This window comes from Actinoplanes philippinensis (assembly GCF_900113015.1).
Lineage (GTDB): Bacteria > Actinomycetota > Actinomycetes > Mycobacteriales > Micromonosporaceae > Actinoplanes > Actinoplanes philippinensis.
The window spans coordinates 339,375-570,060 of the sequence record NZ_FONV01000002.1 but is presented as its reverse complement, the minus strand read 5'-3'; the positions used below and the strand labels follow the sequence as shown (position 1 = coordinate 570,060).

At 71.3% G+C, this 230,686-nt stretch carries 200 protein-coding genes, 1 tRNA gene, 3 pseudogenes and 1 riboswitch (2 of these 205 only partly in view); of the genes and pseudogenes, 133 read left to right on the top strand and 71 right to left on the bottom strand.

Features of this window, described 5'->3' with window-relative positions; genetic code table 11:
• The 3 genes in view from BM290_RS06085 to BM290_RS06075 are tightly spaced (each overlapping or abutting the next) and all read left to right on the top strand, a layout consistent with a single transcriptional unit that may run on beyond the window.
• Positions 1–481, top strand: partial view of an ABC transporter permease gene (locus tag BM290_RS06085; protein WP_093610829.1) — the 3' portion only. It extends 380 nt beyond the left edge of the window; the window shows 481 of its 861 coding nt (coding positions 381–861); its start codon lies beyond the left edge, outside the window; its stop codon occupies positions 479–481.
• Positions 474–1,274, top strand: a complete 801-nt coding sequence (locus tag BM290_RS06080; RefSeq protein ID WP_093610827.1) for an ABC transporter permease — start codon at positions 474–476, stop codon at positions 1,272–1,274. Before BM290_RS06085 ends, BM290_RS06080 begins: the two co-directional genes overlap by 8 nt.
• Positions 1,271–2,221, top strand: coding sequence for an ABC transporter ATP-binding protein (locus BM290_RS06075; RefSeq protein WP_093610825.1), 951 nt, complete (start codon positions 1,271–1,273; stop codon positions 2,219–2,221). Before BM290_RS06080 ends, BM290_RS06075 begins: the two co-directional genes overlap by 4 nt.
• Before the next feature lie 32 nt (positions 2,222–2,253).
• Here the strand turns inward: BM290_RS06075 and BM290_RS06070 are convergent, their stop codons facing one another.
• Complete coding sequence (locus BM290_RS06070; RefSeq protein ID WP_093610823.1) at positions 2,254–2,811, bottom strand: helix-turn-helix domain-containing protein; 558 nt, start codon at positions 2,809–2,811, stop codon at positions 2,254–2,256.
• A gap of 67 nt (positions 2,812–2,878) precedes the next feature.
• Between BM290_RS06070 and BM290_RS06065 the strand changes: the two genes are divergently transcribed.
• A complete protein-coding gene (locus BM290_RS06065) occupies positions 2,879–3,646 on the top strand; it encodes an AzlC family ABC transporter permease (RefSeq protein WP_093610821.1) in 768 nt (255 codons plus the stop codon).
• Positions 3,640–3,948 carry an AzlD domain-containing protein gene (locus BM290_RS06060; RefSeq protein ID WP_093610819.1) on the top strand — a complete coding sequence of 103 codons (309 nt, stop codon included), beginning with the start codon at positions 3,640–3,642 and terminating at the stop codon, positions 3,946–3,948. Before BM290_RS06065 ends, BM290_RS06060 begins: the two co-directional genes overlap by 7 nt.
• A gap of 50 nt (positions 3,949–3,998) precedes the next feature.
• Here the strand turns inward: BM290_RS06060 and BM290_RS06055 are convergent, their stop codons facing one another.
• The 3 genes from BM290_RS06055 to nadA form a co-directional block, all read right to left on the bottom strand.
• A complete protein-coding gene (locus BM290_RS06055) occupies positions 3,999–4,622 on the bottom strand; it encodes a DUF3043 domain-containing protein (protein WP_093610817.1) in 624 nt (207 codons plus the stop codon).
• Positions 4,623–4,689: 67 nt separating this feature from the next.
• Positions 4,690–6,045 carry a UDP-N-acetylglucosamine 1-carboxyvinyltransferase gene (murA, locus tag BM290_RS06050; protein WP_093610815.1) on the bottom strand — a complete coding sequence of 452 codons (1,356 nt, stop codon included), beginning with the start codon at positions 6,043–6,045 and terminating at the stop codon, positions 4,690–4,692.
• 206 nt (positions 6,046–6,251) lie between these two features.
• On the bottom strand, positions 6,252–7,430 hold the full coding sequence (gene nadA / locus BM290_RS06045; RefSeq protein WP_093610813.1) for a quinolinate synthase NadA: 1,179 nt from the start codon (positions 7,428–7,430) through the stop codon (positions 6,252–6,254).
• A 60-nt stretch (positions 7,431–7,490) separates the two neighbouring features.
• Here nadA and BM290_RS06040 point away from each other — a divergent pair, with 60 nt between their 5' ends.
• The 4 genes from BM290_RS06040 to BM290_RS06025 all read left to right on the top strand — a co-directional run bounded on the left by BM290_RS06040 (position 7,491) and on the right by BM290_RS06025 (position 10,662).
• A complete protein-coding gene (locus BM290_RS06040; protein WP_093610811.1) occupies positions 7,491–8,597 on the top strand; it encodes a glycerate kinase family protein in 1,107 nt (368 codons plus the stop codon).
• A gap of 88 nt (positions 8,598–8,685) precedes the next feature.
• Positions 8,686–9,054, top strand: a complete 369-nt coding sequence (erpA, locus tag BM290_RS06035) for an iron-sulfur cluster insertion protein ErpA (RefSeq protein WP_093610809.1) — start codon at positions 8,686–8,688, stop codon at positions 9,052–9,054.
• 111 nt (positions 9,055–9,165) lie between these two features.
• The gene (locus tag BM290_RS06030; RefSeq protein WP_093610807.1) at positions 9,166–10,143 is read left to right on the top strand and encodes a carbohydrate kinase family protein; all 978 of its coding nucleotides are present in this window, start codon (positions 9,166–9,168) and stop codon (positions 10,141–10,143) included.
• Positions 10,144–10,161: 18 nt separating this feature from the next.
• A complete protein-coding gene (locus BM290_RS06025) occupies positions 10,162–10,662 on the top strand; it encodes a P-loop nucleotide/nucleoside kinase family protein (protein WP_093610805.1) in 501 nt (166 codons plus the stop codon).
• Here BM290_RS06025 and BM290_RS06020 read toward each other — a convergent pair.
• Together BM290_RS06020 and BM290_RS06015 are read right to left on the bottom strand one after the other, a co-directional pair.
• Complete coding sequence (locus BM290_RS06020; protein WP_093611246.1) at positions 10,659–10,868, bottom strand: sulfurtransferase TusA family protein; 210 nt, start codon at positions 10,866–10,868, stop codon at positions 10,659–10,661. The two genes, BM290_RS06025 and BM290_RS06020, sit on opposite strands and share 4 nt — an antisense overlap.
• Positions 10,865–12,010: a cysteine desulfurase family protein gene (locus BM290_RS06015; RefSeq protein ID WP_093610803.1), complete on the bottom strand. Its 1,146-nt coding sequence runs from the start codon at positions 12,008–12,010 to the stop codon at positions 10,865–10,867. Before BM290_RS06015 ends, BM290_RS06020 begins: the two co-directional genes overlap by 4 nt.
• Positions 12,011–12,167: 157 nt before the next feature.
• Between BM290_RS06015 and ctaC the strand changes: the two genes are divergently transcribed.
• Together ctaC and BM290_RS06005 are read left to right on the top strand one after the other, a co-directional pair.
• Positions 12,168–13,094: an aa3-type cytochrome oxidase subunit II gene (gene ctaC / locus BM290_RS06010; RefSeq protein WP_093610801.1), complete on the top strand. Its 927-nt coding sequence runs from the start codon at positions 12,168–12,170 to the stop codon at positions 13,092–13,094.
• Between the two features lie 7 nt (positions 13,095–13,101).
• Positions 13,102–13,569 carry a cytochrome c oxidase subunit 4 gene (locus BM290_RS06005; protein WP_093610799.1) on the top strand — a complete coding sequence of 156 codons (468 nt, stop codon included), beginning with the start codon at positions 13,102–13,104 and terminating at the stop codon, positions 13,567–13,569.
• A gap of 552 nt (positions 13,570–14,121) precedes the next feature.
• Here the strand turns inward: BM290_RS06005 and BM290_RS05995 are convergent.
• From BM290_RS05995 to BM290_RS05980, 4 genes are all read right to left on the bottom strand, one after another.
• Complete coding sequence (locus BM290_RS05995; protein ID WP_093610795.1) at positions 14,122–14,328, bottom strand: hypothetical protein; 207 nt, start codon at positions 14,326–14,328, stop codon at positions 14,122–14,124.
• Positions 14,329–14,437: 109 nt separating this feature from the next.
• On the bottom strand, positions 14,438–15,496 hold the full coding sequence (trpD, locus tag BM290_RS05990) for an anthranilate phosphoribosyltransferase (RefSeq protein WP_093610793.1): 1,059 nt from the start codon (positions 15,494–15,496) through the stop codon (positions 14,438–14,440).
• A gap of 36 nt (positions 15,497–15,532) precedes the next feature.
• Positions 15,533–15,958: a response regulator gene (locus BM290_RS05985; protein ID WP_093611244.1), complete on the bottom strand. Its 426-nt coding sequence runs from the start codon at positions 15,956–15,958 to the stop codon at positions 15,533–15,535.
• 48 nt (positions 15,959–16,006) lie between these two features.
• Entirely contained in the window at positions 16,007–16,945 is a 939-nt protein-coding gene (locus tag BM290_RS05980) for a cytochrome c oxidase assembly protein (RefSeq protein WP_239143404.1), read from the bottom strand.
• 109 nt (positions 16,946–17,054) lie between these two features.
• On the opposite strand from BM290_RS05980, the gene ctaE reads away from it, so the two are divergent.
• From ctaE to qcrB, 4 genes are read left to right on the top strand one after another with little or no spacing between them, the layout of a single operon-like run.
• The gene (ctaE, locus tag BM290_RS05975; protein ID WP_093610789.1) at positions 17,055–17,651 is read left to right on the top strand and encodes an aa3-type cytochrome oxidase subunit III; all 597 of its coding nucleotides are present in this window, start codon (positions 17,055–17,057) and stop codon (positions 17,649–17,651) included.
• A 50-nt stretch (positions 17,652–17,701) separates the two neighbouring features.
• The gene (qcrC, locus tag BM290_RS05970; protein ID WP_093610787.1) at positions 17,702–18,550 is read left to right on the top strand and encodes a cytochrome bc1 complex diheme cytochrome c subunit; all 849 of its coding nucleotides are present in this window, start codon (positions 17,702–17,704) and stop codon (positions 18,548–18,550) included.
• Complete coding sequence (qcrA, locus tag BM290_RS05965) at positions 18,547–19,647, top strand: cytochrome bc1 complex Rieske iron-sulfur subunit (RefSeq protein ID WP_093610785.1); 1,101 nt, start codon at positions 18,547–18,549, stop codon at positions 19,645–19,647. The genes qcrC and qcrA overlap by 4 nt, the downstream gene beginning before the upstream one ends.
• Positions 19,644–21,254 (top strand): cytochrome bc1 complex cytochrome b subunit, encoded by a 1,611-nt coding sequence (gene qcrB / locus BM290_RS05960; RefSeq protein WP_093610783.1) that lies wholly within the window; start codon positions 19,644–19,646, stop codon positions 21,252–21,254. The genes qcrA and qcrB overlap by 4 nt, the downstream gene beginning before the upstream one ends.
• A gap of 451 nt (positions 21,255–21,705) precedes the next feature.
• Here qcrB and BM290_RS05955 read toward each other — a convergent pair whose 3' ends face one another.
• The 5 genes and pseudogenes from BM290_RS05955 to BM290_RS05935 all read right to left on the bottom strand — a co-directional run bounded on the left by BM290_RS05955 (position 21,706) and on the right by BM290_RS05935 (position 27,526).
• Entirely contained in the window at positions 21,706–21,993 is a 288-nt protein-coding gene (locus BM290_RS05955) for an Lrp/AsnC family transcriptional regulator (RefSeq protein ID WP_093610781.1), read from the bottom strand.
• 98 nt (positions 21,994–22,091) lie between these two features.
• Complete coding sequence (locus BM290_RS05950; RefSeq protein ID WP_093610779.1) at positions 22,092–22,925, bottom strand: sugar phosphate nucleotidyltransferase; 834 nt, start codon at positions 22,923–22,925, stop codon at positions 22,092–22,094.
• A 314-nt stretch (positions 22,926–23,239) separates the two neighbouring features.
• A pseudogene (locus BM290_RS05945) lies at positions 23,240–23,764 on the bottom strand (NUDIX domain-containing protein); the annotation flags it as partial.
• 31 nt (positions 23,765–23,795) lie between these two features.
• Entirely contained in the window at positions 23,796–25,580 is a 1,785-nt protein-coding gene (locus tag BM290_RS05940; RefSeq protein WP_093610777.1) for a RelA/SpoT family protein, read from the bottom strand.
• Positions 25,581–25,726: 146 nt separating this feature from the next.
• The gene (locus tag BM290_RS05935) at positions 25,727–27,526 is read right to left on the bottom strand and encodes a DEDD exonuclease domain-containing protein (protein WP_093610775.1); all 1,800 of its coding nucleotides are present in this window, start codon (positions 27,524–27,526) and stop codon (positions 25,727–25,729) included.
• Between the two features lie 106 nt (positions 27,527–27,632).
• Here BM290_RS05935 and BM290_RS05930 point away from each other — a divergent pair, with 106 nt between their 5' ends.
• From BM290_RS05930 to BM290_RS05900, 7 genes are all read left to right on the top strand, one after another.
• On the top strand, positions 27,633–29,051 hold the full coding sequence (locus BM290_RS05930) for an NYN domain-containing protein (RefSeq protein ID WP_093610773.1): 1,419 nt from the start codon (positions 27,633–27,635) through the stop codon (positions 29,049–29,051).
• Between the two features lie 95 nt (positions 29,052–29,146).
• Positions 29,147–29,368, top strand: coding sequence for a hypothetical protein (locus BM290_RS05925; protein ID WP_093610771.1), 222 nt, complete (start codon positions 29,147–29,149; stop codon positions 29,366–29,368).
• 139 nt (positions 29,369–29,507) lie between these two features.
• On the top strand, positions 29,508–30,764 hold the full coding sequence (locus tag BM290_RS05920; RefSeq protein WP_177319591.1) for a M48 family metallopeptidase: 1,257 nt from the start codon (positions 29,508–29,510) through the stop codon (positions 30,762–30,764).
• Between the two features lie 34 nt (positions 30,765–30,798).
• Complete coding sequence (locus BM290_RS05915) at positions 30,799–31,926, top strand: glycosyltransferase family 4 protein (RefSeq protein WP_093610767.1); 1,128 nt, start codon at positions 30,799–30,801, stop codon at positions 31,924–31,926.
• Between the two features lie 354 nt (positions 31,927–32,280).
• The gene (locus BM290_RS05910; RefSeq protein WP_177319590.1) at positions 32,281–38,115 is read left to right on the top strand and encodes an IPT/TIG domain-containing protein; all 5,835 of its coding nucleotides are present in this window, start codon (positions 32,281–32,283) and stop codon (positions 38,113–38,115) included.
• A gap of 194 nt (positions 38,116–38,309) precedes the next feature.
• Complete coding sequence (locus BM290_RS05905; RefSeq protein ID WP_093610763.1) at positions 38,310–40,253, top strand: ABC transporter ATP-binding protein; 1,944 nt, start codon at positions 38,310–38,312, stop codon at positions 40,251–40,253.
• Positions 40,254–40,296: 43 nt separating this feature from the next.
• Complete coding sequence (locus BM290_RS05900) at positions 40,297–40,629, top strand: thioredoxin family protein (protein ID WP_093610761.1); 333 nt, start codon at positions 40,297–40,299, stop codon at positions 40,627–40,629.
• A 200-nt stretch (positions 40,630–40,829) separates the two neighbouring features.
• Here the strand turns inward: BM290_RS05900 and BM290_RS05895 are convergent, their stop codons facing one another.
• Complete coding sequence (locus tag BM290_RS05895; RefSeq protein WP_093610759.1) at positions 40,830–42,173, bottom strand: MFS transporter; 1,344 nt, start codon at positions 42,171–42,173, stop codon at positions 40,830–40,832.
• A 53-nt stretch (positions 42,174–42,226) separates the two neighbouring features.
• On the opposite strand from BM290_RS05895, the gene BM290_RS05890 reads away from it, so the two are divergent.
• A complete protein-coding gene (locus BM290_RS05890) occupies positions 42,227–42,739 on the top strand; it encodes a MarR family winged helix-turn-helix transcriptional regulator (RefSeq protein ID WP_239143396.1) in 513 nt (170 codons plus the stop codon).
• A 220-nt stretch (positions 42,740–42,959) separates the two neighbouring features.
• Here the strand turns inward: BM290_RS05890 and BM290_RS05885 are convergent, their stop codons facing one another.
• Positions 42,960–43,628, bottom strand: a complete 669-nt coding sequence (locus tag BM290_RS05885) for a response regulator transcription factor (protein ID WP_014688640.1) — start codon at positions 43,626–43,628, stop codon at positions 42,960–42,962.
• A 7-nt stretch (positions 43,629–43,635) separates the two neighbouring features.
• A complete protein-coding gene (locus tag BM290_RS05880) occupies positions 43,636–45,312 on the bottom strand; it encodes a sensor histidine kinase (protein ID WP_373871033.1) in 1,677 nt (558 codons plus the stop codon).
• Positions 45,313–45,449: 137 nt separating this feature from the next.
• Between BM290_RS05880 and BM290_RS05875 the strand changes: the two genes are divergently transcribed.
• Complete coding sequence (locus BM290_RS05875; protein ID WP_093610755.1) at positions 45,450–45,902, top strand: SRPBCC family protein; 453 nt, start codon at positions 45,450–45,452, stop codon at positions 45,900–45,902.
• Positions 45,903–45,996: 94 nt separating this feature from the next.
• Here BM290_RS05875 and BM290_RS48125 read toward each other — a convergent pair whose 3' ends face one another.
• Complete coding sequence (locus BM290_RS48125) at positions 45,997–46,458, bottom strand: hypothetical protein (protein ID WP_093610753.1); 462 nt, start codon at positions 46,456–46,458, stop codon at positions 45,997–45,999.
• Between the two features lie 99 nt (positions 46,459–46,557).
• Here BM290_RS48125 and BM290_RS05865 point away from each other — a divergent pair, with 99 nt between their 5' ends.
• From BM290_RS05865 to BM290_RS05845, 5 genes are all read left to right on the top strand, one after another.
• Positions 46,558–46,959: a hypothetical protein gene (locus tag BM290_RS05865; protein ID WP_093610751.1), complete on the top strand. Its 402-nt coding sequence runs from the start codon at positions 46,558–46,560 to the stop codon at positions 46,957–46,959.
• A gap of 109 nt (positions 46,960–47,068) precedes the next feature.
• Positions 47,069–48,016, top strand: a complete 948-nt coding sequence (locus BM290_RS05860; RefSeq protein WP_093610749.1) for an ROK family glucokinase — start codon at positions 47,069–47,071, stop codon at positions 48,014–48,016.
• A gap of 11 nt (positions 48,017–48,027) precedes the next feature.
• Complete coding sequence (locus tag BM290_RS05855; RefSeq protein ID WP_093610747.1) at positions 48,028–48,705, top strand: endonuclease/exonuclease/phosphatase family protein; 678 nt, start codon at positions 48,028–48,030, stop codon at positions 48,703–48,705.
• 25 nt (positions 48,706–48,730) lie between these two features.
• On the top strand, positions 48,731–50,050 hold the full coding sequence (locus tag BM290_RS05850; protein WP_093610745.1) for a flavin-containing monooxygenase: 1,320 nt from the start codon (positions 48,731–48,733) through the stop codon (positions 50,048–50,050).
• Positions 50,047–50,823 (top strand): alpha/beta hydrolase, encoded by a 777-nt coding sequence (locus tag BM290_RS05845; RefSeq protein ID WP_093610743.1) that lies wholly within the window; start codon positions 50,047–50,049, stop codon positions 50,821–50,823. The genes BM290_RS05850 and BM290_RS05845 overlap by 4 nt, the downstream gene beginning before the upstream one ends.
• On the opposite strand, the gene BM290_RS05840 is transcribed toward BM290_RS05845, so the two are convergent.
• Together BM290_RS05840 and BM290_RS05835 are read right to left on the bottom strand one after the other, a co-directional pair.
• Positions 50,806–52,233 carry an alpha,alpha-trehalose-phosphate synthase (UDP-forming) gene (locus tag BM290_RS05840; protein ID WP_093610741.1) on the bottom strand — a complete coding sequence of 476 codons (1,428 nt, stop codon included), beginning with the start codon at positions 52,231–52,233 and terminating at the stop codon, positions 50,806–50,808. The two genes, BM290_RS05845 and BM290_RS05840, sit on opposite strands and share 18 nt — an antisense overlap.
• 34 nt (positions 52,234–52,267) lie before the next feature.
• On the bottom strand, positions 52,268–53,065 hold the full coding sequence (locus tag BM290_RS05835; protein ID WP_093610739.1) for a hypothetical protein: 798 nt from the start codon (positions 53,063–53,065) through the stop codon (positions 52,268–52,270).
• Between the two features lie 142 nt (positions 53,066–53,207).
• Between BM290_RS05835 and BM290_RS05830 the strand changes: the two genes are divergently transcribed.
• Positions 53,208–53,882 (top strand): lysophospholipid acyltransferase family protein, encoded by a 675-nt coding sequence (locus BM290_RS05830; protein ID WP_093610737.1) that lies wholly within the window; start codon positions 53,208–53,210, stop codon positions 53,880–53,882.
• Here BM290_RS05830 and BM290_RS05825 read toward each other — a convergent pair.
• On the bottom strand, positions 53,879–54,556 hold the full coding sequence (locus BM290_RS05825) for a Crp/Fnr family transcriptional regulator (RefSeq protein ID WP_373871036.1): 678 nt from the start codon (positions 54,554–54,556) through the stop codon (positions 53,879–53,881). The two genes, BM290_RS05830 and BM290_RS05825, sit on opposite strands and share 4 nt — an antisense overlap.
• A gap of 248 nt (positions 54,557–54,804) precedes the next feature.
• On the opposite strand from BM290_RS05825, the gene BM290_RS05820 reads away from it, so the two are divergent.
• Positions 54,805–55,659: a phosphotransferase enzyme family protein gene (locus BM290_RS05820; protein WP_093610733.1), complete on the top strand. Its 855-nt coding sequence runs from the start codon at positions 54,805–54,807 to the stop codon at positions 55,657–55,659.
• A gap of 34 nt (positions 55,660–55,693) precedes the next feature.
• Positions 55,694–56,191, top strand: coding sequence for a polyadenylate-specific 3'-exoribonuclease AS (locus tag BM290_RS05815; protein WP_093611240.1), 498 nt, complete (start codon positions 55,694–55,696; stop codon positions 56,189–56,191).
• Here BM290_RS05815 and BM290_RS05810 read toward each other — a convergent pair.
• Positions 56,169–56,810, bottom strand: coding sequence for a TetR/AcrR family transcriptional regulator (locus BM290_RS05810; RefSeq protein WP_093610731.1), 642 nt, complete (start codon positions 56,808–56,810; stop codon positions 56,169–56,171). The genes BM290_RS05815 and BM290_RS05810 overlap by 23 nt on opposite strands.
• Positions 56,811–56,911: 101 nt before the next feature.
• Here BM290_RS05810 and BM290_RS05805 point away from each other — a divergent pair, with 101 nt between their 5' ends.
• Positions 56,912–58,384, top strand: coding sequence for a DHA2 family efflux MFS transporter permease subunit (locus BM290_RS05805; protein ID WP_093610729.1), 1,473 nt, complete (start codon positions 56,912–56,914; stop codon positions 58,382–58,384).
• Between the two features lie 251 nt (positions 58,385–58,635).
• On the opposite strand, the gene BM290_RS05800 is transcribed toward BM290_RS05805, so the two are convergent.
• Together BM290_RS05800 and BM290_RS05795 are read right to left on the bottom strand one after the other, a co-directional pair.
• The gene (locus BM290_RS05800) at positions 58,636–60,405 is read right to left on the bottom strand and encodes a glycoside hydrolase family 3 protein (protein ID WP_093610727.1); all 1,770 of its coding nucleotides are present in this window, start codon (positions 60,403–60,405) and stop codon (positions 58,636–58,638) included.
• A gap of 19 nt (positions 60,406–60,424) precedes the next feature.
• Positions 60,425–61,690 (bottom strand): MFS transporter, encoded by a 1,266-nt coding sequence (locus BM290_RS05795; RefSeq protein ID WP_093610725.1) that lies wholly within the window; start codon positions 61,688–61,690, stop codon positions 60,425–60,427.
• 236 nt (positions 61,691–61,926) lie between these two features.
• On the opposite strand from BM290_RS05795, the gene BM290_RS05790 reads away from it, so the two are divergent.
• From BM290_RS05790 to proC, 3 genes are all read left to right on the top strand, one after another.
• Positions 61,927–64,188, top strand: coding sequence for an ROK family protein (locus BM290_RS05790; protein WP_093610723.1), 2,262 nt, complete (start codon positions 61,927–61,929; stop codon positions 64,186–64,188).
• 193 nt (positions 64,189–64,381) lie between these two features.
• Complete coding sequence (locus tag BM290_RS05785; RefSeq protein WP_093610721.1) at positions 64,382–65,410, top strand: 6-phosphofructokinase; 1,029 nt, start codon at positions 64,382–64,384, stop codon at positions 65,408–65,410.
• Between the two features lie 82 nt (positions 65,411–65,492).
• A complete protein-coding gene (proC, locus tag BM290_RS05780) occupies positions 65,493–66,305 on the top strand; it encodes a pyrroline-5-carboxylate reductase (RefSeq protein WP_093610719.1) in 813 nt (270 codons plus the stop codon).
• 250 nt (positions 66,306–66,555) lie between these two features.
• Here the strand turns inward: proC and BM290_RS05775 are convergent, their stop codons facing one another.
• A complete protein-coding gene (locus BM290_RS05775; RefSeq protein ID WP_093610717.1) occupies positions 66,556–67,233 on the bottom strand; it encodes a DUF429 domain-containing protein in 678 nt (225 codons plus the stop codon).
• Positions 67,233–67,703: a glutathione peroxidase gene (locus BM290_RS05770; protein ID WP_093610715.1), complete on the bottom strand. Its 471-nt coding sequence runs from the start codon at positions 67,701–67,703 to the stop codon at positions 67,233–67,235. Before BM290_RS05770 ends, BM290_RS05775 begins: the two co-directional genes overlap by 1 nt.
• Positions 67,704–67,873: 170 nt before the next feature.
• On the opposite strand from BM290_RS05770, the gene BM290_RS05765 reads away from it, so the two are divergent.
• From BM290_RS05765 to BM290_RS05755, 3 genes are all read left to right on the top strand, one after another.
• Entirely contained in the window at positions 67,874–69,355 is a 1,482-nt protein-coding gene (locus BM290_RS05765) for a glycosyl hydrolase family 18 protein (RefSeq protein WP_093610713.1), read from the top strand.
• Between the two features lie 64 nt (positions 69,356–69,419).
• Positions 69,420–70,826: a class II 3-deoxy-7-phosphoheptulonate synthase gene (locus BM290_RS05760; RefSeq protein WP_093610711.1), complete on the top strand. Its 1,407-nt coding sequence runs from the start codon at positions 69,420–69,422 to the stop codon at positions 70,824–70,826.
• A complete protein-coding gene (locus BM290_RS05755) occupies positions 70,819–71,838 on the top strand; it encodes a threonine aldolase family protein (RefSeq protein WP_093610709.1) in 1,020 nt (339 codons plus the stop codon). The genes BM290_RS05760 and BM290_RS05755 overlap by 8 nt, the downstream gene beginning before the upstream one ends.
• Here BM290_RS05755 and BM290_RS05750 read toward each other — a convergent pair.
• Entirely contained in the window at positions 71,802–72,527 is a 726-nt protein-coding gene (locus tag BM290_RS05750) for a CTP synthase C-terminal region-related (seleno)protein (RefSeq protein ID WP_093610707.1), read from the bottom strand. The genes BM290_RS05755 and BM290_RS05750 overlap by 37 nt on opposite strands.
• 71 nt (positions 72,528–72,598) lie before the next feature.
• Between BM290_RS05750 and BM290_RS05745 the strand changes: the two genes are divergently transcribed.
• Complete coding sequence (locus BM290_RS05745; protein ID WP_093610705.1) at positions 72,599–73,432, top strand: LysR family transcriptional regulator; 834 nt, start codon at positions 72,599–72,601, stop codon at positions 73,430–73,432.
• Here BM290_RS05745 and BM290_RS05740 read toward each other — a convergent pair.
• From BM290_RS05740 to BM290_RS05730, 3 genes are all read right to left on the bottom strand, one after another.
• The gene (locus tag BM290_RS05740) at positions 73,407–74,279 is read right to left on the bottom strand and encodes a deoxyribonuclease IV (protein WP_244903877.1); all 873 of its coding nucleotides are present in this window, start codon (positions 74,277–74,279) and stop codon (positions 73,407–73,409) included. The two genes, BM290_RS05745 and BM290_RS05740, sit on opposite strands and share 26 nt — an antisense overlap.
• Entirely contained in the window at positions 74,267–76,261 is a 1,995-nt protein-coding gene (gene pknB, locus BM290_RS05735) for a Stk1 family PASTA domain-containing Ser/Thr kinase (protein WP_093610703.1), read from the bottom strand. The genes BM290_RS05740 and pknB overlap by 13 nt, the downstream gene beginning before the upstream one ends.
• 163 nt (positions 76,262–76,424) lie before the next feature.
• Entirely contained in the window at positions 76,425–77,102 is a 678-nt protein-coding gene (locus BM290_RS05730; protein WP_093610701.1) for a hypothetical protein, read from the bottom strand.
• Positions 77,103–77,137: 35 nt separating this feature from the next.
• Between BM290_RS05730 and BM290_RS05725 the strand changes: the two genes are divergently transcribed.
• Positions 77,138–77,488 (top strand): Rv2175c family DNA-binding protein, encoded by a 351-nt coding sequence (locus BM290_RS05725; RefSeq protein ID WP_093610699.1) that lies wholly within the window; start codon positions 77,138–77,140, stop codon positions 77,486–77,488.
• A gap of 65 nt (positions 77,489–77,553) precedes the next feature.
• Here the strand turns inward: BM290_RS05725 and BM290_RS05720 are convergent, their stop codons facing one another.
• Positions 77,554–78,624 (bottom strand): polyprenyl synthetase family protein, encoded by a 1,071-nt coding sequence (locus BM290_RS05720; protein WP_093610697.1) that lies wholly within the window; start codon positions 78,622–78,624, stop codon positions 77,554–77,556.
• Positions 78,625–78,776: 152 nt separating this feature from the next.
• On the opposite strand from BM290_RS05720, the gene metF reads away from it, so the two are divergent.
• The 4 genes from metF to BM290_RS05700 all read left to right on the top strand — a co-directional run bounded on the left by metF (position 78,777) and on the right by BM290_RS05700 (position 81,561).
• On the top strand, positions 78,777–79,703 hold the full coding sequence (metF, locus tag BM290_RS05715) for a methylenetetrahydrofolate reductase [NAD(P)H] (protein ID WP_093610695.1): 927 nt from the start codon (positions 78,777–78,779) through the stop codon (positions 79,701–79,703).
• 29 nt (positions 79,704–79,732) lie between these two features.
• Positions 79,733–80,401 carry a CDP-alcohol phosphatidyltransferase family protein gene (locus BM290_RS05710; RefSeq protein WP_093610693.1) on the top strand — a complete coding sequence of 223 codons (669 nt, stop codon included), beginning with the start codon at positions 79,733–79,735 and terminating at the stop codon, positions 80,399–80,401.
• Positions 80,402–80,523: 122 nt separating this feature from the next.
• Complete coding sequence (locus BM290_RS05705) at positions 80,524–80,961, top strand: HNH endonuclease (RefSeq protein ID WP_093610691.1); 438 nt, start codon at positions 80,524–80,526, stop codon at positions 80,959–80,961.
• Positions 80,962–81,072: 111 nt separating this feature from the next.
• The gene (locus BM290_RS05700) at positions 81,073–81,561 is read left to right on the top strand and encodes a hypothetical protein (RefSeq protein WP_239143394.1); all 489 of its coding nucleotides are present in this window, start codon (positions 81,073–81,075) and stop codon (positions 81,559–81,561) included.
• A gap of 33 nt (positions 81,562–81,594) precedes the next feature.
• Here the strand turns inward: BM290_RS05700 and BM290_RS05695 are convergent, their stop codons facing one another.
• On the bottom strand, positions 81,595–82,974 hold the full coding sequence (locus BM290_RS05695; RefSeq protein WP_093610689.1) for an FAD-dependent monooxygenase: 1,380 nt from the start codon (positions 82,972–82,974) through the stop codon (positions 81,595–81,597).
• A gap of 41 nt (positions 82,975–83,015) precedes the next feature.
• Between BM290_RS05695 and BM290_RS05690 the strand changes: the two genes are divergently transcribed.
• Positions 83,016–83,594: a TetR/AcrR family transcriptional regulator gene (locus BM290_RS05690; RefSeq protein ID WP_239143402.1), complete on the top strand. Its 579-nt coding sequence runs from the start codon at positions 83,016–83,018 to the stop codon at positions 83,592–83,594.
• A gap of 387 nt (positions 83,595–83,981) precedes the next feature.
• Here BM290_RS05690 and BM290_RS05685 read toward each other — a convergent pair whose 3' ends face one another.
• The 3 genes from BM290_RS05685 to BM290_RS05675 are packed head-to-tail and all read right to left on the bottom strand — an operon-like array spanning position 83,982 to position 87,417.
• Positions 83,982–84,725 carry a succinate dehydrogenase/fumarate reductase iron-sulfur subunit gene (locus tag BM290_RS05685; RefSeq protein WP_093610685.1) on the bottom strand — a complete coding sequence of 248 codons (744 nt, stop codon included), beginning with the start codon at positions 84,723–84,725 and terminating at the stop codon, positions 83,982–83,984.
• The gene (locus tag BM290_RS05680) at positions 84,725–86,674 is read right to left on the bottom strand and encodes a fumarate reductase/succinate dehydrogenase flavoprotein subunit (protein ID WP_093610683.1); all 1,950 of its coding nucleotides are present in this window, start codon (positions 86,672–86,674) and stop codon (positions 84,725–84,727) included. Before BM290_RS05680 ends, BM290_RS05685 begins: the two co-directional genes overlap by 1 nt.
• Before the next feature lie 2 nt (positions 86,675–86,676).
• Entirely contained in the window at positions 86,677–87,417 is a 741-nt protein-coding gene (locus BM290_RS05675; protein WP_093610681.1) for a succinate dehydrogenase cytochrome b subunit, read from the bottom strand.
• A 71-nt stretch (positions 87,418–87,488) separates the two neighbouring features.
• Between BM290_RS05675 and BM290_RS05670 the strand changes: the two genes are divergently transcribed.
• The 3 genes from BM290_RS05670 to BM290_RS05660 all read left to right on the top strand — a co-directional run bounded on the left by BM290_RS05670 (position 87,489) and on the right by BM290_RS05660 (position 90,996).
• Positions 87,489–88,397 (top strand): LysR family transcriptional regulator, encoded by a 909-nt coding sequence (locus BM290_RS05670; protein WP_093610679.1) that lies wholly within the window; start codon positions 87,489–87,491, stop codon positions 88,395–88,397.
• A gap of 32 nt (positions 88,398–88,429) precedes the next feature.
• A complete protein-coding gene (locus BM290_RS05665; RefSeq protein ID WP_093610677.1) occupies positions 88,430–89,188 on the top strand; it encodes a class I SAM-dependent methyltransferase in 759 nt (252 codons plus the stop codon).
• A 95-nt stretch (positions 89,189–89,283) separates the two neighbouring features.
• The gene (locus tag BM290_RS05660) at positions 89,284–90,996 is read left to right on the top strand and encodes a substrate-binding domain-containing protein (protein WP_093610675.1); all 1,713 of its coding nucleotides are present in this window, start codon (positions 89,284–89,286) and stop codon (positions 90,994–90,996) included.
• Positions 90,997–91,095: 99 nt separating this feature from the next.
• On the opposite strand, the gene BM290_RS05655 is transcribed toward BM290_RS05660, so the two are convergent.
• The 7 genes from BM290_RS05655 to BM290_RS05625 all read right to left on the bottom strand — a co-directional run bounded on the left by BM290_RS05655 (position 91,096) and on the right by BM290_RS05625 (position 96,997).
• Positions 91,096–92,529, bottom strand: coding sequence for a phytoene desaturase family protein (locus BM290_RS05655; protein ID WP_093610673.1), 1,434 nt, complete (start codon positions 92,527–92,529; stop codon positions 91,096–91,098).
• A gap of 159 nt (positions 92,530–92,688) precedes the next feature.
• Entirely contained in the window at positions 92,689–93,762 is a 1,074-nt protein-coding gene (locus BM290_RS05650; protein WP_093610671.1) for a glycosyltransferase family 2 protein, read from the bottom strand.
• A complete protein-coding gene (locus BM290_RS05645; RefSeq protein WP_093610669.1) occupies positions 93,759–94,496 on the bottom strand; it encodes a carotenoid biosynthesis protein in 738 nt (245 codons plus the stop codon). Before BM290_RS05645 ends, BM290_RS05650 begins: the two co-directional genes overlap by 4 nt.
• A 5-nt stretch (positions 94,497–94,501) precedes the next feature.
• Entirely contained in the window at positions 94,502–95,059 is a 558-nt protein-coding gene (locus tag BM290_RS05640; protein WP_093610667.1) for a GNAT family N-acetyltransferase, read from the bottom strand.
• Complete coding sequence (locus BM290_RS05635) at positions 95,056–95,667, bottom strand: monooxygenase (protein WP_239143401.1); 612 nt, start codon at positions 95,665–95,667, stop codon at positions 95,056–95,058. The genes BM290_RS05640 and BM290_RS05635 overlap by 4 nt, the downstream gene beginning before the upstream one ends.
• 62 nt (positions 95,668–95,729) lie before the next feature.
• Positions 95,730–96,203: a YbaK/EbsC family protein gene (locus BM290_RS05630; protein ID WP_093610665.1), complete on the bottom strand. Its 474-nt coding sequence runs from the start codon at positions 96,201–96,203 to the stop codon at positions 95,730–95,732.
• Between the two features lie 2 nt (positions 96,204–96,205).
• Complete coding sequence (locus tag BM290_RS05625; RefSeq protein WP_177319589.1) at positions 96,206–96,997, bottom strand: SDR family NAD(P)-dependent oxidoreductase; 792 nt, start codon at positions 96,995–96,997, stop codon at positions 96,206–96,208.
• Positions 96,998–97,055: 58 nt separating this feature from the next.
• Here BM290_RS05625 and BM290_RS47095 point away from each other — a divergent pair, with 58 nt between their 5' ends.
• Both BM290_RS47095 and BM290_RS05615 read left to right on the top strand, forming a co-directional pair.
• On the top strand, positions 97,056–97,466 hold the full coding sequence (locus BM290_RS47095; protein ID WP_143133628.1) for a hypothetical protein: 411 nt from the start codon (positions 97,056–97,058) through the stop codon (positions 97,464–97,466).
• A 46-nt stretch (positions 97,467–97,512) separates the two neighbouring features.
• Positions 97,513–98,127: a DUF305 domain-containing protein gene (locus tag BM290_RS05615; RefSeq protein ID WP_093610661.1), complete on the top strand. Its 615-nt coding sequence runs from the start codon at positions 97,513–97,515 to the stop codon at positions 98,125–98,127.
• A 335-nt stretch (positions 98,128–98,462) separates the two neighbouring features.
• Here BM290_RS05615 and BM290_RS05610 read toward each other — a convergent pair whose 3' ends face one another.
• Entirely contained in the window at positions 98,463–98,939 is a 477-nt protein-coding gene (locus tag BM290_RS05610) for a DUF4396 domain-containing protein (protein ID WP_093610659.1), read from the bottom strand.
• A gap of 1,161 nt (positions 98,940–100,100) precedes the next feature.
• Here BM290_RS05610 and BM290_RS05605 point away from each other — a divergent pair.
• From BM290_RS05605 to BM290_RS05565, 9 genes are all read left to right on the top strand, one after another.
• Entirely contained in the window at positions 100,101–100,502 is a 402-nt protein-coding gene (locus BM290_RS05605) for an SAV_6107 family HEPN domain-containing protein (protein WP_093610657.1), read from the top strand.
• A gap of 1,431 nt (positions 100,503–101,933) precedes the next feature.
• Positions 101,934–102,062: a hypothetical protein gene (locus BM290_RS50560; RefSeq protein ID WP_275413160.1), complete on the top strand. Its 129-nt coding sequence runs from the start codon at positions 101,934–101,936 to the stop codon at positions 102,060–102,062.
• A gap of 47 nt (positions 102,063–102,109) precedes the next feature.
• Positions 102,110–102,931 (top strand): hypothetical protein, encoded by an 822-nt coding sequence (locus BM290_RS05595; RefSeq protein WP_373871035.1) that lies wholly within the window; start codon positions 102,110–102,112, stop codon positions 102,929–102,931.
• 85 nt (positions 102,932–103,016) lie between these two features.
• The gene (locus BM290_RS05590) at positions 103,017–104,720 is read left to right on the top strand and encodes a DNA polymerase Y family protein (RefSeq protein WP_239143392.1); all 1,704 of its coding nucleotides are present in this window, start codon (positions 103,017–103,019) and stop codon (positions 104,718–104,720) included.
• A gap of 11 nt (positions 104,721–104,731) precedes the next feature.
• Positions 104,732–108,049, top strand: coding sequence for an error-prone DNA polymerase (locus BM290_RS05585; RefSeq protein ID WP_093610653.1), 3,318 nt, complete (start codon positions 104,732–104,734; stop codon positions 108,047–108,049).
• 53 nt (positions 108,050–108,102) lie between these two features.
• Complete coding sequence (locus BM290_RS05580; RefSeq protein ID WP_239143391.1) at positions 108,103–108,462, top strand: SSI family serine proteinase inhibitor; 360 nt, start codon at positions 108,103–108,105, stop codon at positions 108,460–108,462.
• Positions 108,463–108,488: 26 nt separating this feature from the next.
• Entirely contained in the window at positions 108,489–109,259 is a 771-nt protein-coding gene (locus BM290_RS05575; RefSeq protein WP_093610649.1) for a methyltransferase domain-containing protein, read from the top strand.
• Positions 109,260–109,363: 104 nt separating this feature from the next.
• Positions 109,364–110,623, top strand: a complete 1,260-nt coding sequence (locus tag BM290_RS05570; RefSeq protein ID WP_373871032.1) for an alkaline phosphatase family protein — start codon at positions 109,364–109,366, stop codon at positions 110,621–110,623.
• 317 nt (positions 110,624–110,940) lie between these two features.
• A complete protein-coding gene (locus tag BM290_RS05565) occupies positions 110,941–111,330 on the top strand; it encodes a DUF3040 domain-containing protein (RefSeq protein WP_093610647.1) in 390 nt (129 codons plus the stop codon).
• A 1,248-nt stretch (positions 111,331–112,578) separates the two neighbouring features.
• Here the strand turns inward: BM290_RS05565 and BM290_RS05560 are convergent.
• Genes BM290_RS05560 through BM290_RS05550 form a run of 3 tightly spaced genes read right to left on the bottom strand, consistent with a single transcriptional unit; the run spans position 112,579 to position 117,349 of the window.
• Positions 112,579–115,023: a transglutaminase TgpA family protein gene (locus BM290_RS05560; protein WP_093610645.1), complete on the bottom strand. Its 2,445-nt coding sequence runs from the start codon at positions 115,021–115,023 to the stop codon at positions 112,579–112,581.
• A complete protein-coding gene (locus BM290_RS05555) occupies positions 115,020–116,312 on the bottom strand; it encodes a DUF58 domain-containing protein (protein ID WP_093610643.1) in 1,293 nt (430 codons plus the stop codon). The genes BM290_RS05560 and BM290_RS05555 overlap by 4 nt, the downstream gene beginning before the upstream one ends.
• Before the next feature lie 2 nt (positions 116,313–116,314).
• On the bottom strand, positions 116,315–117,349 hold the full coding sequence (locus BM290_RS05550; protein ID WP_093610641.1) for an AAA family ATPase: 1,035 nt from the start codon (positions 117,347–117,349) through the stop codon (positions 116,315–116,317).
• 420 nt (positions 117,350–117,769) lie between these two features.
• Between BM290_RS05550 and leuS the strand changes: the two genes are divergently transcribed.
• Positions 117,770–120,577 (top strand): leucine--tRNA ligase, encoded by a 2,808-nt coding sequence (gene leuS, locus BM290_RS05545; protein ID WP_373871031.1) that lies wholly within the window; start codon positions 117,770–117,772, stop codon positions 120,575–120,577.
• Between the two features lie 65 nt (positions 120,578–120,642).
• Entirely contained in the window at positions 120,643–121,896 is a 1,254-nt protein-coding gene (aroA, locus tag BM290_RS05540; protein ID WP_093610639.1) for a 3-phosphoshikimate 1-carboxyvinyltransferase, read from the top strand.
• A gap of 263 nt (positions 121,897–122,159) precedes the next feature.
• Here the strand turns inward: aroA and BM290_RS05535 are convergent, their stop codons facing one another.
• From BM290_RS05535 to BM290_RS05525, 3 genes are read right to left on the bottom strand one after another with little or no spacing between them, the layout of a single operon-like run.
• Positions 122,160–122,885 carry a TVP38/TMEM64 family protein gene (locus BM290_RS05535; RefSeq protein ID WP_093610637.1) on the bottom strand — a complete coding sequence of 242 codons (726 nt, stop codon included), beginning with the start codon at positions 122,883–122,885 and terminating at the stop codon, positions 122,160–122,162.
• A gap of 54 nt (positions 122,886–122,939) precedes the next feature.
• Positions 122,940–123,653, bottom strand: coding sequence for a type 1 glutamine amidotransferase (locus BM290_RS05530; RefSeq protein ID WP_093610635.1), 714 nt, complete (start codon positions 123,651–123,653; stop codon positions 122,940–122,942).
• Entirely contained in the window at positions 123,643–124,863 is a 1,221-nt protein-coding gene (locus BM290_RS05525; RefSeq protein ID WP_093611227.1) for a Mur ligase family protein, read from the bottom strand. The genes BM290_RS05530 and BM290_RS05525 overlap by 11 nt, the downstream gene beginning before the upstream one ends.
• Before the next feature lie 381 nt (positions 124,864–125,244).
• Positions 125,245–125,434: riboswitch (cyclic di-AMP (ydaO/yuaA leader) on the top strand.
• Positions 125,435–125,440: 6 nt separating this feature from the next.
• Here BM290_RS05525 and BM290_RS05520 point away from each other — a divergent pair.
• The 26 genes and pseudogenes from BM290_RS05520 to BM290_RS48110 all read left to right on the top strand — a co-directional run bounded on the left by BM290_RS05520 (position 125,441) and on the right by BM290_RS48110 (position 155,144).
• Complete coding sequence (locus BM290_RS05520) at positions 125,441–126,256, top strand: C40 family peptidase (RefSeq protein WP_239143389.1); 816 nt, start codon at positions 125,441–125,443, stop codon at positions 126,254–126,256.
• A gap of 447 nt (positions 126,257–126,703) precedes the next feature.
• A complete protein-coding gene (mraZ, locus tag BM290_RS05515; RefSeq protein WP_093610633.1) occupies positions 126,704–127,135 on the top strand; it encodes a division/cell wall cluster transcriptional repressor MraZ in 432 nt (143 codons plus the stop codon).
• Positions 127,136–127,362: 227 nt separating this feature from the next.
• Positions 127,363–128,454 (top strand): 16S rRNA (cytosine(1402)-N(4))-methyltransferase RsmH, encoded by a 1,092-nt coding sequence (rsmH, locus tag BM290_RS05510; RefSeq protein WP_093610631.1) that lies wholly within the window; start codon positions 127,363–127,365, stop codon positions 128,452–128,454.
• Positions 128,455–128,681: 227 nt separating this feature from the next.
• Positions 128,682–129,095: a cell division protein FtsL gene (gene ftsL, locus BM290_RS48115; RefSeq protein ID WP_218163277.1), complete on the top strand. Its 414-nt coding sequence runs from the start codon at positions 128,682–128,684 to the stop codon at positions 129,093–129,095.
• 7 nt (positions 129,096–129,102) lie between these two features.
• Positions 129,103–131,361 carry a peptidoglycan D,D-transpeptidase FtsI family protein gene (locus tag BM290_RS05500; RefSeq protein WP_093610629.1) on the top strand — a complete coding sequence of 753 codons (2,259 nt, stop codon included), beginning with the start codon at positions 129,103–129,105 and terminating at the stop codon, positions 131,359–131,361.
• A gap of 56 nt (positions 131,362–131,417) precedes the next feature.
• Positions 131,418–132,923, top strand: coding sequence for a UDP-N-acetylmuramoyl-L-alanyl-D-glutamate--2,6-diaminopimelate ligase (locus BM290_RS05495; RefSeq protein WP_093610627.1), 1,506 nt, complete (start codon positions 131,418–131,420; stop codon positions 132,921–132,923).
• On the top strand, positions 132,920–134,302 hold the full coding sequence (locus BM290_RS05490; RefSeq protein ID WP_093610625.1) for a UDP-N-acetylmuramoyl-tripeptide--D-alanyl-D-alanine ligase: 1,383 nt from the start codon (positions 132,920–132,922) through the stop codon (positions 134,300–134,302). The genes BM290_RS05495 and BM290_RS05490 overlap by 4 nt, the downstream gene beginning before the upstream one ends.
• The gene (gene mraY, locus BM290_RS05485) at positions 134,299–135,417 is read left to right on the top strand and encodes a phospho-N-acetylmuramoyl-pentapeptide-transferase (protein WP_093610623.1); all 1,119 of its coding nucleotides are present in this window, start codon (positions 134,299–134,301) and stop codon (positions 135,415–135,417) included. Before BM290_RS05490 ends, mraY begins: the two co-directional genes overlap by 4 nt.
• 69 nt (positions 135,418–135,486) lie before the next feature.
• Positions 135,487–136,957, top strand: a pseudogene (locus tag BM290_RS05480) (FtsW/RodA/SpoVE family cell cycle protein); the annotation flags it as partial.
• Positions 136,920–138,023, top strand: coding sequence for an undecaprenyldiphospho-muramoylpentapeptide beta-N-acetylglucosaminyltransferase (murG, locus tag BM290_RS05475; RefSeq protein ID WP_093611223.1), 1,104 nt, complete (start codon positions 136,920–136,922; stop codon positions 138,021–138,023). The pseudogene BM290_RS05480 and the gene murG, both read left to right, overlap by 38 nt.
• Positions 138,024–138,054: 31 nt before the next feature.
• Positions 138,055–139,491, top strand: a complete 1,437-nt coding sequence (gene murC / locus BM290_RS05470; RefSeq protein WP_093610619.1) for a UDP-N-acetylmuramate--L-alanine ligase — start codon at positions 138,055–138,057, stop codon at positions 139,489–139,491.
• Positions 139,492–139,496: 5 nt separating this feature from the next.
• A complete protein-coding gene (locus BM290_RS05465) occupies positions 139,497–140,267 on the top strand; it encodes a cell division protein FtsQ/DivIB (RefSeq protein ID WP_093610617.1) in 771 nt (256 codons plus the stop codon).
• Positions 140,268–140,561: 294 nt separating this feature from the next.
• Positions 140,562–141,683: a cell division protein FtsZ gene (gene ftsZ / locus BM290_RS05460; protein ID WP_093610615.1), complete on the top strand. Its 1,122-nt coding sequence runs from the start codon at positions 140,562–140,564 to the stop codon at positions 141,681–141,683.
• A 58-nt stretch (positions 141,684–141,741) separates the two neighbouring features.
• A complete protein-coding gene (locus BM290_RS05455) occupies positions 141,742–142,449 on the top strand; it encodes a YggS family pyridoxal phosphate-dependent enzyme (protein ID WP_093610613.1) in 708 nt (235 codons plus the stop codon).
• A 208-nt stretch (positions 142,450–142,657) separates the two neighbouring features.
• Positions 142,658–143,398 carry a cell division protein SepF gene (locus tag BM290_RS05450; protein WP_093610611.1) on the top strand — a complete coding sequence of 247 codons (741 nt, stop codon included), beginning with the start codon at positions 142,658–142,660 and terminating at the stop codon, positions 143,396–143,398.
• Between the two features lie 88 nt (positions 143,399–143,486).
• Positions 143,487–143,792: a YggT family protein gene (locus BM290_RS05445; RefSeq protein ID WP_093610609.1), complete on the top strand. Its 306-nt coding sequence runs from the start codon at positions 143,487–143,489 to the stop codon at positions 143,790–143,792.
• Between the two features lie 43 nt (positions 143,793–143,835).
• Complete coding sequence (locus BM290_RS05440) at positions 143,836–144,651, top strand: DivIVA domain-containing protein (RefSeq protein WP_093610607.1); 816 nt, start codon at positions 143,836–143,838, stop codon at positions 144,649–144,651.
• 33 nt (positions 144,652–144,684) lie between these two features.
• Positions 144,685–145,416 carry a hypothetical protein gene (locus tag BM290_RS05435; protein WP_093610605.1) on the top strand — a complete coding sequence of 244 codons (732 nt, stop codon included), beginning with the start codon at positions 144,685–144,687 and terminating at the stop codon, positions 145,414–145,416.
• On the top strand, positions 145,413–145,715 hold the full coding sequence (locus tag BM290_RS05430) for a DUF167 domain-containing protein (RefSeq protein WP_093610603.1): 303 nt from the start codon (positions 145,413–145,415) through the stop codon (positions 145,713–145,715). Before BM290_RS05435 ends, BM290_RS05430 begins: the two co-directional genes overlap by 4 nt.
• A gap of 257 nt (positions 145,716–145,972) precedes the next feature.
• Positions 145,973–146,392 carry a TraR/DksA family transcriptional regulator gene (locus BM290_RS05425; protein WP_093610601.1) on the top strand — a complete coding sequence of 140 codons (420 nt, stop codon included), beginning with the start codon at positions 145,973–145,975 and terminating at the stop codon, positions 146,390–146,392.
• Complete coding sequence (gene lspA / locus BM290_RS05420) at positions 146,389–146,967, top strand: signal peptidase II (protein ID WP_093610599.1); 579 nt, start codon at positions 146,389–146,391, stop codon at positions 146,965–146,967. The genes BM290_RS05425 and lspA overlap by 4 nt, the downstream gene beginning before the upstream one ends.
• Before the next feature lie 41 nt (positions 146,968–147,008).
• Positions 147,009–147,893 (top strand): RluA family pseudouridine synthase, encoded by an 885-nt coding sequence (locus BM290_RS05415; protein WP_239143399.1) that lies wholly within the window; start codon positions 147,009–147,011, stop codon positions 147,891–147,893.
• Between the two features lie 15 nt (positions 147,894–147,908).
• The gene (locus tag BM290_RS05410; protein ID WP_093611221.1) at positions 147,909–148,907 is read left to right on the top strand and encodes a RodZ family helix-turn-helix domain-containing protein; all 999 of its coding nucleotides are present in this window, start codon (positions 147,909–147,911) and stop codon (positions 148,905–148,907) included.
• 184 nt (positions 148,908–149,091) lie between these two features.
• The gene (locus BM290_RS05405; protein ID WP_093610595.1) at positions 149,092–150,540 is read left to right on the top strand and encodes a MinD/ParA family ATP-binding protein; all 1,449 of its coding nucleotides are present in this window, start codon (positions 149,092–149,094) and stop codon (positions 150,538–150,540) included.
• 59 nt (positions 150,541–150,599) lie between these two features.
• Positions 150,600–154,130, top strand: coding sequence for a DNA polymerase III subunit alpha (dnaE, locus tag BM290_RS05400; protein ID WP_093610593.1), 3,531 nt, complete (start codon positions 150,600–150,602; stop codon positions 154,128–154,130).
• A gap of 30 nt (positions 154,131–154,160) precedes the next feature.
• Positions 154,161–155,144 carry a DUF2567 domain-containing protein gene (locus BM290_RS48110; protein ID WP_177319586.1) on the top strand — a complete coding sequence of 328 codons (984 nt, stop codon included), beginning with the start codon at positions 154,161–154,163 and terminating at the stop codon, positions 155,142–155,144.
• Positions 155,145–155,330: 186 nt separating this feature from the next.
• Here BM290_RS48110 and BM290_RS05390 read toward each other — a convergent pair whose 3' ends face one another.
• Positions 155,331–156,038 carry an LON peptidase substrate-binding domain-containing protein gene (locus BM290_RS05390; RefSeq protein WP_093610591.1) on the bottom strand — a complete coding sequence of 236 codons (708 nt, stop codon included), beginning with the start codon at positions 156,036–156,038 and terminating at the stop codon, positions 155,331–155,333.
• Positions 156,039–156,139: 101 nt separating this feature from the next.
• On the opposite strand from BM290_RS05390, the gene BM290_RS05385 reads away from it, so the two are divergent.
• From BM290_RS05385 to priA, 8 genes are all read left to right on the top strand, one after another.
• Complete coding sequence (locus tag BM290_RS05385; protein WP_093610589.1) at positions 156,140–156,958, top strand: hypothetical protein; 819 nt, start codon at positions 156,140–156,142, stop codon at positions 156,956–156,958.
• A 100-nt stretch (positions 156,959–157,058) separates the two neighbouring features.
• Positions 157,059–158,366: a histidinol dehydrogenase gene (gene hisD, locus BM290_RS05380; protein WP_093610587.1), complete on the top strand. Its 1,308-nt coding sequence runs from the start codon at positions 157,059–157,061 to the stop codon at positions 158,364–158,366.
• Positions 158,363–159,436 carry a histidinol-phosphate transaminase gene (locus tag BM290_RS05375; RefSeq protein ID WP_093610585.1) on the top strand — a complete coding sequence of 358 codons (1,074 nt, stop codon included), beginning with the start codon at positions 158,363–158,365 and terminating at the stop codon, positions 159,434–159,436. The genes hisD and BM290_RS05375 overlap by 4 nt, the downstream gene beginning before the upstream one ends.
• Positions 159,433–160,044, top strand: a complete 612-nt coding sequence (hisB, locus tag BM290_RS05370; RefSeq protein ID WP_093610583.1) for an imidazoleglycerol-phosphate dehydratase HisB — start codon at positions 159,433–159,435, stop codon at positions 160,042–160,044. The genes BM290_RS05375 and hisB overlap by 4 nt, the downstream gene beginning before the upstream one ends.
• Complete coding sequence (locus BM290_RS48105; protein ID WP_177319585.1) at positions 160,041–160,199, top strand: hypothetical protein; 159 nt, start codon at positions 160,041–160,043, stop codon at positions 160,197–160,199. The genes hisB and BM290_RS48105 overlap by 4 nt, the downstream gene beginning before the upstream one ends.
• Positions 160,199–160,816 carry an imidazole glycerol phosphate synthase subunit HisH gene (gene hisH / locus BM290_RS05365; RefSeq protein ID WP_093610581.1) on the top strand — a complete coding sequence of 206 codons (618 nt, stop codon included), beginning with the start codon at positions 160,199–160,201 and terminating at the stop codon, positions 160,814–160,816. The genes BM290_RS48105 and hisH overlap by 1 nt, the downstream gene beginning before the upstream one ends.
• Positions 160,813–161,130, top strand: coding sequence for a hypothetical protein (locus tag BM290_RS05360; RefSeq protein ID WP_093610579.1), 318 nt, complete (start codon positions 160,813–160,815; stop codon positions 161,128–161,130). The genes hisH and BM290_RS05360 overlap by 4 nt, the downstream gene beginning before the upstream one ends.
• 21 nt (positions 161,131–161,151) lie before the next feature.
• Positions 161,152–161,871 carry a bifunctional 1-(5-phosphoribosyl)-5-((5-phosphoribosylamino)methylideneamino)imidazole-4-carboxamide isomerase/phosphoribosylanthranilate isomerase PriA gene (priA, locus tag BM290_RS05355; RefSeq protein WP_093610577.1) on the top strand — a complete coding sequence of 240 codons (720 nt, stop codon included), beginning with the start codon at positions 161,152–161,154 and terminating at the stop codon, positions 161,869–161,871.
• Here the strand turns inward: priA and BM290_RS05350 are convergent.
• Entirely contained in the window at positions 161,837–162,745 is a 909-nt protein-coding gene (locus tag BM290_RS05350) for a LysR family transcriptional regulator (RefSeq protein WP_143133627.1), read from the bottom strand. The two genes, priA and BM290_RS05350, sit on opposite strands and share 35 nt — an antisense overlap.
• Before the next feature lie 73 nt (positions 162,746–162,818).
• On the opposite strand from BM290_RS05350, the gene BM290_RS05345 reads away from it, so the two are divergent.
• Both BM290_RS05345 and hisF read left to right on the top strand, forming a co-directional pair.
• Complete coding sequence (locus BM290_RS05345) at positions 162,819–163,703, top strand: EamA family transporter (protein ID WP_093610575.1); 885 nt, start codon at positions 162,819–162,821, stop codon at positions 163,701–163,703.
• The gene (hisF, locus tag BM290_RS05340) at positions 163,700–164,461 is read left to right on the top strand and encodes an imidazole glycerol phosphate synthase subunit HisF (protein WP_093610573.1); all 762 of its coding nucleotides are present in this window, start codon (positions 163,700–163,702) and stop codon (positions 164,459–164,461) included. Before BM290_RS05345 ends, hisF begins: the two co-directional genes overlap by 4 nt.
• Here hisF and BM290_RS05335 read toward each other — a convergent pair.
• Positions 164,458–164,886 (bottom strand): hypothetical protein, encoded by a 429-nt coding sequence (locus tag BM290_RS05335; RefSeq protein ID WP_093610571.1) that lies wholly within the window; start codon positions 164,884–164,886, stop codon positions 164,458–164,460. The two genes, hisF and BM290_RS05335, sit on opposite strands and share 4 nt — an antisense overlap.
• A 25-nt stretch (positions 164,887–164,911) precedes the next feature.
• The gene (gene yczE / locus BM290_RS05330; RefSeq protein WP_093610569.1) at positions 164,912–165,535 is read right to left on the bottom strand and encodes a membrane protein YczE; all 624 of its coding nucleotides are present in this window, start codon (positions 165,533–165,535) and stop codon (positions 164,912–164,914) included.
• Positions 165,536–165,594: 59 nt separating this feature from the next.
• Here yczE and yczR point away from each other — a divergent pair, with 59 nt between their 5' ends.
• Positions 165,595–167,049 carry a MocR-like transcription factor YczR gene (gene yczR, locus BM290_RS05325; RefSeq protein WP_093610567.1) on the top strand — a complete coding sequence of 485 codons (1,455 nt, stop codon included), beginning with the start codon at positions 165,595–165,597 and terminating at the stop codon, positions 167,047–167,049.
• Here the strand turns inward: yczR and BM290_RS47090 are convergent.
• Together BM290_RS47090 and BM290_RS05320 are read right to left on the bottom strand one after the other, a co-directional pair.
• A complete protein-coding gene (locus tag BM290_RS47090; protein WP_143133626.1) occupies positions 167,046–167,534 on the bottom strand; it encodes a hypothetical protein in 489 nt (162 codons plus the stop codon). The two genes, yczR and BM290_RS47090, sit on opposite strands and share 4 nt — an antisense overlap.
• Before the next feature lie 532 nt (positions 167,535–168,066).
• On the bottom strand, positions 168,067–169,890 hold the full coding sequence (locus BM290_RS05320) for an AMP-dependent synthetase/ligase (RefSeq protein WP_093610565.1): 1,824 nt from the start codon (positions 169,888–169,890) through the stop codon (positions 168,067–168,069).
• 130 nt (positions 169,891–170,020) lie between these two features.
• On the opposite strand from BM290_RS05320, the gene BM290_RS05315 reads away from it, so the two are divergent.
• Positions 170,021–170,896, top strand: a complete 876-nt coding sequence (locus BM290_RS05315; RefSeq protein ID WP_093610563.1) for a carbohydrate kinase family protein — start codon at positions 170,021–170,023, stop codon at positions 170,894–170,896.
• Positions 170,887–172,302, top strand: coding sequence for a MocR-like pyridoxine biosynthesis transcription factor PdxR (pdxR, locus tag BM290_RS05310; protein WP_143133625.1), 1,416 nt, complete (start codon positions 170,887–170,889; stop codon positions 172,300–172,302). The genes BM290_RS05315 and pdxR overlap by 10 nt, the downstream gene beginning before the upstream one ends.
• On the opposite strand, the gene BM290_RS05305 is transcribed toward pdxR, so the two are convergent.
• Together BM290_RS05305 and BM290_RS05300 are read right to left on the bottom strand one after the other, a co-directional pair.
• Positions 172,188–173,489: an APC family permease gene (locus tag BM290_RS05305; RefSeq protein WP_093610561.1), complete on the bottom strand. Its 1,302-nt coding sequence runs from the start codon at positions 173,487–173,489 to the stop codon at positions 172,188–172,190. The genes pdxR and BM290_RS05305 overlap by 115 nt on opposite strands.
• A 65-nt stretch (positions 173,490–173,554) precedes the next feature.
• On the bottom strand, positions 173,555–174,181 hold the full coding sequence (locus BM290_RS05300; protein ID WP_093610559.1) for a TIGR03085 family metal-binding protein: 627 nt from the start codon (positions 174,179–174,181) through the stop codon (positions 173,555–173,557).
• A gap of 116 nt (positions 174,182–174,297) precedes the next feature.
• Here BM290_RS05300 and BM290_RS05295 point away from each other — a divergent pair, with 116 nt between their 5' ends.
• Positions 174,298–176,061: an ABC transporter ATP-binding protein gene (locus BM290_RS05295; RefSeq protein WP_373871030.1), complete on the top strand. Its 1,764-nt coding sequence runs from the start codon at positions 174,298–174,300 to the stop codon at positions 176,059–176,061.
• On the top strand, positions 176,058–177,824 hold the full coding sequence (locus BM290_RS05290; RefSeq protein ID WP_093610557.1) for an ABC transporter ATP-binding protein: 1,767 nt from the start codon (positions 176,058–176,060) through the stop codon (positions 177,822–177,824). The genes BM290_RS05295 and BM290_RS05290 overlap by 4 nt, the downstream gene beginning before the upstream one ends.
• A 114-nt stretch (positions 177,825–177,938) precedes the next feature.
• Here the strand turns inward: BM290_RS05290 and rpsD are convergent, their stop codons facing one another.
• Positions 177,939–178,547, bottom strand: a complete 609-nt coding sequence (gene rpsD / locus BM290_RS05285; RefSeq protein WP_093610555.1) for a 30S ribosomal protein S4 — start codon at positions 178,545–178,547, stop codon at positions 177,939–177,941.
• 70 nt (positions 178,548–178,617) lie between these two features.
• On the opposite strand from rpsD, the gene BM290_RS05280 reads away from it, so the two are divergent.
• Complete coding sequence (locus BM290_RS05280; protein ID WP_093611217.1) at positions 178,618–179,355, top strand: DUF2470 domain-containing protein; 738 nt, start codon at positions 178,618–178,620, stop codon at positions 179,353–179,355.
• A gap of 124 nt (positions 179,356–179,479) precedes the next feature.
• Here BM290_RS05280 and BM290_RS05275 read toward each other — a convergent pair whose 3' ends face one another.
• A complete protein-coding gene (locus tag BM290_RS05275) occupies positions 179,480–181,093 on the bottom strand; it encodes a hypothetical protein (protein WP_093610553.1) in 1,614 nt (537 codons plus the stop codon).
• A 216-nt stretch (positions 181,094–181,309) separates the two neighbouring features.
• On the opposite strand from BM290_RS05275, the gene hisI reads away from it, so the two are divergent.
• Genes hisI through BM290_RS05260 form a run of 3 tightly spaced genes read left to right on the top strand, consistent with a single transcriptional unit; the run spans position 181,310 to position 183,716 of the window.
• Positions 181,310–181,684 carry a phosphoribosyl-AMP cyclohydrolase gene (gene hisI, locus BM290_RS05270; RefSeq protein WP_373871034.1) on the top strand — a complete coding sequence of 125 codons (375 nt, stop codon included), beginning with the start codon at positions 181,310–181,312 and terminating at the stop codon, positions 181,682–181,684.
• Positions 181,681–183,183: an anthranilate synthase component I gene (locus BM290_RS05265; protein ID WP_093610549.1), complete on the top strand. Its 1,503-nt coding sequence runs from the start codon at positions 181,681–181,683 to the stop codon at positions 183,181–183,183. Before hisI ends, BM290_RS05265 begins: the two co-directional genes overlap by 4 nt.
• A complete protein-coding gene (locus BM290_RS05260) occupies positions 183,180–183,716 on the top strand; it encodes a Trp biosynthesis-associated membrane protein (protein WP_093610547.1) in 537 nt (178 codons plus the stop codon). Before BM290_RS05265 ends, BM290_RS05260 begins: the two co-directional genes overlap by 4 nt.
• Positions 183,717–183,803: 87 nt before the next feature.
• Here BM290_RS05260 and BM290_RS05255 read toward each other — a convergent pair whose 3' ends face one another.
• Positions 183,804–184,073: a hypothetical protein gene (locus BM290_RS05255; protein ID WP_093610545.1), complete on the bottom strand. Its 270-nt coding sequence runs from the start codon at positions 184,071–184,073 to the stop codon at positions 183,804–183,806.
• 399 nt (positions 184,074–184,472) lie between these two features.
• Here BM290_RS05255 and trpC point away from each other — a divergent pair, with 399 nt between their 5' ends.
• The 5 genes from trpC (at position 184,473) to BM290_RS05230 (ending at position 189,682) form a co-directional block, all read left to right on the top strand.
• Positions 184,473–185,264: an indole-3-glycerol phosphate synthase TrpC gene (trpC, locus tag BM290_RS05250; RefSeq protein WP_239143398.1), complete on the top strand. Its 792-nt coding sequence runs from the start codon at positions 184,473–184,475 to the stop codon at positions 185,262–185,264.
• Positions 185,261–186,502, top strand: a complete 1,242-nt coding sequence (gene trpB, locus BM290_RS05245) for a tryptophan synthase subunit beta (protein ID WP_093610541.1) — start codon at positions 185,261–185,263, stop codon at positions 186,500–186,502. The genes trpC and trpB overlap by 4 nt, the downstream gene beginning before the upstream one ends.
• Entirely contained in the window at positions 186,499–187,296 is a 798-nt protein-coding gene (trpA, locus tag BM290_RS05240) for a tryptophan synthase subunit alpha (protein ID WP_093610539.1), read from the top strand. The genes trpB and trpA overlap by 4 nt, the downstream gene beginning before the upstream one ends.
• A 75-nt stretch (positions 187,297–187,371) precedes the next feature.
• Positions 187,372–188,490 carry a prolipoprotein diacylglyceryl transferase gene (gene lgt / locus BM290_RS05235; RefSeq protein ID WP_093610537.1) on the top strand — a complete coding sequence of 373 codons (1,119 nt, stop codon included), beginning with the start codon at positions 187,372–187,374 and terminating at the stop codon, positions 188,488–188,490.
• 4 nt (positions 188,491–188,494) lie between these two features.
• Positions 188,495–189,682: an FAD-dependent oxidoreductase gene (locus tag BM290_RS05230; protein ID WP_093610535.1), complete on the top strand. Its 1,188-nt coding sequence runs from the start codon at positions 188,495–188,497 to the stop codon at positions 189,680–189,682.
• Between the two features lie 590 nt (positions 189,683–190,272).
• On the opposite strand, the gene BM290_RS05225 is transcribed toward BM290_RS05230, so the two are convergent.
• A complete protein-coding gene (locus BM290_RS05225; RefSeq protein WP_093610533.1) occupies positions 190,273–191,145 on the bottom strand; it encodes a GNAT family N-acetyltransferase in 873 nt (290 codons plus the stop codon).
• A 172-nt stretch (positions 191,146–191,317) separates the two neighbouring features.
• Here BM290_RS05225 and gltB point away from each other — a divergent pair, with 172 nt between their 5' ends.
• The 4 genes from gltB (at position 191,318) to BM290_RS05205 (ending at position 200,219) form a co-directional block, all read left to right on the top strand.
• Positions 191,318–195,889, top strand: a complete 4,572-nt coding sequence (gene gltB / locus BM290_RS05220; protein ID WP_093610531.1) for a glutamate synthase large subunit — start codon at positions 191,318–191,320, stop codon at positions 195,887–195,889.
• Complete coding sequence (locus tag BM290_RS05215; protein WP_093610529.1) at positions 195,882–197,351, top strand: glutamate synthase subunit beta; 1,470 nt, start codon at positions 195,882–195,884, stop codon at positions 197,349–197,351. Before gltB ends, BM290_RS05215 begins: the two co-directional genes overlap by 8 nt.
• 503 nt (positions 197,352–197,854) lie before the next feature.
• Entirely contained in the window at positions 197,855–199,291 is a 1,437-nt protein-coding gene (gene pyk / locus BM290_RS05210) for a pyruvate kinase (RefSeq protein WP_093610527.1), read from the top strand.
• 58 nt (positions 199,292–199,349) lie between these two features.
• Positions 199,350–200,219 (top strand): acyl-CoA thioesterase, encoded by an 870-nt coding sequence (locus tag BM290_RS05205; protein WP_093611215.1) that lies wholly within the window; start codon positions 199,350–199,352, stop codon positions 200,217–200,219.
• A gap of 104 nt (positions 200,220–200,323) precedes the next feature.
• On the opposite strand, the gene BM290_RS05200 is transcribed toward BM290_RS05205, so the two are convergent.
• Positions 200,324–201,211: a hypothetical protein gene (locus tag BM290_RS05200; protein ID WP_244903875.1), complete on the bottom strand. Its 888-nt coding sequence runs from the start codon at positions 201,209–201,211 to the stop codon at positions 200,324–200,326.
• A gap of 226 nt (positions 201,212–201,437) precedes the next feature.
• Positions 201,438–201,511 (bottom strand) — tRNA-Leu (locus tag BM290_RS05195).
• A 166-nt stretch (positions 201,512–201,677) separates the two neighbouring features.
• On the opposite strand from BM290_RS05195, the gene BM290_RS05190 reads away from it, so the two are divergent.
• The 5 genes from BM290_RS05190 to BM290_RS05170 all read left to right on the top strand — a co-directional run bounded on the left by BM290_RS05190 (position 201,678) and on the right by BM290_RS05170 (position 206,466).
• A complete protein-coding gene (locus BM290_RS05190; protein WP_093610523.1) occupies positions 201,678–202,289 on the top strand; it encodes an ANTAR domain-containing response regulator in 612 nt (203 codons plus the stop codon).
• 196 nt (positions 202,290–202,485) lie between these two features.
• Positions 202,486–203,778, top strand: coding sequence for a branched-chain amino acid ABC transporter permease (locus BM290_RS05185; protein ID WP_239143388.1), 1,293 nt, complete (start codon positions 202,486–202,488; stop codon positions 203,776–203,778).
• A gap of 10 nt (positions 203,779–203,788) precedes the next feature.
• Positions 203,789–204,781: a branched-chain amino acid ABC transporter permease gene (locus tag BM290_RS05180; protein ID WP_093610519.1), complete on the top strand. Its 993-nt coding sequence runs from the start codon at positions 203,789–203,791 to the stop codon at positions 204,779–204,781.
• Positions 204,771–205,694 carry an ABC transporter ATP-binding protein gene (locus tag BM290_RS05175; protein ID WP_093610517.1) on the top strand — a complete coding sequence of 308 codons (924 nt, stop codon included), beginning with the start codon at positions 204,771–204,773 and terminating at the stop codon, positions 205,692–205,694. The genes BM290_RS05180 and BM290_RS05175 overlap by 11 nt, the downstream gene beginning before the upstream one ends.
• Complete coding sequence (locus BM290_RS05170; RefSeq protein WP_093610515.1) at positions 205,687–206,466, top strand: ABC transporter ATP-binding protein; 780 nt, start codon at positions 205,687–205,689, stop codon at positions 206,464–206,466. Before BM290_RS05175 ends, BM290_RS05170 begins: the two co-directional genes overlap by 8 nt.
• 134 nt (positions 206,467–206,600) lie before the next feature.
• On the opposite strand, the gene BM290_RS05165 is transcribed toward BM290_RS05170, so the two are convergent.
• Positions 206,601–207,863 (bottom strand): ABC transporter substrate-binding protein, encoded by a 1,263-nt coding sequence (locus tag BM290_RS05165; protein ID WP_093610513.1) that lies wholly within the window; start codon positions 207,861–207,863, stop codon positions 206,601–206,603.
• A gap of 231 nt (positions 207,864–208,094) precedes the next feature.
• On the opposite strand from BM290_RS05165, the gene polA reads away from it, so the two are divergent.
• Together polA and BM290_RS49525 are read left to right on the top strand one after the other, a co-directional pair.
• On the top strand, positions 208,095–210,794 hold the full coding sequence (gene polA, locus BM290_RS05160; RefSeq protein ID WP_093610511.1) for a DNA polymerase I: 2,700 nt from the start codon (positions 208,095–208,097) through the stop codon (positions 210,792–210,794).
• A gap of 850 nt (positions 210,795–211,644) precedes the next feature.
• Positions 211,645–212,034, top strand: coding sequence for an ArsR/SmtB family transcription factor (locus tag BM290_RS49525; RefSeq protein ID WP_239143387.1), 390 nt, complete (start codon positions 211,645–211,647; stop codon positions 212,032–212,034).
• Between the two features lie 143 nt (positions 212,035–212,177).
• On the opposite strand, the gene BM290_RS05150 is transcribed toward BM290_RS49525, so the two are convergent.
• The 3 genes from BM290_RS05150 to BM290_RS05140 form a co-directional block, all read right to left on the bottom strand.
• A complete protein-coding gene (locus tag BM290_RS05150) occupies positions 212,178–212,498 on the bottom strand; it encodes a DUF3140 domain-containing protein (RefSeq protein ID WP_093610507.1) in 321 nt (106 codons plus the stop codon).
• Positions 212,491–212,709, bottom strand: coding sequence for a hypervirulence associated TUDOR domain-containing protein (locus BM290_RS05145; protein ID WP_093610505.1), 219 nt, complete (start codon positions 212,707–212,709; stop codon positions 212,491–212,493). Before BM290_RS05145 ends, BM290_RS05150 begins: the two co-directional genes overlap by 8 nt.
• Before the next feature lie 84 nt (positions 212,710–212,793).
• Positions 212,794–213,594, bottom strand: coding sequence for a class I SAM-dependent methyltransferase (locus BM290_RS05140; RefSeq protein WP_177319584.1), 801 nt, complete (start codon positions 213,592–213,594; stop codon positions 212,794–212,796).
• Positions 213,595–213,916: 322 nt separating this feature from the next.
• Here BM290_RS05140 and rpsA point away from each other — a divergent pair, with 322 nt between their 5' ends.
• The 5 genes and pseudogenes from rpsA to BM290_RS49520 all read left to right on the top strand — a co-directional run bounded on the left by rpsA (position 213,917) and on the right by BM290_RS49520 (position 220,305).
• The gene (gene rpsA / locus BM290_RS05135) at positions 213,917–215,422 is read left to right on the top strand and encodes a 30S ribosomal protein S1 (protein WP_093610501.1); all 1,506 of its coding nucleotides are present in this window, start codon (positions 213,917–213,919) and stop codon (positions 215,420–215,422) included.
• Positions 215,423–215,543: 121 nt separating this feature from the next.
• Entirely contained in the window at positions 215,544–216,644 is a 1,101-nt protein-coding gene (gene coaE / locus BM290_RS05130; protein WP_093610499.1) for a dephospho-CoA kinase, read from the top strand.
• A 309-nt stretch (positions 216,645–216,953) separates the two neighbouring features.
• Entirely contained in the window at positions 216,954–219,056 is a 2,103-nt protein-coding gene (gene uvrB / locus BM290_RS05125; RefSeq protein ID WP_093610497.1) for an excinuclease ABC subunit UvrB, read from the top strand.
• Positions 219,057–219,096: 40 nt separating this feature from the next.
• Positions 219,097–219,390, top strand: a pseudogene (locus BM290_RS51015) (GNAT family N-acetyltransferase); the annotation flags it as partial.
• Between the two features lie 450 nt (positions 219,391–219,840).
• Positions 219,841–220,305 carry a GNAT family N-acetyltransferase gene (locus BM290_RS49520; protein WP_093611213.1) on the top strand — a complete coding sequence of 155 codons (465 nt, stop codon included), beginning with the start codon at positions 219,841–219,843 and terminating at the stop codon, positions 220,303–220,305.
• 140 nt (positions 220,306–220,445) lie between these two features.
• Here BM290_RS49520 and BM290_RS05110 read toward each other — a convergent pair whose 3' ends face one another.
• A complete protein-coding gene (locus BM290_RS05110; protein WP_093610495.1) occupies positions 220,446–220,775 on the bottom strand; it encodes an antibiotic biosynthesis monooxygenase family protein in 330 nt (109 codons plus the stop codon).
• A gap of 436 nt (positions 220,776–221,211) precedes the next feature.
• Between BM290_RS05110 and BM290_RS05105 the strand changes: the two genes are divergently transcribed.
• Positions 221,212–222,201: a TerC family protein gene (locus BM290_RS05105; RefSeq protein ID WP_203779172.1), complete on the top strand. Its 990-nt coding sequence runs from the start codon at positions 221,212–221,214 to the stop codon at positions 222,199–222,201.
• A 545-nt stretch (positions 222,202–222,746) separates the two neighbouring features.
• Here the strand turns inward: BM290_RS05105 and typA are convergent.
• Positions 222,747–224,609, bottom strand: a complete 1,863-nt coding sequence (gene typA / locus BM290_RS05100; protein ID WP_093611211.1) for a translational GTPase TypA — start codon at positions 224,607–224,609, stop codon at positions 222,747–222,749.
• Positions 224,610–224,759: 150 nt separating this feature from the next.
• Here typA and BM290_RS05095 point away from each other — a divergent pair, with 150 nt between their 5' ends.
• Both BM290_RS05095 and BM290_RS05090 read left to right on the top strand, forming a co-directional pair.
• Positions 224,760–225,542: a transglycosylase SLT domain-containing protein gene (locus BM290_RS05095; protein WP_093610491.1), complete on the top strand. Its 783-nt coding sequence runs from the start codon at positions 224,760–224,762 to the stop codon at positions 225,540–225,542.
• Between the two features lie 185 nt (positions 225,543–225,727).
• Positions 225,728–226,153, top strand: coding sequence for an uL11 family ribosomal protein (locus tag BM290_RS05090; protein ID WP_093610489.1), 426 nt, complete (start codon positions 225,728–225,730; stop codon positions 226,151–226,153).
• A gap of 33 nt (positions 226,154–226,186) precedes the next feature.
• On the opposite strand, the gene BM290_RS05085 is transcribed toward BM290_RS05090, so the two are convergent.
• Positions 226,187–226,810 (bottom strand): ATP-dependent Clp protease proteolytic subunit, encoded by a 624-nt coding sequence (locus BM290_RS05085; protein WP_093611209.1) that lies wholly within the window; start codon positions 226,808–226,810, stop codon positions 226,187–226,189.
• An 87-nt stretch (positions 226,811–226,897) separates the two neighbouring features.
• On the opposite strand from BM290_RS05085, the gene BM290_RS05080 reads away from it, so the two are divergent.
• Both BM290_RS05080 and BM290_RS05075 read left to right on the top strand, forming a co-directional pair.
• Positions 226,898–227,632 carry a GntR family transcriptional regulator gene (locus BM290_RS05080; protein ID WP_093610487.1) on the top strand — a complete coding sequence of 245 codons (735 nt, stop codon included), beginning with the start codon at positions 226,898–226,900 and terminating at the stop codon, positions 227,630–227,632.
• 13 nt (positions 227,633–227,645) lie between these two features.
• A protein-coding gene (locus BM290_RS05075; RefSeq protein WP_093610485.1) for a sensor histidine kinase crosses the window boundary here: on the top strand, positions 227,646–230,686 show its 5' portion. 1,774 nt of this gene lie beyond the right edge of the window; only the first 3,041 of its 4,815 coding nucleotides appear in the window; it begins with the start codon at positions 227,646–227,648; its stop codon lies beyond the right edge, outside the window.

Here is a 230,686-nt window from a genome sequence, read left to right as displayed (position 1 = left end):
CGCCGACCTGGGCCGGGCGTTGCACGCCATGATGACCCGGTTCGGTCCGCCGTTGCTGGCCGGCGCCGTGTTCTTCCCGCTGCACACTCCGGCCCGGTGGCAGACGGTCCCGCTGTTCGCGGTCTCGGTGATTCTGGCCGTGATCATCTGCTTCGGCTGCCGTTATGTCGTGAACGCGACCGCCTACTGGCTGCAGGACGCGCGCGGCCCGATCACACTGTGGACGCTCGGGTCGGGGGTGCTCGGCGGCCTGTATTTCCCGTTGCGTCTGTTCCCGCAGGAGGTGGCGGTGGCGCTGTGGGTGGCGACGCCGCTGCCGAGCCTGCTGCAGACGCCCCTGGACGTGATCGCCGAGCGTGACGGCCCGGCGCTGCAGGCGGGGCTGGTGGCGTTGCAGGCGGTGTGGGCGGTCGTGGTCCTGGCGCTGGCCGGGCTGGTGCAGCGGCGGGCCGAGCGGCGCCTGGTGGTGCAGGGTGGGTGACCTGCGGGCGTATGCGGCACTCGGCACGGCGCAGCTGCGGTCGGCGACCTCGTACCGGACGTCGTTCCTGGTGGAGCTGTTCGGCAACATGGGCGCGACGGTCTTCGACGTGGTCACGGTGCTGGTGCTGTTCCGGGCGACGCCGGCGGTCGGCGGTTTCAGCCTGCGCGAGGCGGTGCTGATCGTCGGACTCAGCTCGGCCGGGTTCGCGCTCGCCGACCTCACGATCGGCAACGTGGACCGGCTCAAGTCCTACGTGCGGGCCGGAACCCTGGACGCGGTGCTGGTCCGGCCGCTGCCCGCCCTGCCGCAACTGCTGCTCATGGACCTGCCGGTGCGCAAGGCGCTGCGGGTGGTCTTCGGGTTCGTGGTGCTGGGCCTGGCGGTCGCGGCCAACGACATCGACTGGACACCGGGCCGGGTGCTGCTGATGGCCCTCACCCCGATCGCGGCGGCGGCCTTCTTCGGCTCGATTTTCGTGATCAGCGCCAGTCTTGCGTTCTGGTGGGTCGATTCCGGCGAACTCGGGTCCGCTTTCACCTATGGCGGGCGCGACTTCACGTCGTACCCCATCTCGGTCTATGGCGGTTGGTTCCGCGGCCTGTTCGCGTACGCCCTCGGGTTCGGTTTCGTCGCCTATCAGCCGGCGCTCGCGCTGCTCGGCCGACCCGATCCACTCGGTCTCCCGGCCTGGTCCGGCTACCTTTCGCCGCTGGTCGCGCTCGGCGCGGCGGCTCTCGCCGCCGTGGTCTGGCGCACCGGCATCCGTCACTACCGGAGCACCGGCTCATGATCAAAATGCAGGACCTTCAAAAACATTTCACGGTACGGGTCAAAGCCGGCCGTCTTCGACGCAAGAAGCGGACTGTCGCAGCCGTGGACGGCGTCAACCTCACGATCGAACGCGGCGAGATGGTCGGTTACATCGGCCCGAACGGTGCCGGCAAGTCGACCACCCTGAAGATGCTCACCGGTGTGCTGACCCCTTCCGCGGGCGAGGTCTCGGTGTGCGGACTGGCCCCGGTGCCGCAGCGGACGAAACTCGCGTTGCGGATCGGCGTGGTCTTCGGCCAGCGCTCCCAGCTGTGGTGGGACCTGCCGCTGCACGAGTCGTTCGAGCTGCTCCGGCACATCTACCGGGTGCCGGCCGCCGAGCACGCCGCCCGGCTGCGCCGATGCCGGTCGCTGCTGGACCTCGACGAGTTCCTCGACACCCCGGTCCGGCAGCTGTCACTCGGCCAGCGGATGCGCGGCGAACTCACCGCCGCCCTGCTGCACGGCCCCGAGGTGCTGTTCCTGGACGAGCCGACGATCGGCCTGGACGTGGTCAGCAAGCAGGCGGTCCGCGCGTTCCTGGCCGAACTCGGCGCCACCGGCGACGTGACCCTGGTGCTGACCACCCACGATCTCGCCGACATCGAGCGGCTGTGCGAGCGTCTCGTGGTGATCGACCACGGCCGGGTGGTGCACGACGGCAGCATCGAGGCCCTGCACGCCCGGTACGGGTCCCGCCGCAGCCTGGTCGCGGACCTGGAGCAGCCGTTGCCGGCGGACTTCGCGCTCCCGGGCACGGTGCTGACCGCGGTGACCGCTAATGGTCACCGGGTGACGTTCTCGCTGGAGTCCACGACGGCGGCCGCCGCGGTGGCCGGGCTGGTGGCCGCGGTCCCGGTCCGTGACCTGTCCCTGCTCGAGCCGGACATCGAGGACGTGGTGGCCCGCCTTTACACCAGCCCCTGAGGCTCACCCGCGAGCCGGCCGGGGTGTCGCGATCAGCGGTGCTCCATGACGAGGACACCCCAGGAGCCCGGTTGCAGCGCCTCGTAGCTGTGCGGAACGTCACCCGGGAACGTCACGTAGTCACCCGGGCCCACCTCGACCAGCTCGTCGACCGGTCCGGTACGGATCAGCCCCGCCGACACCACCAGGTGCTCGACGCTGCCCGGAATGTGCGCCTCCGCGTCGCGTCGCGCCCCCGGCTCCAGCTCCAGCACGTAGACGTCCCGGCGGGTGCCCGGCACGCCGGCCGCCAGCAGGGTGCCGTAGAAGTCCGCCCCCTCCGCCCGGACCCGCGGGCTGCTCCCGGCCCGGACCACGCGCACCGGAGACGGCGGCGGCTCGACCAGCCTGCTGAACGGGACACCGAGCGCCACGCCGAGCGCCCACAGCGTCTCGATGCTCGGGTTCCCGGCGCCGGACTCCAGCTGGGACAGCGTCGACTTGGCCAGTCCCGCCCGGCGGGCCAGCTCGGCGAGGGAGATCCCGGCCCGGTCCCGTTCCCTGCGCAGGGCGGCGGCGATGACGGCCAGCGGCGGTGCCGGTTGTTGCATTGTTCGCTCCATCGGTCCAAGTGTTCGGTTTGACGAACGCCTCGCGAATCGTTCAGCATGTCGAACTATGGGGACGTTATATCGAACGCGCGCCCAGGTCCGCGACATCGGCGCGCTGGCTGCCGCGTCCATGGCGGTCGGCGCATCGTTCGGCGCCATCACGATCGCGTACGGCCTGCCCGCCTGGGTCCCGATCGTCATGTCGGTGACGATCTTCGCCGGGGGAGCCCAGTTCCTGGCCGTCGGCCTGCTCGCGGCCGGCAACCCGGTCGCCGCCGTGGTGGCCGGCCTGCTGCTCAACGCCCGTCATCTGCCGTTCGGCCTGGCCGTCGCCGACACCCTCGGCGCCCGCTGGCGTGACCGTCTCATCGGCAGCCACCTGATGACCGACGAGACGGTCGCCTTCACCCTCGCCGAGTCCGAGCCGGCCGCCCGCCGCCGCGTCTACTGGCTGGTCGGCGGCAGCCTCTTCGTGTGCTGGAACACCGGAGTCCTCCTCGGCGTCCTCCTCGGCGGCGCCACCGGCGACCCGGACGCCCTCGGCCTCGACGCCGCCTTCCCGGCCGGCCTGATAGCCCTGATCCTGCCGTCCCTGCGAGACCGCTCCACCCGCCTGGTCGCCCTGACCGGCGCCGCCGCGGCCGTCCTGCTGACCCCGTTCCTCCCGGCCGGCCTCCCGGTCATGTGCGCCCTCCTGGGCCTCCTGACCCTGATCCGCCCCGGCTCCCTGCCCCGCCACCCCACCCCGGCCGACCCCGAGCCCGCCGATACCCCGGCCGGCGCGGTCCGCACGGCCTCCGCTTCCAGCGACGTCCCTGAGGGGGAGAAGTGCTGATCGCCGCGATTCTGGTACTGGCCGTCGGCACCTACGCGTTCCGCCTCAGCGGAGTCCTGCTCCGTGACCGCCTCGAACTCTCCGCCTCCTTGCAGCGGATGCTCCCGATGTCGGCGGCAGCACTTCTCGCTGCACTGGCCGCCACGGCGACCCTGATGGCCGGAAGCGAGTTCGCCGGCTTCGCCCGTCCGGCGGGTGTTCTGGCTGGCACCCTGCTGGCCTGGCGAAAAGCCCCGTTCGTGCTGGTGGTGATCGCCGCAGCCGCGGTTACGGCCCTGCTCCGCCTGGCCGGCCTGCATTGACCACGCAGAAAAGCGGAGGCCTGAGGGCCTCCGCTTTCGGTGTGGACAGGTCAGACCGTGGCGCCCAGCTCCACCTTCGGCTTCGGGACGCGCATCCGGCGGAACGTCAGACCGCGCATGATGCCGTAGAAGTACAGCGACCCGAGCCGCTGCGTGGTCTCCGGGAAGCGAGCGCGGACGAGCTTCTTGATACGCCGGCTGATGAAGATGCTGTCGACGAGGACGGCGAGCGCCAGACCCGCCCACAACAGGGTGCTGGCGGTCTGCACGGCCGGGATCCGGATCGACGAGCCGATCAGCACGAGCACGGCACCGGCGATGAAGTACGACCCCGCGGTGCGCCGGGAGTCGACGATGTCGCGGACCAGGGAGCGCTCCGGCCCCCGGTCACGGGCGAGCAGGTAGCGCTCGTCGCCGTTGCGCATGCCCTCGGACGCCTCGAGCCGCTCGGCCCGCTGCCGCTCGCGGAGCTGCTTGTAGGCCTCTTTGCGGTTGGCGGGCGCCGGGTCCTGCACGCGGCGGCCCTGGACGGTCCGTTTGGGGGTGACCACGCCCAGCTCTTTCTTGCTGGGGGTGTAGCCCTTGCGGTGGACCGTGGCGGACTCGTCCTCGGTCACCGAGGCGGTGGCGTCGGCGACGAGGTCGGTGGACTTGCGGCGAAACAGCGGGGACACTCCAGAAGCGTAGCCAAACGGCGCGGTGTGTCACACACCGCGCCGTCGATCGTGACTAAATAGCAGATCAGGGCCGCTCGACGTGGGCGCCGAGCGCGGACAGCTTGGCTTCGAAGTCCTCGTAACCACGCTTGATCAGGTCGACGCCGTAGACCCGCGACGTGCCCTCGGCGGCGAGCGCCGCGATCAGGTGCGCGAACCCGGCCCGCAGGTCGGGGATGCGCAGGTCGGCGGCGTGCAGCTTGGACGGGCCGGCGATGACCGCGGAGTGCATGAAGTTGCGGCGGCCGAAGCGGCACGGGGTGCCGCCGAGGCAGTCCCGGTAGACCTGGATGGTCGCGCCCATCTGGTTCAGCGCCTCGGTGTAGCCCAGCCGCTGCTCGTACACCGTCTCGTGCATGATCGAAATGCCCCGGGCCTGGGTCAGCGCGACCACGAGCGGCTGCTGCCAGTCGGTCATGAAGCCGGGGTGGACGTCGGTCTCCAGCGCGACGGCCTTGAGCTCGCCGCCGGGGTGCCAGAACTTGATGCCGCCCTCGGCGCCGGAGACACCCTCGCGGGCCACCCGGTCGTCGGTGATCTTCAGCTCGCCGCCGATGGACCGGAAGACGTTCAGGAACGTCATCATGTCGGCCTGGCGGGCGCCGACGACCTCGATCTCGCCGCGGGTGGCGAGCGCGGCCGCGGCCCAGCTGGCGGCCTCGATCCGGTCCGGGATCGGCTTGTGCTCGTAGCCGTACAGCCGGGGCACGCCCTGGATCTCGATGACCCGATCGGTGTGCACGGTGATGATGGCGCCCATCTTCTGCAGGATGCAGATGAGGTCCATGATCTCCGGCTCGATGGCGGCGTTGCGCAGCTCGGTGACGCCCTCCGCGCGGACCGCGGTGAGCAGCACCTGCTCGGTCGCGCCGACGCTCGGGTACGGCAGCTCCAGCTTGGCGCCGTGCAGACCGTTCGGGGCGCTCAGGTGCATGCCCTCGGGGGTCTTGTCGACGACGGCGCCGAACTCACGCAGCGCCTTGATGTGGAAGTCGATCGGCCGGGGGCCGATGTGGCAGCCACCCAGGTCCGGGATGAACGCGTGGCCGAGCCGGTGCAGCAGCGGCCCGCAGAACAGGATCGGGATGCGGCTCGAACCCGCGTGCACGTTGATCTCGTCGGTGCTGGCGGACTCCACGTTGGTGGGGTCCATCACCAGCTCGCCGTCCTCGACGCCCGCGGTGACCTTCACACCGTGCAGCTCGAGAAGGCCGCTGACCACCTCCACGTCGCGGATCCGCGGGACGTCGAAGAGGCGGCTCGGCGACTCGCCGAGCAGGGCGGCGACCATGGCCTTGGATACGAGATTCTTGGCGCCACGGACCCGGATCTGTCCCTGCAGCGGCGTACCGCCGTGCACGATGAGGACATCGTCGGTCAACGTAACCTCCAGCCGGTGGGCGCGCGAACGCCCGCAGTCGAAAAGCAGAGCGCGGGCGGGGGTACCCGATTCTGCAACCGGGGAAGCATAGCGCTGAGTGACAACCACGGCAGCCGTGGCGAGCGTTGAAACGCCGTTTAAATGCTGTTGACTAAGGCGCGCTTAAAGAATCAGCCATGTGGGTGGATTCGTTTGACTACCCACCGTTACGGCAAGGCGAGCATCTGGTCGAGCGCGACCCGAGCCTCGTGCGCGGTCTTCTCATCCACCGTGATGACGTTCGGCACCCGTCCGGCCACCAGCTCCTCCAGAGCCCAGACCAGATGGGGGAGGTCGATCCGGTTCATGGTGGAGCAGTAACAGACCGTCCGGTCGAGGAACATGATCTGCTTGTCCGGGTGGGCGAGCGCGAGCCGGCGTACCAGATTCAGCTCGGTGCCCACCGCCCACGCCGAACCGGACGGCGCCGCGTCGAGGGCCTTGATGATGTACTCGGTCGAGCCGACGTAGTCGGCGGCCTTCACCACGTCGTGCCGGCACTCGGGGTGGACCAGCACGTTGACGCCGGGGACCCGCTCGCGGACCTCGCGCACGCTGTCGAGGGTGAACCGGCCGTGCACCGAGCAGTGGCCGCGCCAGAGGATCATGCGGGCGTCGGTCAGCTGCTCGCCGGTGAGGCCGCCGTGCGGCTTGTGCGGGTCGTAGAGGACGCAGTCGTCGAGGTCGAAGCCCATCTCGAGGACGGCGGTGTTGCGGCCGAGGTGCTGGTCGGGCAGGAAGAACACCTTCGATCCCTGCTCGAACGACCAGTCCAGGGCGCGCTTGGCGTTGGACGAGGTGCAGACCACGCCCTTGTTGCGGCCGACGAAACCCTTGATGTCGGCGGACGAGTTCATGTACGTCACGGGGACGATCTGGTCGGTGATGCCGAGGTCCTGGAAGTGCTCCCAGGCGGTCTCGACCTGGCCGAGCACCGCCATGTCGGCCATCGAGCAGCCGGCCGCGAGGTCGGGCAGGATCACCTTCTGATCGGGCTTGGTGAGGATGTCCGCGCTCTCGGCCATGAAGTGCACGCCGCAGAAGACGATGAACTCCGCGTCCGGCCGGGCGGCTGCCTGCTGGGCGAGCTTGAACGAGTCGCCGGTGACGTCGGCGAACTGGATGACCTCGTCACGCTGGTAGTGGTGGCCGAGCACGAACACCCGGTCGCCGAGCGCCGCCTTCGCCGCGGTGGCGCGCGCCACCAGATCGGGGTCGGAGGGGGCGGGCAGATCGCCGGGGCAGTCGACCCCGCGCTCGCTCGCCGGGTCGGTGCCCTTGCCGAGCAGGAGCAGGGACAGCGGGGTGTTCGAGGGTTCGGTCCAGGTCGACGTCACGTCCGCCATCGTTGCACAGCGGATGAGACGGTAGCTGCGCCCCGGAGAGTGGGCTGCCACACTCGCGGTGTGCGCGTACTGATCTGTCCGGACAAGTTCGCCGGCACCCTTTCCGCCCCCGAAGTCGCCCGGGCTGTCGCCGACGGCTGGTCCGCTCCCGGTGACGTCCTCGTCCAGCGTCCGCTCGCCGACGGCGGCCCCGGCTTCGTCGAGGTGCTCGCCACCGCCCTCGACGGCCGGCGCGTCCCGGTCGACACGGTGGATCCGCTGGGCCGGCCGGCCCGTGGCGAGATCCTGCTGGCCGGCGGCGTCGCCTACGTGGAGAGCGCCCAGGCGTGCGGCCTGCACCTGCTGACCGCCGAGGAGCGCGACCCGAAACGGGCCACCTCGTACGGCCTGGGCCTGCTGCTCGCCGCCGCGGTGGAGTCCGGCGCCGGCGAGATCGTGGTCGGTCTGGGCGGCTCCGCGGTCAACGACGCCGGCGCCGGCATGCTGGCCGCTCTCGGCGCCGCCCCGCTCGACGAGAGCGGCTACGCCCTGCCGTACGGCGGCGCCGCCCTGATCAACGCGGCCGCCCTGGGCGGCGTCCCCCAGCTGCGGCAGGTCCGCCTGGTCGCGGCGACCGACGTCGACAACCCGCTGACCGGCCTGCACGGCGCCAGCAACGTCTTCGGCCCGCAGAAGGGCGCCTCCCGCGAGGACGTGCTGCTGCTGGACGTGGCGCTGGAGCACTTCGCCGGGGTGCTGGAGCGCGCCTTCGACCTCAAGGACCTGGCTCTGCAGCCGGGCGGCGGCGCGGCCGGCGGGATCGGCGCGGCCCTGATCGCGCTCGGTGGCCGGGTGACGTCGGGTATCAACCTGGTCACGAATCTGATCGGCCTGGACGCCGAGCTGGACGCCGCCGATCTGGTGATCACCGGGGAGGGCTCGTTCGACCACCAGTCGCTGCGGGGCAAGGTGGTGGCCGGGATCGCGGCCGGCGCCCGGGACCGTGGCCTGCCGTGCGTCGTCCTGGCCGGGCGCAACGAGACCGGCCAGCGGGAGGCTGCGGCCGCCGGCGTGACCGAGACGCACACCCTCGTGGAGCATTTCGGCAACGTCGAGACCGCTCTCGCCGAACCCGCCCGTGGGCTGCGGGAACTCGCCACGCGCCTGGCCGGGCAGTGGAGCAGGTGATCTGTGCTGCCCCGGATTGGGAATCGGAGGGAATGGGGTTAGCGTTGCCTGGTACGGCACATGACCGCACCTGGCAGGGAGATACCTAGTGACCACTGAAGCGCACACCGAGTCGACCGAGGCGACCGCCCCGACCGGCGTCATCCTCACCGACGTCGCCGCGGTTAAGGTCAAGGCCCTGATCGAGCAGGAAGGGCGCGACGACCTGCGCCTGCGTATCGCCGTACAGCCCGGTGGCTGCTCCGGCCTGCGCTACCAGCTCTTCTTCGACGAGCGCTCGCTCGACGGGGACATCGTCAGCGACTTCGACGGCGTCGAGGTCGTGGTGGACCGGATGAGCGCTCCCTACCTGGCCGGCGCGACCATCGACTTCGCCGACCGGATCGACGCGCAGGGCTTCACGATCGACAACCCCAACGCGCAGAACTCCTGCGCCTGTGGTGACTCGTTCCACTGAGTCAGGCTTCTCACGAACAGGCCGTCCCGTTCACGGGGCGGCCTGTTCGCTGTAACCGACCGGTAGTCTCAACCCGTAACGCCCCATGTTTCCCGACCCCCGAGGGCCGAAATGAAGATCGCCGTCACCGGCTCGATCGCCACCGACCACCTGATGCACTTCCCCGGCAGGTTCGCCGAGCAGCTCATCGCCGACCAGTTGCACAAGGTCTCGCTGTCCTTCCTCGTCGACGACCTGGTGGTCCGGCGCGGTGGTGTGGCGCCCAACATCGCCTTCGGGATGGCCAAGCTGGGTCTGCGGCCGATCCTGGTCGGCGCGGTCGGCGCCGACTTCGCCGACTACCGTTCGTGGCTCGAGCGGCACGGGGTCGACTGCGACTCGGTGCACGTCAGCGAGGTCGCGCACACCGCCCGTTTCGTCTGCACCACCGACGACGACCTCAACCAGATCGCCTCGTTCTACGCGGGCGCGATGGCCGAGGCCCGCAACATCGAGCTGGCCCCGGTCGATGAGCGGGCCGGCGGCCTCGACCTGGTGCTGGTCGGCGCGAACGACCCGGCCGCGATGATCCGCCACTCCGAGGAGTGCCGGTCGCGGGGCTACCGGTTCATCGCCGACCCGTCGCAGCAGCTCGCCCGGATGAGCGGGTCCGACGTGCTGAGCCTGATCAGCGGCGCGGAGTATCTGATGACCAACGAGTACGAGCGGTCCCTGCTGGAGACGAAGGCCGAGCTCACCGCCGACCAGGTCCTCGAGCACGTGAAGATCCGGGTCACCACGCTCGGCAAGGACGGTGTGGAGATCACCGGCCGCGACATCGAGCGCATCCACGTGCCGGTCGTGCCGGACGTGATCGGCGAGGACCCGACCGGTGTCGGCGACGGCTTCCGGGCCGGCTTCTTCTCGGCCGTGTCGTGGGGGCTCGGGCTGGAGCGGGCCGCCCAGGTCGGCTCGCTGGTCGCGGCTCTGGTGCTGGAGACGGTCGGCCCCCAGGAGTACGACATCAAGGCCGCCGACTTCGGCAAGCGGTTCGCCGGCGCGTACGGCGACGAGGCGGCTGCCGAGATCACGCCCTTCCTGCCGGTCTGAGGGCGTAGACCTCAAGACATGGTTCTAGCGGTTTTCGCCGGCCTCCCCGGAGTCGGCAAGAGCACCCTGGCCGCCGCGGTCGCAGCCGAGCTGCCCGCGGCGGTCCTGGCGGTCGACATCGTCGACTTCACCCTGCAGCGGTACGGGGTGCACGAGCCCCGGCCCGGATATGCCGCCTACGGCGTGGTGGCCGCGCTCGCCGAGGAACAGATCAGAATCGGCCACCACGTGATCATCGACGCGGTCAACCCGGTCAAGTCGGCGCGGGAGCTGTGGACCGATCTGGCCGAGCGGATGGCGGTGCCGCTGCGCGTGGTCGAGGTGGTCTGCGGTGACGACGCCGAGCACCGCCGCCGGGTCGAGGAGCGTTACCAGGCCCGTGACCACGAGGGCATCCCGGACTGGGTGCGGGTCCTGGAGCGCCAGGCCGAGTACGAGCCATACCTCGGCCCTCGCCTGGTCGTCGACACCTTCCTGGCCAAGGACCCGGTCCCGCAGGTGATCGACTACCTCGGCTAAAGCACCCGGCGCACGTCGAAGGCATGGCCGTCGGCCGCGACGAACTCCTGACCCTTCATCCGGCACCAGGCGGGGATGTCGTTGGCCGCGGCCGGGTCGTCGGCGAGCACCCGCACGATCTCGCCGACGGCCACGCCCGGCATCGCCTTGGCCAGCCGGATGACCGGGATCGGGCAGCGCAGACCACGGCAGTCCAGGGTGATCAGAGCCCCGCCTCCGCCCTGATGTCCGCCACCAGGCCCGGCAACACCGTGAGGAATCTCTCCACGTCCGCCTCGGTGGTCTCCCGGTGCAGCGACACCCGCACGTTGCCGTGGCTGAGCACGCCCATCGCCTCCAGCACGTGGCTGGGCCGCAGCGTCGACGACGTGCACGACGACCCCGACGAGACCGCGAACCCGTGCCGGTCCAGCGCGTGCAGCAGCGCCTCGCCGTCCACGTACAGGCAGCTGAACGTCACCAGATGCGGCAGCCGGCCGACCGGGTCGCCGACGATCTCCACGTCCGGCACGGTCGCCGCGACGCGCTCCCGGATCCGATCGACCAGCGCGCTCAGCCGCACTGCCTCGGCCGCCGCCTCACCTGCCGCGGCACGCAGGCTCGCGGCCGCCGCGACCACTTGCGGCAGGCCCAGCGAGCCCGGCGGGCCGGGGCGATAAAGATCATCCTGGGGGTACGGGGAGAGCCAGCGCACACCTTTGCGGACGACCAGGACACCGACTCCGGGCGGCCCGCCCCACTTGTGCGCGCTGGCGCTCAGCAGCGACCAGCCGGCCGGCAGCTCCGCCCGCCCGACGACCTGCGCCGCGTCCACGAAGAGCGGCACGCCCGCCTCCGCGCACAGCTCCGCCGCGGCGGCCACCGGCTGGATCGTGCCGACTTCGTGACTGGCGCCGATCAGGCTCGCGAGGGCCACCCCGTCCCCGCGGACCGCGGCCGCCCAGGCGTCCAGGTCGAGCCGGCCGAGCCGGTCCACACCGACCTCGACGGCCTCGGCGGCGCGGGCCGCGTGCAGGACGGCCGAGTGCTCGATCGCTGAATGGACCAGGACCCGGCCGGCCCGCTTCCGGCCACCGAGACCGCCCAGCACCGCCGCCTGCGCCGCCGCGGTCCCCGAGGGCCAGAAAGTGAGCTCGTCCGCGCGTACCCCCAAGATCTCGGCGACCACCGCGGTGGACGCGTCGCGCAGCTGCTGGGCCCGCCGCCCTGCCGCGTAGAGCCGTGCGGGATCGGCCCAGCCGTCGGCGAGAGAGGCCAGCAGGGCCTCGCGGGCCACCGGATGCAGAGGCGCCGCGCTGGCGGCGTCCAGGTAAGCGTGTGCCCCGGCCGGATCGCCTGTGTAATCCACAGAGGGAACGGTATCGTCCGGTTGTCCGGGTGTTTTCCGCGACGGTCCCCCCGGTGAGGAGCGGGCCGTTCCTGGTCGAGTAGTGTGCGACCGTCGGTGAGCCTTGCCGCCAGGTGTCCGGTTTCGGCAGGCGGCGCTGCTAAGGAGGCAGAAGCAGGTGGGCGCAAGGAGTTCGGCCACGAGGCCGCGGGCAGTAGGCCGGGCGGCCGGGCTGGGTCTCGGCGGCGCGACGCTGCTGACAGTGCTCTCGGGCTGTTCGATCGAGGACTGGGGAAGTGCATTCGGCCACTTCGGCTGGCCGGGCCGGGGCATCAGCCTCCAGGCCCACGAGATGTATGACCTGTGGATCGCGTCGACCATCGCGGCCCTCACGGTCGGCATCGGCGTGTGGGGCCTGATCTTCTGGTGCGTGATCCGGTATCGGAAGCGCGGCGAAGAGCTGCCCGTGCAGACCCGGTTCAACATGCCGATGGAGATCCTCTACACGGTCACCCCGATCCTGATCGTGGCGGTGCTGTTCTTCTACACCGCGGTCGTGCAGACCAATGTCGACAAGCTCTCGAAGAACCCGGATCAGGTCGTCGAGGTCGTCGCGTTCAAGTGGAACTGGCAGTTCAACTACCGCGACGGCATGGGCAAGGACGCCAACACGGTCGCCTCGACCGTCGGCTCGTCCGATGTGATCCCGATCCTGGTGCTGCCGGTCGGCCAGACCATCCGGTTCGAGGAGACCAGCAAGGACGTCATCCACTCGTTCTGGGTGCCGGAGATGCTGTTCAAGCGGGACGTGTTCCCCGGCAACGTGCGCAACGTCTTCGAGGTCACCCTCGACAAGACGGGCCGCTACGTCGGCCGGTGCGCCGAGCTGTGTGGCACCTACCACGCCTTCATGAACTTCGAACTGGTCACGGTCACCCCGGACAAGTTCGACCAGTATCTTGCGGCGCGCAAGGCCGGTAAGTCGACGCAGGACGCGCTGTCCGCGATCGGTGAGAACCCGTATGCCACGCGGACCTCGCCGTTCAACACGCGGCGCCAGTCGCACACCTGGAACGCTCCCGAGACCGTGGCTGCAGGGAAGTAGGACTGTCGTGAGGACCGAATACAAGATCTTCGCCGCGGTCGCCGCCTTCCTCTTCGGCGCGGCTGCCGTCTACGGCCTGTACACGCACGGCACCGGCAACATCTCCGGGACCGACGCCGACCCGGCCGGGTTCCGGGGTGGCGTCGAGTGGGTCGGCGTCGTCGCGCTGATCCTCTCCGGGCTGCTCTGCTCGATGTGCGCCGGCTTCTTCTGGTTCGTGGCCCGCCGGATCGACCTGCGGCCGGAGGACCGGGAGGACGGCGAGATCGCCGAGGGCGCCGGCGAGGTCGGGTTCTTCAGCCCCGGCAGCTACTGGCCGTTCGGCATCGCCCTGGCGGCGGCGGTGGCCGGTATCGGCCTGGTGTTCTGGATGTGGTGGCTGCTCGCCGTCGGCCTGATCGCGGTGATCTTCACCGCGTGTGGCCTGCTCTTCGAGTACTACTCCGGCACCCGCCACCCGGAAGCACACCTGTAAGTCTGATCACGCCGAGAGCCCGCACCCGCCGACCCGGGGGTGTGGGTTCTCGCGTTGCGGGGTGCGGGCTCTCGCGTTGCGGAAGCGACGGCCGAGCCGTGAACACCGATCGCGACAACGCCGTGGCGATGAGGCCCTGGAGTTCGCGGCGCTGCTGCTGACGTCCCGCGAACGCGCGGCGGACGTTCGACCATCCGTCGGGGCAGATCGCCGGCACACCTGCGCGCGACCTGGCCGGCCCGCTGTGTGTGACCGGCTTCCCGGCCGCGATCGCGGCCTCCCTGCCGATCAGGACGTCACCGGGACCGCCGGACGGGTCGGTGACGACGGCTCGCCGGTCGCCCCTCGCGAACGGGGCGATCAGGCCGTACAGCTGCGGCCCGCCATGTCGCGGATCCCGTTGAGCGGGAAGCCGGCCGCCGCCATCGGCTGGACCGTGCGCTCCATGGTCGTCCGGATGAACGCGGGCGACGCCTCGTCGAGGGTCGGCGCGTTCGTCGAACCGCCCGGACGCCGGTGATGACCGGGTGGCGCCGCGATCTGTGACAGCTGTCAGGCGGCCGATCTCTGGTGGGGCGCGACCCGCCGGGCCCGGTCACCGGGCTTCCACAGGTGGACGACGATCGGAGCGACCACCTCGGCGGCCCCGCAGCGGGTGCAGACCAGCTCGGGGCAGTCGTCGTGGCCGTCCTCACAGGGCGGCACCTCGAAGAGCATGTCGCCGTCGCAGATGACGCACCGGAGTTCGCGTTCCTGCACGGGTTTCTCCTTCGCGGGAAGGTCCCATTACCCGAATGTCATTCAGACGTTGTCACGTAAATCGGGTGATCTCGGGTATTGCAACCGGCGTGTTGACGGATTTTCCCGCTTACTCGGCGGCTTTCGCGGCCTGCGCGGCGGCCACCCAGCGCTCCAGCCGAGCGGTCGTGGCGCCGGAGTCGATCGCCTCCGCGGCCCGTCGCATACCGGCCTTCAGCGTCTCGCGGAAGTCGCCCGGGAAGCCGCTCTGGGCCGCGAACGCCGCCGACGCGTTGAGCAGCACAGCGTCCCGCACGGGGCCCTCCTCGCCGGCGAACAGGCGGCGGGCCACATCGGCGTTGAACGCCACCTCACCGCCCCGCAGATCGGCCGGCCGGCTCCGGGGCAGGCCCAGCTCCACCGCGTCGACCACGAGCTCCTCCACCTTGCCGTCCCGGGCCATCCAGATCCGGGTGGGCGCCGCGGTGGTGAACTCGTCCAGACCGTCCTCGCCCCGGACCACCAGCGCCGAGTCGCCGCGCCGGGCGAACACCTCGGCCATCACCGGGGCCATCCGCGGGTCGAAACAGCCGACCATCGCCGAGGTCGGGCGGGCCGGGTTGGTGAGCGGGCCCAGCATGTTGAAGAACGTGGGCACGCCCAGCTCGCGCCGCGTCACCGAGGCGTGCCGCATGCCGGGGTGGTAGCGGGCCGCGAAGCAGAACCCGATGCCCGCGTCGGCGACCGACCGGGCGACTCCGGCCGGGCCCAGGTCGAGGGGGAGGCCGAAGTGCTCCAGCAGGTCGGCCGAGCCGGTCGTCGACGAGGCCGACCGGTTGCCGTGCTTGACCACCGGGACCCCGGCGGAGGCGGTCACGATCGCGGCCAGGGTGGAGATGTTCACCGTGTTGGCCCGGTCGCCACCGGTGCCGACCACGTCGACCGCGCTGGTCCGGGTCTCCTCCGGCAGCTCGACCAGCGTGGCGGCGGCGAACATCGCCTCCACCAGGCCGGCGATCTCGGACGGCGTCTCACCCTTGGCGCGCAGCGCCACCGCGAACCCGGCTATCTGCACCGGGGTCGCGTTGCCGGCCATGATCTCGCCCATGGCCCACGCGGTGTCCGTCGTGGCGAGCTCCTCGCCACGCAGCAGTGCGCTCGTCAGATTGGGCCAGGTGCGTGCGCCCATGGCGCTGCCTCCATCGGGTCTGTCTGCGGAAGGTGCTCAGCGGGGGATGGTGCCCAGGGTGCCCAGCGGGACGGCGCCGTCACGGCGCGCCCGGAGCAGCCCGGCCACCGTCTGCCCGGTGGTGACCGGGTCCAGCGGGGCCACGATCGTGGCGTCGACCTGCGCGTAGGCGGCGAGCCAGCGGTCCGCGGCGCGAGCGATCACGACGCAGGTGGGCGGGGGATTCAGATACTCGTCCTTGGTCTGGCGAGCGATCCCGATGCCACCGGCGGGGGTCGCCTCGCCGTCGAGCACCATCAGATCGATCTCGTACTCGTCGAGCAGGCGGCGGCACTCCTCCCAGGTGGAGGCCTCGGCGAACTCGACCTTGAGATCAGCCGCGGGACGCGGGCCGATGGCGAGCCGGATCCGGTCCCGCACGGCGGCGTCGTCGCTGTAGAGCAGAACGGTGTACTCGCTCATCTTGTGCCCCACCTCACGTCTTAGGTCCCAGGGATCGTACCGAACTTGTTATCCGGCGTCGGGCGCCGGGCGTACCGCATTGTCCGCCGCCTCGGCCCGGTCCAGGGCTCGGTCGATCCGCCGGGCCTCCCGCTCCGACTGGCGGACCCACTGGACCACCAGGATGCCCAGCATCGTGACGCTGACGATCTCGCCGCCGGCCCACAGGATGCCGCCCGCCGTGACCTGGTCCGCCTTCGGATCCAGCCAGCTCAGGCCCAGGTTCGGGTACCAGTCGCCGCCGAGCAGCTCGTTGCTCTGCATGATGGTCAGCCCGAGGACCGTGTGGAACGGGACGCTCAGGACCATGAGAAGAGCCCGGCCGGGGTACGGCCACCGGTTCGGCAGCGGGTCGAGCCCCAGCAGCGGCCAGAAGAACAGGCAGCCGGTGATGATGAAGTGCAGGTGGACGAACTCGTGCACCCAGACGTGCTCCAGGGTCTGCCGGTAGGCGCCGGTGAAGTAGAGGACGAACGGGTTGGCGATGAACAGGCCGAACGCCACCAGCGGGAAGGTCAGCACGCGCACGTAACGGCTGTGCAGGACGGCCAGGAGGGTCTTGCGCGGCGGCCCGTGCAGGACACGCAGGGCCAGGGTGGTCGGCGCGCCCAGGGCCAGGAAGATCGGGCCCACCATGGACAACACCATGTGCTGCACCATGTGGACGGAGATCAGCGTGGTGTCGTACGCCTCGATGCCGGTCACCGTGACCAGGGCGATCGACCCCAGCCCACCGGCGATGAAGGCCACCGTGCGCCCGGCCGGCCAGGCGTCGCCGCGCTGCCGCAGGCGCCACACGCCGTACAGATAAAGCGCCGCCGAGGCCAGCAGGCCGACCGCGATCGGGCTGATCAGGTTGACCTCGGTGAAGAACGCCGCCGGTGTGAACGGCGGAAGTCCAGTATCCCCGGCATCGGCCGCGAGTGAGGGCAAAACGTGAAGCTCCACCCCTTGAGGTTAGGTCTACCCGCTGGTCACGGATTATTCCGGGCGGCCCACAAGGCCGGATTGGGGACCCCGGAGGACCTTGGGCCTATCTCGGATGAATAATGAGGCCGTGACAGCGGCAGCCATCGACAAGAGCCGGATCCACTCGCTGACCCGACCCAACATGGTCAGCGTCGGGACCATCGTGTGGCTCTCCAGCGAGCTCATGTTCTTCGCGGCGTTGTTCGCGATGTACTTCTCCATCCGTGCTGCGGACTACAGCATGTGGGAGCACCACACCGAGGCCCTCAACATCCCGTATGCGACGACGTTCACGGTGATCCTGGTCCTCTCGTCGGTGACCTGCCAGCTCGGCGTCTTCGCGGCGGAGAAGGGTGATGTGTTCGCGCTGCGGCGCTGGTTCACGATCACCTTCGTGATGGGCCTGATCTTCGTGCTCGGGCAGGTGAACGAGTACCGAACCCTCGTCGGCGAGGGCGTCAAGATCAACGGTGACGGGTACGGCTCGATGTTCTACCTGACGACCGGGTTCCACGGTCTGCACGTGACCGGCGGCCTGATCGCCTTCATCGTCTACATGATCCGGACGACGATGGGCAGGTTCACGCCGGCCCAGGCCACGTCCGCGATCGTCGTGTCGTACTACTGGCACTTCGTGGACGTAGTCTGGATCGCCCTGTTCGCCATGATCTATTGGCTTCAGTGACGCGCCGCCATCCGCTGAGCTTCAGGTTCGAACCCCAAGGGACATAGCCCATGACTTCTGACACCCCCGCCCGCAGGCGCGCCCGGGTGTTCTCCCGGCGGCGCGGCGCGCCCAGCCGGGCGCGCCGGCGACTCGGCGCGGCGGTGCGCATGCTCGCCGCCCTGGTGCTGGCCGGCGGCGTCTACACCGCCTTCACACCGGGCGCGTTCGCCGAGGACAACGTTCAGCTCTCCGCTGTCGCACGAGAGGGCAAGGCGCTCTACGACACCAGCTGCATCAGCTGCCACGGCCGTGACGGCCAGGGTGTCGAGGACCGTGGGCCGAGCCTGATCGGCGTCGGCTCGGCCTCCGTGGAGTTCCAGGTCGGCACCGGCCGTATGCCGATGACCCGCCAGGAGGCCCAGGCCGAGCAGAAGCCGCCGCAGTTCAACGACGCGCAGACCGAGCAGCTCGGGCAGTACATCCAGGAGCTGGGAGGCGGCCCCGAGCTGCCCGACGGCCCGCTGGTGGCGAACCTCGAGTCCGACCCGGACGCGCTGGCCCGCGGTGGCGAGCTGTTCCGCGTCAACTGCACCTCCTGCCACGGCTTCGGTGGTGGCGGCGGCGCGCTCTCCTCGGGCAAGTTCGCCCCGAGCCTGAGCGACGCCACGGCCGAGGAGCTCTACGCGGCCATGCTCACCGGCCCGCAGAACATGCCGGTCTTCGGTGACAACCAGCTCACGCCGGAGCAGAAGAAGCAGATCATCACCTACATCTCGGTCCAGCTGCAGGACGACAAGGACCCGGGCGGCCTGTTCAACCTGGGCCGGTACGGCCCGTCGACCGAGGGCATGGCCATCTTCCTGGTCGGCATCACGCTCCTGGTCTTCACGTCGCTCTGGATTGCGGGGAAGTCATGACGGCGGTTCATCACGGCGAGGCCGGCACCCCGGTCGACGTCAACGACCCGCACCTGACGCGGTTCGACATCGTCAAGGAAGGCCTCCGGCGCGACGACATCGAGATCGTCACGTACGAGTCGCACTTCCACGGACAGAACTCGAAGGCGGAGCGGCGGATCGTCCGCAACATCGCCTTCCTGCTCCTGCTGTCCGGGCTGTTCACCGCGGCGTTCCTGGTCTTCTACATCGTGTGGCCGTGGGAGTTCGAGCTCGGCCACACGAGGAGCGACTACTACACCCCGATCCTGGGCATCACCCTGGGCCTGGGCCTGCTGTCGCTCGGCTTCGCGATCCTCGCCTGGGCCAAGAAGCTGCTGCCGCACGAGCTGTCCATCCAGCAGCGGCACGGCGACCCGTCCTCCGACGACGAGCGGCTGATCACCGGCCAGACCATGATGTATGTGGCGGACGAGCTGGGTGTCGCGCGCCGGCCGCTGCTGAAGGGTGCGATCGCCATCGGCGCCGCCCCGCTCGGCCTGGCCGTCGCCGCCCCGCTGGTCGGCGGCCTCATCAAGGACCCGCACAAGGGCCCGAACCCGATGATGACCACCACCGGGTTCAGCTCCGACGCCAACGGGGGCAAGCTGGTCCGCCTCACCCGTGAGGACGGCAGCCCGATCCGCCCCGAGGATGTGAGCGCGGGCGGCCAGATGACCGTCTACCCGGGCATCCCGCACGGCGCCACCAACAAGTACGCCGACTCGCCGACGCTGCTCATCCACCTCCGGGCGGACGACGCGGCCGAGACCCGCAAGAACGCCGAGGCCGACAAGAACGGCCGTAACGTCGGCTCGATGTGGGGCAACTACGTCGCGTACTCCAAGATCTGCACGCACGCCGGCTGCCCGGCCAGCCTCTACGAGCAGCAGACCAACCGTCTTCTCTGCCCTTGCCACCAGTCGCAGTTCAACATCAAGGACAACGCGCAGCCCATCTTCGGGCCCGCGACGCGCCGTCTGCCGATGCTGCCGCTTACAGTGGACGAGGAAGGTTTCTTCGTGGCGGCGGAAGATTACAAGGACGTCGTCGGACCTGACTTCTGGGAGCGGCCGTGAAGCGCCGAAAGATCGACCTCGCAGAGGCTCCGAAAAACTTCGCCAAGGGAGTGGACGACCGGTTCCAGGCGGCCACTCCGCTGCGCGGCCTGCTGAACAAGGTCTTCCCTGATCACTGGTCGTTCCTGCTCGGCGAGATCGCCCTCTTCTCGTTCATCGTGCTGCTGCTCAGCGGCGTGTTCCTCACCCTCTTCTTCGATCCGTCGATGAAGGAGGTGCCGTACGACGGCTCGTACCTGGCGCTCAAGGGCACCATGATGTCCGCGGCGTACGAGTCCTCCCTGCACCTGTCGTTCGAGGTCCGCGGTGGCCTCTTCATGCGGCAGCTGCACCACTGGGCGGCGCTGCTGTTCATGGCGTCGATCATCGTGCACATGGCGCGTGTCTTCTTCACCGGCGCGTTCCGCAAGCCGCGCGAGATCAACTGGGTGATCGGCGTCCTGCTGTTCCTGCTCGGGTTCTTCGCCGGCTTCACCGGCTACTCGCTGCCCGACGACGGCCTCTCCGGCACCGGTCTCCGCATCGCCTCGGCGATCATGCTGACCCTCCCGGTCATCGGCACCTGGCTCTCCGCCGCGATCTTCGGCGGCGAGTTCCCCGGCGAGCTGATCATCGGCCGCTTCTACATCGCGCACGTGCTGCTCATCCCGGGCATCCTGCTCGGCCTGATCGCCGCCCACCTGGGCATCGTGTTCAAGCAGAAGCACACGCAGTGGCCCGGCCCGCTGCGGACCAACGAGAACGTCGTCGGCGAGCGGATGTTCCCGCGCTACGCGATGAAGCAGGGCGGCTTCTTCATGGCCGTCTTCGGTGTCATCGCGCTGCTGGCCGGCCTCTTCCAGATCAACCCGATCTGGCTCTTCGGGCCGTACCGTGCGGCCGAGGTCTCCTCCGCCTCGCAGCCCGACTTCTACGTCATGTTCATGGACGGCCTGGTCCGTCTCATGCCGAACTGGCAGATCTACATCCCGTTCGGCGACGGCTACAGCATCCCGCCGATGTTCTGGCCCGCCGTCGTCGGCCTCGGGGCCCTGTTCACGCTGCCCATGGCGTACCCGTGGCTGGAAGCGCGCAAGCTCAAGGACAAGCGCAGCCACCACCTGCTCGAGCGGCCGCGTGACAACCCGGAGCGCGTCGGCATCGGCATGATGGCGCTGACGTTCTTCCTCGTCGCCACCATCTCCGGCGGCAACGACGTCATCGCCGACAAGTTCCACATCAGCCTCAACGCGATGACCTGGGCCGGCCGTATCGGTCTGCTCCTGCTGCCGCCGCTGGCCTACTACATCTCCGTCCGCATCTGCCTCGGCCTGCAGCAGCACGACCGCCAGGTGCTGGCCCACGGTGTGGAGACCGGCATCATCAAGCGCCTGCCGAACGGCCAGTTCGTCGAGGTCCACCAGCCTCTCGGCCCCGTCGACGACCACGGCCACCCGATCCCGCTGGAGTACGCCGGCTGGGTCGTCCCGAAGAAGATGAACCGGCTCGGCGCCCTGGCGCCGGCCATCAAGGGATTCTTCTACCCGGTGGAGAAGCCCGCTGACATCCCGGTCTCGCCGGCTGTCGGTGGCCCCGCCAAGCGCGAGGAGATCAAGTCCGGGCGTTGAGTTCGGGTCTTGGGCCCGTCGGATCATGTGATCCGGCGGGCCTTTCTTCGTTCGCGGTGGCTTGCGATTCGGGACGGCGATGGCCCGGGGCAGGGCCGTCAGGCTGGATCCCTTCGTGGGTCGCCGCAGCCTCACTTTCCTCCCGACCTCCTCATGGCTTCCGCCTTCAGGAGGCACGGCAGGACACGACACGGCACGACACGGCAGGACACGGCACGGCACGGCACGGCACGGCAGGACACGGCAGGACACGGCACGGCACGGCACGGCAGGACACGGCACGACGCTTCGAGGGCGCGGCGGTGGCGCGCTGCATGGCGGCGGGAATACGTTGGGGCGTCGGGTGGGCACAGCCTGGTTGCGCACGGAGTGACAGCACGGCGAAGCGCCTCGGTGGCGCACGCCGTGACGCTCCGGTGGGGCTGGAGCGAGTGGTGAGAGGGCCGGGCTGTCAGTCGGCGTCGGGGAGGCCTATGGCGAAGGCATCCTCCAGGTCGTGCTTCGAGTAGGCGCGGAAGGCGACGAAGGTCTCGCTGTTGATCACGCCTGGGGTCTTGGAGATCCGGCCGGCGATGACCTCGGCGATGTCGTCGAAGTGGGGGACTCGGACGATGGCGATCAGGTCCACGCCGCCGGCTACCGAGTAGACCTCGCTTACGCCGTCGAGCGCGGCCAGAGCCTCCGCGACCTCGGGGATCGAGTCGGTGGCGCAGTCGATGTGGACGATGGCGGTGTTCACCGGCGGGCTCCTCGCCTATGAGGATGGATGTGGGTCGCGGCCCATGCTATGCGGTCCCGTGGGGGTCCGCATGTGCCCGGGCCGATCTTGCGGGTGGATCAGATCTGGACGGTCAGGCCGGTGGCGGTGCGGATGGCGTCGGTCAGGGACTCTCCTGCCGGGACGTGCGCGCCGGGCCAGAGGACGCAGCGGGTCACGGTGCCCTCCACGACGCTGCCCGCGCCCAGCACGGACTCGGTCGCGTCTCCGGTGACCCGGACGGACGGGCCGGTCAGCACGGTGCCCGCGGCGGCGTGCAGGTTGGCGGTCAGATAGTCGGCGGGGGTGCCGGTGTCCATGTACAGACCCTCGTAGGGGATCAGTTCCAGGTCGCCGGCGGCCTCGGCGGGGCGCCAGACCGTGCGGACCAGGTTGCTGTCGACCTCGTCCAGGTTGCGGACGTAGCGCCAGGGCATCAGGGAGAAACCGGCGAACCGGCGGCCGCTGAAACCGCCCGTGTCGCCGGGGAAGCAGGGTTTCGTCAGCATCCGGACCGTGTCGCCCGACCAGCCGTCGAGGAGGGCCGCGATGTCCTTGCCCGGATCGCGGAACGGGTCGTGCAGGTAGGCGTCGGCGTTGCCGGCCAGCACGCCCCTGCCGTCGATCCAGGAGCGCAGTCTGGCTATGCCGCCGGAGGTGCCGATCGGGCCGTCCGGTTCGACCGAGAGGTGGGCGCGGTCGCCCACGTGGGCCACGACCTGGCCGGCCAGGTAGGCGGCGTTCACGGCGACGGTGGACGGGCCGGACAGGCCCAGGCCGGCGAGGCGGCGCAGGGCGTGGTCGAGCAGGGGGAGGTTGCCGACCGGGCACAGCGCCTTCGGCACGGTCTCGGTGAGGGGGCGCAGCCGCTGACCCTCACCGGCGGCCAGCACCACACCGGCGACCGCGGTCACCGGCCGTCACCCGAGGCCGGCGAGCCGGAGACCGGCCGTTCCGCGCCGACAAAACCGGCCGAACCGCCGGACGAAGGGTGGTCCGCTGCGGAGGAGCCGGCTGCGGCGTCAGGTGAGGAGCGGTCCGCTGCGGAGGAGCCGGGCGCGGCGCCCGACGAAGGGAGTTCCGCTGCGGAAGAACCGGCGGGACCGCCGGATGCAGGACCGTCCGGGGTGGGGGAGCTGGTGGGTGAGCTGGTGGAGACACTGGTGGAAGTGCTGGTGGAGGTACTGGTGGGGGAGCCGGAAGGGAACGGCGTCCGGTACGGGCCGGCCGGGATCGACGGTGGCAGCTCGCCGGCGCGGGGCCCCAGGCCGTAGATGCCGAGCAGCCGGGCCGTCGGCCACGTCAGGTCCGGGAGGGCGTCGATCGGGAACCAGCGGGCCTCCAGGACCTCACCGCCGTCCACCGCCAGGCGGGTGGTCGACGCCGGGACAGCGCCGAACCAGACGGTGTCGACCACGCCGCCGTTCGGGTGGACGATCGCGTTCGGGTTGCCGGGAGTCAGGTCGGCGGGCTTCACCCGTACCCCGGATTCTTCGAAAAGCTCTCGGGCGGCGCCCACCGCGGGCAGCTCGCCGCGCTTGAGGATGCCGGCCGGAAGGCCCCAGCCGCGGCCGGGTGGCTGGCGCAGCATAAGGATGCGCCCGGGGGCCTCGGCCTCCGCATCCCGGATGATCGCCACCGCTCCGACCAGGTATTTCGGGGACACCAGGCGGGCGATGTGGCGGCGCATCGGGAGGGGCAGCCCGTAGAAGGCCTGATAGGCGAGCCCGCGGATCTGCCGGTGAATGTTCACGCGGTAAGGCTAACGGGGTACGGCCTACGGCTCAGTCGGGGTGGTCGACCAGGGCGATGAGCTGCTCGACCACGGCGTCCGGCTCGAGACTGCGCTCGCAGACGGCGACCAGCAGCGTCTCCAGGTCGGGGTAGCCGAGCTCCTCGGCGAGCCGGCGCAGCGGCACCTCGCTGGCCAGGCCACGGTCGTGCTTGCGCAGGGTCAGCCCGATCGTGGCGCGGCCCAGGCGGACCTTGTCGGCGATGCTGATGCCGGGCTCGTTCTTCTCGTCGAAATACCGGTTGATCTGCATCTGGGCCTGGCTCGACTTGACGAAGCCCAGCCACTCCTTGCGGGGGCCTCGGGGAGCGTTCGGCTCGACGTCGGCCTGGCCGTCGGTCTCTGAAAAAATCTCCACGACGTCACCGTCGCGGAGAGGGGAGGAGAGCGGCGCGAGACGCCCGTTGATCGTCGCGGCCAGGCACTGGTCGCCGTGGCGTGGACCCAGCTCGTACGCCAGATCCACCGGCGTGGACTGACTGGGCAGCTCGTAGGCGTTGCCGTGAGCGAAGACCGTGATCTGCCCCTCGGCGAGGTCGCACCGCAGCGAGTCGAGGAACTGTGCCGCGTCGGTCGTCTCGCCCTGCCAGTCGAGCACCCGTTTCAGCCAGGTCAGCTGGTCGGCGCCGGGTGGCTCGTCGGACACCTTCGGATATCGGTAGCTGGTGGCGACGCCGTACTCCGAGTAGCGGTGCATCGTCTCGGTCCGGATCAGCACCTCTACCAGCTTGCCCTCCGGACCCACCACGGTGGTGTGCAGGGAGCGGTAGAGGTTGTTCTTCGGGGAGGCGATGAAGTCCTTGAAGCGGCCGGCCACGGGGCGCCATCGGCCGTGGATCGCGCCGAGAGCCGCGTAGCAGTCGGTGTCCGGCCCGTCGACGACGACAGCGATCCGGGGCAGGTCGAGCGGCACCGGATGGTTGCCGGCGACCGTGTCCTTCCAGATCGAGTAGTAGTGCCGGGGCCGCGGCTGCACCTCGGCCGTCACCTTCTGCCGGCGCAGCGCCGTCCGTGCCTTGTGCGAGACGTCGGCGAGATACTCGTCCCAGCCGGGCCGGTTCTTCACGTGCTCGTCGATCCGTGCGTACGAGTCGGGCTCCAGGTGGTAGAGCACCACGTCGTCGAGGTTGCGCTTGAGGGCCTGGATGCCGAGCCGGTCACAGAGCGGGACCAGCACGTCGAGCGTGGCTGTCGCGATGCGGGCGCGGCTGGCGTTGGAGCGGGCGCCCAAGGTGCGCATGTTGTGCAGCCGGTCGGCCAGCTTGATGATCAGGACCCGGACGTCCTTGCCGGCGGCGACGATCATCTTGCGGATCGTCTCGCCCTCGGCGGCCTTGCCGTAATACGCCTTGTCGAACTTGGTCACCCCGTCGACCAGGTGGGCCACCTCGTTGCCGAAGTCGCCCTGCAACGCCTCGAGGGTGTAGCTGGTGTCCTCGACCGTGTCGTGCAGCAGCGCGGCGACCAGCGTGGTGGTGTCCATCCCGAGCTCGGCGCAGATCTGCGCGACAGCGAGGGGATGCGTGATGTACGGGTCGCCGCTCTTGCGCATCTGACCGCGGTGCATGCTCTCGGCGATCTGGTAGCTGCGGCGCAGGATCGCGACGTCGGCCGAGGCGTGGATGCTGCGGTGGGTGCGGGCCAGCTCGGCGACGGGGTCGTCGTCGTTGTTCTGAAAACTCAGCAGCGAGCGCAGGCGCCGGGTGAAGGACGTTTCGGTAGTGCTGGTCGGCAGGGCGCGACCGAATGCGGCGCCGTGGCCGGCGTCGACGTCCACCCGGACACCCCCTCACCGATCGTCCACGCCCGATCGGTGCGTGGAGTCGCCTCGCGTTTCTCTTCGCAAGCGAATCATCGGAGAGGGCCGGTCGCCAAGCTTCAGGCCCGCAAATGTGATGAATCATTGCGACAGTTGCGCGTGCCTTACAGCCTAAGCGAGCGAGCGTCATCCAAACGGTCAGTTACCGATAGGCGAACGGACGAGTCTTGACCGGATGCGGCCGCTTCCGCCCTGGTGAGTAGGGCCGAGAATCGCGCCGCGCCACGAACCGGTGACACCCAGTCGCCCGAGGTTTCCACCAAGCGGGTGTCCGGCCTCTCCAGCCATGCGAGGATCCGCTCCGTCTCCTCCGCCGTCGCGGCCGGAACCGGGCCCGCCCCGGGCAGCACGGTCTCGGCCGTCAGCTTCGCCGCGTCCAGCGTCGGGCGGGGATGCTCCCGCGGTGGGGACGTCGCCGCGGCCGCCAGCCGGCCGTGCCGGACCACCACGATCTCCCAGCCGCCCTTGTCGTCACGGCGGGCCGCCACCACCTCCGGCAGCCGGGTCAGCGCGTCCAGCCGCTGCATCCGGATCAGGGCGCGCAGCAGGGCGATCAGGCGGGACCGGACGACCGCGGCCTCCTCGTAGCGCTGCTTGTCGGCCAGCGCGTCGAGACGGGCCAGGATCGCGGCGATCACCGGGCCCGGGTCGCCGGACGTCGCCGTCCGGAAAGGCAGGGCGGCGCGCACGTCGTACTCCTCGGGGGTGATCTCGTGCTCGCACGGCGCCGGGCACCGGCCCAGCTCGGCCAGCGCGCACGCCGGCGTCTTCGAGCGCAGCGAGAGCTTGTGGTTGCACTGCCGCAACGGCACGGCGTCGTAGACGCCGGCGGCGGCCAGCTCAGCGGTCCGCCGCGACGAGAACGGCCCGAGATAGGTCGCGCCGTCCTCGGCGAGACGCCGGACGACGGACAGGCGCGGGAAGGCCTCCGCGGTCAGCTTCAGCCAGACGACCCTCTCGGGAAACTTCGACCGGCGATTGTACGGCGGAGCGTGCGCCGCGATCAGCCGCAGCTCGCGCACCTCCGCCTCCAGCGAGTGCGCGCACTCCACGGCCTCCACCCGCACCGCCGCGGTGAGCATCTCGGAGATCCGGGCCCGTTTCTCCCCGGCCGTGAAATAGCTGCGCACCCGGGTCGCCACGTCCTTCGACGTGCCCACGTAGAGCGGCCGCTCGTCGGCCGCCCGGAAGATGTAGACCCCCGGCACGTGCGGCAGCCCGTCGGCCAGATGCCGCTGCCGCCGCTGCGCCGGGGTGACCGCCTTGGCGAACTCGATCGCGTCGCCCAGCGTGTGCACCTTGAAGCTGCCCAGCCGCTCGATCAGGCCGTGCAGCACGTCGACGGTCGCCTTGGCGTCGTCGAGCGCCCGGTGGTTGGGCTGCACCGGCGAGCGGAAGAAGTGGGCGAGCGTGCCCAGCTTGCGGTTGGGCACCTCGTCACGGGTCAGCGCCCGCCGGGCCAGCGCCGCCGTGTCGAGCACCCGTGGGCCGGGCCACGGATAGCCGTGCCGGGCGCACGCCGCTTTCAGGAAACCGACGTCGTAGGGCGCGTTGTGCGCCACCAGCACCGCACCGCGCAGGAACTCCAGCAGGGCCGGCAGCACCGTCTCGATCGGCGGGGCCGGCCGCAGCATCGCCTCGGTGATGCCGGTCAGGACGGTGATGAACGGTGGCAGCGGCTCACCCGGGTTGACCAGCGTCGCGAACTCGCCGAGCCGCTCGCCGGCCCGCACCTTGACCGCCCCGATCTCGGTGATCCCGCCGCCGTCCGGAGCGCCGCCGGTGGTCTCCAGGTCGAGCACCACGAACGTGGTGTCCGCCAGGGACAGCGCCGCCGGGTCCACCGAGCCGTCGGCGGACAGCAGCGAGTCCAGAGTGCCCTGCACGTAGGCCGGATGCGTCACGGGCGGCAACGATAGAGCGGGGGTACGACATGAACCGGGGCCGGGGCGGGAAAAGATCACTTGCTCCACTGGGCTAATCGGTCGTCGCCGGTGTGAGAATGGGGAGATGTCCGCGCTGTTGAACCCTGATGACCGCCCCGAGGAGGAGGCGGTGCCGGAGGGTGCGGACTTCTCGCCTTCACTGGATCTCGACGGCCTGTCGTCACCCGGTCTCGATCTCTCGCCCGAGCCGGTGCTGCCCGAGGCGGTCCGTCAGCGGATCACCGTGCTCGCCGCCGCGGCCCTGCCCGGGCTCCCGGCCGACGAGATGCCGGTGCCGCTGCGCCGGGTCGCCCGTTTCGCGCCCAACCGCCGGGCCCGCCTCGGCGGCCGTGACATCGCCGCCCAGCTCGTCGCCGATCCGCTGTTCCGGCAGCGCATCGGCACCCGGATCATGGCCGAGGCCGGTGACCTCGGCGCCGCCGTGACCAGCGGGGTGGCCCCGGCCGCCGCCGATCCGGTCGAGGTGGCCGCGCTGGCCTACCTGGCCCGGCCGGACGGCTGGCGCGAGCTGATCGACGCGGCCGGCGACGCGGTCCGCGCCGAGGCCGACAGCGCTGCCGTGACCGCCCAGGTCCGGGCCGCCGAGCAGCGCGCCGCCCGGGCCGAGCACGACCGGGCCGTCGCCCGGGTCGAGGCCGACAAGCTCCGTGACGAGCTGGCCCGGGTCCGTGAGGAGCTGGGCCAGCTGCGCGAGGAGGCGCGGACCACGGCGAAGGCCCTGCGCGAGGCGCAGGCCGCGCAGAAACGCGCCACCGATCTCCTGGCCACCGAGAAGGGCCGCGCCGCGCGGGCCACCCTCGACCACGAGGCGGAGGTACGCCGTCTGCGCTCGCGCCTGTCCGATGCGGAAGCGGCCGCCGCCACCGGCAAACAGGCCGCCAAGGACGCCCGCGCCGTCGACGACGCCCGGCTCTGGCTGCTCCTCGAGACGATCGGCCAGGCCGCGTCCGGGCTGCGCCGCGAGCTGGCCATCGGCCCGGCCGACAAACTGCCCGCCGATTTCGTCGCCGACGCCGCCGCCGACCGTCCCGGCGCGCCCGAGCGGTCCCGGGCCCGCGCCCAGGACACCGACGATCCCGGCCGGCTCGACCAGCTGCTCGCCCTGCCCCGGGCGCACCTGGTCGTCGACGGTTACAACGTCACCAAGCGCGGCTTCGCCGACATGTCCCTGGAGCAGCAGCGCAAGCGCCTGATCACCGGCCTCGGCGGGATCGCCGCGCAGACCGGCGACGAGGTCACCGTGGTCTTCGACGGGGCCGAGCGGGTGCACGGGCTGCCGCCGGCGCCGCGCGGGGTGCGGGTGCTCTTCTCCAAGAAGGGCACCACCGCCGACGAGCTGATCCGGCAGCTGGTCCGGGCCGAGCCGCCGGGCCGCCCGGTGGTCGTGGTCTCCTCCGACCGGGAGGTCGCCGACGGGGTCCGCCGGCACGGCGCCTACCCGATGGGCGCGGATTCTCTGCTGCGCCGGCTGTCGCGCTCGTAAAACTGTCATACCCCTCGCTTAGCGTGACTGTCACCGATGGTGGCCGGTCCGTCGCCTGTTGCGGGACGGGGCCGACCTCCCGATGAGGAGGGGTAATGATCATCGATTGTGGGCGCTGCGCCGAGCGGAGCGTCGATTGCAACGGGTGCCTGGTCAGCGTTCTGATGGACACTCCCGACGGGATCGCCGACCTGACCCCGGGCGAGCTGCGGGCGATCGAGGTGTTCGAGCTGGCCGGCTTCGAGGTGGAGCTGCTGGAGACCCCACGACCGCCGGCCGTCGCGCCGATCTTCCGCCCGGGCCGTGACGTGGCGTGATCATCTTCCGGGCCGGTGGCCGTCTCCGGCGAGCGGCGCCCGCGATCTCTAGGATGGGCGGTCACGGCCCGCACGTCCGGGTGAGGGCATGTCTGTTCGGAGCGCTCGGAGGGGTTGTGATGTCGGTGGGGGCCCCGCGGTGAGCCCGCGGCTGTGGGCGGCCGGCGCGTTCGTCGTGCTCCTGGTGGCCCTGGCCGGGTTCGCGGCCGTCACCGTGCCGTGGCATCGTGCGACCGCTCCCCGCGCCGACCAGCTGGCCGCGCTCGGGCAGCTGCCCGCCGACCAGGTCGCCCGGTCCCGCGCCTTCCACGCCGAGCTGCGGCCCGCCTCCTACGGCGGCATGGTTCTCGGCCTGCTGGTGGCCCTGGCGCTCGGGCTGACCCCGCTCGGCGCGCGCCTGATCGAGCTGGCCGGCCGCCCGTTCGGCGACCACTGGCTGGCCCGGGCGGTCCTCGGCGGCCTGGCCGTCGCCCTGGTCGCCGAGGTGCTCAGCCTGCCGCTGGCCGCCTGGCGGCACACCGTCGTCGCGCGCTACGGCCTCTCCACCCAGACCTGGGCGGCCTGGTCCGTCGACCTGATCAAGTCGTTCGGCGTCGGCGTGGTGCTCGGCGCGATCGTGCTGGCCGGCTTCTTCACCGTCACCCACTTCGCGCCACGCTGGTGGTGGGCGATCGGCGCGGCCGGCGCCGCGGGGCTGGTCGTGCTGCTGTCGTTCGTGCTGCCGGTCGTCGTCGAGCCGATCTTCAACCGGTTCACCCCGATGCCCGGCGGCCCGCTCCGCGCCGAGCTGCTCGCCCTCGCCGAGCGTGACGGCGTCCCCGTCAAGGACGTGCTGGTCGCCGACGCGTCCCGGCGCACCCGGGCGGTCAACGCGTATGTCTCCGGGCTCGGCCCGACCCGCCGCATCGTCGTCTACGACACCATGCTGACCGAGGCCACTCCCGGCGAGGTCGTCTCGGTGGCCGCCCACGAGCTGGGCCATGCCAAGGATCAGGACGTGCTGACCGGCACGGTCCTGGGCGCGCTCGGCGCCGCGATCGCCGTGGTCGCCCTCTACCTGCTCGGCTCCTGGCAGTGGCTGCTGCGCCTGGCCGGCGTCGACTCGATCGCCGAGCCCCGCGCCATCGGCCTGCTGCTGGCCGTCACCACGGTGGCCGGCCTGGTCGCCGGCCCGGCCCAGTCGTTCGTGTCCCGCCGGGTCGAGGCCCGCGCCGACACGCACGCCCTCACCCTGACCGGCGACGCCGTGACGTTCGAGGCGATGCAGCGCCGCCTCGGCACCGTCAACCTGTCCGACCCCGACCCACCGTCCTGGGAGCACGCCTTGTTCGCCTCGCACCCGTCCACCGTGCAGCGGATGGCCGCCGCCCGAGCCTGGGCCAGGGGCGACCGTTGATGCCCGGTTCCCGCCGCACCGAAGGAGAGCGCTGATGGGGCGCACGCTGCTCGTCACGAACGACTTCCCGCCGCGGCCCGGCGGGATTCAGCAGTTCGTGCACAATCTGGCGGTTCGCCAGCCGGCCGGGTCGATCGTGGTCTACTCGTCGACCTGGCGGGGGGCCGCCGAGTTCGACGCCGAGCAGTCCTTCGAGGTGGTGCGGGAGAGCACCGGCCTCCTGCTGCCCACACCCGCGGTCGCCCGGCGCGCCGCCGAGTTGGCCCGCGCCCACGACTGCGACAGCGTCCTCTTCGGCGCGGCCGCCCCGCTCGGTCTCCTGGCCCACGGCCTGCGCCGCAACGCCGGCATCGAGCGCGCCGTCGGCATCACCCACGGCCACGAGATCGGCTGGGCCGCCCTGCCCGGCGCCCGTGGCCTGCTCCGGCGGATCGCCCGCGGCAACGACGTCATCACCTACCTCGGCGAGTATCAGCGCACCCGCCTCGACAAGGCCCTGCACGGCCTCACCGACCTGCGCCGGCTGGCCCCCGGCGTCGACGTCGACACGTTCCATCCCGGTGTGGACGGTTCGGCGGTCCGCGAGCGGCACGGCCTGACCGGCCGCCCGGTGGTCGTCTGTGTCTCCCGCCTGGTCCCGCGCAAGGGCCAGGACATGCTGATCCGCGCCCTGCCGGAGATCCGCCGCCGGGTCCCCGGCGCCGCGCTGCTGCTGGTCAGCGGAGGCCCCTACCGCAAGACGCTGGAGCGGCTCGCCCGGGAGAACAACGTCGAGTCCGATGTGGTCTTCACCGGCTCCGTCCCGTGGGCCGAGTTGCCCGAGCACTACGCGGCCGGCGACGTCTACGCCATGCCGTGCCGTACCCGGGCCGCCGGTCTCGATGTCGAAGGCCTCGGCATCGTCTACCTCGAAGCCTCCGCGACCGGCCTGCCGGTGGTCGGCGGCGACTCGGGCGGCGCCCCCGACGCGGTCCGTGAGGGCGAGACCGGCTACGTGGTCGGCGGTTCCGACGTTCCCGCCATCGCCGCCCGGGTGGCCGAACTCCTCGCCGACCCGGCCAAGGCGAAGGCGATGGGCGCGGCCGGCCGCGCCTGGGTGGAGGAGGAGTGGCGCTGGGAGGCCCAGGCGGCCCGGCTCACCGACCTGCTGACCGCCCGCTGACGCCAGGGGGAGGACCCGCGCGGGCCGGGGTGACCCCACGCGCGGACGCCTGGGCGACCTGACGTGCGGCGCCCGGGCCGGCGCCACGGCGACTTTCCGGGCATGAGGCACGCCTGCCGTGGGCTCAACAGCCGCCCTGTCATCACTCGCTGTATCTGTCCCCGCCGGTCACAGACCGCTCGGTTCGGGGCGCGCGCCGCGGACCGGCAATCCGAGAGGGTTTCTCGAACAGCCCACGGCACCCTGGCCCGGAAGGGCAGGATCGGCCTGTTGACCATGCCTTTTCGGTTGGGGGCGGTTGTGGGCAGAGCCAGATTCGGTCGCGCCGCGGTGGCGGTTCTGACGCTTGTAGGGATGTTGTTCGTCACCCCGGAACCGGTGTGGTCCTCACCCTCGGTCAACGGCATGACGCCGATCGCGTCATCCGACGCCACGTTGAGCAACCTGGTGCCGAGTGGCGGCGGGGTGTCGGGGCTGGGGCCGTCGTTCGACCCGGGCAACCACTACTACCAGGCCATGACCAACACCGCTGAGGTGCTGCTGACGCCGACGCCGGCCGAGGGCGGTTCGACGGTCGCGGTGAAGCTGAACGGCGCCGCGCAGGCCCTGACGAACGGCGCTGCCGACCTGGACCTCGAGCGTGGCCGTAACGAGGTCCTGATCACCGTCACCGCACCGAACGGGGTCGCGACCGAGGAGTACCACGTCGCGGTCTGGCTGGGGCTGGTGCCGGTGCCCACGATCGTGTCGGTGTCGAATCCGTCGGCGACGGTCCACGGTGGGAGCCGCTCGGTCGTGACGGTCCGGGACGGCACGCCGCCTCCCTGGCCCACCTGTTTCAACCCACGGGTGGAGGTCGCCAACGAGCTGGGCGACGACTCGGGCGACGTCGAGAGCACGATCATCGACCCGGACAGCGGCCTGACCCGGATCGTGGTGGAGATGCCGGACGTCGACCAGGCGGGCGTCTACGACCTGCGGGTGCTCAACCAGTGCCAGTCCGGCAACTCGGTGGCGATCTCGGAGAAGGCGATCACCTACGTCGACGACTTCCCGGTGACCGGTGTCGAGGCCCCGGAGCCGCTGACGGCGGGCAAGGTGATCAAGTTCCACGGCAAGAACGTGACCAACATGGCCGACGACGTCGAGTACTGGGTCGCGAACGCGGACGGCAGCAAGATCATCGAGATGGAGCCGTACGAGTACTGGGCCGGCGACGACACCGCCGCGGTGATGCTCGAGTACCGCAGCTGGGGTGACGTCTACCTCGGTGACGGCAAGCGGTATCTACGGGTCGGCCACTGCGAGAACAGCGTCGGCGACGCGGACTGCCGGATCTTCTTCTCCAAGGAGGTCGACTGGGTCGCCCCGGCGCCGGTCGACGTGTCGTTCTCGCCCTCGTCCGGCCCGGTCGCGGGCGGCACCAAGATCCGGATGCGGGGCCGGTTCCTCGTCTCCAGCCGGGGCAACCTGGAGATCAAGGTCGGCGGCAACACTGTCGACTCGTTCCAGACGATCAACAACGCGGACTGGGAGGACGAGGAGTACCCGGACCTCTGGAGCAACGGCTACGACGTCGTCGAGTTCCTGACCCCGCCCGCGACGCTGCCGGGAGCGGTGCCGATCACGGCGACCACCCGGTTCGGGGCGACGGCGGCGCGGGGCACCTTCACCTACGGCGCGCGACCCGAGATCACCACGATCAGCCCGGCCACCGTCGCCGACAGCGGCGGCTCGGTGATCACCCTGACCGGCACCGGTTTCGGCACGAGCGGCCGGCCGTCGGTCATCATCAACGGCGTCAAGTCGCCGTACGTCACCCGCGTCGGCAGCACGAGGGCCTACGCCGTGGTGCCCCCGTCGAACGACACCGGCCCGGTCGACGTGCAGGTCGTGTCACCGCAGGGCGGCGGCACCTCGGGCGCAAGGCCGCTGACGCTCGCCGCGCCGTCGACGCTGCCGTCGATCACCACGATCCGTCCCACGACGGCGAAGCCGGGTGACTCGGTCACGATCACCGGCACGAACTTCGGGACGGCCGGCACGGTCGGGGTCGCCGTCGGTGACGTCTGGGCCCGGGTGACCGCGTCCACCGCCACCTCCGTGACCTTCGACGTCCCGGTCGTGGACACCCCCGGTCCGCAGGCCGTGCTGGTCGGGGCGACCACCGGCGCGGTCGCCGAGCCGAGTGGGCTGACCGTTCTCCCGCAGCCCGCGATCAGCAGCGTGTCGCCGGGCGCCATCCCGTCGTACGCCACGGGCAGCGCCGCCAAGGTCACGCTCACCGGCGTCGGTTTCGGCGCCACCGGCAAGGTGAAGGTGGGCGCCGCCGCCGCGGTGTCCTACACCGCGGCCGGAGGCGGCACCAGCATCGCCGACGTCGTCGTGCCGACCGCGGTGGCCGGTTCCCTGCCGGTCGTCGTGACCCCGGCCGGGTCGACCGAGGGGATCCGCTCCACGGTCCGGGTGACCGCGCCGACCTTGACCTACGTCGGTGGTGACCCCCACGAGGAGATCTTCGAGGAGGTCAATCTCGACGACGACGACCGCGGCGCGATCCTGGAGTCGCCGGTCACCGGCGGCGCCCGGATGCGGCTGGAGGGCACCGGCTTCGGCTCGTCGGGCACGGTCAAGGTGGGCCGGGCCACGGTGACCCCGATCTCGTACTCGGACACCGCGATCGTCCTCCGGGTGCCGGCGCACGCTGTCGGCACCGAGTCGGTGACGGTGGCGCCCGGCGGCGGCGCGGTGACGGTGTCCCGCCCGCTGGCGGTGCGCTACGTCGCCGCGATCGTACGGCCGTCGATCGTGCGGATCGTCTCGGCCACGGACCTCGGGCACCCGACCCGCAGCGACTTCGACCCCGGCCCCGACCTCGACGACACGTTCACCCTGGTCGGCACCGATCTGATCGGCACGTCCGCGGCCAAGACCCGGATCGTCGTCTCGGACTTCTGGGGCGACAATCCGATCCCGGTGACGCCGAGGACCGTGACGGCCACGTCGGTCACGTTCTCCGCCCCGCGGACCGTCCAGTCGGGCGGGTGGAAACGGGTCACCGTGATCACCGATGTCGGCAGCGCGTACGCCCAGCACGGCATCAACTACCTGCAGCAGGGCCTGACCCTGAGCGCCAGCGCGACCTCCGGCTCGTGCCTGCGCCAGCCGCAGCCCGCCGGCGGTGGGGTGACGCACGCCCCGGCAGCCGTGACCATCACCAACTCCGGAACGGCCTTCGGCTCCACCGGCACCGTGACCATCGACGGGGTGGCCGTCACGCCGGACACCTACACGAACGCGAGCATCACCTTCGACATGGGTGACCTGACGTCGAACCTGAGCAGCCCGTGGGGCGGCAAGACGATCCTGATCACACCCACCGACAACACGCTGCCCGCGCAGAAGGTCGGGTTCACCTGCATCGTGCCGGTCTCGGCCGCGACCACTGTCAACGGGGGCACCGTCCCGGTGACCGTCGACGCCGGCGCCTCGTTCACGATGGGCTACACCACCGGCGGCTTCATCAGCCCCGACACGCTGACCGTCGCGAACCCGGGCGGATACGAGTACGTCACCGCCGTCCAGTACGCCGACACCGGTTTCACCAGCGGAGTGAAGGCAGGGGTGCCGGCCGCGGCGGGCGACTACTTCATCCGGGTGGCGCGTTCCCGGGCCACCTACGCCGGCGACCGTTACCGGTTCACCGCCGATCCCGAGCCGGTCCGCGTGACCATCACCGGCAAGGCGATCACCCTCACCCCGCAGTCGGCGAACGGCCCGAGCTTCGTCTACAAGGGCAGGCTCACCGGCGGCGCGGCCGGCAGCGCCGCCGACGTGACGTACACCGTCCAGTCGTCGGTCACCCCGGACCGGATCACCGGCCTGGTGTGGGAGTACCGCAACTCCTCGTGCGACGGGCTCGGCATCGACCAGGGCTGGACCGAGGGGATCCCGCAGAACGTGGCGCGCGAGTCGGACTCGTGCGGTGGCGACCCCACCCAGCTCGCGGCCTGGGACGTACGCGTCAAGTCCTTCGAGATGAAGGCGAGCGGCGTCGACCGCTCCGGCCTGTACCTCGCGACCAGGCCGACGGTCCGGTTCGCGATCACACCCAAACCGGTGACGGTCGCGGCGGTCCGCGCCGATCGCGTCTACGACGGCACCACCACGGCACGCCTGACCGGGTTCAGCCTGACCGGAACCGTCCCGGGTGACGATCTCGGCCTGACCGGGGACTCCGGTGGGGGCACGTTCGCGACGCCGGCGGCCGGTGTGAACAAGACCGTCACCCTCGGCGCCGACATCACCCTGTCCGGCGGCGCGGCGGGCAACTACGCGTTGTCGGATCCGCGTCCCGCGGTGGTCGGCACGATCAGCAAGGCCGACGCGACCCTGGGCCTGGCGGTGGACCGGGCAGCGGTGCTGCTGTCGCAGGGCACTCCGGTCACCGTGACCGCGGACGTTCGCGACACCCGTACCGGGCAGGCCCCGGACGGCATGGCGGGCGTGGCCCCGGTGATGCCGGCCTCGGAGACCCCCGACGTCTGCACGGTGGGGATGCCGACCGTCACCGTGCTCACGGCCGGGTGGATCGCCACCCCGATCGGGCCCGGCACGTGTGTGATCAGCGGCCAGCAGGCGGCCTCCACCAACTACAACGCGTCCCGGGCGGTGAGCGACAACACCTCGACCGTCGAGTACGCCGAGTTCCAGGTGTTCGCCGCCGCGCAGACGATCTCCGTCATCGCCGACGACCTGATCGTGGCCGAGGGCGACCAGGTCATCCCGACGGCGCAGTTCACCGGCCTGTTCGACGGCGACGAGATCAGCAACGTGCCGTTCGAGTACTTCCGGGGCGCCACTCCGCTCGGGTCGACGGCGCCCACCGAGCCGGGCACCTACCGGATCGTCCCGGCCGGCGGCACCCTCGCCGCCGCGAACAACAGCGCCTACACCAACCCGTCGAGCTTCCGCGCGGTGGCCGGCTCACTGGTCATCACGCCGAGGCCACCGGCCGTCACCAAGCTGGTCCCGTCGTCCGGTTACGTCTCCGGCGGCACGCTGGTCACGGTCACCGGTGAACGGCTCGACACGGTGCGGTCGCTGCGCATCGGCGACACCACGCTCCGGGCCGGCGAGTTCCAGGCCAACGAGGCCGGTACGGAGCTGACGTTCCGTACCCCGCGGGTCCCGGAGCCCGTCATCGTGACGATCACCTTCGTCGCGGGCACCGCCGAGACCGAGGAGACCTACAACTACCTGGCCGATCCCGAGCCGTCACCGTCGCCCTCGCCGACACCGCAGGTCCCGTTCGAGCCCGAGCCCAGCCCGTCGCCGTCGGAGTCGCCGAGTCCGTCGCCCTCCGGGTCCGAGAGCCCGTCGCCGTCACCGTCGGTCTCGCTCACCCCGTCCCCGTCCCCGTCGGCGTCGAGTTCGCCCACCCCGGCCCCGTCCCCGACACCGTCGCAGACGCCGGCCCCGAGCCCGACCCCGCAGCCGACGGAGAACCCGCAGCCGACAGGTCCGGTGCAGCTGAACCTGAGTCTCGAACTCGAGGCCGACTCGAAGCTGGTCGGAGCCAACGCGACGATGACCGGTGGCGGTCTCAAGCCCGCGTCCGACTACGTGCTCACGATGAACTCCGAGCCGGTGGTGATCGCCAGCGGCAAGACCGACGCGGCGGGCGACTTCCGGGCGCTGATCACCATGCCGGGCAAGGCGTGTGTGGCCGGCGGCCTGCACGAGCTGGTCCTGACCGGCACGGCGCCGGACGGCACGACAGTACGCGACAGCAACTGGGTCGTCCTCGACGACACGTGCACGGCCAGCACCGGCTCCGGCACGAAGCCGCCTAAGGACTTCACCGTGCCGCTGGGGTGGTTCATCTTCCCGTACCAGTCGGCGCATCTGAGCCCGAAAGCGAAGAAGACGATCCGGCAGTCGGTCAGCGCGATGCGCGGCGCCAAGCTGATCACCATCACCGGCTACACGCAGACCAAGAAGAAGTCGAAGGCCGCGAAGAAGGCCAACCGGATCCTGGCGCTGAAGCGGGCGAAGGCGGTTCGCGACTACCTGCGGAAGCTGAAGGTGCGCACGACGATCAAGACGGTCGGCGCCGGCGGCGTCAACCCGGTCGATGAACACAACCAGAAACTGAACCGGCGGGTCACCATCCGGGTCCGCTACTGATCGACCCGGACCACCACGCGGGAGGCTCCGGCCGGGACACGGCCGGAGCCTCCCGGCGTTCCGCGAGGGATGCGTGAATACGTGAATGAGCGGGCGAGCGGGTGGACGGCCCGCCGGGCACGGCGTAGGAACGGAGACGGGGCCTTCCGGTACGCGATCCGCCGTGCCGAAGGCAGACCGAGAGGTGGCCGTCGATGCCCGATCCCGCCCCCGAGACCCCCGAAGAAGCCCCCGAGGACGGTGTAGCGGTCGCGGCGGAGGGCATGCTCGCCGCACAGGACGACGGGGAGCTGGAGCTGCCCTACTGGCTGACCAGCACCGAGGAGGCGGCCAACACCACGTTCCGGCAGATGGTGCGGCGGCTGCCGGCGCTGCTGCGGGAGGCCTGGCTGCTCGGCTGGCGGGCCAGCCGGCGGACCACCGTGGCGGTGCTGCTCCTGCAGGTGGCCGCGGGCGGGGCGGCCGCGGTGGGCCTGATCAGCGTGGTCGGCGTGCTGGACGGGTTGCTGCTGGCGGGGCCGACTCCGGAACGGGTGCGGGCGGCCGTACCCTCGCTGCTGCTCTTGATCGTCGCTCTTGCCGTGCGGGGTCTGCTGGCGTCGGCGGCCACGGCGGCACACGGCCGGCTGTCACCGATGGTCTACGAGGCCGCCGAGATGCGGCTGATGGATCTGACGACACGGGTGGATCTGGCCACCTTCGACGATCCGTCCTGGCGCGACGCCATGGAGCGGGCCCGGGACCGGGGGATCTCCGCCGCGCAGCAGGTGGTCGACCACGGCATCGAGGTGCTGACCCACCTGGTGGGGCTGGCCGCGGCGGCGGGTGTGCTGGCGGTGCTGCATCCGGCGCTGCTGCCGATGCTGGTGCTCGCGGTGGCGCCGACGGCGTGGGCCGCGGTGCGCTCGGCGAAGCTGGGGTACCGCAGCAAGCTGCGGCTGATCGCCGTCTGGCGACGGCAGCGGATGCTCGCCTACCTGCTGGCGGCACGGGAGCCGGCCGCCGAGTTACGAGCCTTCACGGTACGGCGATTCCTGCTCACCGAGGTCGGGAGGCTGCTGCGGATCTCCACCCTGGAGGAGATCCGGGTGATCGGGCGGGTCGTCCGGACCAACCTGGCCGGGCAGGCGCTGAGCGGGCTGGCGACCGGTCTGGCGTACCTCATGCTGTTCTGGCTGTTGTGGACCGGCCGCATGGAGCTGGCCGCCGCGGGCGCCGCCGCCTATGCGATCAACCTGGGCATCGGCAAGCTCTCCGAGCTGGCGTTCACCGCGAACCGGGTCTACGAGCAGGGTCTCTACTTCGCGGACTTCCAGGGCTTCTGCGAGATGTCCTGGGCGCGGGCCGAACCCGAGCCGGCGGCCGACGCGCCCACCGCGTTCCGGGAGATCCGGCTCGACGGGGTGACCTTCAGCTATCCGGACGCCGAGCGGCCCGCCGTGAACGGGGTGGCCATGACGCTGCGGCGCGGGCAGATCGTCGCGCTGGTCGGCGAGAACGGATCGGGCAAATCGACGCTGGCGGCCGTGCTGGCCGGCCTCTACCGGCCGCAGAAGGGCACCGTCACCTGGGACGGGGTGGACGTGTCCCGATTCGGCCCGGAGCGGATGCGGGAACGCGTGGCGGTCGTCATGCAGGAGCCGACCCGATGGCCGCTGTCGGCCCGGCTCAACATCGCGATCGGGCGCCACGACCGGCCCGCGACCCTCGCCGCGGTGCAGGAGTCGGCGCGGGCCGGCGACGCGCACGAGTTCGTCGTCGAGCTGCCCCGCCAGTACGAGACGCTGCTCTCCCGCCACTTCACCGACGGCGCCGACCTGTCCGGCGGGCAGTGGCAGCGGCTCGCCGTGAGCCGCGCGTTCCACCGCGACGCGCCCCTGCTGATCTGCGACGAACCAACCGCCAACCTCGACGCGCGGGCCGAGCACGAGGTCTACCGCCGGCTCCGCGACCTGGCCGCCGGCCGGACCGTCGTGCTGATCACCCACCGGATGGCGAGCGTCCGCGAGGCCGACCGGATCTACGTCCTCGATCACGGCGCGATCGTCGAGGAGGGCGACCACGAGGAGCTGATGGCCGCCGCCGGACTGTATGCGCAGTTGTTCACGCTCCAGGCCGACGCCTACCGCACGGCCTGACCGCGGGGTGGCCGATGCGTCGCCCACGAGCAAAGATCAAGACATGCCCGATGCGGTACGGCTGGAGCCGGCCCTCCTGGCGCGGCTCGGCGTCGCGCCCGCCACGGTGACCCTGCTGCAGTTCTCCAGCGCGTTCTGCGCCCCGTGCCGAGCGGTGCGCCGGATCAGCACCGAGGTCGCCACCCTGCTGCCGGCCGTCCAGCACGTCGAGGTGGACGCCGAGAGCCACCTGGCCGAGGTCCGCGAACTCGGCATCCGGCGTACCCCCACCCTCCTGATCATCGACACCGAGGGCCGAGAGGTCCGCCGGGCCACCGGGGTCCCGGCGAAGCCTCACCTGATCGCCGCCCTGGCAGCCCTCCTCCCCACCCCCTGAACCCGCCGTTCCCCACGCGCGGTGGGAAACGGCAGGGAAGTCATGCCGGTGGGCCTCGACCCGCCCAGCGGTCATGAGTGGGCACGGACCCTGGGGTCCGTTTCGGAATGCGACCGGGGCTACGGCGTGGCCCAGCCGACGCCTGACGTCAGCCATCGCCTGGACCTCGCCTCGCACTCGGCCGCATTCCGAAACGGACCCTAGCCGCGGTGCGGGTCCGAGGTCAGTGCCACGGCCGGTGTCGGGTCGGCGGCCGGGAAATCCGGGTGGAGTGCGGCGGAGCCCGATTCGGCTGCGGGGTAGCCCGCGGCCAGGGAGGCGTCCGGGTCGTCGGGGGCGTCCGGGTCGTCGGCGGGTCGCCCGGTCCGGGTCAGGCGGCGGGAACCCGGCGCCGCCAGCATCGCGATCGCGGCGATGAGCAACACGCAGGCGCACGCCGTCAGGACGGGGTCGACGCCGAACCGGTCGGCGAGCGGGGCGGCCATCATGTTGCCGGCCGGCATGGCCAGGAACGAGGCCATGTAGTCCCAGGAGGCGACCCGGCCGAGGAAGCGGTGCGGCACGTTCTCCTGCAGGGACGTGTCCCAGGCGACGTCGTAGAAGAGCAGGCCGGCGTAGCCGATCACGGCGCCGATCATGATGGTGGCGAGGGTGCCGGGCCAGACGTAGGAGAGCGCCCACACCGACATCAGCGGCAGGGCCAGCAGGCCGGCCAGGAGCAGCCGCCGGGGACGGTATCGCATGCCGATCGCCGAGCCGATCACGCCGCCCAGGCCTTCGGCGGCGGCGATCCAGCCGATCGCGTGGGGGCCGCCGAGCCGCTCCATCGCGACGATCGGCACGAGGATCAGGATGACGCCGTTGGCGATGTGGTAAGTCGTGGCGCCGAGCAGGTTCGCGAGGAGCCAGTCGCGGCTGCGGATCTCGCGGAGTCCGGCGGAGAGTTCACCGAGCATGGGGGTACGAGGGCCGCGCGGGGCCCGTACCCCGATCATCGCGGCGGCGACCAGGGAGGCGAGGAAGCTGACCGCGTTGATGGTGAAGCCGGTCGGCGCGCCGAAGGCGGCGACGGTGATGCCGGCGGTGGCGGGACCGGCGATGCCGCACGCGGACTGCAGCAGACTGAGGGTGGCGTTGGCCCTCTGCCGGTCCTCGGCCGGGACGAGCAGGGGTTTGAGCGAGCTCATGGCGGGGCTGAAGAAGCTGCCGGCGCCGGCCGAGACGACGGTGAGCGCGCAGAGCAGCGTCAGGTGGTAGCCACCGGTGGCGAACATGGCGGCGATGCCGGCGGTGGCGGCGAAGCGGATCAGGTCGGAGGCGACCATGACCCGCTGGGGTTGGAGCCGGTCGGCCCAGATGCCGCCGAAGAGGGTACCGGCGAGCAGCGTGAGGATGTTCGTCGCCATGACGAGGCCGAGGTCGCGTGCGCCGTGGGCGCCGCCTCCGGTGGTGATGACGGCGACGGCGAGGGCGACGGTCTGGAAGGCGTTGCCGAGCCAGGAGAGGCCCTGGCCGATGGCGAGCAGCCGGAAGTCACGGGTCATGGTCGCCGAGACTAGTTCACCGTCTAACTATCGGCAATCTAATAGTTAGAGGCGTGGCACACTTGGTGCTCATGGAGGACAGCGTGGACGAGCACGTGGCCCGGTGGTCGAGTTTCTGGAAGAACGAGCCGGCCTTCGCGCCCGAGGTCGAGGGCGCACTGGTGCGGATGAAGCACATCCAGCGGTGGATCGACCGGGCCGACCTGGCGATCTTCAACGAGGGGTTCACCGTCCAGGACTACAAGACGCTGCACGTGCTGATGGTCCAGCCGTGGCCGACCGAGGCGACCCCGGCGCAGCTGGCCGAAGCGGCGAACGTGACGCGGGCGGCGATGACCAGCCGGCTCGACCGGCTGGACGAAGCGGGGCTGATCACGCGCCAGATGGACGGCGTCGACCGGCGCCGGGTGATCGTCAAGCCCACGCAGAAGGGCCGGGAGATGTGGAGCAAATACATCTTCAAGGGCATGGCGGTCGATCAGCGGGCCCTCGGCGCGCTCGGCCATGACGAGTTGAAGCAGCTCAACGACCTGCTGCGGAAGGTCCTGCTCGCCCTGGAGGAGTGACGGCCGCCCCCGTGCGGCTCACCCGGCTCGCGGGCTCACCTTCCTGGCCGTCTCCGCCGTGGGTCACCTCATCGGTGGGACCGCAGCCACCATCGCGGCGGCAGCTTCTCGGGCTGCTCGCCGCGTTTCTCGACGCAGCCTCCGGGCTCTGCCGGCGCTACGCGGCTTATATCCTGATTCGGCGTCCGAAATACAGAAACGCCGAATCTGTCGAGGATGTCTAGAACTTGGGAGCGTCCGGCGCTTCCAGCAGACCCAGCCGGAGCGCGGTCATGAGCGCTTGCGCCCGGTTGGCCGCACCCAGCTTCTCGTAGAGCTTCGAGATGTGGGTCTTCGCCGTCGACTCCGACACGAACAACTGCTTGGCGATGCCGGCGACACTCATGCCGTCGGCGAGCAGCCGCAGCACCTGACCCTCGCGGGGCGAGAGCTGCGGGCCGGACGGGGCGAGACGGCGCTTCATGGCCTCGGCCAGATCGGCCGCGGTGAACGCGCTGGGCGCCGACGCGGCGTGCCGGGCGGCCGCCACGACCTCGTCCGCCGGGGCCGTCTTGGGCACGAACGCGCTGGCCCCGGCCTCGAGAGCGCCGAAGAGCTGATCGTCGCCCGCATACATGGTCAGGACCACGATGCCCATGTTCGCGTTGTTCTTCCGCAGGGCGCGGGTGGCCTCCAGGCCACTGCCGTCGGGCAGGCGCAGGTCCATGATCACGACATCCGGCTGCAGGGCGCCGGCCTGGCGCACCGCCTCCGCCGCCGTGGCGGCCTCGCCGACGACCTCGAACTGACGGTCGCGCTCGAATGCGTGTCGCAGCCCCTTACGGATCAGGTCGTGATCGTCGACAAGGAGGACCTTGGTGCGCGTCGTCGGCGCAGGACTGGTCGACATGCTCGGGTTACTCCCCTTCTGGAGCTGAAACGCTATCCCGCACGCTATCGCGCCGAGGCGGTGTTCCGAGCACTACAGCGACGGTTGTCCCGCTGGGGTGTCGCGGCGTGATCCGGAGACGGCCTCGGATGCGTTCGGCACGTTCCGCCATGATGGTAAGGCCGTAACGGCCGTCAGGTCGCGTGTCCGCGAACCCCTTGCCGTCGTCGGACACCTCGATCTCCGCATACGGCGGGTCGACGGTGCAGGTCACCCACAGGTTCGACGCGCCGGCGTGCTTGCGCGCGTTGGTGATCGCCTCCTGGGCGATCCGCAGCAGCTCGGCCTCGGTCGCGGCCGGCAGCCGGGCCGTCGACTCGTCGAAGGTGAAGTGCACCCGTAGCCCGGCGCTGGTGCCCAGGGTCCGCGCATACTCCGCGATGGCCGCGGCCAGGCCGCCGTTGCGGTCGACCTCGGAGCGCAGCTCGAACAGGCTCAGCCGCAGCTCGGTGATCACCCGGGTCACCTCGGCCCGCAGCGTGCGCAACTCCTCGGCGGTCTCCTCGGCGCCCTCCGGCAGCGTCGCCTGCGCGTTGTCGATGCCGTAGCCGACCATCACCAGCTCCTGCGCCACGCCGTCGTGGATCTCCCGCGCCAGGCGCTGGCGCTCCTCGTTGGTGGCCAGCGAGCGCACGTCGTCGAAGAGCAGGGCGGCCTCCAGCCGCAGCGAGGCCGGGCCGGTCACCTCGGTCACCGCCTGGACCACCGAGGACGGGTACGCCCCTGAGGCGTCCGTCTCCAGGATGACCAGCCCGATCGTCCGCACCCCGGCGACCAGTGGCACCACCAGCGAGGACACGTCGCCCCCCTGGTGGCTGCGCGCCTGGGAGCGGCTCGCCGTCTGTGGCTGCTGGGTGGCCCACGCGTCGGCGATGCCCGAGTCGGCGTCGAGCGTGGTCTCCCAGTCGACCCGCTCGGCCCCGGTCTGCGCGAGCACCACCAGCCGCCCGCCGCCGCTGGCCGACAGCACCGCCGCCCGGTGGCCCGGAGCGACCACTCGCAGCTCCTCGAGCAGGTGCTCGGAGATGCCGCCCGGGTCGAGGGTGGCGCCCGGCAGCGAGCGGGCCACGCTGCGCAACTGGGTCAGCAGCCGGGTGGCCTCCGCGTAGGGCTGCGGGGTCGGGTCGGGTGGCTGCAGCAACTGCCGCATCGTCTCGGTGGCGAACGTGATGATCGCGCCCTGCACCAGCCACTGGGCGCAGACCGCGTAGTAGCCCTGGTCCATGGTGCGGAACGCGAACCCGCTGACCGCCATGGTGACGGCCGCCGCGCCGAGCAGCGCGATGCCCTCGGTCTGGCGGCGCCGCAGGGCCGCGGTGAGCAGCGGCACGGCGAGATAGGGCAGCACCGCCTCGGAGCCGAAGCCCCCGTTCACCCGCCCGATGGCGTCGGCCGCGTGCGCGACCGAGCCGGCCGCCAGGCAGGCCACCACGACCTCGCCGAAGCGCCCGAGCGGAGCCAGCACGGCGTGGCCGCGGGCCAGGAAGGAGGGCGCCGCCGCGACCGCCAGGAGGGCGATCCAGGCGAGCTGGGCGACACTGCCGGTGACGGCGTAGGTCAGGGCGGCGACCAGCACGAGCATGACGGCACGGGCCGCGGCTTCGGCCGGGCGAATGCGCGCGGGACCACTGGCGAGGGCTGGCACGTGACGGATGGTAGCGGGAGGGACCGACATCGGCTCGTCGGTGCGCTGCCCGGCCGGGTGTCACGTGTGCGACGGACCCCGTGCGGGCGCCGCCCCGGCCGCGCGATCCGTCGTGCCCGGCGGGTAGCCTCGCGGTCATGGCGGACACCTCGACACAGTCGATTCAGGTCCATGCGCCCCTGGCCCGGGTCGCGGCGGTGATCTGCGACTTCGCGCGCTATCCGGAGTGGGCGGAGTCGATAAAGCGGGTGGAGGTCCTCGAGGAGTACGAGGACGGTTACGCCGCGCAGGTGCGGTTCCAGATCGACGCGACGGTGCTGATCGACGAGTACACGTTGGAGTACGCGTACGCCGACGATCTGTCCCGGATCGAGTGGAGCCTGGTCGAGCCGTCTAAGACGCAGCGCTCCCAGGAGGGCTCCTATGACCTGGTGGAGACCGCCGGCGGGGAGACCACCGTGACGTACACCCTTGCGGTGGATCTCGCGATCGGAATGCTGGGGATGTTCCGCCGCAAGGCCGAGAAAATGATCATGGATACGGCGCTGAAGGAGCTCAAGCGCCGCGTCGAGAGCCTGCCCGCGGCCTGAGCCGCCGGCCGAGGGGAGCGGAGATGCCCGGTTCAGCTCGGGAGGAGGCCGAGCGGCTCGTCGCGGCGATCCTCGCCCGGACCTCGGCGGGTGGTCACACGTCCGGGGACGGATTCGGCCTCCTGGGTGAGTCGGTCGCCGGCCTGATCGGTGTGCTCGGCCGCGACGACCTGTCCACCGGCAGCGCCGAGTGCTGCGTCTGCCCGGTCTGCAAGGCGATCGCGGCGGTGCGCGACCCCAGCCCAGAGACCGCCGAGCGGCTCGCCGCCAGCGCCGGCGAGATCGCCAGCGGGGTGGCCGGGCTGATGCGCGCCTTCTCCTCGATGACCGCCGAGCGTCCCCGTCCGCCGGCGCCGCGCAGCCGTCCCGCGCCCGCCGCACCGGACCGGGCCTGGGCCGCCGCGACCCACGTCGACGACGAGCCACCCGCGCCCGACGCCGGCGGCGATCCCTGGGCGGCGGCCAGCGCCGCCGACGCCCGTGCGGCCGCCGAGGCGGCCCGGGCCCGCGCGGCCGCGGCCGAGGAGGCGGTGGCCCGGGCGGTCGAGCAGGCCAAGGCCCGTGCGGCCGGGACTTCCGGCCATGGGGGTCAGCGGCCGCCCGCGGGAGCATCTCGGGGGAGCGGCGACGGCGGCTCCCGGGCAGGTGGCGACGTGTGGGCCATGGCCACGGCTACGACGACGGCTCCGGCTTCGGCGTCCGCCACGCCTTCGGCATCGGCTCCGGCTTCGGCGTCCGCCACGCCTTCGGCATCGGCTCCGGCATCGGTATCGGCTCCGCCTTCGGTATCGGCTCCGGCTTCGGTATCGGCTCCGGCTTCGGTATCGGCTTCGGTATCGGCTTCGGCTTCGGTATCGGCTTCGGCTTCGGTATCGGCTCCGGCATCGGAATCGGCTCCGGCATCGGAATCGGCCGAGACTTCGGCTTCGGCGTCCGCCGCGCCTCCGGCTCCTGCCGCGGCTCCGGCATCGGCCGCGGCTCCGGGCTCGGTGCCGGGTCCGGATTCCCGGCGGGGCGGGTCGGAGGTGGCCGCAGACGACGCCGCCGAACCCCGTAGCGTGGATCATGAGCTGGGCGCTTCGGCGTCCGAGGACCGTGAGCCGGGCCAGGGCGACGACGCCCGCCCCGGCGCCGCGGTGTAACTGTTTGCAGAGGGGACGGGCAGCGTGACGCTGACCATCGGAATCGACGTCGGCGGCACCAAGGTCGCCGGTGGTGTCGTCGACGAGCTGGGCAACGTGCTCGCGTCGAACCGGCGGCCGACGCCGGCGGACGATCCGGCCGGCACCCGGGACACGATCGTCGAGGTGGCCGCCGAGCTGGTGGAGCAGTACCCGCAGGCGACCGCGATCGGGATCGGCGCCGCCGCGTGGATCGACGCCACCGGCTCGACCGTGCTGTTCGCGCCGAACCTGGCGTGGCGTGACGAGCCGCTGCGCGACTACGTGAGCAAGGCGACCGGCCTGCCCGTCGTGCTGGACAACGACGCCAACGTGGCGGCCTGGGCGGAGTTCCGGTTCGGGGTCGGCAAGCAGGCCGAGTCGATGGTGATGATCACCGTGGGCACCGGCATCGGCGGCGCGATCGTGGTCAACGGCAACCTGTGGCGCGGCGCCAACGGCATCGCCGCGGAGCTGGGCCACATCCAGTCGGTGCCGGACGGGCATCCGTGCGGCTGCGGCCGGCTGGGCTGCCTGGAGCAGTATGCGAGCGGCAACGCCCTGGTCCGGTTCGGCCGGGCCGGCGCGCGGCAGGAGCCGGAGCGGGCCGGGAAACTGCTGGAGCTGGCCGGCGGCGACGCCCTGGCGATCACCGGCCGGCAGATCACCGAGGCGGCCCGGTCCGGGGACGGGGTCGCGATGGACGCCTTCGCCCAGGTCGGCTACTGGCTCGGGGTGGCGCTGGCCGACCTGGCGCAGAGCCTGGACCCGCAGATCATGGTGATCGGCGGCGGTGTGATCGACGCGGGGCCGCTGCTGATGGGGCCGCTCGAACGGACGTACCGCGATCAGCTCGCCAACCGGGACCGTTTCCCGGTGGCCGAGATCCACGCCGCCCGGATGGGCAACGCCGCCGGTGTGGTGGGCGCGGCCGACCTCGCCCGGCGCGGCTGAGGCGGCCGGGGATGTCCGGGGTTCCGCTGCGGGTGGTCAGCTACAACGTCCACGGGTTGCGGGACGATCGTGCGGCGCTCGGCGCCCTGGTCCGTGACCTGGCCCCGGACGTCCTCGTCGTGCAGGAGGCGCCACGCCGCTTCCGATGGCGGCAGAAATGCGCCGCGCTGGCCTCGGAGACCGGCCTGGTGGTGGCCGCCGGCGGGCTGCCGTCGCTGGGCAACCTACTGCTGGTCAGCCTGCGGGTGGCGGTCCGCCGTACCTGGTGCATGCGCTACCCGCTCACCCCGGGCCGGCACCTGCGGGGCGCCGTCTTCGCCGAGGGCGCGGTGCGGGGCGCCACGTTCACCGTCTCCGGCTCGCATCTGGCCACCGACGCCGCCGAGCGGCCGTCCCAGGCCCAGCACTGGAAGACGGAGCTGGACACGCTCAGCGGGCCGCTGATCGTGGCCGCCGACCTCAACGAGGGGCCGGGCGGCGGCGCCTGGCGGACGGTCGAGGACGGGCTGTCCGGCTCCGGCGACGACGTGGCCACCTTTCCGGCGGGCGCGCCCAGCCGGCGTATCGACGCGCTCTTCGTCAGCCCCGACGTGACCATCGAACGTTACGAGATCATCTCGACCGATCGGGCCCGCGTCGCGAGTGATCATCTACCGATCGTCGCGGACCTTTTGCTCCCTTCCTCCTAGGCTCGCCGTCTGCGAGGATCGCCGGGTGCAAGACTCCCCGGACCTCGGAGACCGTGGCGACGCCGTCTGCGTTGTCGGCGCCGGCGCCAGCGGCCTGACCGCCCTCAAGAACCTGCGTGAGCTGGGCTTCGCGGTCGACTGCTACGAGCGTGAGACCTCGGTCGGCGGCGCGTGGAACTGGCGGCACGACCGCAGCCCGGTCTATGCCGGCGCCCATCTGATCTCGTCCCGGCCGCTCACCGAGTTCCCCGACTTCCCGATGCCCGACACGTGGCCCGACTATCCGCACCACAGTCAGATGCTCGAGTATCTGGAGCGCTACGCGAAGCACTTCGGGCTGGGCGAGCACATCTGGTACGGCATGGAGGTCACGTCGATCGTCCCGGCCGGCGAGGGCCGCTGGGACGTGACGATCAAGTCGACCGGCGGCGGCACGTCCCGGGTGCAGCGCTACGCCGCCGTGGTGATCGCCAACGGGCACAACTGGGCGCCGGTCACGCCGGAGATCCCGGGCGACTTCGCCGGCCAGGTGATCCACGCGAGCGCGTACAAGGAGCCGTCCCGGCTGCGCAACCGCCGGGTGCTGGTGATCGGCGGCGGCAACACCGGCTGCGACATCGCGGTCGAGGCGGCCCAGCACGCGACCCGGGTGTGGCACTCGACGCGGCGCGGTTACTGGCACTTCCCGAAATACCTCGGCAACCGCCCGGCCGACCAGGTCTACCACCGCAGGGCCCCGGCGTGGCTGCGGGATCGCCGGCTGCGCCGTACCGCCGCGGATCTGACCCGGTGGGGTGTCGCCGCGCCGGACCACGCCCCGCTGGAGAGCCACCCGATCGTCAACGGCCTGCTGCCGCACTACCTAGGACACGGCCGGATCGAGGCGGTGCCGGACGTGACCCGCTACGACGGCGCGTCGGTGGAGCTGGCCGACGGCCGGCGGATCGAGCCGGAGCTGGTGATCACCGCGACCGGTTACCGCCCGCGGTTCGACTTCGTCGCCCCCGAGGTGCTCGACATCGACGCCGACGGCCGTCCCGACCTGCACCTGCACGCGTTCGCCCGCAAGCACCCGACGCTCGCCGTGGTCGGGCTGGTCCAGCCGAACGCCGGGCTGCTCCCGCTGGCGCACTGGCAGAGCGTCGCGGTGGCCCGCTGGCTGCGGCTGCGCGCCACCGCCCCGGAGAAGGCCGCCGAGGTGCAGAAGGAGGAGTCACAGCGCCCGCTGGCGTCCTGGTCGCGCCGGAAGGTCGTGCCGACGCAGCGGCACTGGTTCGAGGTCGACCACGTCGAGTACCTGAAGGCCGTGGAGAGCCTGCTGCACCGCATGGAGTCGAGCAAGTGAGCGAGTTGCTGCGTTTCGAGGACTGGTCGGACCCGGTGCCGGCGGCCGAGCGGGAGGTCGTCTCCCAGCTGCCCGACGACGACCGGGGCCGTCCGCCGCTGCTGTTCGTGCCCGGCCTGGGTCACGGCGCCTGGGCGTTCGCCGAGCACTGGATCGGGCACGCCGCGGGCCGTGGTTTCCCGGCCCACGCGGTCAACCCGCGTCCCGGTGGCGACCTGCGGGCCCAGGCGCACGACGTGGTGCAGACGGCGGCGTCGCTGCCGCGCCAGGCCGTGCTGATCGGCCACGGCACCGGGAGCCGCGTGGTGGCCCGCGCGCTGGGCCGTTACCCGGCCCGGGCGGCGGTCCTGATCGCCCCGGTGCTGGACGGCTGGGCGGCCCTGGGCGCCGCGCTGCGCAGCAACCCGGCCGGGACCGTGCCGGCCCTGTTCGGCGGGCGGCTCACCTTCTCCGGGCGGCAGCTGTTCGGGCCGGACCTCCCGGCCGAGGAGGCGGCCGCGCACCTGGAGCGGATCGGCGCCCGGCCGCGGGCCGAGCTGTTCTCCCGGGACACGCTGCCGGAGCCGGTCGGCGGGCCGCCCACGCTGGTGGTGGGCAGCCCCGACGACCGGGTGGTGCCGCGGCAGGCCCTGGACCGGGCGGCCGCCCGGTACGGCGGCGCGCCGCTGCTCTTCCCCGGCATGGGGCACTACCTGATGCTGGAGACGAGCTGGGCCGAGCCGATCGACGCGATCCTGGACTGGCTGGACAAGGAGTTACCGCCGGCGGGCTGACGGGGGCAGCCGCTCGGCGAGCCGGCCGGTGTGGTCCAGCGCGGTCAGGTAGGCGCGCGCCCACGCCATGATGTCGTGCCGGGCCAGGTGCCGCCGCATGGCCGTCATCCGGGCGGTCAGGTCGGCGCTGTCCGCCTCCATGGCCTGCAGCAGGGTCGCCTTGAGCCCGTCCACGTCGTGCGGGTTCACCAGGAACGCCTGCTCCAGCTCGGCGGCCGCCCCGGCGAACTCGCTGAGCACCAGCGCGCCCGCGCCGTCCTCCCGGGCCGCCACGAACTCCTTGGCCACCAGGTTCATCCCGTCCCGCAGCGGGGTCACCACCATGACGTCGGCGGTCTGGTAGAGGGCGGCCAGCTCGGCCCGCGCGAACGGCTGGTTGAGGTAGTGGATGGCGGGCTCGCCGACCCGGCCGTACTCGCCGTTGATCCGGCCGACCTCGCCCTCGATCCGGTCACGCAGGCCGCGGTAGCTCTCCACCCGCTCCCGGCTGGGCACCGCCACCTGCACCATCACCGTGTCGCGCACCTTCACGAACCCGTCCCGCAGCAACTCGCTGTACGCCGTGAGCCGGTGCTCGATGCCCTTGGTCCAGTCGAGCCGGTCGACGCTGAGCAGCACCCGTTTCGGCTGGCCGAGGTCGTGCCGCAGCTGCCGGGACTGGGTGACCACGTCCGGGCGGGTGGCCAGCGCCCGCATCTCGGCGACGTCGATGGAGACCGGGAACGCCCCGGCGCGTACGGTCCGCCCGTCCACCGTGATGGCGTGGTCGGTGGCGGCCACCCGGAGCAGCTTCTTGGCCAGCTGGGCCACGTTGTGCGCGGCCTGCTCCCGCTGGAAGCCGACCAGGTCGGCGCCGAGCATCCCGCGCAGCAGCTCGACCCGCCGGGGCAGCTGCATGTACAGCTCCGGCGGTGGGAACGGCACGTGCAGGAAGAAGCCGATCAGCAGGTCGGGCCGCAGCTCCCGGAGCATCTGCGGGACGAGTTGGAGGTGGTAGTCCTGCACCCAGACGGCGGCGCCCGGCTCGGCCACCTCGGCGGCGGCCTCGGCGAACCGCTGGTTGACCGACCGGTACGTCTCCCACCAGCCGCGGTCGAAGACGGGCTGCTGCACGGCGTCGTGATAGAGCGGCCACAGGGTCGAGTTGGCGAACCCCTCGTAGTAGCCGCGCAGCTCCTCCTCGGTCAGTGACACGGGCCGTAACCGCAGGCTGCCGAGGTCGGGCAGGGGTGGTGTCGGGCCCACCCCACCGGCCCAGCCGACCCAGGTGGCCGGGGTCTGCTCGAGGATCGCGTGCAGGGCGCTGGCCAGGCCGCCTGGGCTGCGGCGCCACTCGCAGGCGCCGTCCGGGGCGGCGCTGTCATCGAGGGGCAGGCGGTTGGCGACGACGACGAGCGAACTCTGACGCATCACCGTAGGTTACTGCCCAGACACCAACATCTGTCTATACGACGGCGCCGTCGTCGAATTCGTCGTCGTCGTCGCCGGACCGCAGCCGCCAGACCAGCGTGGCCGCCCCGGCGATGATCGCGGCGAAACCGAAGAAGGTGACCAGATCCCGGTCGACCGGAATCAGCTCGGGGAAGAGGAACAGCACGAAACCGGCCGCCACGCCCAGCAGAGCCGCCACCGTGTATTTCGAGATGCGCGGCAGGGGCGGGGGAGGGGGCGGCACATACCGCTCCTCCTCGTCGTCCTCAGCGGGCAGATCGGCGCCGAACGTGTCGAGGCCGTAGAGGATCGACGGCTCGTCCTTCGGGTCGGTGCGCCGCCGGTTGTGCGGCGTGCCCTCCTCGGTGGTCGAGCGGATCGGCGGGGGCGGCGGGCCGGGGTCGTCCTCGGCGGCCGGCCACGGTGTCGTCTCCGCGTCGACGGTCGTGTGGAACCCTGCGATGATCTTGGCCCACTCCTCGTCCACCTCGGCCTGCGGCTTCGGGGTGGGCGCCGGCGGCGCCGGCGGGGTGGGCGGAGCTCCGCCGGTCACCTTCTGCAGGTGCTCCTTGGCGGTCTCCAGATGGGTACGGTCCACGAACAGCCGATCCACCGGACGCGCCGGCAGCGTCGTCGCCCGCAGGACCGGGTTGAGGTCGGCCGTCGGCTGAAGGTACGCCGCTATGCCGCCGGCCGCGAGCACGTCGAGCAGATGCTCGCCGATACGTGGATCGACATCTCCCGCCGCCGCGAAGTCGGCGGCGTCGAGCCCGTTGTCGCGCCGCCCGCGACGGGCGCCACCCGCTGTCACCGATGCACACCCCCTTGCCGACCGTGCCTTGAATGGTGACACGGCAGGCGCCCGTTGCGGGAGTGCGTTGTGGCGCGCCGCTCCCGCTTCGTACGCTTCCTGTCGCCCCAAACGCACGGTGGCATCCGTCGAAAGGACGTCAGTGTTCTACTGGCTGCTGAAGTTGGTGGTTCTCGGACCGGTGCTGAAGCTCGTCTTCCGCCCCAAGGTGGAGGGCCTTCATCACGTGCCCCGGTCGGGTCCGGTCATTCTCGCCTGCAACCACCTCTCGTTCTCGGACTCGATCTTCACCCCGCTGATCATGCGGCGGAAAGTGACCTTCGTCGCCAAGGCCGAATACTTCACCGGCAAGGGGATCAAGGGCTGGTTCTCGCGGATGTTCTTCACCGGCGCGGGGACGATCCCGGTGGACCGTTCGGGTGGCGAGGCGGCCCAGGCGGCTCTGGACACGCTGCTGCGGGTGCTGCGGGAGGGAAATGTCGCCGGCATCTATCCGGAGGGCACCCGCTCGCCGGACGGGCGGCTCTACCGCGGCAAGACCGGTGTGGCCCGGCTGGCCCTGGAGAGCGGCGCCCCGGTCGTCCCGGTGGCCCTGCTGAACACCGACGAGATCCAGCCGACCGGCACCCTGATCCCCACGGTCAAGCGGGTTCGGATCAGAATCGGTCAGCCGCTCGACTTCTCCCGCTACGCCGACCAGCGCGGCGACCGCTTCGTCGAGCGCGCGATCACCGACGAGATCATGTACGAGTTGATGGCCCTCTCCGGCCGGGAGTACGTCGACGTCTACGCGTCGACCCTCAAGGCGGCGGCCTAGCCGGTCATCCCGGCGCGGCGGCGCAGGGCCTGCACATCGGTGACGACGATGCGCCGGCCCTCGGTGCGCAGCCAGCCGCGGCTCGCGAAGGAGCCGATCGCCTGGTTGACGCTCTGCCGGGAGCCGCCGGCCATCTCGGCGAGCTGGCTCTGGTTGAGCTCGATGGTGATCATCGGCGCCTGGCTCTCGCCGGAGAGCCGGACCAGCGTCTTGGCCACCCGGCCGGGCAGGTCGAGGAAGACGTGATCCGCGTTCTGCTCGGTGAGCCGGCGGATCAGGCCGCCGACCGAGCGCATCACCGCGTCGAGGATGCGCGGGTTGGAGTGCACCAGCTCCATGAAGGCGACCCGCGACAGCGACAGTGCCTGCGAGTCCTCGATGGCCTCGGCGGAGGCGCTGCGGGTGGAGGCGTCCAGCAGGGACACCTCGCCGAGCACGTCGGGTGGGCGGACCACGGTGAGAACGGCCCGCTCGCCGGTCGGGGCGGTCCGGAACACGGCGACGGCGCCCCGCTTCATGATGATCAGCGAGTCGCCGGGGTCGTGCTCGACGAAGAGGATCTGGCCCTTGCGGTAGTGGCGTGGGACGGCAGCGGCGATGACACGCTGGCGCACCTCTGGCTCCAGACCGGCGAACATGTCCACACCGGTGAGCGCGTCGCCGGGATCCGGCATGCGATGGTCCACGGCGCTATCCCCTCCCCCGGTGAGGACACGCCGACGGCCGACGGCGCCGGCCCCACGACGCGAACGATCACTCTTAGCACGAAGCGTGCTCCGAACGCCATTTTCAAAACGGACATTGAAGCTCGCCTCGTACGATCATGTCCCTTCGGTAGCGTTCTGTAAACCGTCAATCTCTCTGAGTCACTGTCGCCCTGTCTGTCCGTCGCATTGGTGCCAAGTGTCGAGATAATCCCGCGGTGCCGGATGATGACTTTCTTCGATCGACTCTGCGCGACCAGTGGCACCTCCTCCCATCGGAGCTGATCGAACTCCCGCTGACTCTGATGTCGCGCGGCTGGGAGTTCGTCGCGGGCGCCGTGACCTACGTGGCACGCCTGGTCGAGATCGGCTGGCGGCATCGGATGGAGGGCGGGCTCGCGGCCGCGATGCACCTGCGCCGGCGCCGGATCGACGCGGGCGAGCCGGTCCGCACCCTCGGCGGGGCCCTCACCGTGGCCACCCCGTACGGCGCGCTCGCCGTCCTGCGCCGCATACCGGGCCGGCGTCTCGACGGGCGGGACCCGGTCGACCAGCAGTGGTGGGGGGAGCGCCTGGGTGCCGTACACCGTGCTCTCCACGGTTTCCGGCACCCCGGCCTGCGGCCCTGGCAGCCTCTCGACCCGGACGCCTCGCACCTCGATGCGGAGCCCTGGCTCCGCGAGGCGGTGGCCGCCGCGCTCACCGCCGCCACCCGGCTCACCGTGACCGACCACCTCACCTCCGGGGTGCTGCACGGCGACCCCGCGCCGGAGATGTTCCTGCTCGATCCGGCGACCGGCCGGTCCGGCCTGCTCTTCTGCGGGGCCGGCGGGACCGGGCCGCTGGTCCACGACGTGGCCGCCGCGGTCGCCTACGCGGGTGGGGCCGAGCATGCCGGCGAGTTCCTGGACGGCTATCTGGCGGCCGGGCCGGTCGGCGCCGACGAGATGGAGGCCGCCCTGCCGGTGCTGTTGCGGCTGCGCTGGGCCGTACAGGCCGATCTGGCCGTCCGGTATGACTGCCCGGACGGGCTCGGGATGGCCCGGGAGGCGCTGGAGTCCATGCCCGGATGACATGCCCGCCGGGCGATGGGCGAGGATGAGCGGGATGCCATATCGCTATTTCTATGACTGTGAATTCATCGAGGACGGCCGGATCGTCGACCTGGTCTCGATCGGTGTCGTCGACGAGTTCGGCCGCGAGTTCTACGCGGTCAGCACCGAGTTCGACGACTCCCGCGCCGTGCCCTGGGTGCGCCGCAACGTCCTCGACAAGCTCCCCTCGCCGTCGGACCGGGCGTGGCGCAGCCGCGAGCGGATCCGCGAGGACCTCTACGAGTTCCTGATCGAGCCGATCCGTGGCCGGGGCGAGCAGATGGAACTCTGGGCGTGGTATGCGGCGTATGACCACGTGGCGCTCGCCCAGTTGTGGGGCGCGATGCCGGCCCTGCCCCGGGAGATCCCCCGGTTCACCAAGGACCTGCGTCAGCGCTGGGACGATCTGGGCCGTCCGCATCTGCCGGAGATGGCCGGCCGGCACGACGCGCTGGTCGACGCCAAGCACAACCTGGCCCGGTGGAACGCTATGACCGCGACGAGCGCATAGGCGGCACGCAGCCCCGCATGACCCCGCGGACGTCGGTCTCGGTCGGCGCGGCGCCGAGCGTCCCGTTGTCCGGCCGGGCCCGCAGGCCGTCGATCACCAGCTCCAGATAACGCTCGTAGAGGCCCGGACGGCACCCTTCGCTGTGCTGGGCCATTTCGGTCACCATGGCCATGATGATCGGGAAGTCGTGAAACCCGGCGTCCGGCCGTAACGTGCCCTCGGCGTGGGCGCGCTCCATCAGTTGCTCCAGCAGCGGCACGATCTGCTCGCCGGCCTGCTTGAAGTGCTGCTCGCCCATGCTCAGGGCGGCGTCGCGCAGTCCGCGGTCGGCGGCGTGCCAGCGGGCCGAGGTGCGCAGGAAACCGGTCAGCCCCTCCCAGGCCGAGGGTGCGGTGAGCGCCTCCTCGGCGAGCGTGACCAGGTCTTCCAGGCGGTCGGTGAAGACCGCGTCGATCAGCTCCTCCTTCGTCGGGAAGCGCCGGTAGACGGTGCCCACGCCGACGCCCGCGTGATGGGCCACGTCGTCCAGGGTGGCGGCGAATCCCCTGGTCGCGAAGACCTCGCCGGCGGCCTCGATGATCCGCTCCCGGTTGCGCTGTGCGTCGCGGCGAAGTGGCATGTGGCCAAGCCTACAACTAAGTGGAGGCAACTCCTCAACTTCTCCTGCTAGCCTGCCGAAGTGGAGGACAGACCTCAACTTAGCTTCGGAAGGCTCCGCGTATGAGCAGCACCGTTATTGATCGGCCACAGCCCGTGCAACGTGAGACCGGGCGCTGGTGGGCGCTCGTGGTGCTGGCCCTGGCCCAGCTGATGGTGGTGCTGGACGCCACGATCGTGAACATCGCGCTGCCCACCGCCCAGGCCGACCTCGCCTTCTCGGACGCCGACCGGCAGTGGGTCGTCACCGGATACGCGCTGGCCTTCGGCAGCCTCCTGTTGCTCGGCGGCCGACTCTCCGACTTCTTCGGCCGCAAGCGGATGTTCCTCATCGGCCTGATCGGCTTCGCCCTCGCCTCGGCGCTCGGCGGCGCCGCCAACGGCCTGGAGATGCTGATCGTGGCCCGCGCGCTGCAGGGCGCCTTCGGCGCGGCGCTCGCCCCGGCCGCCCTCTCGCTGCTCTCCACCACGTTCACCGAGCCCGCCGAGCGCGGCAAGGCGTTCGGCATCTTCGGCGCCATCTCCGGCGCCGGCGGCGGCATCGGCCTGCTGCTCGGCGGCGTCCTCACCGAGTACGCGTCGTGGCGCTGGTGCCTCTACGTCAACCTGGTGATCGCCGCCATCGCCGTGGCCGGCGCCATGATCAAGCTCAAGGACGAGCCCGTCGCCGCCCACGGCAAGATCGACGTTCCCGGCACGATCGCCGCCGTCATCGGCCTGGTCGGCCTGGTCTACGGCCTCGGCAAGGCGGAGACCGACGGCTGGACCGCGGGCTGGACCCTCGGCCCGATCGCCGTCGGCGTGGTCGCGCTGATCGCCTTCGTGCTGATCGAGCGCCGGGTGGAGAGCCCGCTGCTCCCGCTGCGCGTCGTCCTCGACCGCAACCGCGGCGGCTCCTACGCGTCGATCGCCATCGCCGGCGCCGGCATGTTCGGCATCTTCCTGTTCCTGACCTACTTCCTGACCACGGTGCTCCACTTCACCCCGGTCAAGACCGGCCTCGCGTTCCTGCCGATGCTCGGCTCGGTCATGCTCACCGCCACCACGGCCGGCTCGTTCCTGGCCCCGAAGGTCGGCCCGCGCCCGCTCGTCCCGGCCGGCGCCCTCGTCGCGGCCGGCGGCATGCTGTTCCTGACCCGCCTCGACCTCGACTCCACGTACGCCTCCGGCGTCCTCCCCGGCCTGATCATCATCGGCCTCGGCCTCGGCCTGGTCTTCGCGCCCACCCAGAACGCCGCCACCGCCGGCGTCGAACACCGCGACGCGGGCGTGGCCTCCGCGATGATCAACACGGTCCAGCAGATCGGCGGCTCCATCGGAACCGCACTGCTCAGCTCCTTCTACGCCACCGCGATCACCGACTACATGGCCGGCAAGCCCCCCACCGCCCAGCCGATGGCCCTGATCGACGGATACCACACGGTCTTCTGGTGGTCGGCCGGCTTCTTCGTCCTCGCCGCAGTGGTCGCCGCGTTCCTCTTCCGCACCGGCCCCCTCGACGTCGACCCCGACGCCCCGCCCGCCATGGCCCACTGAAAACCCGCTCGGCCCGGCACCGTTTCCCACGGTGCCGGGCCCTTCGGCGGTACGGGCCGAACCCCACCGCAACCGCAACCACGCCTGCCACACCTACCGCGCGGGGCAGGCGGTGCTCCGGACCGCGAGGCGCCCGCCGGGCCGAATGCGGCAGGCACCGTCACCCCGTTGTCCGGCTGGTCCCGGGAGCTGGCCCGAGGTGGTCGGCGCAGCTCCCGGGCGGCCGGGCCGGGCACGGAGGCGTCGGCGGATCAGCCGAGCTGGAGGCCGTGGTTGTCGGGGAACAGCGGGTTGGCGGTGTCGTTCGGGACGTCCTCGCGGGAGGCCTCCACCTCGGCCATCGAGGACGGCAGTTCGAACGGCAGTGTCCCCGTGGCGGGGGAGCGGCCGAACAGCACGTCCAGCAGCGCTTCGTCCGATGATCCGAAGCTGCCGGTCAGCGCCGCCGCGGTCGAGGCCAGCGGGGTGAGGACAGCGGGACGGTCCAGCCAGACGTCGACGACGGTCGGAAGGGTGGCGGTCAGTTCCAGGATCGGGCCCAGTTCCTCCGGGGTCCATTCCAGGCGGCCGGCGTGGAAGAACGCCTCGAACCCGCCGCCACGCGGGTCGAAAGGCGCGGCCCGCCGGACGATCGCCACATCCGCGGCCGCCGGATCGTCGACGACCTTGGCGTATCCGGCGGCCACCACCGGATCGACACCGTCCAGACGGACGGCGATCCCCTCGGTCAACGGAAGCATCGGGACACCCGAGTCGGGGTCGGGGTGGTTGGTCAGGAGGACGACGGAGCGGCGCTGGGCCGACAGGCCGGCCGCGCGGAAGGCGGGCTGTCCGGCGATCCGGGCGGCGGTGGACGGGTCCACGTAGCGGCGTTCGTCGAAGAGGCCGAGGCGGAACTTGTCGCGGAGGATGCGGCGGGCCGAGACGTCGACCCGGGACTCGGGGAGGCGGCCGCCGGTGACCAGGTCGATGATCAGTTCCGGGCAGTGTTCGCCGCCCAACTGGTCGGCTCCGGCCTCCAGGATGCGCAGCACCCGGCTGTGCCGGTCGAGGTGCTCGACACCCCAGGCGCGGGCCGGCATGTCGGTGCCCATGATCATCGCATCGGTGACCAGGCCCCAGTCGGTGCAGACGACGCCGTCGAAGCCGTACCGCCGCCGGAGCAGCCCCTCGATGACGCCCCGGCTGAAACTGAACCCGACCTCCTCGTACGGGGTGCCGACCGGCATCCCGTAGTAGGGCATCACCTGCGCGACCCCCGCTTCGAAGGCGGCCTCGAACGGCTTCAGGTGGTGGTCCCACATGTCACCCGGGTAGACCTGCTCCCGCCCGTAGTGGAAGTGCGCGTCCTCGCCGTCCTTCTGCGGCCCGGCGCCCGGGAAGTGCTTGACCATGGCGGCCACCGACGACGGGCCGAGCGTGTCGCCCTGCAGGCCGAGCACGTACTCCCGGATCATCGCGGACACCATGTCGGCGTCCGAGCCGAGGGTGCCGTTGGTGCGGGCCCAGCGGGGTTCGGTGGCGAGGTCGGCCATCGGGTGCAACGCGACACGGATGCCGGTGGCCAGGTATTCCTGCCGGACGATGTCGGCGAACTGCCGTACCAGCGAGGGGTCTTTGGTCGCACCGAGCCCGATGGGCTCCGGCCACGCGGAGAAACCGCCGGCCGACGCGGACGTCGCGGGGTTGTCGACGACACCGTGGCGCGGGTCGGTGGAGACGGTGACGGGGATGCCGTGGCCGACGCCCGCCGCGATCTCCTGGATCCGGTTGTGCCAGGTGGCGAGTTGTTCCGGCGGGACCGGCGCGAAGGTCAGGATGTTGACGTGGTTGATCAGCTTGTCCTGGAGCAGGGTGGCCGCCGACGGGATCATGTCGTTGCCGCCGGCGATCGTGCCGTCCGGGTTGACGCCGATCATGGTGTGGAACATCAGGCCCGCCTTCTCCGCCAGGGTGAGGCGGCCGAGCAGGTCGGTGACCCGGTCCTCGAGGGGCAGAGCGGCGTTCTGGTAGGGGTGCACGGGATTCTCCAGGAGGGGTTCAGCGGGCGCCGCGGACCATGCGGACCAGCAGGGATCCGGCGACTGCGACGACCGCGCCGCACAGGAAGAGCAGGCTGTAGTTGGCGTTGCCGCCGCCGACGGCGAGGATCGGCGCGGCCAGGATCGGCACGAGTGACTGCGGCAGCGCGTTGGCGATGTTGAGCACGCCCATGTCCTTGGCGGCGTCGTCGGGGTCGGGCAGCACGTCGGTGGCGAGCGCCAGGTCGACGGCGAGGTAGACGCCCTGGCCGAGCCCGAAGATCAGGGACGCGACGAGGAAGACGGCGAAGCTGCCGGCGAACGCGATGACCACGAGCGCGACAGCGACGACGAGACCGGCGCCGAGCACGAACGGCTTGCGGCGTCCGAGCCTGTCGGAGAGGGTGCCGCCGGCCGCGGAGCCGACGACCAGTCCGCCGGTGCTGACCAGGGTGGCGAGCAGGATGCCGGTGGCCACGTTGCCGGTGGTGTACCCGAACCGGTCGATCAGCAGGTACGCCTGGTAGGTGGTGACCGACGCCAGGCCCATCCAGATCAGGAAGCGGCTGACGATGTTCCACACGAAGTCGGGGTGCCGGCGCGGGCTGACGTAGAAGGTGTGCAGGAACTCCTTGAACCGGTAGGGCGCGAAGTGTCCCTTCTCGGCCGGGCGGTCCTTGAGCACGACGACCAGCAGCGCCACCGTGGCGACGCCGATCGCGGACGGGACGGCGAACATCAGCAGGGCGCTGCCGGCCAGGGCGGCGGCGAGCGCGCTGCCGGCCAGGATCGCGACCGACGTCATCAGGCCGAGGATGCCGCTGACCCGGCCGCGCTGCTGGGCCGGGATCTGGTCGGGCAGCAGCGCGGTCAGGGTGGCGAGGGTGGCGTTGACGCCGAGCTGGGCGAGCGCCCACCCGGCGGTCAGGACCGGGATGCTGCCGCCGAGCGCGACGACGAGCAGACCGGCGAAGCCGGCCACCATACCGCCGAGCAGCCACGGGCGTCGCCGGCCGAAGCGGGAGGTGGTGCGGTCGGAGAGGGCGCCGAAGAACGGGTTGCCGATCAGCGCGAGGACGGCGCCGACGGACAGCACGGCGCCGAGCGCGGCCGCCTTGTCGCCGGGCGCGATCTGCGCGACCCGGATGGACATCGTCACGATGACCGGGGTGAGGATCGTCAGATACGCGCCGAGCTGCGCGAGCGCCATCGCGACGATGAGCCGGGTCGGCGCGTCGGGAACGGTCGGGGTGGTGGCCGGCGGGCGGGGCTGGACAGTCGTCATCGCACACCTCGGGACGGAAAAAGGGGAGGAAGGCCACCGGGCCGGCTCCGGTGGTGTTAACGCCTTGTTCGCTGAACGTATCGACTCGAGCAGCGCCGAACCAGAGCCGAAAAGGCCTGCTCAACGCTGTGATTTGCCGGTGTCTCGCGTTACTGGCGCCCGGTTTGCCCGCTCCTGGGTGTGACCGGCGTCGCAATCAGCCGGTAATTAGGTCCAGTTCCGGCAAAACTGGGGCCATGTCCGGCCGGCGGGTCCATCAGGTGCGCCGTGACCTGCTGCTGGCCGCCGTCCGCGAGGCCGGCCGCAGCACCCGCGCTGATCTGGCCCGGCGCACCGGCATGGCCCGGATGACCGTCGACAACCTGGTCACCGAGCTTCTCACGGCGGGCCTGCTGGCGGAGGCGGCCGCCGTCGCCGACGGCGCCCGCGCCGGGCGTCCCGCCCGGTCGATCACTCTCGGTCCGGCCGCGGGTGGGGTGGTCGGCGCGATCGTCACCACCCAGGGGGTACGCGCCGCGAGCGCCGACCTCACCGGACGCATCCTCGCCGAGCATCACCTGTCCGGCGCCGACCTGGACAGCCTGGCTCTCCTGGTCGCCGAGTGCGCGACCGCTGTCGAGGGCCCGGCCTGGTCGATCGTGCTCGGCCTCGGCGCCGGCCGGGATCCCGCCCTCGCCGCCGGCCTGCAGCAGCGCCTCGGCCGCCGGGTGATCGTCCGGACCGCCGCCGAGCTGAGCCTTCTCGGCGAGGTCGGTTACGGGATCGCGGCCGGCCACACCGACGTCTGCTACCTGCGGGTCGGCTCCGGCATCACCTGTGGCCTGCTCCTCGGCGGGGTGCTGCACCACGGGGCGCACGGCGCCGCCGGCCGGATCGGGCACGTCCAGATGGACGAGATCGGCCCGCTCTGCCGCTGCGGCAACCGCGGCTGCCTGGACACGATCGCCTCCGCCCCGGCCATCCTCGCCGCCCTCGCCGCACCGCTCGGCGAGCCGGTCACCGCCGCCCGCGCGGTCGAGTTGTCCCGCACCGACGAGGCCACCGAGCGGATCCTCGCCGACGCCGGCCGGATGATCGGGCGGGTGGTCGCCGACGTGGCCAACACCGTCAACCCGGCCCTGGTCGTCATGGACGGGCCGCTGATCGAGGCGGGCGGCCCGATCGTCGCCGCGGTCGGTGAGTCCCTGCGGCGGTATGCGCAGCCCGAGGTGGCGGCCGGCACCACGATCCGGGCCGGGACGCTCGGCGACCGGGCCGGGCTGCTCGGCGCGCTGTTCGCGGGGCTGCGGGCCACCCCGGCGGCGCGCGGTGGCCGTACCCTCGCCCGGGTCTCACCTGCCGTGACCACCGCGGACGCCGCGCCGTCGGGCGGAGGCCGCTCCCCGGGGGATCGTGAGCGGGCGGTGCGGCAGGACATCCTCGTCGAGACGCTCCGGGCCGCCGGCCGGACAACTCGCAGTGACCTGGTGAAACGCACCCGGCTGCCGCGGGCGGCGGTGGCCGCGCTGCTGGACGGGCTGGTGCGCGACGGCGTCGTCGAGCGGTGTACGGCGGACGGGCCGCGTGCCGGGCGGCCGTCGCCGTGCTTCCGTCTGGTCACGCCGGGTGAGCTGCTGGTCGGGGTGGCGATCGAGGGCGAGGGGATCCGGGTGATCGCCGCCGGCGGCACGGGTGAGGTCCGCTGGTCCGGGTTCCGGAGCCTGCCGCTGTCGATGGACGGCCGGGCGGTGATGCGTGCCGCCGCCGGGTTCGCGCGGGAGCTGCTGGACGGGCACGGCGAGCGGCCCGGGCCGGGGACCCGGTTCGCGGTGAGCATGCCGGCGCCGGTGCACCCGGTCACCGGGCATCTCAGTTCCCGCAGCGTGCTGACCATGTTCGCCGGGTTCTCGCCGGCCGAGGAGATCGCCGCGGTCCTCGGCCGTCCGGTCGTGGCCGCCAACAACGCCCAGCTCGCGGCGCTGGCGGAGAGCCGCCGAGGCGCCGCCCGGGGCGCCCGGGACGTGCTCTACCTGAGCTGCGACCAGTTCACCGGCGCCGGTCTGGTGGCCGGTGGGCGGCCGCACGCGGGCGCGATCGGATATGCGGGGGAGGTCGGGCATCTCAACGTCCGCGAGGTGGGGCCGCTCTGCCTGTGCGGCAAGCGCGGCTGTCTCAGCGCGTTCCTGTCGCCCGGCTACTTCGCGGCGGTCTCCGACGGGCCGCCGGACGAGGGCCGGCTGCTGGCCCGGGCCGCGTCGGGAGACCGGCCGGCCCAGCGTGCGCTGCTCGACGCGGGCCGGCTGATCGGGCGTACCGTCTCGCCGTTGGTGTCCGTTTTCGATCCGGCGGTGGTGATCGTCGGGGGCCGGTTCACCGAGCCGGGGGGTTTCGTCGTCGACGGCGTCCGTGAATCGCTGCAGCGGCACTGCGCCCCGGCCGCGGCCGCCGCGCTCACAGTGGTTCCCGCAGCTCTCGGACGGGACGCGGAGGCGCTGGGGGCGATCGAGTCGCTGTTGTGAGGTTGCCGTTCCGTCGCGGCGCCGTGACCGCATCGAAACTGTCCGGCTTTAGTGGGCCGCCGTCGGGTGGCTCAGGTACGGCGACTACAGTTCGGGGGCGGCCCGCCCCGGGCCGGCAACGCTGCCGACGAAATCGTCCCTGGGGCCTCGACGGGCTATCCGCATCTCGCTACCCGATCCAGGGGGAAGAAAAATGCGTATCGGCGTGCTCACCGGTGGCGGCGACTGCCCCGGTCTCAACGCGGTCATCCGGGCCGTCGTCCGTAAGGGCGTCACCGCCTACGGTCACGAGTTCGTCGGGTTCCGCGACGGCTGGAAGGGCCCGCTCGAGGGTCTGACGAAGCCGCTGGGCATCGCGGAGGTCCGTGGCATCCTGCCGCGCGGCGGCACGATCCTGGGCTCGTCCCGCACCAACCCGTTCAAGATCGAGAACGGCGTCGAGCGGATCAAGGCGAACCTGGCCGAGCAGGGCGTCGACGCGCTCGTGGCGATCGGCGGCGAGGACACCCTCGGCGTCGCCACCAAGCTGTCCGAGCTGGGCGTCAACGTGGTCGGCGTGCCGAAGACCATCGACAACGACCTGAACGGCACCGACTACACCTTCGGCTTCGACACCGCGGTCAACATCGCGATGGAGGCCATCGACCGGCTGCACACCACCGCCGAGTCGCACCACCGCACCCTGGTCGTCGAGGTCATGGGCCGCCACGCCGGCTGGATCGCGCTGCACGCCGGCCTCGCCGGTGGCGCCAACGTCATCCTGCTGCCGGAGCGTCAGTTCGACGTCGAGCAGGTCGCCACCTACGTGACCAAGCGCTTCCAGGTGGAGTATGCGCCGATCGTCGTCGTCGCCGAGGGCGCCCAGCCGCTCGACGGCCAGATGGTCCTGCACAACCAGGAGCTGGACAGCTTCGGCCACGTCCGCCTCGGCGGCATCGGCCAGTGGCTCGCCGAGCAGCTGGAGGAGAAGACCGGCAAGGAGGCCCGTACGGTCGTCCTCGGCCACATCCAGCGCGGTGGCACCCCGACCGCGTTCGACCGGGTGCTCTCCACCCGTTTCGGCCTGCAGGCGATCGACGCCGTCCACGAGGGCGACTTCGGCAAGATGGTCGCGCTCAAGGGCACCGACGTCGTGCGGATCCCGCTGATCGAGGGCACCGGCGAGCTGAAGACCGTTCCGATCGAGCGTTACGAAGAGGCCGAGGTCTTCTTCGGCAGCTGATCCACCGTCATGATGCCGGGGGCGCTCGCCGCCCCCGGCATCATGCTTTCCACCGCCGTCGCGTCGTCCACGGGAGCCCGCTTTGTCCAAGCCCACCGTCGCGGTCCTCGGGACCGGCAAGATCGGTGAACTCGTCGTCGCCGGTCTGCTCCGCTCCGGCTGGCCTCAGGAGAACGTGCTGGCCACCGCCCGCCGCCCGGTCCGAGCCGCCGAGCTGACCGATCGGTACGGGGTGGACGTCGTCGACAACGCCACCGCCGCCGGCCGGGCCGACGTCCTGGCGATCGCTGTCAAACCGCAGGACGCCGGGGCGCTCCTCGACGGACTGGCCGGCCGGATCGGCGCGGGCACCCTGGTCGTGTCGCTCTGCGCCGGGCTGCCGACCGGGTTCTTCGCGTCCCGGCTCCCCGAGGGCACCCCGGTGATCCGGGTCATGACGAACACGCCGGCCATCGTCGACCAGGCGATGACCGCGATCTCGGCCGGCCCGCACGCGACCGGCGAGCACCTGGACATCGCCGAGCAGATGTTCAAACCGCTCGGTGTGACGGTCCGGGTGCCGGAGTATCAGCAGGACGCGGTGACCGCGATCTCCGGGTCCGGGCCGGCCTACTTCTACCTCTTCGTCGAGGCGATGATCGAGGCCGGGGTCCTGCTCGGGCTGCCGCGCGCCGTCGCCCACGAACTGGCCGTGCAGACCGCGGCCGGGTCGGCGGCCATGCTGCGCGAGTCCGGGGAGCACCCGGTCAAGCTGCGCGAGGCGGTCACCTCGCCGGCCGGGACGACCGCCGCAGCCCTGCGTGAGCTGGAGCGGCACGGCATCCGGTCGGCGGTGCTCGGCGCCCTCGAAGCGGCCCGCGACCGGGCCGGGGAGATCGCCGCCCAGGCCCGCTGACCCTCTTGACCGGGCGTCGGAGCTGCCGAAAGGGCAGCCCGCACGACTGGCCGGGGGTGATCCTGTTCGGCGGGCGGGACCGCGGCTGGTCGCGAGAGCCGTCCACGGGGCTCGGGAGCAGCTCTGACGACCAGCCGGTGACCATCGCATCAGCCCGGCGGCCGCGTTCCGGCCGGAAGGACCGCCGGCGTCGCGGGGGAGGGGACCGAGCCGCCATCGCTGCGGTTGCGGAGCGGTGGACCGTACGACATCAGTAATAGATCGCGATCTTGCTGCCGTTCTCCTCCTCGGGCGGGCTGGGGTGGCTCAGGGCCGCGCCGGTGGCGACCCGGTGCGCCGTCCAGGCGACGGCGGCCGCGTCGAGGATGTCGTCGGGCGGCGCCTGGCCGGCCGGGCCCAGCCGGTCCGGCAGCACGATCCCGTTGCGGGCCAGCAGCTCCCGGCGGCGGGCCTGGCCGCTCCACGTCTTCTTGGCGTGCGCCAGCGGCTCGCCGGCCATGGTCCGGAAGGAGACCTCCGGGTGGGCCTCGAAGAGCAGCCCCGGGTGCCGCTCCCAGATCGCGTTGGCCTCCAGTAGCTTGGGCCGCAGCGCCCAGGACTGCCGGCTGAGCCCGGCGCCGGTCAGCTCCCGGCAGAGCCGGTTGGCGGAGGCGAAGTCGGGCTCCTGCCAGACCGCCCGCGGCGGCACCCGGAAGACGCTGCCGCGGCGCGGGCCGAGCTGGTCGGCGGCCAGGGTGTCGGCGGCCCGCCACCGGTCCGGGAGCATGCCGAGCGGGATGTCCACGCCGATCACCGCGGCGCCGGAGCTGCCGGCGACGATCTCGTAGAGGGTGGCGGCCAGGACGGCGCGCCCGAAGGCCCCGTCGCGCAGTTCGACGCCGACCCAGCCGAGCGGGTACGCGTCGACGCCGATCACGTGGATGCTCATCAGTGCGGCAGCAGCTTCTCGATCGTCGCGACGAGCTCCGGGTCGTCCGGCTGGGTGCCCGGCTCGAAGCGGGCCGCCACCGCGCCGTCCGGGGCGACCACGAACTTCTCGAAGTTCCACGAGATGTCAGCGCCGCCGCCGACGAGCTCGGTGTAGAGGGGGTGCCGGCCGGGTCCGTTGACCTCGACCTTCTCGGTCACCGGGAAGGTCACGCCGTAGTTGACCCGGCAGAACTCGTCGATCTCCGCGGCGGTGCCGGGCTCCTGCCCGCCGAACTGGTCGCACGGCACGCCGACCAGCACGAGGCCGCGGTCACGGTAGGTCTCCCAGAGGTTCTGGAGCTTCGCGTACTGCGGGGTCAGGCCGCATCGCGAGGCGACGTTGACCACCAGCACGACCTTGCCGCGGTAACGGTCCAATTCGGTCGCGCCACCGGTGAGGGCGCCAATGTTGACGTCGAAGATGGTCATGACGGAAGACTACCGGCCGTGTCCGCCCGATTGCACGCCGTCGTGACGTGACCGTCTGCGTTAAAGAACCTTAAATGCTGTTCACCTGGCTTGACTGTTGTTAATCGATGTGACTACCGTCTCTTCATCCCTCTCTTTGGAAAGTTTCCTAACTGTTTGAGGAGACATCCTTGCGTACAACCCCCCGTCGGGCGCTCATCACCGGCGCGATCGTGCTGGCGTCCAGCGTCGCCGTGCCGATGAGCCAGGCGTCCGCCGCCGTCGCCTGTGCCACCCCCTGGTCCGCCACCGCCGTCTACGTGAAGGACAACGTCGCCTCGCAGAACGGCCACAACTACACCGCCAAGTGGTGGACCCAGAACGAGTCGCCCGCCACCAACAGCACCCAGTGGGCGGTCTGGATCGACAACGGCGCCTGCGGTGGCACGCCCACCACGCCGCCGACCACGACTCCGCCCACCACGCCGCCCACCACGCCGCCGACGACCCCGCCGACGACGCCGCCCACCACCCCGCCGACCACGACGCCGCCGGCCACCGGAAGCAAGTGGGTCGTCGGCTACTTCGCCGAGTGGGGCGTCTACGGCCGCGGCTACCACGTCAAGAACATCGACACGTCCGGCTCGGCGTCCAAGCTGACCCACATCCTGTACGCGTTCGCCAACACCACCGGCGGCCGCTGCACCATCGGTGACTCCTACGCCGACTACGAGAAGGCGTACACCGCCGCGGAGAGCGTCGACGGCGTCGCGGACACCTGGGACCAGCCGCTGCGTGGCTCGTTCAACCAGCTCCGCAAGCTGAAGAAGAAGTACCCGGGCCTCAAGGTGATCTACTCGGTCGGCGGCTGGACCTGGTCCGGCGGCTTCACCCAGGCCGCCGCCAACCCGGCCGCCTTCGCCGAGAGCTGCTACAACCTGGTCGAGGACCCGCGCTGGGCGGACGTCTTCGACGGCATCGACGTCGACTGGGAGTACCCGAACGCCTGCGGCCTCTCCTGCGACGCCAGCGGCCCGGCCTCCTACGCCAACGTGATCAGCGCGCTGCGCGCCAAGTTCGGCAGCAACAACCTGATCACCTCGGCGATCTCCGCCGACGGCAGCAACGGCGGCAAGCTCGACGTGGCCGACTACGCGGCCGGCATCGCGAAGCTCGACAAGGTCTTCCCGATGACGTACGACTACTTCGGCGCCTTCGCGGCACAGGGCCCGACCGCCCCGCACTCGCCGCTGACCTCGTACACCGGCATCCCGACGGCCGGCTTCAACTCGGACGCCGCGATCCAGAAGCTCAAGAGCAAGGGCGTCCCGGCGGCCAAGATCCTGCTCGGCATCGGCTTCTACGGCCGCGGCTGGACCGGCGTCACCCAGGCCGCCCCGGGCGGCAGCGCGACCGGCGCGGCGCCCGGCACCTACGAGGCGGGCATCGAGGACTACAAGGTCCTCAAGACCAAGTGCCCGGCGACCGGCACGATCGGTGGCACGGCGTACGCCTTCTGCGGCGGCAACTGGTGGGGCTACGACACCCCGTCGACCATCGCCGGCAAGCTGACCTACGCCAAGAACCAGGGCCTCGGCGGCGCGTTCTTCTGGGAACTCTCCGGCGACACCACCAACGGTGAGCTGATCACCGCGATCAAGAGCAACCTGTAGTACTCCTGGCGAAAAGAGGGGCACCGGCGGCGACGCCGGTGCCCCTCTTCCGTACGCTTTCGGCATGCGTCGTGAGTGGCATCAGCTCAGTCACCCGGGAGTGGGCAATCCGGCCCTCCAGACGTCCCGGCCGTCCACCGATTCGGCCGAGGACGAGGCTCTGGGGCTCGACCGATGGCGCAGCCTGCCGCGCGTGCAGATGCCGCCCTGGCCGGACATGGCCGAGGTCGCCGAGGTCTGCAAGGTGCTCGACAGCGTGCCGTCGATCGTCGCGCCCTACGAGGTCGACCAGCTCCGGCACCGGCTCGCCGAGGTCTGTGAGGGCCGCGCCTTCCTGCTGCAGGGCGGCGACTGCGCCGAGACCTTCGCCGACAACACCGAGAGCCACCTGCTGGCCAACGCGCGCACCCTGCTGCAGATGGCGGTCGTGCTCACCTACGGCGCGTCGATGCCGGTGGTCAAGGTGGCCCGCGTCGCCGGGCAGTACACGAAGCCCCGCTCCGCGCCGACCGACTCGCTGGGCCTGCCCGCCTACCGCGGCGACATGATCAACTCGCTGGAGGCGGACGAGACGGCGCGCATCGCCGACCCGCAGCGCATGATCCGGGCGTATGCCAACTCGGCCGCCGCCATGAACATGCTCCGGGCGTATCTTTCGGGTGGTCTCGCCGACCTGCACGGCCTCCACGACTGGAACAAGGACTTCGTCCGCGCCTCCCCGGCCGGCGAGCGTTACGAGGCGATCGCCCGCGAGATCGACCGCGCCCTCGACTTCATCCGCGCCTGCGGCATGACCGACAGCGAGGCGCTGCGTACGGTCAGCCTGTACTGCTCGCACGAGGCCCTCGCCCTGGAGTACGACCGGGCCCTCACCCGCGTGTCGGACGGCCGTGCCTACGGGCTGTCCGGCCACTTCCTGTGGATCGGCGAGCGCACCCGCCAGCTCGACCACGCGCACATCGACTTCATCAGCCGGATCGCCAACCCGATCGGCGTCAAGATCGGTCCCGGCACGTCGCCGGAGACCGCGATCGAGCTGTGCGAGCGGCTCAACCCGCTGAACGAGCCGGGCCGCCTCACGCTGATCAGCCGGATGGGCAACGGCAAGGTCCGCGACGCCCTGCCCCCCATCGTGGAGAAGGTGCACGCCTCCGGCGCCAAGGTCGTCTGGCAGTGCGACCCGATGCACGGCAACACCCACGAGTCGTCGAACGGCTACAAGACCCGCCACTTCGACCGGGTCGTCGACGAGGTGCTCGGCTACTTCGAGGTGCACCGCGGCCTCGGCACCCACCCGGGCGGCATCCACGTCGAGCTGACCGGGGAGGACGTCACCGAGTGCCTCGGCGGCGCCCAGGGCATCGAGGACCTCGACCTGCCGGACCGTTACGAGACGGCCTGCGACCCCCGGCTGAACACGCAGCAGAGCCTGGAGCTGGCGTTCCTCGTGGCCGAGATGCTCCGTGGCTGACCTGCGCTCGGACACTGTCACCCGCCCCACCAAGGGGATGCGGACGGCGATGGCCCGCGCGGCCGTCGGCGACGACGTCTTCGGTGACGACCCGACCGTCAACGCGCTCGAGGCCCACGTGGCGGAGCTGTTCGGTCACGAGGCGGCGCTCTTCGCCCCGTCCGGCACGATGGCCAACCAGATCGCCCTGCAGCTCGTCGTCCCGCCCGGTGGCGAGCTGCTGGCCGGCGCCGACGCGCACGTCGTCACCTACGAGCTCGGGGCGGCCGCGATGCTGGGCGGCATCTCCACGCGGACCTGGCCGTCCGACGGCGCGATGCTGAACGTCGAGCGGATCGCCGACATGATCCGCCCGGCCGGCTTCCCGTCGGTGCCGACCGCCGCGATCGCCGTCGAGCAGACCCACAACCTCGGCGGCGGCGGTGTCATCCCGCTCGGCACGCTGCAGGACCTGCGGGTCGCCGCCGACAAGCACAACGTCGCCCTGCACTGTGACGGGGCCCGGATCTGGCACGCGCACATCGCCGACGGGGTGACCCTCGCGGAGTACGGCGCTCTCTTCGACACCCTCTCCGTCTGTCTCTCCAAGGGCCTCGGCGCGCCGGTCGGCTCGCTGGTCATCGGCAGCCGGGAGCGGATCGCGAAGGCCCGGGTGATCCGTAAGCGGATGGGTGGTGGGATGCGCCAGGCCGGCATCCTCGCCGCCGCCGGGCGGTACGCGCTCGACCACCACGTCCGGCGGCTCACCGAGGACCACGAGCGGGCCCGCCAGATCGCCGAGGCGCTCGCCCCCTACGGCGTCGTCGACCCGGAGAAGGTGCGGACCAACCTCGTGCCTCTGGACCTGTCGAAACACGAGCTGAGCGCACCCGCGCTGGCGTCGGCCGCCGCCGAGCGCGGTGTGCTGATCGCGGCGATGCTGCCGCAGGTCGCACGACTGGTCACCCACCTCGACCTGGACGAGGCGGGCGTGGATCAGGCCATCGACGTCCTCACCGACCTGCTGGCCTGAGCGGCGCCCGCGGCCGTGACGAAGCCACGGATGATCGGGTGCGGGTCCGTCCCGTCGCCGGCCAGCTCCGGCTGGAAGAGCGTGAGCAGGTAGAAGGGATGGTCCGCCAGCTCGGCGGCACGGACCGCCCCGCTCTCGTCGCGGCCGGTGAACCGCATCCCGTTCGTGGTCAGCAGGTCGAGGTGGGCCTCGGCCAGCCCGTAGGAGCAGTGGTATCGCTCCACCGTGCGGGGCGCGCCGACCAGCCGCTCGAGCAGCGAGCCGGGAGTCACCTCGACAGCCGCCGCGTGGCCGGCCAGGGAGCAGGCGAGCTCGACGATCAGCGAATCAGGGTCCTCCTCCTCGCCCTCCGCATACTCCGAGTGGCTCGCGGCGGCGAAGCCGCACTCGTGGCGCGCGAACTCCAGCAGGGCGTGCTGGAAGCCGCCGCACGTGCCGAGGAACGGGACACCGCCGAGCCGGGCCACCCGGGCCGCGGTGATGCCGCCCTCGGGGCTGCGATAGGGGCTGCCCGGCACCAGCCAGATCCCGTCGAAGCCGTGCAGCGCCGCCGGATCCCGGGCATCCGGCGTGGGGATCCAGTAGATGTCGATGTCCACCTCGTCACGCATCACGTCGAGGAGATCGGGGATCCGGTGGTGGGCGCGAACGGCCGGTGACCGATCGCCGACCAGGGCGATTTTCATCATGGGTCCACTCTCGTCGCTCCACGAGATCAGGTCCAACGATGATTGCTAATGAGGCCATTAGCATCGCTTATGTGGACACGCATCTGCTCCGTACCTTCGTGGCCGTCGCCACGACCGGGTCGTTCTCCGCCGCCGCCGAGCAGCTCGGCTTCACCCAATCGGCGGTCTCCCAGCAGATCGCCGCGCTCGAGACCGACCTGGACACCCCGCTGCTGACCCGCCGGCCGGTCGCCCTCACCCCGGCGGGTGAACGCCTGCGCCGGCACGCCGCGCTGCTGCTGACCCGGCTCGACATGGCCCGCGCCGACGTGACCCGCGCGGTGGCCCCGCCCGGCCGCCTGATCGTCGGCCTGACCCCGCTCGCGTGGTCGCGCCGGGTGTCCCGGGCCCTCGCCACGATCCGCGCCGGATCGGCCCGCCTGAGCAGCCGGGTGCTCGTCGCCGACCGGGAGCGGATCGTCGCCGCGGCCACCACCGGCGAGATCGACGTCGCCCTGGTCGACGGGTTCACCGCGCCGAGCGACCCGCTGCCGCTCCCGGTGGCCGGTGCGGTCGGGGTGGCCGAGGACGCGGCGGTGGTGGCGGTGCCGGGCGATCATCCGCTGACCGCGCGACGGACCGTGGAACTCGCCGATCTCGCGGAGGCCTACTGGATCGACGCTCCTGTGGTGTCGCCCTTGACGAGCCTGCCGGTGGACGGTCTGCGCGCCGGGTTACGTTACGAGGGCGCCGACGTGGCGGTGCTGCTCGGGCTGGTCCGGGCCGGCCACGGGCTGTCGGTCCTGCCCGCGAGCACCGCGGAGGGAGTCGCCCTGCCCCGCCTGGTGCATCGGGTGGAGCTGCTGCTCACCCCGGGCGCCGGCGAGCCGGCGACCCGGCTCAGCGAGCTTCTCGCAGCCCCTTGAGCAGCGTGATGTCGGCCGCGTGACCCTCGTGCTCGACCGTCGGAGTCTCCACGATGACCGGGATGCCCGCGGTCGCCGGGTGGGCCAGCAGCTCGGCGAACGGCGCCGTGCCGATCCGGCCCTTGCCGATCGTCTCGTGCCGGTCGCGCGTCGACCCGCACTCGTCCTTCGAGTCGTTGGCGTGGATCAGCTGGAGCCGGCCCGGCCCGGCCGCCTCGACCAGCGCGTCGAGCGTCGTCGTCATGCCGCCCGGGGTGGCCAGGTCGTGCCCGGCCGCCCAGGCGTGGCAGGTGTCGAAGCAGACGCCCAGCCACGGGTGCTGCTCCACGGCCGCCAGATAGGCCGACAGGTCCTGCACCTTCGACGCCAGGCTCCGCCCGCCGCCCGCGCTCGGCTCGACCAGCAGCCGGGGCAGCCCCTCGGCGGCCGCCCGGTCGAGCAGCGGCAGCAGCTGCTCGTGGAGCTGGTGCATCGCCTTCTCGGCGTGTGCCTCGTCGACCGAGCTGCCGGCGTGGTAGACGACAGCGGTCGCGCCGATCGCCTTGCCGCGCAGCAGGGCGTGCTCCAGCGTGGCGATCGAGCGCTCCACCGTCAGCTCGGTCGGTGAGCCCAGGTTGACCAGCAGCGACGCGTGGATGTAGGCGGGCAGCCCGCGCTCGCCGATCCCGTCGCGGAACAGCACGTCCTGCTTCGGGTCGCCGGGTGGCAGGGCCCAGCCGCGGGAGTTGGAGACGTACACCTGAAGGGTCTCCGAGCCCGCGGCGTCGGCGTAGGGGAGGGCCGCCTTGGCCAGCCCTCCCGACGTCTTGGTGTGTGATCCGATCCGGCGCAGTGTCACAGGAAGCACACCAGCTGGACGACGCTCTGCGGCGGGACCGGCGTGCCGGGCCCCGGGTTCATCTGGCGCGCCGTCGCGTTCGGGTCGCCGGTCATCTGCACCTGGAGTCCCTGCTGCTGGAGCGCCGCGGCCGCCTGCTGGCACGGCTGGTTCGTCACGTCCTGCAGGACGATCTGTGCCGGGCCCTTGCTGAACTGGAGGGTGACCTCCGCGTTCTTCTCCACGCCGGTGCCCGCCTTGGGCGACTGGCTGATCACCTCGTCGGCCGGCTTGTCGCTCTCCACGGCCTGCTCCACCACCTGGAGGCCCCGCTCGCTCAGCTGCCGGCGGGCCTCGTTGATGTTCTGGCCGACCAGGTTCGGGATGGTGATCGGCGCCTTGCCCTTGCTCAGCACCACCTCGACGGTGTCGCCCGGCTTGAGCTCGGTGCCCGCTTTCGGGTTGGTGGACAGCACCACGCCCTCCGGGGCGGTGTCGCTGTACTGCCCCTTGCCCTGCTTCACCTTCAGCTTGATCGCTTCCAGCTGGGCCTTGGCGAACGCCAGCTCCTGGCCCTCCAACTCGGGAACCGGGTGCACCTCGGGACCGAGCGACAGGATCACGGTGATGTTGTCACCCTTGACGATCTTGTCCTGCGGACCCGGGTTCTGCTCGAGCACCGAGCCCTTGGCCACGGCGTCGCTGTACTTGCCCTCGCCGACGACCAGCGTGAAACCCTCCTGCTGGGCGTAGGCGGTGGCCTGGTCCTGGCTCATGGTCAGCAGCCGGGGCGTCTCGGTGTAGCGCCCGAGCGTCACCCACCACGTGCTGCCGACAACGACCAGGGCCATCACCGCGATCAGCGCGGTCAGCACGACCCGGCGCCGGTCCTCGAAGAAGCCGGACAGCCCGCCCGCCGGCGCCGCGGCCCGGCGGTGCGGCGCGGTGCGGCCGCCCTGCTCCGGCAGCCGCGCCCAGGACGGGCGGTGGGACGCCTGATAGGCGGTGCCGGCCGGGACCGGTGGCACCAGAGCGGTGGCGTCGGCGGACGGGACGGCCGGGACGATCCGGGTCGCGTCGGACGTGCCGGGCGCGCCCGGCACCTGACGCATCAACGCGGTCTCGACGTGCGTCACGCCGAGACCGTCGCGGGCGGTCTGCACCTCGGTCAGGAACGCGCCGGCGTCGGTCGGGCGCGAGCCCGCGTCCCGCCGGGTGGCCCGGGCCACCAGGCGGTCCAGCACCGTGGGCAGGCCGCGGATGATCGACGAGGGCGCCGGGACGTCGTTGTCGACGTGCTGCCAGGCCACCTCGATCGGCTCGGTGCCGTCGTAGGGCACCCGGCCGGTCAGCATCTCGAAGAGCACGATGCCGGCCGAATACACGTCGGTCCGCGCGTCGGCGTGCCCGTTCTGCACGAGCTCGGGCGCCACATACGCCACCGTGGCCATCAGCTGGCCGGAGTCGTCGACGGTGCTCGCCTCGATGGCCCGGGCCAGACCGAAGTCGGCCACCTTGACCACGGCGTCCACCAGGTCGGCCGCGCCGCCGCTGGGAGCCTCGGCGACCAGCACGTTCTCCGGCTTGACGTCACGGTGCACCAGGCCGGCGCGGTGGGCGGCGGCGATCGCGGCGAGCATCTGCTCCAGGATCGCGAGCGCCTCGACCGGGCTCAGCCGGGTGCGCTGGCTCAGCAGGTCACGCAGGGTGCGGCCCTGCACGAACTCCATCACCAGATAGGGCAGACCCTGATGACGCCCCTGGTCGTAGACCGCCACGACATTGGGGTGGGTCAGGCGGGCGATCGTCTTGGCCTCGTCGGTGAAACGGTCGACGAAGTGGACGTTGGTGGCCTGCGACGGGTGGATGATCTTCAGCGCGACGGTGCGCTCAAGCCGCTCGTCGGTGGCCCGGTAGACGGTCGCCATGCCACCACGGGCGACGCGACCGGTGATCCGGTAGCGCCCGTCAATCGTTGTGCCGATCAACGTATCGGCGACTGTGGTGTCCATCGGCGTGAAGTGTATGTGTCTTTCCAGTGGGGGTGGCCCAGGATGTCACAGCTGAGTCCAAACGGGTACCCAAATGGCTGTGAGCTGGGCTGATTGACGCGGAAGCCATTCACATAAGGCGGAATAAGGCATTTATCACCATGCGTGATGCTGGTGATGGCGGTCACTGCAGGGGGATCCAGACCCCGTCGCCGAAGCTGGGAGCGCTCGCGCCCGGATCCGCCGGCATGCTCGGCGGCACGGACGCCGGGACCGTGGCCGGCGGCACCGTCGGGGTCGGCACCGGCGGGGTGTCGCAGTCGCACTCCGGCGGTGTCGTGACCGGTCCGGCGGGCCGGGTGTTCTCCCTGGTCGGAGGGTTCGGCGCGGGTGTCGTGACGACGTGGGTGGTGGTCGTGACGACCGGCGCGGCCGGGGCCGGCGAGGTGGCGCGCGGCCGGTGCCGTGGCCCGCCCATCCGGGCGTCGCCGCCGTCGTGGGCGGGCGCCGGCCCGGCCTCGAAGGCGGGCGGCCGGGGCGCCACGGCGACCTCGGGCACGGCCGCCGGGGGGTCGGTCATCCGCCCGGCGAACGCGGTCGTCGCCATCAGGTACGACCCGGCCGCCCCGAACGCGGCCAGCGCGCAGAAGGCGGCCACCGCGACAGATCGTCGCGGTGGCCGCGCGTGGTCGGCCACCGGCTCGGCGGGCAGGCTGATCAGCGAGCCGGGGAACGTGCTCATCCCGGTCGACGTGACGTCCGGAACACCCCCGCGGCGGGCCTCCGGGCGACGCCCCAGGTCGTAGCAGAGGGACCGCCAGGCCCCGGCCGTCTCGGCACGGACGTTGCGCCACAGGCTCACAACAGTTCTCCGATCTGGTCTGGCACCCTGTACAGGTGACCGAACCCGTAACCCCCGGCCCCTCCGGCTGGGTCTCCCTGCCGGATGTGTCCGAAAAGCTCGGTGTGACGATCAGCAAGGTGCACCAGCTGATCCGCGAGGGATCGCTGCTCGCGGTCCGCCGGGACGGCATCCGGGTGGTGCCCGCCGAGCTGGTGGCGAACGCCACCGTGCTCAAGCACCTGCCCGGTGTGCTGACCCTGCTCCATGACGCCGGGTTCAACGACGAAGAGGCCCTGGGGTGGCTCTACACCCCGGACGAGACTCTCGGCGGCAACGCCGCGACAGCCCTCGGCGGCGATCTGGCCCGCGAGGCGAAACGGCGGGCGCAGGCGGTCGGTTTCTGATCCTTTGCGGTACGGCTACCCGCCCCCATCCCGCAAGGTGTGCGGGCGGGCCGTGCCGGGGTGTCTCAGACCGAGCGCCGGGTCGCCGCGTCGGCGAGCGCCAGCAGCACCTCGCGCGCCTCCTCCTCGATCGGGGCCGCGCGGAGGGCCGCGAGCGCCTCCCCGCTCAGCGCGTCGATCCGTGCCTCGGTCGCGTCCAGCGCCCCGGACGCCCGGATGACCGCCCGTAGCCGCTGCACGCCCGCGTCGTCCAGCGCCGGGTCGCCCAGCGCCGCCTCCAGCTCGGCACGGCCGTCCTCGTCGAGGGCCGTCAGCGCCGAGGCCACCAGATACGTGCGCTTGCCCTCGCGCAGGTCGTCGCCGGCGGGCTTGCCGGTCTGCGCCGGATCCCCGAAGACGCCGAGCACGTCGTCCCGCATCTGGAACGCCTCACCCAGCGGCAGGCCGAACGCCGCGTACGACGCGAAGACCTCCGGCCCGGCCCCGGCGAGGGCCGCCCCGAGCAGCAGCGGGCGCTCCACCGTGTATTTCGCCGACTTGAACCGGGCCACCTTGCCGGCCCGCTCCAGCGACGTGTCCGCGGTCGCCTGGGTGAGCACGTCCAGGTACTGCCCGACGGTCACCTCGGTCCGCATCCGGTCGAAGACCGGCCGCGCCCGGGCCAGCTCGGCCAGCCCCATCCCGGACATGTGCAGCAGATCGTCCGACCAGACCAGGGCCAGGTCGCCGAGGAGCACCGCCGCCGAGTCGCCGAACCCGGCCGCGTCGCTGCGCCACCCCTCCCGCTGGTGCAGCCGCTCGAACCGCCGGTGCACCGACGGCTCCCCGCGCCGGGTGTCCGACCGGTCCATCAGGTCGTCGTGGATCAGCGCGCTCGCCTGCACCAGCTCCAGCGCCGAGACCGCCGCCACCACCTCGTCCGAGTCGACGCCGCCGGCGCCCCGGAACCCCCAGTAGGCGAACGCCGGCCGCAGCCGCTTGCCGCCGCCCAGCACGAACGCCGACACCGCGTCGGCCACCTCGGCCAGCGCCGGGTCGATCTCCAGCAGGTGCGCCCGCTGGGTCGCGAGGAAGCCGGCGAGGGCCTTGTCGACACGGGGCCGCAGACCGGCCCGCTCTAGCGGAGAGTTCGTCACCCTTCCAGACGCTATCTGGTGCCCTCCGGCCCTGTTCGGTAACCCCGGCCTGCTCCCGGGCCCGCCACCCGGCCCGCGGATCGGTCTCCCGTGGCCTGGGACGGCCCTCGCAGCCGGCCGGGGTTCGCCCGGGCGGCCGGTAGAGTTCCGGTATGGCTCTCGGTCTTCCCTCCCGGCTGCCCGGCGCGCCGTCCATCGGTGACCTGGTCCGTGGCCCCGCGCCGACGTTCTCGTTCGAGTTCTTCCCGCCGAAGACACCGGTCGGCGAGCAGCGGCTCTGGCAGGCGATCCGGGAGCTGGAGTCGCTGCGGCCCGACTTCGTGTCGATCACCTACGGGTCCGGCGGCAGCACCCGCGACACCACGGTCGCCGTCACCGAGCGCGTCGCGACCGAGACCACCCTGCTGCCGATGGCGCACCTCACCGCGGTCGACCACTCGATCGCCGAGCTGCGCAACGTGATCGGCCGGCTGGCCGGCGCCGGGATCAGCAACATCCTGGCCGTCCGCGGCGACCCGCCCGGCGACCCGACCGGCGAGTGGGTCAAGCACCCCGACGGCGTCCTCTACGCCGAGGAGCTGGTCCGCCTGATCCGCGACTCGGGTGACTTCAGCGTCGGCGTGGCCGCTTTCCCGTACAAGCATCCCCGCTCCGCCGACGTGGAGAGCGACACCCGCGACTTCGTCCGCAAGTGCCGGGCCGGCGCCGACTTCGCGATCACCCAGATGTTCTTCGACGTCGACGACTACCTGCGCCTCCGCGACCGGGTCACGGCGGCCGGCGGCGACACCCCGATCCTGCCCGGCCTCATGCCGGTCACCCAGATGGCCACGATCGAGCGCGCCACCGTCCTCTCCGGCGCCCCGTTCCCGGCGGCGCTGCTGCCCCGCTTCGAGCGCCTCGCCCACGACCCCGAGGCGGTCCGCGCCCTCGGCATCGAGCTGTGCGCCGACATGTGCGCCCGCCTGCTGGCCGAGGGCGTTCCCGGCATCCACTTCATCACCCTGAACCGTTCCACCGCGACCCGCGAGGTCTGGCAGCTGCTGGCTCCCGCCGAGGCCGCCACCGCCGCCGCCTGACCGTGCCCCCGCCCACCCCCACGCCGGTGATGAGCTGGGACGACTACGTGGCGGCGTGGTCGGGGCTGCATGGTGGATTCGATCCGCGGCGGGCCTCGCCTCCGGTCCGTGGGTGGGTGCTTCTCGCGTACCGTCTCGGCTCTCTTCTCGGCCGTAACCGGATCCAGCCGCTCACGGTGACCCTCGCCGGTCTGCTGCTCTGTCTCGCCGTGCCGGTGGTGATCGGCCTGGCCGGGCCGGCGGGCCTGGCGGTCGGCGCGCTGCTCGTGCTGCTGGCCGCCGTCGCCGACGGGCTCGACGGGGCGGTCGCGGTGGTGACCGGGCGGGTGACCAGGGCCGGGCACGTCTACGACTCGGTCGCCGACCGTCTCGGCGAGGCCGCCTGGCTGACCGCGTTCTGGCTGGCCGGAGCCCCCGCCTGGCTCGCCGTCGCGGCGGGCGCGGGCAGCTGGCTGCACGAGTACCTGCGGGCCCGCGCGACCACCGCCGGGATGACCGAGATCGGCACGGTCACCGTGGGTGAGCGCCCCACCCGTGTCGCCGTCGGCGTGACCGGCCTGCTCCTGGCCCCGATCGCCACCCTGGTCGGACCGGAGTGGACCGCCCCCGCACTGACCGTGACGGTGGCGATCTGGCTGCTCCTGCAGACCGTCGGGCTGTGCCAGCTCGTCGTGGCAGTTCACCGCGCTTTGCGCTGATCGTTAATCAGTTGTCGCCGGTCGATGCCGGGCCTATTTTTTCCTCAGCGGATCCGGGCCGGGGGGAACGCCTCTGAGCTGTGGATTCGCTGTCAGGCAAACGATTTTCCGGGGGTGACGAAATGAGTGCGGTTCTGGTTCTGAACGCCGACTGCGGACCGCTGCACCGGGTCAGCCTCCGGCACGCGATCCGGATGCTGTTCCGTCAGGTCGCCGTGGTCCACGAGGCCCAGCCCGACACACGGATGGGTGTCTACCCGGTGCCGACCGTGGTCCGGCTGGTGTCCTATGTGGTGACGCGGTGGCGCCGCGGCCGGGGTCCGGGCTGGTCGCGGGCCGGTGTGCTGGTGCGCGACGGGCGCCGGTGCGCCTACTGCGGTGACGCCGCTTCGACCATCGACCACGTGCTGCCGCGGTCGCGGGGTGGCCGTAACGAATGGCTGAACACCGTCGCCGCGTGCGGGCGCTGCAACAACCGCAAGGGTGACCGCACGCCGGCCGAGGCCCGGATGCCGCTGCGCATCACGCCGTTCGCCCCGGTCTGGTCCGCTCACCTCTGATCTTTCGACTTTCCTCATCCGGGCGGCCGGCGAGTGAACACGGGGACTCGCCGGCCGCCCCCTCTGCGGCCGACAATGCGGCGGGGGCGACATGCGGAAGGCGGGAACCGGGTGACGGAGCTGGACGAGATGCGGGAGATCCGGGCGCGACGGGCTCGGCTCGACGCCGAGGAACTGGAGCTGATCGACCGGGCCAGGCGGTCCGGCGTCACCTGGCCGGCGATCGCCGCCGCGCTCGGTCTGGGCAGCCGGCAGGCCGCGGAGCAGCGCCGGCGCAACCTGGCGAGGGCGGCGGAGCGCGACTCCCTGCCGCGCCGATCCGAGCTCGATCAGGGGTACGGCGACGACGTCACCCGTCTCCGCAGACACGCCGTCGACCTGTGCCGGCGGATCGGCGCGGACCGTCGCTGGGACGCCCGTTTCACCCGGGCCGCCCTGGTCCGGGAGACCCTGTCGGCCGCACCGGACGCCCCGGCCGGCGCCCTCTACGACCTGGTGACCGCGGCTCTCGGTGATCTGGAGGGCCGCCTGCTGCCGGCGCCCCTGCGAGCCTCGGTCGATCGTCTCCGCGCCTCGCAGAGCCCGGCCCGTTCGACGTAGCCTCCCGGAGCCCGGCCCGCACCTGGTGGCTTCTCAGAGCCCGGCCCGTTCGAGATAGCCGAGCACGTCACGCACGTCATGGGTGGCGCAGCCGACGTAGTTGTCCGGCCGGATCAGGAGCAGGGTGGGCCCGTCCGTCCCGTAGATCCCGGCGGCCTCGGAGACGTGATGAACCGGGACGGACAGCTCGGGCAGCGGCGACTCCCAGTCGAAGGCGAGCAGCGTGGCGTGCGGCCCGCGCAGCCGATCGAAGATCCGCCCGGCGGCCAGCGGCGCGTCGGGCGCCCGGTCCCCGGCCTGCACCGTGCCCGGCCGGGGGCGGCGTTCGTCGGCCAGCGTGGCGCCCCGGTAGTTCAGTGACAACTGCCGCAGCACCGGGTCGTCGCGGCGCATGGCGTCGTCGGCGCCCTCGGCGTGCCGCCGGTGCAGGCGGGTGCTGATCCCGAGGACGCCCGCGGCCACCGGGAGCCGCTCCTCCTCGTACGTGTCCAGGACCGCCGCGCTGCCCGTCGCGATCTTCCAGCCCAGGTTGTACGCGTCCTGGATCCCGGTGTTGAGCCCCTGCCCGCCGGCGGGGGAGTGCACGTGTGCCGCGTCGCCGGCGAGGAACACGTTCCCGGCCCGGAATCGCGACGCCATCCGCATGTTGGCCCGGTACTCCGAGGTCCAGCCCACCGCGGTGACCGTGATCGACGGGTCGACGGCGGCCACCAGCTCGGCCGGCGACAGCGCGGACGGCGGCGCGGTCAGCTGGAACCAGTCCCCGCCGGGCAGGGGGCACAGCCCGAGCCGGAACGCCCGTCCCTCGCCCGGCCACACGTGCCAGTGGTCGCGGTCGAGCCCGGTCAGGCGTACGTCGGCGATGGTCAGCCGCTCCTCCTCGTGGGTCTCGCCCTCGAACCCGATCCCGGCCAGCTTGCGAACCGTGCTGCGCCCGCCGTCCGCGCCGACCACGTAGGCCGCGTCGACGGCCTCGCCGGTGTCGAGCGTGACCCGTGCCCCGCCGTCGATCGGATCGATCCCGGTGAGCCCCACGCCGACTTCCACCGGGATGCCGTCGGCGAGCAGCTCACCGGTGCGCCACTGGGGGAGCATCAGCATGTTCGGCCAGGGCACGGCGGGGGTCGGCGCGTGCACCTCGTCGAGGCGGAACCGGTGCTCCCCGCCGCCGGGCAGGTGGGCCAGCAGCTCCGGATAGGGCCCGCCGGCGGCCAGGAACCCGTCGAGCAGACCGAGGTCGTCGAGGACCTCCAGGGTGCGCGGCTGCAGCCCTTTGCCGCGGGAGCCGTCGAACGGCTGCGCCGACTTCTCCACGATCCGGTACGGCACGCCGTGCCGGGCGAGCTGGCGCGCCAGGGTGAGCCCGGTCGGACCCGCTCCGGCGATTACGGTGAATCTTGATTCAGTGAACATAAATTCACCGTACGGCCGCTGGTAATCTCCGTCAAGTGGCGATGGGCACGCGCGCACAGCAGGCGGCGCAGACCGAGGCGGAGCTGAAGGCGGCCGCGATCCGGGTGTTCGAGCGGGTGGGCTACCTCAACACCAAGATCACGGACATCACGGTCGAGGCCGGGCGGGCCACCGGCTCCTTCTACAAACACTTCGCGAGCAAGGAGAAACTGCTCGAAGCGCTGCTCGCCGACCTGCTGACCGAGGGGGACGCCAGCGCCGAGCTCCCCGGCCACCTCGACGACTTCCGCGACCGCGAGGCGGTCCGCTGGCACGTCGCCGTCTACTGGTCCTTCTACCGGCAGCACCGCGCGATCATGTCGGCGCTGCAGCAGGCCGCGATCGTCGACGAGGCGTTTGCCCGTCGCAGCCGCGAGATGCTCGAGCCGGACCTCCACCACATCGCCGGTCACCTGGCCGGTCTCGAGCCGCCCGGCGGTCCCCTGGTCGCGGCGTCCCTCTTCGCCGCGACGCTGTCGGGGGCCGTCGCCGATTGGTTCGCCGACCCGGCCCCCGCCGTCGGCGAGGCCGAGATGATCGACATCCTGGCGACGTTCCTGCACACCGGCCTCGGCGGCTGAAAACCCCTATACGGTACGGATCACGCCGAGTCCCGTGGCTCCCCCGCGAGGCAGGCGACACTCCCGGCCATGACGCGCCCGCCGGGCCGAATGCGACGGTGACCGTCACCCCCCGGCCGGCTCGCGAAGCTGTTCGGCGGGAGTGGCGACAGCTCTGAGAGCCGGGCGGGGTGGCCGTGCCGCACGGATACGCCCGGCGGGCGCGCTGCGGTCCCGGGCGCCGTGGACGTCGCGGGGGAGCCGCGGGCGGGGTGGCTTGCGGCCGGGGGCGGCCGGCGGCGTACCGCTGATGGAAAGACCGGATGCCCGGCACGCCGTTGTGCCGGGCATCCGAAGAGGCCGGGTATCGGTCACGCCGTTGTGCCCGATACCTGGAGTCGCGTGGCGTCAGCGCTTGCTGACCGCCTTGCGGTAGTCGCTGTTGAGGCGGCCGATGAGGCTCAGCGGGATGCCCTTGGGGCAGACCGTGGTGCACTCGCCGGCGTTGGTACAGCCGCCGAAGCCGGCGTCGTCCTGGGCCTGGAGCATGTCGATGACGCGGCTGTCGCGTTCGGGCTGGCCCTGGGGCATCAGGCCGAGATGCGCGATCTTCGCGGCGGTGAACAGCATCGACGAGCCGTTGGGGCAGGCCGCCACGCAGGCGCCGCAGCCGATGCAGGTGGCCGCTTCGAAGGCCGCGTCGGCGTCCTTCTTGGGCACCGGGGTGGCGTGGGCGTCGGGCGCGGTGCCGGTCGGCGCGGTGATGTAACCACCGGCCTGAATGATCTTGTCGAAGGCGGTACGGTCGACGACCAGGTCCTTGATCACCGGGAAGGCCGCCGCGCGCCATGGCTCGACGTCGATCACGTCGCCGTCGGAGAACTTGCGCATGTGCAGCTGGCAGGTGGTGGTGGCCTTCTCCGGGCCGTGCGCCACACCGTTGATGACCATGCTGCACATGCCGCAGATGCCCTCGCGGCAGTCGTGGTCGAACGCGATCGGGTCGTCGCCGGACAGGATCAGCGTCTCGTTGAGGACGTCGATCATCTCGAGGAACGACGCGTCGGGGGAGATCCCCTTCACGTCGTAGGTGACCATCTTGCCGGCCGCCGACGGACTGGCCTGACGCCACACCCTGACCTTGATGTCCATTACTTGTAGCTCCGCGTGCTCGGGTGGACGTACTCGAAGTTGAGGTCTTCCTTGTGCAGGACGGGCTTGCCGTCGGCGCCGAAGTACTCCCACGCCGCGGCGTAGCTGAACTCGTCGTCGTGGCGCAGCGCCTCACCGTCCGGGGTCTGCGACTCGGCCCGGAAGTGGCCGCCGCAGGACTCCCGCCGGTGCAGCGCGTCGATGCACATCAGCTCGCCCAGCTCGATGAAGTCGGCGACCCGGCCGGCCTTCTCCAGGTTCTGGTTGAGTTCCTCGCCCTTGCCGGGCACCTTCACCCGGGTCCAGAACTCCTCCTTGAGCGCCCGGATCAGGCCGATGGCCTTGGTCAGGCCCTCCTCGGTCCGCTCCATGCCGCAGTACTCCCACATGATCTGGCCCAGCTCGCGGTGGAACGAGTCCACCGTGCGGTCGCCGTCGATCGAGAGGAACTTGGCGATCCGGTCCTCGACCTCCTTGCGGGCCTCGACGACCGGAGCGTCGGTGGCCTGCACGGCGGGGAACGGCCCGGCCGCGAGGTAGTTGCTGATCGTGTTCGGGAGCACGAAGTAGCCGTCGGCCAGGCCCTGCATCAGCGCGGACGCGCCGAGCCGGTTGGCGCCGTGGTCGGAGAAGTTGGCCTCGCCCACCACGAACAGGCCGGGGATCGTCGACTGCAGGTCGTAGTCGACCCACAGGCCACCCATCGTGTAGTGCACGGCCGGGTAGATGCGCATCGGCGTCTCGTACGGGTCCTCGCCCGTGATCCGCTCGTACATCTCGAACAGGTTGCCGTACTTCGCCTCGACCGCCTTGCGGCCCAGCCGCTTGATCGCGTCGGCGAAGTCCAGGTAGACGCCGAGGCCACCGGGACCGACGCCGCGGCCCTCGTCGCAGACGTTCTTGGCGGCCCGGGACGCGATGTCGCGGGGGACCAGGTTGCCGAACGACGGGTAGATCCGCTCCAGGTAGTAGTCGCGGTCCTCCTCGGCGATCTCACCGGCCGGCTTCTGGCAGTCGGCGGCGTTCTTCGGCACCCAGACCCGGCCGTCGTTGCGCAGCGACTCCGACATCAGGGTCAGCTTCGACTGGTGCGAGCCGGACTCCGGGATGCAGGTCGGGTGGATCTGCGTGTAGCAGGGGTTCGCGAACAGCGCGCCCTTGCGGTGCGCCCGCCACGACGCGGTGACGTTGCAGCCCTTCGCGTTCGTGGACAGGAAGAACACGTTGCCGTAGCCGCCGGAGGCCAGCACGACCGCGTCGGCGAACTCGGTGGTGATCTCGCCGGTCACCATGTCGCGGACCACGATGCCGCGGGCCTTGCCGTCCACGATGATCAGCTCGAGCATCTCGTGCCGGGCGTTCATCTCGACGTTGCCGAGGCCGATCTGCCGCTCCAGGGCCTGGTACGCGCCGAGCAGCAACTGCTGGCCCGTCTGGCCCCGGGCGTAGAACGTACGGGACACCTGGGTGCCGCCGAACGAGCGGTTGTCGAGCAGGCCGCCGTACTCACGGGCGAACGGGACGCCCTGGGCCACGCACTGGTCGATGATGTTCACCGACACCTGGGCGAGCCGGTACACGTTGGACTCGCGGGCGCGGAAGTCGCCGCCCTTGACCGTGTCGTAGAAGAGCCGGTAGACGGAGTCGCCGTCGTTGCGGTAGTTCTTCGCGGCGTTGATGCCACCCTGCGCGGCGATCGAGTGCGCGCGGCGAGGGCTGTCCTGGTAGCAGTACGACTTGACCCGGTACCCGGCCTCGGCCAGGGTCGCCGCGGCCGAGCCGCCGGCCAGGCCGGTGCCGACCACGATGACCGTCAGCTTGCGGCGGTTCGCCGGGTTGACCAGCTTGGCGGAGAACTTGCGGCGCTCCCAGCGGGTCTCGACCGGCCCGTCCGGCGCGGCCTTGTCGAAGACGGGCTCACCCTCGGCCCAGAAGTCGTTGGCACTCATGATCAACCCACCAATCCGGTCGTGACCGCGATCGGCACCGAGAGGTACATCGCGACCAGGATCACCGAGAGCACCAGGGCGATCGTCTTGGCCCGGCGCTCACCCGCCGTCGTCTGCTGGCCCAGCGTGCGGACCGCGCTCCAGATGCCGTGCCGCAGGTGGAAGCCGACCGCCACGACCGCGAGGACGTAGAAGATCGTCACGTACCAGCGATCGGGGGCGAACCCCTCGATCACGCGCGCGGACGGGTCGGCGTCGCCGCCGGCCGGGTTCACCTTGCCGAGGGTCAGGTCGAGGATGTGCCAGATCACGAACAGCACGATGATCACGCCGCCCCAGCGCATGGTGCGCGCGGCGTAGCTGCCCTGGATCTTCGGCCGGTGGGCGTACTTGACCGGCCGGGCCTTCTTGGCGCGGATGGTCAGCGCGGCGGCCGCCCAGATGTGCAGGCCGATCGCGACGAGCAGGCCGACGCGCTGGATCCAGAGGAACCAGGCGTGCGGCAGCAGGGGTGTGCCGAGCTCCCGCAGCCACTCCGCGTAGTGGTTGAAGTCGGACTCGCCGACGAAGATCTTGAGGTTGCCGGCCGCGTGCGCGAAGAGGAAGAAGACCAGCAGCGCACCGCTGACCGCCATGATCAATTTGAGGACGACCGACGAGGGCCGGACCGACTTCCGCGGCGTGGGGCGTGCCGTCGCACCCGCCGCATGGGTCGTCTTGGGAATAGGAGTGTCTACCGCCACAACTTGGACGGTAGAAAGTCCCGATCGATTCGTCTAATGCATGCAGGTGGTGCTCTCCATAGCTATAAGCTATTAAGGTGCAGCTGCAACAACTCAGGTACTTCGTAGCGGTGGCGGAGACGCGACATTTCACCCAAGCAGCGGATGAATTGGGCGTGTCCCAGCCCACCCTGAGTAAGCAGATTCACACCCTTGAGACGTCTCTCGGCGCGCCGCTCTTCGAGCGGATCCGTGGCGGCGTGACCCTCACGGTAGCGGGCGAGACCCTGCTCCCGCTGGCACAGCGCATGATCGCCGACGCTGATGCGGCACGGGACGCGGTGGCCGACATCGTGGGGCTGCGGCGTGGGGAGATTCGCCTCGGCGCCACCCCGAGCCTCTGCTCCTCGCTGGTTCCGGCGGTGCTCCGGGCGTACCGGGCCGACCACCCCGGCATCCGGCTGCACGTGACCGAGGGCAGCTCCCAGGACATGATCGCCGACCTGCTCGCACACACCCTGGACCTGGCTCTGATCGTGCAGCCCGAGCACGGCGTCGACCCGGCGCTGGAGACCGCCGAGCTGCTCCGGGAGAGCCTCGTGGTGGCGTCGGTCGCGACCGGCCCGCCGCCGACCGTGGCCCGCCAGCTCGACCTGATCGAGCTGCGGCACACCCCGATGGTGATGTTCCGCGACGGCTACGACATCCGCGACGTCACCCTGCAGGCCTGTGAGCGGGCCGGCTTCACCCCGAAGTTCGCCGTCGAGGGCGGCGAGATGGACGCGGTGCTCGCCTTCGTCGAGGCCGGCCTGGGTGTCGCGCTGGTGCCGAGCATGGTGCTGGCCAACCGCCCGCTGCTGCGCGCCACCCCGCTCGCGCCGCCCGGCATGCGCCGTACCATCGCGCTCGCCCAGCGCCGCGGCGCGATCATGTCGCACGCCGCGGCCGCCCTGCGCGAGGTGGTCATCGAGCACTGTGCGGCGACCGTCCACATCGGGTAGTCATCCGGCTGCGCCGCGTCTAGGCTCCGGGTGTGTGGCATGGCGAGTACCGGGATCCCCGGCTGGTCGAGGTCTACGACGCTGAGCACCCCTGGGGCTGGGAGGACGACTTCTTCATGCGGGTCCTCGCCGACCGCATGGCGCCCCGCGTCCTCGACCTCGGCTGCGGCACCGGCCGGCTGGCGATCGCCATGGCCGAGGCCGGTCACGAGGTGACCGCGGTCGACCCGGCCCGCGCCAGCCTCGACGCCGCCCGCCGCAAGTCCGGCGCCGCCCGGGTCCGCTGGGTCGAGGGCTCCTTCGAGACGCTGCCGCCGCGCTCGTTCGACGCCGCCTTCCTGACCGGGCACGTCACCGAGCTGCTGGTGTCCGATGAGGAGTGGTCCGGCGCCCTGCACGCGCTGCGCGACGCGCTGGTCGTCGACGGGCGGCTCGTCCTGGACGGCCGTGACCCGGCGGCGCGGCCGTGGGAGCGGTGGGACCGGGCCGGCACCGAGCGGTCCATCGTGCTCGCCGACGGCTCGGCGGTGGTCGCGTGGACCGAGGGGGCCCCGGCCGCCGACGAGCGCACCGTGTCCGTCGTCCATCACTTTCTGTTCCCGGACGGTCTCGAGCTGACCAGCACGGCCGTGCACCGGTTCCGTGACGAGGCCACGCTACGTGACTCCCTGCGTGCGGCCGGCTTCCGGGTCGACCAGCTCTACGGTGGATGGAGCCGGGAGCCCGCGGGCCTCAGCGACGACGGCGAACTGATAGTGATCGCGATCGCTGAGCCTCGGATGTTGCCCTGATGTGCCGCGTTACTTACTGAACCATTGCAGGACATGAATACCGGACTACTATCCGGCAGGCATCGGTACCGACCTCAACGACGGGGCTAGGTGGCATGTCCGACAACGAGTGGCCAAGGCAGTTGCCCGCACCGGACCACGGCGACTGGACCGAGGCGCCGCAGAGCCGCGGCCGTGTCCTGCTCGCCGCGGTCCTGGTGATCACGGTCCTGCTGGTGGCCGGTGGCGTCGCCTGGCGGTTGATGAGCAACGGGACGTCCACCCCCGCCGCGCAGGCCAGCGCCGCGCCCGTGCCGTCGTCCACCCCCACCGTCACCCCCTGCCCCGACCCCGAGCTCACCGTGGCCGCCGCCCCCGAGATCGCCCCGCTGATCAGCAAATTCGCGGCCGACCTCAAACCGGCCGGGCAGCGCTGCTCGCCGATCGTGGTCCGCGCCGAGGAGCCCGGCGTCACGGTGGCCGCCGACGACCAGCCCGACGTCTGGGTGCCGTCGTCGAGTGTCTGGCTGCCGATCGCCGCCGACCGCAAGCACGTCTTCCAGACCTCCGGCGCCACCCTCGCCTGGTCGCCGATCGTGCTGGCCGCGCCGCCCGCGGTCGCCGCCCAGTACATCAAGGACGGCAAGACCGCCTGGACCACGCTGATCAAGGCGGTCACCACCGAGCAGGTGCCGGTCGTCACCATGCCCGACCCGCTGCTCACCACGACCGGCCTGCTCAGCGTCCACGGTGTGCACGCCGCCGCCGCACTGACCACGAAGGACCCGGGCATCGCCCAGCTGCGCGCGCTGACCCTGCGCAGCCGGCTCACCCGGGCCGACGCCGACCCGGCCGCGCTGATCACCCAGATGTCCCGGCTGACCGACCCGGGCGCGGCCGCTTTCGACGTCGGTGTCTTCCCGGTCGTCGAGCAGCAGGTCACCGCCTACCAGAAGGCCGTTCCCAAGGTGCCGCTGGCCGCCGCGGTGCCGGTCGACGGCCTGGTCCAGGCCGACTACCCGTACGCGGTCCGCAAGGGCGTCAAGACCCGCCTCGCCGAGCAGCTGCGTGCCGCGATCAGCAAGCCGGACCTGGCCGCCGCCGGGTTCCGCACCGAGCCCACCGCCGGCGGCGCCCGGCTGCCCGAGTCGGCCAAGGCGATGCTGACGCCGGCCCAGCAGTGGGCCGGCTTCCAGACAGTGGCGTTCCAGGTGCTGCTGCTGATCGACGAGTCCGGCTCGATGAACGAGAGGATCGGGGCCGGGACGGAGACCAAGGCGTCGTTGCTGCGCGAGTCCGGCGCGAGCGCGGCCGAGCTGTTCAACGAGGAGACCACGATCGGTATGTGGTATTTCGGGGCGGCCGGAGCAGCCGACCCGGCACACACCGAGGTGGTCCCGTTCGGCCCGATCACCGCGGGGACCGGCGGCAAACCCCGGCGGCAGGCGCTGGCCGAGCAGATCACCGCGTACCGTCCGCGGGCGAACGCCGGCACCCCGCTCTACCAGAGCGTCCTCGACGGTGTCGACGCCATGCGCAAGCAGGCCCAGGCCGGCCGCCCGTCGGTGGTCGTGGTGCTCACCGACGGCGCCGACGGCGGGACCAGGTTCGCGATGAGCAACCAGGAGTTCCTGAAGCGGCTCAACGCCGGGCGCGACCCGGCCCGGCCGGTCCCGGTCATCGCTGTCGGCTACGGCCCGGACGCCAACCTGAAGGCGCTGCAGGACATGGCGAAGGCCACCGGCGGCCAGGCGATCGCCGCCCGCGACCCGGCCGACCTGGCCTCCGCGATGGCCAAGGCCTTCCTGGCCGCCCGGACCACGTCATAGCCCGCCCCTGGTCAGGCACGCCCTCACCGCCCGGCTCGGGTCAGACGGCTCCTCGCAGCCCGGCCCGGGGTCAGGCGGCTCCTCACCGCCCGGCCCCGGTCAGGCGGGCCCGATCGCGTCGGCCACGATCCGGGCGGAGAGGGTCACCATCGGTAGCCCACCGCCCGGGTGCACCGAGCCGCCGACCAGGAACAACCCGTCCACCGGGCCAAGGTTACCGGGCCGCAGCAGACCACCCGCGGTGCCGTAGATCGCCCCGCCCGGCGCGCCCGCCGACTCGGCCAGGTCCGCGGGCGTCCGCGTCTCCCGGAACTCCAGCCGGTCCCGGACGTCCACCCCGCGACCGGCCAGCACGTCCAGCACATGCCGGGCGTACGCGTCGGCCAGCCCCGGCCGCCGCCAGTCCACGGCCGACTGCGCGGTGCCGTGGCGGGGGGCGTTCACCAGCACGAACCACGCCTCCCGGCCCTCCGGGCGCACCGCCGGGTCCTCGGCCCGGGTGACGAACACCGCCGGATCGTCCACCGGCCGGGCCCGCCGCCCCGGCCCCGGGAAGATCGCGTCGAACTCGCCGTCGTAGCGGCGCGGGAAGAACACCGTGTGATGGGCCAGCTCCGGGGTCTCCCCGCGCACCCCGAGCAGCAGCACGAACCCGCCCAGGCTGCGGTCGGCGAGCCCGGCCAGACGGTCCGGGCTCGGCAGCAGATCCCGGTACAGGGTGACCGCGTCCACATCGGAGACCACCACGTCGGCGTGGACGAAACGGCCCGACGCCAGGGTCACCCCGCGGACCGCGGCATCGGCCTCGATCGCGGTGACCTCGGAACCCAGCTCCAGGCGTACCCCCAGATCGTCGCACCGCGCGCGCAGCGCCGCGGCCAGTGTGCCGAGGCCACCCGGCAGATACCAGCCACCGTAAGTCAGCTCGGCGTAGGGGATCGCGGCCAGCGCGGCCGGCGCGCGCCGCGGATCGGTCCCGGTGTACGTCGCGTAGCGGTCCAGCAGCATCCGCAGCCGTCGATCCCGCAGGTAACGCCGGCCCAGGCCGCGCAACGACCGGCCCGGCGCGATCGCCGCGAGATCACCCACCCGCCAGGACAGCCGCGCCAGCGACGCCGCCGACACCGGCCGCTGCAGCACCGACTCCCACGAGGCCGCCCAGATCCGCGCGGCCCGCCGCCAGAACCGGTCCCAGTCGCTCGCCGCGTCGTCACCGAGCGCGGTCGCGATCCGCTCCAGGAACACCGCGTGATCCGGCGACGAGTCGAGCACCACCCCGTCCGGGAAGACGTGCCGCACCACCGGATCCAGCGGCTGCGGCCGCAGACCCAGCCCCAGATCGTCGAAGACCTGCGGCAACGTGAGCAGGCTCGGCCCGGTGTCGAAGCGGTAGCCGTCCCGCTCATACACCGCCAGCTTCCCGCCGGCCTCCACGGCCCGCTCGTGCACGGTCACCCGGTGCCCGGCCGCCGCCAGCCGCACAGCGGCGGCAAGACCACCGACCCCGGCGCCCACCACGACGACGTCACTCACGGTTTACCCCTTTTCTTATGGTACGGGGGGACGCACTCCCGCCGAATGATGCCCGTCCCGTGGCTCCCACGCGAGCAATGCGGTGCTTGCGGACCCAGACGCGCCCGCCGGGCCGGCTGCCTGCTCACCGGCTGGACGGCCCCCACGGCCGGCCCCGGGTCATACGGGGCGGCCGCGCCAGGACAGACGGCCGGTGCGTCGCCTGTGGAACGAGCGTGCGGTCAGGCCCGCGAACACGACCACGGAGAGCGGATGCGCCACGGCGTCGAGCGGGCGGCCGCCGGTGGCCACGGCGCTGACCACCCGGCCCGCGACGCCGAGAAGGTAGGCGACCGCCGCGACGGCCGGCCACGGACCTGGTAGCAACAGGGGAGGTACGGCGTACAACAGAAGAAGAAGGACCACGACGGCGGCCGCGCCGGACGCCGACCCGAACGACGCCCACAGCGATTTGCCGTAGCCGTTCGCCAGTTCCTGCCAGGTGCTGTACATGCGGCAGGTGGCCAGGCGCGAGCCGTCGGCGAGCGCGATCCGGCCGCCGGAGCGTTTCACCGCGCGGGCCAGGCCGATGTCCTCGAGGATGTCGTCGCGGACCGCCGCATGGCCGCCGGCCCGCCGATATCCGGCCCGGTCGGCGACCAGCCACTGGCCGCCGGCGGCGGCGAGCGACGGGCGCGGCGAACGTTCCATCAGGCGCAACGGCAGGAAGGTGAGCCAGGACCATTGCAGCAACGGCTGGACCAGCCGTCCGGCGCCGACGATCCGGGGGTACGGCGAGAGCAGCGTCACCCCGGTCGAGCGGAGCAACTCGACCGCCCCGGCGACCGCGTCCGGCGCCAGGACCACGTCGGCGTCGACGAAGACCAGCACGTCCGCATCGCCGGCGTCGTCGGCCAGCCGGCGGCAGGCGTTCGGTTTGCCCAGCCAGCCGTCCGGCAGCGGCCCGCCGGTGAGCAGCCGCACCCGGGAGCCCGCCACCGCGCGGACCACGTCGGCGGTCCCGTCGGTGGATCCGTCGTCGAGGACGTGCACGGTCAGGTTCGGCACACCGCGCTGGGCGAGCAGCGACTCCAGGCAGGGCGTGACCCGGCCGGCCTCGTCGCGCAGCGGCAGCAGGACGGCCACCCGCTCGGTCGTCGTGGCGTCGCGGCGCGGGCGGCGCAGCAGCAGCGCGTTGACCACGGTGTGCGCGGTGAGCAGCAGCAACGGCGTGAGCGCGAGCCAGGCGATCATGTCGTACGGGGTTTCAGCAACGGCAGCACGGCCAGACCCATCAGGACACCGCCCCACGCGGCCGAGGCGGGCAGGTCCAGGAAGACGGCGTGGGCGAGGACCGAGGAGAAGTACGTCCACAGCCACAGCGCCAGCATCGGCGTGTCGCCCGGCGCCGGGGACGACACGATCCGCGCCGCCGACAGCACCGTCATCAGCAGGATCGCGAACCCGAGCCAGCCCAGATAGTTGCCGACCGGGATCCCCGGCACCCCGGGCAGCGCCGGAACCGGATCGTGCCAGCGCCAATACCCCTCGGCGACCATCTGCGGGTCGAGGAACAGATCCCACGCGGCCAGCCCGCCGGCGGCCACCGCGATCCGGGCCACCCGCCCGCGCGCCACCCGCAGCGCCGCCAGCCACGCCGGCCAGGCCATCCACGTCCAGGCCAGCGGGATGATCAGCGGCACGCCCAGCAGTTTCGGCCCCAGCTGGCCGGAGTAGTCGTAGGTCCCGAACGGGAAACCGGTGGCCACCCCGATCGCCTCGACCGCGAACCCGCCGAGCATCGCGGTGCCCACCAGCGCGCCCGCCGCCCGGGCGCCCCGGGACAGCCACGCGTGCGACACCGACAGCATCACGCCGATCAGGACCGTCGCCACGGTCAGACCGGCCCGGGTCCCGCCCTCGGTCAGCGGATAGCAGATCTGGGCCAGGATCAGGCCGCCCAGCAGCGCCCAGGAAACCGCACGCAACGTGGTCAGCCGCCGACCGTTCCCTCGGCGAGCGGAAGCTCCCGGCCGAGGATCGCGAACGCCCGCTCGTCACCCGGGAACAGGAAGTCCCGCAGCACGTCGGAGAAACCGAACCGCCGGTACAGCCGCCAGGCGCGGGACGCCTGCTCGTCGGCCTCCGGAGTGGACAGCAGCACCCGCTTGCCCTCGGCCATCGCCAGCAGCGCCCGCAACTGCCGGGCGCCGACCCCGTGACCCTGCGCCACCGGGCGCACATGCAGCTCGACGACCTCGAAGCAGTCCGACAGCCAGTACCGGCGGGACGGCTCGTCCAGCGACGCTCGCACCTGGTCGTGCCACCACTGGCCGGGGGCGGACGTGTAGCCGTACCCGAAACCGGCCAGCCGGCCCTCCGCGGTCAGCGTCGCCACCGCCCGGAACCCCGGCCGGCGCACGTGCGAGCCGATGTAGCCGCGGCGTGTCTGCAGCAGCTCCTTGCGGTACCCCATCGCCTCGCCGTAGACGGCCACCACGTCGTCGAGCCGGCGCAGCAGGTCGTCCGGCTGCCAAGCTACGAGCCTCATCGCTCCGTCAGCTCCTCGTCGATCCAGCCCAGCACCCTGCGGTCGCCGGTGAGGTCACGCACCGCGAAACGGGCGAAAAGCTCCTCCGCATACCAGCCGTCGGCAGGCGTACGGGCGATCACCGCGCGATGCTCCGGCTGACGGTACGCGAACGCGGTCAGATCCGCCGTGCTGCGCCACACGCTGACCGTGCCCTGCCAGCCGATCGGCGCCTCACCCACCCCGAACCGCGCGAGCAGCCCCGGCGCGTCCGCCACCTCCCGCGCGACCGCCGGGATCGCCCGCCAGAACCGCAGCGCCTTCGCCGGCCGCAGCCGCGCACGGGTCAGCGCCACCACCATTCCGTCCGTTCTGCGACCGGTCGAGCGGAACGGGCTCCGGCCCGACCACTCGCCCCGGCTCACCAGCGGCTCGAGATCGATCCGGGCATTCCCGTCGGCTATCGCGTCCCAGCGCGGGAAACTCACCGGGGCGTCACTCACGGTTATCGCGGCCCAGCGGGTCAGATCCGTGTCGCCCGGACCGAAGGTGGTGCCGGTGCCCGTACCCAGGAATTTGCCGAATGTGACGTTTTTAAGGTCTTTTCCGGCGAAGGCCATGCGCATCATGGCCGCGCCGATCGCGCGGCGCGGGACCCGCCAGACATGCAGGCTGACGTGGTCGTCGTCGATCACGCGACCTCGGCCGGGGTCCCGGCGGTGACGCGGACCAGCTCCGCATAGGTCGTCGCAAACAACGATTGGGGTACGCCGCCCGCCGCCCACACCACCGGGAACCGCTCCAGCTCGACGTCCACCAGGGTCCGCACCGGCTTCGGATGACCCACCGGGGCGACCCCGCCGATCGCCTGGCCGGTGTGCTGCCGGACGAACTCCGGCGTAGCCCGCCGCAGCTTCCCGATCCGCAGCTCGGCGGCCACCTTCGCGGTGTCCACCCGGTGCGCGCCCGACGTCAGGACCAGCAGCGGCTCCCCGTCGGCGTCGAAGATCAGCGAGTTGGCGATCTGGCCGACCTCGATGTTCAGAGCGGCGGCCGCCAGCGCGGCGGTGTGCACCGCCTCGTCCAGGATGACGATCTCGGCGGCGGCCGCGCCGGCCGCCGTCAGAGCGTCGCGGACCGCGATCACATTCGGATGGTTGTGCATCCTTACTTGTTTACCGCCTCGGCGCTGGCCTCCCACAACCGACCGGCAAGCTCGGGGTCACGGGCGTGCGCCGCCGGGGTGGTCAGCGAGTGCCCCACGTAGTAGCCGCCGTTCACCAGCTCCGCCTCCGGCGCCGTGGCCAGCCACACCAGCAGCTCACCGGCCTTCTCCGGAGTGACCAGGAACGGCGCGAACCGGTAGAACAGCCGGACGGTGCGGCCCGCGCCGAAATTCGTCCGCACCACACCCGGATGGAACGAGACACTGAACACATCCGGCCAGCGGCGGGCCGCCTCCGCGGCGAAGAGGATGTTCGCCGACTTGCCCGCCCCGTACGCCCGCCAGCGGTTGTAGCTCGCCGGATCGCCCTCCGGACGGTCCGGGTCCGGCCGGCCGTACAGGTGCGCCCGGGACGCCGTGTTCACCACCCGGGCGCCCCGCAGCCGCTCCCGCAACAGGGTCGTCAACAGGAACGGGGCCAGATGATTGGCCTGGAACGTCGCCTCGAACCCGTCGGCGGTCCGCCGGAACCCGTCGATCATGCCGCCGGCATTGTTCGCCAGCACGTCGATCCTCGGGAACCCGGCCAGCAGGTCGCCCGCCAGCGCCCGGACCTCGGCCAGACTCTCGAAATCGGCCCGGAAATGCGCTGCCGGCCGCACCCGGGCCACCGCGCCGGCGAGACGACGCGGGTCACGGCCCACCAGGACCACCTCGTCGCCACGCGCGGCGAACTGCTCGGCGGCGGCCAGCCCCACCCCGGAGCTCCCGCCGGTGACCACGATCGTCGCCATCCCGTCATCGTATTCACGAACGTGCGGATCTGCTCCTGGTCGCGGGTACCGTGACGGGGTGCGGATCACGGCGGAGAGCGGCGCGACGATGCGCCGGGCCGCCTGGTGGTTGCTGTTCGCCTGCACGGCGATCGGGCTGGCGTCGATGCACATCCTCGGGCACGGGGCCGCCGCTCACCGTCCGGCCGCGGTCTCGCCGCACTCGCCGCTTCTCTCCTCCGCTCCCGGCGCCGTGCCGGCCGGGCTTCCCGCCGGTCCCCACACCGATGATCACGGGTCGGGCGGGCACGGGACGGTCTGGAGTGTCTGCGTCGCGGTGCTGACGGTGACGTTGCTGCTGTCGCTGTCGGCCTGGTCCTTGCCGCGGCGATGGGACGACGGGTTTCCCTCCGGCCGGGTGACTCCCCGGGCGCCGCCCTCCGGCGGTGCCGGTCTACGCCTGATCTCGACATCGGCCATACGTATATAGCGGGGACTTTCGCCCACTATTCGTCTCCGATGTGAAAGGTAACCCCTTGACGTCCCTCACGTTCCTCCGTCGTGCCTTCGGGCCGGGCGTTCTGCTGCTGACCCTCGCCGTGGCCGCCTGTAGCGGTGGCGGCCACTCACCCGCTCATTCCGGCGCCGGGCCCGCCACGCCGGCCTCCACCTCCGCCTCGCCGGGAGCCGTGTTCAACGACGCCGATGCCGCGTTCGCCGAACACATGAGCGTCCACCACCAGCAGGCGATCGTGATGTCGGCCCTGGCCGCCGAACGAGCCGCCGACCCCCGGGTGAAAGAACTCGCCGCCAAGATCGAGTCCGCTCAGTCCCCGGAGATCGCCACCATGACCGCCTGGCTCTCCGCGTGGGGCCTCCCGCCGGCGGAAACCGGTGACGGCCACGGTGACGGCCACGAGTCGATGCCGGGCATGATGTCCGCCGCCGACATGACAAAGCTGGCCGAATCCACCGGCCAGGCCTTCGACGACCAGTTCCTCACCATGATGATCGCCCACCACGAGGGCGCCGTGACGATGGCCCAGGCCCAGATCGCCGACGGCGCCAACCCGGAAGCCAGAGCCCTGGCCGCAAAGATCATCACCGACCAGCAGGCGGAGATCGCCGCCATGAAGGCGATGAGCCGCTGAACCCGGTGGAGACGGCGCGGCAGGCCTACTTCCGGCCGCGTCGTCTCCACCCCTCCCGACCGCGCCGTGTTAACCCCTCCCGGCCGCGCCGTGTTCACCGCTTTCCGGCCGCGTCGTGTTAACCCCTTCGGGCCGCGCTGTGTTCACCGCTTTCCGGCCGCGTCGTGTTAACCCCTCCCGACCGCGTCGTCTTTACCGCTTTCGGCCGCGTCGTGTCATCCCTCTGGGTCGCGCTGTCTCCACCCCTTCGGGCCTGGCTGCTCGACTCGCTGCCTAGGTGTGCTCTTTGCGCCGGCGTACCCCTCGAAGCTTTTATGTCTGTCTGTGGGGTTGCGTCAGTGGTTGTGCTGATGCGGGCTGTGGTGCTGGTGAACCACCGCGTGACCCTTGCCTCGGGCGATCAGCCACCTGTTGACCGGCACGGTCAGCACGAACGCCACCGCCAGCGCGAAGGCGAGCGAACCCCAGAACAGCCGGTTGCCCAGCCCGGCCTCCATCGCGCCGGGCACCACGAGCATGACCATGTTGTCGATGATCTCCATGACCACGATGGACACCGTGTCGGCGGCGAGTGCCACCTTCAGCGCGTCGCGGACGCCGATGCCGGAGCGGAGCAGTGGCCGCATGGTGAGCGCATACCCGAAGACGAACGCCAGCCCGATCGCGAGAACCACGGTCGCGCCGGCGGTCCAGCCCAGGGCGGTGCCGATCACCATGCCGAGCACCTCGCCGATGGCGCAGCCGGTGAGGCAGTGCAGTGTCGCCTGTGCCGCCATCCGCCACGACGCGGATCCGTGCCTGTTGTGATCCATGAACCTCTCCCTCCACTCAGTGGCAATATACCCCCCTGGGGTATCGGAGGAAAGGTTCGATCCGCTTGCCCGCCTGTGACGTGCGCCCCGCGTCCTGTCGATCATCCGTTCGAAAAAGCTGGTGGCGTGGCGCGCTGAAGGTTGCGTTTTTGTCGTAGGGGGGTGTTAGTCTCTGCGGTAGTTAGAACGGATGTTCGAAAGGGTGTTCGTTCGGCTCCGGGAGCGTGTTTCGCGGCTCGCCTCCCGGGTGTGGCGCCCGCGAAGCGCTGCACACGTGGTCCGGGCATTCGCGGGTCCGGGCCTCGTTCAAGGCAGGCCGTCGCTCGCTGCCCCCGACCCCCGGTGGCGGGCGACGGACCCGCCGGCGGTGCCGGCCGGGTGTGGTGTGGGGAAGCTTCACGCCTGGCCGGCTTGCCGTCGGGCGGTCCGAGTGACCGTCCACCGGGGCTCCGGCCGCCCGTTGGAGCCCCGGTCTCCGGCCTCGGCCGGTCACGGCATGCTGCGTCTTCCTCCGCAGCGATCGGTTCGACCCACCAACGTCGGATGCGAAACGAGCGAGGAGAAACGACGATGGCGAGCACCAAGGCCCTGGACCTCATGGCGGCTCCCGGTCCGGCCCACCAGAGCCCGGCTCACGCGGCCCCGGCCCCCACCGTCCCAGCCCAGCCCGGTCCCGCAGAGACCAGCGGAGCGCACGACAGTGCAACTCGGCCGGGCCCGGTGGCAAGCTCAGCCCCGGCTGCACCCGCTCCCGGTTCGCCTGTCTCCGGTTCTCCTGCTTCCGGTTCTCCTGGTTCCGGTTCTCCTGGTTCCGGTTCGCCTGCTTCCGGGTCTCCTGCTTCCGGTTCGCCTGCTTCCGGGTCTCCTGCTTTCGGTTCGCCTGCTTCCGGGTCTCCCGCCTTCGGTTCACCTGCTTCCGGGTCTCCTGCTTCCGGGTCTCCTGCCTCTGGTTCGCCTGCCTCCGGGTTGCCCGCCTCTAGCTCGCCTGTTTCCAGTTCGTCTGGTGCTGGTTCATCCGTTTTTGGCTCGGCCGCTTCGGGGGCGGCCGGGCCTGGGCCGGTCGCTGGCGGCTTGGGGCGTGGTCCGCTGCGAGCCGGGCTGGATCGGGGTGCGGTGACCGGTGCGGCCTCTCGGTCGGAGGCTCCTACGGTGCCGGCTCACATGCTGCCCCACCGCACTCCCGCCCAGCTGCTGGCGATCGCCCACGAGGGTTTGGCCGAGGCGGCGAAGACCGGACCGGACGGGTTGCGCTACGCGACAGCCCACCTGGCCGCTCTGCGCACGGCCGCGGCTCTGATCGCCGCACGTGCCCGGCCAGGTGCGTCCAGCCGCCGGGCTCGTGCCACCAGTGCCTGGTCGCTGCTGGTGCTGGTGGCGCCGGAGTTCAGCGAGTGGGCCGGCTATTTCGCTCTCGGCGCGAGCAAGCGAGCGGCCGCCGAAGCAGGCATCCCCCACGTGGTCAGCGCCCGCGAGGCTGATGACCTGCTGAGGGCAGCCGAGCAGTTCGTCACGGTGGCCGAGTCCTCCCTGGGACTCTCCTACCAGCCCCCACTGGCCGCATGATCACCCGCGGCATCCTGGCCGCACACGCTTCGCCTTCCCCCGTGGCTGTGCTCCCCACATCCGATCCCGCGGCCATACGTCCTTCATGTGTCCCTGACACGCTGCGCCCTTCATCCCTTCGCGGCGCAGCGCGTTTCTCGTCTCTTCGCGGTGCGGGGCGTTTCTCGTCTCTTCGCGGTGCGGGGCGTTTCTCGTTCCTTCGCGGTATGGGGCGCTCCTTGCCCCTTTACGGCGCATTTGGCCTTCTGCCTCTTCCGGCGACGGTGCGCTTCTCGGCTCTTCCGGCCGCGGTGCGCCTCTCGGCACTTCCCTCTGCTTCGTGCCATTCGTCTCTTCCTGCGGCGGTGTTCCTCCCACCTCTTCCTGCTGCGGTGCGCTCGTCGTCTCTTCACGGGGTGACGTGGGTTTCGGCTCCTCCTGGCGCGGTGCGTCTTTCGGCTTTTGCCGGCCCGGTGCGTCGCTCATCTTTGGGCGCGATGGTGCGGCTCTCATCTCTTCCTGGGGCTACGCGTCCTCCGCCACCGGTGCGGGTGCATCGCTGGGGTCCTTCCCGATCAGCACGGGTGGCCCACCTGCTCGTGTGATCGAGGGCGATGTTCGGGCTGGCTCTTCGCCCCTGCCCGTGGGTGGCCCGGCGGGTGCCTGTGGCGGCGTTGCTCGCGTCTGCGGCCGTGCGTCTCGGTGAGGTGTGTGGCTGTGGCCTTCTAGTGGCCGGGTTCCGGTTCGGACCGGTGGGAGTGCCGCGGGTGTCGGTTCTTCTTCGGACCGGTGGGGGTGGCGCGGGGTGTCGGTTCTTCTTCGGGTCGGCCGGTGTCGCGGATCTCGGTTCCTCGGCTGGTGGCGTCGCCTTTTGAGGGGAGACGCGCTTTCGCGGAGACGAGCGGCGGTGGTGGTGAGCCGGTCGTGCGGGGGTGCTGGTGGGGAGTTTGTCCACGTGACGGGGGTTGCCGATCCGGGGGCGCTTGACGGGGAGCAATAGAGCGAGGCATGACGTGGCTGGGCGCATGATCAGTGGTGCGAACGCCCTTGCGGGAATGGTCCGGACGGCTACCGGAACCGGCGAGCCAGGCGTGGACCGGACGCTGCCGGTGGCGCCTGAGCTGGGTAGATTGCTGCCCGGCCGTGCGCTGCGCCGGGGCAGTACCGTCGCTGTCGCCAACGGGCAGATCTTGCCGGCGGGCATGGGCAGGATGCCGCGTGCCAACCCGCTTGGAGCCTCCGACGCAGGCATCCCGATGTCCAGGACTGGTATGCCGGCCGGCCGCGGTTCTTCCTCAGCCGACGTGGACGCCTCGACAGGCTTGGGTGTGTCGACTGGCGCGGGCATCTTCGGCCGTGGGGATTCGTCCACATCAACGAGTCCGGGTATTTCTGCCCGTGGCGGTCCATCTCGCGGCTCGGGTGTGGCGGCGGGGCGTGGCGGTTCGTCTGGTGGCTCGGGTGTGGCCGCTGGGGGAGATCTTCCTGGGCGGGCGGGGTCTCCTGTTCGCGCGGGTGTGCCGAGAGGGCGGGGCGTCGTTCCTGGTCGTGGGGACCTGTCTGGTCGCCCGGGTGCGGTGACAGGAGCGGAGGGCTTCGGCCGCGGGGGGTCGACGGCGTTCGACGGCATGTCGGGCGGCTTTGTTGCGGCTGAGGCGCCGGGGAAGACGGCGGCGGCGCCGGAGAGGACGGCGGCGGCGGGGAAGACGGCGGCGGCGCCGGAGAGGACGGCGGCGGCGGAGAGGACGGCGGCGGGAAAGGCCGGGTCGGCGGTCGGGCGGGCGGCCGGGCGGGGGCTGTCTGTGGTGGCCGGTGGGGTGACGGACGGGGCGGCGGCTGGGGCCGGGGTTTCGGCTGGTGGCGGGACCTCTCTGATGCTGGCTCTGCTCTCCGCCGCTTCGCGGAGCGGGGCCTGGTGTGCGGTTGTCGGGATGCCTGCGCTGGGGGCCGTCGCGGCTGCGGAGAGTGGCGTGGTGCTGGAGCGGCTTGCGCTTGTTCCGGATCCGGGGCCGGACTGGGCGACCGTGGTGGCCGCGCTGATCGACGGGGTGGATGTGGTGGTCGCGGCTGTTTCGGGGCCGGTGTCGCCGACCATCGTCAGCCGGTTGGCGGCTCGGGCGCGGCAGCGGGGGAGTCTGCTGGTGCCGTTCGGGGAGTGGGCCGGTGCGGATGTTCACCTGCGGGTCGGTGAAGGGCGCTGGGAAGGGCTCGGGTTCGGGCGGGGACGGTTGCGGCGTCGTGAGGTCACCGTGGTGGCTCAGGGACGAGGGGCGGCGGCCCGTCCACAACAGATCACCATGTGGATGCCGGGTGTCTCGGTTCGTTCGGGAGTCGTCCCGCCGGCGCCGTCGCGGTCCGCCGACGGGGGATCCACGCTGGTGGGACCCGTGTCCGCGATGGTCGCCCCGCCGGGCGGCGGTCTGTCCATCTGCCCGCCGGACCCGAGGTGACGCCGATGCGGCGGGCATGCGGGCCGACGGCGATCACCCAGCGGCGGGACGGCGGGAGCGGAAAGCGGGAGGGGGAGGAAGGGCAGTGGAGGCGGGAGTTCGTACGTTGCTGGTCTGGTGTCCGGACTGGCCGGTGGTTGCCGCGGAGATCGTCGCCGGGGTGGTGGCCTCGGAGCCGGTGGCGGTGTTCGCCGGGAATCGGGTTCTGGCCTGTTCCGAGACGGCGCGGCGGGAAGGGGTCCGGCGGGGGCTGCGGCGGCGGGAGGCGCAGGGGCGCTGCCCGCAACTGGTGGTGGTGGAGCACGATCCGGGGCGGGATGCCCGGGCGTTCGAGCCGGTCGTCGCGGCCGTCGAAGAGGTGGTGGCGGGGGTCGAGGTGCTGCGGCCGGGGGTGTGTGCGGCGGCGGTTCGGGGGCCGGCGCGGTATTTCGGCGGGGAGGAGGCCGCGGCCGAGCGGGTCGTCGAGCAGGTGGCGCTGGCCTGTGCGGTGGAGAGCCAGATCGGGATCGCGGACGGGGTGTTCGCCGCCGGGATCGCCGCGCGTACCGGGCGAGTCGTGGAAGCCGGGGAGAGCCGGGCGTTTCTGTCGTCCGTACCCATTGATGCTCTTGAGGAACCTCAGCTCACCGACCTGCTGAAGCGTCTCGGGGTGGTGACCCTCGGGGATTTTGCGGCGCTGCCGCCGGGGGATGTGCTGACCCGGTTCGGGTTCGAGGGGGCGCTGGCGCACCGGCTCGCGTCGGGGGGTGATGTCCGGCCGCTCGCTGTGCGCCGGCCGCCGCCGGACCTGGCGGTCGAGGAGACCTACGACGAGACGCTGGACCGGGTGGATGTGGCCGCGTTCGCGGGGCGGGTGCTGGCCGAGCGGCTGCACGAGCGGCTTGCCGCGCACGGTCTGGCGTGCACCCGGCTGGGCATCGAGGCGGTCACCGCGGACGGGCAGGAGCTGGTCCGGGTGTGGCGGCACGACGGGATGCTGACGTCCGCGGCGATCGCCGAGCGGGTGCGCTGGCAACTGGACGGGTGGCTGACCGGGGCCCGGCGCGGGCGGGTGGCGCAGCCGACGGCGGGGCTGGTACGGCTGCGGCTGGTGCCGGACGGGGTGCTCGCGCATGTCGGGCTGCAGCCGGGGCTCTGGGGTGAGGCCGGTGACGGGCGGGAGCGGGCGCATCGGGCGTTCAGCCGGGTGCAGGGGCTGCTCGGGCCGGGGGCGGTGCTGACGCCGGTGCTCGGTGGCGGGCGCTCGCCGGATGATCAGGTGCGGCTGGTGCCGTGGGGTGACGAGCGGGAGCCGGAGCGGCCGGCCGCCGGGCAGACCGAGCCGATTCCGGGGATCGACACGGTGCCACTGCTGGCGGACGGGAGTGAGCGGGAGAGCGAGAAACGGACGGACACCGGTTTCACCATGGTCGAGGTGGGCCGGAAACGGCGGCGCGGCAAGGCGGCCCGGCCGGCGCCGCTGCCACCGTGGCCGGGCCGGCTGCCTCGGCCCTCGCCGGCGGTGGTCCTGGCGCATCCGCTGCCCGCGGCGGTTCACGACGAGACCGGCGCCCCGGTCGGGGTGAGCGCCCGCCTGGAGGTGACCGGCGGGCCCGCGACGTTGCGGATCGACCGTCGTCAGCCGATGGCGATCGTCGGCTGGGCCGGTCCGTGGCCGGTGGACGAGCGCTGGTGGGCGCCTGACGAGGCGCGCCGGCGGGCCCGGTTCCAGGTGCTGCTGGAGGACGGGCGGGCGCTGCTGCTGTCGCTGGCCGGCGGCCACTGGATGGTGGAGGCGATCTATGACTGAGGGGCGCGGCGATGGGCTTCAATAATCCGGACATTCCCTGGTCACGGTTGGAGGGGGCGCTTTCCGGGCGGACCGTGGTGGATCCGCTGGCGGTCGACGGCGACGGCGGGGACTCGCCGGCCTGGACGCGGAAGCGGGAGCCGTACCGGGCCGCGCCCGGCCTGATCCGGTCGGAGAGCCGGACGCCGTACGCCGAACTGCACTGCCACACCAACTTCAGTTTCCTGGACGGGGCGAGCCATCCGGAGGAGCTGGCCGAGGAGGCGGCCCGGCTGGGGCTGACCGGGCTGGCGGTGACCGACCACGACGGCCTGTACGGGGTGGTCCGCTTCTCGCAGGCGGCCCGTGAGCTGGAGTTGCCGACGATCTTCGGCGCCGAGTTGTCGGTGGGCCTGACCCGTCCGCGCAGTGGCGAGCCGGATCCGGAAGGTCCGCACCTGCTGGCGCTGGCGCACGGCCACGAGGGGTACGCCCGGCTGGCCCGGGTGATCTCCGAGGCCCAGTTGCGGGGCGGGGAGAAGGGCCGCCCCGACTACGGGAGCCTGGAGCAGGTGGCCGAGCTGCTGCGTGATCACGTCCTGGTGCTGACCGGCTGCCGCAAGGGCTCGGTTCCGCTGGCGCTGTCCACCGGAGGCCCGTCACAGGCGGTGTACGAGCTGGACCGTCTGGTGGCGAACTTCGGCGCCCCGAACGTGGCCGTCGAGCTGACCGATCACGCCGACCCGTACGACGCCGATCGCAACGACGTCCTGTTCGACCTGGCCCGCAGCCGTGGCCTGGAGGTGGTGGCCACCAACAACGTGCACTACGCGACCCCGTCGCGCCGCCGGCTGGCGACCGCCCTGGCCGCGGTCCGGGCGCGCCGCAGCCTGGACGAGATGGACGGCTGGCTGCCCGCCGCCGGCGCCGCCCACCTGCGCAGCGGTGACGAGATGGCCCGCCGGTTCGCCGACTATCCGGGCGCTGTGGAAAATGCCGCGATGTTCGGTGACGGGCTGGCCTTCAGCCTTGACCTGGTGGCGCCCCGGCTGCCGGACTATCCGGTGCCGCCCGGCCACACCGAGATGAGCTGGCTGCGGGAGCTGACCATGCGGGGCGCCGCGGTGCGTTACCGGGACAACCCCAAGGCCCACGAGCAATTGGAGTACGAGCTCCGCATGATCGAGGAGCTGGGCTTCCCCGGTTACTTCCTGGTCGTGTACGACATCGTGCAGTTCTGCCGGGACAACGACATCTACTGCCAGGGGCGGGGCTCGGCCGCCAACTCGGCGGTCTGTTTCGCGCTGTTCATCACGAATGTCGACGCGGTGAAGCACCGGCTGCTGTTCGAGCGGTTCCTCACCGCCGAGCGGGACGGCCCGCCGGACATCGACGTGGACATCGAGTCCGACCGGCGCGAGGAGGTCATCCAGCACGTCTACGAGAAGTACGGCCGGGAGCACACCGCCCAGGTGGCGAACGTGATCTCGTACCGGCCGCGGTCGGCGGTACGGGACATGGCGCGTGCGTTCGGGTTCTCCCCGGGCCAGCAGGACGCCTGGAGCAAACAGATCGACCGGTGGGGTGACGTGGCGACCGGCGAGGACATCCCGGACATCGTCGTCGAGGCGGCCAACGAGGTGCAGGACTTCCCTCGCCACCTGGGCATCCACTCCGGCGGCATGGTCATCTGCGACCGCCCGATCATCGAGGTCTGCCCGGTCGAGTGGGGGCGGATGCCGGGCCGCACCGTGCTCCAGTGGGACAAGGACGACTGTGCCGCCGTCGACCTGGTCAAGTTCGACCTGCTCGGGCTGGGCATGCTGTCGGCGCTGCACTACGCGTACGACATGATCTCCGACGAACTGGACATCGGGACGATGCCGCTCGACGACCCTGAGGTCTACACCATGCTGTGCCGGGCCGACTCGGTCGGGGTGTTCCAGGTGGAGAGCCGCGCGCAGATGGCCACGCTGCCCCGCCTCAAGCCCCGTGAGTTCTACGACCTGGTCATCGAGGTGGCGCTGATCCGGCCGGGGCCGATCCAGGGCGGGTCGGTTCACCCGTACATCCGTCGCAAGAATGGTCTGGAGAAACCGGATGTGCCGCATCCGCTGATGGCGAACGCCCTGGCCAAGACGCTGGGGGTGCCGCTCTTCCAGGAGCAGCTGATGCAGCTGGCGATCGACGTCGCCGGCTTCGACCCGGCCGAGGCCGACCAACTGCGGCGCGCGATGGGTTCGAAACGCTCCATGGAGCGGATGGAGAGGATCAAAAACAGACTGTACGAAGGGATGGCCGCCAACGGGATCACCGGAGCGCTGGCCGACGACCTGTTCGTCAAGCTCTCCGCGTTCGCCAGTTACGGCTTCCCGGAGAGCCACGCCATGAGCTTCGCCTACCTGGTCTACGCGAGCGCCTGGCTCAAGCGGTACCACCCGGCGGCGTTCTGCGCGGCCCTGCTCAACGCGCAGCCGATGGGGTTCTACTCCCCGCAGACGCTGGTCGACGACGCGCGGCGGCACGGTGTCGAGGTGCGGCGGCCGGACATCAACCGCAGCGACGCGGCGGCCACACTGGAGACCGCACCGGAGAGCCGGCACCGCAGCGAGCCGGGGGAGCCGCCGCACGCGTGGGGGCTGGGCGGCCCGGCGGTCCGGCAGGGGCTCGCGCGCATCCGCACGATCGGCGACGAGCTGGCGGCCAGGATCGAGCGGGAACGGCGTACCCATGGTCCTTATCGGTCAATGACGGATCTGGCACGGCGTACCGGATGCTCCGCCGGACATCTGGAGGCCCTCGCCACCGCCGACGCCTTCGCGAGTTTCGGGCTGTCGCGCCGTGAGGCGCTCTGGGCCGCGGGAGCGGCCGCCCAGGACAAACCGGACCGGCTGCCGGGCACGGTGACCGGCGTCGAGGCGCCCACGCTGCCCGGCATGAGCGACGTGGACGTGCTGGTCGCGGACGTGTGGGCGACCGGGCTGTCGCCGGACACGCATCCGGCGCGGTTCCTGCGGCCCGAGCTGGACCGTGCCGGGGCGCTGCCGATCGAGCGGCTGGCCGGGGTGGAGGGCGGCACCCGGGTGCGGGTCGGCGGGATCGTCACGCACCGGCAGCGGCCGGCGACCGCGGGCGGGGTGACCTTCGTGAACCTGGAGGACGAGACCGGGATGCTGAACGTGACCTGCTCGCCCGGGCTGTGGCTGCGCTACCGGCGGGTGGCCCGGACCAGCGCGGCGCTGCTGGTGCGCGGGCGGCTGGAGAAAGTGGAGGGGGTGCTCAACCTGATCGCGGACCGGCTCGACGCGGTGTCCCCGCCGGTTGCCGCGACATCACGCGATTTCCGGTGATTTGCACCTTTAGCGGTGTACGGTGCACTGCGAAAGTCATCCGGGGGTGCCACATGATTCGTACGATGATTTGTCTCGCCATGGCGTTCGCCGTGCTCGCCGGACCGGCCGCGCAGGCGTCGGCAGCCGGTCCGTCGAAGCTCACGCTCTCCTACGAGACCAGATCGGTGAAGCTCACCTGCAGTCCCGCCGGCGGCGGCCACCCGAAAGCCGACCAGGCCTGCGCCACCCTGAGCAGCGCCGGCGGCGACCCGGCCAAGCTGAAAGGCGGCGACTCGCTCTGCATGCTGCTCTACCAGCCGGTCACGGCCAGCGTGAAAGGCACCTGGCGAGGTAAGGCGGTGAAGTGGCGGCAGACCTTCGGCAACAGCTGCGAGATGACCCGCGCCACCGGTGTCCTCTTCGACTTTTAGGTGGACGTCGCCGATAGGCTGCTCGCGTGGAAACTTCTGCACGCACCGGCCGCCCGCACGTCACGGCCCGCACCGCCGCGGTCTGGGCCGTGCTCCGCCGTGAGCTCGACCGGCAGGCCGGCCGCGAGCTGACAGTGCTCGACGTCGGCGGCGGGACCGGCGGGTTCGCCGTGCCGCTCGCCGAGGCCGGCCACACCGTCACCGTGATCGACGCCAGCCCCGACGCGCTCGCCGCCCTCACCCGCCGGGCCGCCGATGCCGGGGTCGCCGACCGGGTCCGGGCCGTGCAGGGCGACGGCGACGCGCTCGCCGCCCTCGTCGAGCCGGGCAGCGCCGACCTCATCCTCTGCCACTCCGTCCTCGAGGTCGTCGACGACCCGGCCGGTGTGGTCGCCGCGATCGCGACCGCCCTCCGCCCGGGCGGCGCGGCCAGCATCCTGGTCGCCGGCCGGGCCGCGGCGATTCTCGGCCGGGCCGTCAACGGGCACCTCAAGGCGGCGTCCGCGCTGGTCACCGACCCGGCGGGCCGGGCCGGGCCGCGCGACACGCTGCTTCGCCGCTATGACGCGGCGGGCGCCACCGATCTGCTCACCGCCGCGGGGCTCCAGGTCGAGGACACCCAGGGGGTACGGGTGGTGGCCGATCTCCTGCCCGCCGCGGTTCTCGAGGAGGACCCGCAGGCCGTCCTCGAGCTGGAGTTGGCGCTGAGCAACCGCGCGCCGTTCCGGGATGTGGCGTCCCAGCTGCACCTGTTCGCCCGCCGCCCGGGCAGCGGGGTCGTCCCGGAGCTGTCGTGACCAGCGGTCCCGGCGTCCCGGGTTCTCCTTCGGCCTCGTCGGCTTCGCCGGGTGCCTCCGCTGCCGTGTCCCCTTCATCGGCTTCGCCTTCTTCGTCGAGTTTTGTGCCGGCTCCGGGTGGGCGGGAGTTGCCGCCCGTCCCCGAGGACGGGCTGCCGGACGAGGCGTTTCTCGTCGTGACGCCCGCATACGGCGCGGGCAGTCTGGCCGACCTGATGCCGAGCGTGTCCGCTGTCCTCGGGGTGCCGGGCGCGCCGGACGTCCTCGGCCTCTGCGAGGAGCTGGCCGGGGTGGACCGGATCGGGGTGCTGCTGGTGGACGGCCTCGGGGCTTATCAGCTGTCGACCGCTGCACCGTTCGCGCCGACTCTCGCGTCCCTTTCCGGTCTCGGCGGCGCCTCCGCTCTCGCCGCTGCCTCCGGGTTGTCCTCCGGCTCCGCGCTTCCCGGTGTTCCCGGCCTCTCTGTCCGGACTCTGACCACCGGGTTTCCGTCGACCACCCCGGTCAGCCTGGTGACCGTCGGCGCCGGAGTTCCGCCGGGCGCCCACGGGGTCCTCGGGTTCACCGTCCGGCGGCCGGACGGCCGGATCCTGAACCACATTCACTGGTCCGACGACCCGGATCCGTACCAGTGGCAGCCGGTCCCCACCGCTTTCGAGACCGCCGCGGCCGCCGGGGTCGCGGTCACCCTGGTCAGCCGCTCGCTCTACCGGGGCACCGGGCTGAGCGTGGCGGCGAACCGGGGCGCCCGATATGACGTCGCCGACGACGGGCCCGCTGTCGCCGAGGGCATGCTGGCGGCGCTGCGGTCCGGGCCCGGCCTGGTCTACGGCTACCACCCCGATCTTGACAGGGCCGGCCACGAGTGCGGGGTGAGTTCCCCCGACTGGGAGGACGCGGCCCGGGGCGTCGACGCGATTCTCGACCGGCTCGTGCACGAACTCCCGCCGAACGCCGCGCTGCTGGTGATCGCCGACCACGGCCAGTTGAACGTGCCCGCTTCGGCCCGATATGACCTGTCCACCGGGCCGCTGGCCGACGGCCTGGCCGTTGTCGCCGGCGAGCCGCGGGCCCGCTACCTGCATGTTCGGGAGGGAGCGCGGGATGACGTGCTGGCCACCTGGCGGGCCGTGCTCGGCGACGACGCCCGGGTGATGGTGCGGGACCAGGCGATCGCCGAAGGATGGTACGGGCCGATGGCCCCGGCCCACGCGGACCGTATCGGTGACGTGGTGGTCCACTGCAGGAACCGGGCGGCGGTGGTCGCGTCCGGCTGGGAACCGCCGATGGCCGGGCAGTTGGTCGCCTACCACGGGTCGGTCACGGCGGCCGAGATGACCGTACCGCTGCTGATCGCCCGATAAGATCTATTTGCGTCAGTCGATTTGTCCGCCTTCCGGCAGCAACTCTGCCGATCATGTGTTGAGGCAGCTCACGGGGCGTGATCAGGGCCACATGCTGCGGTGACGGACGTCTCGTGCGGCCGGGTGATCGGTCTTTTGGGACGAACCGATCTTCCGGACATGGAAAATCACCCGCACTCGGCGGTCGTCCCGCTTTCCGACCCGCCAAGCCGCTCGTAGACTTGCGTGATAAGGCAGCCGACGGCTGCCCCGCATCATCACACCTGCACCACCCCGACCCCACCACGGGGCCGGACATGCGCCCGGGGAGGAATGCCGTGCCGCTCTCGGAGCACGAGCAGCGGCTGTTCGATCAGATCGAGCGGTCGCTTGCCGAGGACCCCAAGTTCGCCTCGGCTGTGCGGGCCAGCGACCCGCGTTTCCACGCACGGCGCCGGCTCCTGGTCGCCGCGTTCGTGATCGTCATTGGCTTGGCACTGCTCGTCTACGGAGCCGTCAGCCAGAACACGCCGCTCGGCGTCGCCGGATTCGTCGTGATGCTCGGATCGGCGGCCTTCGCCATGCAGTCACGCCGCCGCATCCAGACACCCGACCTGAAATCCGTCGGCGGCACCGCATCACGACGCACCCGCCAGAGCCGCAAGAGCGGCGGCTTCCTCGAGCGACTCGAGGACCGCTGGCGTCAGCGCCCGGAGGGCCATCGCTGACCTAGCCGAGCCGGCCCCAGCCCGGCTCCCGACGAACGGCGGCCGACCCCGGCCGCCGTCGTCGTGCTTCCGCACGCCCTCATCCTCCCCGAACCACCCGTGTCACTCCCGGCCGCCCGTTGATCCGGTCCCGATCGTTGGCGCTGCTCGGCCGCATCGGATTGTCTTCTGCGTGCGCGCTGCTCACCGCGTTCGGGCTGCTGCCCGCGTTCGGGAATCTTCCCGCGTTTGTGCTGCTTCCCGCGGTCGGACTACTCGCCGCGTTTGTGCTGATCCCCGCGTTGGAGTGCTTTCTGTGGCCGGACTCCTTCCGGTGTTCGCTGCTTCGGGTGTTCGCGTTGCTTCTTGTGTTCGCGCTGCTTCCCGTGCTCGGGTGTTGTAGATCCAGAGACCCGGCGTTCGCGGTCTTCACGAGTACTGGCCGTGCTGGTCGTGCCACAGCCCCATGGCGTGGGCGCCGGTAACCGTAGGCCGCGACGTCCTGACGTGGGCGCCGGAAACCGTAGGCGGCGATGCCTTGAAAGGCCAACGGCACCTTCCCTCGCCCGAGCGGCGACAGTCGCGTGCGAACGCCGTCCGTGGTTGTCGACGGCGCCTGAAAACTGAACCCTTCTGGACGCTTGGGTTCGAAAGGGGTCAGCTTTCGGGCGTCCTTGAGAGTGGTGACCTTCGGCCGGCGTCCCAGAGCCGACGACCCGATCCAGAGTTTCGCGGGCGAACGACAGCGCGGGTAGAAACCCCAGGAATTCCGGAACCGGATCACTCCCCGGCGACCGCATGCCCATCCGCGCGCGTTCCAGGGAAGCGCACCCTCCCGGAAACGCTCCTCGTTTGATCGTCCAGCGACAGAAGGCGGTCTCATGGGAGAAATCCGGGAGCGGCAACGGCGCCGGAACGCTTGGTGAGCGGGGGCTGATCGAGGCGGTGTCTGGTCAGGTGGCGAGACGGTCTCGCTCGGCACCACGTCAAGTCGTGGCCGGGTGGGCGAGGGCGCGGTGTCGCTGGGCGGGTCACGGCGGGTCGTGATCGGGGTGGGTGAGGGCGGGTGCCGCAGGCCGGGTAGTCACGGGGTGGAGGGCCGGACCACCGCATATGCCCGGCGGCGGCGCTGCGGTCGGGAGCCGGGACCGCGTCGCCGGCGTCGTGGCGGGACGGTGTGGTTGCGGTGGGGGCGGAGTGGCCGTACCAGAAAAGCGATGGACGCCGTCCCGGAAGACGGCGCCCATCGCTGGAAGCGGACCGGAAGGGTCAGCGGGTTCTGGTGAGGAGGCGGCGCGGGTTGAACCGGGTCAGGGACTCGCGGAGGCCGGAGAGGCGTTCCGCGGTCCGGGTGGACCATTCGGACAGGCCTGCGCGCCAGTTGAGCAGCACCGATGGTGGTAGCAGGGTGGCGCGGAGACGGGTGCGGCGGGAGGCTGAACCGGACATTCCGGAGCGGATCCGGCGGAGGGCGGATGTCAGCTCGGCGCCCTGGAGGGGCTGCCGGGCGTAACGGGCCCGTTCCTCGGCGGTGCCCAGCAGGGTCGCTGCCTCGGCCGGTTCGCCGGTCAGGGACAGGTCACGGACCAGGCGCTGGGCGGTGACCCGTGGCGTCTCGGTCGGGTCGACCGGGACCTGGAAGTCGACCATCGAGTCGATCAGCTCGTCCCACGCGGCGTGTGCGTCCTCGCGGGCCCGCCCGGTCTCGGCGGTGACGGTGAGGTCGGTGATTCCCTCTGCGGCGAGGACCACCGGCGCCACCGGAGCCGTTGCGGCATGCCTCCGCCGCCGCACCAGGACCCGGCGCAAGGCTGGGACCAGCAGCAACGCCAGCAGAAGGGCGATGCCGGCGGCGATCCACAGGCCGGTCCAGTCGGTCGTCTCGGGAGCCGGGCCGGTGGTGCCGGCCGGATCCTCGCCGACGCCGGACTTGTTGGGGCCGTTGGCGGCGCCCGGGTCGCCGGACGAGTCCGGCACGGCCGCGCCGGGGCCCGTCGAGGTGGACGCGGTGGGCGTGGGGCGGTCGACGTCGGGCGCCCAGTTCGACCCGGAGCGGGCCGAGCCGGTGACCCCGGCGGACGGGGTGGCGTCGAACGGCACCCAGCCGAAGCCCTGGAAGTAGACCTCGGTCCAGGCGTGCGCGTTGCGGTTGGTGATCGTGAAGACGCCGCCGCCGGCCGGGGTGCCGCGGGTGAAACCGAACGCCACCCGCGCCGGGATGCCGGCCGCCCGGACCATCCAGGCCATCGCCGCCGCGTACTGCTGGCAGTACCCGGTCTTGTTGGTCAGGAAGTCGGCGATCTCCGAGGCCTTGCCGGTGGTCTGGGTGGCCAGGCTGTACTTGAAGCCGTTCTCCTTGGAGAACCAGTTGTAGATCGACCGGACCTTGTCGTAATCGGTGGTCTTGCCCTTGGTCAGGCGTGCGACCTCGGTCTCGACGGTGGCGTCGCCGGGTGTGGCGGTGTAGGCCATCAGCGCGTCGTTCGCCGCGAGCCGCGGGGCCTGGCGCAACTCCTCGGGGGAGTACCGGGCCCGCAGGTAGGTGATGTCGTACGCCTGGTCGCGGGTGGTCGTCCGGCTGGAGTAGAGCACCTGCTGGTTCTGGTCGTACGCCCAGGAGCCGTTGAGGTTGTTGATCCCGATGGCGTACGAGTACAGCGGCGCCATGTTCTGCTGGAGGTCCTTGGTGATCTCCACGCGCGCATGGTGCTCGGTGTAGCTGCTCAGCTGGGTGGCCGCCTGCCGCCGTGGGTCGGGCAGGCCCAGGCCCAGCCCGCTGCCCCGGGGTGACTCGTTGCCGAAGCCGTTGTCGTTGAGCACGTCGGCGATCGCGAACCGCAGGTAGAACGGTTCCGGCTCGTCGGTGGTGACCTTGAGCAGCGGGATCGTGGTGGTGTGGTTGAGCTGGCCGCTCAGCGAGGCGAACAGGTTGATCCGCCCGCCGGTCCCGTTGCCGCTGCCGGGACCCGTCCCGGCGCCGCTCTGGGTGAGCTGGGTGAGCAGGCCGCCCTCCACGTTCGGCACGGCGAGCGGCAGCACCACGGCCACGAGCATCCCGGCCACGCCGATCCGCCGGCCGGCCGCGGCGAGCGGGGACGGCTCCCAGACGTCGACGTCGCGCCCGTCGCCGGTGAAGCGGCGGCCGAACCGGCGCACCCGGTCGACGTTGTCGGCGACGAGCAGCCACATGAAGCCGGCCGCGCCGATGACGAACGGGATGGCCGGGACGCTGTCGGTGTAGACGGCGACCGGGATCGAGTAGATGGCGAGCATCGGCAGGCCGGCCAGGGCCGGACGGCGGAACACGGCGGTCAGCAGGTCGACCACGATGCTGACCGCGCCGACGCCGAGGACCGCGACGAACAGCAGGCCGTCACGGTCGGGCACCGGGACACCGAAGGCCCGGGTGTCCTCCCCGGCCTGCCGGAGCAGGTCCGCGAAGTGGGCGAACGTGTCCGGCGTCGGGACGATGATCTCCTTGCCGCTGGAGAACATCCAGGTCAGGGCGAGGAGCAGAGCCAGCGTCATGCCGGCGGCCTGCGCCCAGGTGGGGAACCGGAACGTCCGGGTGGCCACCGCGGCGCCCTCGATCAGCGCCACGGCGAGCACGCACTGCGCGATCCAGGTCCAGGACTCGAAGATCACGGTGAGCGGGGCGGCGGCGAGGAGCGTGGACCCCGCGGCCACCAGGCCGAGTCGGCGGCGGCCGGTCATCGGGTCACCCCGCTGACCGTCGTCTCCGCCATCGCGGCGCGGTAGGCGAAGCCCTGCGAGCCGCGGGCCACCGTCGGCCACAGCGCGGCGAGCGTGTCGCCGTGCGTGACCGGCACCGACCGCCAGCCGGCGCGGATCAGGGCCAGCGACGCGGCCGCGTGCTCGCGCTCCGCCTCGGCCGCGCCCGACGGCACCCAGGTGGACGTGTCGATCGCGAAGCCGATGCAGGTCGCGCCGTTGCCGCGCAGGCCGCTGAGCAGCTCCGCCTCGGCCACCGTCAGCGCGCCGAACAGGCCGATCACCAGACCCCCGTCGTTACGCCGCCGGACGTGCTCGATCAGCACCGAGACGTCGCCGTTCTGGTCGGACTTGACGTCGGCCAGGGTGTCCAGGATCAGGCCCTCGCCGCCGCCCTCGGTGGCGTCGATGTCGGTGCCCGAGCCAGTCACCAGGCGCACCTTGTAGCCGGACTCGCGCAGGTGGACGGCGATGCTGGCGGCCGCCGACACGGCCCATTCGAAGCTCGCGGTCGGGCCCTCGCCCCGGTGGGCGTAGCCCCGGGTGTCCAGCACCACGGTGGCCCGGCTCTCCCAGGGCTGCTCCTCACGGCGGACCATCAACTCACCGGTACGGGCTGTCGACCGCCAGTGCACCCGGCGCAGGTCGTCGCCGCGACGGTACTCCCGGGTGGCCGCGTCGTCCTCGCCGTGCACCGCGACCGAACGGGCGCGGCTCTCGCCGGTCCCCGCATACTCCCCGGCCAGCCGCACCCGGGGGAGCGAGAACACCTGCGGGATCACGGTCAGCCGGTCGACGCTGGGGAACGACCGGGTCAGCTCGCACAGCCCGAACGGGTCGGTCAGCCGGACCATCAGCGGGCCGATCGGGTAGCGGCCGCGCACGTCGGCACGCACCGTGTACGCCACCGAGCTGGCCTGGTGCGCGCCGAGGCGCTCCAGCACCACCCGGGGGCGGCTGCCCAGCGCATACGGCAGGCGGTCCTCCAGCAGCATGGTGCCGGTGGGGAGCCGGGACAGGTTCTGCAGTCGCAGGATGACCCGCGCGCTGGACCCGACCGGTGTCCGGGCCGGCTCCAGCGAGCGGGTGCAGGCCAGCTTGTACCGGCTGCGCCCGACATACCAGGCGGCCAGCAGCGGCAGGACGGCCAGCAGCACCGCCACTCGCAGCAGGTCGCTCTCGCCGAGGATGAGCGCGGAGACCGCGGCGGCGATGGCCGCGGCGATGAACGAGCGGCCGCGCGTGGTGAGTCCCCGCAGAGCCTCCCGCATGCTCACCGCCCCCGTGACTCGTACGAGGCGCGGCCGTCCCGGGTGTCGTAGGGATTACGGGCGTGCGGCAGCGGCAGCCGGTGCACGATCTCCGAGACGATGGCATCCGTGGTACGCCGGTTGAGCTGGGCATCCGCGGTCGGGATGATGCGGTGCGCGAGGACCGGCACGGCCAGCGCCTGCAGGTCGTCGGGAAGCACGTAGTCACGGCCCTCGAGCGCCGCCACCGCCTTGGCCGTACGGATCAGCTGCAGCGTGGACCGGGGCGACGCGCCGAGCCGGATCTCCGGGGCCTCGCGGGTCGCGGTGACCAGGGCGATCGCATACTGCTGGACGGCGTCGGCGGCGTGCACCGCGCGGGCGGTCTCGATCAGCCGGCGGACCAGTGCCGCGTCCGCCACGGCACGAAGATCGTTGAGCGGGTCATGATCACCGTGGCCGCTCAGCATGGCGAGCTCGGCCCGTGGGTCGGGGTAGCCCATCGCGATCCGTGCGGTGAACCGGTCCCGCTGCGCCTCGGGGAGGGGGTAGGTGCCCTCCATCTCGATCGGGTTCTGCGTGGCGACCACCATGAACGGCGCCTGCAACTCGTACGTCGTGCCGTCGACCGTGACCTGCCGCTCCTCCATGCACTCCAGGAGGGCGGACTGGGTCTTCGGGGACGCCCGGTTGATCTCGTCGCCGACCACCAGGTTGGCGAAGACCGCGCCCGGCTTGAACTCGAAGTCGCGCGTCTCCTGGTTGTAGACGCTGACGCCGGTCACGTCGCTGGGCAGCAGGTCGGGCGTGAACTGGATGCGCCGAACCGAGCAGTCGATCGAGCGGGCGAGCGCCTTGGCCAGTTTCGTCTTGCCGACGCCCGGCACGTCCTCGATCAGCAGGTGGCCCTCGGCGATCAGGACCGCGAGAGCCAGCCGCACCGTCGCGCTCTTGCCCTCGATGACCTGTTCGATGTTGGCCATGATGGCTTGGGCCGCGGCGCGGAACTCGGCGCTCGTCAGCGGGCCTGCCGGCTCGCCCCAGGTCGGCGTTGTCACGGGCCTCCTCCAAAACGTGTCTACCCCCGTACGGCGGCGATCACCCACCGTCAAGGGCACCGTAAGATCGCGGGCGCCCAGCGGCCGAGGGCCTCCGGCGCTCGTTGCCCGTCCCCACAGGTTAGCCCCGTCCGCGCGCAACGCCGAAAGGCCTGATCGAGGGGGATTCGGACGAACTCGGGCCATCCGCCGTCCCAGGCGGTCGCCTGTGGACAGCCGGGAGTATGTCACGCGCCCGCCATACCGGTCGCCGTCCGTGACGAACGGGGGGTATCATCCACGCATGGCTCGGTTCGTTCTGCTCCTTAGCCAGCCGTGCTGATCCGCTGACCCGACGCGGACCAGGCACGGCAACCCCTCCTGCGCGAGGGGCTTTTTTGTGCCCTTCGGAGCCTCCTGACCGAAAAAAGACGAGACGAGATGGTGAAGATGAGCGAGACCGAGACCCCGCCCTTCCGTTACACCGCCGCGCTGGCCGGTGAGATCGAGCGGCGCTGGCAGGACTTCTGGGACGCGCACGGGACGTTCTACGCGCCCAACCCCTCCGGCGAGCTGGCCGACCCCGAGCATCCCCGGTCCGGCGCACCCAAGCTGCACGTGCAGGACATGTTCCCGTATCCGTCCGGCGCCGGCCTGCACGTCGGGCACCCGCTGGGCTACATCGGCACCGACTGCTACACCCGGTACAAGCGGCAGGCCGGCTTCAACGTGCTGCACCCGATGGGCTTCGACGCGTTCGGCCTGCCCGCCGAGCAGTATGCGGTGCAGACCGGCACCCACCCGGCGGTCACCACCGCGGCGAACGTCGAGCGGTACCGGCAGCAGCTGCGGCGGCTGGGCCTGGCGTACGACGACCGGCGGTCCTTCTCGACGACCGACCCGGAGTACTACCGCTGGACCCAGTGGATCTTCCTGCAGATCTTCAACTCCTGGTTCGACCCCTCGGTCGGCAAGGCACGACCCATTCAAGAGCTGATCGAGTCGTACGAGTCGGGCGCTCGTGGCCCGGAGTGGGCCGGTCTGTCCGCCACCGAGAAGCGCAGGCTGATCGACGACCACCGCCTGGCGTATGTGTCCGAGGCGCCGGTGAACTGGTGCCCCGGCCTGGGCACCGTGCTGGCCAACGAGGAGGTCACCCCGGACGGCCGCTCCGAGCGGGGCAACTTCCCGGTCTTCCAGCGCAGCCTGAAGCAGTGGATGATGCGGATCACCGCGTACGGCGACCGCCTGGTGGAGGACCTGGACGCGCTGGACTGGCCGGAGCCGGTCAAGCTGATGCAGCGCAACTGGATCGGCCGGTCGCGCGGCGCCCACGTCGACTTCCCGGTCGCCTCGTCCGAGGGCGTCATCCGGGTCTTCACCACCCGCCCGGACACCCTGTTCGGCGCCACCTACATGGTCCTGGCCCCGGAGCACGAGCTGGTCGAGTCGATCGTGCCGGCGGCCTGGCCGGACGGCACCCACGAGGTCTGGACCGGCGGGCACGCGACCCCGGCCGAGGCCGTCGCGGCCTACCGGGCGACCGCCGCCGCGAAGACCGAGGAGGAGCGGACCGCCGACGGCAAGGTCAAGACCGGCGTCTTCACCGGGGGGTATGCGATCAACCCGGTCAACGACCAGCGCGTGCCGGTGTTCATCGCCGACTACGTGCTGGCCGGCTACGGCACCGGCGCGATCATGGCGGTGCCCGCGCACGACGAGCGTGACTTCGAGTTCGCGACCGTGTTCGAGCTGCCGGTGGTCCGGACCATCGAGACGCCCGAGGGCTTCGAGGGCGCCTGGGTCGGCGACGGCGCGGTGATCAACTCGGACTTCCTGAACGGCCTGAACAAGGACGACGCCAAGGCCGCGATGATCACCTGGCTGGAGGAGAACGGCAAGGGCGCCGGCGCGACCACCTACCGCCTGCGGGACTGGCTGTTCAGCCGCCAGCGGTACTGGGGCGAGCCGTTCCCGATCGTCTACGACGAGACCGGCCTGCCGATCGCGCTGCCCGAGTCGATGCTGCCGGTCGAGCTGCCGGACGTCGACGACTTCTCGCCGCGCACCTTCGACCCGGACGACGCGAACTCCGAGCCGGAGACGCCGCTGTCCCGCAAGAAGGACTGGGTGCAGGTCGAGCTGGACCTGGGTGACGGGCTGAAGACGTACACCCGGGAGACCAACACCATGCCGCAGTGGGCCGGCTCCTGCTGGTACGAGCTGCGCTACCTGGACCCGAAGAACGAGAAGTTCGCCGTCGACCCGGAGAACGAGGCCTACTGGATGGGCCCGCGCTCCGAGGGCGACCCGGGCGGTGTCGACCTGTACGTGGGCGGCGTCGAGCACGCGGTCCTGCACCTGCTGTACGCCCGCTTCTGGCACAAGGTGCTGTTCGACCTGGGCCACGTCTCGTCGTTCGAGCCGTTCAAGAAGCTGTTCAACCAGGGCTACATCCAGGCGTACGCGTTCCAGGACGCCCGTGGCTTCTACGTGCCGGCCGAGGAGGTCGTCGAGCGCGACGGCAAGTACTTCCACGGCGACGTGGAGGTCGTCCGCAGCTACGGCAAGATGGGCAAGTCGCTGAAGAACGTCGTCACCCCCGACGAGATGTGCGAGCAGTACGGCGCCGACACGTTCCGGGTGTACGAGATGGCGATGGGCCCGCTGGACGTCTCCCGCCCCTGGGAGACCCGTGCCGTCGTCGGCTCGCAGCGGTTCCTGCAGCGCGCCTGGCGCCTGGTCGTCGACGAGGAGACCGGCGCGCCGCGGGTCACCGACGAGCCGCTGGACCCGAAGACCCGCAAGGTCCTGCACCGGATCATCGCCGGCGTCCGCGAGGACATGGAGGAGCTGCGGTTCAACACGGCCATCGCCAAGCTGATCGAGCTGACCAACACGCTGACCCCGCAGGAGACGGTGTCGCGTGAGGCGATCGAGCCGCTGGTGCTGATGATCTCGCCGTTCGCGCCGCACATGGCCGAGGAGCTGTGGAGCAAGCTGGGCCACGAGGGCTCGCTGGCGTACACCGCTTTCCCGGTCGCCGACCCGGCCCAGCTGGTCGCCGACGCGATCACCTACCCGGTCCAGGTCAACGGCAAGGTCCGCGGCCGGGTCGAGGTCTCCCCGGAGACGCCCGAGGAGGAGGTACGCGCGGCCGCGCTGGCCGCCGTCGCCGAGGCGCTGGCCGGCAAGGAGCCGAAGAAGGTCATCGTGGTGAAGGGGCGCCTGGTCAGCGTCGTCGTCTGACCACTTCGTGGAACGGCCCGCCCGCGCCTGCCGGGGGCGGGCCGTTCGCCTGTTGAATCAGGGGCATGCCGGACGTGCTCGCTGTCGCACCGCTCACCAAACCCGTCGACGCGACGGTCCGGCCGCCCGGCTCCAAGAGCATCACCAACCGCGCGCTGCTCTGCGCCGCCCTCGCCCCCGGCACGTCCACGCTCACCGGCGTCCTCTTCGCCGACGACACCCGCGCCATGATGGGCGCCGTGGCCGCCCTCGGCGCCACCGTCGTCACCGACGAGCAGGCGTGCACGGTCGCCGTCACCGGCATCGACCCCGCGGCCACGACCGGCGCCGGCACGATCGACGCCCGCCAGTCCGGGACCACCTCGCGGTTCATCCTGCCGGCGGCGGCGCTCCTGCCCGGGCGGACCGTCGTCGACGGCGCCGAGCAGCTGCGGGCACGGCCGTTCGGGCCGGTCCTCGACGCGCTGCGGCAGATCGGCGCCGGAGTCGACGAGCTCGGCGCGCCCGGGTTCCTGCCGGCCGCCGTCACCGGCCCCGCGCACGGCGGCCACGTCGAGGTGAGCGGCCACATCTCCAGCCAGTTCCTGTCCGGTCTGCTGATGGCCGGGCCGCTGATGCCGCGCGGGCTGACCGTCGCGCTGACGTCACCGCTGGTCTCGGTGCCGTATGTGGAGATGACCACGGCGGTGATGGCCGCGTTCGGCGTCACCGTCGACGGCCTCGCCGTGCCGGCCGGCGCCTACCGTCCGGCGGCGTATGCGATCGAGCCGGACGCCAGCGCGGCCTCCTACTTCCTCGGCGCGGCGGCCATCACCGGCGGTCAGGTCACCGTTTCCGGTCTGGGCGCGGAGAGCCTTCAGGGGGATGTACGGTTCGCCGACGTCCTGGAACGGATGGGCGCCTCGGTGAGCCGTACCGCGGATTCGGTGACCGTCCGTTCCACCGGCCGCCTCCACGGCGTCGACGTCGACATGGCCGACATCTCGGACACCGCGCAGACTCTCGCGGCCGTGGCCGTCTTCGCCGACTCCCCGACCCGGGTCCGCGGCATCGGTTTCATCCGCGGCAAGGAGACCGACCGCATCGGCGCCGTCGTCACCGAGCTGCGCCGAGCCGGCATCGACGCCGTCGAGGACCCCGACGGCTTCACCATCCACCCCGGCGCCCCACAGCCGACCCGCTTCGCCACCTACGACGACCACCGGATGGCGATGAGCCTCTCGTTGATCGGTCTCCGGACCCCCGGGATCGAGATCACCGACCCGGCGTGCGTGGCGAAGACCTACCCCGCCTACTTCACCGACCTGGCCACCCTCTAGCGGCCTCCCGAGGTCACGATCTGCGCGACCCGGGACCCGCGACCCGCGACCCGCGACCCGCGACCCGGGACCCGCGACCCGCGACCCGCGACCCGCGACCCGCCCGCCACCCGCCACGGACGGGGACGCGTCGCGGCGGCACGGCTTGCGGGCTCGGGCCATGACTGCGAAACCTCTCCAGCCGGCCCTCACCCGACCGCCCCCACGCCGCCCGGAAGGGTGCGGCGCCGGGTTCGCCGTGAGGTGCCGCGGAAGGGTGGAGGTCAGGCCGGGGTGGCGTCTCGGCGGGCGGTGTGGCGCCAGCGCAGGATGATCACGGTGGAGAGGATGAAGCTGACGGCGGCGGGGGCGAGGGTCAGCAGGTTCATGTCGCCGGGGGCGGCCACCGCGGCGCCGATGATGGCGTAGGTGACCGTGGACGGGATGGCGGCGATCGTGGTGCCGAGCAGGTAGCGCTTGCGGCAGACGCTGGTGGCGCCGTAGGCGTAGCCGACCAGGCCGAACGGGGCCAGGGGGAGGAACCGGACCAGCAGGACGGCGGCGAGGCCGCGACGGTTGAGCCAGCCGTCGAGGCGGGCCAGGCGGCTGCCGGCCCGGGCCTGGAGGGCGCCGCGGCCGGCCCAGCGGCCCGCGTAGTAGGTGGCGACCGCGGCGATCACGGCGGCGGCCAGGGCTGCGGCGCCACCGGTGACGGCGCCGAGGAGGGCGCCGCAGGTCATGGTGATCAACGTACGGGGAACGAGCACCGACAGCAGCATGCCGCCGAGCACCGCGACCGCCACGACCGCGCTGGGACCCATGGCCGACAACGTCTCGGCGATCTCCTTGAGCGGGAGAGCCGCGGCGACACCGGCGAGGGCCGCCACCCCGGCGCCGAGCACGGCGAACCGGGTCAGACGGCGCTTCCACCCGGTGGCGGGGCCGGCCTGCTCAACTGCCTGAGGGTCCGCGGGACTGGTGCCCCGCGGGGCGATCAGGTTGTCGGTCATGCAGGCCTACCGCCCCAACTGTCGTCGGTTGTGGACAAGGTCTCGGATAACAGGTCAGGCCGGGGTCGCCGCGGCGAGTCGTTCGGACCGGAGCCGGTCGGCCCAGGTGTCGTCGAGAGGAGCCAGCCTATCCGCGCCTGTCGCCCAACGCAGTAGCAGATCGGCTATCGCCGGGTTGCGGGCGAGCGCCGGCCCGTGCGAATACGTCCCGAGGATCTTGCCGGCCCAGGCGCCCTCGGTCTGTCCGTCGTTGCCGATGCCGCCGGTCACCCGGGCGAGTGGCGCGGCGTGGGCGCCCAGATGCGTACGCCCTCCGTGGTTCTCGAATCCGGTGAGCGCCGGCAGGCCGAGCCGTGGGTCGATCTCGCCGCGGAGCTCGCCGACCGCCCGGGTCTCGCCCCGGTCGGACGTGATGTCCAGCAGGCCCAGCCCGGCGCACTTGGCGCCCTTGGCGAAGAACGAGTGGCCGAGCAGTTGGTAACCGGCGCAGATGGAGAGGACCGCGGCGCCCTGGGCGACGGCCTGGTGGAGCCCGCCGTCGGCGATGAGGCGCTGGGCGGCCAGGGCCTGCGGGCCGTCCTCGCCGCCGCCGATCAGGTAGATGTCGGCCGTGTGCGGCATGCTCTGGTCGGAGCGGACCTCGTAGGTCTCGGCCGGGATGCCGCGCTCGGCGGCGCGCCGGGCGAGGATCAGCATGTTGCCGCGGTCGCCGTAGGTCGAGAGCAGATCCGGGTAGATCCACACGATCCGCAGGGCCTCAGTTGACACGGTCCAACTCCGCTCGGATGTCCTGGAACGCCGTGTAGTTGGCGATCACTTCGAGGCGGCCGGGCGGCACCGACCGCAGCGCCTCGTCGAATGTCTGTACGTGACGGAACTGCACCTGGTTCACCTGGAGGCGGACGGCCAGGTCATACGCCCGGTCGCCGGTGATCAGCACCGGGCGGTCGCGCAGCGGGGAGAAGTCGACGTCGTAGAGCCACGACGTGTCCAGCCCGTCGGGGTCGCGCGCGTTGATGGAGAGCAGGGTCGGCGCCTGGTCGGCCATGTCGAAGGCCTCCAGCCAGCTCGCCGGGTTCTTCGCGAGCAGCAGCCGGATGTTGCGCCCGTCCCGGTCGACCTGCGCGTAGCGGCCGGCGATCGACGCGACCCGGGAGAGCCGGGGGAGCGCCTCGATCGGCCGGACCCCGAACTCGGCGGCCACGGCCAGCGCGGTGGCGGCGTTGCCGATGTTGACCCGGCCGGGCAGCTGCAGCTTGACCAGGTGCCAGTCGCCGCGCGGGTCGATGACGCCCTCGTCCTCGACGACCCACTGCGGGCGTGGGCGGCGCAGCGGGCAGCCGGTGCACCACCAGTCGCCCTGGGCGCGCTCGATCGGGTGGCCGCTCTCCGGGCAGACGAATGAGTCGTCGAGCCACCGCTGGCCGGCGCTGAACCAGGTGACCTCCGGGCTGCCGGCCGCGGCCCACACCACCATCGGGTCGTCGGAGTTGGCGACCACGCGGATCTCGGGGTGGCCGGCGAGCGCCGTCTTCCACAGCTGCGCCATCATCGCCACCTCCTTCGCCCGGTCGAGCTGGTCGCGGGAGAGGTTGAGCAGCGCCACCACCCTGGGCCGGGTCTGGTCGATGACCTGGGCCAGGTAGTGCTCGTCGACCTCGAGGACCGCGAACGGGGTGTGCCCCTCCTTGGCGAGCGCCGAGGTGTGGCCGGTCGGCATGTTGGCGCCGAACGAGTTGGTGGCCACGCGGCCGAGGACGCCGACAGCGGCCGCGGTGAGCCGGGTCGTCGTGGTCTTGCCGTTGGTCCCGGAGACCAGCGCGACGGCGCGGCCGGCCGCGAGGTGGGCCAGCAGGTCGGGGTCGATCTTGAGGCCGATCCAGCCGCCGATCACCGAGCCGTCGCCGCGGCCCGCGGCCCTGGAGAGCGCCGCCGCGGTCTTCGACACGGAGGTCGCGACCTTGGCGATGAGAGGCATTCCGTCCGTCACGCCAGCGAGGGTACCGGACTCGAACGTCACGACGCGTTGCCAGACCGTCAAGATCACGGTGTGGCCGGTGTTTTCCCCGGTCCGGGCTTTTCGGACGTCTGCCACGTTGGTGACGGGACTATTTGTGTGTTCTGTTTCACCCGTAACCTTCAACGCTATGTATCTGTCTCACTACTTTCGGTGGGAGCATTTGTCACGTGGAGGTAACAAACTGGACACCGACATGTGTGCCAATTACTGACCGTGATTACCCCCACGCTGACGATCATGGCCGGACTCGGGTACCAAAGATTCGCCGGACGCAATCCGCTCGCCGGCCGCACCGGATCGGTTCACGCCGAGCCCTGCCCCGGGCCGGACCGGTGCGACACCGCAGTTGAGCCACACCAGACAAGGCATTCGGGGGCAGGGACGGGGGACCCATTACCGGTCTCTCCCGCGCCACCGCAGTTCCCGTGGCGCATCGGGGAGACCTTGGGGTGAAGCCGCCCACCCGCGGCCGGGCAACCTTCCCGCCCGAACCCGACAGCTAACCTCGCAGGCGTGCCGGAGGGATCTCTCTACCGTGCACGAACACAGTTCGAGCCGGCGCCGCCGCGCGTCCATCGGCACCGGAACCGTCGCACTGTCCCTGGGTCTCTGCCTCTGTGCCGGGCAGTTGATCGCCGCGTCACCCGCGGCGGCCGCCACGACCCCCATCGCCACCCCGGTCGCCGTCGCGGCGGCCGCGCCGAAGGTCACACCCTCGATGTGGTCGGCGACGAGCACCCGGAGCCTCAAGTGGGGCTCCACCCTCAAGGTCACCGCCAAGGTGATCGACCCCAGCACCAACCAGGTCGCCAAGGGCACCGTGCGCCTCCAGGGCTACAGCAACGGCGCGTGGCGCACCTGGGACACCGAGACGGTGAAGAGCGGCACGGTGTCGCTCACCGCCAAGCCGACCAGCACCGTCTGGGTCCGGACCGTCTTCACCGGCTCCGGCTACAACCAAAAGGTCACCAGCAAGGTCAAGGTGACCGTGAAGGCCAGCGGCGCCAAGGTGCTGGCCGAGGCCAAGAAGCACAAGGGCGCGCTGTACAAGTACGGCGCCTCCGGGCCGAAGCGCTTCGACTGCTCCGGTTACACCAAGTACGTCTACAAGAAGGCGACCGGCAAGAGCCTGCCGCACAAGGCGAACTCGCAGCAGAAGTACGGCAAGGCCGTCGCCAAGAGCAAGAAGCAGGTCGGTGACCTGATCATCTTCCGGAACGGGTCGTACGGCTACCACGCCGGCATCTACGCCGGCAACGGCTACATCTACGACTCACCCCACACCGGAGCACGGGTCGGCAAGCACAAGATCTGGAGCAACAGCTACGTGGTGCGCCGCCTGGTCGCCTGACCGGGACGCACAGCGGCAGTAGTAAGTAAGGAACAGCAGCGACGCCCGTGGGGCGTGACCCGGAGCAGGGTCACGCCCCACGGGCGTCTGTTGTGTACGTCCACTTTCCTCCACCCGGGGCCTCCATTTCCCTCCACCGTGGCGCGAAATCTGCCCAGGACCGGCATATCGGCGGGCTGTTTTCGCCCTTGCGGTCCCGATGTCGGAAACCGGACCTTGTTGATCATGGTCACCCCCTCCACTCCGCCCCACCGCCTGTGAACTGGGATTACGTCCGTGAGAACGGCTCGTGAGGGTTCGCTTTTGGGTTGCAGGTGGAGGGAAGTGGAGTAGAGTGGGGCGCAGTGGCAGGGCGGAGGAGTGACGCCGGACCTGCCGGCCCGAAGTTGACAGGCGATCAGCTCCCTCCGCGATGGAGCGGCCGCCACGGCACAGGGGTGGGGGCCGATGTTCCTCGGCACACACACCCCGCGCCTGGACGAGAAGGGCCGGCTGATCCTCCCGGCGAAGTTCCGTGATGGGCTGGCGGGAGGTGTCGTGATCACGAAGGGACAGGAGCGCTGTCTGTACGTGTTCCCGATGCCGGAGTTCCAGCGCATCGCCGGTCAGCTGCGCGAGGCGCCGGTCACGAACAAGGCGGCCCGGGCGTACAGCCGGGTCTTCTTCGCGAGCGCGCACGACGAGGTTCCCGACAAGCAGGGCAGGGTTACGATTCCTGCCCATTTGCGGGAGTATGCCAGTCTTGGTCGTGATCTCGTGGTGATCGGCGCGAGCACCCGGGTCGAGATCTGGGACAAGCAGTCCTGGGATGACTACCTCTCGGCGAGCGAGGAAGAGTTCGCCGACATCGAGGAGGGGGTGCTGCCCGGCGGACTGTAGGCGTGGCACTCGGACGGCCGGCTGGTTCGGCCCGGACGCCACTGCCGCCGTACTGCGAGATCTCCAGCCGCTCCCGCTCCTGGCGCCTCTTCCCCGGCGCCAGGCGCGTGTCCGGGGCCGGTTCGCCGGCGCGGGACATGAGAGCGGATGGGGATCTGGTGGTACGGACGGGCGACCGGGCCGAACGGCAACGGACGACAACGAGTGGGACGCGAGCGGGCACGGCAATGGGGGTCGACATGGGGGAGCCGCGGGGCACGCATGTGCCGGTGCTGCTCGAGCGCTGCCTCGAGCTGCTCGATCCCGCCCTCACGCTGCCGGGTGCTGTTCACGTCGACTTCACGCTCGGTCTGGGCGGGCACGCCGAGGCGGTCCTCGAGCGGTATCCGGACGCGGTCCTGATCGGGCTCGACCGGGACACCGAGGCTCTGGCGCACGCCCGGCACCGGCTGATCCGTTTCGGTGATCGCACGCACCTGGTCCACGCCGTCTACGACGAGCTGCCGCGCGTTCTCGAGGAGCTGGGGATCCCGGCGATCCACAGCGGGCTCTTCGATCTCGGGGTCTCGTCGTTGCAGCTGGACGAGGCGGATCGTGGTTTCGCGTATGCGCAGGACGCGCCCTTGGACATGCGGATGGACCAGTCCCGCGGGGTAACCGCGGAGGAGGTCGTCAACACGTACGAGCCGGGTGATCTTGTTCGCGTTTTGCGGCAGTACGGCGAGGAGAAGTTCGCGCCGCGGATCGTCTCGTCGATCGTGCGGGAGCGGGCGAAGGCGCGGATCACCTCGACGGCCCGGCTGGCCGAGCTGGTGAAGGACGCCATCCCGGCCGCCGCGCGGCGAACGGGTGGAAATCCCGCAAAAAGGACATTTCAGGCACTACGCATTGAGGTGAACAGGGAGCTGGAGGCGCTGGAAGCGGCGGTTCCGGCAGCTTTGGACGCGTTGGCGCCGCATGGGCGCCTTGTGGTGATGAGTTATCAATCGTTGGAGGACAGGATCGTCAAGCGCGAGCTCGCCGCGAGGTCGCGCAGCACCGGGCCGGTCGACCTTCCGGTCGAGCTCCCGGGCACCGGTCCGAGCCTGAGGCTGCTGACCCGCGGGTCGGAGCCGCCCAGCGAGGCGGAGGTGGCGGCGAACCCGAGGGCGGCCTCGGTGAAGCTGCGTGCGGTGGAACGGATCGACGAGCAGGAGCAGGCGAGCAAGTTCGAGAAGGCGTTCGGAGCCGGCCGCGAGCGGCCCCGAATGTCTACAACGCGTGGGGGACGAGGGCGGATACGCCCTGGGGCGAATGTAGAGGGGGAGGGACGAGCATGAGCGAGCGATCCGAAGCGCCGCGGTCGGGGGGCCGATCGGCGCAGCCGCGCACCACGCGCCGGAGCAGCCGCGATGCCGAAACCATGAGGGGCGGCGCTCGGGGGACGCGCCGGTCCGAACCGGCCGACACGCGCCGGTCAGGGATCCGGAGCCGGGGGGCTCGGGATGCCGCACCGGTCGACGGCGCCACCGCGCTGTCGATCGAGGTGACGGGGGATCCGGCGCCGATGCCGGGCCGGCTGCGGCTCTGGGTGGCGCCGCCGATCCCGGTCCGGGCGCCACGGGCCGCGTTCGCCACGGCGATCATCGCCGTGGTGCTGATCGGTGTGGTCGGCATCCTGCTGGTCAACACCAAGACGGTGGAGCAGTCGTTCCGGCTGGACGCCCTGCGCCAGGAGAAGGCCACGCTGGACCAGCGCGAGCACGACCTGAAGCGGCAGATCGTCGACGCGTCCGGGCCGGGCAAGCTGCACGCGGCGGCGAAGCGGCTGGGCCTGGTCCAGGCGGAGAAGCCCGCTGTCGTCTGGCTGCCGAACGGCGAGATCGTCGGGATGCCGGTGCCCGGCAAGGGCCCGACGGCGCCGACCACGGACGACGGGCTGCGCAAGGACCTCACGCCGTCCGCCGCGGCCGGGCGGTAGGCCCGCCATGTCGCCGCGAGCCGACGACGAGACACCGCGCCGGGGCACTTCGCCCCGGCGCGGTTCGTCACGTGACCTGCCCGGTGAGGAGCCGGAGGAGAATCCCCGCGACAGCCGGCGCGGCCGCTCCAGCATCGGGGAGGCACGCGCCTACACCCCGCGCGGGCGGACCGTGGCCGAGCGCGGCCGGGCACCGCGGGACAGCGGCCGCAGCGCCGACCCGTTCCGCCCGGCGCTGCAGGTGCTCGACGGCGGTGAGGGCGGCCAGCGGACCCGGTCGCGCGGCCGCACCGCCGAGCCGCCGCCCCAGCGCGAGCAGCCCAAGCCCCGGGACGAGGCCAAGCCCCGCGAGCAGGCCAAGCCCCGCGAGCAGCTCAAGCCACGGGAACAGCCCAAGCCGAGGGCGAAGACGCGTGAGCCGGAGAAGCCGCGGGAAAGAGTCCGGGCGAGAGAGCCGGAGCGGCCCCGGAAGAAGGCGCCCGAGCGCCGCCGGCCGGTCCCGGCGGAGCCGCCCAGACTCGCCAACAGCACCCGGCGGCTGCGGCTCGGCACCGTCCTGGCGCTCTCCCTCTTCGTCACCATCGGCGTGCGCCTGGTGGTGCTTCAGGTCGCGACCTCCCCGGAGGAGGCGGCCAGCCTGCTGGAGCTGCGCGAGAACAGGCTGAGCAGCGTCAAGCTGCCGGCGCCGCGCGGCAGCATCCTGGACCGCAACGGCAACGTCCTGGCGCACAGCGTGGAGGCGCGGTACGTCTACGCCGACCCGGAGAACGAGGGCCTGCAGCAGAACATCCCGGGCACGGCCGCGAAGCTCGCTCCGCTGCTGGGCGTCCCGCAGTCCGAGCTGGCCGCGAACATGCAGCGCAAGCAGGTGCTCGGCCAGTGGACGAAGTTCCGCTACCTGGACCGTGGCGTGGACCTGGGGGTCGCCGACCAGATCGACTCGCTGAACCTCGACGGCATCTACACGCACGCCGACGAGCGGCGGGACGTGCCCGGCGGCGACCTCGCGTCGAACCTGATCGGGTTCACCGGCGAGGAGGGCCGCGGCCTGGAGGGCCTGGAGGCGCGTTACGACGACCTCCTGCACGGCACCGACGGCAAGCGGGTCTTCGAGGTCGGCACGGGCAAGCTCAACAAGCCGATCCCGGGTGGCTTCCAGCAGGACATCGAGGCCCGGCCGGGCAACTCGCTGCAGCTCACCATCGACCAGGACCTGCAGTTCATGGTGCAGCGGGTGCTGGACGCGGCGGGCAAGAAGAAGAACGCGCGGGTCGGCGGCGCGGTGGTGCTCGACGCCCGTACCGGGGAGGTGCTGGCGCAGGCCAGCTATCCGCTCTTCAACGCGGCGGAGCCGAACAAGGTGGACCCGATCGAGCGGGTCGACATGCCGAGCGCCGTCGTCACCGATCCGGGGTCGAGCCACAAGGCCTTCATCTTCGGCGCCGCCCTGCAGGAGGGCGTGGTCAAGCCGGACGAGCTGATCACCATCGGACCGGGGATCAAGAAGGGCGACACCACCTTCGAGGACACCCACCCGCAGGACAAGGGCAGCCGGATGACACTGCCCGGTCTGCTCGCCTTCTCCTCGAACGTGGGCACCATCCTGCTCGCCGACCGGCTCGGCAAGGAGAAGGTCTACGAGTACCAGCAGAAGTTCGGGCTGGGGAAGGCGACCGGCGAGGGGGTGCCCGCCGAGGCGGAGGGCGACCTGCTCGAACCGGCCGACTGGAGTGGCTCCTCGTACGGCTCGGTGCCGATCGGGCACAGCGTGTCGGCCACCCTGATCCAGATGGCGGCCGGGTACGGCGCGATCGCCAACGACGGCGTCTACATCCAGCCGCACCTGATCAAGGCGACCATCTCCGGGGAGAACGGCGCCCAGACGCCGGGCCCGACACCGTCGACGCACCGGGTGCTGGACGCGAACGTCGCGCAGGAGCTGCGTCTGATCATGGAGTCGGTGACCACCGTCGAGCACGCCACCGGCCTCGCGGCCCAGGTGCCCGGTTACCGGGTGGCGGGCAAGACCGGGACCGGCAAACTGCTCGTCAACGGGCAGTACACCAGCAACAACGCCAGCTCGTTCGTCGGCATGGCGCCGGCCGAGAACCCGCGGTACGTGATCGCGGTGTCGATGGACGTGAGCAGCGGCGGCGGCGGTGACGTGGCGGCCCCGGCGTTCAGCGAGATGATGTCCTACGTCCTGCGCCAGAACCACGTGCCGCCGTCGGGCACGAAGGCGCCGGAATTCAAGATCAAGGAATGACGCGGGTCGCATGGCGTTGACGACGAGCCGTCGGAGACGGGGTAGGGTCTGACGCCGTGTCCGGCATTCCACGTCCCGAGACCGTGGAGCCGTGCCTGCTGGCGCGGCTCGCGGAGCTGTTACCGGCAGATCTGACCGGCGGTGACGTCCCGGTCACCGGTGTTACACACAGTAGCCGGGAGGTGCGCCCGGGTGATCTCTACGCGGCGCTCCCCGGCGCCAACCGGCACGGCGCCGAGTTCGTGGCGGACGCCGCGCGCTCCGGTGCCGTCGCGGTCCTGACCGATCCGGCCGGCCGGCCCGCCGCGGTCGCCGCGGGGCTGCCGGTCCTGGTGGCAGACGACCCGCGGGCGGTGCTCGGCACGGCCTCGGCGGCGATCTACGGCGAGCCGTCGCGCCGGCTCACGATGATCGGCATCACCGGGACGGCCGGCAAGACCTCCACGTCCTACCTGGTCGAAGCCGGCCTGCGGGCCGCCGGCCGGGTGACCGGGCTGGTCGGCACGGTGGAGACGCGGCTCGGCGACCTGGTGGTCAAGAGCGTGCGGACCACACCGGAGGCCACCGACCTGCAGGCGATCCTGGCCACCGGCGTCGAGCGCGGCGTCGAGGCGGTGGTCATGGAGGTCTCCAGCCACGCGCTGGTGATGGGCCGGGCCGGGGGCATCCGCTTCGCGGCCGGCGGCTACACCAACTTCGGCCAGGACCACCTCGATTTCCACCCGACCTCGGAGGACTACTTCGAGGCGAAGGCGCGGCTCTTCGACGGCCGGTCCGCCGCCGAGGTGCTCAACTTCGACGATCCCGCGCTGCGGCCGCTGTTCAAGCCGTCGACGATCACCTACTCGGCGTCCGGCGATCCGGCGGCGACGTGGTGGGCCTCCGACGTGCGGCCGTCCGATTTCGGCCAGGTCTTCACGGCGCACGGCCCGGACGGCCGGACGGTCGAGACCGGCGTGACGCTGCCCGGCCTGCACAACGTCGCGAACGCGCTGCTGGCCCTCGCGCTGCTGGTGGCGGTGGGGGTGGACGCCCGGGTCGCGGGCGCCGGCATCGCCTCCTGCCGCGGTGTGCCGGGCCGGCTGGAACTGGTCGAGGCGCCCGGCGAGATCCTCGGCGTGGTCGATTACGCCCACAAGCCCAACGCGATCGTCGCGGCACTTGCCGCGCTGCGCGGGCTCGCCACCGCGCGCGGCGGGCGGCTGATCTGCGTCCTCGGCGCCGGCGGCGACCGGGACCAGGGCAAACGGCCTCTGATGGGCGCGGCCGCGGCGCAGGGGTCCGACTTGGTGATCATCACCGATGACAACCCCAGGACCGAAGACCCCGCTTTCGTACGATCGGCGGTCCGCGTGGGTGCGGAAGAGGCCTCGACGCCCGCCAAGATCATTGAAGTGGCGGGGCGCCGCTCCGCCATCGCCGAGGCCGTGCGCCTGGCCTCCGCCGGTGACGTGATCGCGGTGCTGGGCAAGGGCAACGAGCTCGGCCAGGAGGTGAACGGCGAGGTGCTGCCGTTCGACGACCGTATCGAGCTGGCGACCGCTCTGGAGGCGCGCGCATGATCTCCCTGACCCTGGCGGAGATCGCCGGGATCACCGGCGGGCGGGTCGTCGGCGACCCGTCGGTGCTGGTGACCGGCGACGTCGAGTACGACTCCCGCAAGATCGGCCCGGGCGGCCTGTTCCTCGCCTTCGCCGGTGAGAAGGCCGACGGGCACGACTTCGCGGCCGCCGCCGTCGAGCGGGGCGCCGCCGCGGTGCTCGGCTCGCGGGACACCGGTGTGCCCGGCGTCGTCGTGGCCGACCCGCTGGCCGCGGTGGCCGACCTGGCCCGGGCCGTGGTGGCCCGGCTGCACGACCTGACCGTGATCGGGCTGACCGGCTCGTCCGGCAAGACGACCACGAAGGACTACATCGGGCAGCTGCTGTCCCGGCTCGGTCCCACGGTGGCCCTGCCCGGCTCGCTCAACAACGAGCTGGGTTTCCCGTACACCGTGTTGCGGGCCTCGGAGAAGACCGCGTTCCTGGTGCTGGAGATGGGCGCGCGCGGGGTCGGGCACATCCGGTACCTGACCGAGATCGCCCGCCCGTCGATCGGCGTGGTGCTGAACATCGGCGCGGCCCACATCGGTGAGTTCGGTTCCAAGGAGGGCACCGCGCTGGCCAAGGGCGAGCTGGTGGAGGCGCTCCCGGAGTCCGGCGTGGCGGTGCTCAACGCCGACGACCCCCTGGTGGCCGCGATGGCGCCGCGCACCTCGGCCCGGGTGGTCCTGGTCGGCTCGACCGGGTCGCTGACCGCTGCTGACGTCACGCTCGACGCGGCCGGCCGGGCGTCCTACACGATCTCCGACGGCACCCGGTCGGGGACCGTCCGGCTCCGCACCGCCGGTGAGCACCAGGTCGCCAACACCCTGGCCGCGGGCGCGGTGGCGCTGGCCGCCGGGATGGAGTTCGACGACCTGGTGACGGCGCTCGGCGAGGTCGGCATCGCGTCCGAGCGCCGGATGGACGTCTACACCAGGCCGGACGGGGTCACGGTCGTCGACGACTCGTACAACGCCAATCCGTCGTCGACCTCGGCCGCTCTGCGGGCGCTGGCGGCGATGGGCGGCGGCAAGCGCACCACCGCCGTCCTCGGCTTCATGGCCGAGCTCGGCGAGCACGAGGTGTCCGGTCACGCCGAGGTCGGGCGGCTCGCCGCCGAGCTGGGCGTGGACCGGCTGATCGCGGTGACCGGCAGCGCGGGTCCGATCCTGGACGGCGCCGCCGGAGTGGCCGGGTGGCGGGGCACGGGGCTCCTCGCCGAGGACCAGGCCGCCGCGATCGAGATCCTGCGCCACGACCTGCGCGCCGACGATGTCGTGCTGGTCAAGGGTTCCCGGTACCGGACATGGGACGTCGCCGACTGGTTGCGGCGGCCCGAGGAGGTTCAGCCCACGTGAGGGCAGTCATCGTCGCGGCCGCGGTCGCCTTTCTCATCTCGCTCTTCGGCACGCCCCTCGCGATCCGGGTCTTCTCGGCGCTCAAGGCCGGGCAGCCGATCCGTACCATCGGGCCGCAGACCCACCTGGGCAAGCGTGGCACCCCGACCATGGGCGGCGTGGCGTTCATCATCGCCACCGTCTTCGCCTACGCGGCCGGGCACCTGGCGCTGACCACGCTGCCGGACCGGCAGATCGCCCAGGAGAAGCCGACCATGACCGCCCTGGTCCTGCTCGGCCTCTTCGTCTTCTGCGGCGCGGTCGGCTTCCTGGACGACTTCCTGAAGGTGCGGAAGAAGAACTCGGACGGTCTCAGCGCCAAGGGCAAGCTGCTCGGCCAGCTGCTGATCGGCACCGTGTTCGGCATCGCCGCGCTGTACTTCCCGAGCACCAACGGCCAGACCGTGGCCAGCGAGAAGATCTCCTTCATCCGGGACGTGAGCTGGCTCGACGTCGGCAAGGTCGGCTCGGTCATGGTGTTCGTCTTCGTGATCATGGCGATGTCGAACGGCGTGAACCTCACCGACGGCCTGGACGGGCTCGCCACCGGCGCGTCGATCCTGGTCCTCGGCGCCTACTCGCTGATCGGCTTCTGGCAGTACCGGCACTGGTGCGGTGACAACGCTTACGTCGGCCAGGCCGGCTCGCTCACCGCGGAGCACTGTTATCAGGTCCGGGACCCCCTCGAGATCGCGATGATCGCGGCCGCCGCCGCGGCGGCCTGTGTCGGCTTCCTGTGGTGGAACACCAACCCGGCCCGGATCTTCATGGGTGACACCGGCGCGCTGGCGCTGGGTGGCCTGATCGGCGGTCTGGCCGTGGCCACCCGCACCACGCTGCTGTCGGTGATCATCGGCGGCCTGTTCGTGATCATCACGATGTCCGTGGTCATCCAGATCATCTCGTTCAAGACCACCGGCAAGCGGGTCTTCCGGATGTCGCCGCTGCAGCACCACTTCGAGCTGGCCGGCTGGAGCGAGGTCAACATCGTGGTCCGGTTCTGGATCATCGCCGGCATCTGTGCGGCGATCGGCCTGGGCCTGTTCTACAGCGAGCATCTGGCGGTCATGGGGTAGTGCAGATCTCCCCGCGACACGCCATGGCCGTGCCACGGGGAGATGTGGACATCGGACGATGATGGGGGTATGGCGGACGACCGTTCTCAGCAGGCCCGCCCGTCACTGAGCCGGCAGCTCCTGCCCGCCGTGCACGGGCTGCTGGCCAGACCCCTGTCCTCGTACTATCTGCTGATCGCGAGCGGCGCGTTGCTGCTGCTCATCGGCCTCACCATGGTCTTCTCGGCGACCAGCGTGAAGGCGTATGCGGAGAAGGGCAACGCGTTCACCGAGATCAGCAGCCAGGCGGTGTACGCGCTGCTCGGCCTGGTCGCCTTCTGGATCTTCCAGCGGCTGCCCACGGTGACGTTGCGGGTCCTGGGCCGGGTGCTGCTCGGCACGTCCATCGTCCTGCTCCTGCTGCTCGCCGTGATCAACGGGCTGGCCTCGGTGGGGGTGCTGAGCCGGGACGCCCAGGGCGTGACGACGCTCGGCCCGATCGCGGCCAAACTGAACTGGCTCTATTTCGGCTCGATCAGTGTGCAGCCCGGTGAGCTGGCCAAACTCGCCATGGTGCTGTGGGGCGCCGACGTCATCGCCCGCAAGGGCGTGGCGCTGGGCCACTGGCGTGAGCTGGCGATGCCGCTCTTCCCGATGATCGGCCTGCTCTTCATCCTGGTCGGCTACAACGACCTCGGCACCATGCTGGTGCTGCTGGCGCTGATCGTCGGGCTGCTCTGGGCCGCGGGCGTCCAGATGCGGGTGTTCGGCGCGCTCGGGGTGCTGGGCCTGGCCGGTGTCGGCCTGCTGATCGCCGCGGCCTCCCGGGGCGCGGGTTCCGGGTCGGCCGGCGCGGAGAACTACCGGTTGCGGCGGCTCACGTCGTTCCTGCAACCGCTGGAGAGCTGTGACACCACCAGTGTGGCCGGTGAGTCCTGCTACCAGCTGGCCCAGGGCCGCTCGGCGATCTTCGAGGGCGGCTGGTTCGGCGTCGGGCTGGGCAAGAGCGCCCTCAAGTGGGGCTGGGTGCCCGAGGCGGGCAACGACTTCATCTTCGCGATCGTCGCCGAGGAGCTCGGCGTGGTCGGCTGCAGTGTGGTGCTGGCCCTGCTGTCGGTGCTGACCTACACCGGGTTCCGGATCGCCCGCCGGGTCAACGACCCGTTCCGCCGTCTGGCCGCGACCGCGATCACCACGTGGCTGGTGGCCCAGGCGGTGATCAACATGGGTGGCGTGGTCGGGCTCCTGCCGATCACCGGCCTCCCGCTCCCGTTCATCTCCGCCGGTGGCACCGCGCTCGTGGTGACGATGGCGGCGATCGGCATACTTGCGTCGTTCGCCCGCGCCGAACCGGACGCGGCGCGAGCGCTGAACGCCCGTCCGACGCCTCGGTGGGTGCGGCTACTCTGGGCCCCGCTGCCGCCGCTTCCCCCCGCCGCGGCGGCCGGGACCTCCGCGTCAGCCTGCCCAGAAGCCGGCCGGCAACAGGACATCCGAGGGTGCGGGGGCGGGAGGAGACGGTGATGGGATCGCTGCGGTCGGTCGTGCTCGCCGGTGGAGGCACCGGCGGCCACATCTATCCGCTGCTGGCCTTCGCCGACGCTCTGCGCCGTCACTTCCCGGAGATCCGGATCACCACGCTGGGCAGCCCCAAGGGCATGGAAAATCAGCTGATCCCGGCGGCCGGCTACGACCTGCGCGGCATCCCGGCCTTCCAGCTGCCCCGCTCGCTCAACCTCGATCTGCTGCGCACCCCGGACCGGATGTACAAGTCGGCCCACGCGGCCGGCGAGATCATCGACGAGGTGCAGGCCCAGGTGGTCGTGGGCTTCGGCGGTTACGTGTCGGTCCCGGCCTACCTGGCGGCGTGGCGCCGTGAGCTGCCGATCGTCATCCACGAGGTCAACGTGCCGCCCGGCGTGGCCAACCGGATGGGCATGAAATTCACCCGGCGGATCGCGGTCGGCTTCCCGCACCAGCTGCAGCAGGCCGAGGCGCTGCGCAACGCGCGCCTGGTCGGCGTCCCGCTGCGGACCGCGATCACCGGCATGGACCGGCCGGCGCTGCGCCCGCAGGCCCTCTACCACTTCGGGCTGCGCCCCGACCTGCCGGTGCTGTTCGTCTCCGGCGGCTCGTCCGGCGCCCGCACGATCAACCTGGCGGTGGCCGCGGCGGCCAAGCGGCTCGCGCACGCCGGCATCCAGGTGCTGCACGTGCAGGGCGGGCGCAACGACCCGTTCGAGGTGCCGAACGACCTGCCGGTGCCCTATGTCGTCGTGCCCTACCTGTCGGACATGCAGCTCGGCTACGCTGCCGCCGACCTGATGCTGTGCCGGGGCGGCGCGATCACGGTGGCCGAGACGACAGCGCTCGGCATGCCGGCGATCTACGTGCCCTACCCGTTCAGCAACCAGGAGCAGCGCCGTAACGCGCTGCCGGTGGTGGACTCCGGTGGCGGCATGCTCGTCGACAACAGCGAGCTGACGCCGGAGTGGATCGAGAGCAACATCATCCCGCTGGCCCGGGACCGGCAGCGGCTGGCCGCCATGGGGTCGGCCGCGGCCCGCTACGGTCGCCGCGACGGTGACGAGCAACTGCTGCGCTTCGTTCTCGAAGCCGTGAGCTGACTGAGCTGATGAGGACTGAGGGAGTGACACTGTGAACACGGCGGAGCTGACGCCGGCCGGCGAGATGACCGCCGAGGACCTGGGCAGCGTGCATCTGATCGGCATCGGCGGGGTCGGCATGGCCGGCCTGGCCCGGTTGCTGCTGACCCGCGGCGTGCCGGTCTCCGGCAGTGAGCTGCGGGAGTGGCCGGCGCTGGCCGCTCTGCGGGCTCTCGGCGGCACGGTGCACATGGCCCACGAGCCGTCCAACCTCGACGGCGTGGACACGGTCGTCTACTCGACCGCGATCCCGCAGGACCACGTGGAGATGGTGGAGGCGCGCCGCCGCGGGCTGCGGGTGCTGCACCGTTCCGAGGCGTTGGCCGCCGCGATGACCGACCGGCAGACCATCGCGGTCGCCGGGACCCACGGCAAGACCACCACCACGTCGATCATGACGGTGATCCTGCAGCACGCCGGGCAGGACCCGTCCTTCGTGATCGGCGGCGAGATGTCGGCGGCCGGGTCGAACGGTCATCACGGCACCGGCCCGCACTTCGTGGCCGAGGCCGACGAGCACGACCGGACGTTCCTGATCTACCGGCCGCACGTCGCGATCATCACCAACATCGAGGGCGACCACCTCAACAACTGGGGCGACCTGGAGACGCTGAAAGCCGGGTTCCTGGAGTTCGGCGGGCTGGCCGACGGGTTCGTGGTGACCTGCGCCGACGGTCCGGGCACCGAGGAGCTGATCGCGGGGCTCAAGGCCCAGGGCAAGACCGTCTACACGTACGGCGAGTCGGCCGGCGCGGATCTGCGGATCTTCGACGTCACCTCCTCGGTGAGCGGCGTGCGCTACCGGGCCGAGCTGCACGGCGAGCCGCTCGGCGAGTTCAAGCTGGCCCTGCCCGGCACACACATGGGGCTGAACAGCGCGGCGACCGTGCTGACCGCGCTCAAGCTGGGCATCGGGCTCACCAAGGTGACCGAGGCCCTGGAGTCGTTCCCGGGGGTGCGCCGCCGGTTCGAGCGCAAGGGCATCGCAGCCGGTGTGCGGGTGTACGACGAGTACGCGTACCACCCGACCTCGGTGAAGGCGGCGCTGCGCACGCTGCGTGAGGTGGCCGGGGACGGCCGCCTGCTGGTGGTCTTCCAGCCGTATCGGGTGTACCGCACGCGTGACCTGGAGGCGGAGCTGGCCGACGGCCTCGCGGTCGCCGACGAGGTGATCTGCATGGAGGTCTTCGGGCCGGGCGAGACCCGCGGCCCCGGTGAGGGCGGCCGCGCGCTGACCACGGCGATCGACCTGCCCGACGAGCGCAAGGTCTTCGTCCCGGACTGGGAGGACGTGCCGGCCGAGGTGGTGCGGCGCAGCCGTCCCGGCGACGTGGTGGTGACCATGGGCGCCCCGCCGATCTCGCTGATGGGCGACGAGCTGCTCGCCGCGCTGGCCGAGGCCGACCACCGGCCGGACCTGGCCGGGTAACGACGATGGCCGGCGGGGGCTCGCGCAACTGGCGGCTGGTCCGGGCCGACACGGACGCGGTGCCGCCGTCGGCCCGGCGCTTCATGGCGCGGGCCCGGCAGCGGCGGCTGCGCGCCGCGCTGCCCTGGCTGATCGGCGCCGGCGCGCTGCTGGCCGTCGGCGGCCTGGTCTGGCTGGTGTACGGCACGCCGGTGCTCGGCGTGCGTGAGGTCCGGGTGGTCGGCGCCCAGATCCTCACGCCGGAGCAGGTGCGGACCGCCGCCGCGGTGGAGCCGGAGCTGCCGCTGGCCCGGGTCGATCTGGACGAGGTGGGCGACCGGGTCCGCAAACTGCCGCCGGTGGACCGGGTGGTGGTGAGCCGTAGCTGGCCGTCGGCCGTGGTGATCGAGGTGGTGGAGCGGACGGCGGTGGCGGCGGTGCCGGCGCGTGACGGTCAGTTCGTGCTGATCGACGACGAGGGGGTGCCGTTCCGTGCGGTGCCCGCCGCGCCGAAGGGCCTGCCGCTGGCGCGGCTGAGCACCCCGGGCGCCGGTGACGAGAACACCGGGTCGGCGCTGACCGTGCTGGCCGCGCTGAGCGACGAGCTGCGCGAGCAGTTGGTGGCCATCTCGGTGCCGTCGCCGGTGCAGATCCGGCTGGAGCTCCGCAAGGGCCGCGTCGTGATCTGGGGTGACGACACCAAGAGCGAGCGCAAGAGCACCGTCGCCACGGTGCTGCTGAAGCAGGACGGCGACGAGATCGACGTGAGCGCCGTGAAAGTGGTGACCATACGATAGCCATCCGGTCATTCGGACAAAGCGTGATGAACGCAATAAAAGGTTCAAGGTTACGGGTGAGTCGGATACTCACCTCCTACGCGCTCGCGACACGCCGCCCCGGGTCTTTGGATGAGGCGGCATGTCCGCATACGTTGCGTCGAGAGGTTCGAGTGGTTGACATAACTCTGAACCTCTAGTAGAGGGTGAGGGTTACCTCGCCTTCCTTTGTACGGCAGCGGATGTCGAAGTGCGGTTCCCGGGACCGCAGGGGCCGTCGACGTCCGCCAACCCCGGAAGGGATGGCTGAGCCCGATGACACCTCCGCACAACTATCTTGCGGTCATCAAGGTCGTCGGCATCGGCGGTGGTGGCGTGAACGCCGTCAACCGCATGATCGAAGTTGGGCTCAAGGGTGTGGAGTTCATCGCGATCAACACCGATGCGCAGGCGCTGTTGATGAGCGACGCCGACGTCAAACTGGACGTCGGCCGGGAGCTGACGCGTGGCCTGGGGGCCGGCGCGCAGCCCGAGGTCGGCAAGAACGCCGCCGAGGACCACCGCGACGAGATCGAAGAGGTGCTCAAGGGCGCCGACATGGTCTTCGTGACGTGCGGCGAGGGCGGCGGCACCGGCACCGGTGGCGCGCCCGTGGTCGCCAACATCGCCCGTAAGCTGGGCGCCCTCACGATCGGCGTGGTCACCCGCCCGTTCAACTTCGAGGGCAAGCGCCGCCAGGTGCAGGCCGAGGCCGGCATCGACGAGCTGCGCAACCAGTGCGACACGCTGATCGTGATCCCGAACGACCGGCTGCTCGCGCTCGGCGACCGCGGCATCAGTATGATGGACGCGTTCCGTCAGGCCGACCAGGTGCTGCTCTCCGGCGTGCAGGGCATCACCGACCTGATCACCACGCCGGGTCTGATCAACCTGGACTTCGCCGACGTGAAGAGCGTCATGAGCAACGCCGGCAGCGCCCTGATGGGCATCGGCAGCGCCCGTGGCGACAACCGCGCGGTCGAGGCCGCCGAGAAGGCGATCTCCAGCCCACTGCTGGAGCAGAGCATGGACGGCGCCCGCGGCGTGCTGCTCTCCATCGCCGGCGGCTCGGACCTCGGCCTCTTCGAGATCAACGACGCGGCGCAGCTGGTGACCGATGCGGCCCACCCGGACGCGAACATCATCTTCGGCGCGGTCATCGACGACGCTCTCGGCGACGAGGTGCGGGTCACCGTGATCGCGGCCGGCTTCGACGCGGGCGCGCCCGCCTACAAGCCGTCCGAGCCGGCTCGCAAGGTGCCGGCCCCGTCGACCGGGAGCTCGCTGCCGCCGGCGCCGCCAGTCACCCCGCCGCCGCCCAGCACGCCGTCGCCGCGCACCAGCCGGGTGCTCTTCGACGACGTGGACGTGCCGGACTTCCTGAAGAACGGTTCCTGACACGGCCTCTTGCGCCGTTTCGTGACTCCTCTCCCGTACCCCTCAAGAAGGTTGAACCTTGACCGACGCCGGACGGCGCGCTGAGCTCGCCGCCAATCTCGAACGGGTGCGGGAGCGGATCGCTCTCGCCTGCGCGGCGGCCGGAAGGCCGCCGGACGCGGTCACCCTGACCGCGGTGACGAAGACCTACCCGGCGAGCGACGTCCTGTTGCTCGCCGGGCTCGGTGTCACCGACGTGGCCGAGAATCGTGATCAAGAGGCTTCGATCAAGGCCGAGGCGGTACGCGCGGGGGGCGCGCGGCCGCGCTGGCACTTCGTCGGTCAATTGCAGCGCAACAAGGTCAAATCCGTTCTGGGGTACGCCGATGTGGTCGAATCGGTGGACTCGGTGCGCCTGGCCGAGGCGCTGGGCCGGGCCGCCGCCGGCCGCGAGAACCCGGTGGAGGCGCTGGTCCAGGTCAGTCTGGACGGTGATCCGGCACGCGGGGGCGTGTTCGGAGATGATCTCTGGCGGGTATCCGACGCGGTGACCTCATCGGAGGGTCTGCGGCTGGCCGGCCTGATGGCGGTGGCGCCGCTGGGCGAGGAGCCCGGCGAAGCCTTCGCTCGTCTGGCCGTAATCGCAGGTCAGATGGCCTCTCGGTATCCCGGCGCGACGGTCGTCTCGGCGGGCATGAGTGGTGATCTGGAGGCCGCCGTCCGGTATGGGGCGACACACGTACGGATCGGTACTTCTTTACTCGGGATGCGAAACTCGCTGCGGTAGCCTTGCGGCGGGCAGCAAACTACACAGGTGTTGTTCAACGCGACGAACCGCCACGGTTCTCGCGTTGGGCGGCGCGGCGTCGCAGCGGGTCGTGGGTCCGATCAGGACTCGTTCCGGCTCGTAAGGGGGGACGCGGCACGCCGAGGGGGCGCGGGCCGCAACAGCGGACGGAGGGTGGGGGCATGGACTCTCGGCAGGGAGAGGTGGCATGAGCGGAGGCGCGTTTCGCAAGGCGGGCGTCTGGCTCGGCCTCGTCGAGGAGGACGACGACCGCGGGTATGACGACCGCGGCTACCGGGAGAGCTCCTACCGCTCGCGCGACCGTGACCGGGATCGCGACCGTGACCGCTACTCCAGCGACCGCTACTCGTCGGACGACGAGTTCGCGGACGAGGACGAGGAGGAGCGCTCGGTTCCCCGGGCGCGCACCGAGCGCCGTGAGCGCGAGCGGGTCTCCACCGCGCGGCAGGACCGTGACCTCGACCGGGATCGGGACCGGGAGGAGAGCGAGCGCCTCGATCGGGCGAGCGTGCGCTCCATCACCCGGCCGGCTCCGGCGCCGGAGCAGTCCTCGTCGCTGACCTACTCCACTCGGGAGAATCTGGCGCTCAAGCCGCAGCCGGTGGCCCACCCGCAGCCGGTGCACCAGCGTCCGGTCGAGGAGGAGCAGCGGTATCAGATCACCACGCTGCACCCCACGACGTACCGGGAGGCGCGCACGATCGGCGAGCATTTCCGTGACGGGGTGCCGGTGATCATCAACCTCACCGAGATGGACGAGTCGGATGCGAGGCGCCTGGTGGACTTCGCCGCCGGGCTCGCTTTCGGCCTGCGGGGTACGATCGAGCGCGTCACCAACCGGGTCTTCCTGCTGTCTCCCGCGAATGTCCAGGTCACCGCGGAGGACAAGGCAAAGATCGCAGAGGGCGGCTTCTTCGCCCAGGGCTGATCAGCTCTGGGCTGCCGCCCGTCGATCCTGCCCCGGCGGGTGACGCCAGATCCGGCTTTGATTGACCCGAACGAGGGATCCACCTGACGTGCTGTCGATCGTGCTCCAGATCCTCTACGTATTGCTGTACCTCTTCATGATGGTGCTGCTGGCCAGGTTCGTGCTGAGTGCCGTTCTCCAGTACGGACGGCGCTGGCAACCGAGCAGAGGCGCGTCGGCAGGACTCGAAGCCGTGTGGAGCGTCACGGATCCACCCCTCAGGGCGTTGAGGCGTGTGATCCCACCGCTGCGCATTGGTAACGTGAGTTTGGACCTGGCTTCCATCGTGCTGCTGGTTATCCTGTTCGTGCTCATGAACGTGGTACTCGCAAATTTGATTTCGAAATACAGCTAGACAGCAGCCCCAACCGCGGCCGCGACTGACCCGAGGAGTTTCGATGCCGCTGACCCCGGCCGACGTGCACAACGTCGCCTTCAAGAAGCCCCCGATCGGCAAGCGGGGGTATGACGAGGAGGAGGTCGACGCCTTCCTTGACGAGGTGGAGCGCGAGCTTGCCCGTCTGATCGAGGAGAACAACGAGCTGCGTGCCCAGGTGGAGCGCGGCGGGCGGGGTGGCGCTCCGGCCGGCCCGGGCGCCGATCCACGTCTGGCGGCCGAGCTCAACGACCTGAAAGCACAGCTGGACCGTGTGCAGCGGGACAAGACGGCGGCCGAGCAGGCGGCCCGTCAGATGCAGGCCGAGCTGGACCAGGTCCGTGCCCAGGGCCCCGGTCCCGGCGCTCCCGCCGGTGGCGCGGATGGTGAGCAGCAGGCTCTGCGCGTGCTCATGATGGCCCAGCGCACCGCCGACGACCATGTCGCCGACGCGCGCCGTGAGGCCGACAAGCTTCTCTCCGACGCCCGTTCCAAGGCGGAGGAGGTCACCCGTGAGGCGCGGGCCAAGGCCGACGCCCTCGAGCGTGACGCCCGTCAGCGCCACCAGGAGGCCATGGGCGGCCTGGACGCGAAGCGGACCGCGCTGCAGAAGCACATCGAGGAGCTGAAGCAGTTCGAGCGGGAGTACCGCACGCGCCTGAAGGCGTACCTGGAGAGCCAGCTGCGTGACCTGGACGGCCGTGGCCAGGGCCTCGAGGCCGAGCTGACCCGCGCCGACTCCGGTCGTGCCATCGGTGGCTCCGGTGGTCTCGCCGCCGCGGGTCTGGCCAGCTCCTACAGCGGTGGCCGTACCAACTCCATCGAATCGGGCCGCTGACCGCAGCCCACCGCACCGCGACGAGGATGAGCCATGATCGTTGCTAGTCTCCTGCTCATCCCCGTCGCGGTTCTGTTTCTCGCGCTGGGCCTGGTCAACGGCTCCAGCAGTCTGCTCATAACCTCGATCGTGGTCAGTCTGCTGGCCGCGGTCGCCCTGGTCATCGGCACCCGTCAGGCCGCGGCCAAGCGCGCGGAGGCGCCGGCCGCCCGGCCCGCTCGCCGGGAGCCGCCGCCGGCCTTCACCGAGGATCCGGCTCCCGCCGCGGACGACGCGATCCGGTATGCGGAGCCCGCCCCGGTCGATGTGGATCTCGAGGCGGACGCGGCACGGGCCGCCGGCGCGCGGGACACGGCGACCCGTCTGGGTGACCGGCGGCAGCCCCCCGCAGATGACGTCGATTCCGACTCCGCGGTCGATTCCGGCGTGCCCGCCGACGGGTCCGGCGAGCACGCCTGGCGGCCGGCGGCTGCCGAGACGGTGGATCAGGCCGACGAGTTCGCCGAGCCGGACGACGACGATCCGGACGACGAGCCGCTGCCGCAGTCGGTGCGGCCGGCCGACGCCGTGCTGATCGCGCGGTTCGACACCGAGGTGCTGGTGGTCGATGGGCGCCCGCGATATCACATGGCCGACTGCCCGCACCTGGTCGGCCGGCTGACCGAGGCGCTGCCGGTGAACGAGGCGGTCGAGCTCGGTTTCAGCCCGTGCGGGCTGTGTCGTCCGGTGGACCGGCTCGTCGCGGCCGTGGCCAACCAGCGTTGAGTTCGCGGCCGGCCGGGGTCTCGGTGCCGGTCCGGGTGCGGCCGGGCGCCGGGCGTACCAGGGTGGGCGGCTGTTACGACGGGCCGCACGGCCCGGCGCTGATCGTCGCGGTGGGCGCGCCCGCTGTCGACGGCAAGGCGACCGAGGCGGTGCGAAAGGCCCTGGCCGGCGCGCTGGGGGTGCGGCCGGGTGAGGTGTCGCTGCGGCTCGGCGCCACCAGCCGGGACAAGGTGTTCACCGTCACTGCGCCGCCGGATTCGTGGGCAGGCCGACTCGTGGACCTTCGTGACAACGGATAGTGATCACAAGGTCACGTGGGGTGTATCGTCGGTAATCCGGCAGCTGACTGGGTGCTTCCTGGGGTTATGTCGGATCTGGCGGTGATGGCGGGTTGTCGTGGTAGTTCACGTTCCGTATCCTTGCCACTCCCCGCCCGTGCGCGACCGTCGGCCGCGCCGTTTGTGCAGGACAGACCAGGGAGAGGGCGGCCCGGCACATGGCCGCCCGTTTTCGTAGACCGCTGATCGCCGCCGGACAGGCGGCCGAGGGAGCGACGATGGCCAAGGCAACGGAGACCCGGTCCGGATCCAACAGTGTGGCCGCGGAGCGGGTCCGGGACGAGGCGGAGACCGAACGGATCCGGCAGGCGCTGGTCGCGCGGCTTGATGAGCTGCAGGCCGAGTACGATCAGTCGCTCAGCGAGATCACCGAGCTGCAGCGCGAGCGGCTGGCCGACTCGGCCGGGGACGACCAGGCCGACACCGGGACCAAGACGTTCGAGCGCGAGCAGGAGATCACGCTGGCCAACACCCTGCTCGAGCGGATCACACAGGTCGAACGCGCGATCGATCGGCTCGGGTCGGGCAACTACGGTTGGTGCGAGCGGTGCGGCACCCAGATCCCGGTCGAACGGCTGGCTGCGTTCCCCTCCGCCACGCTCTGTGTTTCCTGTAAGCAGTTGGAGGAACGACGCTGAACGCCGACGAACAGGCCGGCCCACGGTTCAGGCCCCGTGCGGTGGCCGTCCTGGCCGCCACCGCGGTCATCGCCGTGGCGGTCGACCAGTGGGTCAAGCACCTCTCCACCGAGAACCTGGACCCCGGTGAGCCGGTCCGCATCCTCGGTGGCCTGATCTATCTGTCGCTGATGCGCAACGGCGGAGCCGCGTTCAGCCTCGGCAGCGACTACACCTGGATCTTCCCGGTGATCACGCTGGTGGTGGTCGGCGTGATCGGGTGGCTCGCGACCCGGCTGCGGTCGGTGCCCTGGGCGGTCTCCCTCGGCCTGGTGCTGGGCGGAGCGCTCGGCAACCTGGGCGACCGGCTGTTCCGTGCGCCCGGCCCGTTCCAGGGCCACGTCGTCGACATGATCAGCCTCTTCGCGCCGTACGCGGAGAAGTTCGCGGTCTTCAACATCGCCGACAGTTGCCTCACCGTCGGGGTCTGCCTGGCCGTGCTGCTGGAGCTGACCGGCCGGCAGCGTGACGGCACACGCCTGGTCAACGAGAAGAAGACGGCGGCCGCCGAGGCGGCCAAGGAGGAGACAGCGTGAGCGGGCAGCGTTCCCTGCCGGTGCCGGACGGGCTCGACGGGATGCGGCTCGACCAGGCCGTGTCCCGGCTTTTCGGGCTGTCCCGGACGGCGGCGGCCACCCTGGTCGAGTCCGGCGACGCGCTCGTCGACGGCGTGGCCCGGCTCAAGTCGGAGAAGGTGGCGGCCGGCTCCTGGCTGGAGGTCACCCTCCCGTCGCCGGCCGCGCCGCCCGCCGTGGTGGCCGAGCCGGTGCACGGCCTCGGCATCATCTACAGCGACGACGACATCGTGGTGGTCGACAAGCCGGTCGGCGTCGCCGCGCACCCCAGCCCCGGCTGGACCGGGCCGACCGTGATCGGCGGGCTCGCCGCGATGGGGCAGAACGTGGCCACCAGCGGCGCGGCCGAGCGGCAGGGTGTCGTGCACCGGCTCGACGTGGGCACCACCGGGCTGATGGTGGTGGCCAAGAGCGAGCAGGCGTACACGATGCTGAAGCGGGCCTTCAAGGAGCGTGAGGTGGAGAAGCGGTACCACGCCGTGGTCCAGGGGCACCTGGATCCGCTGCGGGGCACCATCGACGCGCCGATCGACAGGCATCCGACCGCCGACTGGAAGTTCGCTGTCATGTCCGGTGGGAAGCCGAGCGTGACCCACTACGACACGATCGAGGCGTTCCGGTCGGCCAGCCTGGTGGACGTGCGGCTGGAGACGGGGCGGACGCACCAGATCCGGGTGCACATGTCAGCCATGCGGCACCCGTGTGTGGGCGACACGGCGTACGGGGCGGACCCGACGCTGGCGGCCCGGCTCAAACTGGAGCGGCAGTGGCTGCACGCCCGGGAGCTGGCGTTCGTACACCCCCGAACGTATGAAGAGGTGCGGTTCGTCAGCGACTACCCTGACGACCTGAAACACGCGCTGGACGTCCTCCAGGACGCCGGCTGACCGTCGGGAGTGAACGTGGGCCCCGCGACCCGTATGCGGGCGGTCCTCGTCGGGTTCGGGGCCGCGGCGCTCCGGTTGCAGATCATGACCGGAGTGGCGCTGGCCGCTATCGGCGCACTGGTCGTCGTGGTCTTTCTCGCCCATCGTGAGGCGCCGGCCGGCGAGGAGCCCGGCGATATGCTCCGGGTGGGTGTCGTGGAGGGCCAGTCGGTCAGCGGCTATCTCCGGTCGTCGCGGGACGAACTGGCCCGTCTCAGGGACGCGCCGGGGCCGGTCACCGACACGTGGGCGCTGGTCGCCTTCAACCGGTACGCGGCGCCCGGCGAGTTGCCCGGGATGCTCGCCGGCGCCCAGGTGGCCGAGGTGTACACCCGAGTCCCCATGGAGGACGCGCGCACCCCGGTGCTCCGGATCCCGGTGGTCGAGCTGCCGGCGGACGTGACCGCGGGGATGGCCGGGGCGGCCCGGGCCCGCGACCGGGAGCAGGCCGATTACCAGCGGCTGGGTGCGGAGCTGAGCGGGGACGGGCGGACCGAGACGCGGCTGCGGACGGCGTATGCGAGCGCGGCCCGGCTGGCGGCTCAGGAGGCGGCGGCGTACCGGGAGGGCTGCGAGTGCGTCTTCGCCGCGGTGGTGCGTGCCACGCCGGCGGTGCTCGACGGGATCTCGGCCCGGCCCTGGGTGCGGGTGGTGGATCCGGCGCCGGAGGTGCGGCAACTGGACCGTACCGAGTTCCGCCCGCCGCTGCCGGAGGAGGTGGACGTGGTGGCACCGGATTCGTCGGCCGTGCCATCCCCGGTGGTGAGCGTTGCCTCGACGCCACCGGCACCGTTACCGTCGTCGATCGAGGCTGATGTGACATCCGCCTCACCCGACAATTCAGGCGGGACGCCCTCGCCTGCCGTATTCCCTTCCGACGGGTTGGGTGCCGTACCCTCGGCAGCGGACGCGAGTCCAGCTCATGACGGTGCGGGAGTGTCGCCTGGGGCGTCCAGCGGGGATTCCGGCCGTTAGGTTTTTCATCCCCGCAACGTCCGGGTGGAGGCTCGTGCACGACCGGTCCGGCAGCATGTGATCAAGAACGACCGGGGGATGGGCGGTCGGTCGGTGGCCCGAATAGGGTCTCATCCGTAGCCTGTCAGGGGCGAGCGAGACCATCGCCGTGAAAGATGCCGGGTAGGCGCAGAAAGGACGAGCCGTGGACGGGACCGAGACCGGCTGGGGCCGGCCTGCGGAACCAGCCCCGCGCTGGCGGGCGCTGCTCGACCGTGCCCGGCATGCCGGCCGCAGCGAGGAGCCGGAGGAGGCGCCCAAGCAGCCGGAGACGCCCCCGCAGCAGCAGCAACAGCAGCAGCAATGGGGTCAGCAGCTGCCGACCCGCGGCGCCGCGCCGGTGGGCCGCCCGGTCAATCCGCTCGACCCGCGGCAGGCCGGTGGGTATGAGCAGCGCCAGCCGCCGGCGGAGCCACCGCGCCCGGCCGTCCCGCAGCGCCCGGTCAACCCGCTCGACCCGCGATGGCAGGGCCGCCGGGAGCCGGAGCAGCAGCACAGCTTCTTCGAGCCGTCGCCGAGGCCGCAGCCCACACGCGACTACGGCTCCGCCTATCCGGCCAACGGGTATGCCCCGCCGGCCCCCAACGGCTACCCGCAGCCCTCCCAGGCGTATGCGCCTCAGCAGGCGTACCCGCCGGCGCCCGCGCCGCCCCAGCAGCCGCCCGCCCCGCAGCCGCCCGCGCCCCAGCAGCCCACCCCGCAGCCGGCGCCCGGCCGGGCCGCCGCGCCCGTCTCCCCGGCGCCCGGCGCGGCCCGGATCGAGTGGCGGCAGACCCGCTCCGAGGACGGCATGGACCGTGCCGTCGCGGTCATGCGACGCAAGCTGGGCAAGCCCCGGGTGCTGGCGTTCGCCAACCCCAAGGGCGGCGTGCACAAGACCACCGCCACCGTGCTGGCCGCGGCCACCATCGGCAGCGTCCGCGGGCGTGGCGTCCTCGCCTGGGACGACAACGAGCTGCGCGGCACCCTGGGCCTGCGGGCCGGCAGCGCGCGGCACGCGCGGACCATCAAGCACCTGCTGGCCGACCTGATGCGGATCGAGAGCCTGCACGGCGACGCCCTGCTCCAGGAACTCGACGCCTACCTGCGGCACGCCTCCGACGGGTCCTACGACGTGCTCGCCGGCGAGGAGAACCCACGCTTCGCCCAGCGGCTCGACCAGGGCACGGTGCGCCGCGTGATGGATCTGCTCCGCCGTACCCACGACGTGATCTGCGTCGACACCGGCAACAACGTGGAGAGCGTCAACTGGCAGACCGTCATGCGGTCGGCCGACCAGCTGGTGATCACCACGGTGCCCCGGGAGGACGCCGCCTTCACCGCCGACTGGATGCTCGACGTCCTGGAGGAGGGCGGGCAGGGCGACATGGTGGCCAACGCCGTGACGCTCATCTCGTGCCCGTCGCCGGGGCATCTGCCGCTCCTGGAGGACTTCAAACGGCACTTCGCGACCCGGACCAGGGCGGTCGCCGTGGTGCCGTACGACCCGGCTCTCGAGGTCGGCTCCTCCATCGAGTACGGCGACCTCCAGCAGGAGACCCGGCAGGCGTGGCTGCGCGCGGCGTCGGTGATGTTGGAGCCCTTCGCGGAGTAGGTTCTGTCGTACGCCGGGGCTAGGCTTCACGGCACCGTTCGCGGAAGAGGGGGTTCCGGGTGTCTGACTCGTTTGTGCACCTGCATGTGCACACAGAGTATTCAATGCTCGACGGGGCGGCCCGGGTCAAGGAACTACTCGCGGAGGCGAAACGGCTCGGCATGCCGGCCGCGGCGATCACCGACCACGGCAACATGCACGGGGCTTACGACTTCTACAAGCAGGCCAAAGACGCCGGCGTGATCCCGGTCATCGGGGTCGAGGCGTATGTGGCGCCGGAGTCCCGCCTGGACAAGAAGCGCATCAAGTGGGGCCGTCCCGAGCAGAAATCAGACGACGTCTCCGGTAACGGTGCGTATACGCACATGACCATGTGGGCGCGTAACGCGGTCGGCCTGAAGAACCTGTTCCGGCTCAACTCGCGGGCCTCCATCGAGGGCCAGCTCGGCAAGTACCCGCGGATGGACTTCGACATCATCGCGGAGCACGCCGAGGGCATCATGGGCACCACCGGCTGCCCGTCCGGCATCGTGCAGACCCGGCTGCGGCTGGGGCACTTCGACGAGGCGCTGAAGTCCGCGGCGATGTATCAGGAGGCGCTCGGCAAGGAGCACTACTTCCTGGAGATCATGGACCACGGCCTGTCGATCGAGAAGCGGGTCCGCGACGGCCTGCTGGAGATCGGCAAGAAGCTGGGCATCCCGCCGCTGGTCACCAACGACTCGCACTACGTGCACGAGGAGCAGTCCGCGGCGCACGACGTGCTGCTGTGCGTGCAGACCGGCAGCAACGTGGCCGACCCCAACCGGTTCCGGTTCGACGGCTCCGGCTACTTCGTGAAATCGGCCGACCAGATGCGCGCCGTCGACTCGTCGGAGGCGTGGCAGGACGGCTGCCGCAACACGCTGCTGGTCGCGGAGAAGGTGGACACCGAGGGGATGTTCACCTTCAAGAACCTCATGCCCCGGTTCCCGATCCCGGACGGGTTCACCGAGGAGGAGTACTTCCGGCACGTGGCCTTCGAGGGCCTGCGCCGGCGCTTCCCGGACGGCATCCCGGAGACCCACGTCAAGCAGGCCGACTACGAGCTGGGCGTCATCATCTCGATGGGCTTCCCGGCGTACTTCCTCGTGGTCGCCGACTTCATCCAGTGGGCGAAGAACAACGGCATCGCGGTGGGCCCGGGCCGTGGCTCGGCGGCGGGCTCGCTCATCGCGTACGCCATGGGCATCACCGACCTCGACCCGCTGCCGCACGGCCTGATCTTCGAGCGGTTCCTCAACCCCGAGCGCGTCTCGATGCCCGATGTCGACATCGACTTCGACGACCGGCGCCGGGCCGAGGTGATCCGCTACGTCACCGAGAAATGGGGCGACGACAAGGTCGCGCAGATCGCCACCTTCGGCACGATCAAAGCCAAGGCTGCGATCAAGGACTCGGCCCGCGTCCTGGGGTATCCGTTCGCGGTCGGCGACAAGATCACCAAGGCGATGCCGCCGGACGTCATGGGCAAGGGCATCACCCTCGGCGGCATCTTCAACAAGGACGACAAGCGGTACAACGAGGCCGGCGAGGTCCGCGGCCTCTACGAGACCGACCCGGACGTCAAGAAGGTGATCGACACCGCCCGCGGCATCGAGGGGCTGATCCGGCAGACCGGTGTGCACGCCGCCGGCGTGATCATGAGCGCCGAGCCGATCATCGACCACATCCCGCTCATGCGCCGGGCCAGCGACGGCGTGATCATCACGCAGTTCGACTATCCGACCTGCGAGACGCTCGGCCTGCTGAAGATGGACTTCCTCGGCCTGCGAAACCTGACCATCCTCGATGACGCCAACCGCAACGTCGAGCTCAACCACGGTCAGAAACTCGATCTGCTCGCCCTGCCGCTCGACGATCCGAAGGCGTACGAGTTGCTGGCCCGCGGCGACACCCTGGGCGTGTTCCAGCTCGACGGCGGGCCGATGCGCTCGCTGCTGCGCCTGATGAAACCGGACAACTTCGAGGACATCTCCGCCGTCCTGGCGCTCTACCGTCCCGGCCCGATGGGTGTCGACTCGCACACCAACTACGCGCTCCGCAAGAACAAGCTCCAGGAGATCACCCCGATCCACCCGGAGCTGGAGGAGCCGCTGCGCGAGATCCTCGAGCCCACCTACGGCCTGATCGTCTATCAGGAGCAGGTGCAGCGCGCCGCACAGATCCTCGCCGGCTACAGCCTCGGCCAGGCCGACCTGCTGCGCCGCGCCATGGGTAAGAAGAAGAAGGAGATCCTCGACAAGGAGTTCATCCCGTTCCGGGACGGCTGCCGCGAGCACGGCTACTCCGACGAGGCCATCCAGGCGGTGTGGGACGTGCTGGTGCCGTTCGCCGGCTACGCGTTCAACAAGGCGCACTCCGCGGCGTACGGTCTGGTCTCCTTCTGGACGGCGTATCTGAAGGCGCACTACCCGGCCGAGTACATGGCCGGCCTGCTCACCAGCGTCGGCGACGACAAGGACAAGATGGCCATGTATCTGGCGGAGTGCCGCCGCATGGGCATCCAGGTGCTGCCGCCCGACGTGAACCAGTCGTCCGGGCCGTTCACCCCGGTCGGCAAGGACATCCGGTTCGGTCTCGGCGCGGTCCGCAACGTCGGCGCCAACGTGGTCGAGGCGATCGTCCGGTGCCGCAAGGAGAAATCCGAGTACGCCGACTTCTACGACTTCCTGTCGAAGGTCGACGCGGTGGTGTGCAACAAGAGGACGATCGAGTCGCTGATCAAGGCGGGCGCGTTCGACTCGATGGGGCACAGCCGCAAGGGCCTGCTCGCCGTGCACGCCGAGGCCATCGATGCGTATGCGGATGTCAAACGCAACGAGGCGGCCGGGCAGTTCGACCTGTTCGGGGCGTTCGGTGACACCGCCGGTGGATCGGCCGCGGTGAGCATGCCCCCGATCGGCGACAGCGAGTGGGACAAGCGCGACAAGCTGGCCTTCGAGCGGGAGATGCTCGGCCTGTACGTCTCCGACCACCCGCTCGCCGGGCTGGAGATGATGCTCGCCAACGCGGCGGACACCAGCATCGCGGCGCTCAACGAGGACGGCTCCGTCCCGGACGGCCAGGTCGTCACGCTCGCCGGCATCCTCACCGGCGTCCAGCGGAGGATCACCAAGCAGGGCCGGTCGTGGGCGTCGGCCACCCTGGAGGACCTGGCCGGCGGGGTCGAGGCGCTCTTCTTCCCGAACACGTACGAGCTGGTCGGGCAGTACATCGCGGAGGACGCGATCGTGGTCGTCAAGGGCCGCATCGACCGGCGTGACGACCAGGCCCGGATCATGGCGATGGACATGTCCATCCCTGACATCTCGCACAACCCGGACAACAAGCCGGTCACCCTCACCATGCCGATCACCAGGTGTACGCCACCGCTCGTCGACGAGCTCAAGGAGATCCTGGTGAGCCACCCCGGCGACACCGAGGTGCACGTTCATCTGCAGAACGGCAGCCGGACCACGGTCATGCGGCTCGGCGGGGTCCGGGTCGCGGCGACTCCCGCCCTGCGCGCCGACCTGAAGATGATCCTCGGCCCGTCGGCCGTGGCCTGACGGTCCCGGACGATCTGGAAGGATCGCAGGGTGGCGTACCCGAGTGAACAGCCGGCGCAGCCTCTCGACGGGGCGGCCCATGAGGGGGCGGCCTTCGAGAGGCCGGCTTTCGACGGGCCGCCGCGGGCGGACTGGCGGCAGTGGTTCCAGCTGCCCGGCCGGCCCCGGCGGCGGGACCGGTCCCTCGCTGTCGGCTTCGGTGTGGCGGCGGCCGTCGCCGCACTGGGCGCGCTCCTCGGGCTGCTCTGGGGCAAGCTGGCGCCGGCCGTTCCGGTGATCAAGCTCGGCGACGGCTCGATCGTCGTCACCGACCCGTCCCCCGAGCAGTACATTGCGGCCGACGGCTGGTTCACCCTGCTGGGCCTGGGGTTCGGGCTGATCGTGACCGTCGTCGCGTGGCTGGCGCTACGCCGCGACCGGGGGCCGTTCCTGCTGCTAGGCGTCGTCGGCGGCGCCTTCGCGGCCGGCCGCTGGGTGGCCCCCGCCGTCGGGGAGATGCTCGGCCGAGACGCCTACGACCAGTGGCGCACGGCGGCGGCCCAGGGCGCCACCTACCTCGCGCCGCCGGAAGTGCAGTCGCTCGGGCCGAAACTGGTGCCGGCCTTCATCGCGGCCATCGTGCTGACCCTGCTGGCCGGCTGGTCCAACGATCCGGACCTCGACCATCCCGGCGCGCAGCCGGGTTACGGCCCCAATCACGGCTACCCGCCTTACCCCGGCGACCAGCCACCCTACGGCGCGCCGGGCACCGGCCCCTCCGGCGGTGAGTCTTACGGCGCGCCGGGCGCCTTTGGGCCGGGCGGTGAGACCTACCGGGCGTCGGGCGGTGAGCCCTCGTCCAACGGTGCACCGGGTGGGCCCGCTACTCCGTCCGCGGATGCGCTTTCGCCTTACGCACCACCGTCAGCGCCGACCAGCGAGGCCGTGGCTCCCGAACGGTCAGAGGAGAAATCGGTGGGCGGACCGCCCACCGGTTCCGGTCAGCCACATGAGGGGCCACGCCACCACGCCTGAGCGATGGCGGCATCGAGGTCAGCGCCGCTTGCCGTTGATGGCGTAGTGCTCTCGAGCCGTTCCGCTTCGGGCCGCATTCGGCCCGGTGGGCGCGTTGGGGTCTGGAGCGGCTTCGGGCGTCGCGGGGTAGGGCCGGGGCTGGGAATGTGCGGTCGGGGAGGGGCGGACCGTACCGAACAGGGGTTCTTAATTCGGGCTGGCCGGGCGCGCCAGATCGGACAGCGGGACCGGCACCGCTCTGACCCGGGCCAGCAGGCCCGCCTCGCGGGTGAGGATGCGCAGTTCGGAGCGGAGGCGGCCGGCGGTGTCGGGGGTGGCCAGGAGCATCTGGCGTTCCTCGACGGTGAGCTGGGCGGTCGCGGCGATCAGGTGGGACAGGACGGTCGGGTCGTCGGGCACCTGCTCGAGGACCTCGCTGTTGGGGCGCAGCAGCTCCAGATAGGTGCGGAACGCGGTCAGCACGCGCGGGGCCAGCAACTGGGCCGCGGGGCTGGGCTCGTCGTCCTCGGGGAGCCATTGGACGTTGGCCGTCAGGTACGGCTCGGCGCCCTGCTCGATGCTGAGCACGCTGAAACGGCGGCGGCCGACGGTCATGATGTCGAAGCGGCCGTCCGGCAGCTCGGTGACATGTCGCAGCTCAGCGGTGCAGCCCACCTCGTAGAGGTCGGCGGCGGCGACGAGGGGCGCGGGGGCGGCGCCGTCCTCCCCGGGGTCGGGCGCGACCTCACTGCCGTGCCTGAGGGTGACCACGCCGAACTCATGCGGTGTCCCCTCGGACTTGGCCACCAGCTCACGCACGAGAGCGCGGTAACGCTCCTCGAAGATGTGCAGGGGCAGCACCAGGCCGGGAAAGAGCACCGTGCTCAGCGGGAAGACCGGCAGCCGATCGCTCACGCTCTCAGCCTAGTCGCCCGCAGACCATGGTCAACCCGCCGAGGTGGCCGGGCATCGGTTATTCAGTCGCTCGGAGCGGTCATGATCGATATCTTTCCCCGGTGCCATCGAACTTCGACTGCCTGGGACTCGGGTCACTCGACCGGGACGGGCTGAACGCGTTGTTGCAGCGAATCCTGCCGGCGGCCGAGCTGATCGGCGAGTCCGGCGGGATCGCCGTGCGGCGGTGGACCGACCCGTCGGGGGTACGGCTGGTGTTCGGTCTCCGGGACGGCCGGCTGCTGGAGCTGCTGCCGTCGTTCGCCGGGGCGCCCGGTGCGAACCTGACCGAGGTGCGCCGGGTCAGTGACGAGATGGTCGTCGCGGACGTGGTCGACGACGACGGTGAGCAGGTCACCATGCTGGCCGCGGCCGCCGAGCAGCTGCGCCTGCTGCCGGCCGGCGGGGTGCCGGCCGCGGGCCGGGCCTCCATCGTGGCGCTCGGTGTGGGGGTCACGGTGCACGCCGATGAGGAGGCGTTCGCAGCCTCCGACGCCAGCCTGCTCAGCGGCGGGGACGGCGGTGACTCCGAGCCGCCCGCGCATTTCGTGGAGAACGGCTGGTCGTGGCCGCCGCGGATGGGCGCCGAGTCGTTCATCTCGTACGGGACGTTCGACCAGGAGAACGGCGACCCGGTCGCGCAGCTCAACGGTGTCGTCCTGGCCGCCGGCCGCCGCACCGTCGAGGCCACCGGCGGGGAGTTCTCGGTGGCCCGGGTCCGGACGGCCGGTTTCGAGGCGGACGTGTGCCTGCCCGGCGACGTGCCCACCCCGGCGCCGGGCAACGTGCTCGGGGGTGTCGTCTATCTCATCGCCGACCTGCCGTTCGTCACGGCGCCGGCGTCCGTTCCGGTGTCGAAGCGGCGATGGTGGAGCCGCTGACGTCCGGATTCCCCGGCTGACCGGCCGCGCTGACGTCTCAACGCCTGGGCCCGGCCGGTCGCTGCGGAAACCCGGTCGCGGGGCCGCATAGACTGGCCGGGTGCTGAATCGGATCGACCTGCGCGGCTCCCGCCGGGACCCGCGCGGACTGCTGCCCCGTGCCCAGCTCGACGTCTCCGTGGCCGTCGAGAGTATTCGTCCGGTCGTCGAGGCGGTCCATGAGCATGGCTTCAGCGCGATCCGGGAGGCGACCGAGCGGTTCGACGGCGTCACCCTGGAGCGCCTGCGGGTGCCTGCCGAGGCGATCGCCGCGGCCGAGACGGCGCTCGAGCCCGACGTGCGCGCCGCCCTGCTCGAGGTGATCAAGCGGGCCCGTAAGGTGCACGCCGACCAGCGGCGCACCGACGTGACCACGCAGGTGGTCGACGGTGGCACGGTGACCGAGCGCTGGGTCCCGGTCCGCCGGGTGGGGCTCTACGTGCCGGGCGGCCTGGCCGTCTACCCGTCGACCGTGGTGATGAATGTGGTGCCCGCCCAGGAGGCCGGTGTGGAGGGCCTGGTGGTGGCGTCGCCGCCGCAGGCGTCCAACGGCGGCCTGCCGGATTCGCGGGTGCTGGCCGCGTGTGCGCTGCTCGGGGTGACCGAGGTCTACGCCGTCGGCGGCGCGCAGGCGATCGCGATGCTGGGCTACGGCTCGGACGGGGCCGACGAGAGCGACCGGTGCGAGCCGGTCGACGTGATCACCGGTCCGGGCAACATCTGGGTGACCGCGGCGAAACGGCTGCTGCAGGGCCGGGTCGGGATCGACGCCGAGGCCGGGCCGACCGAGATCGCGATCCTGGCCGACGACACCGCCGACCCGCGGCACGTCGCCGCCGACCTGATCAGCCAGGCCGAGCACGACCCGCTGGCCGCCTCGGTCCTGGTCACCCCGTCGCTGGAGCTGGCCGACGCGGTCGAGGTGGAGCTGGAGAAGCAGGTCGCCGCGACCCGGCACACCGAGCGGGTGCGCACGTCGCTGACCGGCGAGCAGTCCGGTGTGGTGCTGGTCGACGACCTGGAGCAGGGGCTGCGGGTGGTCGATGAGTATGCGGCCGAGCACCTGGAGATCCAGACGCGTGACGCGCGGGAGTGGGCCATGCGGGTCCGCAACGCCGGCGCGATCTTCGTGGGGGCGTGGGCGCCGGTGTCGCTGGGCGACTACGCGGCCGGGTCCAACCACGTGCTGCCGACCGCCGGCTGTGCCCGGCACTCGTCGGGGCTGTCGGTGCAGTCGTTCCTGCGGGGCATCCACGTCGTGGAGTACACCGAGGAGGCGCTGCGGGACGTCGCCGGGCACGTGGTGGCGCTCGCCAACGCCGAGGACCTGCCGGCGCACGGTGACGCGGTGACGGCGAGGTTCTCGTGACGGCCGTCGACGACCTGCCGATCCGTGACGATCTGCGCGGGCAGACGCCGTATGGCGCGCCGCAGCTCGACGTCGCGGTCCGGCTGAACACGAACGAGCACGCCTTCGCGGTCCCGCAACCGGTGATCGAGGAGATGCGCAAGCGCCTCGACGCCGAGCTGGCCGATCTCAACCGCTACCCCGACCGGGACGCGGTGGGCCTGCGCACCGACCTCGCGTCCTACCTCGGTCACGGGCTGGGTTTCGCGAGCGTCTGGGCGGCGAACGGGTCGAACGAGGTGCAGCAGCAGCTGCTCCAGGCGTTCGGCGGCCCGGGGCGTACGGCGCTCGGCTTCGGGCCGTCCTACTCGATGCACCCGCTGCTCGCGGCCGGGACGGGGACCCGCTGGATCGGCGCGCTGCGTGACCCCGACTTCGGGCTGCGGGCCGACGCGGCGGTCGCCGAGATCCACCGGCACGACCCGGATCTGGTGTTCCTCTGCTCGCCGAACAATCCCACCGGCACGGCGCTCGACCCCGCGGTGATCGACGCGGTCCTCGGGGCGGCGCGCGGCATGGTGCTGGTCGACGAGGCCTATTTCGAGTACGCCCGGACCGGCACCCGCAGCGCCATCGAGCTGCTGACCGGCCACCCGCGTCTGGTGGTGACCCGGACGATGAGCAAGGCGTTCGGGTTCGCCGGTGGGCGGCTGGGCTACTTCGCGGCCGATCCGGCGGTGGTCGACGCGGTTCAGCTGGTGCGCCTGCCGTACCACCTGTCGGCGTTGACCCAGGCCGCCGCCCGGGCCGCCGTGTCGCAGAGCGCGGCGCTGCTGGCCACGGTCGAGAAGATCAAGGTGCAGCGGGACCGGATCGTCTCGGTGCTGCGCGACCGCGGGGTGCGGGTCGCCGACAGCGACGCCAACTTCGTGCTCTTCGCGACCGGTGACGATCAGAGGGCCGCCTGGCAGGCGTTCCTCGACCGGGGCGTCCTCATTCGCGATGTCGGCCTGACCGGCTGGCTGCGGGTCACCGCCGGCACCGAATCCGAGACCACCGCTTTCCTGAACGCCGCCGAGGAGATTCTGTGAGCCGGGTAGGGCGCATCGACCGCGTCACCAACGAGACCAAGGTGCTCGTCGAGATCGACCTCGACGGGACCGGCAAGGGCGACCTGCACACCGGGGTCGGCTTCTACGATCACATGCTCAACCAGCTGGCCAAGCACGGCGGGTTCGACCTCACCGTGCGCACCGAGGGCGACCTGGAGATCGACTCGCACCACACCATCGAGGACACCGCGATCGCGCTCGGCGAGGCCTTCGCGCAGGCGCTCGGCGACAAGCGGGGCATCCGGCGGTACGGGTCGGCGACGATCCCGATGGACGAGGTGCTGGTCCGGGCGGCCGTGGACCTGTCCGGCCGGGCGTATGTGGTGCACGACGAGCCGCTGCTCGTGCCGTACATCGGGCCGGTCTACGCGACGAGCATGACCCGGCACATCTTCGAGGCGTTCGGCCACGCGGCGAAGGTGACGCTGCACGTGGACGTGCTGCGCGCGGCCCGTCCCGGCGGCCACCCGGACGCGCACCACGTGGTGGAGGCCCAGTTCAAGGCGTTCTCCCGGGCGCTGCGTGAGGCCGTCGAGATCGACCCGCGCAACGCCGGCGCGCTGCCGTCGACCAAGGGGGTGCTGTGATCTCCCTGGTGCTGTTCGCGCTGGCCGGCATCCTGGTCGGCGGGGTGGTGCAGCTGGTCAGATCGGATGCGACGAGGTTCAGTGTCGGGCTCACCGCGGTTCTCGCCCTGCTGGCGGCCGCGGGCGGGTTCGCCTGGTGGCCGGGGGAGGCCTGATGGCCACGAGTGTCGTCATCCTCGACTACGGCTCGGGAAACCTGCGGTCGGCGGAGCGGGCTGTCGCCCGTACCGGGGTGGACGTGACGGTGACCAGCGATCTGGCGGCGGCCGCTGCGGCGGACGGGCTCGTGGTGCCCGGCGTCGGGGCGTATGCGGCGTGCATGGCCGGGATCGAGGCGCTGCGGGCCGGCCCCGTGATCGCGGAGCGGGTCGCGTCCGGCAAACCGGTGCTCGGCATCTGTGTGGGCATGCAGATCCTGTTCGAGTCGGGGGTGGAGCACGGCGTGGAGACCAAGGGTCTCGGCCTGCTGCCCGGCTCGGTCACGAAACTGTCGGCCGAGCGGATCCCGCACATGGGGTGGAACACGGTGGACGTGCCCGCCGGGTCACGGCTTCTCGCCGGGCTCGACGCGGAGGCCCGGTTCTACTTCGTCCACTCGTACGCCGCCCAGGATCTTGATCTTCTGAAGGGCGCCGTGGTGACCACCGCCTCGCACGATCAGCCGTTCGCCGCGGTGGTCGAGGCCGGCGCCCTGAGCGCCGCCCAGTTCCACCCGGAGAAGTCGGCGGACTCCGGTTACCGGCTGCTCGGCAACTGGGTCGCGACCCTGTGAGCAAGGAGCGCGCGAGACGGCGGGCCGAGCGGCTCGCCGTTCTCGAACGGGAGAAGGCTGTCCGGGCCCGCCGGACCGTGCGCCGGGAGCGCCGTCGTGCCTTTCTTCGTGGCCTGAAGCCGCGTTTCGGCCGGGACGGCCGGCTCTACCACCGCAGCCGGCGGCAGCGGATCGGCATCGTGGTCGTCACGCTGCTGGCCGTCGTCGCGGTCTGGACGCTGATTCCGGACCTGGCGCTACGCATCATCCTCACCGCCATGCTCGTTCTGGCTGTGCCGGCCCTCGTCGTCGTGGTGCTCGGCCGCCGTGCCTGACAGTCTTCTAGGGAGAAACGCGTGACCCTCCAACTGCTGCCCGCCGTCGACGTCGCCGACGGCCAGGCCGTCCGCCTGGTGCAGGGCGCCGCCGGTTCGGAAACCGCCTACGGCGACCCGCTCGAGGCGGCGCTGGCCTGGCAGAACGACGGCGCCGAGTGGATCCACCTGGTCGACCTGGACGCCGCGTTCGGCAAGGGTTCCAACGCCGATCTGCTCGCCGAGGTGGTGCGCCGCCTCGATGTGAAGGTCGAGCTGTCCGGCGGCATCCGCGACGACGAGTCGCTGACCCGGGCGCTGGCCACCGGCGCCCAGCGGGTCAACATCGGCACCGCCGCGCTGGAGGACCCGGAGTGGTGCGACCGGATCTGCGGGGAGTACGGCGACCGCGTCGCGATCGGTCTCGACGTGCGTGGCCGGACCCTGTCGGCGCGCGGCTGGACCCGTGACGGCGGCGACCTGTACGAGGTGCTGGCCCGGCTCGACAAGGCGGGCGCGTCCCGTTACGTCGTCACCGACATCACCAAGGACGGCACCATGCGCGGGCCGAACCTGGACCTGCTGCGCGAGGTGTGCGCGGCCACCGACAAGCCGATCATCGCGAGCGGCGGCGTCTCCACCCTCGACGACCTGCGTGCCCTGGCGACGCTGGAGCCGGTCGGGGTGGAGGGGGTCATCGCGGGCAAGGCGCTCTATGCGGGCGCCTTCACCGTACGAGAAGCGCTTGCCGTTCTTGGTTGATCCTCCACGCCTCACGTAGGGCCTGTTCGGCGGCCCGGATCGCGGGCCGGGCCGCCGCCGAGTCACGCCAGGCGAGCACCACCCGGCGGGTGGGCGCCGGAGTTATCCGGACGGCTCGCGTGCCGGGTGGCAGCGCCGCGCGCGCCAGCCGGGGGATGAGCCCCACGCCGAGGCCGGCCGCGATCAGGGTCAGTTGCGTCTCGAACTCGCCGACCTGAAAGTCCGGGATCACGCCGGGGAGGCTGCGGATGAGGTACTCGTAGCAGACGTCGCCGGCCCGGACGCCGATCCAGCGCTCGTGCCGGGCGTCCTCCAGTGTCGCCTCCCCGGCCAGCCGATGATCACTGGGCACGATCAGGTCGGCGTGATCGTCTCCGAGGGTGACCTTGCGGACACCGTCGGGGTATCGCAGCGCCACCTCCGGCCAGTCGTCGAGGACGGCCAGGTCGACGTGGCCGCGGCGGAGCATCTCCACACCCTCGTGCGGGTTGACCTCGATCACACTGATGCCCAGGCCGGGGTGGTCGGTGGTGAGGGTGCGCAGCGCGTGCGGCAGCAGGGCCCGGCACGCGGTCGCGAAGGTGGAGATCGTGAGCCGTCCGGTGACCGTGTCGCGGTGTGCGGCGAGGGCCGCCTCCGCTTCGTCGAGGCTGGTGAGCACCCGCTCCGCGTGATCGGCGAGGAGTTGCCCGGCCTCGGTGAGCCGCAGCCGCCGCCCGTCCTTCTCGACGAGGGCGGAGCCGGTCTCCCGCTCCAGCTTGCTGATCTGCTGCGAGACGGCGGAGGGTGTGCAGCGCAGCGCCTGACCGGCGGCCAGGACCGTGCCGTAACTCGCCACCGCGTGCAGCGCCCGGAGCCTGCCCAGGTCAATCATGTAGCGATGCTACATCCTGGATGTAGGTTATTTTGCTGGTGCTTAACAGTCCGGCCGGGCGAGGCTGGACCGCATGAGAGCTCGTGACCTGGCTCTGGCGGTCGCCGTGGCGGCCGTCTGGGGTTTCAACTTCGTCGTCATCCACGTCGGGCTGGACGCCTTCCCGCCGCTGCTCTTCTCGGCTCTCCGGTTCGCGCTCGCCGCCTTCCCCGCCCTGCTCCTCGTCGGCCGCCCCCAGGTGCCGTGGCGCTGGGTGATCGCGGTCGCGCTGATCCTCGCCGTCACCAAGTTCAGCCTGCTCTTCATCGGGATGGCGGCGGGTATGCCGGCCGGCCTCAGCTCCCTCGTCCTGCAGAGTCAGGCGGTCTTCACGATGCTCTTCGCGGTGCTGCTGCTGCGCGAGCGGCCACGGCCGGTGCAGGTGGCCGGGCTGGCCGTCGCGGTCGCCGGTGTCGTGCTCGTGGCCGCCCGTACCACCGCCCCGCTGCCCGCCTTCCTGCTGGTCGTCGGCGCCGCCGCGGCCTGGGGACTGTCCAACGTCGCCACCCGCAAGGCGTCCCCACCGGACACGCTGCGCTTCATGGTCTGGGTCAGCGCCGTGGCCACCGGCCCGCTCGTGCTGCTCACCCTGATCGTCGACGGCCCGGCCGCCGACCTGGCCGCGCTGCGCGCGATCGACACCCCGGCGGTGCTGTCCCTGCTCTACATCGCGCTGATCTCCACCCTCGCCGGCTTCGCCGCCTGGGGATTCCTTCTCCGGAGGTACGGCGCGGCGACCGTCGCGCCGTTCTCGATGCTCGTCCCGTTCTTCGGCATCGCGTCGGCCGCCCTGTTCCTCGGCGAGCCGGTGCACCCGATCGAGGTGGCCGGCGGTGTCCTGGTGGTCGGCGGCGTGCTTCTGGGATTGGTCAGGGCCCGGCCGGTCGTCACGAAAGAACTCGCTAGGGTGGGGGCATGACGGTCGCGGTGCGTGTGATCCCCTGCCTGGACGTGGACGCCGGCCGGGTGGTCAAGGGCGTCAACTTCGTCGACCTGCGCGACGCCGGCGACCCGGTCGAGCTGGCCGCCGCCTACGACGCGGCCGGGGCCGACGAGCTCACCTTCCTCGACGTGACCGCCTCCTCCGACGATCGCGGCACCATGCTCGATGTGGTCCGCCGCACCGCGGAGACGGTGTTCATCCCGCTCACCGTCGGCGGTGGCGTCCGCTCCCCGGAAAATGTGGACGTGCTGCTGCGCGCCGGCGCCGACAAGGTGGGCGTCAACACGGCGGCGATCGCCCGTCCCGAGCTGATCCGCGAGATCGCCGAGCGGTTCGGCAACCAGGTCCTGGTGCTGTCGCTCGACGTGCGGCGGTCCTCGGAGCAGCCGAGTGGCTGGGAGGTCACCACCCACGGCGGCCGGCGCAGCGCCGGGCTCGACGCGATCGAGTGGGCGGCGCGCGTCGCCGAGCTGGGCGCCGGGGAGATCCTGCTCAACTCGATGGATGCCGACGGGACCAAGGCCGGTTTCGATCTCGACCTGATCCGGGCGGTGCGGGCCGTCGTCGACATCCCGGTGATCGCCAGCGGCGGCGCGGGAGCGGTCGAGCACTTCGCGCCGGCCGTCGACGCCGGGGCGGACGCGGTGCTCGCGGCCAGTGTCTTCCACTTCGGTGACCTCACCATCGGCGAGGTCAAGGAGAGCCTGCGCGAGGCCGGCAACCCGGTGCGCTAACGGCCGTCGGCCAGCCGCAAGCTGTATTCACGGACGGCGGCGTGGTAGGTCCGCTCGTCCAGCGACCACTCGGCGTCGCCCGGCACGGCCAGCCGGTTGAGCTGGGCCTGCAGGGTCATCACCGCCGAGGACAGGCCACTGAACGGGCGGGTCCGCCAGAGCTGCTCACCCGCCGGGGCGACCTGGATCAGATCGTCCTCCACGGTGATCAGCCCGGCCCCGGCCAGCCGGCGCACCGACTCCTCGAGCTCGGCCCGCTCCGGCACGCTGTGGTGCAGGAAGTCGGCCGCCGCCAGCACGTCGGCCAGGGTCGCGCCGGTCACCGGCAGCGCGGCGTGCAGTGCCCGGTCGCGCTCCAGGCGCTCGGCGATGACCGCGGAGACGAAGATCCATGCGTCGTTCCAGTTCCAGCCACCGGCCCCCATGCCGCAATGATGCCGTGCGGTGGCGTCACCGGGAAGCGAATGTGTCCGGAAGATCACTGCGGGCCGACACCGGCACCGTCAGCGGCGGGAGGAACAGCTGCACCAGAGGGCCGATGGCCAGCGCATAGGCGATCGTGCCGACGCCGACCGTGCCGCCGAGCAGGAAACCGGCGCCGAGCACGGTCAGCTCGATGCCGGTCCGGATCACCCGCAGCGGCACCCTCGGGAACCGCGCGGCCAGACCGGTCATCAACCCGTCCCGCGGGCCGGGGCCCATCCGGCTGCCGATGTAGAGACCGGAGGCGAACCCGTTCAGCAGGATCCCGCCGACCAGATAACCCACCCGCGCCGGCATGGCGGTGCCGGCCGGCAGCACCGCCAGCGCCGCGTCCGCGGCGAAACCCACCACGAGCAGATTGGCCACCGTTCCCAGGCCCGGTCGCTGTCGCAGCGGGATCCAGAGCAGCAGCACGGGTACGCCGACCAGCAGCACGATCCAGCCGAAACTGACTCCCGTCACCTCGGAGAGCCCCTGGTGGAAGACGTCCCAGGGGTTGAGACCGAGACCGGATTCGACCATCAGAGCCATGCTGACGCCGTAGAGGACGAGCCCCGCGAAGAGCTGAGGGACGCGACGATACAGGTTCATGACAGCCACTCTTGATGCCAATCAGCCAATGCTAAAGTGCCAATTCATCGGAGGTGGCTATGACGACGTCGGTTCGTGGAGACCAATTGGCCCGCCTGCTCGGCCGGTGGCACGCCCTGCCCGGCCGTCGGCGCAGCCCCGACTATGCGGCCCTCGCCGGCGCCGTCCGCGGCCTGCTCTCCGACGGCCGGCTCGCCCTCGGCGTCCGCCTCCCCGCCGAGCGCGAGCTCGCCGAAGCCCTCACCATCAGCCGTACCACCGTGTCCGCCGCCTACCGTGCCCTGCGCGAGACCGGCCACCTGGCCAGCCGCCGCGGCGCCGGCAGCTGGACCACCCTGCCCCACGGGCACCGGGTCGCCTCGTCCGGCCTGTGGACCCCCGACGACGACCTCGACATGATCGACCTCGGCTGCGCCGCCTCCGCCGCACCCGTCGATCTCGTCCCCGCCGCCCGCGCCGCCGCCGACGACCTGCCGCGATACCTCGGCAGCGCCGGATACCACCCGACCGGCCTGCCCGAGCTGCGCGCCGCCGTCGCCGACGCGTACACCGCCCGCGGCGTGCCCACCTCCGCCGAGCAGATCCTCATCACCAGCGGCACCCAGCAGGCCCTCGACCTGGTGCTGCGACTCTCCGTCCCGGTCGGCGCGCCGGTCCTCGTCGAGACGCCGACCTACCCCAACGCGCTCGCCGCGCTCGCCGCACGCCGCGCCCGGATCAGCACCCACGGCCTCGACATCGAGGACGGGTGGGACGGCGAGATGCTCCTCGGCGCGCTGCGCCAGATCAAACCCCGCATGACGTACGTGATACCCGAGTTCCACAACCCGACCGGCCATCTCATGCCCACCGAACTGCGCGAACGTCTCGTGGCCACGGCCCACTCCACCGGCGCCGACCTGATCGTCGACGAGTCCTTCGTGGACCTGCCCCTCGACGACACGGCCATGCCGCCACCCGTCGCCGTCTTCGACCGGCACTCCCGGGTCACGTCGATCGGCGGGATGAGCAAGGCGTACTGGGGCGGCCTCCGCATCGGCTGGGTCCGCGCCTCCGCGCCGCTCGTGCAACGGCTCGCCGCCATCCGCGTCGGCGTCGACATGGCCAGCCCCGTCCTCGAACAGCTCGTCGCCGTCCACCTGCTCCGCAACGCCGACGAGATCGTCGCCGCCCGCCGGGCCCAGCTGCGGTTCCGCCGCGACACCCTGGTCACCACGCTGCGGGAGCAGCTCCCCGAGTGGCGTTTCGTCGTGCCCCGCGGCGGGGTCACCCTCTGGGCCGAGCTGGACGGGCCCATCTCCAGCGCCCTGTCCCGCGCCGCCGAGGACGTCGGCGTGCGGCTCGCGCCCGGCCCCCGCTTCGGCCTCGACGGCACCCTCGAACGGTTCCTCCGCCTGCCGTTCACCCTGCCCGCCGACGACCTGGCCGAGGCGGTCCGCCGCATCGCCTCCGTCCGCCACGACCTCGACCACGCCGCCCGCCCGACGTGGCGCACCCCGGTGGTCATCACTTAGCCACTCTTCGCGGTCGACGTCACTGTCCTCCGCCGGCGAGCTGGTGGATTTCCGGTGAGCCACGCGGTCGAGCCCGAGAACCCGGAGAGGCAGAAACGATCGTCCGGCGGCACGGTCCGCACCCGCGTCGCCCGATCGTCCGGCGGCGCGTGACGGCTGCCTTCGCGCGTCGTCCGATTGCCCGGCGGCGCGTGATGGCTGCGTTCGCGCGTCGTCCGATCGTCCGGCGGCGCGTGATGGCTGCGTTCGCGCGTCGTCCGATCGTCCGGCGGCGCGTGATGGCTGCGTTCGCGCGTCGTCCGATCGTCCGGCGGCGCGTGATGGCTGCGTTCGCGCGTCGTCCGATCGTCCGGCGGCGCGTGATGGCTGCGTTCGCGCGTCGTCCGATCGTCCGGCGGCGCGTGATGGCTGCGTTCGCGCGTCGTCCGATCGTCCGGCGGCGCGTGACGGCTGCCTTCGCGCGTCGCCCGACCATCCAGCGGCACGGTATGGCTGCTTCCGGGTGTCGACTCGTTGTGTAGCGGCACGTGGCGGCTGCTTCCGGGCCGTTTTGGCGTTGCTGGCGTGCCGCTCGAGCTGCGGGAAGCCACTGTGGCATTCCTGCGGTACCGCCGAGGCCGCAGCAGCGCTGATGGTGATCTCCTCGCGACAGCGACCCGGGACGGGCGACCGGCCAGCCTTCGGGGACCGCAATGCCGTAGCTCTGCTGGGTCGACGGTGTGCTGCCGGGAAGACGCGAACTCCGGGAACCTCCGGGAGTGAGGTCTCCGGCCGGCCAAGCGCAATCTCGTGCGCTGCGGGCGGCGAAACCGCACGTCGGCGCTGATGGGGCCGGGCGTCGGGAAGCGCGCGGGACCGCCTGGCGCGTGAGGCGCGGTGTGTGCGGGAGGCAACACCTGCGTCGCGGCGTGGGTGGGGAGGTGTGGTTCGGCGGGGGAGGGCCCACGGCGTACCACAACGGGGTTGAAAAAGGCCGGCGGACCGTGAGAGGGCCGCCGGCCTGGAGTGGATCGGGTGTCAGATCTGGGCGAGGCTGCCCGCATACATGGTGTCGATCTGGGCGGCGAAGTTGGTTTCGACGCTGCGGCGCTTGATCTTCATGGACGGGGTGACCTCGCCGGCCTCGATGCTGAGGTCGCGCGGGAGGATCGCGAACTTCTTGATCGTCTCCCAGCGGTTCAGTTTCGCGTTGAGTTCGGCGATGTAGCCCTCGACCAGCGCGTGCGTCTCCGGCGCGGCGACGATCTCGGCGTAGCTCTTGCCGGCCAGCGGGCCCGAGGACGCCCACGTGGTGATCGCGTCCTCGTCGAGGGCGATCAGCATGGTGACGAAGTTGCGGTTCTGGCCGATGACGACCGCCTGCGAGGTGTACGGGCAGACCGCCTTGAACGAGCCCTCGATCGCCGACGGGGCGATGAACTTGCCGCCCGAGGTCTTGACCAGGTCCTTCTTGCGGTCGGTGATCTTCAGATACCCGTCGGCGTCGAGTTCGCCGATGTCGCCGGTGCGCAGGAAGCCGTCCTCGGTGAACGCCTCAGCGGTGGCCTCCGGCAGGTTGTGGTAGCCGCGCATCACCGGGGCGCCGCGCATCAGCACCTCGCCGTCGGTGTCGATGCGGACCTCGAGGTCGCCGAGCGGCTGGCCGACCGTGCCGATCCGCAGCTTGCCGTTGCGGTTGACGAAGTTGGCGGCACAGGCCTCGGTCATGCCGTAGCCCTCGAGGATCGGCAGGTTCGCCGCGGCGAAGAACTCGGAGATGTCCCGGCTGAGCGCCGCCGAGCCGCTGACCAGCACCTTGATGTTGCCGCCCAGCCTGGCCTGCAGCTTGGAGAAGACCAGCTTCTCGGCGATCGAGTACTGGAACGCGAGACCCGCCGGGACCGGCTTGCCCGCCTGCTGGAAAGCCACCCGCTTCTTGCCGGTCGCGACCGCCCAGCTGAAGATCTTCGGCTTCAGGCCGGTGCCGCCCAGGCCGCTGGTGACGGTCTTGTTGTAGACCTTCTCGTAGATGCGCGGCGGGGCACACATCAGGCTCGGCCGGATCACCGCGAGCAGGTCGATCAGCTTGTCGACCCGGCCGTCGACGTAGGTCGGCACGCCCACGTGCAGGATGCCGCAGAGCAGCGTCTTGCCGAACGCGTGCGACATCGGCAGCCACAGGTAGTGCAGGTCGGTCGGCGAGAAGAGGCCGAGGTCCTCCTGGGCGACGCCCTCCCACGTCCAGCCGCGGTGCAGCAGCTCGACGCCCTTGGGCCGGCCGGTGGTGCCGGAGGTGTAGATGAGGGTGGCCACATTGTCCGGCCCGAGCTGGGCCACCACGTCGTCGATCAGGCTCGGCTCACGGGTGAGGGCCTCGGCGCCGAGCTGCTCCAGCTCGGCCAGGGTGATCTGCGGCGGCGTGGCGCCGGCGTCGGCGGGGCCGTCGATCAGCACCACCTTCGTCACCGCGGTCGTCGCGCCGGAGATCTTCAGGGCCTGCTTCGCATTCTCCGCGACCAGGATCTTCGACCCGGAGTCGGACACGATGAACGACGTGTCCTCCGGCTCGGTGGTCGGGTAGACGGTGGTGGCGGCCGCGCCGGCGACGTTGATGCCGAGGTCGACCAGGATCCACTCGAGCCGGGTGTTGGACAGGATCGCCACCCGGTCCTCCAGGCCGACGCCCAGCTCACGCAGGCCGGCGCCGATCGCCCGGGTGCGCTCGCCGACCTGCCGCCAGGTCAGCCACGCCGGCCCGCTGTCGTCCGCGTTGGGCCCGGCCAGGGCCTTCGCGTCCGGTGTCTTGGCCACGCGCTGGAAGAGCATGTCGGGGATGGACCGGTAGGGAACCTCGAGAGCCATTCGAGCGCCGCCTTCAACCATTCACGGGGGGTACGTAACGTAAGTGTTACCGCAGAGTAATGCGCGGGCGGCAACACGGCTAGAGTCCGGATCAACCCCATCCTAGTCAGGTGGCATTAGGTTGTCCGGCATGACTTTTCTGGTGGTCGGCGGCACGGGTGTCGACACGGTGGTGCCGGTGGCGGGCCTCCCGGTGCTCGGCGCCGACTCGGCCCGTCCCCGGGGCCCGATCGAGGACCACGTCTCGCACACCGGCACCTGCGTGGCGCTCGGCCTGCACGCGCTCGGTGAGCGGGTCTCGGTGATCGACACGGTCGGTGACGACGAGCTGGGTGGCCGGGTGCGGGCGGCGTTCGCCCGATGGGGGATCGGCCTGCGTGCCGCGCCCGCCCCGGCCGGCACCCGCCGGGCGGTCAACCTGATGAGCCCGGACGGGCGGCGGCTCTCCCTGTACGACGGGCGCGACGTCCCCGGGTACCGGCTCCCCGAGGAGTACTACAGCCCGCTGCCCGCCGGGGTCCGGCACGTCCACGTGACGATCGTGGACTGGGCCCGGCACCTGATCCCGGCGCTGCGGGCGGCCGGCGTGACCGTCTCCACCGACCTGCACGACTGGGACGGCGACAACCCGCACCACCTCGACTTCGCCCTCGGCGCCGACCTGGTCTTCGTCAGCGGCGTCCAGCTCGCCGACGGGGCGCCCGCACGCATCCTCGCCGAGGGTGTGGCGTCCCGGGTGGTCGTCACCCGTGGTGGCGCGGGCGCCGACCTGCACACCCGGGACGGGGTGACGCACCGGGACGCGGCCGACCCGGGCGCGCCGGTCGTCGACACCAACGGGGCCGGGGACGCGTTCGCCGCGGCGTTCCTCAGCGCCTGGGCGGCCGGGGCGGACGACGACGCCTGCCTCGGCCGTGGGGTGATCGCCGGGGCGTACGCGTGCACCGCCCCGGTCGGCGCGGGAGCGTTCATCGGCCGCGCCGAGCTCGACACCCGGTGGAGCTGAGTCTCGACGGGCGTCCCGGTGGCCGGACCGCCGCCGTCTACCGGGCGCTGCGTGCCGCCATCCTGGACGGGCGCGCCCCGGCCGGGCACCGGCTGCCGTCCACCCGGGTGCTCGCCGCCGACCTGGGAGTCTCCCGGGGCAGCGTCGCCGGCGCCTACGAGCGGCTGACCGCCGAGGGGTTCCTGACCGCGCGGGTCGGCGCCGGCACGTTCGTCACCGCCGGCGCGCCCCGGCCGGCGGTGACCCGGCGCGCCGCCGCCGGCCCGCTGCGACCGCATCCCGGCTGGTCGCTGACCCCGCTGCCGACCAGCGGCGAGGAGCCGCCGCCCCGGTACGACTTCCGCACCGGGATCCCGGACGCCCGGCTGTTCCCGTTCGACACGTGGCGCCGCCTGGTCGCCGCCGAGCTGCGGCTGGGCGCCAACGGGCCGGGAACCTACGCCGAGCCGTCCGGCCATCCGGCGCTGCGCGAGGCGATCGCGCGCTATCTGGGGTACGCCCGGTCGGTGCACGCCACCGCCGGCGACGTCGTGGTCACCAACGGCGCGCAGCACGCCCTCGACCTGATCGCCCGGGTGCTGCTGCGCCCCGGTGACGTGGCCGCCGTCGAGGACCCCGGATACCCGCCGGCCCGCCGGCTGTTCACCGCCCTGGGCGTACGCGTGGCCGGCGTGCCCGTGGACGACGAGGGCCTGGTCGTGTCGGCGCTGCCGGACCGGGCCCGGCTGGTCTACGTGACCCCGTCGCACCAGTTCCCGCTGGGCCGGGTGATGAGCCTGGCCCGCCGCCGGGAGCTGCTGGAATGGGCCGGGAAGCGGTCGGTGGCGATCGTCGAGGACGACTACGACAGCGAGTTCCGCTTCTCGGCGCGCCCGCTGGAGCCGCTCTGCACGCTCGACCGGAGCGGCCGGGTGCTCTACGTGGGCACCTTCTCCAAGAGCATGATGCCCGCCATGCGGACCGGGTTCGTGCTGGCGCCGCCCGGTCTGCGGCCCGCCGTCGTGGCCGCGCGGCAGATCGGCGACGCCCACGGGCAGACGGCTGTGCAGGCGGCGCTGGCCCGGTTCATCGACGAGGGGCTGTTCGCCCGGCACGTGCGGCGGGCCGGTCGCGCGTACCAGGACCGGCACGCCCGGGTCACCGCGGGACTGGCCCGGATCCCGGCGCTCGACGTCATCCCTACCGCCGCGGGACTGCACGTCACCGCGCTGCTGCGGCCCCCGGGCCGGGACAGCGCGGCGATCCTGGCGGCGGCCCGCCGGCGCGGGCTCGCCCTGGAGGACCTGGCCGCCTACTCCGGCGGGCCGGACGAGCTGAGACAGGCCGGGCTGGTCGTCGGGTTCGGCGCGGCCGAGCCGGCGCTGATCGACGAGGGTCTGGACCTGCTCGGCCGGCTGATCGCCTGATAGGCCAGCGAGCCGCCGGCGATGACCAGGCTCAGCAGGGCGGGCAGCCCGTTCAGCCAGAGCAGCCCGAGCACCGCCACGAACGCGGTCCCGGCGACGATCCGCGGCCACACGCCGGTCAGCAGCCGCAGCGCCGCCGCCGTGCCGATCACGTAGACCAGGGTGAAGCAGCCGGTCGTCAGCAGGGCGGCGGTGTGCAGGTCCAGCGGCAGCAGCACACACCCGATCCCGGCCACGAAGATGAAGGTCAGCGAGCGCCGCTGCGCGCCGAACACCCGGGCCGGCAGCGCGCCCTCCTTCGCCAGCGCCACCCCGAGCCGGCTCGACCCGGCGAAGTAGGCGTTCACCGCGCCGAGCGTCAGCACCACGGCGATCACCGCGGTCAGCGCCCGCACCGGGCCGCCCAGCCCGATGGCGAGCAGATCGGCCAGCGGCGCCCGGCTGCCGGCCAGCGCCGGGCCCAGCGCGAGCACGCTGACCGCAGCCACGGCCAGGTAGAGCACACCGACGACGGCGACCGCGACGAGCGTGGCCCGGGGCACGTCACGGCGCGGGTTCCGATACTCCCCGGACAGCGACGACAGCGCCTCCCAGCCGGCGAAACCCCAGACCAGCAGGGCGGCGGCGGCGCCGATCCCGGACCAGCCGTGCGGGGCGAACGGGGTGAGGTGATCGAGGTTCAGGTGCGGCAGCGCGGCCAGCACGGTCACCACCAGCATGGTCGCCAGCGAGAGCGAGAGGACCACCTGGACCCGGCCGGAGATGCGCAGACCGAACCAGTTCATGACGTACGCCGTACCGACGATCACCAGGAACGTGGCGAACTCGGTGCCCCGGCCGCCACCGAGGACGTCGGAGACGTACCCGCCGGTGAACGCCACCGCCACCGGTGAGCCGAGCGGGACCGCGAAGTAGAAGGTCCACCCGACCGCCGCCGCCACCCGCGGGCCGAACGCCATGCCCGCATAGGTGGAGACCCCGCCGGCGTCCGGATAGCGGGCGCCCAGGGCCGCGAACGTCCAGGCCAGCGGGGCGGAGAGCGCGATCAGGGCGAGCCAGGCCACCAGGGACGCCGGCCCGGCCGCGTCGGCGGCGAGCGCGGGCAGGGAGATCAGCCCGGTGCCCAGGACGGCGCCGACGGAGAGCGCGGCGCCCTGGGTGACGGACAGGTCGGTACGAGCGGTCATGGCACGAACCTACGGGCGCATTGGCGTGGAGATCGAGCCAATTCCGGGCTGTCCGGACGGTCCAATCAGACGCCGAGGCGTGCGGTGCGCAGACGCTCGGCGATCTCCGGAGCGCCGTCGATGGCGACCCGTGCGGCCCGCTGCCGGCCGAAGAAGAAGACCGCCAGCTCACCCGCGTCGCCGGTGATCCGGGCCACCGGATCGTCGCCGACCCGGATCGGCGGGAACCCGGTCGCCTCGACCTCGGCGCTGATCCGCAGCCGGGCCAGCGAACCCCGGACGATCAGCTTGAGATTGCGGTACAGGGTGGTCTCCAGGCCGCGGTCCAGCGTGCGCGGCTCCCACTGACCGTCGCCGCGGCGCACGTCCTCGTGATGGATGAACATCTCCATCGTGTTCGTCAGCGGCTCGACGAGCGGATTGCTGATCGGGCTCCAGACCGGCGGGTTGCGCACCTGGCCGATCAACTCCTGGTACGGCAGCGCCGCCCGGGCCAGCCGGATCCGCTCCCCACGCCCGGCGAGCGGCTTGATCAGGAGGCCGAGAGCCGAGTCGGGCCGCCGGTCCCGGACCACGAGGTGCGCGGCCAGATCCCGGGTCGTCCACCCCTCGCAGAGCGTCGGAGCGTCCGGCCCGGTGCCGGCCAGCAGGTCGGCGAGCTGCTCCCGCTCACTGCGGGCGTAGTTGGTCATGGATCGATCGTAGGCCGCGGTGTAATCGTGGCCACAATGTAAACGGGTGCGCAGTGGGCAAGGATGGACCGGTAAGGTCGGACGTGCCGACGAATGCTTACCAGTCAGGTAGGAATGTGACCAGCGGGACCGGCGATGACGTGCTGGTGCGGGGACTGCGAGTGCTGGGCCGGGCGATCCGGACGGAGCCACGTCTCTTCACGATCAGCGCGATCGGCAGCAGTTTCTTCGGCTTTCTGATCATTGCGAACTCGTACATCGTCGGCGCGGTGATCGGCCGGGTCGTGGTCCCGGCCTTCGCGCAGCGGCGGGTGAGCACCGGCGGCCTCGCGCTGACCGTGGCGGTCCTGCTCGGCGTGAGCGTGCTGCGGGTGGCGAGCATCTGGGCGCGCCGGCTGGGGGCCGGGTTCATGCAGTTCCGGCTGCAGGCGCGGTATCGGCGTGCGGTGACCCGGCGCTACCTGTCGCTGCCGCCGGAGTGGCATCAGCGGCACGCCACCGGCTCACTGCTCTCCAACGCCAGCTCGGATGTGGAGGCGGCGTTCGCGCCGATCGCGCCGCTGCCGTTCGCGGTCGGCACGATCGTGATGATCGCCGGGGCGCTGGCCGCGCTCTTCCTCACCGACTGGGTGCTGGCCCTGGTCGGGGTGGCGCTGTTCCCGGCGCTGTTCGCGCTCAACTACTTCTACTCCCGGCGGATGGCCCCGCGGCAGATCCACGCCCAGCGGATGCGGGCCAAGGTCGCCGCGGTGGCGCACGAGAGCTTCGACGGCGCGCTGGTGGTCAAGACGATGGGCCGGGAGGCCGACGAGTCGCGCCGGTTCGGGGTGTTCGTCACCGAGCTGCGGGACGCGCTGATCGCGGTGGGCCGGCTGCGCGGCGTCTTCGACCCGCTGATGGAGAGCCTGCCGAGCGTCGGCACCCTGGCGGTGCTGCTGATCGGCACCTGGCGGCTGCAGTCCGGCGCGATCACCGTGACCGAGGTGATCAGTGTCGCGTTCCTGTTCACCGTGCTGGCGTTCCCGGTGCGGGCGATCGGCTGGGTGGTCGGCGAGCTGCCGCGCAGCGTCGCCGGCTGGGAGCGGGTGCAGGCGGTGCTCGCGGCCGAGGGCGATCTGACGTACGGCGAGGGCGCCCTGCCCGGCGCCGGCCCGGCCGAGCTGCGGTTCGACCGGGTCGACTACCGGTATGCCGACGGCCCGCCGGTGCTCTCCGACGTGACCTTCAGCGTTCCGGCCGGCACCACGGTGGCACTGGTCGGCGCGACCGGCGCGGGCAAGTCGACGATCGCCGCGCTGGCCATGCGGCTGGTCGACCCGGAGTCCGGCGCGGTGTCCCTCGACGGGGTGAAACTGCCGGACCTGTCGGCGCCCGCGCTGGCCGAGGCGACCGGCCTGGTCCCGCAGATCCCGTTCGTCTTCGACGACACGGTGCGCGGCAACGTCGCGCTGGACCGGCCGGGGATCGACGACGACGCGGTACGCGCCGCGCTGCGCCTGGCCCAGGCGGACACCTTCGTGTCGGCGCTGCCGGACGGGCTGGACACCGCGGTCGGCGAGCGGGGCACGTCGCTGTCCGGCGGGCAGCGGCAGCGGCTCACCCTCGCCCGGGCGCTGGCCGGCCGGCCACGGCTGCTGGTGCTGGACGACGCGACCAGCGCGGTGGACCCCCGGGTGGAGGCGGCGATCCTCGGCGCGCTGCGCGAGTCGGGCACGTCGCTGCTGGTGGTGGCGTACCGGCGGGCCAGCATCGCGCTCGCCGACCAGGTCGTCTACCTGCACCAGGGGCGGGTGGTGGCGACCGGCACGCACGCCGAGCTGATGGAGTCCCAGCCGGGTTACCGGGAGCTGGTCACCGCGTACGAGAAGGAAGACAAGTGAGCGAAGTCGACGCGGGCACGCTGGTGACCATCCGGCGGGGGCTGTCGCTGTCGCCGGAGCTGCGGACCGGGCTGGCCGGGACGATCGGCCTGGCGATCCTGCAGATGTCCGGCCGGGTGGCCGTGCCGATCGCCGTGCAGCAGGGCATCGACCACGGCATCAACGGCCCGGCCGGCCCGGACCCGGGCGTGGTGCTCGTGGTGGTGGCGCTGACCCTGGCCGCCCTGACGATCTCCACGCTCTGCGGGTATCTGATGACCCGGCGGCTGTTCACGGTGAGCGAGACAGCGCTGGGCGGCCTGCGGTCGCGGACCTTCCGGCACATCCACGACCTGTCGATGCTGCACCAGCAGTCCGAGCGGCGCGGGTCGATGGTGTCCCGGGTGACCGGCGACGTGGACCAGATCTCCCAGTTCCTGCAGACCGGCGGCATCCAGCTGCTGCTCGCCGGCGGTCAGCTGATCGTCTCCACGGTGGTGATGTTCGCCTACTCGTGGCAGCTCACGATCGTGGTGCTGCTCTCCTTCGGCCCGGCGATCGGGGTGATCCGGTTCTTCCAGAAGCGGCTGGCGGGCGCCTATCGCGCGGTTCGTGAGCGCAGCGGTGTGATGCTCGGCACCGTGGCCGAGTCGGTGGTGGGCGCCACGGTGATCCGCGCGTTCGGGGTGTCCGGGCGGACCTCCCGTCGTCTGGATGCGGCCGTCGACGACCTGAGGGTGGCCCAGCAGCGGGCCATGCGTACCAGCGTGATGAGCTTCTCCAGCGGTGAGCTCAGCGCCGGCCTGGCCCTCTCCGGGGTGGTGGTGGTCGGTGTCCTGCTCGGTGTGGACGGTGACCTCACGGTCGGGCGGCTCACCGCGTTCCTGTTCCTGGTGACCCTCTTCATCCAGCCGGTGCAGATCGCCACCGAGCAGCTCAACGAGGCGCAGAACGCGGTGGCCGGCTGGCGGCGCATCCTGGACGTGCTGGACGTCGACCCGGACGTGGCCGACCCCGATGACGAGGGCGTGGAGCTGCCGCCCGGCCCGCTGTCGGTGCGCTTCGACGACGTGTCGTTCCGCTATCCGGGTGGCCCGATCGTGCTCTCCGATGTTGATCTCACGCTCGACGCGCGCCGCAAGTACGCGGTGGTGGGGGAGACCGGCAGCGGCAAGACCACGTTCGCGAAGCTGCTCACGCGCCTGATGGACCCGGCCGAGGGCACGGTCCTGCTGTCCGGGACGCCGCTCACCACGGTGCGCTTCTCGTCGCTGCGGTCGCGCGTGGTGATGGTGCCGCAGGACGGGTTCCTCTTCGACGCGACGGTCGCCGAGAACATCCGCTTCGCCGAGCCGTCGCTCACCGACGAGCAGCTGCGGGACGCCTTCACCGAACTGGGGCTCGGCGACTGGCTCGCCGGCCTGCCGGCCGGGCTGGAGACGGCGGTGGGCGAGCGGGGCGAGTCGCTCAGCGTGGGCGAGCGGCAGTTGGTGGCTCTGGTACGCGCGTACGTCGCCGACCCGGATCTGCTCGTCCTCGACGAGGCGACGAGCGCTGTCGACCCGGCCACCGAGGTGCGTCTGCAGTACGCGCTGGACCTGGTGACCCGCGGCCGGACCACGGTGGCGATCGCGCACCGGCTGTCCACGGCGGAGTCCGCGGACGAGGTGATCGTGGTGGATGCGGGCCGCGTCGTGCAACGCGGCCCGCACGCCCGGCTCGTCACCGAGACGGGATCGATCTACGCCAAGCTCTACGCCAGCTGGTTGGAGCAGACACGCTGACCAGCTTCTGACCGGCCGGGGCCGGTGAGATGTGCGCGTCGCTCGCGGCGGCCGTACGGTGCCGTGACCGCTGCGAGCGACCCGCCATCTCAGCGATTCAGGAGCCTGCCCGGATCAGCGGGCGTAGTACTCGACGACCAGCTGCTCGTCGCAGAGCACCGGGACCTCGGAGCGCTGCGGGACACGGATCACCGTGGTGCGCAGCTCCTCGAGGACGGTCGACAGATACGGCGCGGTCGGCCCGTCGATGTGCGCGCCGGTCGCCGCGATCTGGAACGGCGGCTTCTGCCGGCTCGTCTCCTTGACCTCGATGACCTGACCCGGCTTGAGCTTGTAGCCGGGACGGTCCACCTTCTTGCCGTCCACGGTGAAGTGACCGTGCACGACGAGCTGGCGGGCCTGGTAGATGGTGCGGGTGAAGCCGGCCCGGAACACGGTGGCGTCGAGGCGGCGCTCGAGCAGCGTGACCATGGCCTCGCCGGTCTTGCCCTCAGCCTTGTGCGCGGCGTCGTAGGCGGCCCGCATCTGGACCTCGCTGATGTTGTACTGGTGACGCAGCCGCTGCTTCTCCAGCAGCCGGACCTGGTAGTCCGAGGCCTTGCGACGGCCACGGCCGTGCACGCCCGGCGGGAACGGCCGGCGCTCGAAGTACTTGACGCACTTACGCGTCAGCGGGATGCCGAGGGCGCGCGAAAGCTTCGCCTTGGGTCGAGAGTTGTTCAACTGCGATCTCCTGTTACGGTTAGCCTTGCCTAACTTAGGTAAGCCTAACCGGTGCCCGGAGGTGCTCGTCATGCAACCCAGTCCCGCCGAGATCGCGCGCACGCTCGCCGCCGGTCACCTGCCCGCCGTCGCCCACATCGCCTGCCGCCCCGGACCCGCCCCGGTCCGGCACGTGACCGACGCTCAGGGACGCGTGCTGCTTCTCGTGCCCAGCGAGGGTACTCTCGCCGGGGCGCTCCGCCCACAGGACGGCAACGACGACACCGCGCTCGTCCTGGACATCCGCGACGTGCCCCCGATGGCGTCCTCGCCGTCCCTGGGGCGGATCTGGGTCTCCGGCTGGGCGGTGAAACTCGACGGCGACGACGCCAGGGCCGCCGCGCTGGACTACGCCGACACCGACGCCTGCGGCGACCTGCTCGACATCGGCGAGAGTCAGGCCCTCTACCGGATGGAGGTCGCCGAGGTCCGCTGGGAGCGCAACGACAAGCTCGTCGAGATCGACCCGGACGACTACGCCGAGGCCACCCCCGACCCGCTGCGTGCCGTCGAGTTCGACCTGATCGCCGACCTCGCCGACCACCACATGAGCGAGATGAGCGACTACGTGCGCCGTCAGCTCGGCGCCGAGGCCCGCCCGGGCGACGAGCCCAAGGTGGTCCGGATGGACCGCTACGGCTTCGTGGTGCGGATGGGCGGCCGCAGCGCCCGCCTGGCCTTCCCCCGCCCGGTCACCGACCGGCACGATCTGGCGCACCTGCTGCACCCGATCCTCTGCCGGCGCTGCTGCAACAGCGGCGCCGCCTAGAACGAGGCGGGATCGGCGCGGCGACCTTCTGCCGCCGTCATGCCGCGCCGATCCCGTCTTCGAGCCCTGCCACCCGGTGCCGCGGGTGGCAGGGCTCACATCTTTTCACCTCTGGGGCGAAACCTCAGAGCGACAGGATCCGGTCCAGGAACTCGCGGTAGCCGCGCATCGCCATCCGCATGCTCTCGGTGTCCGGGGTGTCGGTGCCGCGCAGCGGGTCCAGCTCGTCCCGCTCCGCCAGCAGCACCTCGGTCAGCTCGTTCACCGCGTCGGTGAGCAGGTCGTGCGCCCGGGTCAGCGCGGTGACCGGGTCGTCGACGAACTCCGCCTTCACCTCGTGCCACGCCGCCCGGAAGTGACGGGCCGCGTCCTCGTCCCAGATGGTGCGGCCGATCAGCGGCTCCTCGCCGGACTGGTCGGCCGAGGCCGGCTCCTCGGCGGGCGCCGCGCGGCGGCCGGACCGGCGGGCCGGCTCGGCGTCCTCCAGGCTGGCCGACCGGCGGGGCGACGGGACCTCCTCGGCGGCCTCCTCGCGGGCCCGGCGGGCGGGTGGCGCGGGCGGGAACGTCAGGAAGTCCGACGGCGGTGTGACCGTGCCGGCCGGCGGGGCAGCCGGAGTGACCGACGCCACACCGAAGGCCTCGGCCGGGCGGCCCAGGCTGAAACCGGTCGGCGCGAAACCATACCCGCCCTCGGCCGGCGTGAGACCGGTGTCGCCCAGATCGATCGTCAGGTCCGGCGGCGTGCGCGTGGCCGGGATCTGCACCGGGGCCGACGCCACGGCCGGGGCCGCGGGCGCCTCCGGGGCCGGCGAGACCGGGGCGGGCGCCGCCGGGTCGGCCGGCTCCGGGGCGGCCTGCTCCGGCGCCTGGCCGGGGAGGCCGGACACCGGCTGCAGTGACCCGGCCGGGTGGTCGGGGGTGAAATCAGCGACCGTGTAGGGATTCGGCGCATACGCCGGCGACACCGGGGCGCCCGGGACCGACGGGATCGGCTGGGTCAGGCCGGGCACCGAGGCCCAGCCGGCGGCCGCGCGCGGCGGGTCGGCCGGAGCCTGCCCCGCCGGCTCCTCGGCCGGATCCCCCGAGGCGTCCGGGACGGCCTCGCCGGTCTGCGCGTAACCGGGCGCGCCTGCCCGTCCGTTCATGTCCTCACGTCCGTTCTCGTCGCTGGTTCCCGCCACCTCGGCGGCCTCCTGGCCGGCGTCCGGCGGAGTCTGATCCGCAAGCTCGTCCGGTGCGGCGCCGGCCGACTCCTCGTCGTCCGGCCCGGCGCCGATCCGAGCCTCGCCGTCCGCAGCCGCGGCAGCGGGCTCCGGATCGTCGCCGAAGGGCGGCCGCCCGGCACGCCCGCCGAGACGGAAGCCACTCTCCGGCGCACCGGACTTTACGTCCTGCAGCGGCTCCGCCTCGTCCTCCGGAGGTACTGAGTGATCAGGATCGCCGTGCCGTTCCGGATCGGCCGGGACGGCCTCCGGAAGATGACGCTGCTCCTCCCGGCCCACCCGGTTCAGGCCGAACGGATCGGCCGCCCCACTCGGATGGCGGGCGGCCGAGGCGATCGGGGCCAGCGGCGGGATCGGCCTGCTGCGGAAGGTGCCGAGCGGCGATCCGCTCAGCAGATCGGCCGGGGTCTCCAGCGGCTCGTCGACCACCGGCTCCGGCTCGGGACGGACCTGCCAGAAGCGGGCCAGGCCGGGCGAGGGCCGTGCGTTGTCGGGGCTGGACGTCGGCTCCATCTCGGTTCACCACTCCCGTTGCGAGTCCGAGCCCGCCGGGATGCCAGGATCCGCACGTCGTCGTCGTACGGCACACGCCGGCGGCGGGCGCCGGGCAGTCAGGCACGTACCGCGCTTCCCGGCGACGGTACCGCTCCGAATCGTCGAACACACCCCCGGTTACCGGATCGTGGGCCCCCCGCGGGTCGTTACGGCCGTGACAGACGATGGGGGAGAATCGCATCCGTGCCCGTACCCGATGTAGAGACCGCCCTGGATCCGGCCATCGCCGCCCGCCTCAAGCGCACCCCCGACGGCCTCGTCGCAGCGATCGTGCAGGAGCACGGCACCGGTGACGTCCTGATGCTCGGCTGGATGGACGACGAGGCCCTGCACCGCACCCTGACCACCGGCCGCGCCACCTACTGGTCCCGCAGCCGCGGGGAGTACTGGGTGAAGGGCGAGACCTCCGGCCACCACCAGCACGTGCGCGGCGTCTCCCTCGACTGCGACGGCGACGCGCTGCTGGTCACCGTGGTGCAGACCGGCGCCGCCTGCCACAACGGCACCCACACCTGCTTCACCGACGACCTGCTTACGGAGGGCCAGTGACCAGCGGAGCCACCTTCCCCGACGAGGCCGGTTTCGTCGCGGCGCGCAAACGGGTCGTCCCGGTCACCCGCAAGCTGCTGGCCGACGGCGAGACCCCGATCGGCGTCTACACCAAGCTGGCCGGCGGCCCGGGCACCTTCCTGCTCGAGTCGGCGGAGCAGGGCCTGGCCTGGTCGCGGTATTCGTTCGTCGGGGTCCGCAGCGTCGCCACACTGACCGAGCGGGACGGGCAGGCCGTCTGGCTGGGCACGCCGCCGACCGGGGTGCCGCTCGACGGCGACCCGGTGGCCGCCCTGCGCGAGACGGTCGCCGCGCTGACCGGCGCCCTCGACGAGAGCCTGCCCCCGCTCACCGGCGGTCTCGTCGGCTACCTCGGCTACGACCTGGTCCGCCGCTTCGAGCGGCTGCCGTCCACCGCCGCCGACGATCTGCGCCTGCCCGAGCTGGGCATGCTGCTCGCCACCGACCTGGTGGTGCTCGACCACCACGAGGGCTCGGCGCTGCTCGTCGCCAACGCGGTGCTCGACGCGGACGCCGACGACGCGGCCCGCAGTGCGGCGTACCACCAGGCCGTCGGCCGCCTCGACGCGATGACCACCGCACTGTCGCGCCCCACCCCGCCGATGGTCTCCACGGTCGACCGCCGCCCGGCCGGGGAGCCGGTCAGCCGCACCCTTCCGGGGGAGTACCCGAAGGCGGTCGAGGAGGCCAAGGAGGCGATCCGGGCCGGTGAGTGCTTCCAGATCGTGGTGGCGCAGCGGTTCGAGCGGCCCACCGACGCCACCGCGCTCGACGTCTACCGGGTGCTGCGGGCCACCAACCCGAGTCCGTACATGTACCTGCTCCGCTTCGACGACTTCGACATCGTCGGCTCGTCGCCCGAGGCGCACCTCAAGGTGAGCGCCAACCGCACCGCGCTGCTGCACCCGATCGCCGGCACCCGCTGGCGGGGCGCCACCCCCGAGCAGGACGCCGCGCTCGCCGCCGAGCTGCTCGCCGACCCGAAGGAGCGGGCCGAGCACGTGATGCTGGTCGACCTGGGCCGCAACGACCTGGGCCGGGTCTGCGAGCCGGGCAGCGTCGAGGTGCCGGAGTTCGCCCGGATCGAGCGGTACAGCCACGTCATGCACATCGTCTCGACCGTGGTCGGCCGGCTCCGCGACGACCGGACCGCTTTCGACGCGCTGGCCGCGACGTTCCCGGCGGGCACCCTCTCCGGCGCGCCCAAGGTCCGGGCCATGGAGATCATCGAGCAGCTGGAGCCGACCCGGCGCGGCCTCTACGGCGGCACGGTCGGCTACTTCGGCTTCGCCGGCGACATGGACATGGCGATCGCGATCCGGACCGCGCTGCTCAAGGACGGTGTGGCGTATGTGGGGGCCGGCGCGGGCATCGTCGCCGACTCCGACCCGGCCGCCGAGGAGCAGGAGACCCGTAACAAGGCCGCCGCGGTGCTCGCCGCGATCGCCTCGGCGGAGACCCTGCGCGCCGCCCGATGAGGACGTATCCTCAGGCTGTCCTGGCCGGCCTGGCCGGCGGTGGGCTGGCGCTCCTCGCGGCGACCCGGGAGTGGGCCGTCGACGTCGAGCAGCGGCCCGGTTTGTCGGATCTGCGGACTGTGCAGACCGGCGCCGACGCCCAGCCGTGGCTGATCGGCGTGGCGGTCGTCGCGCTCGCCGCCACCGGGGCCCTGCTGGCGACCCGCGGCCGGGCCCGGCGGCTGCTGGGCGTGGTGCTGGCCCTGACCGGCGTGAGCGTCGCGGTCGGCGCGATCGTCGCCCGGGCCGGCCTCGACCCGGGCTCGGCGAGCCCGGTCTGGCCGATCGCCTGCGTCTGCGGCGGCGCGGCGGTGACGGTGGCCGGCGTGCTCGCCGCGCGGCACGGTCACCTCTGGTCGGCGATGTCCTCGCGGTACGAGCGGCGCCCGGCCGCTGCGGCCTCCAGCGAGCCGTTCCCGGGCCAGGACGTGTCGTCCTCGGGCCGGGACCTCTGGGATGCGCTGGACCGTGGCGAGGACCCGACCGCGCGCTGAGCCCGTGCCGGGCCGGCCGGTCGTCCTCAGCCGGGTGGTCCTCAGGCGGCCCGGTCGGTCGCGGGCTGCCCGGTCGTGTTCTGCGCCTTACCGGTGAGCGCTGGTCAGCGGCTTGGCGCGACGGCGGCCGGCCGGAGCGACCGCGATCATCGCGGCGACCGCGCGGGCCGTCTCGGCGCGGGCGGCGGCCCGTGCCCGGTCGGCCTGGATGGCGTCCCACGCGTTCTCCCGCGCGGTCCGCACGTTGTCCGAACCGACGACCGCCCGCTGGACGCCCGTGGCGACCTCGGCGGCCACCGAGACGAGAACTCGGGACACGACGGCGAAATTCATCGGCTGGGTTAACTCAGTGGCCATGAGGTCGACTCCGCAATATCGTCCGGCTGGCTGACGGCGTACTGGACGCCGGGACAAGTCTGCCCGAGTCACATGATGGTGGAGTCGTATTTCCGCACGGTGACACCCGTGTCAACGCGGCGTGGTATCGGCCGAACGGGGGAGGTCCCCCTGCACAGCGGCCTGAGCACTGCTCGCGCGATGTGAGCGAGGAGACATCCTCGACGGGCAGCCAGGCATTATGCCGCAGTCCATTCCGTGAGGCGCGCCATACCCCCGGCCCCCCGTCACCGGGTGTCACCTCCTAGCATCGGGCCGAAGACACCCGGAGAGGGGAGTCATTACGTGACATCCGATCAGGCGGAAGCGGGCACCGGCGGACCCGCTGGCGGAGCGGCAAAGCAGAACGTTCTCGAGGAGATCCTCGCCGGCGTCCGTGAGGACGTGGCGGCGCGGCAGGCACAGGTGCCTCTCGAGCGGGTGCGGGAGCTCGCCGCGGCGGCCCCGCCCGCGATCGACGCGTACGCCGCGTTGCGCAAGCCCGGCGTGGCGGTGATCGCCGAAGTGAAGCGGGCGTCGCCGTCCAAGGGCGCGATCGCCGACATCCCCGACCCGGCCGAGCTGGCGGGGGAGTATGCGCAGGGCGGCGCCCGGTGCATCAGCGTCCTCACCGAGGGCCGGTGGTTCGGCGGCTCGCTGGACGATCTCGCCGCGGTGCGCGCCGCCGTGAAGATCCCGGTGCTGCGCAAGGACTTCGTGGTCTCCAGCTACCAGGTCCACGAGGCCCGCGCCCACGGCGCCGACCTGGTGCTGCTGATCGTCGCGGCCCTCGAGCAGAACGTGCTGGTCGGCCTCCTCGAGCGCATCGAGTCGCTGGGCATGACCGCCCTCGTCGAGGTGCACAACGAGGAGGAGGCGGACCGGGCGCTCGAGGCGAACGCGAAGGTCATCGGGGTGAACGCCCGCGACCTGCGTACCCTCGAGGTGGACCGGTCGGTCTTCGAGCGGATCGCCCCCGGCCTCCCGCAGAGCGTCGTGAAGATCGCCGAGTCCGGTGTGCGCGGCCCGCACGACCTGATCCGGTATGCGTCGGCGGGCGCTGACGCGGTCCTGGTCGGTGAGGGCCTGGTGACCCAGAAGTCGCCGCGTGACGCGGTGGCCGAGCTGGTCAACGCCGGCAACCACCCGGCGACGCCGAGGCCCGTGCGGTGAGCGCCCCCACGTTGCCGGACCTGGCCGGCCACTTCGGCCGGTACGGCGGACGGTTCGTGCCCGAGGCGCTGATCAAGGCCCTCGACGAGCTGGACGCGGCGTACCGGTCGGCGAAACAGGACCCGGAGTTCCAGGCACAGTTCCAGGACCTGCTGCTCAACTATGCGGGCGTGCCGTCGCTGCTCTACCGGGCGACCCGGCTGTCCGAGGCCCTGGGCGCGGAGATCCTGCTGAAGCGGGAGGACCTGAACCACACCGGCGCCCATAAGGTGCGCAACGTGCTGGGGCAGGCGCTGCTCGCCAAGCGGATGGGCAAGCCGCGGGTGATCGCCGAGACCGGCGCCGGTCAGCACGGTGTCGCCAGCGCGACCGCTGCGGCCCTGCTCGACCTGGAGTGCGTCGTCTACATGGGCGAGACCGACACCCAGCGTCAGGCGCTGAACGTGGCCCGGATGCGGATGCTCGGGGCGACGGTGGTCCCGGTGACGAACGGTTCCCGTACCCTCAAGGACGCTCTGAACGAGGCGTTGCGGGACTGGGTCTCCACCGTCGAGACCACCCACTACCTCCTCGGGACCGCGGCCGGCCCGCATCCGTTCCCGGAGCTGGTGCGCGACTTCGTCGGCGGCATCGGCGTCGAGGCCCGGGCCCAGTGCCTGGAGCAGCTCGGCCGCCTGCCGGACGCGGTGGCCGCGTGCGTGGGCGGCGGGTCCAACGCGATCGGCATCTTCCACGCGTTCGTGCCCGACGAGGGCGTCCGGCTGTACGGTTTCGAGGCCGGCGGCGACGGCGTGGAGACCGGCCGGCACGCGGCGTCGATCACCGGTGGCTCAGTCGGTGTGCTGCACGGCAACCGCACCTATCTGCTGCAGGACGACGACGGCCAGACCATCGAGTCGCACTCGATCTCGGCCGGCCTGGACTACCCGGGCGTCGGCCCGGAGCACGCCTGGCTGCACGACACCGGCCGGGCGGTCTACGAGCCGGTGACCGACGCCGAGGCGATGGCCGCGTTCCAGCTGCTCTGCCGGACCGAGGGGATCATCCCGGCGATCGAGAGCTCGCACGCTCTCGCCGGCGCCGCGAAGATCGCCCCGCGCCTGCGCGAGGAGCTCGGCCGGACACCGACGATCGTGATCAACCTGTCCGGGCGCGGTGACAAGGACGTGCACACCGCGGGGGCCTACTTCGGCATCCTCGATCAGGTCGAGACGGTCGTCCCGGGGGAGAACACGTGAGCATCGCGGAGACGTTCGCCAAGGCGAAGGCGGAGAACCGGTCGGTGCTCGTCGGCTGCATGCCGGCCGGTTTCCCGACGGTCGACCACAGCATCGAGCAGATGATCGCGATGCACGAGGCCGGCTGTGACGTGATCGAGGTCGAGCTTCCGTACTCCGATCCGGTGATGGACGGCCCGGTGATCCAGAAGGCGAGCGACATCGCGCTGGCCAACGGCGTCCGTACCCGGGACACCCTGAAGATCATCGACGCGGTCTCGTCGGCGGGCGCCACGGTCGTGCTGATGACCTACTGGAACCCGATCGAGAAGTACGGTGTCGACGCGTTCGCCCGCGACCTGGCCGCGGCCGGCGCGACCGGCCTGATCACGCCCGACCTGATCCCGGACGAGGCGGCCGAGTGGATCGCCGCCGCCGACGCGCACCGGATCGACCGGACATTCCTGGTCGCCCCGAGCTCCACCGACGAGCGGATCGCGATGACCCTGGCCAACTGCCGGGGCTTCGTCTACGCGACCGCGCTGATGGGTGTCACCGGCGCCCGGAAGAGCGTGTCGTCGCAGGCTCCCGAGCTGGTCCAGCGGATCCGGGCGATCGACCCGGAGATGCCAATCGGCGTGGGCCTGGGCGTCGGCAACGGGCAGCAGGCCGCCGAGGTGGCCGCGTTCGCTGACGGCGTGATCGTCGGCAGCGCGCTGATCCGCTGCGTGCTGGAGGCCGACGACCGTACCTCCGGGCTCGACAATCTGCGCGCCCTGAGCGCCGAGCTCGCGGACGGCGTCCGCCGCAGATAACAACCGGGCACCGGCTGATTTCAGCCGGTGCCCTGGGCATCACAGATCGACCGCGCGACGGTAGCGTGTGCACCCGTGATAATCGCCGCCATCCCCAGTCCCACCGAGTCGGTGTGGCATGTGCTCGGGTTTCCGATTCGCGCCTACGCCCTCTGCATCATCCTCGGCATGGTCGCCGCGACGCTGATCCTGGAGCAGCGGCTGCGCCATCGCGGGGCGGCGCCGTGGGTGTCGCTCGACATCGTGGTGTGGGCGGTGCCGTTCGGCATCATCGGCGCCCGGATCTATCACGTGATCACGTCGCCGCAGGACTACTTCGGTGAGGGCGGCAGCCCGGTCAAGGCGTTCTTCATCTGGGAGGGCGGCCTCGGCATCTGGGGCGCGGTCGCGGGTGGCGCGGTCGGCGCGCTCATCGCGGCCCGGCAGATCGGCATCCCGCTGAGTGTGGTGGCCGACTCGCTGGCCCCGGGCCTGCCGGTGGCGCAGGCGATCGGCCGTCTCGGCAACTGGTTCAACAACGAGCTGTACGGCGGCGTCACCACCGTTCCGTGGGGCCTCGAGGTGCACGAGATGGACCCGTCGAACCCGGGCCACGCCGTGATGATCGACGGTGAGCCGGTGACCCGTCCCGACCTCTACCACCCGACGTTCCTCTACGAGCTGGTGTGGAACCTGGGTGTCGCCCTGTTCGTCTGGCTGCTGGACCGGAAGTTCAAGTTCGGCCGGGGCCGGGCCTTCGCGCTCTACGTGATGGCCTACACGGTCGGCCGCTTCTGGATCGAGATCCTGCGTGAGGACACCGCGACGCACTTCTTCGGCATCCGGCTCAACGTCTACACCTCGATCCTCGTCTTCCTGGGCGCGGCGATCTACTTCTTCATGGTGAAGGGCCCGCGCGGCTACGTGGTGCCGATCGACGGCCCGGACACCGTCGCCGAGCCGGCCGCCGCCGACGCCGACAGTGACGTCTCGCAGGTGGACGTGACCGCCGCCGGCAAGACCGCCGAGCGCAAGCCCCCGGTGGCGTACCGGCTGGTCACCGAGGAGCAGTTCGTGGAGTATCAGAAGTCGGGCGCCCTGCCGGAGGAGGAGAAGGCCGCCGAGCCGGAGCCCGAGCCCGCGCCGGTGTCGGCCGGGTCCGCCGGCGACGGCGAGGCCGACGACTCCGCCGACAAACCCGCCGACAAGGACTGATCCCATGCGCACGGCCGTGGTGGTGGGCGCGGGGATGGCCGGCCTGGCCGCCGCGGGCGCGCTGTCGCGTTCCGGCTGGCGGGTGACCGTCCTGGAGCGCGCCGAGCGGGTCGCCGCGCCACCGACAGCGGTGGTGCTCTGGCCCAACGGCCTGCGTGCGCTCCAGTCCCTCGATCCGGAGGGCGGCTGGACGGCGATCGCGTCACCGCTGCCCGACGGCGGGGTCCGGCGCCCGGACGGGCAGTGGCTGGTGGCGCCGCGTGCCCGCTCCGGCACGGGCGCGTCACCGGCGGCCGCCCACCTGGAGGACGTGTACGACGCGCTGGTCGCGGGCCTCGGCGAGGTGGAGATCCGCACCGGGTTCGAGGCGACGACGATCCGCACCGGGCTGCGGAGCCGGCCGGTGATCAGCGACGGGCGTACCACTATCGAAACGGACCTGCTGGTCGGCGCGGACGGCATCGACAGCCGGGTGCGCGCCGCAGTCGCCCCCGAGTCGGTGGCGGTCGGCTCCGGCTTCGCCGCCTGGCAGGCGGTCATCCCCGCTTTCCGGGTCCCGCGCCTCGACGGCGACCGCTGCGTCGGCGGCGAGACGCTCGGCGCCGGTTACCGGTTCGTGGCGATCCCGCTCGGCGACCACGCGGCCGGCCGCGGCGGCGTCTACTGGGTGGCCACGGCGGCCGGCGCGGCCCGTCCCGAGGCCCCCGCCACCCAGCTGGCCCTGTTGCGCCGCTGGTTCTCCGGCTGGCACGAGCCGGTCGGCGCGCTCCTCGACGCCACCCGCCCCGAGGACCTGGTCCCGCAGGGCGTCCGCGAGCTGCGCCCCCTCCCGCGCGCCTACGGTTTCCCGTCCGGTCCGGGCGGCGTGGTCCTGGTCGGCGACGCCGCCCACGCCATGCCACACCATCTGGGCCAGGGCGCGTGCCTGGCCTTCGAGGATGTGGCGACGCTGCGTTCCCTGGTCGCCGACACCGAACCGGGCCCCGCGCTCACCACCGCCGTCGAGACCTACAGCCGCCTGCGCCGCCCGCGCACCACCACCGTCGTCCGCCAGAACCGGCGGATGTCCGCGGTCGTCCAGGCCCGCGGCCGCCTCGCCCTCCGCGCCCGCGACGCCGCGCTCAACCACATGCGCCCGCGCCTGCTGGCCCGTTCGCTCGACCCCTCCGCCGACTGGATCCCCCCGGAATAGCCCTCGAAAATACAAATCCGGTCCCGGTGGTCCGTTCACTTCCGGCAATGCGCGAATTCAACGGTGCCATTGCTTTGGTACGCACGTAACCGCACACAACCGCACCATTCCCGCCCCGCCGGTTCCCGCACAACGCAGTCCCTGCTCCAGGCCGCCCGCCCCCGCCGGGCCAATGCGGTGGTCCCGCTCACCCCACCGCCCCGCCTCCGAGCCCCCGCCGTTCTGGGCTCGCTCCCGCCACCCCCGCCTGAACCCAGCCAGCCCTCAGCGCTTTCGTGCGCGCCGTTGCAGCCGTGACCGCTGGCTGGGTTGAGCAGGCCGGCGGGCAGCGCTGTATCGGCGGGCTGATGCAGCGCTGAGGACCGGCGGGGTAGGGGTGAGACGAGGGGGAGGTTCAGAGTTCGGGACGGGTGGATGGGAGATCTCACATTTTCGTTCACCTGTTTGTGAAGATCATTTGCCGTGGGTGCGGTGCAGCTCGTGGGCGTGGGAACCCGTCAGAAGTAAGTGGTCAAACTCATAGCGGTGCTTACGGCGTACCATCATGTGGGAAGTGTGAGGAATCGCTGACCTGGCGCCGGGCCGCCTGCCTAGAGGGGTGCGGCGGCCGGTTCGGCGATGCAGGCCGTGCCCACCCGCCGGAAGCCGACGCGGGTGTAGAGGCGTGCCACGTCGTCGTCGCCCGCGGACAGGAACGCCAGGTTGACGCCCTCGTTCAGCAGCCGCCCGGCGATCGTGGCGGTGAGCTGCGAGGCGTAGCCGCGGCGGCGCGCGGACGGCAGCGTGGCCACCCCGACGATCTCGGCCACGTCGTCGTGCCGCTGGCTGGTGGCGGTGGCGAGGATGCCCTCGACCGGCGACTCGGCCACGGCGGTCAGGTAGTCGCCTCCGGCGGCCATCTCCCGGGCCTGCTGCACGGCCTCGGCGGTCAGGGCCGCGCCCGCGTCCCGCTCGGCCGGCCCGGCGACGTCGATGACCAGCGTCTTCTCCGCCGCTTCGAGGGGCGCCTGGTACGCGGGAGCGCCGAACCCGAGCCGCGCCACGGTGCGGGCGTGCCGCAGGTCGTCGGCGAACGTCTCGGCGGCCGGGTCGAGGTAGCGGATGGCCGCGTCGCGCAGCGGCAGGTCGGGGACGAGGGCCGCCGGGTCGAGCACGAGCAGCGGGGCGAGGAGCACGTCGAGGCCGGCGGACCGGGCGACGGCCAGCAGGTCGGGGGTGGTCTCGTGCACCCATTCGAAGGTCTCGGGCAGACCGAGCTCGCGCTGGCGGGCCCGGACGTCGAGGATGTCGGCGGCCGAGGGGGTGTGCGAACCCGGCCTCGGGCGGGCATAGTAGGGCCAGCCCTCTCCCTCGCGGATGAAGAGAACGAGAGACCCGATCTCTTCGGCTCGCGTCCAGGGTCGGGGCAAAGCGTCGTAGAACCGCTCGAGTCGGTCGAAGAGGTCGGAATCCGCTGGCGCCATCGCGCGAGACTACCGGTCCTCGCACCGGCTGTGCTATTCAGTTCGTCCGCGGATCGGCGCGTGATCGCACGAGGTGTGATCAATCCGCATCTGGCGGAGATCAGAGGCTCTTAACGTAGACTCAAGAGACTTTGCAGGGCCGACGTCGTCCCGACCTCAGAATGAAACACCAGTGACGACAGGAGGCCCGGTGGCATATCCGCACCCCCAGGGGCTTTACGACCCTCAGACGGAGCGCGACGCCTGCGGTGTGGCATTCATTGCCGACATTCACGGTCGTCGTTCCCATGATGTGGTGGCCAAGGGTCTGACCGCGCTGATCCGGCTTGATCACCGGGGCGCGCGTGGCGCCGAGCAGAACACCGGTGACGGCGCCGGCATCATGATCCAGATCCCGGACGAGTACTACCGCGCCGCGGCCGGCTTCGCGCTGCCGCCGGCCGGGCAGTATGCGACCGGCCTCGTCTTCCTGCCCACGGACCCCGACGATGCGGCCCGTGCGACGAAGGTGTTCGAGAAGTACGTGCTCGTCGAGGGCGGTGAGGTGCTCGGCTGGCGCGACGTCCCGGTCGACCCGTCCGACCTGGGCGCGACCGCGGAGGACGCCCGTCCCGCGATCCGCCAGGTGTTCCTCTCCGCGCACCGGCTCGTCGACTCGCCCGCCGGCCCCGCCGGCGCGGCTCTGAGCGGCATCGAGCTGGACCGGGTGGCGTTCTGCATCCGCAAGCAGGCCGAGCGCGAGACCTCGCAGCGTGGCGTCGCGGCGTATTTCCCGTCGCTGTCCTCGCGGACCATCACGTACAAGGGCATGCTCACGCCCGAGCAGCTGCCGGCGTTCTTCCCGGAGCTGTCCGACGAGCGGGTGGCCAGTGCGATCGCCCTGGTGCACTCCCGGTTCTCGACGAACACGTTCCCGTCGTGGCCGCTGGCCCACCCGTACCGGCTGATCGCCCACAACGGCGAGATCAACACGATCCGCGGCAACAAGAACTGGATGGCCGCCCGCGAGGCGCTGCTGTCCACGCCGAACCTGCCGGGCAACATCAAGCGCCTCTTCCCGATCAACTCGCCGGAGGCGTCCGACTCGGCCAGCTTCGACGAGGTGCTGGAGCTGCTGCACCTGGCCGGCCGGAGCCTGCCGCACGCGGTGCTCATGATGATCCCCGAGGCGTGGGAGAACGACCCGGAGATGGAGCCCTCGCGGCGTGCCTTCTACCGGTTCCACGCGAGCCTCATGGAGCCGTGGGACGGTCCCGCCGCCGTGGCGTTCACCGACGGCACGGTCATCGGCGCCGTGCTGGACCGTAACGGCCTGCGCCCGGGGCGCTGGTGGCACACGAAGGACGGCCTGGTCGCGCTCGGTTCCGAGGCCGGCATCATCGACGTCGAGCCCGCTGACGTGGTGGCCAAGGGCCGTCTGCAGCCGGGCAAGATGTTCCTGGTCGACACCGCGGCCGGCCGGATCGTGCACGACGGCGAGATCAAGGCCGAGCTGGCCGCCGCCGAGCCGTACGCGGACTGGCTGCACGCCGGGCTGATCGAGCTCAACGACCTGCCCGCCCGGGAGCACGTGATCTACACGCACGACTCGGTGCTGCGCCGTCAGCAGGTATTCGGCTACTCCGAGGAGGAGCTGAAGATTCTGGTGGCGCCGATGGCCCGCGGTGGCGCCGAGCCGCTGGGCTCGATGGGCACGGACACCCCGATCTCGCCGCTGTCGACCCGGCCTCGGCTGATGTTCGACTACTTCCACCAGCTGTTCGCGCAGGTCACCAACCCGCCGCTGGACGCCATCCGGGAGGAGCTGGTCACCAGCCTCGCGGCGACGATCGGGCCGGAAGGCAACCTGCTCAAGCCGGGTCCGGCCAGCTGCCGGCAGATCGTCCTGCCGTACCCGGTGATCGACAACGACGAGCTCGCCAAGATCCTCTCCATCGACGAGGACGGCGACCTGCCCGGTTTCAAGGCGGTCCGGGTCTCCGGGCTGTACCCGTTGCGGGACGGCGCGGCCGGCATCAAGGCGCGGCTCACCCAGATCTGCCGGCACGTGTCGGAGGCGATCGAGGACGGCGTACGCATCCTGGTGCTCTCCGACCGCGACTCCAACGCGGACCTGGCGCCGATCCCGTCCCTGCTGCTCACCGCGGCCGTGCACCAGCACCTGGTCCGCGAGCAGACCCGCACCCAGGTGGCGCTGGTCGTCGAATCGGGTGACTGCCGCGAGGTGCACCACGCCGCGACGCTGATCGGCTTCGGCGCGGCGGCGGTCAACCCGTACCTCGCCTTCGAGAGCGCCGAGGACCTGATCGCCACCGGCGCGCTGCCGGGCCTGGACCCGCGCAAGGCGGTCCGCAACTACATCAAGGCGCTCAGCAAGGGCGTCCTGAAGATCATGTCCAAGATGGGCATCTCGACCGTGTCGTCGTACTGCGGCGCGCAGGTCTTCGAGGCCGTCGGCCTGGACAACAAGCTGCTCCAGCGCTACTTCGCGGGCACCTCCGGCCGGATCGGCGGCGTCGGTCTCGCCGAGATCCACGAGGAGATCAAGGCCCGGCACGCGAAGGCGTACCCGGCGAACAAGGCCGAGCGGGCGCACCGCCGGCTCGAGGTCGGCGGCGAGTACCAGTGGCGTCGTGAGGGTGAGCTGCACCTGTTCAACCCGGAGACGGTCTTCCTGCTGCAGCACGCGACGCGCAGCAAGCAGTACGACGTGTTCCGCCGCTACACCGGCAAGGTCGACGAGCTGTCGGCGCAGGCCGGTCACCTGCGTGGCCTGTTCCGGTTCGACTCGGACCGTACGCCGATCTCGATCGACGAGGTGGAGCCGGTCAGCGAGATCGTCAAGCGGTTCTCCACCGGCGCGATGAGCTACGGCTCGATCTCCGCGGAGTCGCACGAGACCCTGGCCATCGCGATGAACCGGCTCGGCGCCAAGTCGAACACCGGCGAGGGCGGCGAGGACGTCGAGCGGCTGTACGACCCGGAGCGCCGTTCCGCGATCAAGCAGATCGCCTCCGGCCGTTTCGGTGTCACGAGTGAGTACCTAGTGAACGCCGACGACCTGCAGATCAAGATGGCGCAGGGCGCGAAGCCGGGCGAGGGTGGTCAGCTGCCCGGCAACAAGGTGTGGCCGTGGATCGCCAAGACCCGGCACGCCACCCCGGGCGTCGGCCTGATCTCGCCGCCGCCGCACCACGACATCTACTCCATCGAGGACCTGGCCCAGCTGGTCCACGACCTCAAGATGGTCAACCCGCAGTCGCGGGTGCACGTCAAGCTGGTCAGCGAGATCGGCGTGGGCACGGTCGCGGCGGGTGTCGCCAAGCTCAAGGCCGACGTCATCCTGATCTCCGGCCACGACGGCGGCACCGGCGCGTCCCCGCTGAATTCGCTCAAGCACGCCGGCACCCCGTGGGAGCTGGGCCTGGCCGAGGCACAGCAGACGCTGCTGCTCAACAAGCTGCGGGACCGGGTCACCGTGCAGGTCGACGGCCAGCTCAAGACCGGCCGCGACGTGGTGGTGGCCGCTCTGCTGGGCGCCGAGGAGTTCGGTTTCGCGACGGCGCCGCTGATCGTCTCCGGCTGCATCATGATGCGGGTCTGCCACCTGGACACCTGTCCGGTCGGCATCGCCACGCAGAACCCGGTGCTGCGGGAGCGGTTCACCGGCAAGCCGGAGTTCGTCGAGAACTTCTTCCTCTTCCTAGCCGAGGAGGTCCGGGAGATCCTCGCCGAGCTGGGTTTCCGCAGCATCGACGAGGCGATCGGCCACGCCGAGATCCTGAACGTGACCGAGGCCGTCGACCACTGGAAGGCCAAGGGCCTCGACCTGTCGCCGGTGCTCTACGTGCCGGAGCTGCCGGAGGGCGCCGCCCGCCGCGGTGTCGTCGCCCAGGACCACGGCCTCGACAAGGCGCTGGACAACCAGTTGATCGAGCTGGCCCAGCCGGCCCTGACCGACGGCCTGCCGGTGCACGCCGAGCTGGCCGCCCACAACGACCAGCGCAGCGTCGGCGCGATGCTCGGCGGCGAGGTGAGCCGGCGGTACGGCGGCAACGGCCTGCCCGACGACACCATCTCGTTCACCCTGCGCGGCACCGGTGGCAACTCGTTCGGCGCCTTCCTGCCGCGCGGTGTCACGCTGCGCCTGATCGGCGACTCCAACGACTACGTCGGCAAGGGCCTGTCCGGTGGCCGGCTGATCGTGCGCCCCGCCGAGGACGCGCCGTTCACCGCCGAGGACAACACCATCGCCGGCAACACCATCCTGTACGGCGCGACCGGCGGCGAGATCTTCCTGCGCGGCCGGGTCGGCGAGCGCTTCGCGGTCCGTAACTCGGGCGGTGTCGCGGTCGTCGAGGGCGTGGGCGATCACGGCTGCGAGTACATGACCGGCGGCACGGTGGTGGTGCTCGGCGCGACCGGCCGTAACTTCGCGGCCGGCATGAGCGGCGGCAAGGCGTTCGTGCTCGACCTGGACCAGTCGCTGGTCAACCCGGAGCTGGTCGACCTGGGCCCGCTCACCGACGACGAGCGCGACCAGCTCCGCTCGCTCGTCGAGAAGCACCACTCGGAGACCGACTCGGCCGTGGCCGGCCGCCTGCTCAAGGACTGGAGCGCGGCGGTGGAGCGGTTCACCGCCGTGGTGCCGCGCGACTACAAGCGCGTCATGGAACTGATCAGGACCGCCGAGGCTGCCGGTCGCAACGTGGACGAGGCGGTCATGGGAGTCACCAGTGCCTGACCCTAACGGTTTCCTCCGGTACGAGCGGCAGCTCCCGAAGCGCCGGCCGGTTCCGGTCCGGATCCTGGACTGGAAAGAGGTCTACCCGCCCGCGGGCGAGGAGCTGATCCGCGACCAGGCGACCCGCTGCATGGACTGCGGCATCCCGTTCTGTCACGACGGCTGTCCGCTGGGCAACCGCATCCCGGACTGGAACGACCTGGTCCGGACCGGGGGATGGGCGGCCGCGTCCGACTCGCTGCACGCCACCAACAACTTCCCCGAGTTCACCGGCCGGCTCTGCCCGGCGCCGTGCGAGGCCGCGTGTGTGCTCGGCATCGCCGACGACCCGGTGACGATCAAGCAGGTCGAGGTGGAGATCGCCAACTACGCGTTCGGGGCGGGCCTCACGCCGCAGCCGGCGCCGGCGTCCTCCGGCAAGTCGGTCGCCGTCGTCGGCTCCGGCCCGGCCGGCCTGGCCGCCGCCCAGCAGCTGGCGCGGGCCGGCCACGCGGTCACCGTCTACGAGCGCGACGACCGGATCGGCGGCCTGCTGCGGTACGGCATCCCCGACTTCAAGATCGAGAAGCACGTCATCGACGCGCGGCTCGCCCAGATGGCGGCCGAGGGTGTGGAGTTCCAGACCGGCGTCGACGTCGGCGCCGACATCACCGCCGACGACCTGCGTGACCGGTACGACGCGGTGCTGCTGGCGGCGGGCGCGCTCGCCGGCCGGGACACCCCGGACACCCCGGGCCGCCACCTCAACGGCGTGCACCTGGCCATGGAGCACCTGGTCCCGGCCAACCGGATCGTCGCCGGCCTGCAGGACACCACGCCGATCGACGCCAAGGGCAAGCACGTCGTCATCATCGGCGGCGGCGACACCGGCGCCGACTGCCTGGGCGTCGCCCACCGCCAGGGCGCGGCGTCGATCACCCAGCTCGACCAGTACCCGTTGCCGCCCGAGGTGCGGACCGGCGTCAAGGACCCGTGGCCGACGTGGCCGCTGATCCTGCGCAACTACGCCGCGCACGAGGAGGGTGGCGACCGTGTCTTCGGCGTCGCCGTCCAGGAGTTCGTCGGCGACGAGAACGGCGACCTGGTCGCGATCCGCATCGCCGACGTCTCGGTGCAGCGGATCGACGGCGTGCGCACGGTCAGCGTCACTCCCGGTTCCGAGCGCGAGCTGCGCGCCGATCTGGTCCTTCTTGCGATCGGATTCGAGGGTACGGAGGACCAGCCCCTGCTCCGGCAGTTCGGCCTGACCCGTAACCGGCGCAACGTGCTGGACGCGGACGCGGGCTGGCAGACCGGCGCCGAGGGTGTCTTCGTCGCGGGCGACATGCACAAGGGCGCGTCCCTGATCGTCTGGGCGATCGCCGAGGGCCGGGCCGCCGCGGCCGCCATCCACCGGTACCTCGGCGCGGCCGGGGAACTGCCCGCCCCGGTGCGTTCGGATTCGCAGCCGCTGTCCGTCTGATCCGCTTTCCCTGCCCGGGCCCGTCACCTTTCCGGTGGCGGGCCCGGCGCTTTTCCGGCCGTCGTCACCAAAACGGGCGTTAATCGGCTGCCGGGGCTGGAGCACAATGGCGTTCGTCGATCGATGGGGGTGCGTGGCGGCGCGGTGATCGGCCCGGTGGGACGGCCGGTGCCGCGAACCGCCCCGTCCATCCGGGCGGCCTCTGCCGGCCCCGGCCGCCCGTCGTTCGGTGCACGGGCGGTCGGCCCATCGCTTCACATCGATCTCGCGGATGCCTTTTGCGCTGGCAGTGGCAGGTGTGGTCCGTACCGCGAAATGGGGTTGGGGCATGTGCCGTCGGCCGCCGTGAGCGGACCGCTAGTCTGAACCGGCGGTCGCTGAAGCCCGCGGACGACGCAGCGCACCCCGCCACACCTCGCGGGTTGACCTCGCCGTCGACACCCGCAGTTCATGCCGATGACGGGGGTCGGCCGCCGGGCCGCCCCAGGAGAAGGACTAGCCTGATGGCCGTGACACGCCGCGCAAAGATCGTCTGCACGATGGGGCCCGCCACCAAGTCGCCGGAGCGCATGCTCGGCCTGGTGGAAGCGGGTATGAACGTGGCCCGGATGAACTTCAGCCACGACACCCGGGAAAACCACCGGGAGATGTACGAGCTGGTTCGCGCCGCCGCTGAGCAGGCCGATCGGCCGGTCGCCATCCTGGCCGACCTGCAGGGCCCGAAGATCCGGCTCGGCAAGTTCGCCGACGGCCCGCACCGCTGGGAGACCGGCGACCGCGTCGTCATCACCAGCGACGAGATCCTCGGCACCAAGGAGCGCGTCTCCTGCACCTACAAGAAGCTCCCGCACGAGGTCAAGGTCGGTGACCGCCTCCTGATCGACGACGGCAAGGTCGCGATCGAGGTGACCGAGGTCGAGGGCGAGGACATCCACTGCCTGGTCACCGAGGGTGGCCCGGTCAGCAACAACAAGGGCGTCTCGCTGCCCAACGTCGCGGTCAGCGTCCCGGCGCTCAGCGACAAGGACCAGGAGGACCTGCGGTTCGCCCTGGGTCTCGGCGTCGACCTGGTGGCGCTGTCGTTCGTCCGCGCCCCGGAGGACATCGACCTGGTCCACAAGATCATGGACGAGGAGGGCCGCCGGGTCCCGGTCATCGCCAAGGTGGAGAAGCCGGAGGCGGTCGACCACCTCGAGGCGATCGTGCTGGCCTTCGACGGCGTCATGGTGGCCCGTGGCGACCTCGGCGTCGAGCTGCCCCTCGACCAGGTCCCGCTGGTGCAGAAACGTGCCGTCCAGCTCTGCCGGGAGAACGCGAAGCCGGTCATCGTCGCGACCCAGATGCTCGACTCGATGATCGAGAATTCCCGGCCGACCCGCGCCGAGGCGTCCGACGTGGCCAACGCGGTGCTCGACGGCACCGACGCGGTGATGCTCTCCGGCGAGACCTCGGTCGGTAAGTACCCGGTGCTCACCGTCAGCACGATGGCCAAGATCGTCGCGACGACCGAGGCCGGCGGCATGGGCGTCCCGCGTCTGCAGCACGACCCGCGCACCCACGGTGGCGCGCTGACCGTCGCCGCCTCGCAGATCGCCCGCAACATCGGCGCCAAGGCGCTGGTGGCGTTCTCGCAGACCGGCGACACCGTCAAGCGTCTCGCCCGGTTGCACTGCGACCTGCCGCTCTACGCGTTCACCCCGGTCTCCGAGGTGCGCAACACCCTCGCCCTGAGCTGGGGTGTGGAGACGTTCCTGACCGACTTCGTCGAGCACACCGACGACATGTTCCGCCAGGTCGACGCGAAGATGCTGGGTCTCGGCCTGGCCAAGCCCGGCGACTACGTGGTCGTCGTGGCCGGCTCCCCGCCGAACGCGCCGGGCTCCACCAACACCCTGCGGGTGCACCAGCTGGGCTCGCTCGTCGACCCGGCGACGGTGTGACCTCCTGCACGTGATCGGCATCGCGTCACGCCGTCGGCCGTAAGGTGACAGCGTGACGTTGCTCCAGGGACAGGCCGCCGTCGACCAGCTTCTCGAGTTGCTCGATCTGAAGCAGGTCGACGCGGCCACCTTCCAGGGCGAGAGCCCGCAGACCGGCGCCCAGCGGGTGTTCGGCGGCCAGGTCGCCGGGCAGGCGCTGGTCGCGGCCGGCCGCACGGTCGATCCGTCCCGGCACGTGCACTCGTTGCACGGCTATTTCGTGCGCCCCGGCGACCCGACCGTGCCGATCACCTTCCACGTCGAGCAGATCCGTGACGGGCGTTCCTTCTCGGTCCGCCGTTCGACGGCCAAGCAGCACGGCAAGACCATCTTCTTCATGTCGGCGTCGTTCCAGATCCCCGAGGAGGGGCTGGACCATCAGGAGCCGGCGCCGGTCGGGGTCCCCGGCCCGGAGGATGTGCCCACGATGCTCGACTGGGCGGAGAAATATCCGGAGCGGATGGCGATGTTCAAGGCCTCGCCCCGGTCGGTCGACGTCCGCTACGTGGGTGTGCCCGGCTGGGTCCCACCCGGCGACCGCGACGCCGAGCCGCTGCAGCGGGTGTGGATGCGGCTGGACGGCCGGCTGCCCGACGACCAGCTGATCCACGCCTGCGCGCTCACCTACGCGTCCGACATGTCGCTGCTCGACGCGGTGCTCTCCACGCACGGCGAGGTCTGGGGTCCCGGCGGCGTCATCGGCGCCAGCCTCGACCACGCGCTCTGGTTCCACCGGCCGTTCCGCGCCGACGAGTGGTTCCTCTACGACAGTGCCAGCCCGTCCGCGAGCGGGGCCCGCGGTCTCGCCAACGGCCGCATGTTCACCCGGGACGGGCGGCACATCGCGAGCGCCGTCCAGGAGGGACTGCTCCGCCGGATCGGCGGCTGACCCCGCCGGTGGGGACCTCGGCCTGGCGACCGGCCGACAACGGATCCACCACCGGCGGGATCGGGGAGACAAGTCTCCCTACCGCATGCGCCGGCCGTACCGGATCAGGCTTGCCGGCCGGGCCGTTCGACCTCGCCCTCCACGCCTTCCGGCGTGTCCGGGACGGCCGGGATGTCCTTGGGCGACTCGACCACCGCTCCGGCCCGCGGCCCGGTGATCCCGGCCTGGGCGAGCATCGCGTCGAGGTCGGCCGTGGTCCGTACCACCTGGTCGTGGAAGCTCTCCCCGGTGGGCGGCGTGGCGCCGGCCGGTGTCGCGGTGCCGGCCGGCCGAGCCCGGTGCCGGGCCCGCGAGCGGGACGGCGCCCCTTCGAAGTCGGTGAGCCCGGCCGCGTACCCGGACACTCCGGCGGCCCGTTCCGGTGGTAGTTCCAGCACGTCCTTGCGGGGCCCGGCGACCTCCCGCAGGCGCAGCGCGGTAACCAGGTCGGCGATCGCGCGCAGCGTTCCCAGCGCGCCGAGGACCACGATCACCATCGGCCCGGTACGCGCGAACGAGCTCGCCGACCAGAACCCGAGCCCGGTCTGGAGCACCCCGATCGTGACGAGCAGGCTCCAGGTCCGGTCGGCGCCCCGGGTCATGATCCCGACCGCGATGTCGACGGCGCCGCGTACCATCAGGTACCACCCGATCAGCGCGGCCGGGGTGGTGTAGGTGGAGTCCTGGATGTCCCACATCAGCAGCCCGCCGGTCGCGGCGAAGAGGACGGTGAGACACGCGTTCAGCCACCAGGTCCGGGTCCCGGCGATGGCGCGCAGCAGCTCGCCGACCGCGCCGAACAGCACGATCGGCCCGGCCACCGCGGCGATGTCGATCGGTTCGAGGCGCAGCACCGACCAGGAGATCGCCAGCCACGCCGCCCCGGTGAACATCAGGAAGCCCCACATGCTCCCGCGCCGGACGGTCGAGGGTGAAGATCCGGACCACAACATGAGGCCTCCTGATGATGCTGTCCCTGCCATGACAGCATCCCGGGCAGCCCGGGGCCTCGGGTTCGCGCAGATTGCCGACTTTACCGTCGCCTTTTAGGCGCGTAACGCCACGGTCATCGATGTGTGATTGATTGTCCGGAGGGAAATGGATTTCCCAGCCCTACTGTGTTGCATAGGCGGACGTCAGAGGGGGTGGACGTGGGCCCCGTAAACCAGGTGGAATTTGTGCCCCCGGTGGGATTCGAACCCACACTGTATGGTGTTTGAGACCATCTTCTCTGCCGGTTGGAATACAGGGGCGGCACCGCACGCGGACGGGATGTCCGGGTGTGGCTGAGTATGCCTCAGCACGGCGTGAGTTGGTCACGCCAGGATGAGACTCCGACAGCCTACCTACTAGGCTTAGGGCGGCGACACCCACATACCGGGGTGTCGCGACATCGACGTTCTGGGGGTAGGGGTTTCCGTGGCCGACACGCAGGGTGGCGCCGAGCGCAAGCGGGTGCTCATCGCCGAGGACGAGGCCCTGATCCGGCTGGACCTGGCCGAGATGCTCGTGGAGGAGGGCTACGACGTCGTCGGTGAGGCGGGCGACGGCGAGACCGCGGTCCGGCTGGCCGAGGACCTGAAGCCCGACCTGGTGATCCTGGACATCAAGATGCCGATCATGGACGGTCTGGCGGCGGCCGAGCGGATCGCCGGCGGCCGGATCGCGCCGGTCGTCATCCTGACCGCGTTCAGCCAGCGTGACCTCGTCGAGCGGGCACGCGCGGCCGGCGCCATGGCGTACCTGGTGAAGCCCTTCCAGAAATCCGACCTGGTGCCGGCGATCGAGATCGCCCTCTCCCGGTATTCGGAGATCTCCGCGCTGGAGTCCGAGGTCGCCGGCCTGACCGAGCGCCTCGAGACGCGTAAGTCGGTGGAGCGCGCCAAGGGCGAGCTGATGACGAAGTACTCGATGACCGAGCCGCAGGCCTTCAAGTGGATCCAGCGTGCCGCCATGGACAACCGGATGACGATGCGTGAGGTCGCCGACCGCATCCTGCAGGAGTCCGCCGGGGGCACTCCTGCCGGTTAGTCCGGTTGGTGTCGCTGTAACGAGCCGGTGGTACGGGTCACGTGCCACCGGTTCTTTATTGGCTCTTGACGAAAGGTTGAGGCTCCGTAACGGCTTTGTTACGACCCGCTGCTCAGCTGCTTGGCAGGCTATGATCCGCCAGTCCTTCCGCGATACGTCTAGCGGGGATTTCTGCTGCTAAACACAAGGAGCATCGTTGCGTAGAGCCGTGATCATCTTCACGGCCGTTCTCGGATTCCTCTTCACTTCCCTGGGTTTCGGCGCCACGAGCGCTTTAGCCGAGGGTGAGGCGTTGCAGGGCACGTTGATCAATGCGGGCCAGCCGGTGGCGGGCGTTGTGATCAAAGTGTCGGACGAGGGCGGCACATCGGCCGGTGAGGCGAAGTCCGGTGCGGACGGCAAGTGGGCGGTCCCGCTGAAGGCTGCGGGCACCTACAAGGTCGATCTGGACACCGCGACGCTGCCGCAGGGCGTGGTAGTCACCACCGGTCGATCGAGTCTGACGTTGACGGTGTTCGAGGGCGCGGCGCGTAACGTGCTGTTCCCGCTCGGCGCGAGCGCCACCTCCGGCCCCGGAGCCCCGGCGCCCGAGGACGACGGCAACTCGTCGCTGGCCCGGGTTCTCGACCTGGCGTACACCGGCATTCATTTCGGTCTCATCATCGCGCTGGCCGCCCTCGGCCTGTCGCTGATCTTCGGCACCATGGGGCTGACCAACTTCGCGCACGGTGAGCTGATCACCTTCGGCGCGGTGATCTGCCTGCTGTTCAACGTCAGCTGGGGAATGCCGCTGGAGATCGCGGCGATCGTGGCCGTGGTGCTGGGCGGTGTCTTCGGCTACTTCCAGGACCGCTTCTTCTGGGGCTGGCTGCGCAACCGCCGGACCGGCCTGATCGGCATGATGATCATCTCGATCGGTCTGGCGCTGATCCTGCGTTACATCTACCTCTGGGTGTTCGGCGGCACCACGCAGCAGTACGCGCAGTACGTGGCGCAGCCCGGCATCGAGATCGGCCCGATCTCGGTGGCCCCGAAGAACCTGATCATGGACGGCATCGCGATCGTGGTCCTGATCGGCGTCTCGCTGGCGCTGGTGATGACCCGTCTCGGCAAGGCGACCCGTGCGGTGTCGACGAACCCCGCCCTCGCGGCCGCCTCCGGCATCAGCGTCGACTCCATCATCCGGCTGGTCTGGGCGATCGGTGGCGCGCTGGCCGCGCTCAGCGGCGTGATGCTCGGTGTCTTCCAGGGCGTCAACTACCAGATGGGCTTCCAGATCCTGCTCCTGGTGTTCGCCGCGGTCACCCTCGGCGGCCTCGGCACCGCGTTCGGCGCGCTGCTGGGCAGCCTCGTGGTCGGTCTGGCGACGCAGCTCTCGACGCTGTGGATTCCGACCGAGCTCAAGAACGTCGGCGCTCTCGTGGTGCTCATCGTGATCATCCTGGTCCGGCCCCAGGGCATCCTGGGCCGCCGCGAGCGGATCGGCTGAGGGGGGTCTCATGAGCTGGGACATCATCATCGGCGTCTCGCTGGAGTCGCTGATCAACGCCACGATGATCGCCTATGCGCTGGCGGCCATCGGTCTCAATGTGCACTTCGGCTACACCGGCCTGCTGAACTTCGGTCAGTCGGCCTTCCTCGGCATCGCCGCCTACGGTCTGGCGATGACCGTCGCCACCTTCGGCCTGCCCTTCTGGATCGGCATCGGGGTGGGTCTGCTCGGCGCGGTCATCCTCGCCCTGCTGCTGGGCATCCCGACGCTGCGTCTGCGCGCCGACTATCTCGCGATCGTCACGATCGCCGCGGCGGAGATCGTCCGGTTGCTGTTCCGTTCGGTCTCGCTCAGCAAGTGGACCGGCGGCTCCGACGGCCTGCAGGCGTTCTCCGACGGCTTCTACTCGATGAACCCGTACAGCGGGGCGGTCGAGATCGGCACGCTGATCAGCTTCGACGCCCGTGAGCTGTGGATCATGACGGTCGGCTGGGTGCTCGTCGCCATCTCCCTGGTCTTCGTGTTCCTGGCGATGCGCAGCCCGTGGGGCCGTGTCATCAAGGCCATCCGTGAGGACGAGGACGCCGTGCGCAGCCTCGGTAAGAACGTCGTGTCGTACAAGATGCAGTCGCTCATCCTCGGTGGCGTTCTCGGTTCGCTCGGCGGTTACGTCATCGCCCTGCGCAACGCCGCGGTCCAGCCGGACACCTACGGCACCGAGTTCACGTTCTACATGTACACGATCGTGATCCTCGGTGGCGCCGCCCGCGTCTTCGGCCCGGTCATCGGGTCGATGATCTTCTGGTTCCTGCTGACGTTCATCAACGCCGTGCTCCCGGAGGCCATCGATGCGGGTTACATCCCGACCTGGTTCATGGACAAGACGGACGCCGGCGCGTTCGGCTACATCTGTGTGGGTCTCGGACTGATCCTCTTGCTGATCTTCCGTCCGCAGGGCATCTTCGGTGACAAGAAGGAGGTCATGCTCGATGGCCGCTGACACCAATGTCCCGCCCGGCGTGCTCAAGGCGCGGGAAGCGCTCAAGGACGTCCCGCACGAGCCGGGCGCCAAGAAGAAGGACCCGATCCTGGTCGCCGACAAGGTGGTGCGGCGCTTCGGCGGCCTCACCGCCGTGCAGGTCGACCACATCGAGATCCAGCGCGGCGCGATCACCGCGCTGATCGGCCCCAACGGCGCCGGCAAGACGACGTTCTTCAACCTGCTCACCGGCTTCGACAAGCCGAACGAGGGCAACTGGACCTTCAACGGCAGCCCGCTCGGCGGGGTGGCGCCGCACCAGGTGGCCCGCAAGGGCATGGTGCGGACCTTCCAGCTCACCAAGGCCCTGTCGCGTCTGTCGGTCATCGACAACATGCGGCTCGGCGCGACCGGCCAGAAGGGCGAGTCCTTCTGGCGGGGTCTGGTCCCGGCCCTCTGGCAGGGTCAGGAGAAGGAGATCACCGAGCGGGCCGACGAGTTGCTCGTCCGGTTCAAGCTCGACGCCAAGCGCGAGGACTTCGCCGGCAGCCTCTCCGGCGGTCAGCGCAAGCTCCTCGAGATGGCCCGGGCCTTGATGGTCCAGCCCGACATGGTGATGCTCGACGAGCCGATGGCCGGCGTGAACCCGGCGCTGACGCAGTCGCTGCTCGGTCACGTGAAGAGCCTGCGAGAGGACGGCATGACCGTTCTCTTCGTCGAGCACGACATGGACATGGTCCGCGACATCAGCGACTGGGTGATCGTGATGGGCCAGGGCCAGGTGATCGCCGAGGGCACGCCCGACACGGTGATGGCCGACCCGCGGGTCATCGACGCCTACCTGGGCGCGCACCACGACGGCACCGCGCACGACTCCGCCGAGGTGGCCGCCGAGGTGGCGGCCGAGGCCGAGGGAGGCAAGTCTGATGAGTAGTGGCTCCAGCAACGAGATCCAGGACCGCTCCGCCCACCTGGCCGCGGCCGAGGGCGCGCTGGTCCGTGCCGACGACCTGATCGCCGGTTACCTCCCGGGTGTGAACATCCTCAACAACTGCGACCTGTACGCCAAGGAGGGCGAGCTGGTCGGCATCATCGGTCCCAACGGCGCCGGTAAGTCGACCCTGCTCAAGTCCCTCTTCGGTCTGGTGACGATCCGGTCCGGCGCGGTCACGCTCCGGGGTGAGGACATCACCAACCTCAAGGCCAACAAGCTCGTGGCCAAGGGGATCGGGTTCGTCCCGCAGACCAACAACGTCTTCGGCACCCTCACCATCGAGGAAAACCTGGAGATGGGTACGTTCCTGCGGCCGAAGCGCTTCAAGGAGCGCTTCGACTTCGTGGTCGGCCTGTTCCCCACCCTCGGCACCCGTCGCAAGCAGCGTGCCGGGGCGCTCTCCGGTGGTGAGCGCCAGATGGTCGCGATGGGCCGGGCCCTGATGATGGAACCGAGCGTCCTGCTCCTCGACGAGCCGTCGGCGGGTCTCTCGCCGGCCATGCAGGACGAGGTGTTCTTCCGGACCAAGCAGATCAACGACACCGGCGTCACCGTGATCATGGTGGAGCAGAACGCGCGGCGGTGCCTGCAGATCTGTGACCGGGGCTATGTGCTGGACCAGGGCCGCAACGCGTACACCGCGTCCGGCCGGGACCTGATGGACGACCCCAAGGTGATCGAGCTCTACCTGGGGACCCTGGGCAAGGCCTGATCGGTTCGCAGGAAGGGCCCCCGGCGCTCGCCGGGGGCCCTTCCGTTTGGCCGGGTGCGGGCTCGGCCCGCACAGCACAAAAGGGCGAGGGCCCGGCCAGACGGCCGGGCCCTCGCTGTTACCAGAGGCTCAGATCAGATCTTGCCGGGCTGGTACGAGATGTTCTTGTAGGTGTTGTCGGGGCCGTACTGGTAGATGCCGATGGTGGCCTCGGACGGGTCACCGGCGTCGTTCCACTCGACCGGGCCGCTCATGCCGTCGTAGTCGATGTCCTTGCCGGCGGCGAGGGCGTCCTTGCAGGCCTGGAAGCTGGTGCACTTCTCGCCGCCCTTGCTCACCGCGGCGAGCTGCTTGCTGTAGTCGGCGGGGGCGTCGCTCTTGGCGGCCTCGGCGGCCAGGGCCGTGAGGATGACCGCGTCGTACGACTCGGCGGAGTAGCTGAAGTCCTTCAGGGCCGGGTCGACCTCGAGGAGCTTCTTCTGGAACTCCTCGCTGGCCTTGGCGCCCGGCGTGGTGCCCTTGGCGCCCTCGAAGGTCCCGTTCGGGAACTCCTTGCCGTAGTTCGACAGGTTGCCGTCGACGAAGTACCACTTCTTGGCCTTGGCGGTGAGGCCCACCTCGACCAGCTTGGGGACGATCTTCTTGGTCTCGTCGAAGCCGATCAGCACGATGGCGGCCGGGTTGGCCTGCTTGATCTTGCCGATCTCGGCCGAGAAGTCGGCCGCCTTCGGGTCGTAGACCTCCTCGGCGACGATCTGGCCGCCACCGCTCTCGACCGCGGTGCGGACGCTCTTGGCCAGACCGGTGCCGTACGCGTCCTGGAGGACCAGCAGGCCCACTGTCGCGTTGCCGTCGGCGACCACCAGGTCACCGAGGACGCGGCCCTGCAGGGTGTCCGGCGGCGCGGTCCGGTAGTAGAGGCCCTTGTCGTTGTAGGTGGTGAACTTGTCCGACGTGTTCGCCGGCGAGATCTGCACCACGCCCGCGCCGGTGATCTTGTCGATCACGGAGAGGGACACCGACGACGACGCGGCGCCGATGATGACGTCGACCTTCTCGGCGAGCAGCTTGTTCACCGACTGGCTGGCGATGTCGGTGGTGGTGTCACCGGAGTCGGTGTCGGTGACCACGATGTCCTTGCCCAGGACACCGCCGGCCGCGTTGATCTCCTTGGCGGCCAGGTCGACGCCGGCGAACTCCGGCGGGCCGAGGAACGCGAGCGAACCGGTCTGCGGCAGCAGGGTGCCGACCTTGAGCACACCGTCGCCACCCGTGGCCGCAGGGGCCGAGGAGGAGCCGGTCGTCGGCTTGTCACCGTCGTTCGAGCACGCGCCCAGAGCAAGGCAAGCGGCACCCAGCACGGCGACACCGCGCCATGCGAAGTTGCGGCGGATCATCAAATCTCCTTTGTCCCAGCGCGGTGGGTGCATGGGTGGCCCCCACTGCCATGACGCTGATGGTGGCAACCTAATGAGCTGTGGACCTCGGGGCTAGCTCAAAGCTCCGGTTGCAACAGGACAGTTGCCTATCCGTAACTTTCCGCTCGCGGTCTGACGTTTGAGCGGGTGAACCGTCGGCCCGGACGGCGTACCGGGGATTGTCATACCCGGCGACTAGAGTGCCGGGATGTGAGCGACGAAGCCGAGACCCCCCGCCTGCTGCTGCTCGACGGCCACTCGCTGGCCTACCGGGCCTATTTCGCGCTGCCGGTGGACAACTTCAGCACCGCCACCGGGCAGCCGACCAACGCCGTGTTCGGCTTCACGTCGATGCTCATCAACATGCTGCGTGACGAGAAACCGACGCACATCGTGGTCGCGTTCGACGTCTCCCGCCACTCCTTCCGCACCGAGAAGTATGCGGAGTACAAGGCGGGCCGGTCGGAGACCCCGCAGCCCTTCCAGGGTCAGGTCAGCCTGATCAAGGAGGTGCTGGAGGCGCTGCGCATCCCGGTGCTGGAGAAACCCGGCTACGAGGCCGACGACATCATCGCCACCCTGGCGACCCAGGCCCGCGCCGGCGGCATGGAGGTGCTGATCTCCACCGGTGACCGCGACGCCTTCCAGCTCGCCGGCGAGCACACCACGATCATCTATCCGGTGCGCGGCGTCTCCGAGGTCTGGCGGATGACCCCGGAGGCGATCGAGACCAAGTATTTCGTCCGGCCCGAGCTCTACCGGGTGAAGGCCGCGCTGGTCGGCGAGTCCAGCGACAACCTGACCGGTGTCCCCGGTGTGGGTGACAAGACCGCCGCCAAGTGGATCAAGGAGTATGGCGACCTCGACGGGATCATCGCCAACGTCGACAAGATCAAGGGCAAGGTCGGCGACAGCCTGCGCGCCCACCTGGCCGACGTGATCCGCAACTACGACCTCAACGCGCTGGTCTGCGACCTGGAGCTGCCGCTGCGCCCGGAGGACGTGCGGTGGGCCGGGTGGGACCGGGAGGCCGTGCACCGGGTGTTCGACGCGCTGGAGTTCCGGATCCTCCGCGAGCGGCTGTATTCGTACCTGGAGGCGGTGGAGCCCGAGGCCGAGGCCGGGTTCGACATCGCCGGGCAGGTGCTGCGCTCCGGTGGTGTCGCCGCCTGGCTGCGCGAGCACGCCGGCACCGACCCGGTCGGCGTGGCCGTCACCGGCACGTTCGGCCGCGGCACCGGCCGGCTCACCGGGGTCGGCGTGGCCACCGCGGACGGTCCGGCCGCCTGGTTCGACCCGGCCGGCCTCGACGAGGACGACGAGCGTGCGGTGGCCGCGTGGCTGGCCGAGCCGTCCCGTCCCAAGGTGATCCACGACGCGAAACCGGCGCTGCTCGCCTTCCACGCGCACGGCTGGCGGCTGGCCGGGGTCACCACCGACACCGCCCTCGCCGCCTACCTCGCCAAGCCCGACCAGCGAGCCTACGACCTCAACGACCTGGCGCTGCGCTACCTCAAGCGCGAGCTGAGGGTCGAGGAGCCGCAGGAGGCCCAGATGGCCTTCACGTTCGACGGCGAGGACGGTCCTGACGACACGGCCGAGCAGGGCGTGATGCTCCGCGCCCGGGCCACCCTCGACCTGGCCGAGGTGCTCATCACCGAGCTGTCCCGCGACGGCGGCGAGTCGGTGCGCCTGCTCGCCGACGTGGAGCAGCCGCTGTCGGTGGTCCTCGCCGAGATGGAGCAGCGCGGCATCGCCGCCGACACCGACTACCTCTCCGAGCTGGAGTCGCACTTCGCCGCCGAGGTCAAATCGGCGCAGCAGGCCGCACACGAGGTGGTCGGCCGCGAGTTCAACCTCGGCTCGCCCAAGCAGTTGCAGGAGATCCTCTTCGTCGAGCGCAACCTGCCCAAGACCAAGAAGATCAAATCGGGCTACACGACGGATGCCGACGCCCTGACCAACCTGTTCGAGCAGACCGCCGACCCGCTGCTGGCCCACCTGCTGCGCCACCGTGACGTCGCCAAGCTCAAGTCGACCGTCGACGGCCTGCTCAAGTCGGTCTCCGACGACACCCGCATCCACACCACGTTCAACCAGACGGTCGCCGCCACCGGCCGCCTCTCGTCGACCGACCCCAACCTGCAGAACATCCCGATCCGTACCGAGGAGGGGCGCCGCATCCGCCGCGCCTTCGTGGTCGGCCCCGGCTACGACCGGCTGATGACCGCCGACTACAGCCAGATCGAGATGCGGATCATGGCGCACCTGTCCGGTGACGACGCGCTGATCGCCGCCTTCAACTCGGGCGCCGACTTCCACGCCGCCACCGCCTCGTCGGTCTTCCACGTCGGCCTGGGCGAGGTCACCGCCGACCAGCGACGCAAGATCAAGGCGATGAACTACGGTTTGGCGTACGGGTTGAGCGCCTTCGGCCTCTCCAACCAGCTGAGCATCTCCACCGAGGAGGCGCGCACGCTGATGACGGAGTATTTCGAGCGCTTCGGCGGGGTCCGCGACTACCTCCAGGCCGTCGTCCAGCGGGCCGGCAAGGACGGCTACACCGCCACCATCCTGGGCCGCCGCCGCTATCTGCCCGACCTGAGCAGTGACAACCGCCAGCGCCGCGAGATGGCCGAGCGGATGGCGCTGAACGCGCCGATCCAGGGCTCCGCCGCCGACATCATCAAGATCGCGATGCTGCACGTCGACGAGGCCCTCAAGGACGCCGGCCTGACCTCCCGGATGCTCCTGCAGGTCCACGACGAGCTGGTCTTCGAGGTCGCCCCCGGCGAGCAGGAGGCCCTCGAGGAGCTGGTCCGCCGCGAGATGGGCGGCGCCTACCCGTTGTCGGTCCCGTTGGAGGTCTCCATCGGCGCCGGCCGAGACTGGAACGGAGCCGACCACTAAGCCCCGCATCGGGTCCGGGCGCACCGTCCGGACCCGCGCGGTCGCCGGCTGTGCCCGGTGCGCCCGCCCCCGGGTTCCCGTCTTCGCGGCCTGGCCCTCACACGGTCGGGGTGCGGGGACCGCGGTTTCGTCTTTGCGTGCGGATTCCACACGGTCGCGGCTGTGGCGGGGCGCGGGGACCGGGGGTTTCCGTCTTTGCGCTCGGGCCGCATACGGTCGCGGTCGTGCGGGACCACAGGTTCTGCCTTTGCGTCCGGACCTCACACGGTCGCGGGTCTGCCGGATGCGCGGGACCACGGATGCCGTCTTGCGGTCGGACCTCACATGGTCGTGGGTGCGCGGGACCACCGGTCCGTCTTCGCATCCTGTCTCACATGATCGCGGCTGGGCCTTCCGGCGCAACGCGCTCTTTGCCGCCAAGGTGGTTGGTCAGTTCGACGCCGGGAAGGCGGCTGGCAGAAGGCGCCTGGGACGGCACGATGACCTGCGGGTTCGAGGGTCCACCGGACCGGGGCGTCGGTATCCGCCCGGTCGGGTGACGGGCCGGCGGGCCGGGGTACTCGTCCGGGTGGCATTCGCGCCGCTGGTTGCGCTCTTCTGCCACCCTGGGCCGATGCCGAGCCGATCGACGTCGATTGAGGTTCGTTCCGGGGTCGAGGCCGACACGCCACCCGGGACCGTATCCGGGCAGCCCGCCGCGGCGCTCACCCCCGGCCTCCGCACCGGGCCGACCGCCGCCCCCAGACCGGCGTCGCTTTCGGCGGCCTCTCATGGTCCGGGGTCGCTTTCGGCGGCCTCTCATGGTCCGGCGTCGCTTTCGGCGGCCTCTCACGGTCCGGGGTCGCTTCCGGTGGGCGGGCATGTTCACGGGCCGCGTTACGTGGCGGCTTCCGGGCATGAGCCGGGTGTCCTCCCGGACGGGACGGTCGCTCTCGGGCGTGGGCCGCTCGATTCCGATCAGGCCGGCGACCTCGCCGGGACGTTCAAAGCCCTCGGCGATCCGGTCCGGCTGCGGCTGCTGTCGATGATCGCGTCGGCGGCCGACGGTGAGATCTGCGTCTGTGACCTGAGCGAGGCGTTCCCGCTCACCGGCCCCACCATCTCGCACCACCTGCGCATTCTTCGCGAGGCCGGCCTGGTGCACGGCGCCCGCCGCGGCACCTGGGTCTACTACCGTGCCGTCCCCGGCGAACTGACCCGCCTCGCCGGAGTCCTCGACGCCGGCCGCCGTATCCCATAGCGCCGGAAAGCACGCGCCGGCCGGCCTCCCAGCCGGTCGGCTCGGCCGGTCGGTCCGCTACGTCAAAGGCTCGGCGGGCCGGTCCGCTACGTCAAAGGCTCGGCGGGTCGGATCGCGACTCGTTCCGGGTGGCCGGGGTCGGGCTACTTGAGGGGGTCGTGGCCCCAGTTCATCAGTGAGTGGCGCCAGCGGCTGTCGCTGACGTCGCCGTCGGGGCGCTGGGCCGTGTGCCGGTGGACGTAGCCGACCACCTTGCGCATGTGCTGTTCGTCGGCGTCCGTGAGGTCGGCCTTCTTCTTGCCGAGGATCTGGACGATCTTCCGGCCCGAGTCGTGGCCGACCGACTCGGCGCCCGCGGACCGTTTCTGGCCGACCTGCTGCGACTCGTCGCTGTCGAGCCATCGGCGCAGTTCGGCGGCGGTCATGTTCACCGCCTCCCGGAACTCGGCGTGCACGTCACCCATGGTGCAGCGCCTCCGGCTTGTGCACCGCCTCGCGCCCGGTCTTGTCGCTGCGCACCTTGTACTGCGGCTCCTCCGCCGAGGCGGCGACGGTCCGCCCGGCGGTCTCGGTGCGCTCGGTGATCTTCCGCTGCACGGTGCCGCGAACGGTCTCCCCGTGGCTCCGCCAGCTCACCTTGGCGCCCTTTTTCAGGTCTTTCTTCGTTTTGGTCATGCCTGCGGGGTACCCGGCGGGCCGCTCCGGAAACAGCACGGTGAGCAGGCGAGGCGGCGGACACGGACGGGTGACGGCGGCCGGTCAGGACTTGGGCAGATCGCAGACGAAGATGGCGGTGCCCGGGAAGAGCCGGCCGCGCAACGGGCTCCACTGGCCCCAGATCTGGTCGTGGTCGTCCGGCCACTCCGGCTCGACCAGGTCTCGGACCACGAAACCGGCCGCCACCAGCTCGCGGATGCGGTCGCCGAGGGTACGGTGCTGTTCCAGGTAGCTGACCGTCCCGTCCTCGTCCCGCTCGACGTAGGGGGAGCGGTCGAAATACGAGTTCCGGGCGAGCAGGCCGGTCTCGTCCGGCTCGTCCCAGAAGACCCACCGCATCGGGTGCGTGATGGAGAACACCCAGCTGCCGCCGGGCCGCAGCACCCGGGCGACCTCGCGCATCGCCGCGCCCGAGTCGGCCACGAACGGGATCGCGCCGAACGCCGTGCAGACGATGTCGAACGCGCCGTCGGCGAACGGGAGGGCCATCGCGTCGGCTTGGACGAGCGGCACCCGTACCCCACTGCGGTCGGCCGCCTCCCTCGCATGCCGCAACATGCCCGCCGACAGGTCCATGGCGACCGGCCGGGCGCCCTCGCGGCGCAGCCACCGGCTGGCTGCCGCGGCGCCGGCCCCGAGTTCCAGAATCTTTTTCCCGTGTACGGCTCCGAGCAGCCGCGCGTCGGCCTCGCGAAGCCGCTCCGGGCACCAGACGAAGTCGACGTCACCCAGGAAGGCGCCGTGTTCGTCCTGGTAGTCGTCGGCGTCGAGATCCCACCAGGAGCGGTTGGCGCGGCGCGCCTCGGTCTCGGTGGGAGTCTCGAACGAGTGGGACGAAGTCACCCGGCAACCGTACGGCAGGCGTGTCGACCGTCCCGATTCGGCCCATAAGGGGCATGCTGACGGGTTCTCGACCGACAATGTGCCGCGGTCCTCAGGAGGGCTTGCAACCTGTGGTAATGCGCACGGTAAGCTAGTCGATGCGCTCGCGGATCGTGTGCCTCGGCAGGGAGCAGGTTCCGTGGTCGTCGGTCTCGGCATGATCGACTGCGTTGATGTGACTGCTCTCGGGTTGGTCGTCTCGTTCGCTCGTGCCGCTTCCGACGGCAGTTCCGTGGAGCGCGGGAGACACCACGAATCCATTCCGTTCGGAGCAACTGTCCACATGACGAGCAGCATCGAGGCCACCTCGAGCGCCAACAAGGTCACCGTCGACGATCTCGGGTCCGAGGAAGCTTTCCTCGCCGCCATCGACGAGACCATCAAGTACTTCAACGACGGCGACATTGTCGAAGGCACCGTCGTCAAGGTCGATCGGGACGAGGTCCTGCTCGACATCGGCTACAAGACCGAGGGTGTCATCCCCTCGCGCGAGTTGTCGATCAAGCATGACGTGGACCCCGCGGAAGTGGTGTCGGTCGGTGACCACATCGAAGCCCTCGTCCTCACCAAGGAGGACAAGGAGGGTCGTCTGATCCTCTCGAAGAAGCGCGCTCAGTACGAGCGGGCTTGGGGCACCATCGAGAAGATCAAGGAAGACGACGGCGTCGTCCGCGGTTCGGTCATCGAGGTCGTCAAGGGTGGTCTCATCCTCGACATCGGCCTCCGTGGCTTCCTCCCGGCCTCCCTGGTCGAGATGCGCCGCGTCCGCGACCTGCAGCCGTATGTCGGCCGCGAGCTCGAGGCGAAGATCATCGAGCTGGACAAGAACCGCAACAACGTGGTTCTGTCCCGCCGTGCCTGGCTCGAGCAGACGCAGTCCGAGGTTCGCACCGAGTTCCTCAACAAGCTGCAGAAGGGCCAGGTCCGCAAGGGCGTCGTGTCCTCCATCGTCAACTTCGGCGCCTTCGTCGACCTCGGCGGTGTGGACGGCCTGGTGCACGTCTCCGAGCTCTCCTGGAAGCACATCGACCACCCGTCCGAGGTCGTCGAGGTCGGCCAGGAGGTCGAGGTCGAGGTGCTCGACGTCGACCTGGACCGCGAGCGTGTCTCGCTGTCGCTGAAGGCGACGCAGGAGGACCCGTGGCGTCAGTTCGCCCGGACCCACGCGATCAACCAGATCGTGCCGGGTAAGGTCACCAAGCTCGTCCCGTTCGGCGCGTTCGTCCGCGTCGACGACGGCATCGAGGGCCTGGTGCACATCTCCGAGCTGGCCGAGCGTCACGTCGAGCTGCCCGAGCAGGTCGTCCAGGTGGGTTCGGACGTTCTGGTCAAGGTCATCGACATCGACCTGGAGCGCCGCCGGATCTCGCTGTCGCTCAAGCAGGCCAACGAGGGCTTCGTCGAGGGCGAGGAGCACTTCGACCCGACCCTCTACGGCATGGCCGCGACGTACGACGCCGAGGGCAACTACATCTACCCGGAGGGCTTCGACCCGGAGACGGGCGAGTGGCTCGAGGGCTTCGAGAAGCAGCGCGAGACGTGGGAGAAGCAGTACGCCGACGCCCGCGAGCGCTGGGAGGCCCACACCAAGCAGGTGCAGGCGTCCCGCGACGCCGACGCCGAGGCCGCGCTCAACCCGGCTCCGTCCGGCGGCGTGACCACCTCGTCGTCGACCTCCTCCTCGAGCTCGTCGTCCTCGCCGCGCGCGGCCGAGGAGCCGGTGGGCACCCTGGCCACCGACGAGGCTCTCGCCGCTCTGCGCGAGAAGCTGGCCGGCGGCAAGAGCTAGCCGGTAGTTCCGTACCACCGAAAGGCCGTCCCGACTCCGGTCGGGGCGGCCTTTCGCCTTTCCTGCACACCGCCGCCTCCCGGGCGCTGCCGTACGCACGGTTCTGGCGATACTTGATCCCATGCTGAGAGTCGGGCTCACGGGTGGAATCGGTGCCGGCAAGAGCGCGGTCGCCCGGCGGCTCGCCGAGCGCGGAGCGGTGATCATCGACGCTGATCTGCTGGCCCGCGAGGTGGTCGAGCCCGGCACGGACGGCCTCGCCGAGATCGTCGAGGTGTTCGGGGCCGGGGTGCTCACCCTGGAGGGGGCGCTCGACCGGCCGGCGCTCGGGGCGCGCGTGTTCGGTGACGAGGCGGCGCGGCGGCGGCTCGAGAAGATCATTCATCCTCGGGTACGGGAGAGGACCGCCGAGCTGACCCGCTCGGCAGCGCCCGGCTCGATCGTGGTCAACGACGTTCCGCTCCTGGTCGAGGCGGGGCTGGCTTCGTCGTACCACCTCGTGATCGTGGTGATGGCCGACCGTGACGTGCGGCTGGGGCGTCTCACCCGCCTGCGTGGCATGTCGGTGGCGGAGGCCACCGCGCGGATCGACGCGCAGACCGACGATGCGAGCCGTCGTGCCGCCGCCGATGTGACGCTGACCAACGAGGACGACCTGGAGTGCCTGCACGCCCGAGTCGACGAGCTGTGGCATGGCCGGCTCGTGGAGTTCGAGCGGAATCTCCGGTCCGGGCGGTCTGCGACACGGAGTCCGGAGTCACGCATCGTGCAGTCCGATCCGGAGTGGCCGGCGGCTGCGGCACGGCTGATCGCCCGGATCCGGCACGGGCTCGGCGACGGATTCGACGTCCAGCATGTCGGGCCGACCGCGGCGCCCGGGCAGCCGGCCCGGGACGTCATCGACCTGATGATCGGCGTGCGCACCCTCGACGAGGCCGACGGGCTGGCCCGGCGCCTCGGTGAGCTGGGCTTTCCGGCGCGGCCGGGGGAGTGGTCGGATCGGGCGGGCAGCCCTGGCGGCACGTTCCCGAAGCGGCTGCACGGGTGCGCAGATCCGGGTTACCGCGTCGACCTGCACCTGCGTGTGGTGGGTTCGCCGGGGTGGCGGCACGCGTTGCTGCTGCGCGACTATCTGCGGGCCGTGCCGGAGGCGGCGGACCGGGCGGACATGGCGCGGGCGGCCGACGACTGGGCCTCGTCGACGGGCTGGCAGCCGTCCTGATCCCTGGCTTGTCCCCGCGGCTTCTTGCCTCGGCCGGGGCACCGGGCCCTTCCTTGGAGGGCCCTCGCGGCGGCCGGGTCGGGTGACCCACCGCGGGTGCGCTCGCCAGGGCGTCCGGGGCGCATCGAACCGCGGTGCGGCGGCCGGGTCGTGTGGGGACCCGGGCTGCCGGCGGCCGCCGCGAGCGGCCTACCCGACCAGCGTAGGGGTGCCCGCAACTCGCGGACAATGCCGTGGCCACCCGCCGAATGTGCATCCTGAGCACGCCGCCCCGGAAACTTGTCATACCCCCGACGTACGGTGGTGGGCATGGCGCTCGACATTCCACGACTCGACGGCCGGTTCGAGGTCGTCAGCGACTACAAGCCCGCGGGTGACCAGCCCGCCGCGATCGACGAGCTGGAGCGGCGGGTCCGCAGAGGCGATCGGCACACCGTACTGCTCGGCGCCACCGGCACCGGCAAGAGCGCCACCACGGCCTGGCTCATCGAGCGGCTGCAGCGGCCGGCGCTCGTGCTGGCGCACAACAAGACGCTCTGCGCCCAGCTGGCCAAGGAGTTCCGTGAGCTCCTGCCCAACAACGCCGTCGAATACTTCGTCAGCTATTACGACTACTACCAGCCAGAGGCGTACATCGCCCAGAGCGACACCTACATCGAGAAGGACTCGTCGGTCAACGAGGAGGTGGAGCGGCTGCGCCACTCCGCCACCAGGTCGCTGCTCACCCGGCGCGACACGATCGTGGTCGCGACGGTCAGCGCCATCTACGGCCTCGGCACGCCGCAGGAATATGTCGACATGGCCGCCCGGGTCAAGGTCGGTGAGGAGGTCGACCGCGACAAGCTGCTGCGCAAGCTGGTCGACATCCAGTACACCCGCAACGACATGGCCTTCCAGCGCGGCACGTTCCGGGTCCGGGGCGACACCCTGGAGATCATCCCGGCGTATGAGGAGCTCGCCATCCGGATCGAGCTGTTCGGCGACGAGGTGGAGAAGCTCTACTATCTGCACCCCCTCACCGGCGACGTGATCCGCGAGGTCGAGGAGCTGATCATCTTCCCGGCCACCCACTACGGCGCCGGGCCGGAGCGGATGGAGCGGGCGATCCGCGACATCGAGGCCGAGCTGGAGCAGCGGCTCGCCGAGTTCGAGCGGCAGGGCAAGCTGCTGGAGGCACAGCGGCTGCGGATGCGCACCACCTACGACATCGAGATGATGCGGCAGGTCGGCTTCTGCAACGGCATCGAGAACTATTCGATGCACATGGACGGGCGCTCCCCCGGCGAGCCGGCCTACACGTTGCTCGACTACTTCCCCGACGACTTCGTCACCGTCATCGACGAGTCCCACGCCACCATCCCGCAGATCGGCGGCATGTATGAGGGGGACGCGTCACGGAAACGGATCCTGATCGAGCACGGGTTCCGGCTGCCCAGCGCCGCCGACAACCGGCCGTTGCGCTTCGACGAGTTCCTCGAGCGGGTCGGCCAGATGGTGTTCCTCTCCGCCACCCCGGGCAATTGGGAGATGGAGCAGGCGCAGGGCGAGTTCGTCGAGCAGGTCATCCGCCCCACCGGCCTGGTCGACCCGCACGTCGTGGTCAAACCGACGAAGGGCCAGATCGACGACCTGATGCACGAGATCCAGGTCCGGACGGAGCGGGACGAGCGGGTCCTCGTCACCACCCTCACCAAGAAGATGGCCGAGGACCTCACCGACTACCTCCTGGAGAACGGCATCCGCGTCCGCTACCTGCACTCCGAGGTGGACACGCTGCGCCGGGTCGAGCTGCTCAAGGAGCTGCGCAAGGGTGACTACGACGTGCTCGTCGGCATCAACCTGCTCCGCGAGGGTCTCGACCTGCCCGAGGTGTCGCTCGTCGCGATCCTCGACGCCGACAAGGAGGGCTTCCTGCGCAGCGGGCGGTCGCTGATCCAGACGATCGGCCGTGCCGCCCGTAACGTCTCCGGCGAGGTCCACATGTATGCGGACAAGATCACGCCGTCGATGCGGGACGCCATCGACGAGACCGAGCGCCGCCGCGCCAAGCAGATCGCCCACAACGAGGCCAACGGGATCAAACCGCAGGCGCTGCGTAAGAAGATCCACGACATCCTCGACGACATCTACAAGGAGGCCGAGGACACCGACGAGGTGGTCGGTGGCTCCGGCCGGCAGATGTCCCGGGGCAAGGCCTCCGTTCCGGAGAGCCGTTCCCGGGGCAAGGCGGCCGCCACGCCGGCCCGTGCCGGCATGGCCCGCGCCGAGCTGGCCCAGCTCATCCAGGACCTCAACGACCAGATGCTCGGCGCGGCGCGGGAGCTGCAGTTCGAGCTGGCGGCCCGGATCCGCGACGAGATCCACGAGCTGAAGAAGGAGTTGCGCGGCATGGACATGGCGGGGGTGAAATAACCGGTCGTCCCGCGACGTGCGCGTCACTACCCTGGCGCCCATGACGGCTGGAGTGCGACGGGTGGCGGAGTCCCTGCCCGAGGACGAGTTGCTGGACCTCGTGCGGCGGTGCCGGGCAGCCGACGGTGGCATGCCCCTGGTGACCGAGCCGTGGTTCCTGCGCGGGCGATGGCTCGCCGCCGGCACGGTCGCCTTCGAAGTCCGTGAGGACGGCACGCTCGTCGCGGCCGCCGCGGTCCGCCCCTCTCCGGGCGGGCCGATGATCAGCGGGTTGGTGGATCCGGCGTTCCGTGGCCGCGGTGTCGGGGCGAGCCTGCTCGACACCGCCCTGGCCGCGGCCGCCGATCCTCCGGTTGTCTCTTCCGCCGGCCCTTCGGCTGTGTCTTCCGCCGGCCCTTCGGTTGTCTCTTCCGCCGATCCTTCGGTTGTCTCTTCCGCCGGCCCTCCGGCTGCTTCTTCCGCCGGCCCTTCGGCCGCCGGGGCTGCTGATCGTTCGGCGGTTTCGTTTGCTGATTCTTCGGCCGCCGGGGCTGCCGGTCTGTCGGCGGCCACTTTCGCTGATTCTGCGGGCATTGCGGTCGGCGATCCTTCGGCCGGTCCTCTCGTCGGCCCCTCGTCCGCTGCGCCTGCGGCCGACGTTGCGGCTGGGGCCGGATCTTCTGGCTCTCAGCGCGAGGTGAGCCGGGGCGCTCCGCCGGTGACGGTGGAGTGTGAAGGGCTCACAGCCGGAGCTGCGGAGCTCTTCGCGTCACGGGGTCTCACGCAGTTCTTCGGTGAGGACGTGATGCGGATCAAGCTGGCCTCGGCCGACGGCTTCGAGGCCGGCTGGCCGGACGGGGCCGAGGTGGTCGAGTGGTCGGCGGAGACCGCGGGGCGTTTCCACGCGGTGTATGCGGCGTCGTTCCGGGATCGGCCCGGCTTTCCCGACCCGGCCGCCGAGGAATGGATCGAGGAGAACACCGAGGACGACGACTTCCGGCCGCAGTGGTCCCTCATGGTGGCCCTTCCAGAGCACGGTGACGTCGGGTTCGTCACCGCGGCCGAGGGCTGGATCGTGCAGGTCGGCGTGGTGCCTGCCGCGCGGGGAACCGGACTCGGCGGGGCGCTGATCCGGGAGTCGCTGCGACGTATGGCCGCAGCCGGTGCCACCGAGGCCTGGCTGACCGTCAACGTGAACAACCCGACCGCGGCCGGGCTCTACCGGAAGCTCGGCTTCGACGTCATGGGGCAGCGCGCCCGATACCGCTGACCGCGCCCGGCCCTCGCCGGCATCGTGACCGTCCGGGCCACGCCGAGCGGTCTCTGTCCCGCCCGGCGGATCCGGTTCCGTCCGACGGTCTCGGTTCCGTCCGACAGTCCGGTCTCGCCCGGCGGTGTGATGGGCTTCTGTCAGGGTGCGAAGAAGTCGTGGTCGGGGTTGTGGCGCTGGGTCTGGATGTCGGTGAAGTACTCGGCGAGCGGAGGCTGTGCCAGGGAACCGCCGATCAGGGCGCGCCACTGGGCGAAACGGTCGGAGCGGCGGAAATTGCGCTCGTGGGCCTCGACGCTGTCCCATTCGGCGAGGAGCACGAATCTCCGTGGGGACTCGACGGCGCGCTGCAGGCGGACCGAACGGCAACCGGGAGTGGTCGCCACCAAGGGCCGGGCCATCTCGTACGCGTTGACGAAGTCACCCTCCCTACCCGGGAGGACGTCGATCAGCGTCACTTCGAGAACCATGCCCGCAAGCGTCCCATACGCACCAGATCGGCAGCATACTAGGATGCCTCAGAGCGGGTGGCGATCCCGAACGGGCACGATCTTCCCTGGTCACGGCGTAGGGTGAGGAAAGCGACGGCACCAGCGAGGCGGAAGATGTGCGACAGATGTCGTATCTGCCCGTATGGGGAGTTTCGACCGCGAGCCGTACCACTCTCTGGGCTCCCGGTGTGCCGTTCGCGCCGAGGATGCGTAACAATGGCTCCTGTGGGAGGGGAGTATTCCCCCGCTCCGGTCTCGTCAACACGGAACGCCCTTCGGGGCGAACCCGGGGCCGGTGGTCACGGATTCACGATCCGTGGCGGAAGAGACCTCCGACAGTCGCACGTCGCTGTTCTCATCCAGTCCCGGGTGGGCGCAGCGACGACCCGTGTCTGCCGGAGGTCCTTAGTTGAACATTTCTGCATGGGTCTGGGTCGCCACCCTGGTCGCGCTGGTCGCGGTGCTCGCCGTCGATCTGCTCATCATCGGGCGCCGGCCACACGAGCCCAGCATGAAGGAAGCCGGCGGATGGGTCGCGTTCTACGTGGGTCTCGCCGTGGTCTTCGGTATCGGGGTCTGGCTGACCGCTGGTGGCCAGGCGGCCGGTGAGTTCTACACCGGCTGGCTCACCGAGTATTCGCTGAGCGTCGACAACCTCTTCGTATTCGTGATCATCATGGCCCGGTTCGCCGTGCCACGGCATCTCCAACAGAAGGTGCTGCTGATCGGCATCGTGCTCGCGCTCGTCATGCGGGGCATCTTCATCGCCGCCGGCGCCGCGCTGATCACACAGTTCTCCTGGGTGTTCTACATCTTCGGCGCGTTCCTGGTCTACACGGCGATCACGCTGGTCAAGGGCGAGGACGAGGACGAGGAGTTCAAGGAGAACATCCTGATCCGCTGGGCGAAACGGGCGCTGCCGCTCTCCTCGGAGTTCGGCGACGGCCGGTTCAGCGTCGTCTCCGCAGCGGGCAAGCGCCTGTTCACCCCGATGCTCATCGTGATGATCGCGATCGGCACCACGGACCTGATCTTCGCGCTCGACTCGATCCCCGCGATCTTCGGCATCACCAAGGAGCCGTACCTGGTCTTCACCGCGAACGTCTTCGCGCTGATGGGCCTTCGCCAGCTGTTCTTCCTGCTCGGCGGCCTCCTCGAACGCCTCGTTTACCTCAACATCGGCCTGGCCGTGGTGCTCGCCTTCATCGGTGTCAAGCTGGTCCTCGAAGCCCTGCACACCAACAGCCTGTCGTTCATCAACGGCGGCGAGGGCTTCCACTGGGCGCCCGAGATCCCGATCTGGCTCTCCCTGCTGGTCATCCTCGGCACCTTGGCCGTGGCCACGTTGGCCAGCCTGGCAAAGACCTCCCGGGACAAGAAGCGCGAGATCCTCGCCGACAAGTAGCCCTCCACTCCAGCGCCCGACGGGCCCGGACGATCGTGGTCGTCCGGGCCCGTTCCCATTTGCGCCCGCCGAATACCGAAGGCCGACCCCGCTGCCGCGCCACAGGCCCGGCCGCGCCTCTCAGCGTGACGGGGCCGCGGCCAGGTGGTCACACCGAGCGCCGCGGCTTGAGTGCGGGAAGTGGCTGGATGGCGATGACCGCATGCGGGTTGGCGGGATGACCTGAACCGGACAAAGCGGATTATCTGGTTTGCCTGGCGTCGTCAGGGCACTGGAAAGCCGCGCGGTGCTGATTTGCGGCATGGCCCGATGCGGGCCAAAGGGGATTCTCGGCTCGATGTGATAGCTCCCGAGCCGCGAGGTGGCGGCCTGGAACCGTTTCCGCCAGGAATGACAAACCGGCCCGCCCCGCCGGGAAGGGGGAGGGGTGAGCCGGTCAGGAGGAACCGGCCCGCTCCGCCGGGAAGAGGTGGGCGAGCCGGCCAGGAGGAACCGGCCCGCCCCGCCGGGAAGGGGAGGGGCGAGCCGGCCAGGAGGAACGAAACCTACTGGTGCTTACGCCGGGCGGCGGCGCGGCCGCGGGTCGTCGCGTCCAGGACGACCTTGCGGATCCGGACGGCCGACGGGGTCACCTCGACGCACTCGTCCTCGCGGCAGAACTCCAAGGCCTGCTCGAGGGAGAGCTTGCGCGGCGGGATCAGCTTCTCCGTCTCGTCGGCGGTGGAGGAGCGCATGTTGGTGAGCTTCTTCTCCTTGGTGATGTTGACGTCCATGTCGTCCTGGCGGGAGTTCTCGCCGACGATCATGCCCTCATACACCTCGGTGGTCGGCTCGACGAAGAGCTGGCCGCGCTCCTGCAGGTTGGTCATCGCGAAGGCGGTGACGACGCCGGCCCGGTCGGCGACGAGCGAACCGTTCTGGCGGGTGCGCAGCTCGCCGAACCACGGCTCATACGCCTCGAAGAGGTGGTGCATGATGCCGGTGCCGCGGGTCTCGGTGAGGAACTCGGTCCGGAAGCCGATCAGGCCGCGGGCCGGGACCAGCCACTCCATGCGGAGCCAGCCGGTGCCGTGGTTGATCAGCTCCTCCATGCGGCCCTTGCGGGTGGAGAGCAGCTGGGTGATGGCCCCCATGTACTCGTCGGGGGCGTCGATGGTGAGACGCTCGACCGGCTCGTGCACCTTGCCGTCGATCGTCTTGGTGACGACCTGCGGCTTGCCGACGGTCAACTCGTACGACTCGCGGCGCATCTGCTCGACCAGGATGGCCAGCGCCAGCTCGCCACGGCCCTGGACCTCCCACGCGTCGGGGCGGTCGGTCGGCAGGACGCGCAGCGACACGTTGCCGATGAGCTCCTTGTCGAGGCGGTCCTTGACCATGCGGGCGGTGACCTTGGCGCCCTTGACCTTGCCGACCATCGGCGACGTGTTGGTGCCGATGACCATGCTGATGGCCGGCTCGTCGACCTGGATGAGGGGGAGCGGCCGCGGGTCCTCGGCGTCGGCCAGGGTCTCACCGATCATGATGTCGGCGATGCCGGCGACGGCCATGATGTCGCCGGGGCCGGCGCTCTCGGCGGGCTTGCGCTCCAGGCCCTCGGTGATCAGCAGCTCGGAGATGCGCACGTTGGCGATCGTGCCGTCGGTCTTGCACCAGGCGACGGTCTGGCCCTTGCGGATGGTGCCCTGGTGGACGCGGCAGAGGGCGAGACGGCCGAGGAACGGCGAGGCGTCGAGGTTGACGACGTGCGCCTGGAGCGGCGCGTTCTCGTCGTACTTCGGGGCCGGGATGGTCTCCAGGATGGTGCTGAACAGCACCTCGAGGTCGGTGGCGTCCTCCGGGACGGTGCCGTCCTTCGGCTGGGTCAGCGAGGCGATGCCGTCGCGGGCGCAGGCGTAGACGATCGGGAAGTCGATCTGCGACTCGTTGGCGTCGAGGTCGAGGAACAGCTCATACGTCTCGTCGACGACCTCTTTGATACGGGCGTCGGGCCGGTCGACCTTGTTGATGATCAGGATGATCGGCAGCTTGGCGGCGAGCGCCTTGCGCAGCACGAAGCGGGTCTGCGGCAGCGGGCCCTCGGAGGCGTCGACGAGCAGGGCGACACCGTCGACCATGGTGAGGCCGCGCTCGACCTCACCGCCGAAGTCGGCGTGGCCGGGGGTGTCGATGATGTTGATGGTGACGGCATCGCCCTCGGCGGGCTGGTAGCTGATCGCCGTGTTCTTGGCGAGAATGGTGATGCCCTTTTCCCGCTCCAGGTCCATGGAGTCCATGACGCGGTCGGCCATCTCGCCACGCGCGTGGGACTGGCTGCCCTGGCGCAGCATGGCGTCGACCAGGGTGGTTTTGCCATGGTCGACGTGAGCGATGATGGCGACGTTGCGTAGGTCGGTGCGGGTCTGCATGCCGTCCATTGTTCCCGGCTCAGGTTGCCGATCGTGACACGGGGTCGAAGCCCGAATCTTGTGCTGATCTGTCCGGTTTACCGGTCAGCGGTGATCGACTGAGCACTGTTAGCGTTCCCCGTCGATGTCTCACGGGGGAGGTTCGCGTCGATGCGAAAGATCGATGTCGCTGCGGTGGTGACGGTTCTCATGGTGGCCGCGGGGTGTGGTCTGGCCGGGGCGGACGAGCGGGAGCAGGCGGCCGCGCCGGTGGCGGCGGCCTCCGAGCCGGCGGCCGAACTGACGGTCGAGCCGGCGGTGGAGGAGACGCCGGAGCCGTCACCGTCGAAGTCGAAGGCGAAACCCACCGAGAAGGCGAAGCCCACGCCGACCGAGGACCCGTTCAACACGCAGCTGCCGGACTGCGCCGAGTACGTCGGCAAGGCGGTGTCCCGGGCGAAGGCGAAGGTGGCGCTGAACGCGGCGGCCACCAAGGTCTACTGGCCGGGGTCGGCGCCGAAGCTGCGGGTGCCGGCCGATCTGATCCGGTCGGTGGCGTGGCACGAGAGCGGGTGGGTGTCGAACATCCGCAACTGTGACGGCGGATACGGCCTCATGCAGGTGATGCCGGACACCGAGGACTTCGTCAACCAGCGGTTCGAGAAGAGCTACGACGCCGGCGACTACCGGCAGAACGCGATCATCGGCGCCAACTACCTGGCCTGGCTGACCAAGTACTTCGGTGAGAAGTACTTCGCGAAGAACTACGACCTGAGCGCCGCCAGGTGCAAGACCGACGCGTCGCCGTGCCTGCTCAATCTGGTGATCAACGGGTACAACATGGGTCCCGGCTCGACCGAGGAGTCCTATCTGGCGGGCAAGAAGCTGTCGAACCCGGATTACGTGCACCTGATCCGGGCGAACATGCGCGAGTGTGACTGCGACCGGTTCTGAGTCCGGGCCGGTCCCGGGTGCCCCGGAGCCGGGAGCTACACTGGGTGGCGGACCCGAGACCCCGTACACCCACCGTTTTGACCCTCTCGTCATGGCGGTAGTAAGGTCTCGGGGTTGTCGTGTGTCGTTGATGCTGGCGAGCTGCGTTGTCTCGGCCCGCAGCTCACCCTAAGGAGCCTTACCCAATGCCTCCCAAGAAGAAGACCCATGAGGTAACCCTCGCGCTTGAGGCGGGTAACGCCGCGATGGTCGACCTCGGTAAGATGCTCGGCCCGACCGGCGCCAACATGCGTGCCGTCAAGGTCGAGTATGACGAGGCCACCGCGAAGAACCGGGGCGAGATCATCCCGGTCATCGTCTCGGTGTATGAGGACCGCAGCCACACGCTGGCCTACAAGACGCCGCCGACCAGCTTCCTCATCCGGAAGACCCTGGGCATCCAGTCCGGCGCCGCCAACCCGCTCACCACGACCGTCGGCACCCTGAGTGCCCAGCAGGTCAAGGAGATCGCGGAGCGCAAGCTGGTGGACCTCAACGCGAACGACCTCGAGGCCGCGATCAAGATCGTGTCCGGCACCGCCCGTTCCATGGGTGTCAAGGTCGCTTCCTGAGTTCCCGAGTTTCTGAAGGACGGGCCCCGGTTCCTACCGGGGCCCGTTCTTTTTCGGAGCCACCACCTCGTGGATCAGGCCGTAGTCGAGCGCCTCGGCCGCGCTGAGGCTGCGGCCGGCGGACAGATCGTTCTCGATCCGGCTGCGCGGCTTGCCGGTGATCTCGGCCAGCCGGACCAGCACCTCCTCCAGCTCCCGCAGGTGCTGCCCGGCGGCGGCCGCGACCTCGTCGGCGGTCCCGGTCACCCCGGCGGCGCGCGGTTCGGCGAGTTTGAAACGCGCATGACGGTACGCCGCCCGCTGATCCGCCGCCGCCAGCACGGCCAGTGCCGCCCCGCCCGCCTCCGCCGTGACCAGGGCGTGCACCGGCGCGGCCAGCGCGTCGAGCACGTCGACGACGGAGAGCGCGGCGCTCAGATCCCCGCCCGGACTGGACACGTGCAGGTGGACCACCTCGGGCCCGGCCGAGTCGAGGGTGAGCAGCGCCGCTGCGATCCCGGTCGCCGTCTCAGCGCTCAGATGCCCGCGGAGCATCACGATCCGCTGGTCGAAGAGCCGCTCCTCGAGCCAGCCGGGCAGCCCGGGGCCGGCCGGGGGCAGGTGTGGCGGCGGCGGCCACTCGGGACGGTGATGCGGCTGGTGTGGATACAGGGGCATCGTCACCTCCGGTGTGCACGGCCTGACGCCAGCCTATCCACGGCGTCACGAAACGTGCCGATAACCGGGGGCGGCTAACGTCTGTCCATGTCCGGACCGCGGCGCCGATCGGCCCTGCTCGCCCGGCTCGCCGACCGGGAGGCGGGCAGCGTGCGCAGCGCGATCGTGGACGAGCTGCGGACGATCATCCTGTATGGCGAGGTCCCGCCCGGCTCGGCGATCCCGGTCGACGCGGTGGCCGCCGCGTTCGGGGTGAGCCGGATCCCGGTGCGTGAGGCGCTGATGACCCTGATCGGTGAGGGCCTGGTCGACCACCGGACCAACGGCGGCTACCGGGTGGCGATGATGACGGCCCGCGAGTTCGGCGAGATCTACCTGGTCCGGGAGGCGCTGGAGTCGGCGGCGCTGCGGGTGGCGGTGGCCGGCGCGACCGGCGAGGACGACCGGCTGGCCCGTGCCGCGCTGCGGGCCCTGGACGCGGCGATCGAGGCCGACGACAGCGGGGCCGCCTACCACCGGGAGAGCCGGCGGTTCCATCTGGCGCTGATCGTGCCGTGCCGGATGCGCCGCCTGCTGCACATGCTGGAGTCGGCGTGGAACATGACCGAGCCGCTGCGGCCGATGTCACACCTGACCGCCGGCGACCGGGAGTTGCTGCACTCCGACCACGCCGGGATGCTCGCCGCTTTCCTGCGGCGGGACGCCGAGGCGCTGGCCCACGTCTGTGCTCGCCATCACCATCGGTTGCAGGGGTTCATCGCAGCACTGCCCCGGCACATCGGGCTGTTTGCGGAAGAGACACCACCCAGGCCCCAGACATGAGAAAAATCGGTTTGTGGGCGAGGTGGTGCTCTATCGCAGCGAACGGACACAGGTCCTTCGCCGGAGTCCGGCCGACCGCCACGGCGCCCTGATCCGGAAACGCGCCACCGGACCCGGCGCGGTCCGGCGCATCCGGCACGAACAGGAGGTCCTGGGGAGGCTCGCCGGGATCCCGGGCGTTCCTCGGCTGGCCGGCACTCAGTCGCGCCAGACGCTGATCCTGGAGGACGACGGAGGGGCGCCGCCGGATCGGGGGCGTCTGGCCGTACCCCTGCTGCTCGATCTTGCCGTTGATCTTGCCGGGACGCTGAGCGCCGTGCACCGCGCCGGGGTCGTCCATCGCGACGTCACCCCGGCCAACCTGGTGCTGGCCGGGCGGCCGGTGCTGATCGACTTCGACCTCGCGCTGCCCGGGGCGCCGGAGGCGGACGACGACGACGGTCCGGTCGGCACGCTCGGCTATCTGGCGCCGGAGCAGACCGGCCGGATCGGGCCGGCGGTGGACTCGCGCGCCGACCTGTACGGACTGGGCGCCACCCTGTACGCGCTGGCCACCGGTGAGCCGCCGTTCACCGGTGACGACCCCCTGGAGCTGGTCCGGGACACGCTGGTCCGGCCGCCCGAGCCGGTGACGCGGCGGTGTCCCGGACTGCCGCCCCGGTTCGGCGAGATCATCATGCGGCTGCTGGAGAAGGACCCGGAACGCCGATATCAGAGCGCCGACGGGCTCGCCTACGACCTGGAGCGCTGCCGGACCGGCCCGGACGACGGGTGGGAGCTGGGCGAACGGGATTTCCCGGCCTTCCTCGCGCCGCCCGCCGAGCTGATCGGCCGGGAACGGGAGCTCGGCACGCTGACCGCCGCGCTCGACCGGGCGATGCTCGGCGAGACACCGGCGGTGCTGGTCAGCGGGCCGCCCGGGATCGGCAAGACCGCGCTGGTCCGGAGTCTGCGGCCGGCCGTGTCGGCGCGGGGCGGCTGGTTCGCCGACGGGCGGTTCGACCAGTTCCGGACCGGCACCGACACCGGCGGCATCACCCGGGCGCTGCGGGTGCTGACCCGGCTGCTGCTCGCCGCGCCGGAACCGGAGGTGGCCGACGCGGGGCGGCGGATCCGGGCCGCGCTCGGCGCCAACGTGGCCGTGGCCTGCGCGGCCGTGCCCGAGCTGGCCGACCTGCTCGGCGCCGGGTGCGGCCCGCCCGTCGGCGACCCGGTGACGGCCCGTGCCCGGGTCAGCGCCACCGCTGTCGCGCTGGTGCGGGCGCTCGCCGCGCGGCACCGGATCGTGTTCGTCCTCGACGACCTGCAGTGGGCGAGCGGCGGGTCGATGCAGGTCCTGGACGCGATCATGACGAGCGGGCCGATTCCGGGACTGCTGCTGGTGGTCACCTACCGGGACGGTCATCCGCCGGTGCGGGCGTCGGTCGACAGGTGGCGGCACGACGGCGTGGCCGACCCGGAGATCCGGCTCGGCGGCCTCGGCCCGGCCGCGACGACGGCGCTGGTCGCGGCGGTGCTGCGGATGCCGGCGGCGGACGCGACCGGGCTGAGCGCCCTGATCCGGCAGGGCAGCCAGGGCAGTCCCTACGCGACGATCGAGCTGCTCAACGCGCTGCGGGCGGACGGCCTGCTGCGATCGGCGGCCGGCGGCTGGCAGTGGGACACCGCGGAGGTACGGGCGTTCGTCTCCTCCCACCAGCTGTCCCAGCTGCCCGCCCGCCGCCTCGCGCAACAGGCCGCCGGGTGCCGCCGCCGGTACGCCGCCCTGGCCTGCCTCGGTGGCGAGATCAGCGTCGGGGCGCTGGCCGCCGCGACCGGCACCCCCGCGGACGAGCTGGACCGGCACGTGCGACGGGCCGTCGAGGACGGATTCGTGCTGCGGGCCGGGGACACCGTCCGGTTCCGGTACGACCTGGTGCTCCAGGCCGCCCGGGAATGCCTGCCCGACGCCGAGCGGCAGCAGCTGCAACTGGTCATGGCCCGCCGTCTGGCCACCGCCTTCCCGCAGGCGGCTGCCGAGCAGTACCTCGGCGCCGCGGCGTTGGTGGAGAGCCCGCAGGAGCGGCGGGAGGCGGCCGCCCTGCTGCACGCCGCGGCCCGCCGGACCATCCGGCTCACCAACTATCCGGTCGCCGTCGACCTGCTCGACGCGGCGGACCGGCTGCTCGACGGGGTCGGCGACGACTCCTCCCGCAACGCGGTGGCCGTGGACCGGCACCTCACCTACTACTGCCTCGGCCGGCTCGACGACGCCGGCCACGTCTACCGCGACCTGGCCGCACGATCACCCGACCTGGTCACCCTGACCGAGGCCACCGCGATCCAGATCAACGTCATGTCACAGCGCAACGAGATCCCCGCGGCGTACGGCCTGGGCCTGGACGTGCTGCGCCGGTGCGGCATCGTGCCCCCGGACGACCCCGAGCCGGCCGTCCGGCGGGAGGTCGCCGAGCTGCGGGACGGCCTCGGTGACCTGGAGCGGGCGGCCGAGACCACCGACCCGCTCGTGCTGGCGACCGGCCGGCTGATCAACCGGCTGCTCGTGCCCGCCTACCAGCTCGGGCCGATCGAGCACGCGTGGATGCTGCTCCAGGCGTACCGGCTGTGGCGCCGGGAAGGCGTGTGCGCGCCCGTGATCGGCGCGGCCGGGGCGCTGATCTGCGCGACCATCTCCCTCTTCGACGACTACCGCACCGGATACCGGATGAGCCGGCACGTCGTCGCCGCCGGCCGGGAGCACGGCTGGCCGGCCGAGACGGCGATCGCCCGCTACATGCACCTGTTCCTGGCCGCGCACTGGTTCGAGCCGCTGGAGGACATCGTCGAGGCCGGGCAGCAGACCCGCGACGACCTGGTCGCCGCCGGGGACGTGCAGGTGGCGGGACTGCTCAGCGTCCGGCTCGCCGCGGTGGTGCTGGAGACGGCCGACTCGCTGGACACCGTGGCCGAGGAGGTCGCCGCGGGTCTGGCCACCGCCGAGCGCACCGGCAACCGGATCGCCGTGTTCAGCCTCACCACCTTCCGGGATCTGGTACGGGCGGCGCGCGGCCAGGA

Excerpts from the sequence above, each read along its gene's own strand:
- BM290_RS06075 (WP_093610825.1), top strand. The coding sequence starts at position 1,271 with ATGATCAAAATGCAGGACCTTCAAAAACATTTCACGGTACGGGTCAAA.
- BM290_RS06070 (WP_093610823.1), bottom strand. The coding sequence starts at position 2,811 with ATGCAACAACCGGCACCGCCGCTGGCCGTCATCGCCGCCGCCCTGCGC.
- BM290_RS06065 (WP_093610821.1), top strand. The coding sequence starts at position 2,879 with ATGGGGACGTTATATCGAACGCGCGCCCAGGTCCGCGACATCGGCGCG.
- nadA (WP_093610813.1), bottom strand. The coding sequence starts at position 7,430 with ATGGCGGACGTGACGTCGACCTGGACCGAACCCTCGAACACCCCGCTG.
- BM290_RS06030 (WP_093610807.1), top strand. The coding sequence starts at position 9,166 with ATGAAGATCGCCGTCACCGGCTCGATCGCCACCGACCACCTGATGCAC.
- BM290_RS06025 (WP_093610805.1), top strand. The coding sequence starts at position 10,162 with ATGGTTCTAGCGGTTTTCGCCGGCCTCCCCGGAGTCGGCAAGAGCACC.
- trpD (WP_093610793.1), bottom strand. The coding sequence starts at position 15,496 with ATGGGCGCACGCACCTGGCCCAATCTGACGAGCGCACTGCTGCGTGGC.
- BM290_RS05985 (WP_093611244.1), bottom strand. The coding sequence starts at position 15,958 with ATGAGCGAGTACACCGTTCTGCTCTACAGCGACGACGCCGCCGTGCGG.
- qcrC (WP_093610787.1), top strand. The coding sequence starts at position 17,702 with ATGACTTCTGACACCCCCGCCCGCAGGCGCGCCCGGGTGTTCTCCCGG.
- qcrA (WP_093610785.1), top strand. The coding sequence starts at position 18,547 with ATGACGGCGGTTCATCACGGCGAGGCCGGCACCCCGGTCGACGTCAAC.
- BM290_RS05930 (WP_093610773.1), top strand. The coding sequence starts at position 27,633 with ATGTCCGCGCTGTTGAACCCTGATGACCGCCCCGAGGAGGAGGCGGTG.
- BM290_RS05925 (WP_093610771.1), top strand. The coding sequence starts at position 29,147 with ATGATCATCGATTGTGGGCGCTGCGCCGAGCGGAGCGTCGATTGCAAC.
- BM290_RS05915 (WP_093610767.1), top strand. The coding sequence starts at position 30,799 with ATGGGGCGCACGCTGCTCGTCACGAACGACTTCCCGCCGCGGCCCGGC.
- BM290_RS05910 (WP_177319590.1), top strand. The coding sequence starts at position 32,281 with ATGTTGTTCGTCACCCCGGAACCGGTGTGGTCCTCACCCTCGGTCAAC.
- BM290_RS05905 (WP_093610763.1), top strand. The coding sequence starts at position 38,310 with ATGCCCGATCCCGCCCCCGAGACCCCCGAAGAAGCCCCCGAGGACGGT.
- BM290_RS05900 (WP_093610761.1), top strand. The coding sequence starts at position 40,297 with ATGCCCGATGCGGTACGGCTGGAGCCGGCCCTCCTGGCGCGGCTCGGC.
- BM290_RS05895 (WP_093610759.1), bottom strand. The coding sequence starts at position 42,173 with ATGACCCGTGACTTCCGGCTGCTCGCCATCGGCCAGGGCCTCTCCTGG.
- BM290_RS05885 (WP_014688640.1), bottom strand. The coding sequence starts at position 43,628 with ATGTCGACCAGTCCTGCGCCGACGACGCGCACCAAGGTCCTCCTTGTC.
- BM290_RS05875 (WP_093610755.1), top strand. The coding sequence starts at position 45,450 with ATGGCGGACACCTCGACACAGTCGATTCAGGTCCATGCGCCCCTGGCC.
- BM290_RS05855 (WP_093610747.1), top strand. The coding sequence starts at position 48,028 with ATGTCCGGGGTTCCGCTGCGGGTGGTCAGCTACAACGTCCACGGGTTG.
- BM290_RS05840 (WP_093610741.1), bottom strand. The coding sequence starts at position 52,233 with ATGCGTCAGAGTTCGCTCGTCGTCGTCGCCAACCGCCTGCCCCTCGAT.
- BM290_RS05825 (WP_373871036.1), bottom strand. The coding sequence starts at position 54,556 with ATGCCGGATCCCGGCGACGCGCTCACCGGTGTGGACATGTTCGCCGGT.
- BM290_RS05815 (WP_093611240.1), top strand. The coding sequence starts at position 55,694 with ATGCCATATCGCTATTTCTATGACTGTGAATTCATCGAGGACGGCCGG.
- BM290_RS05810 (WP_093610731.1), bottom strand. The coding sequence starts at position 56,810 with ATGCCACTTCGCCGCGACGCACAGCGCAACCGGGAGCGGATCATCGAG.
- BM290_RS05805 (WP_093610729.1), top strand. The coding sequence starts at position 56,912 with ATGAGCAGCACCGTTATTGATCGGCCACAGCCCGTGCAACGTGAGACC.
- BM290_RS05795 (WP_093610725.1), bottom strand. The coding sequence starts at position 61,690 with ATGACGACTGTCCAGCCCCGCCCGCCGGCCACCACCCCGACCGTTCCC.
- BM290_RS05790 (WP_093610723.1), top strand. The coding sequence starts at position 61,927 with ATGTCCGGCCGGCGGGTCCATCAGGTGCGCCGTGACCTGCTGCTGGCC.
- BM290_RS05785 (WP_093610721.1), top strand. The coding sequence starts at position 64,382 with ATGCGTATCGGCGTGCTCACCGGTGGCGGCGACTGCCCCGGTCTCAAC.
- BM290_RS05775 (WP_093610717.1), bottom strand. The coding sequence starts at position 67,233 with ATGAGCATCCACGTGATCGGCGTCGACGCGTACCCGCTCGGCTGGGTC.
- BM290_RS05770 (WP_093610715.1), bottom strand. The coding sequence starts at position 67,703 with ATGACCATCTTCGACGTCAACATTGGCGCCCTCACCGGTGGCGCGACC.
- BM290_RS05760 (WP_093610711.1), top strand. The coding sequence starts at position 69,420 with ATGCGTCGTGAGTGGCATCAGCTCAGTCACCCGGGAGTGGGCAATCCG.
- BM290_RS05750 (WP_093610707.1), bottom strand. The coding sequence starts at position 72,527 with ATGATGAAAATCGCCCTGGTCGGCGATCGGTCACCGGCCGTTCGCGCC.
- pknB (WP_093610703.1), bottom strand. The coding sequence starts at position 76,261 with ATGGACACCACAGTCGCCGATACGTTGATCGGCACAACGATTGACGGG.
- metF (WP_093610695.1), top strand. The coding sequence starts at position 78,777 with ATGGCTCTCGGTCTTCCCTCCCGGCTGCCCGGCGCGCCGTCCATCGGT.
- BM290_RS05710 (WP_093610693.1), top strand. The coding sequence starts at position 79,733 with ATGAGCTGGGACGACTACGTGGCGGCGTGGTCGGGGCTGCATGGTGGA.
- BM290_RS05705 (WP_093610691.1), top strand. The coding sequence starts at position 80,524 with ATGAGTGCGGTTCTGGTTCTGAACGCCGACTGCGGACCGCTGCACCGG.
- BM290_RS05695 (WP_093610689.1), bottom strand. The coding sequence starts at position 82,974 with ATGTTCACTGAATCAAGATTCACCGTAATCGCCGGAGCGGGTCCGACC.
- BM290_RS05690 (WP_239143402.1), top strand. The coding sequence starts at position 83,016 with ATGGGCACGCGCGCACAGCAGGCGGCGCAGACCGAGGCGGAGCTGAAG.
- BM290_RS05685 (WP_093610685.1), bottom strand. The coding sequence starts at position 84,725 with ATGGACATCAAGGTCAGGGTGTGGCGTCAGGCCAGTCCGTCGGCGGCC.
- BM290_RS05680 (WP_093610683.1), bottom strand. The coding sequence starts at position 86,674 with ATGAGTGCCAACGACTTCTGGGCCGAGGGTGAGCCCGTCTTCGACAAG.
- BM290_RS05660 (WP_093610675.1), top strand. The coding sequence starts at position 89,284 with ATGTCCGACAACGAGTGGCCAAGGCAGTTGCCCGCACCGGACCACGGC.
- BM290_RS05650 (WP_093610671.1), bottom strand. The coding sequence starts at position 93,762 with ATGATCGCCTGGCTCGCGCTCACGCCGTTGCTGCTGCTCACCGCGCAC.
- BM290_RS05640 (WP_093610667.1), bottom strand. The coding sequence starts at position 95,059 with ATGAGGCTCGTAGCTTGGCAGCCGGACGACCTGCTGCGCCGGCTCGAC.
- BM290_RS05635 (WP_239143401.1), bottom strand. The coding sequence starts at position 95,667 with ATGATGCGCATGGCCTTCGCCGGAAAAGACCTTAAAAACGTCACATTC.
- BM290_RS05630 (WP_093610665.1), bottom strand. The coding sequence starts at position 96,203 with ATGCACAACCATCCGAATGTGATCGCGGTCCGCGACGCTCTGACGGCG.
- BM290_RS05625 (WP_177319589.1), bottom strand. The coding sequence starts at position 96,997 with ATGGCGACGATCGTGGTCACCGGCGGGAGCTCCGGGGTGGGGCTGGCC.
- BM290_RS05610 (WP_093610659.1), bottom strand. The coding sequence starts at position 98,939 with ATGGATCACAACAGGCACGGATCCGCGTCGTGGCGGATGGCGGCACAG.
- BM290_RS05605 (WP_093610657.1), top strand. The coding sequence starts at position 100,101 with ATGCTGCCCCACCGCACTCCCGCCCAGCTGCTGGCGATCGCCCACGAG.
- BM290_RS05595 (WP_373871035.1), top strand. The coding sequence starts at position 102,110 with ATGTCGGGCGGCTTTGTTGCGGCTGAGGCGCCGGGGAAGACGGCGGCG.
- BM290_RS05585 (WP_093610653.1), top strand. The coding sequence starts at position 104,732 with ATGGGCTTCAATAATCCGGACATTCCCTGGTCACGGTTGGAGGGGGCG.
- BM290_RS05580 (WP_239143391.1), top strand. The coding sequence starts at position 108,103 with ATGATTCGTACGATGATTTGTCTCGCCATGGCGTTCGCCGTGCTCGCC.
- BM290_RS05560 (WP_093610645.1), bottom strand. The coding sequence starts at position 115,023 with ATGACCGGCCGCCGCCGACTCGGCCTGGTGGCCGCGGGGTCCACGCTC.
- BM290_RS05555 (WP_093610643.1), bottom strand. The coding sequence starts at position 116,312 with ATGCGGGAGGCTCTGCGGGGACTCACCACGCGCGGCCGCTCGTTCATC.
- leuS (WP_373871031.1), top strand. The coding sequence starts at position 117,770 with ATGGTGAAGATGAGCGAGACCGAGACCCCGCCCTTCCGTTACACCGCC.
- aroA (WP_093610639.1), top strand. The coding sequence starts at position 120,643 with ATGCCGGACGTGCTCGCTGTCGCACCGCTCACCAAACCCGTCGACGCG.
- BM290_RS05535 (WP_093610637.1), bottom strand. The coding sequence starts at position 122,885 with ATGACCGACAACCTGATCGCCCCGCGGGGCACCAGTCCCGCGGACCCT.
- BM290_RS05525 (WP_093611227.1), bottom strand. The coding sequence starts at position 124,863 with ATGCCTCTCATCGCCAAGGTCGCGACCTCCGTGTCGAAGACCGCGGCG.
- mraZ (WP_093610633.1), top strand. The coding sequence starts at position 126,704 with ATGTTCCTCGGCACACACACCCCGCGCCTGGACGAGAAGGGCCGGCTG.
- rsmH (WP_093610631.1), top strand. The coding sequence starts at position 127,363 with ATGGGGGTCGACATGGGGGAGCCGCGGGGCACGCATGTGCCGGTGCTG.
- ftsL (WP_218163277.1), top strand. The coding sequence starts at position 128,682 with ATGCCGGGCCGGCTGCGGCTCTGGGTGGCGCCGCCGATCCCGGTCCGG.
- BM290_RS05500 (WP_093610629.1), top strand. The coding sequence starts at position 129,103 with ATGTCGCCGCGAGCCGACGACGAGACACCGCGCCGGGGCACTTCGCCC.
- BM290_RS05490 (WP_093610625.1), top strand. The coding sequence starts at position 132,920 with ATGATCTCCCTGACCCTGGCGGAGATCGCCGGGATCACCGGCGGGCGG.
- murG (WP_093611223.1), top strand. The coding sequence starts at position 136,920 with ATGGGATCGCTGCGGTCGGTCGTGCTCGCCGGTGGAGGCACCGGCGGC.
- BM290_RS05465 (WP_093610617.1), top strand. The coding sequence starts at position 139,497 with ATGGCCGGCGGGGGCTCGCGCAACTGGCGGCTGGTCCGGGCCGACACG.
- ftsZ (WP_093610615.1), top strand. The coding sequence starts at position 140,562 with ATGACACCTCCGCACAACTATCTTGCGGTCATCAAGGTCGTCGGCATC.
- BM290_RS05450 (WP_093610611.1), top strand. The coding sequence starts at position 142,658 with ATGAGCGGAGGCGCGTTTCGCAAGGCGGGCGTCTGGCTCGGCCTCGTC.
- BM290_RS05440 (WP_093610607.1), top strand. The coding sequence starts at position 143,836 with ATGCCGCTGACCCCGGCCGACGTGCACAACGTCGCCTTCAAGAAGCCC.
- BM290_RS05435 (WP_093610605.1), top strand. The coding sequence starts at position 144,685 with ATGATCGTTGCTAGTCTCCTGCTCATCCCCGTCGCGGTTCTGTTTCTC.
- BM290_RS05425 (WP_093610601.1), top strand. The coding sequence starts at position 145,973 with ATGGCCAAGGCAACGGAGACCCGGTCCGGATCCAACAGTGTGGCCGCG.
- BM290_RS05415 (WP_239143399.1), top strand. The coding sequence starts at position 147,009 with ATGCGGCTCGACCAGGCCGTGTCCCGGCTTTTCGGGCTGTCCCGGACG.
- hisH (WP_093610581.1), top strand. The coding sequence starts at position 160,199 with ATGGCCACGAGTGTCGTCATCCTCGACTACGGCTCGGGAAACCTGCGG.
- BM290_RS05350 (WP_143133627.1), bottom strand. The coding sequence starts at position 162,745 with ATGATTGACCTGGGCAGGCTCCGGGCGCTGCACGCGGTGGCGAGTTAC.
- BM290_RS05345 (WP_093610575.1), top strand. The coding sequence starts at position 162,819 with ATGAGAGCTCGTGACCTGGCTCTGGCGGTCGCCGTGGCGGCCGTCTGG.
- hisF (WP_093610573.1), top strand. The coding sequence starts at position 163,700 with ATGACGGTCGCGGTGCGTGTGATCCCCTGCCTGGACGTGGACGCCGGC.
- BM290_RS05335 (WP_093610571.1), bottom strand. The coding sequence starts at position 164,886 with ATGGGGGCCGGTGGCTGGAACTGGAACGACGCATGGATCTTCGTCTCC.
- yczE (WP_093610569.1), bottom strand. The coding sequence starts at position 165,535 with ATGAACCTGTATCGTCGCGTCCCTCAGCTCTTCGCGGGGCTCGTCCTC.
- yczR (WP_093610567.1), top strand. The coding sequence starts at position 165,595 with ATGACGACGTCGGTTCGTGGAGACCAATTGGCCCGCCTGCTCGGCCGG.
- BM290_RS05320 (WP_093610565.1), bottom strand. The coding sequence starts at position 169,890 with ATGGCTCTCGAGGTTCCCTACCGGTCCATCCCCGACATGCTCTTCCAG.
- BM290_RS05315 (WP_093610563.1), top strand. The coding sequence starts at position 170,021 with ATGACTTTTCTGGTGGTCGGCGGCACGGGTGTCGACACGGTGGTGCCG.
- BM290_RS05305 (WP_093610561.1), bottom strand. The coding sequence starts at position 173,489 with ATGACCGCTCGTACCGACCTGTCCGTCACCCAGGGCGCCGCGCTCTCC.
- BM290_RS05300 (WP_093610559.1), bottom strand. The coding sequence starts at position 174,181 with ATGACCAACTACGCCCGCAGTGAGCGGGAGCAGCTCGCCGACCTGCTG.
- BM290_RS05280 (WP_093611217.1), top strand. The coding sequence starts at position 178,618 with ATGCAACCCAGTCCCGCCGAGATCGCGCGCACGCTCGCCGCCGGTCAC.
- BM290_RS05275 (WP_093610553.1), bottom strand. The coding sequence starts at position 181,093 with ATGGAGCCGACGTCCAGCCCCGACAACGCACGGCCCTCGCCCGGCCTG.
- BM290_RS05260 (WP_093610547.1), top strand. The coding sequence starts at position 183,180 with ATGAGGACGTATCCTCAGGCTGTCCTGGCCGGCCTGGCCGGCGGTGGG.
- BM290_RS05255 (WP_093610545.1), bottom strand. The coding sequence starts at position 184,073 with ATGGCCACTGAGTTAACCCAGCCGATGAATTTCGCCGTCGTGTCCCGA.
- BM290_RS05230 (WP_093610535.1), top strand. The coding sequence starts at position 188,495 with ATGCGCACGGCCGTGGTGGTGGGCGCGGGGATGGCCGGCCTGGCCGCC.
- BM290_RS05225 (WP_093610533.1), bottom strand. The coding sequence starts at position 191,145 with ATGGCGCCAGCGGATTCCGACCTCTTCGACCGACTCGAGCGGTTCTAC.
- pyk (WP_093610527.1), top strand. The coding sequence starts at position 197,855 with ATGGCCGTGACACGCCGCGCAAAGATCGTCTGCACGATGGGGCCCGCC.
- BM290_RS05200 (WP_244903875.1), bottom strand. The coding sequence starts at position 201,211 with ATGTTGTGGTCCGGATCTTCACCCTCGACCGTCCGGCGCGGGAGCATG.
- BM290_RS05180 (WP_093610519.1), top strand. The coding sequence starts at position 203,789 with ATGAGCTGGGACATCATCATCGGCGTCTCGCTGGAGTCGCTGATCAAC.
- BM290_RS05175 (WP_093610517.1), top strand. The coding sequence starts at position 204,771 with ATGGCCGCTGACACCAATGTCCCGCCCGGCGTGCTCAAGGCGCGGGAA.
- BM290_RS05170 (WP_093610515.1), top strand. The coding sequence starts at position 205,687 with ATGAGTAGTGGCTCCAGCAACGAGATCCAGGACCGCTCCGCCCACCTG.
- BM290_RS05165 (WP_093610513.1), bottom strand. The coding sequence starts at position 207,863 with ATGATCCGCCGCAACTTCGCATGGCGCGGTGTCGCCGTGCTGGGTGCC.
- BM290_RS05150 (WP_093610507.1), bottom strand. The coding sequence starts at position 212,498 with ATGGGTGACGTGCACGCCGAGTTCCGGGAGGCGGTGAACATGACCGCC.
- BM290_RS05145 (WP_093610505.1), bottom strand. The coding sequence starts at position 212,709 with ATGACCAAAACGAAGAAAGACCTGAAAAAGGGCGCCAAGGTGAGCTGG.
- rpsA (WP_093610501.1), top strand. The coding sequence starts at position 213,917 with ATGACGAGCAGCATCGAGGCCACCTCGAGCGCCAACAAGGTCACCGTC.
- coaE (WP_093610499.1), top strand. The coding sequence starts at position 215,544 with ATGCTGAGAGTCGGGCTCACGGGTGGAATCGGTGCCGGCAAGAGCGCG.
- uvrB (WP_093610497.1), top strand. The coding sequence starts at position 216,954 with ATGGCGCTCGACATTCCACGACTCGACGGCCGGTTCGAGGTCGTCAGC.
- BM290_RS49520 (WP_093611213.1), top strand. The coding sequence starts at position 219,841 with ATGCGGATCAAGCTGGCCTCGGCCGACGGCTTCGAGGCCGGCTGGCCG.
- BM290_RS05110 (WP_093610495.1), bottom strand. The coding sequence starts at position 220,775 with ATGGTTCTCGAAGTGACGCTGATCGACGTCCTCCCGGGTAGGGAGGGT.
- typA (WP_093611211.1), bottom strand. The coding sequence starts at position 224,609 with ATGCAGACCCGCACCGACCTACGCAACGTCGCCATCATCGCTCACGTC.
- BM290_RS05095 (WP_093610491.1), top strand. The coding sequence starts at position 224,760 with ATGCGAAAGATCGATGTCGCTGCGGTGGTGACGGTTCTCATGGTGGCC.
- BM290_RS05090 (WP_093610489.1), top strand. The coding sequence starts at position 225,728 with ATGCCTCCCAAGAAGAAGACCCATGAGGTAACCCTCGCGCTTGAGGCG.
- BM290_RS05085 (WP_093611209.1), bottom strand. The coding sequence starts at position 226,810 with ATGCCCCTGTATCCACACCAGCCGCATCACCGTCCCGAGTGGCCGCCG.
- BM290_RS05080 (WP_093610487.1), top strand. The coding sequence starts at position 226,898 with ATGTCCGGACCGCGGCGCCGATCGGCCCTGCTCGCCCGGCTCGCCGAC.